This is a genomic window from Bowmanella denitrificans (assembly GCF_039522935.1).
Lineage (GTDB): Bacteria > Pseudomonadota > Gammaproteobacteria > Enterobacterales > Alteromonadaceae > Bowmanella > Bowmanella denitrificans.
The window spans coordinates 574,383-805,068 of sequence record NZ_BAAAEI010000006.1 but is presented as its reverse complement, the minus strand read 5'-3'; the positions used below and the strand labels follow the sequence as shown (position 1 = coordinate 805,068).

Genomic DNA, 230,686 nt, shown 5'->3' with positions numbered 1-230,686 from the left:
ACCATGGTAAAGTAACCCGCTGTGTAGATTTCGGCGCCTTTGTTGAAGTATTGCCAGGTAAAGAAGGTCTGGTACATATTTCTCAGATCGCTCACGAGCGTGTGGCCAAGGTCAGCGACTATCTGACTGAAGGTCAAATGGTGGACGTGAAGGTGATGGAAATCGATCGCCAGAACCGTATCCGTCTGAGCATCAAAGAGCTGCTGGAAAAACCAGCGGCACCCGCTGAGCCTCAGGCAGAACAATCGGAAGACTGATTATCCTTGGATAACTGACTGATAGATAATAATAAATGGCACCCATTCGGTGCCATTTTGCGTTTTAGGCTGGTGCCGACCTTGGCTTTCATCCTGCTGACAACAATAATTTGATACAGCAAAGGGCTTTAAGCCAACGGCTATAACAGGTATAACAGGCAACCTGTTTCGGTGGCAAGGGTGCTACCAATGGTTACGCTAGTCTGGTTTTAGGGAAACGAATTACTGTAATGATGAACATTTCACGAGTGTTATTACTGGCTGCCTTGGCTATTGGCGGTACGGCATGCAGCAGCATAGATACGGCCCGTACCCGCGATGGTCAGATGGGCAATCTGATTTTGGTGGAGCCCATGCCTGCCAACATGCGCAGTCAGATGGCCCTGGCCCGGTATAATCAAATTCTTGGTCAGGTAGAGCTGGACGACTCGCAGCGCGCCGATTTGCTTTATCAGCGCGGTATGCTGTATGACAGTGTGGGGTTAGGCGGACTGGCGCAGTATGACTTCAGTATGGCGCTGAAACTTCGCCCGGATATGGCGGAGGCCTATAACTTTATGGGTATTCACCATACTCAGAATATGGATTTCATTCAGGCCTATGAGGCCTTTGACGCCACGCTGGATATTAATCCTGAGCATGACTTTGCCTTTTTAAACCGTGGTATCGCCTTGTATTATGGTGGCCGTCCTGAACTGGCAGTCAGCGACCTTAACCGTTTCTACCATCGTGATGAGAGCGATCCTTACCGAGCATTATGGTTTTATCTGGCGGAATCGGCGGTCGACCCAGGCAAAGCACTGCAAACCCTGCGCGAAAGCCGAAATAAACTGAAAGATGACAACTGGGCCACTGCACTGGTGGATCTGTATTTGGGTGACGTCAGCGAAGGGCAGCTTTTGTCCGTTTTGCTAGTCAATGTGCGCAGTCAGCAGGAATTGGCAAATCGCTTGTGCGAAGCATACTTTTACCTGGGTAAGTATCATATGGCGCAAGGAAATAAGGCAGTGGCCTCGAACTACTTCAAACTGTCGCTAAGTACCAATGTCTATGAGTTTGTTGAGCATCGCTATGCCAGACTGGAACTGGATTTGCTCAGAGAGAAAACACTGGAAGACCCTCAGGCCCGATGACATATCTATGCTAAAAACCCTGCGTTTATTGATGCTGGCATTAGGGGGCGCCTGTTTATCTGCCGCCAGTCAGCAACAATATGTACCATTGATGTTGAAGCAGGGGCAAACCGATCCCGTATCCCTGTTTCGTGCCGTTAAGGCCGGTTCTGACGAAGCGCTGGTGCAATTGAGTCAATATGCTCAAACGCATCAGGATCCTTATTGGCTGAAGCAAGCCGCAGAACTGGGGGATGCACGTTCCTATTACCGTCTGGCCTTAAATGAAACGGATGAGGCCACTCATCGCCGACTAATGAGCAAAGCTGCTATGGCAGGTTTTGCGCCGGCTCAGCACGAAGTGGCGTTACTCAGTGATGCTTCCGAGCACCGGGTACAATGGTTGGAAAAGGCCGCCGAACAGGATTATCTGCCGGCCATTATTTCACTTTATCAATGGCTGATGATAGAAGAGCGTGCGGATGAAGCCGAACTTTGGATGGAAAAGGCTGCACCACATGATCCCAACAGTGCGTTGCTGCTGGCAAAGCAGGAATGGCGCACGGGCAAATACGCGCTGGCCCGATCCTGGTTCAGACATGCCAAAGAGCAAGGTGTCAGCCAGGCTAAGGATTATCTGAAACTTATCGATAACTACTGGCAAGCACAGGGAAGCGGATTGGCTGTAACGCGCCAGCACTGTGTGATTAACCTGCAGCCAGTGGTGTTGTCATTGGAAAACATGCAGCAGATGGCGCAACTGAGTCAGTCTTTTGCAGCAGACAGCAGACTGCAATCCTTGCCGGTTTGTTTGCTTGAACCTATCTGGGTTAAGCCCGATGCCGTGAAATGCGATGAGAATTGGTTAAGCCACAGGCGTCTGGGCTGTGATGTCAGGCAGTTATCTCGTCTGCCATTAGCTGACAATTTTACTCACCTGATGGTGCTGGCACCCAGGGGCAAAGCCAATGTACATAACGGCATTATGTATCTGGATCAGGGCGACAGTTATTCGGTGTTTGTACACGAACTGGCACACTTTTCCGGCTTTGTGGATGAATACCCTTTGTCTTCAGATATGGCCGAACAGGTTTGCCACCCTTACAGCCGGGCGCCAAATCTGGTTATTGTCACAGATGCTGCAGAATTGCCTGATAAGTTGGACGGCTGGCGCCAAAGCGGCGAGGAGTGGACAATGGCAAAGGCCAGAACCTGTAATAATCATCAGATGCAGGCGTACAAGGGCAGCGACCAACTGACCTTTATGGAATATCACGACCAGCAGTATATCCCGCCTTTATACTTAAGTTTGTGGAAGTATCGACTGGATAACCGGGTTGAATTGCTGCCGGCTTTTGTCAATTTTGCCCAGGCCTGGTACGAAAAAGGCAATCACACAATCGCAGTGCAATGGCAAAACAAGGCTGAGGCCTTTATGTACCCGATTAATACCTCCCTTCCTGCCGCGGTGGATACTGCTTCGCCCTTGTAATGACTTGGCATGTCTGTTTTTTACAATTTTGCCCTTCGGCGTGTCGCTAAAATGGCTGCAGTGTTCAATTCAGGAGGCAATTTATGCACAACTTCAGATATCTCTCTTTGTTATTTTCGCTACTGCTGGCGGGGCAGGCCTATGGTTCTGCTGCATTAGAGGCCCTAACTGACACCGCGCACAGAAGTTGGCAGGGACAAACCCTGTCGTACCAAAATGTGGTAGGAAGCAAGCCGCTGTATATCAAATTCTGGGCTACCTGGTGTGTGCCCTGTAATGAGCAAATGCCGCATTTTCAACATGCCTTTGAAGAGTATGGTGACAAAGTGGAGTTTGTATCCATCAATCTGGGGGTAAATGAAACACCACAAGCCATGGCTGAGATGGTGGAAAAGTATAAATTGACCATGCCCATATTACAGGATAACTCTGGTGAGCTGGCCAGAGCATTCAGCCTGATGGGCACACCCTGGCATATCTTAGTCAACCGTGAAGGCCGCATTGTGCATAAAGGCCATGAAGCCGATGCGCAGTTGGATAAACGCCTGGCCTTGGTTGCCGCGCAGCAACCCGGCGAATTACCCGCCATCAGTTTGTCAGCCGGCCATCAGCAAGGCCTGGAATTGCAGGGCAAAGGTACACAAATGTTGTACTTTACCGCCACCTGGTGTGACTGGTACCTGAAAGACTCCAGACCTGAGCAAAGCAAGAATTGTGTGGCGGGCCAGCAATTTTTCAACAAGCTCGCTGACGCGCATCCGAAGGTAAACAGCCTGGGTATTGTGTCCCGTCTGTGGACAGAGCAAAAAGATCTGGATGAATACCGTGACAAGTTTTCTGTGGCACATGAGCTGGCCATTGACAGCAGTCTGGATGCGGCCATTGGCTTTGGTATTAATCAACTGCCGACATTGGTGATTATCAAAGACGGTCAGGAGATTTACCGCCAACAGGATTTTATGCAAAGCAATGACCTGGCCAGTATTGCTGGGCTGCTAGCCAATTAACCTATAGGGTCTGAGCAATCAGCGGTGGATGTTATGTCAATGTATCTGCCGCTGAAACGTGGCTGTCAAAGCGCACGATAAAAGAAGCACCGCCCAGATTATTCTTACCAATAACAGTAATGCTGGCGTTGTGGGCATGGGCAATTTCGCTGACTATCGATAGCCCCAGGCCGCTGCCAGACAGGCTGGTCTGGTCTTTACGCCAGAAACGTTCAAACAGTTTTACCCTGTCAGCCTCATCAATACCTGGACCAGAGTCAATCACCGACAGGCTATCTGCGCCTATCACCAGTTTTACCAGGGCACCTGGGCTGGCATGCTTCAACGCATTTTCAAGCAGATTCTTGGTCAGAATGATCAGTGCACCCTGGTCACCATGTACCCTGCAGTCGCCTTCGCCACTTTCCATTTCAAGTTCTTTGTCATAGGTCACGGACAACGGACCCAGCAACATGCATACATCCTTGCCGACTTTATTCAGATCCACCGCTTTATGCCGATACGCACTCTGATTCTGGGCTCTGGATAAATCCAGCAGCTGTTCCACCACCCTGGACATGTAGCGGGCATCGCCAAGTATTGGTGTGCTGACATCATCCGGGAGTTCTGCCAGCTCGACACGAGTGGTCAGCACTGCCAGCGGAGTACGCAGTTCATGGGCAGCATTGGCGACAAAACGTTTTTGCTCATTAAAGCCTTTTTCCACTCTGTCCATGGCACCATTCAGGCTTTGTACCAAAGGCAGAATCTCGCTAGGTAGTTGGTCGACAGGCAGGCGCACATCCAACTGGTTGGGCTTAATCTGCTGCAGTTGGGCCGCCACATCGTTGACCGGTTTGACTAAGGTTCTTACCGATAAATAGGTAACAAAGATAAACACCAGAAAAGCAGCGCCCATAGTCAGAATCGAGACTTTTTCTAATACGGGCATAACCGCTTCGTTGGCCAGCTCGCCAAGCAAATCATTACGAGCCAGGTCCACAAGTAATTGTCGGCCTTCAAGTTCAAATAAAATACGGTAGCAATCTGTATCATCCGCCAGATTTGAATATCCCAGTGGGATTTGTTGTGGGAGTCTTGCAATCAGATGTTGTTGTTCAGGCTCAGGGATGGAGGTCAGCAATATCTGCCCACTTTGCCGGTCCATGACCCGAAAGCCGAGATTATTATACAGGGCATCGTAGCCCCATTTTTCGGCCACACTGTCACTGCTGTATTGCAAACTTCCCTGCGCATCAAAATACAGATTTTCCTGAATATCTTCGGTCATGCCAAACATGCTTTGCTCGACGGCCAGATTGGCGAAGTTGATGGAAAACAGGTAAAGCATCAGGCCAATCAGTGCGAATACGCCGCCACCAATAAACAGAAAATGCAGGAATAAGCGCCTGGCCAAAGAGCGTTGTGATAGCTTCATGACAGAATATAACCTATACCGCGAATGGTTTTTATTTGGGCAGACGCATTGGCTTGCTCAAGCTTTTTACGTATACGGTGCATGGCCACCTGAATTGCATTGTCAGTAACTTCAAAGCCCATGGCGTAAATAGCATCCAGCAGTGCATCTTTGCCCACCGTCAGGGTGGCATGGCGCAGCATATATTCCAGAATTGCCACCTCGGTTTTGCCCATCGTCAGGTTTTCCCCGGCAATAGTGACCCGCCGGGATTTACTGTCCAGTTGCAGATTGCCGCGACTGATACTGGTGCCACTATAGCCACTGGGACGGCGCAGCAGCGCCCTGAGCCGGGCTTTCAGCTCTTCTATAGCAAAAGGTTTATTCAGATAGTCATCCGCACCCAGGTCCAAGCCGGTAATCCTGTCTTCAATACCACCACGGGCGGTTAGAATCAGAATAGGTAATGGATTATGCTTGCCCCGTATCCATTTGATCATGTCCAAACCATCTTTATCCGGCAGGCCTAAATCCAGCACCAGTGCATCGTATTGCCAGCAATCCAGATGATGCATCAAGGCGGCGGCATCTTTAGCAATGTCAGCAGCGTGCCCATCCTGCAATATGGCTTGCCGGATAAAGTCTGCCAACTGGGCGTTGTCTTCGGTAATCAGAATTCTCAACGGGTTTGTTTCCTTGCAATCCAGTGCAACACTCATGGTTATTGCCCCATTGATTGCTGAGCCTCTGACAGCAGCCAGTTCAGCGCCAAAGGCATTACCAACAACATCAGGGCCGTGGAACTGATGAGTCCGCCAATCACTGCCCAAGCCAGTGGTGGCCACAATGGGCTGTCGCCGAAGGTCAACGGCAACATACCGGCGATGGTGGTGATGGTTGTCAATACTATCGGTCGCAGGCGCTCAGATACGGCCCGGGTGATGGCATGGGCTTTGTGCAGTCCTTGCTGCAATCCTACCAATGCGCTTTCAATCAGTAAGATCGCGGAATTGACCACAATACCTGTCAATGCCAATAAACCCAGTAAAGACATAAAACCAAAAGGAATGTCAGCCATGGCCAGCATGGCTGGTGCACCGAGCATGCCTAATGGGATGCTGATCATCACCAAGGCACTTAACCTATAGGAATTAAACTGTAATATCAATGAGATAAACAATATTGCCAGTCCGGCAGGCAAGGCAGTCAGTAAGGCATTGCTGGCTTGTGAGGATTCTTCAAATTCCCCTCCAAGTTGCAGGCCAACCTGATATTTTTGTGCCACGGCCTCCAGTTCTGGCAGCATCTGCAGCAGGATGTCCTCTTCATCAGCATGGGGGTGAATATCAGCTCTGACAATCAGTGTTTCCAGTCCGTTACGACGGGTCTTCATTGGTAATGATGTGTGAAAGTGCACATCGGCCACCAGTGACAGGGGGATAAGCTGTTGCTGGTCGTTCAACAACTGGGTATCTGCCAGGCTTTGAGCGCTGGATTGTTGTGACTCTGCGGTTAATACCAGCGGAATGGGTAAGCTGGTGAAGTCCAGACGAGTCACTTCCAGGCCACTGCTGCGCCATGCCAGAAACTGATTGACCATTGCTACGCTCAGCCCACTTTGCACCAACTGTTGCTTATTCAATGCAAAACCCAGTTGCGGGCTGCCAAATGCATAGTCACGACGAACATTCTGTGTCTGTGGATGGGCCAGTACAATGTCACGTATCGCTTCTGCCGCGGCAGTAGCATCTCTTTGTTGTGTGGCAACAATCCTCAGTTCAATGGGGCTCTCAATGGGCGGACCCTGGCCAAGCTCCCGGGCTGTTAGCATCCACTGCGGATACTGGTCGATGAACTGCTGGTTCAGTTTGCTCACCAATGCGGGTGTATCGGCATGAGGCTGGGTAATGATGACCAGACGTGCGATATGGGCCTCTTCAGGTTGCTGCACCAGGTTGTAATAAAATCTAGGGCCGCTATGGCCGGTAAAGGTCAGCACTTGCTTTATGTCAGGGTGGTGTTGCAACTGGCCTGCCAGCTGATTGGCAACCTGTGCGGTTTGCTCAGGATCGGTGCCTACCGGTAACGCAATATCGACGTATGCCTGATTACGACTGGTTTTCGGGAAAAACTCGCCCTGAGTTGCTGGCAGCATCAGCAGTAAGGTCGACACCAGTGCCGCAAAAAACAGGGTTGCTTTGGGTTTTTGCAGCGCCAGGCAGGCTAACCGGCTGCCCGTTGATATTAAAACGTCCTGCCGGGATGGTCGGGTGTGCTGCGCAATCATATGCCGACTCAGTAACGGCACCAACGACAAGGCAATCAGGTAGCTGAGCAGGATGCTGAGAATAACTAATACCGGAATACTCGAAATAAAGTCTGCCACGCTGCCTTTGGACAATAACATAGGAACAAAGGCTGCTATAGTGGTAGCAGTCGCGGTAGCAAGGGGGCGCCACAGCTCCTTAAGTGCGGCCAGGCAGGCATCAATTCGCTGCCGGCCAGATTCCGTATGAAACAATATGCGTTCGGCCATCACAATGCTGTTATCCACCATCATTCCCAGTGAGAGAATCAATCCTGCGATGGTCATCTGATGTATCACGCCGCCGAAAATGCCAAATATGCCCAGTGCACTGAGGGCAATGGCAGGGATTGACAGGCTCACTACCAGCGCAGTGCGAATTGACATCAATGCCATCAGTACCAGACATACTGCCACGCAACTGAACATCAAGGACTGCAACAGATCGCTACGCCGGGCTTCACTCCATTCTGGCTGAAAAAGTAAGATATCTATACTGGCAGGGGCAAACTCACGGTTCAGTAATGCGATTTCATGCCGAAGCTGGTGCCCGAACTTTGTCACTCTTACCTGGTTGGGGGGGAGTGTAATTGCCAGGCCAATGGTCTGTCGGCCATTCAAGTAAAATCGCTCTGTGGCTAACGGATCTGGGCGAAACGAGATATCGGCCAGGCTACTGAGCGGAAAGTTTTGTGGTCCGGCTATTTGGATTGATTCCACAGCCTCTACACTGTTCAGACGCCCCATTGGCTGCACTGCCGCTAACATTTTACCTGTTTGCAGCAGTGCCGGACTGTCACCCTGATTGGCCTGAGCGATCTGCTTTGCCAATGCCAACGGGGATATGCCGGTTTCCAGCATACGTTGCTGAGAATACCGCACGGCTAACTGCAACCCCGGGTCACCTACCAGGGAAATATGTCTGATGCTATCCAACTGTAGTAAGCGGTCTTTGACCTTCAGCGCCAGTTCACGGTCAGCCAGAATGCCTCGGTTGCTGTCGACTGCCAATACGATGCCTTGCGTATCCTGGGCTCTGTCGATGACAGACTGTCGGGTGGTGGGCATGGCACTTTGCAAGGGCGCCAGCTTATCTTTGATGCGTTGCCAGACAATTTCTGTGTCGTAAACAGTCTCTTTTAGCTCAATATCAATGCTGGCACTGCCGGTTTTGATACGGGCACTGTAGTTGGCAATTTCATCTATCTGACTCAATTCTCTTTCCACCGGCATCACGGCTGACTGGGTTAATTGATCGACACTGGCACCGGCCTGGCTAAGCAAAATAAAACCATTGCGGTAGGGGAAATGGGGATCTTCCTGCTCAAAAGCACTATACCAGGTCATCAGTCCGGTAAGACATAACAACAGCACCAGACCCAGGATCTGCCTGGTGCGTAAATACCAATGTGTTGATTGCATATGAATTCTCTGCCTAATTGTCTAACCTGAGCTGACTCAGGTTGGTGGCAAGCTTGTCCTGCGGGGTAATCAACAGTTTGTCGGTTAGCGCGCTGGCACTGCTGACGACAGCATAACTATCGGCTAAGTCGTGGATCTCCACTGCCATAGACTGGCCTGGTTCGGTGATGACAAAAGCCCGAGGTCCCGCAGGTGCCGGAGCAAAACGCAAGGCGGCGATATCCACCTGATAAAGAATCGCCTGGTTCCTCTGCAGATCCAGTCGAACCGTCAGGCCCACCAGTGAAGGATCGGCATCTTCCAAACTCAGGCTGACGTCAAATAGTCCTGGCGCACCAGGCTGAGGTGCCGAGCGTTCAGCGACCCGACCCGATAAGGTTCTGCTCAAGGTCGGCAGATATAGAGACATATCCTGGCCAGGTTGTATACGCAGTGCATCTCGTTCAGGTAAGGCAAACACGGCTTTTTGGTGGTGACTCGAATCCAGCCTGATGATGGGGGTGCCAGCATCGACAAAGTCACCACTGCGATGATATAGCTTAGTGACGATGCTATCGGCTGGGGCCAGCAACAGACTCTCTTTGCCCTGATTCACCGCTTCATGTAACAACGCCTGCGCCTGTCCGACTTTTTGCTCGGCCACATGCACATTGCGCTGGGCATCATCAACCGCTTGCTGACTGTTCAGCGCGCTGATTCTGAGACTTTTCTGACGCGCTAGTTGTTGCCTGGCCAGGTTAAGATCAGCATTAGCGCTGTTAAGCTCGGCCTGCATTGCATCAATGCGGCTATCCAGGCTTGGTGAATACAGTTTGGCTAGTAATTGACCCTGTTTAACCAGCTCGCCTTCTTTGACCAGTACCTGGGCAATTCGCCCAGGGGTAAATAGCGCTGCATCAATGCTGTTTTGCCCTTGGATCCGGGAAAAAAATGCCCTGGTCAGCGGATTTTCTAACTTGACGGCGACGGTGGTCAGAGGTTCAGGCGGCGGGGCTGGTGGAACCTCTAATACCTCGTCATATGGTTCGCAGCCTGTGACCCATGTCAGCAGGCATGCCATGGCCAAACTGGTTTTAGAAAACATAGACATACCCCAGCAGCAATTGCGTGGAACCTGACTTGTCAACCAGGGGGGAGTCTTTAATTTCACTGCCATACGCGCTGTAACTAATATCCGCTTTGATCATGTGTTTGCCGCGGCCAAAGTACCAATCGCTGCTGATACCAATTTCGAAGCTGGTGGCGGCATCGGGTTCATAGAATTGACGGCTGGCGGTCGCTTCTTCAGCACGTACGCCATAATAGTAATCAACCATCTTGTCGCTTTGATAGTTGGCCGATATGTAAGGGACTACCCGGCCTTTCTCGAGTCTGAAAGGAATGCCATAGCTGGCTGAAAATTCAAAACCTTCGTGCGTACTGGTAAGGTCATGCATCAGTTCAAGACCAAACTCGCCGAAACGGGTGTCGATCTCCGCTTCAAAACCGGCGTCGAAAGCCATATCCCGGTCTTCCATCCCTTTGAATATATCGCCATCATCTTCCTCATAGCCGTCCATTCTTAGCTGTGCAGAGGCCGATAGTTCAAAATTTTCGCTTTGATACAGTTTGTAGTTTGCTCTGGGGCCGAGCAGGGAGAAGTTCCCGTATTCAATGGCCACCACTGGCACCACAACGGTTTCATTGCCAACATCAGTGTATCCTTGATCCTGGGCGACAGCCGCCACACCAATTCCCCAGCGAAATGGCTTGCTTTCGTCGGCCATAGCGGTGCTGCTGGTTGAGGCAATCATCAGTGTCAGTGCAAGGTTGGACAGTTTCATTAAAGCTCCTTTAAGGGTTATGTTGCAGGGGCCAACATGGCCACCGCGTTTTTGTTGGAGCCAGAATAGGTGGGCAAGCTTTCTTGAAACTTACAAGGTGTAGTATTTTTTGAATTTAAAAAAACCGCAGCAGATGCTGCGGTTTATGGGGCATTATTCGTAGCGAAGGGCGTCAATGGGATTGAGTTTTGAGGCCTTTACCGCCGGCATTAAGCCAAAGATAACGCCAATGGCGGTGGTAAAACCAAAAGACAGCGCGATGGCCCAGCCAGGTACCAGCGCTCCGGGCATACCGGGCATCAACATAGACAGTAAGGCTGCCAATCCCCAGCCCAGCAACAAGCCAATCAGTCCACCAAACAGGGACAGCACCAGGGCTTCCACCAGAAACTGCAGCATAATAAAGTTAGGGGTGGCCCCCAGCGCTTTATTGATACCGATTTCGCGGGTGCGCTCCGTGACAGACACCAGCATGATATTCATCACACCGATGCCGCCTACCAGCAGACTAATACCTACTACGCCACCTGCCACCAGGGTGACGGATGTGGTGACTTTTTCGAAACTTTCCTTGGTTTTTTTGGCAGTTATAAACTCAAAGTCATCCTTGTCGTCACCGGACAGATGGTGGCGTTTGCGTAAGATCTGACGTATCTGCGCTTGTACCGTGTCCAGGCTGGCGCCGGGTGCCGGTCGAAACAGAATATCGATATTTTCTGTCACTCTTGAGCCTGCCAGCGACGCCATTGTAGAGAAGGGCGCAATAATATAGTTGTCCTGATCAAAGCCAAATAATGAGCCGCGCTCTTCTGCCACGCCGATAATGCGGAACCATTCACCAGACAGGCTGATAAATTCACCGATGGGGTTGTCCGGCAATTTCAACTTTTTGCGCACTGATTCGCCGATAAATACCACCCTACGGCGTCTGTCGTCATCGCTGCTTCTGACAAAACGGCCCTGTTGGGGAAACACCTTGATGACTTTCTGGTAATTGGCATCGGTGCCAATTACCTGGGTCTGGATGGTTTCGCGCCCATAGCTGACCTTACTGCCGAAGGTAAAGGCCTGCATCGTCGCGCTCATATCCTGCACATTATTGACCTTGGATTTCAGGACAATAAAGTCCTCATAGCTGAGCTTGTTGGCAAAGCCGAGCATGGCCTGTTCCTGCGAGGTGCGGGCGCGCAGGGTCACCATATCACTGCCCAGATCATCCAATTGCGAGTCAATACTGGCACTTAAGCCTTCCATCACTGCCACCACGGTAATCACGGCAGCAACACCAATCACGATACCTAATGTCGTCAGGGCACTGCGCATGGCATGGGCGCGAATGGATGCCAAGGCCGCACGGGTGCCTTCAATGGTTGCGTGTAAGCCGCTAAACATGCATTTTCTCCTGGGTTTGCATATCGTTGCGACTGTCCTGCGCGACCTGACCGTCCACCAGGCGAATGACTCTGCGGCAATGATCAGCAATGTCCTGTTCATGGGTGACCAGAACTATGGTGTGGCCTTCCTCATGCAGTTGGTCAAACAGCTTCATAATGTCCTGGGTGGTTTTACTGTCCAGATTTCCCGTCGGTTCATCACCCAGGAGGATAGCTGGCTTAGTAACCAGTGCCCTGGCAATGGCGACGCGCTGGCGCTGACCACCGGATAGCTGATTGGGGAAATGCCCCAGCTTGTCACTGAGTCCGACGCGGGACAGGGCCTGCTGTGCCATATCACGACGCTGGGCAGTTGGGATCATTCTGTACACCAGTGGTTGCATCACATTCGCAAGAACCGACGCCCTGGGCAGCAGATTAAAACTCTGAAAGATAAAGCCAACGCTTTGGTTGCGGATCTGCGCCAGTTGCGCCTCGTCCAGTGTGGCCACGGCCTGGTCGGCCAGTAGGTATTGACCTTCGGAGGGCACATCCAGGCAGCCGAGGATATTCATCAGGGTGGACTTACCCGACCCGGAAGGCCCGATGATGGCAACATAGTCATTACGCTCGATATTAAGACTGATGTTTCGCAGGGCATAGAAGGTCTCGGTGCCCATCTGGTAGCGCTTGCTGATATTTTTCAGGCTAATAACGGCATCAACTGGCATCGCTGCTACTGTCCTGTTTCAATTGTACTTGCTGTCCTGGCTCAAGTTGGCTGATGAGCCTGGATGGGCCGATAACCACTTTTTGCAATTCACTCAAGCCGGTTAACACGGCCTGATGAATATCGGTGGCCATGCCGGTAGTAACCCAAACCTTATTGACGGTGTTGTCATCACTGACTTGCCATACGAAGGACTTACCATCTTCTTCCTGAATCGCGGCAACCGGTACATTTAAAGTAGGTTCGCCCTGAGCGGTGACAATCTCCGCCCTGCAGCTCATACCCGGATAAAGCTGGTGTTCTCCAGGGTTCAGTAGCACTTTGACCCGAAACGCCAGCCCCTCGCTGCTGGATAGTCGTTTTGCCGAGGTTCCGATGGAAATCACCTCGCCATTGATTGGAGTTTTAGGCAGGGCGGCGGCAAAAATTTCGGCCTGTTGATTTAATGCGATACGGGCAATGTCGGCTTCATCCACTCTCAGCTCTGCCAAGATAGCGCTGGGATCGGCCAGTACCATCAAGTCCGAACCAACAATGTTGGTAGTACCGGCAATCACGGTTTCACCGGGTTTGATATCCACCGAAGCCAGCAAGCCGTCCATCGCTGCAATAAACACGGTTTTGCGCAGTCTGTCCTTGGCCAGTAACAGTGCGGCCTGGGCTTGTTCTAACTGTGCCTGGGCGGCCTGGGTGTTGATGCGGGCGATATCCAGTTGGCTCTGCAGGGCATCCACAGTTTCCTGCTGGACCAGATTCTGCCCCAGCAACTGTTTGTTGCGTTGTACCTGGCGGTTGAGATCATCTTCCACCGCGCGGGTTCGCTGAATCTCAATACTGCGGGCCTGTACTGCAGCCTGATAGCTGTCTACATCCGCTTCAAAGGCGGTAGGGTCCAAACGCATCAGCACATCGCCCTGTTTAACCTGCTGACCTTCTTCTACCAATACATCCTGAACCCGACCAGTGACTTCGGAACGAATTTGGATCTGGGATTTAAACACCAGATTACCCGATGCCAGAATAGTGTCACTGAGTACCCCTTTGCTGACTTCAGCCGCCTCAACCGTGACCTGACCGCTATTACCGGCCAGGTGTTTATAGGCAACAAGGGCCCCAAGGCCGCCGAGAATAGCGGCCAGAATAAGGAACTTTTTCATCTTAGGTTCCGCTTAGATAAGTGCCACTAACAGCCAGATCCCCATAATCAGGCAAAACGGCAATGCGGCAAACACATAGGAAGTAATGGGCTTCATTTTTGCCCAGCTTTGCAGGCCCAGTGCGGCAATAACGATGCTCCACAAACTAAACAGGTTAAAGGCCTCAGCCCAGGCGTATAAGTTGTGATCTAGGGGCAGATTCAGCAGTAACTGGTTCAGCGAGGCGTAGTTCGACAGGTTCAGTGGCACATCCGGGCTGTCGGCCAACAGAAGCAGCAACGCCAGCCCCAGTGCATTGACAAACATCGGCATCATGGTCCAAAGGCTAAAGCTGTACCAGTCGCCATAACTGTATTCGTCGGTGCGGCCGACCAGTTTAAAGTAGCCTGCGTAGATGGCGTTGATAATCAGTGTCACCAGTACAATGCTTACCGCTGCTAAAGGCGCGGTATAGGACGCACTTTCCTGCATAAAGCCCCGGGCTTGTTCCGCTTCGGCCGGGCTGACATCACCCATCTGCGCCACTTGCTGTTCAACAATCCACTCATTGCTCATGCCGCTGTACATCCAGTAGGCCACCAGGGCATAAAATACCACTGAAAATAACAGCGCAATCCACCCCCATCCTTTGGCTTCCTTTAGGTCGTCAAACAGGCTTCTGGGGGCCACAAAAACATTTATCACCGCGTTGGAAAGAGTCGCCACAAATAGTCTCCCTAATATTGTTATGTTGGGCATTTCCTGAAATAGGTGCAGAAATGCTTATCTTTAAAGAAATAAGCAATGCAGTCTGGTTAGTCAGCACTCTGACAGATTTATAACAATAAATCGGTAAAAAATCGTAAAAGAAAATGTAGGTAACGAATTATTCTGGGCACGTGCCGTTTGGCGACAAAGTGTTGCAAGGCCTGGCGGCCTTGCTAAAGACGGAAATTCGCCAGATTGATGTGCTGGCCCGTATTGGTGGTGAGGAGTTTGCATTGCTTATGCCCAATGTAGGTATTCAGCAAGCCAGATTGGGTCTGGAAAGACTGCGCCAGGCATTGGCGGGTCAGGGCATTTTGGTTAACAACCAGCGTTATGCCGTGACCATCAGCATTGGTGCCGCGCAGGCGGGCGAATTGCCGGTAGAGAGCCTGCTGCAAAAAGTGGATAATTTGCTATACCAGGCCAAGCACAAAGGGCGTAACAGAGTGGAGACTGATTTTGCACAAGGCTAAGACATTGCTGGTGATAGGTTATGTATGGCCGGAGCCCAACTCATCTGCTGCTGGCAGTAGAATGCTGCAATTGTTGTCGGTATTTCGCGGCGCGGGCTACGAGATTATTTATGGCTCGGCGGCAGACAGCAGTCAGCATGCGGTGGATCTGGCCAGCCTGGGTATTGAGGCAGTCAATTTAAGCCTTAACTGTGCTTCGTTCGATGACTACCTTCGCCACCTGCAACCGGATGTAGTGATGTTTGACCGCTTTATGATGGAAGAACAATTTGGCTGGCGGGTAGAGCAATACTGTCCGGGTGCTTTGCGAATTCTTGATTCTGAAGATCTGCATTTTCTGCGCCATGCCCGGCATTTGGCGATGAAGCAAAACCAGCTACTGAGCGATAAGCACCTGTATAATGACTTGGCCAAACGTGAAATCGCGGCGATTTTGCGTTGTGACTTGACCCTGGTGATTTCCGAGTTTGAACTGACATTGCTGCAGGAAAAATTCAATATTCCATCGCATATTCTGCATTACTGCCCCTTTATGCAGGAGCAAGTAGAATTAGCAGAAACACCAGAGTTTGCCAGGCGGCAGCATTTTATCAGTATCGGCAATTTCCGTCATGCCCCCAACTGGGATGCGGTGTTGTATCTTAAACAGCACATCTGGCCCGCTATCCGCAAAGTATTACCTCAGGCCGAATTGCATATTTATGGCGCTTATCCACCACCTAAAGCCACCGCATTGCATGACGAACGACAGGGCTTTCTGGTTAAGGGCTGGGCCGAGGATGCCGTATCGGTAGTTACTCAGGCCAGGGTGATGCTGGCGCCGCTGCGTTTTGGCGCTGGTCTGAAAGGTAAGCTGATTGATGCCGCTTTGTGCCAGACACCAGCGGTGACCAGCAGCATAGGCGCCGAAGGTATGTACGGCTCGTTACCGGCGGGAATCATGGTAGCCGATGCACCAGATGAATTTGTGCAAATGGCGGTTGAGTTATATCAGCAGGCCGATACCTGGCAAACTTTTAGCGAACAGGCCGGACAGTTGCTGGCAGGTCGATTTTCGGTGCAGCGGCATGGCCCGGCTTTGTTAGCCAAAATGGATCAGGTCATCAGGGAATTGGACACGTCCCGTTTGAGTAACTTTTACGGCAGTATGCTTAGGCATCACAGCCTACGTAGCACACAATATATGGCACAGTGGATTGAAGCCAAAAATCGATTGAAAGCCCTGCAATCTGTCACGTCATAAGCTTGTTACTAAGGTTCTTGCAGGAAGCTGACAAGATTCGCGCACAGGGGTTACAAGTGGTGCGTTGCCAGGAACGTATTATCCTTGGTATCAGCAGTGCGCAAAGGGAGTGGGTGTAAATCCGACGGTAGATAGCGTGTTTGACTAAGCATCACGTTGGTTATCAATTAACTCAGATCGATAGACGTAGTTCAGAATGCCATGGAGAAAGCCCCGCCAGGACTTTACAGTGAGCATGCTGGCGGGGTTAAAAAGATTATTTTTCGGTTACCTGATAGACCGTTATAGAACCACTGACTTCATTGCCAATCAATAACAATGGATTACCGTTAGGGCTGTTATCAGCACTGATGAACTTAATGCTCTCAGGGCCCAAATCGCCTGCATTGGGGACGTCACTACAGTCCATACCTTCTGCTTCATCACAAGGGTTGTCCAAGTCATCATCCAGTTCAAAGTCTGCGTCAAAGTTACGATTGTTATAGTGGGAAACAAAGGCTGCCTGAAATGGATTGGTGACATCATAGATAAACAGATCGCCAGAGCGTTCCTGACCGATAAAGGCATAAGTGCGACCTTCAATCATCCCCACATCAATGGCTTCAGGCTCACCGCCCTTATCATCTGAACGGTTGTCACCTTTGTTCTCGGTATGGGCACTGTTGAAATTATTGCCCAGTACGGCGGCGCTGATACGACCAAAGTCATCGCCTGAGTCAAACACCTGGTTGACATTCTGATCCCAGATAGAGAAGGAGCGCCCTCCATAGGCGTAGAGTTTATCTACGATACCGTCATTATCTGCATCCAGCAGGGCAGAGGTGATCTTCAAACGGCCAAGACCGTCTTTGCCACCGGTTTCATCATACAGGGCTTGTAGTTCGGTGGAGAGGGTCAGATTTAATTCATCCGGATCCACCACATCTTCTACCCGAATATCTTCAGAATAGGCGTCCCAGTCGCGAGAATCGCCTTCGTTAGCGGAGAGGATAAAAGTTGCACCATTCCAGCTGTATGCAGCGATACTGTCTGGTTGATACATACCATAGACGTTAGGCAAGGTTCTGAACGACGCCACTTCATCTTCATTGGTGAAATCCAGGGTATGCTGACTCCAATCTTTAAAGCCCAGTGCTTTGATTTCTATCGTCATATCGGTAAGGTCGAGAATGCCGATAGCATTGGCTTCCTGCAGAGATACATAGGCGGTCTTACTATCAGCGGCAACACTGATATATTCTGGTTCCAGATCCTGTGCCACGGTAGTCCCGGCGGGGCCTGCGAATTTCACGCCCGCAGCACTTAATAGTGCGCGGCGTTTGGCGTCACTGTCATAATCTTCACTATCCAGCAAATCGGAGCTGAAATGCATATCTGTGGTCAGGTTAATTTCTCCCGCCACATCGGCCGGGGTGCCGCCTGTCAGGGAGATAACACTGATAGAGCCTTCGGGGTCCAGTATATAGTCCGTATCGGGCTCCCCCTCATTGGCGACCAGCACCATGCTGCCATCCGGGGTAAAGGTCAGCATATCGGGCAAAGCACCGGCCGCCACGGCTTTAACAAAGGTACCCTGGCCTGTGCCATCCAGGGTATAAAACAGCACTGCACCGGTAGCGGTTTTTTCCTGTCCGGCTACCGCAATGGCCAGTAAATCCTGATAAATCGCGATAGAATTGGCTTCGCCCAGATTCATATTAATATCCACACCGCTGCTGTTTTTTACAGACACGGTGGCGGGGAAGGTGAAAGCCGTGGACGACAGACTGTTGTCAGTGATGGGATTGCCCACGGCGGTTACTGGCAGGCTGGCCAGGGAAATCACCTCAATCTGATTGTCGGCAGCGTTTATGGCAAAAGCTGATTTGGATGTGGTATGGAACTGCACAATCTCGGCCGCAGACTTACCATAAATACCAGTATTAAAGCGGCCCACCACCTCAATATTCAGATCTCTTGGCAGGTTTTTACCCGGCGTACCGTCCTGACCAGGTGTGCCGTTCTGGCCTGGTGTGCCAGCTGGCCCTTGAGCACCGTCGTCACCATCGGAGCAGGCAGCCAAAGCCGACATTAAGGTTAACGCAATTAAGGAGCGCTTCAGATTCATAGTGTTTTCCCATTCTATTGTTATTAAACAACAAAATGTAACAGCCCAAGGATGACGGCTGGATGACAGTTATATGTCGGAATTGTTATGTGTGTCTGTTTGGGCTGGGAGCGACTGGCTGACTAGTGTCTGACGGCAATGTCGGCATTGATAGTTTACCCCTTGCAGCACGCGATTGTGCCGACGAATGGATAGCTGTACCGGGCCGCAATGGCAATGATAGGTAAACTGCCGTCCCGCCACTTTACTGATATCCATCTGGTGACATGCACTGCCTTGCAAGCCAAACAGCCTGCGCATCAGCGCTTTCCATTGCGTACCGTGCGGCCTGACTGGATTGCGCAAGGTGCCACGGCCATATAACTGCCACACCAACAAATGGCATAATTCATGGGGAATCACTTCGTGCATAAACTCTTCAGGGTTGTCGGCCAGCAACTGTGCGTTGAGGCGAATATGATTGGCTTGTAAACGGGCGCTGCCAGCAATACGACCGCGTTGATCATAGCTCAGGCAGGGTTTGGCAAAGGTGCGGCCCAGCTGGCTTTGCGCCATCACAAGACACTGCTCTAATCTGTTCTCTACGCTTTGGATGAGTTCGGGGCAAAGGTTGGCCACGGCAATATTTCTACGCAGTCATATATGAAGGGCGGTGAAGACAGTTTACCAGTTGCTGACCTGCAAGTAACCAGGGATTGCTCAAAGGGAGTATGTTGAACGCATCAACTGGACCGCACGATTATCATCAATATCTATTACACTTAATAGTAGTAGCTGTGAGGGCGAAAACTTATGCACAGATGTTCGCTTGTGACCTTGATGCTTTTGCTCACCAGTGGCACCGTTTTTGCCCAGGAAAAACCTGCACTGGAGTGGTGTCTTGATCATTTGCCGCCCAGGCAATTCTATCAGGAGAATAGTCCACCGCATGGCCCGATGGTGGATATGATGAAGGAATTGGCTGCCCGGGCCAATTTCGAACTGCGATTTAGCCTGCCCACACCAATAGAGCGCTGCCTTAAACGTATGCAAGCCGGTAACACGGATCTGATGACCGGCTTGTTGCTGACTCAGGAGCGTGCAGGGTATTTGTATATGCTGCCATTTGATGAAGCGCGCAGTTTGAGCTGGTTTGTCAACAAGGAAAGAGTGCAGGACAAAGCATTGGCCGCGACCGGTAGAAACGTAACGCTGATGAAGGACCGGTTTTATGACCAGCACGTACCATCAGTTTTGCAACAAAATGGCTACCAGGTACGCTGGTCAGAGACCACCGATGAGGCATTGGCAGAACTGTTCACAGGCGTAACGGATGTGATTATCGGCCCCCAGCACATTTTGGAGTACCTGATAGCCTCTCAGCCCAGGTATCAGGGCGCACTGGTGTTACAGCCCTCAGATTTGACCCCGGTATCCCAGGTTTATCTGGCCATTTCACGCAAAAGCGCTAGCGAGCAGTTGCAAGAGCAAATTGCCAAGGAACTTAAAGAAATGGTGCGAGAAGGTAAAACCCATTTTTATACTGACCGTTAGAAAACCATTTCCATTAGAGGTAAAGGAGAAGTTCGGAGACTTCAACAAGCAATGAAAGGCTCAGAACAATGATGCGCCACAGGTTATTAAACGCTCTGAGCCATGTGAAACAGCTCTTTGGCTTGTGATTCTTGCGCGCTTACTCAAGAATGTAGCAAGAAACCAGTGAATAACCGAACCGGCAATTGATTGCCCCCGAATGCGGACGTTGTCATTGAATCCAGATTTTACCAGAGCCTTGTATTCTAGAATGTTGCGAATGATTGGCTTTTTGCTTTGGGCAATGAGTCAGCCTGGCTTGGCAGTACCTGAATCGCCCATACGGGTATTGACTGAAATATTACCGCCGCTGCAGTTACAGGGGGGAAATGGTCGGCAGCAGGGGCTGCATGTGGAAGTGGTAAAAGAAGCGTTGAAACGGGCGGGCATTGACGCTGGAATTGAGTTTCACCCTTGGGCCCGTGCCTATCAGATAGCTCAGGACCAGCCTAATATTCTGATCTTTTCCATGGTCAGATCACCACAGCGTGAGCCCTTGTTTATCTGGGTCAGTAAGTTCCGTGATATCCAATACCACTTTTACAGCCTCAATGCGCGCAAGTTGGACGACATTCAGGACTGGCGCCAGGCCAGGTTGCTTACCGTGGCCGCGCCAAGGGAAAGTTATGAATTACAGTTGCTGGAATCTCTGGACTTTGAAGCCACGCGCCTGGCACCGACGGTGACACAGATTCAGTCCTGGCGCTTATTACTCAAAGGGCGGGTGGATGCGGTGTTTGCCACTGAGCTAAGCGCCGCCGCCATTCTCAGTGAGTTAGGGGTGGCTGCTCAGACCGTGCATAAGCATACCCAGGTCAGTCATAGCCCAGGCTTGTACCTTGCTGCCAGCAGCGGCACGGATGAGCAGATCATTGCTGGGCTTCGCCATGCGATGCAGGATATCAGTAATGACGGTACCTACCAGACTATAATGGCAAAGTATTTCCGTCCCGAATGAACCCATAGCCTATGACTTAATGGAAAAAGGCGTAAAGTGGGTGTCTTTATCATACACATCAACGCCTTCACTACGTTTTAAGCGGTTGACGACCAGATAGGTGAAGGGTGTCAGCAGCACTTCCCAGCCCACTTTCAGCAGATAATTGGTCAGCATCACTTTGATGATCAGGTCGCTGCTCCATACGCCATAGAATGCCAACGGATAAAAAATCAGGGTATCTACCGCCTGGCCCACCATGGTCGAGCCAATGGTGCGTTGATAGAGCGCTTTGCCAGCCGATTGCACTTTCATTTTCGCCATAACAAAGGCATTGGCCATCTCGCCGGCCCAGATTGCCAGTACCGACGCAAAGATAATGCGCGGCACCTGGCCGAAATTCAGGGCAAACGCCTGCTGCATCGAAATGCCGCCGAGATCGCTGTTCCAACTGGCATCGGGCGGGATGGCCGTTATAAAGGCTGCCATGGCGGCGGCAAACAGCGCAGAGGCAAAGCCAGCCCAGATCACCCGCCTGGCCCGCGCATATCCATATACTTCGGTCAGTACGTCACCCAGCACATAAGACAACGGGAAAAATAAGATACCGGCACCAAAGCTGAAACCGGCAATAGTGGCGACTTTGCCGGCACCAATAATATTTGAACAGACGATAATTACGCAGGTGGCGACCATCACCAGGTCATAATACTTAAATTTGTGCTGCGCTAAGGTTCGACCGTCGTCAAGTCTGTGCATGATGGGGGGACCCGGGTCCGTTAAGGTGCATGCAGTGTAGCCTGCTCAGGTAACAGGCCGCATGGATTTTTTTAGGGATTAGCCAGCTTTATTTTTCACCCACTCAGCTTTGCGGCGGTGTGCCTTGTTTGGGTTTTTTCGGCTTCTTGGGCTTTTTCGGTTTGATGGGACGCAGATCCAAAATGGACTCAGGCAAGGGCGAGCCTGGTTCAAAACCGACTTCGATTTGCCTTGGCAATAATTGGCCAATCAGGCGCTCAACGGCCTTGAGATTGTCAAATTCCTCTGCACTGGCAAAGGAAATGGCTTGGCCTGACTGACCAGCACGGCCGGTGCGGCCAATGCGGTGGATATAGTCCTGACTGATATGCGGCAGATCGAAGTTAATCACCACAGGTAATTGTTTGATATCCAACCCACGCGCCGCCAGGTCGGTGGCAATCAACACTCTGTGCAGGCCCTGGTGAAACTCATTCAGGGTTCTGATTCTGGCGCTCTGGCTTTTGTCACCATGGATGGCGGCTGCCGCAAGCTGGTGTTTAACCAGATTTTTTACCAGCCGATCCGCCCCTTGTTTGGTGCGGCAAAATACCAATATCTGTTGCCAGTTGTGCTGGTTGATTAGCCTTATCAACAGTTCAGCCTTACGTCCGGTGTTGACCGGAATCAGCCACTGCTGCACGTCAGCAGCCGGGCTGTTGGTGGTGTCTAATGCTATCTCAGTGGCTTGATGCAGTATTTTGCCGGCGAGCCCGCGCACCTCATCCGAAAAGGTGGCAGACAGCATCAGGCTTTGCCTGTTAGCCGGTAGTAAATGCAATATCTGTTTGACCTCAGCCAGAAAACCCAGGTCCAGCATTTTGTCGGCTTCATCCAGCACCAAATAGCCAAGCTGTCTGAAACCCAGGGCATTGCTGCGAAACAGATCCAACAGGCGGCCGGGGGTAGCAATCAGAATATCTGCACCGGGGCGCAGTCGCTGCATCTGTGGATTGATCTTTACCCCGCCATAAACTGCCTGGGTACGCAGACGCATGCCCAAGGTGCAGGCTTTTATATAGTCGCTGACCTGAATGGCCAGCTCGCGGGTGGGCACCAGAATTAAGGCCCTGATGTGGTTGGACCGCGCAGGGGCCCCGGCTAACAGCTGTTGAATCAAGGGTAAAGCATAAGCGGCGGTTTTCCCCGAGCCGGTTTGGCTGGAGGCCAGCAGGTCCTGGCCAGACAAGATCAAAGGAATGCTCTGACGCTGAATATACGTTGGGGTTTGGTAGCCCTGCTGCGAAATCACCTTCAGCAGGGCAGGCGACAGGCCTAATTGCGCAAATGTCATGAGTGCTCGATGCTGTATCTGGCGGGGGGCGAAGTATACAGTATGAACCTGCCTGGTTGGCACATCAATTTGACAGGATCTGCATGGGCAGCGTCAGTATCGCGTGGTCGGTGTCAGCGAAGCTATAAATAACAGCAATATGTCCGCCGATAACCACCAGATACCAAAGGGCGGAGACCCACTGACCATAGCGGTTCAGAGGCACCAAATAGGACTGATGGCGACTGCGCCATTCGAACACAATTTCCAGCGCACCAATTAAAATAAACAATACCAGTAAGGCCAGACCAAAGTACCAGGAGACCAACAGCCCAAGCGCCATACCCAGCATACACACACTTAGGCCCAGCCAGGAGCGCATGGAAAAGCTGATACTCTTTATCACATGTCCACCATCCAGAGGCAGAATTGGCAGCAGGTTAAATAAATTCAATAGTGCGCCAATGACCGCTGCACCAGCAAACAGCTCTATGCCGGTAATCACAAAGGCGAGCAGACAGGCCAGCGCCATAAACAAGCCAAACGCCGGCCCCATTATGGAGATCACCACATCCTGCCAGCGGGTTGATAGCTTGTCGTCGGACAAGGCCAGTCCGCCGACAAAGGGGATCAGATAAATACCTTTGGTTTTAATGCCAAAGTATTGCATGGCCCGCACATGGCCATATTCATGCGCTACCAGACAAGCTACCAGCACCAGGGCAAACTCAAAACTGAATAACCAGCTATAACCTGCTAAAGAAGCCGCAGCTAGCGCCGCTTTTACTACCTTGGCACTTTTAAATAACTTAAAGCCCAGTGCTAACAGACCGATGGTGCCTTTACTGGCGGGCTCTGCGGGCAGCAGAAATTCTTCCGAATGGGTGCAGCGCCCATCCAGGCTAAGCCTATAGCGCATTTTTTGGGTGCCGGGCAGCATCTGTAATGTTAATTCAGCTTGCACCCCGGCAGCAAGGAACTGGTGCGTGGTGTGTTCAGCATGAGGTTGCTCACTGACCAGCTCGTTAGCATAAAACAGGCACTGTTGGTTGTGACGGATTTCCAGACTAAGGGGCTGATCGTAAAGACTGGCTTGTAGTAGTTGCATGAAGAGGTTCCATTTTAAAGGCCGGCGTATGGTAACGAAGAGTGTCAGGCAGAGAAAGCCAGATAACGGCTGAACAAGCACAATGGCGTCGAATATATCGGTTTTGTGATTAAATGTTGGGCGGCGCCGAAAATAATGCACAACATATTGATTTTAAGCTATTTCCCTACACTGCCGAATATTGCTACAATCCTGCGCCGAATTTTTCGGTGTGCTGGTTTGTTAACCAAATAATAAACAAAACAAAGGTTGAACCGGCTGATTTCGCATGCGCACATTTTTCACTTTTAAGGGATATTCATGAAATTAAATGCTGTAATCAAGGCTGCTCTATTCAGCCTGCTGCCTGTTTCCGCTGTTTTAGCGCAGGAAGCCCCCCAATACGGTGCCTGGGTAGCTGGCTTTGGTGAGTACTACAAGGTTGACAACGATAAGCCCAACAGCCTGGACAACTTTGATGATGCGTCTGGTCTGGGTGCGGAGCTGGGGTTTCGTTTTACCCCCGAGTGGGGCGCGCGTCTGGAATGGTCGCGGCTCAACTTTGATTCCGAGTCTGGCCTGAATGATCGTGACGGCGACCGCTTTGGTATCGACGCGCTGCATTACTTCGATCAAAAGCAGACCTATTTGTTTGCCGGTTTTAAGCATCAAAACCTGGGTGAAAACTATCGACTGGTGAATTTTGGTCTGGGTCGACATTGGGATCTTAGCCAGAACTGGAAACTGGTCACAGAAGCCGCGGCATATTACGACTTTGGTCAGAACTTTACCGACTTCGGTTTGAAACTGGGCCTGGCATATACCTTTGGTGGCAACAGTGCATCCGGCGGTACCCCTTCAAACATCAGTAGTCAATTGAACGAACCGGCACAAACTGCGGCAGACAGTGATAGTGACGGCGTCAATGACAATCAGGATCGCTGTGCCAATACGCCTAAGGGCGACAAAGTTGATGCATTCGGCTGTACCTTATTTGATGAAAAAACCGTATCCAGCGCGCTGGATATGCTGTTTGCTCATGACAGCCACAAAATTGCCAACCCTGATTCTCAGCAGGTAAAGAACTTTGCTGACTTTATGCAGCAATACCCTGATACCACCGTTACCATCGAAGGCCATACTTCTTTAGTGGGAACTGACGCGTATAACCAGGCACTGTCTGAACGCCGCGCCGCCGCTGTGAAAAAACTGTTGGTAGAGCGCTATGCTATCAGTGCCGAGCGCATCAGCACTGTGGGTTATGGCGAGTCCCGCCCACTGGATCGCGCAGACAATGAGGCGGCGCACAGTGCCAACCGCCGTATTCATGCTCAGGTCAGCACCACGAAGAAGGTCAAACTGACCCGCTAATTTATAGGTTGTTAGCATAAAAAGGCGCGATTTCGCGCCTTTTTTATTGCTTTTTGTTTAACCTGTATGGAACTGGTGGTTTAGCGTCGTTGTCTTTAGCATGTGTCTTGTAAATCAGTGATACAAGGAATGAAGCATGTTTCCCATCGAAGTCTGGCTGACCTACAGCCTGGCCTGTGTGCTGTTGGTGTTATCCCCTGGTCCGGATAATCTGCTGGCCATCGGCAGAGGGCTGAGTCAGGGCAAACTGGCCGCTGTGCTTTCTGGCTTATCATCCGGCACCGGCATTTTGTTTCATGTGCTGGCCGCCACCTTTGGTCTGACACTTCTGATTAAAACCTCCGCTGTGGCCTTTTATGCTGTTAAGTTGATTGGGGCCGCCTATCTGATTTGGCTGGGGATCAAGGTACTGCGCTCACGCAGCCTGTTTACCCTGGAGCCGGTTAAAAAGCAGTCCCTGACCAGTATCTTCTCTACGGGCTTTCTATCCGCAGCACTTAACCCTAAACCAGGTATGTTTGTGCTGGCCTTTGTTCCGCAGTTCGTCAACCCCGAGCTTGGCTCGGTAACCACGCAAATGTTGGTGTATGGTGTCTGGTTTGCAGTTTTAACTGCAACCGGCTTTGCCCTGATGGGCATCTTTGCGGCAAAAATCAGCCACTGGCTGATAGCCCGCCCCAAAGTAGTGAATGGCTTGAATATTGGCGCAGGCATCACTTTTATCGGTTCTGGGCTGGCGGTGGCCGCGATGAAGCAGCGTTGATTGCTATAAAAAAGTGCTTGATTAATGCTCTGTTTGCTGACAAGTTAACCAACTGTTAAGTAGTCGTATTGTGCTGAATTGTGCAGATAATTAAGACGATATGAACTGAAAAATATAACGATAATAGCCTTGGGCGTCAGACTGTCGCCCGTTGTGGCAAAAAACACACCTTCACGGAGTGAGTATTATGCGAAAGGACTCGGGCCTGTTAGGGCGCGCCTGGTTTTTGCTGTTTGTCGGCATATTGACCTTATCTGTCACAAACCATAGCTTAGCTCAGGATAATATTGATAACTATACGTACAGCTTAGGCAGTGGCGATCTGGTTATTAATGATACCGACGATGATAACAGCCTGACATTTTCAAATGATATCTCACCTGAATCCTTACAGCTTTCTGCTGATCTTCAAAACCTATATATAACATTACCCGATAATGCAGTAATTACGGTCGTAAACTGGCTTGTTCTGCAGCGACAGGGTAATCCATTTAGAATCAATCGTTTTATTTTTCTAGATGGAAGTGATGTATGGAATTATCCGAACATTGCCAGTAAGACCATTATTAACGGAACTACCGGCGATGACGTCATTGAATTAGCAATGACCAATATCAATTGGCATATTAAACCAGGTGCGGGAAATGATGAAATTACCCTGTGGAAGAAATATGGACAACACACCTATTATTATAATTTAGGTGATGGAAGTGACCTTATCCATAATAAATCTTCAGAAGGATCTCGTCTGATATTAGGCCCCGGTATTGCTCCTGAAGATATAATACTACAAGCAACTATGGATCTGATGCAGATTAGTTTTTCCGACGGTGCAGTGATAACTATTGATAATTGGGCAACAGGTTATACCTATGGGCCATTTGCCATTAGCACTATTGAGTTTTCAGACGGAACAATATGGAACTATCAACACGTTGGCAGTGTAATGGTGCTACAGGGAACCAACGCCGGGGATGTTTTTGAGTTAAGCCACCTTTCTCTTCCCATTGGGATTAGAGGCGGAGAAGGTGACGATCAGATAGTAATGGGTAAAGGAAAACATACTTATTTTTATGATCTGGGAGATGGTACAGATACTATTAATGATGCAGATATTTATGGCACGATGATTTGGGGGGAAGGTATTAACCCTCTAAATTTAAGTATTTCCGCCACGGCGGAACGGCTTACTTATAATTTGCCAGACGGTTCGTTAATTTATGTTGATAGTTGGTTTAAAGGCAGCACTTCTTATCCCTTTTCTATCAATAATATGATTTTTTTCGATGGGACTGTTTGGGATTACCGAGCTGTTGGTAAAAATACCATATTTGCTGGCACTGATCAGAATGATATCATTGATTTCAGTGAATATAATTTAACTATCGGTGTCAGAGCCGGAAAAGGTGACGACACGCTGGTTTTCGCTTCAGGCGAACGAGATTATTATTATGACCCGGGCGATGGTAACGATACAATTGACTCAAGCAGTTTGTATGACAGATTGCATCTAGGACAGGGAATTTTACCTGACCAGATTCGCTTTCGGGCCACCGGGCTGGATATGCAGATATTACTGCCAGATAATGCGGTAATAACAGTACTCAATTGGGACACCGGGTACCGTTCCTGGGATTTTCGGCTTAACAAAATATACTTTTCAAACGGCGTTGTTTGGGATCTGAAAGAAATTGCCAGGCAGATTGAAAGAAGCAATGACAATCCTGACCCAGTACCTGGCTTGTTGCATGTTAGTGGCCAACCCTATCAGGTTGTCAGTTTTGACCCGGAGCACGATTTAACTGGTCAGGCAGAAATAAGTGATGATGGGAAAGCACTTAACTTAACCGGCAATCTTTGGAAAAAGATTGACGTTAATTACCCAATTACACCCAATACAATACTCGAATTTGATTTTAGCAGCACCGCAGAAGGTGAATTGCATGGCATAGGATTTGATAATGACCTGAGTCAGGATGTGAATAATAATGGCTTTAAACTTTTCGGCACTCAGTCTGAAGGTATTCAAAATTTTGATACTTATCAAACCCCCGGGCAAGTTTCGCACTACACAATTCCAGTAGGGCAGTTCCTGAGTGGTAGCTACCAATATCTGTATTTCTTTAATGATCACGATGTAAGCAGCCCCAGCGCGCAGAGCACGTTTAGCAATATTAAACTCTATGAACAGGAGCCCGGGAACCTGGCACCAACAGTTGCAATCATCTCTCCAGTTGAGGGTACACAAATTACCCAGGGGAAGGCGCTGGATATTCTTATTGACGCAGTTGATAGTGACGGCCAGATCACAAACGTAGTATTGACGGTTAATGGTCAAATAATAGGCCAGTGGGGACAAGCACCATTCAGCGTACAATGGCTGCCACCGGAAATCGGTGTTTATACCCTGGCGGCACAAGCCACTGATAACGAAGATGTAATGGCCAGTGCTCAATCTGTGCAGGTAACGGTGGTAGAAGAAGACAAGCCTAATACCCCACCACAGGCGCAGGATGTTTATTTGAACGTCAATCGCGATGCCTTAGTGCTTCTGTATGACTTGGCGCTAAGTGTGACGGATGACAACGGTATTGACTGGCAAACGCTCAGTCTTAGCGGACCAAGTCGAGGTCAGGTTCGACATCTATCTCCAACCAGCGGGCAAATTGAACTGGATTACAGCGGTGTCAGTTTTGTTGGTGAAGAGCGCTTAACATACCGGGTAATGGATACCGACGGGCTACAAAGCAACCCTGCTAAATTGATCATTAATATCAATGTTACTGCGGCCCCTGAACCGCCGACTCAATTAGTGATCACGTTGGATGAAACCAATCGTCGGGCGGACATTGGCTGGCAACACAGTGATCCACAAGTGCAATTTACACTTAGCTATAAAAAAGTCGGTGATGGGGAGTGGCAGCCTTTGTCCGTCGGTTTGCAGGCTAAATCCGCCGCCTTACCTAATCCGGACAACGGTAGTTACCTGTTCAGAGTGATTGCCTGTTCAGTTCAGGATGGGCAAATTTGCAGCTTGCCCGTTGAGTCGCAGGCAGTGGCGGTAAACTGGCGCCCGCTACCCATCAATGCAGTGGAGGCGCAGATATCCCCTCAGGGGCAGGTTCGTTTGAATTGGTCGGCAGTAAACAGCGCTACCTTTTATCAGGTATATAAAAAGCTGGGCGCTGAAACAGCCACGTTAGTGGACGGACAGGTGACACTGTTTCCCTATCTTTTCTCTATGACGGCTGGTGATCTCAATGGTAGCTATCGATTTGCGGTAGCAGCGTGCAATGAATCCGGTTGTAGTGACAAGGTTTATTCGTCAGAGCAAAGTGTGCAACTACTGCCTGATGCGCCTGAGTCCGTTACTTATGCGGAAAATTCCGAACCTGCCTATTTGCTCGCCTGGAGTGCAGTGGAGAATGCTGACTACTATCAAGTTCAACGCATGGATAGCCAGGGGGCCTGGCACGATTTTTTGCCTAGCGAGTCTCAGACTCAGGTGACGGCTGCTCCTGTCAGCGGCAGCCAGCAGGTATTCCAGGTCAGCGCCTGCAATATATTTGGTTGCAGTGACTTCACCCTGGCGACGCAAACAGACGTCAATGATAGCCCGGATAACCTGATTAGCGCATTTTATGCAGACACACAGGTGTTGGCCGGTCCCGGTGAAGAAGTGACGCTTGCCTGGCAGGCGCAGGGGGCAGTGGATGTTCGCCTGTCAACAGAGTGGCAGGGACAAAGCAGCACTCTACAGGATAATCTGCCAGTCTTGGGCACACTGAAAATTCAGCCTCAGCACAGCCAGGATATCCTTCTCGTTGCCAAAAATATTAATGGGCAGGCGCAACAGGAACGTGTGCGGATTATTGTCAAAGCTGTCCATACCTCCCGTTGGCAAGTTACAGATGATGCCACCCAATCGGTATTACCAAGCTCAATGTTGGTGGCTGATGACGGCAGACGCTACTTTGGCGATTTGAGCGGCCGTCTGCATAAAAGCGGTGCAGGGCCGGATTGGGTTTTGGAGGATATCGGACAAGTCGTTAGCCCTCCGCTGGAAAAAGATAACAGACTGTTTGTAACTGCGAATAACAGCCAGGGCAAGGGCATGCTGTATCGTCTGGATAAAGCCGATGGGCAAAATTTACTGCAACAAGTATTGCCGATATCGGTAGTTGCCAGTCCCGTGTTTTGGAGCAACGGCGTACTCGTCACGACAACGGCGGGGCAGATTTATCACTTTGATCTGGCGTTGAGTCAGGTGCCGATTCCTATTATCAGTTTGAATTTATCACCGGGGGAACAAATTCGCAGTACGCCTGTTGTGGTGGGTAATATGGCCTATATCAGAACCAATCAGGGCATCTTACACAGAGTTAACCTGTCTCAGGCAGTCGCTGCCGGTATGGCGCTTAGCGACAATCTGGGAGAGCAGGAATGGACGGTTGATCTCAGGGAGGGGATGTAATGGGCACAGTTGTTTGGTTTAGAACGCTTATTTGCTTATTGGGGCTATTGCCATCTTTAGCTCACGCCATTTGTTATATCAGTTCCTGGGAAGTAACGGCCGGACAAAATAACAGGGCGCATGTTACGCTTGATGCGATACATCCTGAGATGTATCTGACTTTAGACCCGGTATCTCCAACCACCAATGCTCAGATAAGTGGACTGCAATTGGAAAGCCCCTATAACAACTACCAAAATGGCTATTTAAGTTGGGCACCTGGAGTTGGAAAATCAGGAACTTATAACGTTAAAGTTGAGGTGTACGCCCGTAACATAATTAATGCAATACCATTCAAAGAGTTATTACAAGGTATTGAAGAAGGGACCATACAGCCGTCTGCAGTCAGACGCGTGGCTACATGTAATATCACAATAAATGTTAAAAGCCCGCCATCACCACCGACAGGTTTGCAGGTGGTCATTACCAACCCATACAGCACCAGCAATCCAAATAACACCAACGATGCTTTTAGGTTAAGCTGGAATAGTGCTGCCAGGGCGACCAGTTATGAAGTTTATATTAAGTGGAATAACGAAGGCTGGGGGTTGAATGGTAGTACTACTCAAACGCAAAAATCCTGGGGTCCTCAGGGAACTTATGGTACCAGAACCTACCGGGTGAAGGCCTGTAACAGTGACGGCTGCTCCGGCTATTCTGCGGAAACCTCTATTACTAACTCTGCACCGCCCAGAGCACCAGTTCTCAGCGCTATTTCATCAAAATCGGTTACAGCGGGACAATTGCTGACGGTGCCGCTTTCGGCAACCGATGCAGATAGTAGCAATCTCAACTTTACCTTTAACGGCTCTCCTCCGCATGCCGGAATGTCAATAGTGAACCAGTCCAATTCCAAGTCCGCTCAGTTCCGATGGACACCGCCAGCCAGCATAACTGGGAATTTTAATGTGGGGGTGAAAGCCACAGACCAGAGTGGTTTGTCTGATTCGACGTCCTTTACTGTTACCGTGCTACCGCCAGCCAATATTCCACCGGTGCTGGATAGTATCCCCTCCTTTAGCAAGAACCAAGGCGATTCCTTTAGCTACAGAGTAGGGGCGTCGGATGCAGATAACGGGCCGTCACCATTAGCATTTAGTTTAAGCGGCCAGCCATCGGGGATGGCTATTCATGCGTCTACCGGTACGATAACCTGGAACTATGTTCTGCAGGGCAGTTACCAGATTAGCGTCAGTGTATACGACGGAAAGGACACTGCTTCCCGGTCTTTTTCACTTAATGTTGGTCCTCCACCCAATAGTGCACCTTATACCCCTTCGCTGACCTTATCTGCTTCCAGTATTAATCAGGGTTCGTCGGTGGTGCTCACTGCATCAGGTTCTGATCCAGATGGCGATGCGCTGAGTTACCGTTTTTGTCAGAATCTTTCCAATGGCAGTAGTGCCCCATGTAACCGAATTTGCGGGACATCGTCCAGTTGCAGTTGGACCCCGCCCTCGGCCAATACGTATTATTTCTGGGTGCAGGCGTCCGATAGCCAGTATACGGTTAGCTCGACGAAAAAGGCCTTGCAAGTGATAGCGCCTAATCAAAAGCCCAACGCGGTGATGACAAATACGTCGCCGGTTACTATTGAAGTGGGGCAAAGCGTTAACCTGACCGCCAGCGCCAGTGATCCGGATGGCGAAGTGCAATCCGTAACCTTTTTGGTCACCGGTAGCAGCAATCTGAATTTGTCCGATTCAAGAGTCTGTAACGGCTCCTCCGCCAGCCACTTTTCCGCCAGTTGGACACCACAAAATCCCGGTACTTACTATGTGCGAGCTCAGCCACGGGATTGTGAGAATGCAGTGGGGGATGCCTCCGGGTCTATCACCGTACAGGTTAACGCCATTGCACCGCCGCAGGCCCCGCAACTAAGCAGCATTAATGTGGATACCGGCCGGGGCAATTATACCCTGGTTATTCATGAAGTGGCCGCTGCCGACAGTTATCAGATGTATGAAAATGGTGTGGCTTTTGGCAGTCGTGTTGCCAATAATTCCAGTCGGGAAGTGAGCTTTACCGACAGATCATCGGGGCAGTATCGCTATTGTGCCAGGGCCTATCGCGGTGCGTTGGAAAGCCCTTTGGGCAGCGGCGGTTTATGTGTGGATATTCATGTTAGCCGCACCTTGCCCGATACCCCTGAGTTTTCTGCTATGCCATTGACACAGAGCGGGCCGTTCACGCTGGCATGGGAAAATGTCGGATTGGGCGCTGGCGGTGAGTACCGGCTGGAATACAAAACCGGCGGTATTGACAGTGCATCGTCCTGGCAGGAAGTGCAGCGCAGCAATCAGTTAAGTTATCAGCAGGGACCACTGCCAGTGGGTCTGCATAGCTATAAAATCACAGCATGTGAATCGGCCAATGCCTGTTCACCTGGGCAACAGTTGGTGATTAATATGTTGCCGCCTTATGTGGCTGAGGCACAGTACAATGCCTGTGGCACGGGGTGCCTGAAGTTGTCCGGGATAGGTTTTGATCCTGGCGCCAGCGTTACGCTTGCGTCTATGGGTGACAACAGCCCGGTAACGGCTACTTTAAGCTATATTGATGCCACGACGGCACATCTGGCGTTAGATGAGCAGGGCCAAGCCGCCATGGACAGTTTTGGGCTGGTGGCCAGGTTGACCAACAGAAATCAGGCAACCAGCAGTATTGTTGCTGCATCTTATGCTGCCGCCAGACGTGCTGTTTCCGGCTCCGGGGTGCTGGCCACTCATATCGAAGCGCAGGGTGAGATTTTCGTCACCGAAGGTTCACGCCTGATTGGTCTGGATGCGGCAACCGGGCAATATTTGCCTGGCTGGCCAGTCAGACTGGACGGCCGTGCTACGGCGACACCGGCTTTTGATAGTTTTAATCAAAGCATTATTGTCGGCACGCAAAATCACAGTTTGTACAGCTTTGATTTTCTGGCGAAGCAGCAATGGAAAACACCACTACACGGCGCCATTGAAGCATCAGCGGTGCTTGATGAACACCCGTTAATTTATCTGGGGGCCATGGACGGGTCGTTTTACGCCGTCGATACCATGGGTGAGATTCAGTGGCAATATTTGCTCAGTGCCGGTGTGAATAAAGCGGCCAAGCTTTTTGCCGATGGACGGGTATTTGTTAATTCAGTGGATGGTGTCACCCATATTATTAATCGGGGTAATCTTGGGCCCTATGCATTGCGCTGGCAGGTTCCGCTGCAAAATGGCAGTTACGATTGCAACCTGGCGCTGTGTGATATTATCAACAGCGGCTGGCAGCCCGGTGAAGATGAAATTAGCGACGATCGCATGTATCTGGCCGGTCGGCTGTTCTATGCACTGCTGAATCGCAGCCCATCTCAAAGTGAACTGAACTTCTGGGCTTATGCCTTATTGTATGGGGCAGAACCTGAAGAAGTGGTTGAGGCCTTTTTACAAGCGCCGGAAGCGGCAGGATATTTTAGTGCCGGGCAAAGCGCTGAGCAGTTCCTGCAGGCCTTATACCGGCGTATGTTTGGCGCTAACCCTCCAGAATTAGTCAGCGGCAAGGGGTTTTCACAATGGCTGGCTGAGCTGCAGTCGGGCATGTCCAGAACGCAGCTTATCCTGGCGCTAAGTAATTCCGAAGTTTATCTGAGCCTGACAACCCGTGCCCTGGACCAGGCGTTTTACCTGTTTTACAACTACTGTAACCAGAGCATGACCTGCCAGTATTCAGGAGATAGCGATGGTGATGGCTTAAGTGACAGTCAGGAACTGGAATTGGGCTTGAATCCACTGGACCCCCATGATGGCCGTTTGGGACATCCTTCCAACCTTCGCTGGCAAACCATTGAAGCGGAAAACGGCATCTTTACCATGGCGTTTAATCCGGTGCCCAGCGCAACTTACTATGAGCTCCGTCAAGCCGTGTGGGAAAACGGTCAGTATGGGGCCTTCGCTGTCCAGGAAGAGCGGGCCGAAGGCAATCAACTGACCATCGTCAGAACACCTGGCAGCTATCAATACAAGCTGGTGGCCTGCCTGACAACAAGCAAACAACTGCCGTATTGCAGCGAGGAAGAATCCGCAGTACTGGAAGTCAATACCCTGCCAGTGGTGTTTACCCTGATGACCCCGGTACCAAATGAATACCATACACCTGGTGAGCCTTTGGCGGTGCGTCTATGTCTGGATAATCTGACCGGGATCAGTGAGGTCAGGGTGAGCCTGGATGAGCAAAGCTGGTTTGATACCGAGCTGGCCGGCGGTGGCTGCTATGAAACCAATATAGCCACACAGAGCCTCGCCAATGGTTCGCATACCTTATTTATGCAGGCCAGTCGCGCGGGTCAATTATTGTCAGACTCGGCCGAGTTCTTTATTGGCACTAAGGTGGACGGTGTCGATCCTGAGCTGCCACCCGTTGCTCAGCCCTACGCACTGCCTGCTTCTGCAGACAATCAGTCAGCCAGGGTTGGGTTGTTACCCGGTGAGTTCCGGGTAGATGAATCGGGTGCCGCCACTTATCAGGTTCCCATCTCGCTGCCGCAGGGCATAGCCGGAGTTACCCCGTCCCTGTCACTGAATTACAGTACCCTGAGTGGCAATGGCACTATGGGCGTTGGCTGGAGTTTAGGTGGATTGTCGGCCATCAGTCGCTGTCGGCAAACTCTGGAGCAGGACGGTGCCTTTGCTGGCCTGACCCTGAGTAACGACGACAGATTCTGTCTGGACGGCCAGAAACTAATTGCGGTAAATGGCAGCTATGGCGAAAACGGTACTGAGTACCGCACGGAAATAGACAGCAAGACGCGCATTATTTCCTATACCACCAGCGGCAATGGGCCAGACTACTTTACGGTGGAAAGCGAGGACGGCAGTACCCGCTACTACGGCAATACAGATATCGCCGGAGCGAGAACAGACGCAACGCTGAGTGTCGATGGGGTTCAGGTTGTCTGGTATCTAGGCAGTATCAGCGACAACTACGAGGCGGTGGATAACAGCATTTTCTATCGCTATCAGTTAGTGCAGAGTGCGGCGGGTGTTGAACATTATCTTGATGAAATCCAGTACAGCGACAATCGGGTCAGCTTTGTTTATCAGACCGGGCGTACGGATATTCCTGCCGCTTTTGTGCAAGGTATCAAACTGCTAAGTGAGCGTCGTCTGGAGCGCATAGAAGTATACAATCACAATCAGGTGAAGCTGCGTGCCTACAAACTGGGTTATCAGAACCCGCTTCCTGCTGATAACGGCCAGGTTGAGCGGTTGCAGCAAATCACCGAGTGCGGAATGGACGATATTTGCCGCAATCCGACGACCTTCCAATGGCATGGCCAGCAGGTGTCAGGTAGCAAAAGTTTCTTTGAAGGAGGGCTTGGTAACCTTGATATATTCTCTCCGACGCCCGTAGATGCCAATGGCGATGGCCTGACCGACCTGTTCTATTTAAGGGATATGGGTAACAACGCCTATTCTGCCCAACTGAAGCTGAATACTGGCAGTGGGCTGGGCAGTCAAACCTATGAGTTCAGCCTTTACAACGATGATGTACAAACAAAACCGGTGAAACTATTGCCCGCCGATATTGACGGCGATGGTGGGGTTGAGCTGCTTTATTATACTAAGGTGGGCGGCAGCTTTATCTGGCGCTACTATGATGTGGCTGACAATAGCAGTAAGGATCTGGGCTTCAGTCTAAGCCAAACAGGCACGAGTTTGCTTCTGCATGATGTCAATACTGACGGCTATCCCGATCTGCTGTACAGGCGTTCCAGTCAGATGTGGCTGGCCCTAAACCTGCCCGGTGGTGGCTTTGATACCCCCCAAACCGTCAGTGGCGGCTTTACTCAGGGACCCAGTCAGGCCGAGCAGTTAGCTGCTATAGAATCCGGGATGTTTGGACCACAGCAACTGTCGTTGTATCAGCAAGGGGATAGCACCAGACCGCTTGAACATGGGGATGCTATTTGTTTTGACGAGCAGGCTCCTATCGACGATGAAACGTCCTATGTCAATGCGCTGGCCGATAATCTTCCCGCTGCAGACTTTAACGGCGACGGTACTGCCGATCTGATGATTAAGATGCGCGAAAGCCTGACACCCACCCCAGGTGATTGCGAGTTAAATCGTTACTACTGGGCCGTTTACAGTCTGGATGAGACGCTCGGTAACTATACCTACACCCGGATTACCGAGTTGTTTGGTACGGATAACTTAAACAAAGAGGATTTTCGGGTCGGGGACATTAATGGCGACGGCCTGACCGATGTTGTGGCCCTGTTAGGGGGGGCGGACGGTAAACTGGGTATCTACACGTCTAACGGCAAAGGTTTCAGAAGTCAGCAAAAACAGCTCGACATAAGCCGGGATAGCATACACAGCCTGACTTTATTCGACCTGAATCATGATGGGCGCGCCGACATTATGTTCTATGACAGTCATCGCAATGTCTGGCGGGTTTACTATCAGAGTGCAGATCAACAATACTTACGTTTAGACTATTGGTTACATGAAGGCAGTTTCGACAAATTCAAAGACGCAGTGATGCTGGTGGACTGGGACGGTGATGGTTACCCAGGTACGGCCAAGATTCGCATGGTAGAAGATCGTCGCCTTTATGCCAAAACGGATGACCAGCCCAGCACTAAACCGGCTAATTATATTTATGCTATTGAAAACGGTTTTGGCGTGAAGACAGAGATTGAGTATGCTCCGCTAACCGACAACCGTATCTACAGCAAAGGCAGCCAGGCACAACAACTGCAGTTTGGTCGCTGTCAGTTTAAAGGCGGCTCTTGTATTCCGGTGGTCGATATTATCAGCGCCCAGTATGTGGTTAGCCGTGTCAGCTCTGACTCGCCCGGCTTTAGTGGCGAAAGTTACCTTGACAACAGCGTGCAAAGTGTCGAGTACTATTATCAGGGCTTACGCGCCCAGGCCGGTGGACGTGGTATGCTCGGGTTTGAAAAGATAAGCACCTTCGATCCGCAGGCCCAGGTCAGTACGGAAACCCTCTATCGGCAAGACTTCCCCTACGCTGGCATGCCGGTGGCGACACTCAAGTACCTGGGGCAATACGATATTCAATCACCTGGGCTAAGCCATTCGGTGAACGCTGATGGGCAGTTTAACGCGCCTGTTACTCATATAGCCCGGACGCAGTGGCTAAGCTATGCACAGAATACTTATGCGACCATTATGTTGCAGGCCGGTGAAGTATATTCCCCCTACTTATTTAGTAGCAGTGAACAGCAGTTTGCGGCTAACCAGGATATTACCGCCACAGTTGCTATTAGCGAGACGCTAACCACTAACACTTATATTAAGCAGGACGATAACCACCTTAATCTGCACAAGGTTGACGTGGTGACCAGGGATGCATCAGGTGTGGAAGTGTCAAAGGTCAGTACCACCAATACTTACGGTAAAGATGATATCAGCAAGTGGTGGTTAGGCCGGGTCGCCGACGTTGATGTGGTACATAGTCGGCCAGGTGTTTCCCCTGTTACCCGTAAGTCCAGTTTTACCTATGATGGGCAGACCGGCTTGCTGGAAACTGAGACTATCAAAGCGGTAGATGAAGAGGTTGACGATAAGTTCGAAATCCTTATCACCCGCCATTGTTACGATAGTGTGGGGAATAAAACCAAGCTACTTACCCATTCCAGCAATATCAGCACATCGTGCACAGCCACAAGTTATCCCGATACGGTGGATGATCCGGCTAAGATACTCAGAGTGAAACGTTGGGCGTTTGACTCGCAGCACCGTTATGTCGATCAGCAAAGTAATGCCCGTTTCCTATTGTCAGAAGTCGATTTCAGGGATGCATTCGGTAATCCCACCCAAATGACGGATATCAATGGAGTCGTAACCCGCTATCAGTACGACGCCTTTGGTCAGCTTCAGGCCACCAGTGTTAGCAGTGGCGGCGGTAGCCGGGTTGTCAGGGGCTGGCAGGGTAGTCTGGGCGCACCTTATATAGCGCAGCTTACTTATCATTTTGTGGAAAGAACTGAAGCAATGGGCGCACCCACTCAGTATCGTTATTACGACAAGCTGGGCCGCGAAGTGGCGCAGGCCAAACAGGGCTTTGACGGTGCATGGGTAGTGCAAACCAACAAATATGATGAGCGTGGCCGTCTGGTTGCGGTTAGTAACCCTTATTACCTGTATGCAGGAGGGGATGATAGCACCACCCAATACGACAGGTTGGGGCGTCCCTATTATCAGCATGCGGCCAGTGGCGTCACGACCTATATCAGTTATCAGGGGCTAACGACCCAGACCGACACCCAAAGTAATGACAGCGCCAATGTACAGCGTACTCGCAGCGAAACCGCTAATGCGCTAGGCGAGACCGTATCGGTGTCAGACGAGGTGGGTGAGCTGACATACAGCTATGATGCCACAGGCAATTTGGTCAAAGTACAATCTGTATGGTTGGGCGAGAACCCAGGCAGTACAGTGACCACCCAGTTTGACCAATTGGGCCGAAAAGTTGCCATGGACGACCCGGATAAAGGCGTGTGGACCTACCGCTATAACGCCCTGGGGGAGTTAATCGAACAAAAAGATGCCAATGGCCATACCACTACCTTTTACCGGGATAACCTGGGCCGCACCGTAAAGCGCCAGGTATCAGGTAACAGTGTCAACGAAGTCACCGACTACGCCTGGGGCAGTGATCACCGGCTGGACAGCGAAGGCTTTAGCCACAGCACGGCAGGGCGCAAGCAATATGGCTATGACAACTATGGCCGTATAACGCGCCTGACACACACGCTGGATAATGGCGAGCAATACACCAGTCAAACCACTTACGATCAATACGGCCGAGTCTTCCAGCAATTTGACCCACAAGCCGGACTTGACGGCTGTTTTGATAGCGAGCGCAGCATTGTGGGCCAGTGTTGGGGCATTCGTTATCACTATAATGCTCAGGGCTATGCCTATTTACAGGAAGAAGCCCGCTTTAGTGCCGCTGCGGATGAAAGCCTGCGTAAAGCCTATATGACAGTACAGGCCATGGATGCGTTTGGCCAGGTGACACAAAGTGTGCAGGGCAACCAGGTGGTGACCGACAGGGTGTATAACGAAAATAGCGGTTTACTGGAGTCTATCCAGGCCAGCAGCCTGGGGCGGACGTTCCAGAGTAATCGTTATAGTTTTGATAACAAAGGCAACTTGCGGGAGCGCCATCGTGACAGCCTGGCAGAGAGCTTTGCCAAACGTGACGAGCATTTTGGCTATGATGCAGTAGAGCGCTTAACCCATATTAATAATGTGGAGATGGTCAGTTATCAGGCCAACGGTAATATTGACAGTAAGGCGGATGTGCAAAATGGCGCAGCCTACCAGTATGGTCAGCAGGCCAGTCAATGTACCTATCAGGCTGGCCCGCATGCCGTCACTCAGGTAGGTAATCTTAGCTACTGTTATGACAGAAATGGCAACCAGACCCGTACCTATGAAAACGGCAGTGCGGTCAGGCGCATCGACTATGGGCATTTTGATAAACCGACTTTGATAAGTGCCGGTTCAGCCACCACCGAATTTGCCTATGACAGTAAACGCAGCCGGTATAAGCGTGTCACTGTTCAAGGCGCTGAAACCACCACCACCTATTACCTGGGCAATGTGGAAGTGGTGAGCAAAACCGGCAGTAATGTGGTGGAGATCAAGCGCTACCTGCCAGGGGCCATAGACACCCGCTATCAACAGGATGGGGTAGACACCGGCACAGCCCAGCTACGTTATCTGCATAAAGACCATCTGGGCAGTATCGACAGCATTACCGATGAAAACGGCAAGCTGGTGGATAAGCTGTATTTTGATGCCTGGGGTAAACGCAGCAGCATTGCGTATGAAGACTGGGGCTTGGATGCGCAGGCCATTGCCGCCGAGAGCACTTATCTTGGCATAGGCCTGCTGTTGACCACCCGCGGTTTTACCGGCCATGAGCATGTGGATCATGCTGATGTGATTCATATGAATGGTCGGATCTACGATCCAACCTTGGGTAGGTTCCTTCAAGCTGATCCGCATATTCAGGCACCGGGTAACTCTCAGTCTTACAATAGATACAGTTATGTTCTGAATAATCCGTTGTCGATGACGGACCCGTCGGGGTATTTCTTTAGCAAGCTTTGGAAAGGGATTAAGAAGTTTGCGGGATTAATAGTTGCTGCCGTTGTTTCGTATTATTGCCCTGCATGCTCTAAGGCGGTTATTGGTGCTATTGCAGGCGGGGTAGATGCGGCAGTCAATGGCGGGAATATCCTGCAAGGGGCGGTCCTGGGAGCCTTTACTGCTGGTATCCAAGGTTCGGGTTGGTATAGTGAACTTGGCGGTTCGATGTATGGACAAGTCGCAAAGTTTGGCATCAATACCGCACTGAACAATGCACGGCAGTCTCTGCAAGCGAATCCGCAACAATCACTGGACAATGATTTTAAACGGCCGGATATACATAATTCATCCTCATACGCTAATCGATTAGCTATATTAAACACTATCGGTGGTAGTGCTTCTGATGTGACTGGTGGTAAGTTTGGGAATGGGGCTAGTTTTAGCGCTTTTCTTAAAAGTACAAATAGAAAAGAGATGACATCGGATAGAGCGTCTAAGATTAATATGATGAACCACTTGATATCAGAATATAAGAATAATTATCGGTTGAGATTATTTAATCAGGAATATGACGAGTTAAGTGTTGGAGGATTTTCGGTTGAATACATTAACGAGTCTTTTTGGGGCGATAATTACAATTCTAAGGAAAATAAACTCGTCGGCGTTGGACAGCTTTTTTCTGGTCAAGTAGGTTCAAACATTAATCTGCCAGCTGGGATGTCAGATGCTTTGGGAAATAAAGGTGGTTTGTGGTTTGAAGACTCTTGGGGAGTTGAAAGCCATGGAATAGTTACGTCATTGAGTACAAATGATGTTTTGCTCTTAAGGAAAAGATGGGAGAGTTTTAGTCATTTTTATGGACGGTATGGATTAAATTCTACCAATCCAATTCCTGTATACGTTACCTCATTTGGAGGGGCTGGGCCAATCATGAGATTCATGTGGGGTAGAGAACCTGTAGCTTGGGGGAGTATTGATGATATCGAGTAAGAATTTATTTTCTGTGGTTATTATGTGTTTTTTACTTGTTGCTTGCGGAAGAAATGATGAAAGTCTAAGCGAGCTTGTTAAGTTAGGGAATGAAAAAGCTCAAAGAGTGATAAGTGATAAAGGGTTTTTGAAAGAGTTATCGGATTTCTTAAAGAGAAACCCTAGCAAAAAAATTTTATCTCATTATTTTGACGAAATTGAAGAAGAGTTACGTAACGAAGATTCTGAAAGATTTGAATTAACCAGAAAAGCAAGCCAGTTACAAATCGTTATGGCAGGGTTGGACAAGAACGGTTTTATAGGAATCACTACTCTAAAAATTGTAAATTCGCAATTTTCTACTTCATTTTATATGGTTCAAGTAGGAGCGATATCTGATGATTTCTTTACTGAAAACTGTGACGAAAAAAAGAAAATTCGTGCATGTAAATACTCAGAGTTAAACGATTGGCTATTGTACTATGTTGTAGCTAAAAATTGATATTTTCGGTCAAGGCTGAAAGCGCTGGAAGAACTTAATGAGACACCCATCAAAGATAAAAAGGGTCAGATCCTGAGGGATCCCGACCAATGGGGTCCCGACCAATGGGGTCGACCAATGGGGTCAGTGTCATTGATATTGAATACCGGGTGAATTAGCCTTACATCTTTGGCCTTAGATAGGGGATGTCATGGCACGCTTGCCCCGACTTTACTTACCTGATTGTGCTCAACATGTTATCCAGCGAGGTAATAACCGTGAAGCTTGTTTCTATGAGCAAGCCGACTATAGGGCCTACCTATCATTCCTGAAAGATGCGGCATGCAAATACCAGGTTGCCATTCATGCCTTTGTGCTGATGACCAATCATGTTCACTTATTAGTGACTCCCGCTAGTGCGCAGGGTGTAAGCCGTATGATGCAGGCACAAGGGCGAAAGTACGTTCAGTATTTTAATTATACCTACGGACGCAGCGGTACCTTATGGGAGGGCCGGTACAAATCGACGTTGGTGGATGCCGACAATTATTTGCTGACGGTGTATCGCTATATAGAACTTAACCCAGTACGGGCAAATATGGTAAGTCATGCGGCGGAGTACCCTTGGTCCAGTTACCAGGCCAATGCGCTGGGTAAATCTATCCAGTTACTAACGCCACATTCCCTATATCGCCAACTGGGCAAAACAGAGATTCATAGACAGAGTGCATATCGTGCCTTATTTCGTGGCTTGATGCCGGAACAGGATCTGGCCGTGATTCGCGAGGCCACTAATAAAGCCTGGGTTTTAGGTGACGACAGATTCAAGGCCCAAATCGAAGCCAGGACAGGGCGACGGTCTTCGCCGTTGGGGCGTGGAGGAGACAGAAAGTCGGCGGCTTTTCGGGAAAGGCAAGATCGATGACCCTGCCCCTGTACTGCCATTAATGAATCTGTTGCCGACCAGACTCTGCTTTAACCCAAAAAACCCAGGTCGGGATGGTTGAAATTGCGCAAATTGGGTAGCAAATGATTCAGGTCATCTTTTGCTACACCAAACCAACGACATAAGCTGGCTACATATTGTTCGAAGCTGGTGGTGGGAATTATTCGGCCTCTGCCCACATCATCATCGCTATCTAATTCTAATGTTGGCAGTTGCCCATAAATCTGCCCGCCTTTTACTGCCCCACCAAGGATAAAATGGTGGCTACCCCAACCATGGTCTGTGCCATCACCGTTTCGCGTCAGTGTTCGACCAAATTCTGACATAGTGAAAGCTGTTACATTGTTTTCAAGCCCAAGTGCTTCTAGTGCCTGGTAAAAAAGTCCCAGGCCCTGATCTAGCTGCATTAGTAGTGGTGAGTGCAGCGTTAGTTGATCGCGGTGGGTATCAAAGCCACCAAGATTGACATAAAAAACCTGACGTTTAACTTCAAAAGCGTCCTGTGCGGCGATTAGTCTTACGATCATGGCCAGGCTTTGAACAAAACTATTGGTATTTGCCGCTGCGAAAATAGGAAGTGATGGCATGGGCTGACTATCAAGTATATCTGTAACGTATTGCGCCATCCCCCAAGCATCCATTTGCACATCGGCATAATAGTTTTGTAACAAGTTTGGCCGGGTGCTGCTGAGAAACTGCCGATACAACCTGGCACGAGATGCGGAGAAGGCGGTCGGATCGGCTTCCGACAACTGGTCAATCATACTGACCCCGCTACTGCGCACAGTGTAGGGCAATCTATTGATACCGCGCTGCAAGTAGTTGTCACCAGACAAACTGACGTTCATTGCCAGTTGCTGGTTGATGTTGCTTTGCGCAAGCAATTCAGCCACTCTGCCTGCCCAACCGCTGCTCAGCGTACCTTGATTTAACGTATGTGCGTATAAGGTTTGGTCGTGGTGGGAAAACAACTGCGCTGGTGGTAACGCTGTTTTGTCAAAATATGCTTGCTTACTTATGGGTTCGCGCAAATTTCCCGTATTTGCCAGCACTGCTAGTTTTCCCCGGTTAAAAAGTGATTGCGTTTCGAGCAAATGGTTATGCAAACCATAAGGCTGCTGACCGCTGTTAAGGGGCAGCAACTGTTCGCGGGAAATGGCTAATTCCTGACGAATTGCAGCGTAGCTGTTGTAAGCTGATGTCCCCATAGGCACAAAGCAGTTAAATGCATCGTTGCCACCCTGCAGATTGATGCAGACCAGGGCCTTATACCCAGCCGAGCTTTGTGCATTGGCAAAAAGTGGCAATAGGCTGCTGCCAAGAACTGTACCCGCCAGGCCTTTCGCCATAGATTTGATAAATTGTCGACGGTGATTTTGGGTTTTCATATTCTTACCTTTGCACTGCATATTCTGGCGAAATAGCTATCAGGAATATGGCTTCATAGATGCGCTCTAACGGGTCATTCAGCAAACTGATGTGTTCAGCAATTAACTTACTGTGTTGCTCGCTAATCTGCCCTTGTGTGAGTAACAAATTGATTCGGTCGACTAATGCGCCGGGTGTATCAGCTAAAGCGAGCTCTGAGTCAAGGTTCAGCAAAGCTTTGACCGGTGGGTTGTTCCAGAATATGTTTGCGCCAGAGGCTTGCCCTGTATTCAGGTAAAGCTGTTTATCAGCGTAGTGTCGGCGATAAATAAGATTAGCCAGCAAGTTTGCCTGGTTGATTGCTGCCGCTCCGCCAAAAACCTGGAACTCGGGGGCATACAGGTTGTTCTGTGTAAAAACTCCTGGCGGGGAGTAGTCAGTCTGATAGAAGTTAAATACGGTAGGCGCATACAAAAACGTTTCTTCTGTTGGTTCATTAAGCAGATATTGAATGGTATCTATGGTTACCCCGTTTGGGCCTTTAACTGGTGTACCGCGTGCTTTAAAGCTGCGCCAAATGCCAGCTATAACCAGCGGCGACTCTTTACGTTTGCCAAAATATTCTTGCTCCTTGTGAGCATCCAAAGCCAACTCTTCATCCAGATAAATCGCTTTGATGACGGCCTTCATATCACCTTTCATCCCTGCGCCATTGTCGTTAAACACGCTAGCCACTCTGGCAATATAGGCAGGACTGGGATTACTGGTGATCAAATGTTGTATCAGCTTCTTACTGATAAATGGTGCGACATTTGGGTGCGACATAATATTGCGGATGGCCGAATGCATATCTTGCATGGGAGTTTGCCCGGCTGGGATGAATTCTCCTTGCAATAACGTTTTAGCCCCTGAATCGTGGTACTCAGCGAATGCCTTCATGGGCTCGACATTACTTATAGGTGTGCGCCAATAGGCAAATTCTCCGCCCTCTGCGAACTCAATATTGGTAGAAAAGCTCCACCCGGTGAATATTCGCGCAAACTCATTGACCCTGTTCTGATCGTAGGTAGCAATGCTGTTGCCACTGGCGTCCAGCTTGATGGAACCGTCCAGGTTTAGTTCTTCCAAACCAATACTGAACAACTGTAAAATTTCTCGCGCGTAGTTTTCATCTGGGAAAATACCGCGCTGCGGATCGGCTTTTGGATTGTTAATGGCGCTAAGGTAGATACCCATAATAGGATTCAGACTGACCTCCAACAGCAGTTGCTCAAAGCTGCCAAATGCCTGGCGGGCGAGGATGTCGGAATAATTGGCGAAACCTCGTTCTCGGGCATACATACCGCCACCCTGATGTGACACCACCAGAATCTGACTTAGAGCCAGTACGACACGCTGCCTGAGTTGATCCGGCCCCCAAACCACGGTTTCCCACCACACGTCTTGCTTTGCCACCATACGGGCCCACTCGCCGTTGGTGGCTGAGTCGTAATACATGCTGGGTGGGACGGCGAGGTAACCATAAGCTTCCACCCGACTATCCAACAGCTCTACCTGAGAGGTTAGGGGAATGGATAGTTGCTGTTCCAGCCAGGCTTCTTTGCCTTTATCGAGGATAAATTCAATATCTTTGGCGGTAACACCAAAACTAGCTCGGCTTAGGAATTGTGCTGCCTCGATAGCCCTTTCCCAATCCACTTCTTGTCGAGAGGGTAAAACGGGGTCTGGTTGCGTATCCGGTTTCAGTACTGTTGTTTCACTGATAGGGGGCGTCGGCGGCGTGATGACATGGTTGTTTTCCCCAACATCAGTTTCTTTGCCGCTTCCACCACAGGCTGTCAACAAAACTGCAGCACTGATGGCTAAGGTGAGCTGTTTTTTGTATCTGATAAACATAAAATCGCTCTGTTAGAATGTAACAATTATGTTGATATTTTGTGATAATAATTACCTTGATTTGGGTGTTTTGCAATCAGTTTTTTTATAGTTCACTGAATTGATTGCTTTGCAGTGTTGCTATCAATGAAGAAGCCAAACAATCTTTGCTGCAGAATATGTTGATGCATTGCCGTCCTTTAAATTAATGCTGTTCAAATGTGGCGGCAGTATGGTGGCTAGTGAAGTTACAGCTCGGTTCTCAACATTCGCGCAGACTTGCGGCACAATAGTTGTTAAGTCTTAGATTGTTCCGTCTCAAGAATGCACAAATCCGACCGACTCTTTCAACTAACTCATTTACTACGTACCTATCAGCCCATCACAGCGGCACAGCTTGCTGAGCGGATGGGGCTGTCGGTACGCACTATCTACCGCTATATGGACGATTTATCGGTGGCAGGTATTCCGGTGTATGGCGAAGCGGGGATTGGCTACCGGTTAATGGAGGGGTTTGAGCTACCGCCACTGACACTGACCGCACAGGAGCTTGAAGCGCTGATGCTGGGCGTGAAATTAGTGGCTACCCGCACCGGTCATCAGCTTGGGCAGGCGGCCCGTGCGTTACAGGGCAAAATTGAGGCGGCTGTACCGGTAGCCTTGGCACGGCAGGTGGAGCTGCAGCGGTTTGTGCGAGTGCCGGATGAATCAGTAGACATTATGCAATTGCCGCGATGGGATGCGCTTTACGCCGCCATTGCGAACAACCAACAGCTGCAGATTGAGTATCATTCATTACAAGAACAACAAAGCGCGCGTCAGATTCAGCCGCTGGGGCTGTTTTACTGGGGCGGCAAATGGACGTTGGGTGCCTGGTGTTTCAAACGTCAGCAATACCGGGATTTTCGTGTAGACAGGTTAACGGCCGTTATGACGCCTGCTGCAAGCCTGCCTTGCCCGGCGCATATTTCCCTGGCGGATTATCTGGCCCTTAAACGCGACACCACTGACACAAGGTTGTCAGCAGGGTAGCCTTAAGCTGGTTTCTCCATCACAAGGAGATACTATGAATACCTTAGATATTAATCAGTTTACCGGTCTGGAATGGGGCCGGTTTAAACTTAAAAATGGCGTAACAGAAGCACAGTTGCTGGCCTGCCACGCCCGGGTGACCAGAGAGTTTATGTCTCAGCAGCCGGGCATACTGGGGCATTATTTACTTAAGGGGCCGGACGGTCAGTATGTGGATCTGGCGCTGGCCGACAGTCAGAACCGGGCCGAGCAGGTCTGTGCCATGTGGATGGATAATGCCGTAACCCTGGCCTTGGTGGAACAGTTGGATCCCGCATCGGTGGATATCAGCTTCTGGCAACGGCTCGGCGCTTAACTTTTCACAGTGCGTTGTTCTATTGGCGGGGCACTAAGCCCCGATTTTTTATAGCCAGCGACGCGTCTGCTGACAATACGCTTTGTATTGATGTTTAAATTTGTGCTGCATCTGGGCCTCCTCAAAGGGGATATACCAGAAATGCAGCATCACAAAAAACACCCCAACCAGTAGCCAGGCAGCCGGGGCGGCAAAGCACAAAATTGCTGCACCGCTCAGGGCAGTCAGCATCCCCAGGTACATTGGATTTCGGCTGTAGCGAAACAGGCCGGCCTGAATCAATTTATCCGGCTCGCCAAAGGTAGGAATATTGGTTTGCTGGCGGACAAACAGCCGTTTATGCCAGATGGCTATGGCCAGACCCACGATTAATATCGGTACACCAGCAAGGTTGGCAGGATAGGGCAACCAATGCGGTCCATCCAGCCAATAACAAACTGGCGCCATGGCAAACGCCAACAGAAAAAATACCTGTGGGGGCAGCAGTCTTTGCATCTTCATCTCCGGTGAGCGGTTTTTCAGCAAAGTCTGCCATGGTTGTCAGGCGGTTTCCTTAACCTGGGTTAAGCCCATTTTGGCGCGGATTCTGGATAAGGCCACATCGGTAATACCCAGATACATGGCCACCTGATAAAGGGGGTAATGCTGGGCATCGTCACCAAACTCTCGCAGAAAGCCCTGATAACGTTGCTGAGCATCCTGCAACAGAAAGCTGGCTTCACGCCGTTCTTTTTTTATCGCCAGTCCTTCAAGCAGCATGCGGGTCAGGTGGTTCCAGGCGGTGTAACTGTCGGCCAGGTGCGTGAGCTCGCGATAACTGATGCACGCAGTCAAATTATTGGTCAGCGCCTGGGTGGAAAACGGACTGGGCTGATTGGCTATCAGGCTGTGCATACAGGCAAACAGGCTACCTGGGCGGGTTAGCGATTTATTGCGCTCCTTGCCCTGCGGCGTCAGGTAATAATAGCGGCCCAGACCTTCCAGGATAAAATACAGGCGCTGCGGCGCTTCTCCGGCGCGAAATATACATTCGCCACTTTCCCAATGTTTAAGCTTAAAGCAGCCAGCAGCAGCGTGCCAGGCAGAATCATCCAGTTGAATATGGCGACCAAGGGCACTTCTGAGATTTTCCAGGTTCGGCATAATAGTTCCAATTGATGTTTTTTTATCCGCGGCCGTACAGCTTATGTCAGTTGCCAAACGCTGTCATTGGATTTATGTTGAGCGTCCTCGTTTATCCATAAGGATACCTTTTGCCACATTGTATTGTTGAATATTCCAAGGCGCTGGAAAGCCGCATTATGCCTGAGTCCATGTTACAGGCCGTATACCAGGGCGCGGTGGAGTCTGGCTTGTTTACTCCGTCGGCCATTAAAAGTCGTGCCATTGCCTGCGACTATTATATGGTGGGCGATCAGGTGGCGGACTTTATTCATATCAGTTTGCGTATTTTGTCCGGTCGCACTGATGAGCAGAAAAATACCCTGAGCCAAGCGGTGCTGGCTAAATTTAAAACGCTGCCGCTAAGCCAGGTATCGGTTACCGTCGAAGTGCTGGATATCCATACTGAAAGCTACACCAAGTTGATACTTTAAAGCAGCCCGCAAAAGATACATACAAGGAGTGAATAATGAAGGCATATGTTAGCGCACTGCTGTTGTTACTCAGTGCCAGGGCGCTGGCTTTTGACGTACAGATTCTGGAGATTAACAGTGACAGCATGGACATCAGCCATAAGGCAACGCTGGTGTTACCCGACAGTTATACCGAGGGGGACAGGCGTTACCCTGTGCTGTATCTGCTGCACGGTCATGGTGGGAATTACCAGAATTGGGCAGAGCGTACCGATGTAGAAGCATTGGCCGACAAGCATCAGATGTTGATCGTGATGCCGGACGGTAATATTGACAGCTGGTATCTGGACAGTGCGGTAAAAGCCAATAGCCAATATCAGCGTTATATTGGCGAAGAAATTCCGGCTTTCATAGATCGCCAGTATCGCACTGTGGCCGAGCGCAATGGCCGAGCCATTACCGGCCTGAGCATGGGGGGATTCGGCGCATTAAATGTGGCGCTCGCTTACCCACAGCACTTTATTGCTGCCGGTAGCACCAGTGGCGGCGTGGACCCCCGTGGCTTTGAGGGTAAATGGGGCTTGAATGAGGTACTTGGCGATCCTGTTGTTAATCAGCAGGCGTGGATGCAAAAGGCCATTGTTAATCGTCTGGCCGTGCTAAAGCAGCATCAACTGGGGTTGATCGTGGATTGTGGTGTGGACGATTTCTTTTTAGCAGCCAACCGCCGCTTGCACCAGGCACTGCTGGATGCGGGGATTGCCCATACCTATATTGAACAGCCGGGTGGCCACAACTGGCCGTATTGGGCGGGCAGCATTGTTTATCAGGCTGAATTTTTCAGTCGCTACCTGTCCAAGTCAGGTCAAACCGAACAGGTATCCAACCACTAACTGTATGGCTGTAGGTCGGGTTTAAACCCGACAACACATAAACAACGGCAGACTATGTCTGCCGTTGTCTGTCAGGGGGGTTACCAATGATACTGGTAACTTACCGATAGCATTCTGCCGCGACCCGGCAGTGACGTGTCATTTTTACCGCTACGCTGCAACTGGCTGTACAGCGGGAAGTAATCCTCGTTCAGCAGGTTTTCCAATGCCAGTGTCAGCGTGCCATCGCCAAGCGGTAGATTACTGGACAGATCCACTAACTGATAACCTTGCACATCACGCCGACCAAAAGCATTGGTGCCATTGATACGATAGTCTTGGTCCATTACCGCCGTGACACGTAACTGGCTTTGCCAGCCATTTTGGTTGGTATATTGCAAGCTGGCAGCGAGCTTATCCGGGGCAATACTAAAGCCATACATGGGCTGGTAATGTTCTGCATTTTCGGCTTTTTCTTCGCCGCTGGCATGGCTGTAACTAAGATCCAAGTGCCACTGGTCGTTAAAATCATAGGCGGCGCTGGCTTCAAAGCCTTTAATACGCACCTGATTTCGTTTCAGGCTAAGGCCCATATTTTGCGATACGACACCACCCAGATCCGATTCTGAGCGAAACAGAGCGGCACTGATTGACAGACCCGCTATATTGCCACGCCAGCCCAATTCGAAATCGTCGGTTTCTACCGGGCTGAGATTCGATTGGCTTAGATCAAAGGCACTAGCCGCATAGCGTACCTGCAAACCGATGTCCGGTAATTCAAAGCCTTCATTATTGGCAATATATAGGCTGTGGTTGTCATTCACCTGCCAGGTCAGGGCCAGGTTATGCACGGTGGCGCTGTAATCATACTCACTGCCATGGATTTGTGTCTGGCTGCCCAAAGTGGTGAAATCCTCAAAGCTGGCTTTAATTTTTTCATGCCGAAGGCCTGCCTCCAGCGTCCAGTCGGGGTTGAATTGGTAGCGCCCTTGCACAAAAGCTGCCTGATTACTGTGGGTCAGGTCGGGGACAAAATCCTTATCACCGGTTTCAATAAATACCAGACCAGCGGAGCGGTCATAGGCGCCGCCGTCGTACACCGTGACCGGCATGGCGGTTTTTTCGCGGCTCAGATCCAGGCCCCAGTCCAGTTCGAGATTGTGGCTGAGACTGGACGTCAAAGTCAGCCTGGCCCCTGTGGTCTGGCTGTCCAGATAGGTTTGGGCCAGGTGGTTCCAGGTGGCGAAAGGTCTGCCATCAAAAGGATAAAAACGGGCGGCATAATCGCGGTGGTAAAGCTGGGCACTGAGTTTGTGGTCGGCGTTCAGGTCTTGCCTTACCTGGGTATTTAACACCAGATTGCGAATAGTATTTTGCTTATCAAGCTGCAGACCTTTGATAGCCTTGGCCTTACTGATATAAGGCTGAGTGTTGACGCTGGGGTCGCTGGCATACTCAGAGTCCTGCTCCAGATTGTGGTAGAGGGCGGACAAGACAAATTCGCCAGTGTGCCACTGTCGCTGCAGCTTGCCAGTTAAACTCAGAATATCGGAGAAGGATTCGTCCCCCTGACTTGGCTCGGGAGCAATCATATCGCCATCCGCATCATAGAAACCCTGATGTTGGGTTAGGCTGCCGCCAAACTGATAGCGCCAGTTACCAGTGCTGCCGCCTTGCTGATGGGCCAGGGTCATTGAGGTGCTGTCACGGCCAAAGTCGGTCAGGCTGGAGCGACTGCTTAGTTGAGTTTGCGCGCTGCTCTGGGCGCTGCCACTGCGGGTATGTATATAAATGACACCGCCGGTGGCACCGCTGCCAAACACCGCATTACCGCCACGAAATACTTCAATGCGTTCTACCTGAGAAGGGGCAATATTGTGCAGATCGCGGCTGATATTACGGTTGGTGTTCATTGGTACACCATCGATTAATACCAGCGCATTGCGTCCGCGTAGCGTTGTGCCGAAGTTGGTCAGGGCAGGAGAGGGCGGGGCCATGCCGGGTACCAGTTTGGCCAGTACATCGGCCAGGTTGTTGGCGCTGGCGAATTCCAGTTGCAGGGTCTGCTGATCGATCACCGTGACCTGACGAGCAATGGAGTTCAGCTCAGAATGCATTCGCTCACTGCGGATTTCCAGCCGTTCAATTTCACTGGCCTGTAGGCTGCAAGCCAACAGGCTGGTAAAAATGGCGACGGACAGAGGTTTGATTTTCATTTTATGACTTCCCTGGGTTGTGGTGCGCGGGAGTCTACCATTTGGTTAAATGAAATCAATTCTCATTAATGTGAGTCTATTCTGATCCTACCAGCACTTACTCTGGTTGGTTCAATACGTAGCTGTCTTGCTTATGTCCTGGTTTTCACACAATTGCGGCCGGCCTTTTTGGCGTCATACAAGGCCATATCCGCTTGTTTCATCACCGCCATAAATTCGCCGGCTTTGCTGCTTCGCTCTGCCACACCAAAACTACAGGTCACCTGTACATTCTGCTTGCCGGGTGACGATTTTTTTGATCTGGATTTGGTCGTCTGCTTGGTCTTTTTCTGCGGTCTGTCAGGGCTTCGGATCACCATTTGGTAATTAGCGATATCCTCTCGCAGTGCTTCCAGATGGGGTAGTATCTGCGCTGGCTCGCGACGTGGAAAAATGAGGGTAAATTCCTCGCCGCCATAACGGAAGGCCTTACCGCCGCCCGTCACCCTGGTCATACGGCTGGCCACCAAACGCAGCACCTGGTCCCCCACATCATGGCCATAGGTGTCATTAAATGACTTAAAATGGTCGATATCGGCCATCACCACCACATACTTTTTACCCAGGGTCTGCACATATTGCATTAGTGCCCGGCGTGACAGGATGCCAGTCAGTTCGTCGCGAAACGCCATATTATGGCTGTCCAGAATCACACTCAGTAACAACAACAGGGCCATGGCCAGCAGCGATATTTGTATGGACAGCAACTGGTGCGGGCCGTGCCACTGCATCAGAGGGAGCAGCAACAGGCTGACAAATAATACGCAATGATTATTGGTTGGACTCAACCCAATGCGTAGCAGGGCTGTCAGCAATAATATGGCGTACAGAGACACATCCAGTGCACTAAAATGTGCCGAATAGGTGGGATATAACCATTGTTGCACTGGCGCCAGCCAGTTAAGTGAAAGGGTCGCCAGTCGCGTATAAAGTAGCAGGGCGATGGCTATTGCCATACCAATCTGAATCAGCCCAAGTAACGCATTAACAGGGGCAAAACCCCGGTCTTTATCCCATAACAGCCAGGCCATGGCGGCCATCAGCAGCAAGGGTAGTGGCACAATGTCGGGGTTTAGCCATAATTGTCCAGAGTAAAGCTGAGCTGCATAGGGTAAAAGCAGCAACACACAGTACAGTGTCATGCGGGAGCGGGAAAATTTTATCGCCACCAATGCTGCGCAGCCCATTGCCAGAAATGGCAGATAAGTTAGCTGCCCGGACCATCTTAGCAACCAGGGATGGGCGCTTTGCGCTACCATCAGGCAGAGAGTCAGTAGTATCAGAGCGGGAAATGTGCGCCGGGCCAATAACTGCAGGTTTTGCAAAAAGTAGCACTCCTTATTGGTTCGGCTTTCATTCTAAAACAACCCATGCAAGAGTTGAATGTCGTCATGGTTTAAAGACTGTTGTTAAACCACCCGATATGATGAACTGACCCAAGGCAATATTTGGTGCTGTATTTGGACAAGCCATCAGTCAATCACCTTAAAGGATGAATGACTCCTAGGGAGTATCACTCCTAGGGAGTATCGGGCTGAGCAAGCAGTTTGGCCATACCCATGTTGAGCAAATGCTGTAATTTAAGTGCGGCATCATTGACCTGCCAATCCTGATCGCCTGGCACACCGGCCTGGGCTGCCAGGGTAAAGGCTCTGCCACCCTGATAAGAAGGCAGGCAGACATGGGCCAGCATCACCACTTCGGATTGCCCACGGGTGCCGCTTGGGCCCCAGCCTATTTTCTGAAATATGCGCCACTGACCATGGGTCGCTTTATCCAGGGCCTCTTTGGCATCTGCGCCGGGTGAAAGCTGTTTGGCAATGGCATCGCCCACCAGCGTGGAAATCCCCATCAGCATACCGCCGTATTGAAAACGGGCATCGGAATGTCCAAGGCCGTAAAACAGGGTTTGAATATCCTCTTCGCGGAAGCCAGGGTGTCGGGTCAACGGCTCCTGTTGATGACTGGCCAGACGTTTCAGCCATTCTGCCTGGGCCAGCGTGGTCATGGGCTTATTACCCGTCAGGCCACATTGCTCACAGCGGTAGGTTTGGTAACCCGGGTCCTGCTGGTTGTCGTTTATTCTTTGCATCACGGCCTGACGCTGGTTGTCTCTGGCTTGCCAGTAGTCGACTTCAGGATCAAATACCTCGCTGGCATAAGCACCACGCAACCTGACGTTCGGATTGGCCAGTTTGAGCCATTTATCCTGAAACAACGAGGTTATATAGTCGCGGCTGCTGACATTGACCAGATAGGACGCAATGGCATTGGAGTTTCCATCGGCCTTACCGAAAGGTTCATAGGTGTGAATACTGGTAATCAGGTCGGCAATAGGATAGGCACCGGCCAGACTTTCAGCGCCAATGCCACCGAGCCTGGCACGACTGATGGCAGCGGTAATGGCCATCACTTTAGAAGAACTCCAGGGTTCATACAGTTGATCCTGGCTATGGCCGTTGGCCAGATAACGATAACTCAGACCATCCTGGCTCTGATTAAAATCAATCACCAGTAAGCGGCCGTTTTCAGTGCTTTCACCGAAAAACTGCCAATCGGCGGCTACCCTTGTTTCCCAGCCAGTTTGGGCATAATTCACTTGCGCGGCGGTTTTGTAATGCGCTGATGTATGTCGCTCAGTCAGTGGGCAGGCGATATAGGCATCGTCCAGATTAGCAGGAAGATAAGGGGAAACGGCCAAGTGCTGCTGGTAAAACCCCTGATCCTCAAGTTTGGGCGGTGCTGCCGCTGTTTGCTGCTGTGGCTGGCAAGCGCCTAACAGCAGTAGAAGGGGAGTAAGCAGCAGCGTACGCATATTATTTATCCTGCAGATAGTATTTGTCGTAGAAGGTATACACCCAGGTGGGACAATAGATAATCAACAAGGTGATGGTCATACCATTGAGCATGGCTTCCGGGAATAACATCAGCGGGATCAGAATCAGGTAGTTGTCGACCACCACCTCCCAGCTATGTATGCCGTCAATAAAATAGTAGCAGCCCAGTAGCAACATTTTCAGGCTGATTAATAAGGCACCCGGAATAAAGGCACACAAAAAAATATAGATAAAGAAATGGCGTGGCAGCTTGTGAAACGACAGGTTGTAAATCAGGTAGCTCAGGGCCAGCGGCACACTGATGCCCAGCAGGCCGTTGACACCAAACATGGCCCAGCTTTCCTTACCCACCAGGCTAATACCCAACAAGGCCAGAAAGCTGCTAAGCAGGGCGCGCCGTAAGCCCAGTACCAGGGTTAGCGCCGACAACCACAAAAAATGTACATTCAGACCATCGTAGATGCCAGCGCGGAATAACCACAGCACAAACAAACAAGCCGCCGAGCCGAAGATCAGATGCTGGCTGCGCCTGTCATGCAAAAGCTGGGTGGGGGACATGTTTTTAAACAAGCCCAACATCAGGCCCAGGTAACCCACCCAGGCCAGGCCTTGCAGCAAGGTCAGATTTTCAAACATGCGGACTTAACGGTAAACCGCCCAAATCGGGGCATGATCGGACGGCTTGTCGATGCCACGCAGTTCATAATCAATGCCTGCTTCTACTAAACTTTCATGCAGGGCCGGTGTGGCCAGAATCAAATCAATACGCAGGCCACGGTTGTCATCGAAGCCCTTGGAGCGATAATCAAACCAGCTGTACTGATCCACAACTTCGGGATGTAAGCTGCGGAAGCTGTCGGCTAATCCCCAGCTCAGCAGGTGATTCAGCCATTCACGCTCTTCTGGCAGAAAGCTGCATTTGCCGGTTTTCAGCCAGCGTAAACGATTGGGTTCACCAATGCCAATATCCTGATCCTGATGAGAAATATTCAAATCCCCCATCACGATTAATTTTTCTTCGGGACTGTGATGTGTGGTCAGATATGTCTGTAAGTCGGCGTAAAATTTGCGCTTGGCTGGGTATTTAATTTCATGATCCTGGCTTTCGCCCTGGGGAAAGTAGCCGTTCAGTACCCTTACCTTGCTGCCATCCGGCATCACAAAGGTGCCCATGATCATCCTTCGTTGCGCATCTTCCTCATCGGTCGGGAAGCCGCGTAACACATCGACCGGCTCCTGCTTGCTGAGCAAGGCCACGCCGTAGTGACCCTTTTGACCGTGAAAATACACGTGGTAGCCCATGGCCTGCACTTCGGCCAGCGGGAACATATCGTCATGCACCTTGGTTTCCTGCAAACCGATGACATCCGGCTGGTGCTTGTCAATCAGGGCCTGAAGCTGGTGAAGTCGTGCGCGTAGTCCATTGATATTAAAGGAAATAAATTTCATGGGATGGCCATTTAGAAAATAATGAGGTTATGTTAGCAAATCCTCTTGTTAGCAGTCACCCCGAATCAGGGGCAAATATCACGCAGGCGGAGGTTGGACCAAAGGTGCAGAGCTTTTTTTCTGCAAGCTGGTATGTTTAAGCACAGATTATCAAGGAAGCGACCCTATGCAATCCATTACTATCGTTTTACTTGGCCTGGCTGGTATGTTGTTCGGCTGGTTGGTGTATTCCAGGTTTATTGCCGAGAAAATCTTTGCCATGGACGACAGATTTGTCACGCCGGCCCATGAACTGCAGGACGGCGTAGATTACGTGCCCACCAATAAAGTGGTGCTGTGGGGGCATCATTTCACCTCGGTGGCAGGCGCTGCACCTATTGTCGGTCCGGCTATTGCAGTCTATTGGGGCTGGGTACCTGCGGTGTTGTGGGTGGTGTTTGGCACCATCTTTTTTGCCGGCGTGCACGATATGGGCGCACTGTGGGCCAGCGCCCGTAACAAGGGCAAATCCATGGGGGCACTGTCAGAGTCGGTGATTGGTAAACGCACCCGCTCGCTGTTTATGGTGGTGGTATTTCTGGTACTGCTGATGGTCAATGCGGTGTTTGGGGTGGTGATCGCCAACGCCTTTGTGTCGCAGCCTAACTCGGTTTTTCCAGCCTGGGCGGCCATTTTGGTGGCACTGGTGATTGGCCAGTTGTTAAAGCGCAAGGTGCCGCTTATCCCCTTGTGTCTGGTTGGGGTGGGAGTGCTGTATTACAGTATTGCCGTTGGCAGTGAGTTACCGCTGGCCTTACCCACTGAAATGTTCGGCCTCAGTGACAAAGCCAACTGGATTATTATCTTGTTTATTTATGCCGCCATTGCCTCACTATTACCTGTGTGGATGCTGCTGCAACCCCGTGATTTTATCAACGGCATGCAATTGTTAGTAGGTTTGGTGCTGTTGTATGGCGCGGTATTTATCTCAATGCCAGATATCACCGCGCCGGCATTCAATACCCAACTGGCGGTGGACACGCCCAGTATTATTCCGTTGTTGTTTGTCACTATTGCCTGTGGGGCAGTATCGGGTTTCCATGGCATTGTGTCTTCAGGGACCAGTTCTAAACAGCTGGACAAAGAAACCGATGGTCGCTTTGTTGGTTATCTCGGTGCGGTGGGCGAGGGGTGTCTGGCCCTGATTACCCTAGTGGCAGTAAGCGGCGTGATGCTGGCTGCGTCACCCGAAGAGTGGCATGAGGTATACAGCCATCTTGGTGCGGGCAGTGTCAGTGCCTTTATCACTGGTGGGGCCAACTTGATTCAAAGTGGCTGGGGGCTGTCCGTTGAAATTTCCTCTACCCTGCTGGCGGTGATGGTGGTGTTGTTTGCCGGCACTACCATGGACTCCGGGGTCAGATTGCAGCGCTACATTATTCAGGAATGGGGCGAGATCTATCAGGTCAGTGCCCTGAAAAATGGCATTCTGGCCACACTTCTGGCGGTGGCTTGCTGTTTGTTGCTGGCCTTTGGTGCCGGTGGTGCGTCCGGCAGCGGCGGCATGATTATCTGGCCATTGTTTGGCTCCACTAACCAGATCCTGGCCAGCCTGACGTTACTGGTGATTTCGGTAATGCTGATTAAGGCTAATCGTCCGGCTGTTTATACCTTGGTGCCCATGAGCTTTGTATTAGTGATGGCGTTTTTTGCAGGCGTGATTAAGTTGGGGGAATATTACCAGCAGGGTAACTGGCTGCTGGTGGTATTGGATCTGGTTGTATTGGTGGTCAGTGTATTGGTGATGTTGGAAGCCTGGTCGGTTATCGCCAAACATAAAGCCGCCGTTGCGACGGTCAATCAGGATTAGCAAAATATAAAAAAGGAGAGTATCCGATGTCAGATAGCATTGTGTTTCGGGTTGATAAATTTGTGGTGCCCCAGGGGGCCAGGGACGAATTCTTACAGCGGGTGATGGCCACCCACGAAATTCTACGCAAGCAGCCCGGCTTTATCCAGGATCAGCTATTGGAACAAGTGGCCGGTCCGGGCCGTTACAACATAGTGACTATTGCCCAGTGGCAAAGTCAGGCGGCTATCGATGCTGCCAAAGCCGTGGTAATGGAAGCCCATAAGGCCATAGGTTTCAATGCCCAGGAAACCATGCAAAGATTGGGGATTGAAGGGGATATAGGCAACTATCAGCTGATCGGCGGGTAGCCATCCCACAGACCCTGTAACGACTCAGCTCTGTTGCTTTAAGTGCAACAGGGCCTGTTCGCCAACAAAGCGGCGCCCCGGGTTGTCGCCGGCCATCCACTCCTGCGGGCTAAACAGGTCAAACAATCCTACTTTAATCAGGGTGGCCACGGCCAGACGCAGTTCTTCTTCCACCTGCCCGCGTTCCCCGCTGTTGTACAGGGCAACATTGTGCAGCATAGTGGCCACCGTACCGGTTTGTACCTGGCTGCCATCTTTGAGTCTCACCGACGGCAGGGTTTCACCGCTGGCGACTATTTTTTGATTGACCGATTGCAGTTGTTGATTGGACAGTTCTGAATTCGCAGACATAACATACACCTTATAGTTGCCTTCCAGGGTTATGGGGGCGGCCAGATTAATTTCCAGCCTTGTCTGGTGTGTTGCAGACGGTGTTCGGTTAATTTGTCCAGAATTTCAGCCGGGTTATCCAGCTTTTGTTCGGTCAGTTGGATTGCCTTATATCATTGATACCCATGTTCCCCTGGATTGCTTCGAATCTATCTTGCCTCACGGATATGACCTAGTCACAAGCCAACTTGCAAGTAAGTGTGTCGACTTAGCATATGATTTCATTATAGAAATTCTAAATCATCAAACTGCTCTTGCATGTCTAGGGCAGTTGTCCTAATCTTTGGGTCAAATGTCCTACAGGGATGCTGATGCCAGTTTCCAAACGCCAGCAGATAGTGGCCGAGGCCGACAGATTGTTCTATGAGCAAGGCTTTGAGTTTACCTCTTTTGCCAATATTGCCGATGCGGTGCAGATCTCGCGGGGTAATTTTTACTATCACTTTAAAACCAAGGACGAGATTCTGGATGCCGTGATAGCTCTGCGCCTGGACAGGACCCGGCAAATGCTGGATGACTGGCAGCAAAGTGGTGAAGACCCCAAAGCCAGAATTGCTTGCTTTATTCAGATCCTGATCGTTAACGGCAACAAGATTGTGAAATACGGCTGCCCGGTGGGCAGCTTGACCAGTGAACTGGCGAAGTTAAACCATCAGGCCCTGACCCGAGCCAATGATTTGTTTGGTTTGTTCCGCCAGTGGCTTGCCGGGCAATTTATGGCGCTGGGGTTTCCCCAACATCAGGCCGATACGTTAGCCATGCATTTACTTGCCCGCAGTCAGGGCATCGCCACCCTGGCCAATGCCTTTGACGATATGGCCTTTATTGAGCAGGAAGTACAACAACTAAACCAATGGCTGGAGCAGCAGCTTGCTGGCCAGGCCGAATCCGACAATAGCAAGGAGAGTTGATGTTTATTGTGTTATTAAAATTTGCCGAAAAACGCGCCGATGCTGACTTGTATATGCAGGCGCATAAAGACTGGATCCAGGCTGGCCGTGAAGATGGCGTATTTATGCTGGTGGGTAGCCTGAAACCAGCCATAGGGGGCGTGTTGCTGGCCCATAATGTGGAGCTGGAGGCATTGCAGGAAAGGGTTGCAGCCGATCCTTTTGTTATTCACCAGGTGGTCAGCAGCGAGATCATTGAAGTATCCCCACACCAGGCCGATGAGCGCCTGACGTTTTTACTCCACTAAGGATGTTATATGAGTACCTATATTGACCCCAGTGATCAGCAACCGCGATGCAACTGGTGTGGCGGCGCGCCGGAGTTTTTGCCCTATCACGACAACGAATGGGGCTTTCCGGTGGACAATGATATTCGCCTGTTTGAAAAACTCTGTCTGGAGTCGTTTCAATCAGGCTTAAGCTGGCGCACCATTTTAAACAAGCGCGAGAATTTTCGCGCGGCTTTCCAGGGCTTTGACTTTCACAAAGTTGCACAGTTTAACGAGCAGGATATTCAGCGCCTGCTGCAGGATGCCGGTATTATCCGTCACCGGGGAAAAATTGAAGCGGTGATCAATAATGCCAAACGGGCCATAGAATTAGTGGAACGCGAAGGCTCCTTGGCCGCTTACTTCTGGCGCTTTGAAGAAACGCAGCCTGATACCGAGCAATTGCAAATGCGCGCCACTAGTGCTTACTCTGAAGCCCTGTCCAAAGCCTTGAAAAAGCAAGGCTGGAAATTTGTTGGCCCCACTACTGTGTATGCCTTTATGCAGGCCATGGGGCTGGTCAACGATCATGCCGAACATTGTATAACCCGTCAGCAAGTTGCCAGGGCTAGAGCCGACTTTAGCGTACCGGGCGCAGCGACATGATGGAGATTGAGATAAGACCTTACCGGGCCGAAGATGCTGGCAAACTGTTTGAAGCGGTGCGTGCGTCTGTCGGCCACTTGTCGCCTTGGTTACCCTGGTGCAGTGAGGCCTATAGCCTGGATGATGCGCGTTTTTGGGTGGAAACCGCGCCAAAGGCCTGGCAGCAGGGCACGGATTACCGTTTTGGCAGAATCCCTGGGCGGTAAATACGAAGGGCTGCTGCGCAACAAGTTGTATCATCTGGGGCAACCACAGGTAGCGCATTGCTATAGTGTGATTCCAGCAGACTTGGGCCTGTGATTATCTAGAGCGCTGGAGTTGATTGCTGCCGACAGCTCCGGCGCTGCATAAAATCGGTGATAATTACCGCTATATTATCTTTCAACCAGCTTGGCCCGGCGTCTGTCATATCGTTATGTCGTGCAGAAGCAATTTTTATCACGCAACTGCCATCCCGTTGCTGTTCATTCTCACTTGGCAATACCCCATCATCGGCAGGAAAATCAGAGGCACGTATTGACAGTATCGCAATGTTACCATTTTTAGGCAGAGGGACCCGTCGATGGTCAAGGGTTATCAGTGCCTTAATGCTGACGTTGTCTTGGTTTGCCAGCCAGGTGGAGATATCACCGCCATTGGAATGGCCAATTAGCAGTAAATGATTAAAGTTGTACGCAGGGTATTGTGCTGGCAGTTCCCGTTGTAAAAACCTCAGAGTTTCAGCCCCTCTGATCCAGTTTTCCTGTCGGCTCTGATACAGATTGCCACTTACCGAAAGCGGCGGGTCATCAGGCAGTTCATGGCCAACAGCGACAACCAGGTAGCCAAGTGCAGCAAGCGGCCTGACAGCAAATTCATAATCCAAATGGCTGACACCATAACCCGCACTTAAAAACGCTACAGGGCAGGGCTTTGCCTGGCTACATTGCTGCTCTGTAGAAGGCAAAATGATCTCAACAGGAATGCTCCGCTGTCTGCTATTGTCAAACACTGTTACAGCCTGACCCGCATTCACCCAAAATAGAGCCAGCAGTATGGTTAGGTTTACTTTCATTTTTGTTCCTGTTTTGCTTGCATGGTGCTTCCTTTTTGATTTTTCTCTACTGTCTGTATACATCACCCAACGAAAAGCTGCTTATCCCACCAATTCATGGCAGGATGCGCTAACTGTTTTTAACAATGACCCACCGTTATTGTAAAGAAAGTTCTGTATGCTGTTGTTTTCCAACTAGTTGCATAGGCAAGTCATGAATATCAAAGAGTTTGCAGAGGTAACGGGACTGTCGGCCCATACGCTCAGATATTATGAAAAAATAGGTCTGCTTAAGAATGTGCAACGCAGCAGCAGTGGCCATCGTTTTTATACTGGTAAGGATGCGGAGTGGATTGGTTTCATCCTGCGTTTAAAAGAAACCGGAATGGCGCTGGAGGCCATTTTGCAATATGCCCAACTGCGTGAACAGGGCGCCAGTACCGCCCCCCTGCGTCAGGCCATGCTGGAAGAGCATCAGGCAAATCTAAAAGCCTATATTGCTCGTCAACAGCAACATATGGCGGTGTTAGAACATAAAATCTGGCTGTATAAGAATCAAAAAGTGGGTTGACTTCGAGTTAACTCTAAGTTGTAGCCTGTGGCTTCTATAATCTCATCAAGGAGCCAAGTATGAACTCAAACCGCTTAGAACAGGGTCTGCAAAAACTGCATGAAATTGACGGTGAAGCCGGGCAGGCGGTGATCAATAGTCTGCAACACATCTGCCCGGATCTGGCCCGGCTGACCATCGAATTCCCCTTTGCTGATGTATATTCCCGCCCGGGCCTGGACCTCAGAGCCCGGGAAATTGCTACGGTAGCCGCGTTAACGGCACTGGGCCACTGTGCACCTCAACTTAAAGTCCACTTAAACGCGGCATTGAATGTGGGTTGCAGTGAAGAAGAGATTAAGGAAGTGATTATTCAGATGGCCGTGTATGCCGGCTTCCCGGCCTCGCTCAATGCCATGTTTGCCTTTGCCGAGGTACTTGAAGGACGCGCAGGTTAAAGGTCTTCGGCCAATGCCGACGGCGTTGTTAACAAAGCTTCTGGTTAGCGGGCAACCCAGGGGCTGGGCTTGAACTAAGTCTATACTAGCAAGATAAACAGCCCCTGGTGCGCTAACACTCAGTGTTTAAAATAGAAAAACTCAATAATGTCTCTCGCACAGGCGCTGAGTTCGCCAAGATAATGCCCTGAAACTTCCGTGAAACCCCTTCCTTATCTTAGCTGTTCGGTCAGTGTTCGCACAGGCTGTCAAACTGTTCGCACACCCGTGAAGAGTTAAAAAATCAAATAAATACAATTGGTTATATTTTGGCATGCTACGTGCTAAACCAAACCGGTAATGGGTCCGCAAAGCGATAGCGGCAAGGAGTGAAGGATAAAATGTTAAGAGATACCTCAGGACAAGACAGAGTGATTCAGCCCAAGGGTGTGAAGCGCAAATGGTTAATTGTCGGTGTGGTGACAGTGGCTTGTGCTGCGGCACTGGTCGTCACTGGTCCGGCTTTGAGCAGCCTGTTTGGCGCCGATATGACGGTGGCTCGTGAGCGAGTGCGCTTTGCGGTGGTGGAGCAGGGCGATATGCAACGTGATATATCCGTGCAAGGGCGGATTGTGGCGTCCAACAGTCCGACGTTGTATGCCCGCTCCGGCGGCATAGTGTCACTGTATATCAAGGCTGGCGACAGTGTAGAGCAAGGCCAGTTGCTGGCCAGTGTTGACAGCCCGGAGCTGGATAACAACTACGCTCAGGAATTGGCAGTACTGGAACAACTGAAGATTGAAGTGGGCCGTTATCAGATCCAGATGAAGACCGATATTCTCAACAACCGTCAGGCCATTGAGGTATCCGCAGTGAATCTGGAAGCCGCACAGGTGAATAAACACAGAGCCGAAATCAGTATCCGCGATGCGCTGATAAGCCAGCGGGAATTTGAGGAAAAAGTCTCGGAGTTCAAGAAAGCCGAACTTGCTCATAAACATGCCCAGCAGCAGTTTGAACTGGACAAAGAAAGTATGGAGTTTGAGCTAAAAGGTAAGGAGTCCCAACTGGCCCGTCAGCAGTTTGTGGTGGACAACCTAAAACGCCAGGTGGATGAGCTGCAACTGCTGGCACCGGCGTCCGGCATTATTGGCAGCGTCAATGTCCGGGAAAAAGACAGTGTGGCGGCCAATAGCCCCTTGATCACCCTGATTGATTTAAGTGCTTTTGAAGTGGAAGTGTCGATTCCTGAAAACTATGCCGACGACTTAGGGGTTGGGCTTAGCAGTGACATCAGCCTGAACGGCCAGCAATTTGCCGGCGAAGTAGTGGCAATTTCCCCGGAGGTGAATAACGGACAGGTAGTAGGGCGTATTCGTTTTGTCGGCGATAGCATTGCCAATCTGCGTCAGAACCAGCGGGTCAGCGCGCGGATCTTAATAGAATCCCGGCAAAATGTGGTGAAAGTGCGCCGCGGTGCGTTTGTGGAGTCCGGTGGCGGCAGGGTGACCTATCTGGTCAATGGTGATGTGGCGGTGCGTCATGGCATTGAGATTGGGGCACGCAGCCTGGCGGAAGTAGAAGTGCTGTCAGGTTTAAAACCCGGCGACGAAATTATCATTTCCAGTCTCGAAGAGTTTAACCAGCAGCAACAGATTTATCTGGCTAACTAATAAAAAATCATAAGGAATAACAATATGTTAATAATGAAAGGTGTCAGCAAGATTTTTCGTACCGATCTGGTGGAAACCCATGCCTTGCGCAATGTTGATCTGCATATCAAAGCCGGTGAGTTTGTCTCTATTACCGGTCCCTCTGGCTCAGGTAAAACCACGTTTTTAAATCTGGCGGGCTTGCTGGAAAGCTTTGAGGAGGGGGATTATTTTCTGGACGGCGAGAACGTCAGGGGGCTGTCTGACAATGCCTTATCGGATTTACGCAACCAGAAGATAGGTTTTATTTTTCAGAGCTTCAACTTATTGCCTGACTTACCGCTGTTCGACAATGTGGATGTTCCCCTGCGTTATCGGGGCCTGAGTGCCAAAGATCGCAAGCAACGCATCGAGGAAGCCCTGGAGCTGGTGGGCTTGGGCTCCCGTATGAAGCATCTGCCTACCCAACTGTCCGGTGGCCAGCAGCAACGCGTGGCGATCGCCCGGGCCATAGCGGGTAAGCCGCGTTTTTTACTGGCCGACGAGCCCACCGGCAATCTGGACTCGCAAATGGCCCGTCAGGTGATGGAATTGCTGGAGCAGATTAACCAGCAAGGTACCACCATTGTGATGGTGACGCACGACGATGAACTGGCCCGCCGCGCCGGGCGCAATATCCAAATCTTCGATGGTCAGGTCAGCGATGTTGACCAGAATCCCAGCGATGCGCTGGTTAAACGCGCCTAGGAGTCCTGCATGTTTGCCTATAACTTTTCCCTGGCGTTAAGAAGCCTGAAAGAACGGCCTGCCTTGACCTTGCTGATGTTGCTGGCCATGTCAGTGGGGCTTGGCCTGTTTGTGACCTTCTATACCGGTGCTAAAAATGGCTCAGATATTCCCCATGGCGATAAGGCCAGTACTTTATACCTGGTGCAGATGGATAATCGTGAGCTCAGTGCCGATAAAATTGAGCGGGCAATAGACATGCCCGATACCACGTACCGTGATGCGGTGAATCTGTATAACCTGGATATGCCTGCCATACGTCAGACCTATGTGATGCGCACCTGGGCGACGTTGAGTTTTGCAGACAATGAAGTGCGCCCGATGCAGACCCGCGGTGCGGCGACCACGGCTGACTTCTTTACCATGTTTGAGCCGCCATTTTTGTACGGCAGTGGCTGGCAACTGGCCGCGGATAGCGGCGACAGCCAGGTGGTACTGGGTAAAACCATGAATGACAAATTGTTCGGTGGTACTAACAGTGTTGGCAAACGCCTGCTACTGAATAATAAGCCGGTGACGGTGGTGGGGGTGCTGGACACCTGGCATCTAAGCTGGCGCCTGTATGACCGCGGCTATTATCAGGGCTATCCCCACGATTTTTTTGTGCCGGTACAGTATGCATTGAACCACAATCTTACCCGCGATACCCGCTTTGATTGCTGGCAAGCCGACCAGCCGCAAAGCTCGCGCTTCACCAACCAGGATCTGGCGACTCTGCAGGCATCGGAATGCGGCTGGCTGGCATTCTGGGCAGAGTTACCTGAGGCTGACCCGGCTCAGTACCAGGAAAAGCTGCATGCCTATATTAATGAACAGAAAGCCTATGGTCGTTTTCCACGTGAGCTTCAAACTTATGTGCTGAACATTGTCGAGCAGATGGATTTTCTCAATGCTAACTACGGTGAACAAAGCTCTGTGATTATGGCGCTGTTGTTTTATACCGTTTGTTTACTCAATGCCATTGGCATTCTGCTTGCTAAATTTATACGTCGCAGCAAAGAAGTCAGTGTGCGCCGCGCGCTGGGTGCCAGAAAAAGCGCCATTATCCTTCAGCATACCCTGGAAGTGATGATGCTCGGCCTGGTTAGTGCGGTTTTCGGGTTATTGATTGCGGTATTGGGCTTAAAGGCCATGGTGCAGATTCGCCTGTGGGCATCAGACTACAATGCCCGCTTGGAGGATGTTATGCCGTATTTCCAACTTGACTGGGGCCTGGCCCTTCAAGCCTTTGCGATCAGCGTACTGTGTGCCTTGCTGATCAGTATCTACCCCATCTGGCGTTTGTGCAGTCAGCCGGTGGCTGGTTATTTGAAATCACAGTAAGGACAAATGGCAATGGACAAGGCATTTTCTGACTGGCAGCGAGATTTGTGCATGATAACACTCGGCCTATTCATCTTGCTGACGGTGATAGAATGGTGCTGGCAAAGCAATCTGATCGTTCAACTGAATCTTGCCGTGCTGGACACCTTGTCCCTTGCTGCGACCCCCATTAAGGAGCTGGCTGTTTGGCTGCTCCCATTATTAGGAGCCTGATAATGGAAATCCGACCTATATTGCTCAGTCTGAAACAGAACAAATTTATGACGATTGTAACGGTGCTGCAGGTATCACTGACCATGGCGGTGTTATCCAGTGCCATATTAACCACGTTGGTTACTTTAAGAGCCTGGAATATGCCCTCAGGTATTCACCATAACAATATTATCCGTATCAACGCCGAGTTTTACGACGATACTCAGGATCTGGGCGCCGCCATGCAACGGGACTTACAGCGGATTAAGGCATTACCTGGTGTGCAGGATGTTGCCCGTACTTACGCCGTGCCTTTTACTGCTGAGGACGTTGTAGAGCTTTATCAAACTAATGAGGAAAATGCACAGCCTATGCAGACAGCAGTGTTTGAAGCAGAAACCAGTTTGTTGGATGTGTTGCAGCTTAAGTTGTTGGATGGTCGTCGGTTATCCTCCGCCGATGAGGTCATTGACGGCACAGGAGCAAGCCAGGGGGCTGCGTCTGTAATGGTCAGCGAAGCGTTGGCCAAGGCATTGTTTAACGAGCAAAGCGCGGTTGGTAAAACCCTGTGGCTAAGCAAGGGCGGCGACCCTGTGCAAGTGGTGGGGGTCTACTCCAATGTGATGACCGGTGAAAGACTCAATGGACGCGGCATGTCCTACCATAGCCTGATTCGGCCACAGCTGCTGTGGAGTCAGGAAAACGAACCTGAGTACCTGATTCGTGTGGAAGACGGTCGCGGGGCGGCGATGATCGAAGAACTTGTCAGCCTGTTTTATCAGGAGCAGGGACGCTATGTGGGCGCCAGTGAACTGTTGACCCGGGTACAAAAAAGAATGTATGACGGGCGGGGCAGTCGGGCCATGATCAATCTGGTCATTAGCGCCGTTTTGATGCTGATTACTGCGGTGGGGATTGCCGGACTGACATCCTTTCAGGTTAATCAGCGACGTAAACAAATCGGCACCCGCCGTGCTCTTGGCGCACGCAAATCTGATATTATCCGCTACTTTCTGACCGAAAATACCCTGATCACCTGGTTTGGCTGCCTGCTGGGCGCGCTGGTAACCTTGTTCTTGATATTCGATTTGTCTAAACGTGATGAAGAGAATTATCTGAATATGGGGGCTATCGGCTTGATAATACTGAGTATGTGGGTAATCAATGCCATCGCCACCTGGCTACCGGCCCGAAAAGCGGCAAAGATATCGCCCGCCATTGTGACCCGGGGAAATTGAGTTGCAGAGGTAAAGATAGAGAAACGCACTGGGTGTTTCTTTATCTTTAAATGACACCAAGGCGGGAATAGCAACGACGTGGAAGGACGGAGTATTGTTCTGACCACCCTGTTCTTATTCGAAGTAGCTCTGCCAAGACGGGGCCTGGAACGACCATGACAACAGCAAAAATACTGATTATTGACGACAACCCGGATATCGCCCAGGCGCTGAAGGTGTTGTTCACTATTAATGGTATGGCCACGGAGCAGGCCTTAACCCCGGAACTGGGACTGCAAAAACTGGCTGACGGCGAAGTTGACCTGGTTATTCAGGATATGAATTTCAGTGCCGACACCACATCAGGGCAAGAGGGCATTGCGCTTTTCCACCGTATCCGCGACATGCATCCTGACTTGCCTATTATTCTAATCACTGCCTGGACCGCGCTTGAAACCGCAATAGAATTGGTTAAAGCCGGTGCTGCAGACTACCTGGGCAAACCCTGGGACGATGATAAGTTAATGGTCACGGTGCGTAATTTGCTGAAACTTGGCGCGCTGCAAAGGGCACAAAATGAGCAACGTGGCCATGTGCAGGCGAAAAAACGCCAACTGGAAAGCGAGTTCAACCTTTGTGGTCTTAAGTATCAAAGCCAGTCTATGTATGACTTGCTGCGTATTACCACCCAAATTGCCCATGCCGAGGTATCCGTTCTGATCACTGGTCCCAATGGCGCAGGAAAAGAGAAAATTGCCGAAATAGTCCAGGCCAACTCCAGTTGCAGCCAGGGGCCATTTATCAAAGTCAATGTCGGCGCTTTACCTAAGGACTTAGTTGAAGCTGAGCTGTTTGGCGCTGAAGCGGGCGCATATACCGGTATCAGTAAAAGGCGTACGGGGCGCTTCGAGCTGGCCGATGGTGGGACACTGTTTTTAGATGAGATAGGCAATTTGTCGCTGGACGGACAGGCCAAGCTCCTCAGAGTACTGGAAACCGGCGAGTTTGAGCGTATCGGCGGCAGCGACACTATCAGGGTTAAAGTCCGTATTATCAGTGCCACCAATACCGACCTGAAAGCGGCCATCGCTGCAGGCAGCTTTCGCGAAGATTTGTACTACCGATTAAACGTGATAGAGCTGGCATTACCCCCTTTAAACCAGCGCCGTGCTGATATTCTGCCTTTGGCCAGGCATTTTCTGGGGGACAAACTGCAATTGGCAACCTGTGCTGAACAGATACTTAGTCAGTATGATTGGCCGGGCAATATCCGCCAGTTAAAAAATGTCATGCAAAGAGCGTCACTATTGTGTCAGGACAACCTGGTAAAAGTCGCCGATTTGGGTTTACCGGTGGAGGTGGTAAAAGCTGCGGTCACATCTGGTGACTGCGAAACTCAGCAACCCGAACCCAGTGCTGAGGATATCAGTCAGGCCATCGAAGAGGCGGGGGGCGTGATAGCTGATGCGGCCAGAAGTTTAGGCATTAGCCGCAGTGCGCTGTATCGCAGGATGAAGAAGTTTGAACTGGATAACTGAAAAGTCGCTGTACCGGCGCTTGCTGCTGGGCTTGCTACCTTATCTGGCTGGGCTGGTATGGTTGTTGGTCTGGCAGTTAAAGGCCGACCATGCACCATGGCAATTAGCGCTGAGTGGCTTTGCTGCACTGGCGTTGTTGGCGGTGTGGCTAAGGTGGTTGCTATCGCCTTTTAGTCGCAGTGCGCTGGCTATCAAGCATGGCATACTGGCGCTCAAAGACGCCGATTTCAGTATCAGTATTCATAACCAGCGTTACCTTGAAATGAGCGAACTGGTGGATGCCTATAACCAACTCACCAAGGTGTTACGCGCCGAGCGAATGACCTTGAATCAAAGGGAGTTGTTACTTGACAAGGTGATTCAGCATGCGCCACTGGCCATGGTGCTGACCGATCAGCAATATGTGGTGTTTTCTAATACCGCCAGTCGCGAGCTGTTCAGGCTGAACAGCAAACTGGAGGGCATGCGGTTTGCGGATTTGGTCGACAATCTACCCGCAGCATTAGCCACAGCGTCATTGGAGCGCCAGGCCGGGCTGGTTAGCTACGTCGAGGATGACCTGGCGCAAGTCTATCAGTTGCACTGCCAACCTTTTCACCTGCACGGCAAGGCCCATCATCTGTATCTTTATCAGAACTTAAGCCGGGAAATGTCGCGCAAGGAAAACGAAATGTGGAAGCGACTGATCCGCCTGATCAGTCACGAGCTGAATAATTCCCTGGCACCGATACAGTCCCTGACGAAATCTGCCCGTACCATCTTACAGCAGCCCGAGCATCTGACTATGCTTGAGGACATTCTGGATACGATTGGTAGACGTAGTGCCCATTTGCATCAGTTTATTGAGCGTTACAGCAATTATGCACGCCTGCCGCCACCGAGCCGACGTGAGGTGGTGATAACGGATTTTTACCAGCATTTGCTGACTCTGCTGGGTATTCAAGGCGAACTTGAATGCATCAGTCAACACGGTTGGTTTGACCCGGCGCAGATTGAGCAGGTGATGTTAAATCTGGTGAAAAACGCGCGGGAATCCGGTTCTGATGTGAAAGAGCTGGGATTTGAGCTGCGACAGCATGGTCAGCAAATCAGTTTCTCGGTATATGACCGGGGGCCAGGTATGACAGCATCTCAGCTTAGTCAGGCACTTCTGCCATTTTACACCACTAAATCCAGTGGCAGCGGTATCGGCTTAACCTTATGTAACGAAATTATCAGTGCACACCAGGGCAAATTGCGTTTATATAACCGCGATCATGGTGGCTTATGTGTTTCTTTTACTTTGCCGGTTCGCGCTCATTCAGTAGCAGATTGAGAGATTAGAGATGTAATGGGTAGGATTTCACCTGCTTATTCGGCCTCCCTATTTGTTTAGCATAAGGAAGTATCAATGTATTTAGGTTCGGTCAGCCGGGATGATTACCCGCAGCTTATTCAGATTTGGGAAGCATCGGTGCGAGCTACCCACGATTTTCTTAGTGACGCCGATATCCTCAAGTTAAAACCCCTGATTCTGGAGCAGTATTTTGATGCGGTTGCCTTAACCGCGGCACGTAATGAGGGCGGTGAGCTGCTGGGCTTTAGCGGTGTCGCCGAAGGCAATCTGGAAATGCTGTTTATTGCCCCTGAGCAGCGCGGATTGGGCGTAGGCACAGCACTTTGTCGTCATGCCATTGACCAGCAGGGCGTGAGTAAGGTGGATGTCAACGAACAAAACCCACAGGCGTTAGGGTTCTACCTGCATATGGGCTTTGTGCAGATTGGTCGCTCGGAGCTGGACGGGCAGGGCGCGCCCTTCCCTTTACTGCATCTGGCATTGGCTTAACCCCCTTATCCAATTAATGAGGAAGCTCAAGTGACAACTCTGGTGGTCATTGCTCATCCGCTAAATAACAGCCTATGTGCCTATGTGCCTATTTGGCAGCACACACTATCCAGCATCTTGAAGGCCAGGGCCATCAGATAGAGGTTCGGGATCTGTACCAGGATAATTTTGCTCCGGCGCTGACATCCTGTGAGCGGCAAAGTTACTATCAATGTTGTCTTTTTACCAAAGTGAAAAAGCCGATCAAAAGCGGGTAGAAGCCTTTTTAAAGAAAATTCGCCAGCGCTTTTAAGGTTGTTTGATGGAAAAAAGGTCACAGAAATGTGACCTTTCTAGCGAGCTAGTAACCCTTTTTGTTGTGGCGGATAACCGGCATCAGCCTTTTAACCATCTTGCCAAACTGCTTGTCTTTGGCGCGCAGCTCCTGCAATGACGCGCTGTTGCGGCTGAGTTCGGCCTGCAGCTTGTGATAGTTGCTCAGACGGCGTGCCTCGATATCACCGTTATCCAGTGCCTGTTGCACCGCACAGCCCGGTTCCCCCTTGTGTTGACAGTCAGAGAAACGGCATTGTTCGGCTAAGGCATCAATATCGGCAAAGGTTCGGCGTATGCCATCTTCACCATCACTGAGTTGCAACTCACGCATGCCGGGCGTGTCAATCAGCACGGCCCCAGATGGCAGAAAGTGCATGGAGCGGGCCGTGGTGGTATGTCGGCCTTTGCTGTCATCCTCTCGAATGGCGGCGGTTTTCTGTTCATTCCCGGCACTTAATGTGTTGACCAGGGTGGATTTACCCACACCGGATGAACCCATTACCGCCAGGGTATTGCCAGACTTGCACCAGGGCAAAAGCGATGCGCAACTTTCACTATCCAGGGCGTTAACGGATTCCACCACTAACAATGGGTCTAGCTGTTGCACCAAAGCGCGCTTTTCATCCGCGTCGCTGCACAGATCCTGTTTGGTCAGTATCACCACAGGATCTACCCTGGCTTCATGAGCAAGGGTCAGATAGCGCTCAATCCGACTCAGTTTAAAATCCTGGTTCAGCGAGCAGACTATCAGCAGAGTGTCGACATTGGCGCTGATTAACTGCTCAGCTAACTGGCTGCCAGCAGCTTTACGCTTAAATACCGACTTACGTTCCAGCAAGCGCACAAATTGCCCGTCATTATCCACCAGCAGCCAATCACCAATAGTCATAGCAGGCAGGGAAGGGGTAAGGGGCAAATGATACAAGCCATGCTCATTTCTTAGCACATATTCATTACGGTGGTGGGCGACCACACGGCTTATCTGATGATGTTCAAATTCTTGCAGGCTAAGTTGTTGTTGAAAAAATGCCTGCCAGCCCAGTTGTGAAAGCGATAAATTCATATGATTTCCTTATGCGCACAGCAATAAGCTGTGCACACACAGATAAATACATAGGAACCAAGTGACGCCGGTTTGTAATAAACCCGCTCTATTGAAAGTCAGTGGTCCCGGTCATAGAACACCGGGCAAAGGCTGAAAGGGCCGAGAAAAGCGACAGAATTGACGTTACTCAGCAACCTTTGCCGGGTGGGTAATCGCTACAATCATCAAACTCTCCTCAATCTAACTGTTATTTTACGGCGCTCAGCATAACAACAATAAGCGCCGTTGGCGACAGGCTTTTAACCCTCCACTTTGTCGCGACCGATAAGGTAGTGGTTCGCGCCCAGCCACCCTAGCCAAAGTACAGTGGTGATACCTACGGCGGCCAAGATGGCGGGTTTGGGATTATCCATGCTGCTAAGGGCGCCGGCATATGCGCCAATAACGGCATAGGGCACAGCACTGCATAGCCAAAGCAGCATAAACTTGCCGAAATGCATTTTGCTGATCCCGGCCAGGCAGGCGGATACTTCCGGCAGGATTGGCATAGCGCGCGCAAGCAGGATAACGATGGCACCATGGCGGACAAAGGTATCTGTGGCTTCCTTACGTTTGGCAGCGTCTTTAAGCAGCAAGTTAAGCAGTTTGTCACCGAATCGGTAGCTGATGGCATACCCCCCGATGCCTGCCAACGATAACCCCAGAATAGCCGACAGTGCACCAAACAGCGGGCCCAGAAAATAACCGCTTAGCAGGGTGATGGTCAAAGTGGGTATGGCAATAAATAAATCTGCAAACAGCAACGTTACTACCATGGCTCCGACGTAAAGCGGGTTGGCATATTGAGCGGCATCCAGCCACACGCGAATTTGCTCAATGGTCAGCAAACCAGTGGATTTAATCAGCACAAAAGTACAGGCAAACACCAGTACCAAGCACAGTACAAGGGGGAATAAGGCTTTCATTTTGGGGTCCTGCTTTCAGGGGTAAATAAGGGGAATATCGATTACGTCCTGGTTGGCAGATAAGCTCAGCCTGGCGTCCTTAAACGAGGGTGCCCCGCTAAGACGGACACGCGCACCATTGGAAAAGCCAAGCCCTTCGGCCGGCCAGATACCAGTCCAGTTCTTGGTGACTTTGTTGTTCATGTCTTCGTCGTGCAGCACCTTTACCGCCAGCTCGCTGGTGTTGACCGTAAACTCAAACGCCAAGCAGCTGGCGTCACTGGTTACTGGTCGGGTCTGAATGCTGAGAGCCTTAGCATGATCTTTGGGAAAGCCATCGTTGGCGAACAGCATCACTATAATTTGCCCCTGACGGGCTGCTTCGATCTGACGGACTTGCACCGTCAGTGCTTTTGCCATAACTGGGGTAAAAATCAGTGCCATCATCAGTCCTATTGTATTTGGGTGAATTGTTTTAAATTTCATATTGTTAATGCCCTTTCATGATTTTTTTTGCCAATTGTGGCCACAGGTTGTGCAACAAACGCAGCAACCTGACCTTGCCAATGTCGTTTACTGTTTTATCCCGTTCTATGCCTCGGATAATGGCTTGTGCGGCTTGTTTTACCGACAGCTTGGCCTTGCCACGCCCTTCGGTCATAGGGGTGTCTACCAGTGGCAGAAAGGCCTGCAGAACGCGGACAGGAGTATGTTCAAGCTGATAATTCAAGCTTTGAGAAAAGCTATTTAAGGCCGCCTTGGTCGCACAATACACCGCAGACTGGGTTTTAGGTGCCAGTGCCAGTCCGGAGTTAATATTGATAATCCGCCCCGGTGAATTAGCCTGTAAAAGTGCCGGAAGCAGTAAGTAACATAACGCGCACACAGCGGTGAAATTCAGTGTGATTTCCTGCTTGATTGACGCATACAGAAAATCTTTATCCAAAAAGCAGGGCTCGAACTGCATAGCTGCATTATTAATTAAGGCATCTATCTGTGGATGTTCACCGACTATGGTTTGGCACAGCCCTGACAAGATGGTCGGTTCACTTAGATCCGCCGCATAAGTCTGCAGCCCGGGAAAATCCCGTTCCAACATATCCAGCCTGGGGCCAGCCCGGGCGATAACGAGAATTTGATTATGCGGCGCCAACTGGCGCACCAGTTCATAGCCAACGCCAGAGGTGCCGCCGGTTATCAATAGGGTTTTGTTGTGTAGAATCATAATGCATTCGAAATGGTGACTTGAATGCATTAGAGACGTATTTGAACCGGCGCACCTTAACCTGGGTTAAGCAGGGTGCCGTCGATGCTAGCTATAGCTTTGCCACCAGATATTGATACTCCGGATACTGATAAACACTATCACCAGGGTTAAGGCAAAGGCCAGCATCATCAGCAAGCTGTAAAACCCACGAACTATGTGGGCTTTACATCGCTTGAAAAACCCGTCTTTGCTATTCGCACGCGCGGGTAAACGGGTAAAGGCACTGATAAACCAGTAGAGAGTGCCGGACCAGAACAGAGTGATCAGGCTGGGCAGGATATATTTATCTTCCGCTGCTGAGCCCGCCAGCAGCAAAACATAAGTGAAAACCGCCAGTGCCGTCAAACCCGTGAGCAGCAACAGGGGCCGTAGCCAACGAAGCTTTCTGGCGGTAGTTTGCAGATTATTCAGCACTACATTTCCTTTCACTAAAACCTGATACAACAGTTGAACGACAAATCCAGCAAATCAGCATGATTGTCATATGATGTCATACTAATGTCGTCACCCATGTTGTTCTATGCTGTTAACTTGTGCCTAGCCCGATAATTTTAAGGATAAAACAATGAAGATCGATAAGGTATTGCTGAAATCGAGCAGAGAGACAAGAAACTGGACTCAGCAGGTAGTTGCGCAAATGTGCAATGTCAGCTTGAGAACCATACAGCGTGCTGAGAGCACCGGTGACGTATCAATGGATACTCTGGATGCATTGAGCGCGGTGTTTGAAATACCCAGTCAGCAATTGCTCTGTTCTGCAAAAGTGCCTGATAAAGACGGGATAACAAGTGCCCAGATTAGTGCAGCATTAAAGGTGTTATTACTGGCCCAATTGTCGACGTTTGCTGTTGTGTTCTGGGTGGCAGACAAGCTGACTCCCCTTCAACTTCAGGTTTGCACGGCGGTTATCAGTCTGTCGTTTGTGTTTTCATTTGTACTGATAGGCACAGTGGCTTACAGAAAGGGCATGATATCCTCCTGAGCGCTTCTCGCCGTGACGCTGAATTAATAAAGAAGTGCTGAGATATCAGAGTTTCTCCTTGTGAACTCAGCGGCTTTGCGAGAGGTATTTTTCGTGTCTCTATGGTGACTGCGGGATGATTTAAACCCGAGGTTCGTCCATGCCGGCCTGAAAATTCAATACCCTGGCCAGCACAAACAACCAGTCAGACAGGCGGTTTAAGTAGCGTAAACAGACCCCTGGCACCTCGCGTTGCTGATTCAGCTCCACCATACGTCGTTCTGCACGCCGCGCGATGGTACGGCAAATGTGTGCCTGGGCAGCGCTATGGCAGCCGCCAGGCAAAATAAAACTGGTCTGTGGTGGGATTTCGCTTTGCCACAAGTCAATCTGCTGCTCCAGTTGCTGCACATTGTCATCGGTCAGTTTGCTGGATGCAGACAGGGCAAAGCCGATCTGAAACAGTTGCTGTTGTATCTGCTGTACCGCTTGTAACTGGGCAATTTCCTTCAGTTCACAAGCTAGCATACCTAAATGGGCGTTAAGCTCATCCAGGGTGCCATAACACTCCAGTACTATGTCCTGTTTACCCAGACGTTCAGGCTTGTCCACATAAATTTGCGTGGTGCCTTGGTCGCCCCCTTTTGTGTAGATTTTCATGATGCTGGCTCTTCCTTGGGTGGCGCAGGTTTGTGGTATCTGCGTACTTCCACCACCATGCCAAACAAGGGGTGGTCAAAATAATGGATCTGCTTGCTGATAATGCGCCTTAGCTGATCAAACTTCAGCCCGTAGAGTTGGTATTGAGGCGCTGAATCATCCGGCTGTATATCTTGCCCACCATTTAGCGCCAGGGTTAATGGCTCGGTGCCCATCAATCCTGGACGACCTTCCTGGCGATAGACCATATCGGCATCGATATGCAAATACGGAATACGGTTGATATATTGCAGATAGAGCGTAAACAGTCCGTCAAGCTCCCAAAGCGCATCGGCGCGCTGTCCTGGCTGAATAACAACCTCGGCTTGATTGTCCAGCACCAGGGGTTCGGCCAGGGCTTGCTCCACTTGTGCCATTAAATCCAGCGGGGTAGCCAAGGTGTCGCTGTCTTGCTGTGCCAGTAGCGGCTTTTCCTCGGGCAGTGGGTAGCCATTGATATCGTAGCTCTTCGCAAAGTTGCGTCCGGCAAACAGGCGATAAGGTCTGGCTTTGCTGCGGCCAAACTGAACGTTCTGGCGCCAGGCCAGGTGCATTAGTGGTTCAATGCCACGCTGGCGATAAAGATCCCGGGCGAGCTGCCGTAATTCAAGCATGTCAGGGGGCAGCAAATACGGACTGTCACTGTAAGGCTTTTCCCGGCCCTGTGGCAGAATCGGCATTTGCGCAACAAATGGCTCGGCTTTCGGGTGACTGACGACTAAGTCTTCCAGCCAGGCCTGTTCGAAACTGTATTGACAGCCACTGCGTAGCAGCGGATATAAATCAATAAAGTCTTCAGCCCGCCAGGGTGATGGTTGCGCTGTGTTCAGGGCGCCAACGATCTGTGCCTGCAGTTCGGTGCCGGTTTGAGGCAAAAACGCCTGTTCTTCACTTTGCAACTGATCAGATAGGCTACCGAGTAATTGCTGTACTTCACTCAGCAATGTGCTGTCAGTAACAACAACATTGTCCTGTGGCTGTGTTTGTGACGGTGAGCATAGCGCTAAAGCGGCACGCAAGCTGCTGATGTCCGGTTGCAGCAGCGGGCTTAGCAAATCCACGGCCCTGGCACTACCAGGGGTTTTTACCGGTTGTGGAAAGCGTTCGTCCAGCGCTTCCAGTGCCTGCCCCTGTTTATATAACAGAACTTCAACCTCGAACCACCAATCCGTGCTTTGTGCCTGACAAGTGTGGCTTAACAGCGCGAATGTCAGACCGAGCAGTGGAGCACTTCTTTTTAGCATAGTCAGGCCGCCTGCAATCGTTGTTTGAATTCATCCAGCATGGTCGCAATGAGTTTAACACGCTCCTGATGTGCGTCGGTCTTAATCGCAAATTTAAGTTTTTGCGGTCCGTCCAGACGATAAATCGCAGGTTGTGACTGGATAAGCTTGATAATAAAGCCCGGATCAATGCGGGTATCCTGGGCGAATTCGACAAAGCCACCTGTCGCGCTGGCTTCAATTTTACTGATGCCGACGGTGCGGGCATTAAGCTTCATCTGTGTGACTTTCAACAGGTTTTTCGCCGCTTCCGGTAACAAGCCAAAGCGGTCAATCAATTCCACCTGAACATCATCCAGATCATCATCGGATTTACAGTTGGCGATTTTCTTATACAACGACAGCCTGGTATTCACGTCATTGATATAGTCTTCCGGCAGCAGGGCAGGAATACGCAGCTCAATTTCGGTGTGTTGTGACAAGGCTTCATCCAGCGACGGCTCCTTGCCGTTTTTCAGGGCTTCCACCGCCTGCTCCAACATCTCCATATACAGGGAGAAACCTACCGTAGCAATTTGCCCGGACTGATCCTCACCCAGCAGCTCACCGGCCCCGCGAATCTCCAGATCATGGGTAGCCAGGGCAAAGCCGGCACCCAAATCTTCCAGTGAGGCAATGGCTTCAAGACGCTTTTGTGCATCTTTGGTCATCCTTTTGGGATGAGGAGTTAACAGATATGCATAGGCCTGATGATGTGAGCGGCCGACCCGGCCCCGCAATTGGTGCAACTGTGCCAGTCCCAGATGATCGGCCCTGTCCATAATAATGGTATTGGCCGAGGGGACGTCGATACCGGTTTCTATGATAGTGGTACAGACCAGTACGTTAAAGCGCTGGTGGTAGAAGTCAGACATGACCCGTTCCAATTCCCGCTCACGCATCTGGCCATGGCCGACGGCCACCCGGGCTTCCGGAACAATCTCGGCAATCTCTGCTGCGGTTTGCTCAATGCTGTCTACTTCATTATGCAGAAAATACACCTGTCCACCACGCAGGATCTCCCGCATGATTGCTTCGCGAATCAACTGCTTGTCGCGTTGGCGTACAAAGGTTTTAATCGCCAGTCGCTTGGCCGGTGCCGTGGCAATAATCGACAAATCACGCATGCCGGACAGGGCCATATTCAGGGTGCGCGGAATCGGTGTGGCGGTCAGGGTCAGAATATCCACATCGGCGCGCAGGGCTTTGAATTTTTCCTTCTGACGCACGCCAAAGCGGTGCTCTTCGTCGATGATGACCAGGCCCAGATCGGCAAATTTGACGTCGTCCTGCAGCAGTTTATGGGTGCCGACCACGATATCCACTTTACCGTCGGATAAATCCTGCAGAATCTGCTTCTGCGCTTTGCCACTGGAAAAGCGTGACATCACTTCAATACGAAACGGCCAATTGGCAAAACGGTCACGGAAGTTTTCGAAATGTTGTTGGGCAAGCAGGGTGGTGGGCACTAATATCGCTACCTGCTTGCCGGCATTGGCGGCCAAAAAGGCGGCGCGCATCGCCACTTCGGTTTTACCAAAGCCGACATCGCCACACACCAGACGATCCATGGCATTAGGGCTACCCATATCCTGGATCACTGCCGCAATGGCCTGTTCCTGATCCGCGGTTTCCTCGAAGGGAAAACTGTCGGCAAAGCTTTGGTATTCATTCCAGTCAATGGGGATGGCAAAGCCTGGTTTGGCAGCGCGGCGGGCATACACATCCAGAAGCTGTGCGGCTACATCGCGCACCTTTTCTGCGGCCTTTTTCCGCGCTCTGGCCCAGGCATCAGTACCCAGATGATGCAGGGGCGCATGGTCAAGATCGCCACCGCTATAGCGGCTGATTAAATGCAGCGCGGATACCGGTACATACAGCTTGGCACCATTGGCATACTCAATGGTCAGGTATTCGGTGGTGATCCCCCCGGCATCCAGAGTTTGCAAGCCCAGATAGCGCCCCACTCCATGCTCAAGATGCACCACCGGCTGTCCGATTGACAATTCGGCCAGATTGCGGATAACGGCGGCTTCGTCAGTGGCCTGGCGCTTATCGCGCAGACGGCGCTGACTAATCTTATGCCCCAATAACTCGGTTTCGGTAATCAGCACCAGGCGAGCATCGGCTTCGCTTAAGGCAAAGCTGTGCTCGGCAATATTCAGGGTGATCCCCAGCCACTCATGGCTGGCCAGGAAATCTTCCAGGCGATCGAAAACCTTGGGCTTGCAGGCAATCTTTTTCAGCAGGTCCAGCAGACTTTCACGACGGCCCTGGGATTCCACACAAAACAGCACCTTAGTGCCACTTTGCTGCCAGTTATCAAGCTGCTGACTGAGGTTTAGCAGGGGCGTTTTGCTTTGTGGCTTAACCGCGATATCGGTGAGCGGTGCGGTGGCAAAGTTCACTCTGCCGGATTTTTCTTCCAGCGCCTGGTGCTGCACACTGATTCGCGGCCAGTCCTTGAAACGGCCGAACAGTTCTTCCACCTTCAGGTAAATTTCGGCCGGTGCCAGCAACGGCCTGAGCGGATCATAGCGGTGCTGCTCAAAGCGCTCCATCAGGTCTGCCCAGTAAAATTCGGCGGCGTTGACTAAGTCTCCCTGCATCAGTACCAGACTGTCTGGGTGCAGGTAGTCAAATAAGGTCTCGGTGTGGCTGAAAAACAGCGGCAGATAATACTCCACACCGGCGGGCATAATGCCTTTGCTGACCTGATGATAAACCGACTCTTTGGCATTGCTGGCGTCGAAACGGTCAAGAAACTGCTGGCGGAATAAATCGATGCCGGGCTTATCGGTAGGGAATTCACGGGCTGGCAACAGGCGAATCTCTGTGACCTTGTCACCGGAACGCTGGCTGTCGGTATCAAATAAACGGATGCTGTCTATTTCGTCGTCGAATAAGTCGATGCGATAAGGTTCACGGCTACCCATGGGGTAGAGGTCGATAATGCTGCCACGAATGGAAAACTCGCCGTGACTCAGCACTTGATTGACCGCCGTATAGCCAGCCCTTTCCAGCCCCTGTCTGAAACTATCCAATTCCAGTTTCTGCCCTTGCTTTAGAATCAGCAGATATCTGGCCAGATAATCTCTTGGTGCCATGCGCTGCAGCAGGGTATTCACCGGCACCACATAAATACAGGGCTGTGGTTGGGTCAGATGATAGAGGGTTTCCAGACGCTGGGAAATAATATCCTGGTGCGGTGAGAAAGTATCGTAAGGCAGGGTTTCCCAGTCGGGAAACACTTTTACTTCGATATTACCGGTAAAGCCTTCTATTTCCCGCGACAGTTTCAGTGCAGAAGGCGTGTCGGCGGTGACCAGCAACACAGATGCCTTGCGACTGGATGCAAGATTGGCAATGGCCAGGGCTAAACTGCTGCCGTGCAGATTACCCCATTGAAGATGGTCCCCTGGTTTTTTTGGCAGGGGCGGCGCAAAAATACTGATGCTCATGCTGATTGAGACGGCCTATCCTAAGTCTGTTGTCTGCACTGGGCGCAGGCCCTTATTCTTCGCTGCGCTTTTGTGCGCGTTTACGCAACTGCTGGGTTTGCAGATGCAGGCTGGCCCTGACCAGGAGCTCCTGATCTTCTTCACGCAGCCGATTGAAAAACAGGGAGATATGGTACTGATCGCCAACGTTCTCGCAAGCGATAACTTCACCGAAACAGAAAACGGCGGCGGCCTCTTCTTCCAGAAACAGGCGCAGCTCACAGCGTACTTCAAGTTCCATCGGCTCATTACTGCAAAGTATCAGGCCGCCGCCGCCAAAAGCGTGGCTGACAAATTGTTCGTCCTGGGTCATCTGTTCATGCAGGATATAGGACATCATTAAGTCAATCTTGCGTGACTGATGATTCAGAAAAGCCACCAAGTCAGCCGCATGCTCACTTAAATTTCTAAGTGGGCGCAGCGCCGCCACTTCCAGTGCTGACATTTCGCTGGCGATTCGAAAAGCGTAAGGCATATGCTCTGTCAACTGGTGGGTGTCAGGCAGCTCAAATGCCGGCTCCAGCGGCCGCATATTGACTTTGATCGCATGCTTGATACGGAAAAATTCATCGAACTGCTGGCGCTTTTGTTCGAGGCTCAGTAACTCCATCCTTACTCCTGTTGCCTGCGGCCTTAACTGGCGCGGCCCTTGATTGTGCCTTAGCTTACACCTATTATCGGCCAACGATAAGCAAGCGACAGTGACAACCGCTCACTGACACAATCCCAGAGCGGCACAATGTCTTGTGTGTAGCCTGGCCTTCGTAGCAGGGAACAAATCACAACTCATGTTTTACCCCATTTCTGCTTTTATCGGGTTGCGCTATGCCAGAGCCAGTAAAGGCAATCCCTTTATTGCCTTTATCAATGCGTTTTCAGTAGCGGGTATTGCCCTGGGCCTGACCGCGCTGATCACAGTTTCGTCTGTGATGAACGGCTTTGAAGGGGAACTGAAAAAACGCATTCTTGGCATCAACCCACATATGTTGGTGCATACCACGGCTGCCGATAAGGTTGAACAACTTAACCAGCTTCCCCATGTCGTGGCGAGCAGCGCCATGATTGAAACCCAGGGATTGCTGCAATCCCCAAGAACCTTGCATGGTGTGATGATTCAGGGCATTGCTCCGCAAACCATGCCGGATAATGCCATTATTGCCAGTCATATGATGCTGGGGGAGCTTGGTGAACTAAAAAGCGGCGAGTATGGCCTGGTGCTGGGCCGTCCGCTGGCGTCTCTACTCGGCCTTGGGCTGGGTGACAAGGTGCGTTTGTTAAGTGCCGAAGCCAGTGTCTATACCCCGCTTGGACAGGTGCCCAGTCAGCGCCAGTTTGTGATAACTGGGGTGTTTGACGTCGGCTCTGAACTGGATGACAAAGTGGTCTTGATTCATCTGGATGATGCCGCCAGGCTGCTGCGTGGTAAAACCGAAGAACTGGCCGCCACTCGCCTGTTTCTGGATGATGCCTTTAGCTGGCAAAGTGTAAAGGGGCAGGTGGATGAACTGGGGCTGACGTCCAGCAACTGGCGTGAGCGGCAAGGTCCACTGTTTGACGCGGTGAATATGGAAAAAAATATGATGGCCCTGATGTTGGTGCTGATCATCGCGGTTGCGGCCTTTAATATTGTTTCTGCCATGGTCATGGTGGTCAGCGAGAAACGCGGTGACATCGCTATCCTGCGTACTCAGGGACTGTCAGGTGCTTCATTGATCAGGGTGTTTATGATTAACGGCCTGTATAACGGTCTGAAAGGGACTTTGTTTGGTTTACTGGGTGGATTGCTGCTCAGCAATCAGTTAAATCCGCTGCTGGGGTTGCTGGGCATTCATTTAATTGCCACCCCCGATGGGGAAGGTTTACCGGTGGAGATTCAAGTTCATCAGGTCGCCCTGATGTTGTTTTTGTCATTACTGCTCAGTTTACTGGCCACCCTTTACCCGGCCATGCGTGCAGCCAGGGTACAACCGGCCCAGGCCTTGCGCGATGAATAAGCAAAAAGGAAGTGAAAGATGTCGTTGTTACGCTGTCAGCATCTGACCAAAGAATATGATGAAGGGCCAAAACCGGTCAGGGTGTTGGAAGACGTCAGCTTTGATGTGGGGGTGGCCGAGCAATTGGCAATTGTTGGCAGCTCCGGGTCTGGCAAAAGTACCTTATTGCATTTATTGGGGGCGCTGGATAGCCCTACATCGGGCAAGGTGTGGTTTGAAGATCAGGACATTTTTTCCTTCAGCCAGGCACGTCAGGCCACATTTCGTAATCAAAGTCTGGGCTTTGTTTATCAGTTCCATCATCTGTTACCTGAATTCTCAGCGCTGGAAAACGTGGCCATGCCACTGCTGATTGGCGGCAAGCCTAAACAAGAAATTCGGTCCCAGGCGATGGCGATGCTCGACCGGGTCGGTCTGGCAGAGCGTGCTGAGCACAAGCCTGCACAGCTGTCCGGCGGCGAGCGTCAACGGGTTGCGATCGCCAGGGCTCTGGTGAATCAGCCCAAACTGGTGCTGGCGGATGAGCCGACCGGTAATCTGGACAACAAGACCGCAGAATCCATTTATTTGCTGCTACGTGAACTGACCCGGGATTTGCGCACCAGCTTTGTGGTGGTAACGCATGATCTGCATCTGGCTGAACGGTTGGACAGAACAGTAAGCCTGCACCATGGCCGGTTGGAGTCGCTGATATGAGCGCAAACTGGCGCTTAAGCTGTCAATTAGCCTGGCGCTTTCGTCGCAGTCGCGGGCAAAGTGGTTATACCTCGTTTATCTCTGCATCCTCAACAGTCGGTATCGCCCTGGGATGTTTTGTCATGATCCTGCTGTTGTCGGTGATGAATGGCTTTGAGCGGGAATTGAAAGACAGATTACTGGCGGTATTGCCCCACGGCGAGTTGATTGCGGTGTCTCCGGAGGGTATCCAAGACTGGCGTACCCAGGTGGCGCAACTTAGCGCCGACAGCCGGGTGCAATATGTGGCACCTATCACCAAAATGGCGGCGATGGTGCGAAATGCCGGCAAAATGAGCGCTGTTGAGGTAACCGGTATTTCCCCTGATTTTGCCAGGGCGTCGCGTATCAGCCTGATGACAGATTCCCAGCATTGGCAGCGTTTTGCCGACAATCCAAACAGTATATTGCTGGGCAAGGGCATTATGCGCAAGCTCGGGGTCGATGTGGGGCAGAAAGTACAGCTTCTGATGCCACAGCAAGGGGATGCCAGCAGTTTTAAACCACCAAAATCGGTATGGTTTGACGTGGCGGGCGCGGCCGGTATAGGCGGGGAATTGGTGGATAATCATCTGGCGCTGGTGCATCTGGACAAGGCATCTGACATCCTCGGTGTGGCGTCTGGGGCTCAGGGGCTGGAGTTTGGTTTCTCCGATCCTTACCGCGCACCCTATTTGATGCGTGAACTGGGTATGGCCTTTGAGCAGTATGTGTATATTTCTGACTGGACCCGTACACACGGCCATCTGTACCAGGACATTCAGCTTGTCAGGGCCGTGGTGTATCTGGCCCTGACCCTGCTGATCGCGGTGGCCTGCTTTAATATAGTGTCGACGCTGGTGATGGCGGTGAACGAAAAGCGCCGGGAAATTGCCATGCTGAAAACCATGGGGGCCAGAGATAACCTGATTGTACGTGCATTTATGCTGCAAGGACTCTTCAACGGCTTAATTGGTACGGCTTTTGGGGTGATATTGGGGGCGTTAGTGGCCTGGAAGTTATCTGCGCTGGCCAAAGGCTGGGAAACCCTGACCGGCATAACCCTGTTGTCTGGCGATATTTACTTTATTGATTTTCTGCCCTCTCAGTTGAATCCTGTTGAAGTGCTGTTAACCGCGGCCATTGCATTGGGATTAAGCGTTCTGGCCACCCTGTATCCGGCCTTTAAAGCGGCCCGCATTGAACCTGCCAAGGTACTGGGACATTAAACCAGCAGCCTGATTCTTCCGCACAAGCAGTTGGGCTGCCATAAGGTTGTTGCCCCTGGCCTTAATAGTCTCTTTTCAGAACAGTAAAGGGCGTATTGACTGCGCCTGACATAGTCGTTTCACTGCCTGCCTGCCTGCCTGCCTGCCTGCCAGTGCCGGAAGTTTTACCTTGATAACGTATTTTAGTTTGAAATACATACAGTTTTGGCGCGTTTCTTGCCTTATTCTTGCTCACGATACACATATGGGCTGGATATCAAAGGTGGGTCAACTCGCTGTCGGGGCCGAAAGTATGCTTAAATGGAGTCATAAGGCGGCCAATATTTGGATGTTACTGGTTGCCGTCAGTTGTTACCTGATTCAGGGTGTGATTGTTAACTTATTGTTTCCTTGGGTAATTTCACCACTGCTCGTGGTATTTTTGTGGTTGAAGTATTTGCGTGCCCATGGACATCCCGGTGCAGGGGCGGCCGCGCATGGATTTTTATTCGGTGCCAGTCTGACTCTGCTGTACATCCATATAGATTGGTATCTGTCCGGGGCTGTAAACCCTTCCGCAAGTCATCTGATGTCCGATATTTTTGTGCTGGCACCTTTGCAAGCCTTTTCTGTCGGCGCTTTGGTGGCAATGCTGGCTTACTTTACCAGCCGGATCCGCCATTGGTGAGCGGATATTGGCTGTAAAGATCAGTGACAGTCTTTAAGTGCTTTCAATACCTTGGAGTGAAATTCCCGGTGGTACATGATCATCAGGGTGATGATCGAGGCGAGCATAAACAGTCTGGCGTCAATAAACCAGGGCAGGGTAGATAAGGAGAAATAAATAGCCCGCAAGCCGTAATTAAAGGAGTGCGCGGCCTGATCGATGACCTTGGCGGTACGGTTAGCATACAGATTTAATTCCTCTTCACTCATTTTATTGCCGTTTGGCGCAGCACCTATCAAAACCCCGCCAAAGCCGTACTGGCGCAATGCCCAGGTGAACTGAAAAAAGGCGAAAATGAAAATTCCCATTAATAACAAAAGTTTAATCTGAATTTGCTGGTTAGATTGCACCGTTGCCATACTCAACTGATGGATCATGGCATTCAACTCTTCCACCGAAGCCGTAGCCGTTAGCAAACCGGCCAGGATCAGCAGCGAGCTGGAAGCGAAGAAGGTGATATTGCGTTCCAAGGTCGAGATAATGGAGACATCTGCGACCCGGTTATCGCGAATAAGCATTTCCGTCATCCAGCGGGTGCGTTTGGCGCGCATTTCGCTGGCAAGACAAGAGGTGTGTCTGGCCTTGCGTTTGGCAAACAGGGTATAGCCAACCCAGATGCTCAAAAACCATAACAGGGCAAGGGTATCAATAAGGATCATAGGGATTTACTGCTCACTTTGCGGGAATCTGTTACACTGCGCGGCCCCTGTAGACAGGCCCTTGTACTCAGAGATTACCCCTAAATGACGACAAATGAAACGCAAATTGCATTAGCGCCCATGGAAGGCGTGGTGGATCATTTGATGCGCGATATGCTGACCAGCTTGGGTGGCTTTGACTTGTGCGTTACTGAGTTTGTCCGGGTTGTGGATATGCTGTTGCCACCCAGGGTGTTTTACCGGCTTTGTCCTGAACTCTATCATCAGGGGCGCACGCCTGCCGGGGTGCCGGTAAGAGTACAATTGCTGGGACAGGACCCGCAATGTCTGGCTGAAAATGCAGCCCGCGCGGTGGAATTAGGTTCTCATGGGGTGGACCTGAATTTTGGCTGCCCGGCGAAAACGGTAAATAAAAGTAAAGGTGGTGCGGTATTGCTAAAAGAAACCGACACCCTATACCAGATTGTGCACGCCGTACGGCAAAGTGTGCCTGCCGGTCAACCCGTGACGGCAAAGATGCGCCTGGGGTTTGAAGATAAGAGCCTGGCCATTGACAATGCCCTGGCATTGGAAGCCGGGGGAGCCAGCCTGATTACCATTCATGCCCGCACTAAGGTGGAGGGGTATAACCCACCGGCTTACTGGGATTGGATCGCCAGAATTAAGCAGCAGGTCAAGGTGCCACTGGTTGCCAATGGCGAAATCTGGTCGGCGGAAGATGCCAGGCAATGTCAACTGCAATCAAATTGCCAGGCCATTATGCTGGGGCGCGGAGCCCTGTCTTTGCCTAATCTTGCCAGTGTGATCAAACATCAGCATCAGCCGATGCGCTGGGACGAGGTCAGAGCCTTGCTGACACGTTACTCTGGCTATGAGATATACGGTGATAAAGGCAAGTACTATCCAAATCGGATTAAGCAGTGGTTGGGCTACTTAAAACGCCAGTATCATCAGGCCGACAGCCTGTTCAATCAAATTCGTGCCATGCAAAGCTCGGAGCAGATTGTGGACGCACTGCGTTAGCGCACAAAAAATGATAGCCGAAAGATAACCCGCTCCTGGTTAGCTCTGCAACGCCGCACCTTGTCGCAAGGATCTTGATTCCGCACGGCAATTTTGCTCTAGTGATTTTTCCTATAATCACAAGAACCCTCGCGGACTAATAGGGAATACATGAAAAAACAACAATATACCGGCAGGCTGCTAATGGCCACGCTGGCTTTGGCGGTAGTGGCAGGCTGCGGTAAGAAAAATGAGCCAGAACAAGCGCCACTGGTCGAAATAAACCGGGATCCTTACCCCAGCACTTACCAAGCCCTTCCTTCTGAAACAACCCTTATCACCAACGTCAGTATTCTGGATGGTTTGGGCGGCCAAATTGATAACGGTGACGTGCTATTCAAAGACGGTAAAATTGTTCAGGTTGGGCAAAATATCCCGCCTCCTGAAGAAGCCAAAGTTGTCGATGGTAAAGGCAAATGGGTGACGCCCGGTATTATTGATGTACATAGTCACCTGGGGGTGTATGCCACCCCTGATGGTCCGTCCCATTCCGATGGTAACGAGGCCACCAAACCCGTTACTGCGCAGGTTTGGGCGGAACATTCCATCTGGCCGCAGGACCCGGGCTTTCGCCGGGCGCTGGCGGGTGGCGTAACCAGTCTGCAAATCTTGCCAGGGTCTGCCAACCTGGTCGGCGGGCGCTCTGTGACGGTAAAAAACCTGCCGGGGCGGACGATTCAGGATATGAAATTCCCTGAGGCACCTTATGGGCTGAAAATGGCCTGTGGTGAAAATCCCAAACGTGTGTACGGCAACAAGGGCGGTCCTGCTACCCGGATGGGCAATGTGGCTGGCTATCGTCAGGCCTGGGCCGATGCTCAGGATTATCAGCGCAAGTGGGATAAATATGCCGAAGAGCACAAAGCCGGTAAAAACCCGACCCCACCTAAGCGCGATTTAACCCTGGATACCCTGGCGGGGGTACTCAACGGCGATATTCTGGTGCATATGCACTGCTACCGTGCCGACGATATGGGCACTATGCTGGATCTGATGAAAGAATTTAATTATCAGATCACGTCCTTCCAGCATGCGGTAGAGTCTTACAAAATTGCGGATCGGCTGGCGACGGACAAGGTATGTTCGGCCATGTGGGCAGATTGGTGGGGCTTTAAGATGGAAGCCTATGACGGTATTCGTGAGAACATTCCCATGGTACATAAAGCCGGTGCCTGTGCCATTGTGCACTCCGACAGTGATTTGGGCATTCAGCGCTTAAACCAGGAAGCGGCTAAAGCCCTGGGAGATGGTCAGCGTGCTGGTATCGACATCAGCAAAGCTGAGGCCTGGCAATGGCTGTCGGCCAACCCGGCAAAATCCCTGGGTATCTTTGATAAAACCGGGTCGCTGGAAGCGGGTAAAAACGCTGATCTGGTGTTATGGAGTGCGGATCCCTTTTCCACTTACGCTCAGGCCGAGCGTGTCTATATTGACGGAGGGCTGGCCTTTGACCGCCAGAATCCAGCCAGTTGGCCGGTCTCTGACTTTGAATTGGGGCAACCAGGTGAAGGAGACGTAAAATGAAAAAAACAACCATAGCGCTGCTTACCGGTTTGCTGAGTCTGACGGCTCAGGCAGAGAATATTGCCGTCGTGGGTGGCTATGTGCACACCTTGTCTGCGCAAGGCAGTTTAGACAATGGTACGGTACTGATTCGTGATGGGCGGATTGAAGCGGTGGGGCAGGCCATCGACATTCCGGCCCACTTTCGGGTCATCGACGCCAAGGGTAAGATTGTCACCCCCGGATTGATAGGCGCCTACACTTCTGTGGGCCTGGTTGAAGTGAGCTCTTCAGCCGGAACCGTTGATGCCAGTTATGCGCCGCAGGATTTTTCCAAAGCCGGTGCGGCGCTGGATGTGTCCTATGCCATTAACCCGGATAATTCGGTGGTGGATGTCAGCCGCATTGAAGGTTTTACCCTGGCTGCCACCGGGATGTCCAGTACGCACAGCTTGTTTGGTGGTCAGGGCGCTATCATCAGTTTAGGTGACCGGGACAATCTGGTGAAACCCCGCGCCTTTATGAGCCTGGCGGTGGACAATCACGGTGCCGATGATGTCGGCGGCAGCCGGGCTGCATTGTGGCCGCAGATTGAAAATGCCTTTGCCGAAGCTCAGTCCTTAAATGGCAAGGTGCTTGGACCCAAAGACGAGTGGCATGGGCAATTGAGTAAGGCCGATGTCAACGCGTTGATACCCGTAGTGAATGGTCAGATGCTGTTGCTGGTGGATGCCAGAAGGGCATCTGATATTCGCCAGGTATTGGCCTTTAAGGCACGTCACGCGAAAATCAAACTGGCGCTGTTGCGAGCCACCGAAGGCTGGCGGCTGGCCGACGAGATTGCAGCGGCTGGCGTGCCTGTGATCCTCGACCCTGAACCAAACCTGCCTTATGCCTTTGATATGCTGGGCTCGACTATGGCCAATGCCGGACGACTGGCAGAGGCTGGCGTAGCGCTTTCTATCGGGGTGGAAACCCATAATCTGCGCCTGGCCACGCAACACGCAGGCAATGCGGTGGCTAATGGTTTACCCTGGCAGGACGGACTGGCTGCCCTGACTATCAATACCGCTAAGTTATTCGGCATTGATAAAGACTATGGCAGCCTGGAAAAGGGCAAAGTGGCTGATGTGGTGATTTGGTCTGGTGATCCGCTGGAAGCCATGCAGGCTCCTGAACAGGTATTAATTGATGGCGAACCAATAAAAATGGAATCGCGTCAGACGAAACTCAGAGACAGGTATCTGAATCTGAACAGCGATACCCCGCATCAATATATGCGACCTTAAACCAGAAAAGCGCCAGTAGGCGCTTTTTTTTTATAGCTTAGTAAAGTTTACTTCCCCAACCCAGCTTGGTGCGCAACACATTAAAGTAATTGTAACTGCGCGGATGAATCAGACGCAGTGTGTATGGATTTTTGCGGATCTGTATTTCATCACCGGGCAGTACGCTAAGCACCACATGGCCATCACAGCTGACCTGCAGGGCTTCAGTATTATCATGAGATACCACTAAACGTACCACGCTATTAGCATCCACTACGATGGGGCGGCTGCTGAGGGTGTGCGGGAACATGGGCACCAGGGTCAGGGCATCCAGGTTCGGGGTTAAGATAGGGCCGCCACCGGAAAGCGAGTAGGCGGTTGAGCCGGTGGGCGTTGCCACAATCAGGCCATCGGAGCGCTGACTGAAAACAAACTGGTCATCGATATGGACTTCAAACTCCATCATATGTGCCACTTTACCGTGGTGAAGTACGGCTTCATTCACCGCGGCGTTACTGCTTTTAAGTTGATTGTGACGATAGACCTCCACTTCCAGCAAAAAACGCTGCTCGGTGGCATAATCACCGCTGAAGATTCCCTCCAACTGACGTTCCACGTCATCCGGGTGGATATCGGTCAAAAACCCCAGATTGCCCCTGTTGACACCGACCACGCCGACATTAAAACGTGACAGCACCCGAGCCGCGCCCAGCATATTGCCGTCGCCGCCCACCACAATGGCCAGGTCGGCATGCTGACCAATGGCCACCAGATCCATAACCTCCAGATCGTCCAGCTCCAGCTCTTTAGCGACCCGCTCTTCAACCAGAATGCGCTTACCTTTTGCTTTGAGGAAACGGTACAGCGCTTTGAGGCTTTCATTGGCACCCTGATGCTGAGGTTTTCCAATCAAGCCAATATTGTCAAAAGGGGTTTGCATAACGGTAACTATCGCTGAATTTGTCTATCTATTTGAAAATAATAAGGGTTAGCTAACAAAAAGTCGCTGATAATCGGAATTGACCAGATAAATTATATGGGAATCTGCTTTTACCCCTTGAATCGCCCGTCACTATCCCCATTTACCAAAACGATTTTGGCATTCTAATAGGTTTTACGGAGAGGCGAATGAGCACCGAGCAGCAGCCACAGCAAGAACAGCAGCCACAAAACGACGTGAATCAGCCACAGGATCAGGTTGAACAGACCGAGGTGAGTCCTGAGCAGCAGCGTATCAGTGAGCTGGAAAAGGCCCTGGCCGAGGCAGAATCCAATCTGGCCGAGCAGAAGGATTCCGTATTGCGGGCCCGTGCGGATATGGAAAATACCCGCAGACGTGCAGATGCAGAAGTGGACAAGGCTCGTAAGTTTGCCCTGGAGCGCTTTGCCGGTGAACTGCTGACCGTTATTGACAATCTGGAACGCGCCCTGCAAGTGGCAGATGCGTCCAACGATGCGGTTAAATCGCTGGTGGAAGGTGTAGAGCTGACCTACAAGTCCTTTATTAACACCGTGGAAAAATTTGGTCTGAAGATCATCGATCCACAAGGACAACCTTTTAATCCCGAATTACACCAGGCTATGGGTATGCAGGAAAGTTCCGAGTTGGAGCCCAATTCGGTGATGGCCGTTATGCAGAAAGGTTATGAACTTAATGGCCGGTTATTGCGTCCGGCTATGGTAATGGTATCCCGTGCCCCTGAAGGCGGCGTGGATGTTGAAGCCTGATTTCAGGCAAATAAACACAACTTTTTTGGGGAAATTTTTTTACCGCCTTGTTGAAAATAACAAAGTGGGTCCCCACAAAGAAAGCATCAGTTTTTAAACGAATTTCTGGAGTAAGCTAATGGGTAGAATCATTGGTATTGACTTGGGTACAACCAACTCATGTGTAGCCGTTTTAGACGGTGATAAGCCTCGTGTTATCGAAAACGCCGAAGGGGATCGCACCACCCCCTCCATCATCGCCTTTACTAAAGACGGTGAAACCCTGGTAGGTCAACCAGCCAAGCGTCAGGCGGTCACCAACCCCAAGAACACCCTGTTCGCGATTAAGCGTTTGATTGGTCGTCGCTGGGAAGATAAAGAAGTGCAGCGTGACATTGACATCATGCCGTATTCCATTATCAAGGCCGATAATGGTGATGCCTGGGTGGATGTGAATGACAAAAAGATGGCTCCACCGCAGATTTCTGCCGAAGTGCTGAAGAAAATGAAAAAGACCGCCGAGGACTACCTGGGCGAAGAAGTGACCGCAGCGGTGATTACCGTACCGGCTTACTTCAACGATTCTCAGCGCCAGGCGACTAAAGATGCTGGTCGTATCGCTGGTTTGGAAGTGAAGCGTATTATCAACGAACCAACGGCCGCAGCACTGGCCTATGGTATGGATCGTAAGAAAGGCGACAACGTGGTTGCGGTTTACGATTTAGGTGGTGGTACCTTCGATATTTCCATCATCGAAATCGACGAAGTGGAAGGCGAGCATACCTTTGAAGTACTGGCCACCAATGGTGACACTCACTTGGGTGGTGAAGACTTTGATAACCGTCTGATCACTTATCTGGTGGATGAATTCAAGAAAGACCAGGGTATCGACCTGCGTAAAGATCCTTTGGCCATGCAGCGTCTGAAAGAAGCTGGTGAAAAAGCCAAGATTGAACTGTCGTCTGCCCAGCAGACCGAAGTGAATCTGCCTTATATCACGGCCGACAGCTCCGGTCCTAAGCACCTGACCATCAAAGTCACCCGCGCCAAGCTGGAGTCTTTGGTTGAAGATATGGTGAAGAACTCACTGGAGCCGGTGAAACAGGCGCTGGCCGATGCCGATCTGTCGGTCAATGATATCCACGATATCATTCTGGTTGGCGGTCAGACCCGTATGCCACTGGTGCAGAAATATGTCACCGAGTTCTTTGGTAAAGAGCCACGTAAAGACGTTAACCCTGACGAAGCCGTTGCCGTGGGCGCTGCTATTCAGGGTGGTGTACTGGCCGGTGATGTGAAAGACGTACTGCTGCTTGACGTGACACCATTGTCTCTGGGGATTGAAACCATGGGCGGTGTGATGACCAAGCTGATTGAGAAGAACACCACCATTCCGACTAAGAAGTCACAGGTGTTCTCTACCGCTGAAGACAATCAGTCTGCGGTAACAGTGCATGTACTGCAAGGTGAGCGTAAGCAGGCTTCCGGTAACAAATCTCTGGGTCAGTTCAACCTGGAAGGTATCCGCGCCGCCATGCGTGGTCAGCCACAAATCGAAGTGACCTTTGATATCGATGCCGACGGTATTCTGCATGTTTCTGCCAAGGACAAAGATACAGGTAAAGAGCAGAAGATCACGATTCAGGCGTCCAGTGGTTTGTCGGAAGATGAAATCAACAGCATGGTGCAGGATGCCGAAGCCAACGCCGAAGCGGATAAGAAGTTTGAAGAGTTGGTGCAGGCCCGCAACCAGGCCGACGGCATGGTTCACGCTACCCGTAAACAGGTAGAAGAAGCTGGCGATGCGCTGGGCGCGGATGACAAGGCCAAGATCGAAGAAGCATTGTCAGCACTGGAAAGCGCCATTAAAGGCAGCGACAAGGCTGAAATCGAAGCTAAAACTCAGGCACTGATCGAAGCCTCCGGCAAGCTGATGGAAGTGGCACAAGCCAAAGCACAGCAGGCTCAGGGCGGCGAAGGTGCGCAGAGCCAGCAGGGCTCAGCAAAATCCGGTGACGACGATGTGGTTGATGCCGAGTTTGAGGAAGTAAAAGACGACAAGAAATAATCTTGCGTCACCATTAACGTGACCGCTTTGGCGGTCACGCTTAAGTGGGGTCAGAGTAGAATTACTTGTCAGACACTGGCAACCAGTTAATTTTACTCTGACCCCATTTAGCTGTATTCGGGAGCAGATAAGTCATATGTCCAAACGAGACTATTACGAAGTGCTGGGGGTGGCCAAAGACGCCGCCGAGCGCGATATTAAGAAAGCCTACAAGCGCCTGGCCATGAAATATCACCCTGACCGGACACAGGGCGATAAAGCACTGGAAGAGAAGTTCAAGGAAATCCAGGAAGCCTATGAAATCCTGACCGACGAGCAAAAACGTGCTGCCTACGATAGGTTTGGTCACGCTGGCGTGGATCCGAACCGTGGTGGCGGGCATGGTGGTCACGCTGATTTTGGTGATATTTTCGGCGATGTGTTTGGCGATATTTTTGGCGGCGGGCGTCGCCAGTCAAGAGCACGTCAGGGCTCAGACCTGCGCTACAACCTGGAAATGAGCCTGGAAGATGCTGTTCGTGGCAAAAATGTCGAGATTAAAGTGCCGACTTTGGTTGGCTGCGACGAATGTGACGGCTCTGGTGCCAAGAAGGGCACCAGTCCTACTACTTGCCCTACCTGTCATGGGCAAGGCCAGGTGCAGATGCGTCAGGGTTTTTTTGCCGTGCAGCAAACCTGTCCTACCTGTTCAGGACGGGGCAAGATAATTGCCGACCCATGTCGTAAATGCCATGGCCATGGCCGTATGGAAAAAACCAAGACCCTGTCGGTTAAAGTGCCGGCTGGCGTCGACACCGGGGATCGGATTCGCTTAAGTGGTGAAGGTGAAGCCGGAGAAATGGGTGGCCCGGCTGGTGATCTATACGTTCAGGTACATATCAAGGACCATCCTATCTTTGTGCGGGATGGCAACAACTTGTATTGCGAAGTGCCCATCAGCTTTACCCGGGCCGCCTTGGGCGGTGAAATCGAAGTGCCGACATTGGATGGCAAGGTGAAACTTAAAGTGGCACCTGAAACCCAAACCGGCCGGATGTTCCGCTTACGCGGCAAAGGTGTGAAGTCGGTACGCAGCGGCTCCGTTGGGGACCTGATGTGCAAAGTGGTAGTGGAAACACCGGTAAACCTGACCTCCAGACAGAAAGAGTTACTTGAAGAGCTGGATAAGTCGATGGGCATAGGTGATGAAGCGGCAAAGTACCGCCCCAAAGAGAAAGGCTTCTTTGATGGGGTAAAGAAGTTCTTTGACGATTTAACCAACTGATAATATCTGGATGTAAAGCCCTGCCAAAGCAGGGCTTTTTTTTGTGTCTGCAATGTAAATAAACTGATCTACAGGATCAATTCTGAAAAGATTGATTAACCTTTTGTTATTTAAGGATTTATTTGTCATTTTGTTTGACTTATTTGATGCGCAGTTCTAGCTTGAATAGTGCTTAAGCCAAGGTGGGCTCACCGATTCATTTATTAATGTGATCAACTAAAAGGATGTTTATATGAAAACTTTCGCAATGACGATAGGCGTTGCCTGTGCAACTTTGTCCGGCACCGCTTTAGCTGCGCAAATGGTCTATGATATAGACGGTTTAGCCCGCCATACAGATTACGCAGATGGGCCGCTGGAAGCGGCTGCCACCCACAATGACAATGCCAGAGATGCACAGGTTTATCTGTATCGCCGACATGCCCGGTCTTCCTGCAGCAGTGCAGCTTTCTATGCTGCCGATGACGGTACTTACCTGGCATCAGCGCGATTGGTGACTATTGCGCCTGCTGTGGATATAGCGCAGGGGCGTTTTCCTGACACCGCGCTGGAAGTGGATAAGGTACTGCAGGTCAGTTGCACTGATGAAGCCGGGCAGGCTTATCTGGTTCAGCACAAAATCGCTTCCGTGCCAAAGATAGACTGGCTGGCCGAGGTCGTACCAGCCGGAGAGTTTGTTCAGGTTAATCAAGGTTACAGTTACCACAGTGCCATTGAATACGACGGCAGCTTATCGGTGGATAACCGCACCCGTCAGGGCCATTGCCAGGTCACACAAGACCGTGGTGTGGCGCTAGGTTTATTCAATGGCCAGTCGGGCAAAAGTCACTTCCATGCTGACGTGTTTGTTACCCATAAGGTGGTCGCCAATAACCAGCCAGTGCTACTGCAGTCAGTGGAGTGCACGAACCCGGCTGGTACCACAAAGTTGCTCAAAGTCTGGGATCTTACCAATGAACAGCGGATTGATCTGATAGAAGATATTAAGATCATCCGATAGGCGCTCAATCAATCCTATAAAGTACAGGTCCGGCTGATATGCCGGACTTTTTTTATCCATAGCAACATGCTTGAATGGCATGACAACACCACAAAGAGAATGACATGAAAGCACTAAGCGGATGGATCCTGTTATTGATCAGCGTTTTTGCATATGCCGATGACAACAGCCTGTACCAAAGCATGATCTACAAGCAAGGCGAACAGACGCTGCAATACCGCATTCTTTACCCGCAAGGCTTTGACAAGCACAAACGTTACCCGCTGGTCCTGTTTTTACATGGTGCCGGTGAGCGTGGCAGTGACAATACCCTGCAACTGACACATGGGGGCGCACTCTTTGCCGATAAAGCAGTCCGGGACGACTATCCCGCCATTGTGGTATTCCCTCAGGTAGCCAAAGACCAATATTGGGCAAATGTGTCAGTTAACCGCGACACTCAACCCGTGCAACTGCAGTTCTCTACTGCACCTGTCCCCACTCAGGTGATGGCATTAACCCTGGCATTGATGGATGAACTGGTTGCCAAACCTTATGTGGATGACAGGCGTGTGTACATCGGTGGTTTGTCCATGGGGGGCATGGGCACACTGGAGATGCTTTATCATCGTCCTGATATGTTTGCTGCTGCGATTGCTATCTGTGGTGGGGGGAAAGAACAAATGGCGACACATTATCGCAAGGGCATGCCAGTGTGGCTGTTCCATGGTGAGGAAGATCAGGTCGTGGACCCTGAGTTATCACGTCGGATGCACAGTGCCATAGTCGCTGCGGATGGTCAGGCCAAATTAACCCTGTATCCCGGCGTGGGACATGACAGTTGGACGGCGGCTTTTGCCGAGCCAACGCTGCTGCCCTGGTTGTTTTCCCATCAATTGCCGTAACACAAAGCAGGTGGTGAGAAACACGCCATTTTCACTGATAAGGAGCAGTTCTATGCGGCTAGGCTTGATGCTGTGTTTTTGTTGTATCGCAGGCAAGGGGCTGGCAGATGATAACATCATTGATGTGGGTCTGCATTATGCCGCGCCCTGGGCTTACGCAGATGCAAGCGGGCAAGTTGTTGGGATTGACTATGACGTGGTTAAGCAGATTTTTTCCCAGGCCGGCTATAAACTGCGGGTCGAGCTGTTTTCCCATGAACGCATGCTGCAGAAGTTCAGACACAAAGAGCTGGATTTTGTCAGCCCGGTAGCCTTTGATATTCCCGGCGCGCATCGAACTTTAGCCTATATGGAAATTGAAGATGTGGCCGTCAGTCTGGACACCGCAGGTTTAAATAATCTGGTGCTTGAGGACCTGGTCAATATGCGCATTGTCGCTTATCAAAAAGCGGCTGACGTATTGGGAAAGGGCTTTGTGGATGCCTTGAACCCGGATGCCTATCTGGAAATAGTTGACAGACAACGGCAGTTTGAACTGCTGACCAACCATAAAGTGGATTTGGTTATCGGCGACAAGCTGGTGTTGAAGTATTTTGCCCAAAAACGCCTGGGCAAAGGCAAGATACGCATCCATTCGCTGTTCGACAAGCAAGCCTATCCTGCAGCAGCCTGGGATCCGCAACTGGTCAGTGTGTTTAATCAAGGGCTGCAGACCCTCAAGGGCAGTGAAGCATGGAACCGCATTATGGCAAAACCCAGACCATAGCAAGGGTTGATCTATTGTTTCTGTTTAACTAGCCGTTTAGATGGCTGACGATGGCTGGGAATTCAGGCACAATGCCAGCCAAACAGGTGAATTGGATAACAAGATGATAAATGTCGGGATCTTTGGTGCCAATGGACGGATGGGCAGAGTACTGATTGAGGCGCTGCAGCACAATGACCAAGCACAGTTAACGGCGGCGTTAGTGCGTAGCGGTTCAGATTGGCTGGGTATGGATGTGGGGGAACTGGCCGGCATTGGTCGGCAAGGTCTGACGGTCAGTGACCGTCCCGATGAGCAAGCCGATAGCGTCGAGGTGATGATTGATTTCACCTTGCCAGAAGCGCTGGAAAGCAATTTAAATTGGTGTATTGCGCACGGTAAGCCCGTGGTCGTGGGGACAACGGGGCTGAATGCGGCACAAAAAGCCTTGTTGCAACAGGCCGCCACCAAGATTCCGGTGGTTTTTGCCGCCAATTACAGCGTTGGGGTGAACCTGCTGCTTAATTTACTGAGGCAAACCGCCAGGGTAATGGGCGAGAGTTGCGATATTGAGATCTGGGAAGCCCACCACCGGCATAAAGTGGATGCGCCATCCGGCACGGCCGTTGCCATGGGTGAGGCAATTGCCGATGCATTAGGTCGTGATCTTGACCAATGTGCGGTGTACGGCCGGCAAGGGCATACCGGCGCGAGGCCACAGCAGCAGATCGGTTTTGCCACCATTCGCGCCGGCGACGTGGTAGGCGAGCATACCGCCTTGTTTGCCGATATTGGTGAACGGCTTGAACTCACGCATAAGGCCACTAGTCGTCTGACCTTCGCTAACGGCGCGGTCAGAGCGGCAATCTGGCTTAAAGACAAGCCCGAAGGATTATACGATATGCAGCAGGTGCTAGGCCTGCAGAGCTAACAAAAACGGGGCTGGATAAGCCCCGTTTTTTTATGGCGAATTAACAGTTTACGGAAGCTCAACTGTCAGGACAGGACTGGCCAAATTGCTGGCATCCACTGTCACCTGATACTCACCACCTTCAGACAGAGATAAGCTCAGGTTGTCATTGCTGCCTGGTACCAGATCCACTGTATCACCCGGTGTCACAGTGCTGTTGCCACCCAGGTTGGCACCTCCTGTGCCGCCCCAGTCAGCATCGGCAATCTTAAAAGCATAATTGCCAGCTGGCAGAGTCAGTATTGCCTGATAGCGTCCGTTACCAGCAAATGGCAACGGCATAGTGGTGCCCCAACCATTCAGACTGCCACGCAGATAAAGCGTATGACTGCCATAGGGAGGAGGAATGGCAGAAGGATCGTCAGGGATAACGGTCAGGCTCGGGCTGGCTCTATTACTGGCATCCAGTGCAAAGCGATACTCACCGGCCTGAATAATGTCGAGACTCAGATTATTTCCTTGCTGGTAAATCGTTTGTGCCTGTCCAATCGCGACTTGGAAACCGCCGCCCAGATTGGCGCTGGCAAAATCTGCATCGGCAATTTTAAACTCAAAGGTGCCTGGCTGCAGTTGCACATCCAGGCTATATCTGTCGTTACCCTGGTAGTGAAAAGGCATGGAGGTATCCCAGCCGTTCAGGCCGCCGCGCAGAAAGATAACCTTATCACCATAAGGAGGCAGGGCACTTAAGCCATAACCCTGGTCGCCGTTTTGCGGTTTAACAAATACCGCAGAGGTGCGAGGCGGCACAGTGAACAGGTTGTCACTGATACTGACCTGCTGTAAGCGACTATCCAGCGAATGTTGCTGCACCGGATGCAGTACAAAGCCACTGGCATTGTTAATCCGGATGCTTTGCGTGACTGCGCTGCTGTTAAAAACAACCAACAAGGCATCCAGGGTCGGATCCAGGTCCGTTAAACCCAGACCGTCATCCAGACTCATTGCAATAAGCCCCTGCACCTGTTCAGCACCGGTGTTATGGAATTTAAGACGCTGACGGACTTGCTCTGCCTGGCGCAGTCTCAGCAGTGGACTGCCGGCACGAATCTGCACAAATTCTCTGAATATGGCTGCGCTGAAGGCGATGTCAGATGGGCCAACCTGACTGTTGGGGTTAGCGCTGGCTGCACTGATGGCCTGCCAGTTATTCTGATTGTCAGCTGCGCGGGGCAGACCCACATTCCAGTTATTTGTGCTCATACTGAAATCGACACGGTTAAACCAGTCACCTGAATCATAGGTATTGCGATCCATGGATTTTGAGCGCAGCAAATCTGAGCCCAGATGCAGGAATGGAATCCCCTGACTCAGCAATGGATAACTCAGGGCCTGATTCTGAATACGTACTCGCTCGGCAGCATCAAGATCAGAAGGCAGAACTAGTTGCAGCTTGTCCCACAATGTTTCATTGTCGTGCTTGGATACATAGTTGACCGTGTCAGCCGGGTCTTGTGCATAGCCCGCGGGCTGGCCGTTCCACTGATAGTCATAGGCAGACAGGTAGTTACCGCTGGCAGCCACAAATTCAAAGCTGCCGATGTTCCCTGCCAGACCGATGCGGGTGGTATCCTGCTCGTGCAAACTGCCACCGGCGCTGAACAGGGCACCGCTGCGCAGCGCTTCACGCTGTCTGTCAGAGAAGGTGCCGACCTCGGTGCCCGCCATGGCTAACTGAGAAGCCTGTTCAAAGCGCCGGTTATTCACCACCTCGCCGAAGTTCCAGCCTTCGCCATAGAAATAGGTGTCTGGATCTACTGCCCTGACGGCTTCTCTGGCCGCCAATACTGCTTGGCGGGGAATATGGCCCATCAGATCAAAGCGAAAGCCGTCAAAGCCAAACTGCTGGGCGAATATTACCAAAGAGTCGTCCATCAGCTTGCTCATCATACGCATTTCCGTTGCGGTGTTTTCGCAACAGGTGGAGTTTTCGATACGGCCACTGACCTCATTAAGGCGCTGGTAATAGCCAGGGACCAGCTTGTCCAGCACAGAATTGTCGTACAGGCCTGAAGACGCCGTATGGTTGTACACCACGTCCAGTACGGTGCGCAGCCCCATCTCATGCAAGGCCAGGTTCATGGCACGCATTTCCACAATTCGCGCTTCACCATCCGGATCGGTGGCATAGCTGCCCTCTGGCGCGGCGAAATGCTGTGGGTCGTAACCCCAGTTAAATCCGTCCAGACTGCGCATAGATTCAATCAGTGCCTGGGCATCTGCTGTACCTGGGGTATAGCCTTCCAGCACTTGTTGTATGGTGGTGCTGGGATTTTCCACGCCGCACACCGGGGCCGCGGCGTTGAACTGACACAGGCGCGCTACGGTATCGGTCAGCTCGACCCGTTTGCTGGTATCTTCTTCGACAGAAGCAATATCATTGGCCGGTAACAGGTGAATATGGGTAAGACCCGCCTGTTGCAGTGCCCGAAGATGCTGTACCGACTGACTACCGGCTTCGGTAAAGGCCAGGTACTTACCGCGGTTGGCGCTGCTGACCGTTTCATCCCAGATACTGAAATCACGAATATGGGTTTCATAGATAATACTGTCTTCCGGCGCAGCAACAGTAGGTACCGGATGGTTGTCCCAACCGGCAGGTTTAAGGTCAGCATCATCCAGATTAACCAACTGGCTGAAACGCCCATTGGTGGACAAACTCAGCGAATAAGGGTCTGTGGTACTCAGAGTTTCAAACTGTTCGGTGAGTGGGTGATAAACATCCAGCTGGAACCGGTAGAATTGCCTGTCTAATTCAGCTTTGGGGCCTGTAAACGTCCAGATGCCAGTGTCATTGTCACGCTGCATTGGGTGGCTGGCGATGGGGTTCTTTTGCTTGTCATACAGTGCGATAGACAAGCTTGTGGCGGTGGGCGCCCAGACCGAGACGCGGATCTGTTCGCCCAGATATTGGACTCCCAGTACCGCCTCATCGGCATCGTCATTTGCTCTGGTGTAAAGATAGTCCAACAGCCTTGCTGACTGCACCCGGGTGGCGTCTAACAGATTGCCGTCACTGTCCAGTGCCACGGCAATAAGTTGAGCGCGGGCCAGTTGCTTGGCATCGTCGTCGGTTAAGCTCAAATTAAAGCCGCTGAAACCTTGCAGTTGAGGATCGCGCTGATAAAAACCGTCGTCAGCTTGCTGTGGCAGCAATGCCACAAAACTGGTGTTTTGCAGGGTATTGACATCAAGGGGAGACAGGCCCGCTGACGCGCTATGATAGAGACGGTACTCATCGGCCTGGCCGGTTTGCCAAAGGAGTGTGTCGGTAGCCAGCCAATGCGCTCGAGCGCCGTCCAGAAATAAAGGACGCGTGGTAATAGGTTGGTACCAGATTTCCGGGTAACCATCAAAAGTGAAACCTTGTTGTCCCTGCCCGGGCACAAAACGGCTGTTGTCCGGTCCCAGTGCTTTAGCATCGCCCTTGTGAATAATAAAGTTGTAGCAAGCGGCACCAGGTTCAATGCTCAGAATGTAGTAGGCACCGTATTGGGCATGCACGCCATCTGCCGGATAGGGATTGGCCCAGTTGGCAAAATGCGGGCTGTCGCTGGTTGGCGATGCATAGTTGCCACAGCCTTCGCCTTGCCACAAATGCAGGCCCCAACCGCTGTAGTCCCGATCCTCACGCTGGTAGAACAAGGCAATTTGGTTTTCAGCCAGCACCAGGCCGGTGTCAGATGTGCTGCTTTGCGATTGCAAACGCAGTGATAAAGACAGGGGGATGCGCTCCAGACTCAGCATCAAATTAAATTGCAGCGATTGTCCCTGGGTCAGCGTGTCGCTATCCAGCATGAGATAAGGTTTACCGTCCAGTTCGCCATCGGCATTCAGGATGCTGTGGCTGCTGGCATCCACCATCACGCGCATCGTACCCGACAGGGGGGTACTGCCATGGTGGGTCAGAGTGACCAGGCTGCGATATTGTTGATTGACACGGTCAAATACCGGTCGTGAGGCATAGTCAAAAGTCACTTCCTGCTGATCCTGCCAGTCGGCGGACGCTGGCAGGCACAAGACGCATAGCAGTAGGCCTAACAGATAACGTGTCATCAGATGGTTCTCCTGCGCATCAACAGCAGGCCCAGCAATAATAAAGCGGGCAGGGGCGGCTCTGGCACTTGGGTAGAAACAGCATCCAGGCGGACATTATCAATGGCTAAACTGGAAAATAAACCATCCCCTATGGCCAGCCCTTCCTGCAGACTAAAGTCCAGGAACCAGCCCGATAGATTATAAAAGCTGCTGTCGAGTTGCACAGAGAATGTGCCCGAGCCATAGCTGCTCAGCCCGTTCATAGCAGACTGCAACAGAGCACCAAGTTGTCCATCAGCCCCATACAGATTGCCCAACCCGTCATTTAGAGCAATATTGAAGAAATCGCCTATTTGCGGATCGCCATCGGTGCCGAAAAACGCCCAGTCGAAACTTAGCCACAGAGACTGACCGGCGGCCATGCTCAGATCCAATTCCTGATACAAGGTGTTGGCAAAAAACGCGCTGGCACTTTGACCGTCATCTACGCTTAACACCGCGCGGCAGTCGCCGGCGTTATTGTCTATGGCAAAGTCACCGGTCGGACCGGGGTCGCCGCTGCCATCCGTATCCAGACTCCAACCGCTGAGGGTGCAGCTTTGGAAATCGCCGTTAGAAATCATGGCCGCCTGGGCTGACCCGGCGCAGAACAGGTAGAAAGGCAACAGCAGAGATAAATAAGGTTTCACTGGTTTCTCCATAAGTGTTAACGGAATATTTACAACTGCCTGACATTAGATGAATGAAAACTCGTCAGGCAAGGGCTTCAGGCTGGTAAATCCGCTGAATACGTATGCAGTTGTCAGGCTGTCGGATTTTTTAACAAATGGCTTGGTGACAATAGACGACTAATAGTTTTTCTGCCGTGATGGGCTGGTGTATGGCAAGAACACTGCTGCCGATTTCCAGGCGGGTAGGAAAGCGGCCCTGTCAGCATGCCAACGGACAGGCTTTGGCTGTCAGAGAATTATACAATTGCGGGCCTGATGAGCGGCGTCGACCTGGATTAGGAGCGCCATGCAAGGCTGCATGCACGCTGAGAACAAGGGCTATATGAAGGATACTTATGCTTTTGTGTGTTTTGCCTTATTTTTGAGGTTAAAGGTCTATTTATATAAAATTTCCAATTCAGAATGGACGAATTTGTCAAGTTAATGTAGACTACTACGAATTTGCCAAAATTTTGCTATTTACCGGGAGAAACCGGCTTGCAGAGCCAGCAAAACAAGTAAACGGGATGTAAATTAACAATTTACGCCCGTTTTTTTTAGGTTGCCAAAAGATCCATATCGCTCAGTAAATGGGTATGGATAGCGAATAGGAGGTTGACTTGACTAAATCCGCCCTTTTGGTCCTTGAAGACGGCACAGTTTTCAAAGGGACCGCCATCGGAGCCGAAGGTATTGCTGTAGGAGAGGTGGTGTTTAATACCGCCATGACAGGATATCAGGAGATCCTCACCGACCCGTCCTATGCCGAACAGATAGTGACTCTTACATATCCCCACATTGGTAATACCGGCACCAATGATGAGGATCAGGAGTCCAACCGAATTTGGGCAAAAGGCCTGATTATCCGAGACCTCCCCCTGATCGCCAGTAATTTCCGCAACCAGCAAAGCCTTTCTGATTATCTCAAACAACATAACATTCTTGGTATCGCAGACATCGACACCCGTCGTCTGACCCGCGTGCTGCGTTCAACCGGTGCACAGAACGGTTGTATCGTCGCTGGTGACAACCTGGATGAAGCCAAAGCATTAGCGGCCGCCAAGGCATTTCCTGGGTTGAAAGGCATGGATCTGGCCAAAGTGGTGTCCACTGATGAGGCCTTTGTCTGGAATCACGGTTCATGGCGCTTAGGCAAGGGCCACGATGAAAATCGTGAAGATCTGCCTTTTCACGTAGTGGCCTATGATTTTGGTGCCAAGCTCAACATTCTGCGCATGTTGGTCGATCGCGGTTGCAAATTGACTGTGGTGCCAGCTCAAACCAGTGCCGAAGAGGTACTGGCCATGAATCCTGATGGCGTGTTCCTGTCTAACGGCCCTGGTGACCCAGAGCCTTGTACTTATGCTATTGAGGCGATTCAAACCATTCTGGCGAAAAATATTCCAGTATTCGGTATCTGCCTGGGCCACCAGTTGTTGGCGCTGGCCAGTGGTGCCAAGACCATGAAGATGAAACATGGCCATCACGGTGCTAACCACCCGGTGAAAGACATTCCCAACAATCGCGTGATGATCACCAGCCAGAACCATGGTTTTGCCGTGGACGAAGACAGCCTGACAGATAATCTGCAAGTGACGCATATTTCCCTGTTCGACAAGACCATCCAGGGCATTCATCGTACCGATAAACCGGCCTTCAGTTTCCAGGGGCACCCGGAAGCGAGTCCAGGGCCGCACGATGCCGCGCCGCTGTTTGACCATTTCATCGAATTGATCGCTGCCAGCAAGAAGTAATTAAGGGGGAAGCATGCCAAAACGTAACGACCTACAAAGTATTCTGATCCTCGGCGCTGGCCCCATTGTTATTGGTCAGGCCTGTGAATTTGACTATTCCGGAGCCCAGGCCTGTAAGGCCCTGCGTGAGGAAGGATTCCGGGTGATTCTGGTGAATTCCAACCCGGCTACCATCATGACTGACCCGGAAATGGCCGATGCCACCTATATCGAGCCGATTCACTGGGAAGTGGTGAAAAAAATCATCGAAAAAGAACGCCCCGATGCAATTCTGCCAACCATGGGGGGCCAGACTGCCCTGAACTGTGCGTTGGAGCTGGATAAGCATGGCGTACTGGCCGAGTTTGGTGTGGAGATGATTGGTGCCACTGCTGATGCCATTGACAAGGCCGAAGACCGTGAGCGTTTTGACCAGGCCATGAAGAGCATTGGTCTGGAATGTCCACGCGCTGAGATTGCCCATACCATGGAGCAAGCCCACGATGTGCTGTCCCGTATCGGCTTCCCTTGTATCATCCGTCCGTCTTTCACCATGGGCGGTACAGGCGGCGGGATTGCTTACAACATTGACGAGTTTGAAGAAATTTGTCGCCGCGGACTGGATTTATCACCCACCAACGAACTGCTGATTGATGAATCGCTGATCGGTTGGAAAGAATACGAAATGGAAGTGGTGCGGGATAAAAACGATAACTGCATTATCGTTTGTACCATTGAAAACTTCGATCCTATGGGGATTCACACCGGTGACTCTATCACGGTGGCACCAGCGCAGACCCTGACCGACAAAGAATTCCAGATTATGCGTAATGCCGCCATGGCGGTTCTGCGTGAAATCGGCGTGGAAACCGGCGGTTCTAACGTACAGTTCGGTGTAGACCCACAAACCGGCCGCATGGTGATTATCGAGATGAACCCCAGGGTGTCCCGTTCATCTGCGCTGGCCTCCAAAGCGACCGGCTTCCCCATCGCTAAGGTGGCGGCCAAGCTGGCGATTGGTTATACCCTGGATGAGCTGGCCAACGACATTACCGGTGGTTTAACCCCGGCATCGTTTGAACCGGCTATCGACTATGTTGTGACCAAGATCCCACGTTTTAACTTCGAAAAATTCCCTGGTGCCAATGACCGCCTGACCACCCAGATGAAGTCGGTGGGCGAGGTGATGGCCATTGGTCGTAACCAGCAGGAATCCTTGCAAAAGGCCATTCGCGGTCTGGAAATTGGTTTCCATGGCTTTGATCCTGTGGTGGATATTCAAGACCCCGAAGCCAAAACCAAGATTGTTCGCGAGCTGCGTGAAGCCGGTGCTGAGCGTTTGTTCTATATTGCCGATGCAATGCGTATTGGCATGACGGTAGACGAAATCTTTGCCCTGACCAATATCGACCCCTGGTTCCTGGTGCAGATTGAAGAGTTGGTGCAACTGGAAATCGATGTGACCGAACGCGGTTTATCCGGTATTGATGCTGATTTTATGCGCAAGCTTAAGCGTAAAGGCTTCTCTGATGCACGCCTGGCCGCGCTGACCAATGTGGCGGAAGCTGATGTGCGCGGCAATCGCCATAAGCAAGGCGTTGTGCCGGTATACAAACGTGTGGATACCTGCGCAGCAGAATTTGCCACCAGCACTGCATACATGTACTCCAGTTACGATGAAGAGTGTGAAGCCAATCCATCTGACCGTGACAAGATTATGGTATTGGGCGGTGGCCCGAACCGTATCGGTCAGGGTATCGAGTTTGATTATTGTTGCGTACACGCGGCGCTGGCCATGCGTGAAGACGGTTATGAAACCATTATGGTTAACTGTAACCCGGAAACCGTTTCTACCGACTACGACACCTCAGACCGTTTGTACTTTGAACCCGTGACGCTGGAAGATGTACTGGAAATCGTGCGGGTTGAGAAACCCAAAGGTGTGATCGTGCAGTATGGTGGCCAAACACCATTAAAACTGGCCCGCGCCCTGGAAGCGAATGGTGTGCCCATTATCGGCACCAGCCCGGATGCCATTGACCGAGCGGAAGACCGTGAACGTTTCCTGCAGATGGTGCATAAGCTGAACCTGAAACAACCGGCCAACGCCACGGTCAGCAATGTTGAGCAGGCCCTTGAGCAGGCCGAGCGTATCGGTTTCCCATTGGTGGTTCGTCCTTCCTATGTACTGGGTGGCCGCGCCATGGAAATTGTCTACGACATTAAGGATCTGAAACGCTATCTGAATGAAGCGGTGAAAGTGTCCAATGATTCCCCCGTGTTGCTGGACCGTTTCCTGGATGACGCCATCGAAGTGGATATCGATGCCATTTGCGACGGCGAGAATGTGGTGATCGGCGGCATTATGGAGCATATTGAGCAAGCCGGGGTGCACTCGGGTGACTCTGCCTGTTCACTACCGCCTTACAGCCTGGATAAAGCCATTCAGGACAAAATGCGCGAGCAGGTGAAGGCCATGGCCCTGGAACTGGGTGTGGTAGGGCTAATGAACACCCAGTTTGCGGTAAAAGATGGTGAAGTTTACCTGATTGAGGTTAACCCACGTGCCGCCCGTACCGTGCCTTTTGTGTCTAAAGCCATCGGTGTGGCACTGGCCAAAGTTGCCGCCCGGGCTATGGTTGGGCAGACCCTGGTGCAGCAAGGTGTCACGGAAGAAATTATCCCACCTTATTATTCGGTTAAGGAAGTGGTGATCCCCTTTGCCAAATTCCAGGGTGTGGATCCACTGCTTGGCCCTGAAATGCGTTCTACCGGTGAAGTCATGGGCGTAGGGGATAGCTTCGAAGAGGCCTATGCCAAGGCTAATCTGGGTGCCAGTGCACCCTTACCTAAACGTGGTAAGGCGCTGCTGTCGGTACGTGAAAACGATAAACGCCGTCTGGTTGAATTGGCTAAAGCCATGCTGGCCAAAGGCTTTAAGCTGGAAGCCACCAAAGGTACAGCGCAGGTGATTACCGAGGCGGGATTGGATTGTGCAGTGGTGAACAAACTGTCGGAAGGGCGTCCGAATATTGTGGATGCCATCAAGAATGGTGAGTACTGCTATATCATCAATACCACCGAAGGGCGTCAGGCAATTAACGATTCTGTGTACATTCGTCGCGAAGCACTCTTGAATAAAGTGGCGTATACCACCACTATGAATGCAGCGTTTGCTACCATGCATGCTCAGGAAGCCGATGATCGGGCCAGGGTAAGCTCAGTACAGGAATTACACGAGAGAGTAAGTCGTTAATGCAACAGATACCCATGACAGCCAAGGGCGCACAACAATTGCGTGAAGAGCTGAATCATCTGAAGTCGGTAAAACGGCCGCAGATTATCCAGGCCATAGCAGAAGCCCGTGAACACGGCGATCTCAAGGAGAATGCCGAGTACCATGCTGCCCGTGAGCAGCAGGGCTTTTGCGAAGGCCGTATTCAGGATATTGAAGCCAAGTTATCGGTGGCGCAGATTATTGATGTCACTAAGATGCCTAACAACGGCAAGGTGATTTTCGGTGCAACGGTAACCCTTTTAAATCTGGATACCGACAGCGAAATTACCTATCGCATTGTGGGCGATGATGAAGCGGATATTAAAAATAACCTGATCTCAGTGAATTCGCCCATTGCCCGCGGCCTGATTGGTAAAAGCCAGGATGATGTTGTGAATATCCAGACGCCGGCAGGGGTTGTGGAATACGAAATCATAGAGGTTGAATACCTATAAGGCATCTTGCCGATGGATTCAAAAGGGCCTGAAGGCCCTTTTTTATTGGCTTCTTCTGGTGTGGCATTGTTTGCCTCAGATGCTTATGCTTGGATGTAAGTTGATTCACTGTTTTGTTTTATGCCGTCTATCTCTGTACTTGCTCAGACTCTGCGCCACAAGCAATTTCGCTACGTGGGGGTAGATGGCCCGACTGGCGTGAGGAAGAGTTGGCTAGCCAAGACTTTGGCGCGGCAATGTGGCTACCAATTGGTGCAGTTAGATCATTTTGTGCAACCCGGGTTGGGCTGCTTTATTCAGGCGATTGACTATCAGCGTTTAGCGAAGGTTATTGCCAGAACGAAACCACCAATGATTGTTGAGGGCATCTGTTTGTTGGCGGTGCTGGAGAAACTGGCGCTGCCCTTGAACTATCTGGTTTATGTTCCTCATCAACCGTCAGGTAAAGGCTATCAATCCACATTACTGGTACAGGAACTGAAGCATTATCATCAGGTTTACCAGCCTGAGTCCCATGCTAACGCGACCCTTGTAACTGAGGAGTTACTTATGACCTCTTCCTATGACGTTGATATTGCCTATATCAAATCTAAAACCCTGGTTTCGGTGGTACTGGCTATTGGTGGTGTATTACAAACACTGGTGGGTGCGTTGCTGCTTAATAGCGGCCTGAATGCCCAAAGCGGCGCGACATTAAAGATTATGGGCGCAGAAATGTCAGCAACGGGAATAGGGGGGATCATACTTTCTACATCCGTGCTATGGGCTTATTTTGCGTACTTGGCCAGGCCAAAGTTCAGTACCCGCAGTGAAACGCGGCAGACCACAGGTGCTGATGGCTCATCAGAAATCTATGAATTTAAATCATCAACCCAAATGTTGGTTGACCCTGCCGCGCCGCCCACTGTAAAAGGTGAAGCTGATAACCGTGATTAAGATGGTCCAGAGGAGATAAATGAGTATGGAAGCAAAGTTTTGGCAGGATAAATGGCAAAAGCAGGAGCTGGGATTTCATTTGCCAGAGCCGCATCCTAAGCTGGTCAGGCACCTCGCCAGTTTGACACTGGAGCCTGGTGACAGTTTGTTTTTACCCTTATGCGGTAAAAGCCTGGATATCGCCTGGCTGTTAAGCCAGGGCTTTCGCGTGACCGGGGCAGAATGGGTGCAAAGTGCGGTGGAGCAGCTTTTTGCTGAGCTGGGTGTCAGACCACAGATCACCGAGCTTGGCCAGGTTAAGAAGTTTAGTGCTGACAACCTGGATATCTTTGTTGGCGATATTTTTGCACTCCATTCTCAGACTCTGGGGCCCATCAATGCGATATACGACAGGGCTGCATTGGTGGCATTACCGCCCTCAACCCGTCGTCTGTATAGTCAGCACCTGATGGCGCTGACGGGGGGGTGTGCACCGCAATTGCTGATTAGCTTTGATTACCAACAGGAGAGGTTAGCAGGGCCACCTTTTTCGGTGGTGGAGGAGGAGATCAGGGCATTGTACGCCGAGAAGTTTGCGATAAGCTTACTTGAATCCAAACCCATTAAAGATGGATTAAAAGGCAAGTGTCCGGCTGACGAGCAAATATGGCTGTTACAACCAACTTAGCCAATGGCTGCAAAGCGGCGACATATATGCTGTTAAGCGCCCGTTGAATGGCCAGGTAGACGGCTTATATCTGCGCGATTTCAGTGCTTTGCAACGACACAGTATCCGCTACGAAAAAGCCGGAAATTGGTTGGTAGATTAGAAGTGGAAGGACTGGCTAAACGTTATCTACAGATTAATGGGAAGTGGCAGGACCATGTTTTAAGTGCAAAGCTTAATCCACTGACCATGTCCCTAACAAAGTAGACAGAGATTTACCATTCATTGTTGTTGGACTAAAGGCCAACCCACAGTGGGTCGGACGTGAGTCCGACGTTTTTTGAAATTATTTTTGGAGCAGACAGACAACTGAATTCCCACCTCGCCAGATACTTATCTGCAACTGTAAAAGCAACTGAACAATTTCAACCGGCACCTGGCTTGCAACCCCTAGCAATTCAACTACGTTTACAGCCCCGAGACCATCAAGGAGCCTGCCTTTTTCTGTCACGGAGACTTCTTTGCCGGATGCAATGCTGTCGGGACATTCTGTTCATTAATACGGAGATTAATCCTATGAAAAAGTATTTAGTTTCTGCTGTCAGTTGTGCGCTGCTTTGCAGTGCCGTATCCAGTCATGCCACCCCGCCTTTTAAACCCGATCTGGTCGCTGAAGGTAACCGCTGGACCATTACCTTTTATGATGACGGAAGCGGCACCCATAACCAATGGGCCACCCAGGGCCTGTGCTTTTACTATGCCGGAACCTACGGGTCCCAGCAGCGATATCAGTGGGTGTCTGACACCTTCCCAGACTGGAACGGGCTGGCAACGCAGGAGGGCGATCAGATATTTATGCACGGTGATTATGCCCAGGATGTCGGGCATGACGGTATGGAGTGGGAAATTGTAACCCGTTCCCGTAATAATATGGGGGCTGGCCATTGGAAAGAATGGCGTGAAGACAGCCGTTTTGGCCGCACTATAGGCTGGGGTAATGCCCGATTTGAACGAGTCGGTCGCTGCGAGCCGGATAGTGCCGAAGAGGCCTGGGAAAAATATCGGGACATTGGTTATCCCAGAGACGACAAAGGTCGGGAAATGTACCAACCTATGGGGAATCAATCCGATAATCAGTAAAGTAAAAAGAAAACAAGCGGCTTTAGGCCGCTTGTTTATTTCAGTGTTTAAACTTTACAGCTTATATTCCACCACTTTCTTACCCAGTTTTTCCAGTTCTGGTTTCAGTGTCTTGGCGTCACCTACCACCACGGTCAGCATTTCATCCAGCTTAAGGTGTTTGGCGGCCAGTGCGTTTATCTCTGCCTGACTGATGCTGCTGACGATACCAGCCCGCTCCTTAACAAAGCTGGGCTTAAGGTCAAATTCCAGAATTTGCGCTAAGAAACCCAGCTTGGCTGACGGCGTTTCGTACTTCAGCGCATCTTTCTGGTTAATAGCCAGGCGCATAAAGCTCAGCTCATCACCACGGATACCGCTTTGGGCATACTGTCCAATCTCTTTATAGATCTCTTCCAGTGATGCTTTGGTGGCATCGGCCCTGACGTCGGCAGAGGCTGAGAAAGTGCCAGAGTATTTATCTCCCCAGAAACCGGTCCAGGCGCCATAGGTGTAGCCCTTGTCTTCACGCAGATTCATATTGATTCTGCTGTTAAATGCCCCGCCTAGTGGGAAATTCATCAGGTTGGTACGATAAAACTCGCCAGTAATGTCCTGCACTAAACCCGGTTTTGCCACCCGAATGGCAGATTGGGCAGCTTCGTCCTTGTTTACCAGGTAGATAACACCTGGTTCAAACTGCGCTTTGCCGATACTAGGCGCAACGTCAGGGGCGCTGCCTTGCCAGGCGGTTAGTTTAGGCATGGCGGCAAACACTTTGGCTTTATCCAGACTGGATACCAGGATCATCTCGCCACCTTGTGGTTTAAACCAGGTGTGGTAGAAGGCCTTAACATCATCAAGGGTGATATTGGCAAGGGTTTGCTCGGTGCCACCGTCAGGCAGCCCTGCAACGCTATGTCCATACATCAGTGCACGGGTGGCTTTGCTGGCCAGATAGCCGGCATCTTTTTGTGCGTTTTTTACCCCTTCAATACTCTGCTTCTGAATGCGAGCAAAGTCGTCCTGCGAAAATGCCGGTTCAAACAGGTATTCTTCCAGCAAAGTCAGGGTGGCGGGCAGGTTTTCACTCAGGCTGTTAACAAACACGTTCATGGTGTCATCTTTCGCTGAAACGCGAATGCTACTGCCGAGTTTTTCCAGCTCGCGCGCCATCTGTTCGCTGCTGCGGCTCTTAGTGGACTCGGTGAGCATCGCGGCCAGAATACTGGTCACCCCGGCTTTATCCAGGTTTTGCTGATAATTGCCACCGCGAATCTTCAGCAGCAGGGACGTGGTCGGCGTTTCATCATTATGTGTGCCCAGTACTTCAATACCATTGCCCCAGTTTTCCTGCCAATACTGGGGAACATCCACCGCCGGATTGGCGCCAGGGGTTGGGCGTACGGAGCGGTCAAAGTTGTCCTTGGCGACACGCAAGTGTAAGTCGTCTGCCGTAGTGGTGGAGGGGCCCATTTCTACCGGTGCTGGCAAGCTGAAGTTATCAGCAGCAGCGACAAGCTGTGTTTGGCCTTTGGGTACCACACTCATCACCACTGAGGCTTTACCCTTGATGTATTTTTCATACACCCGCATCACATCTTCTTTGCTGACACGACGGTAGCGCGCCACCTGTTCATTGATGTAGTTAGGGTTATCCAACAGGGTTTGGTAGTTGGCCAGTTGCGCAACTTTGCCATGTACTGACTGCAAACCAAAAATGGCATCGGACAGCATTTCTGCTTTGATCTTGGCCAGATCATCGTCGGTGACGCCGCGTTGTTCAAACTCAGCCAGGCTGTTTCTGATTACCGCTTCCATATCTGCCAGAGTTTTGCCGGATGCAGGATGTGGCAGCGCATACAGGGCGAACTGACAGGCCAGCTCTGAACAGCCATGGCTGGCCGCCGCTTGCACGGCAAGCTGATTTTTCACCAGATTCTGATATAGCAGTGAATTGTTGCCAGAGCCGATTATTTGCATCAGCACATCAAGGGGCGCTTCATCTGCATGGAACAGATGCACAGTGGGGTAGGCAATATACACCAGTGGCAGGTGCACGTTATCTTCCATGGAAATGTAGCGGGTTTTGTCCAGGCTCACGGTAGGCTTGGCCATAGGCTGCACTTCCGGCCCTCTTGGGATGGAGCCGAAATATTTCTCGACCAAGGCCAGCACTTCTTCAGCCTTTACGTCACCACCTATGGTCAGGGTGGCATTGTTAGGCCCATACCAGCGCAGGAAGAAGGCTTTCAGATCGTTGACATTGACCCGGTTTAAATCGTCCATCCAGCCAATCACCGGCCAGGAGTAAGGATGACCTTCTGGATACAAGGCTTGTGCAACCCGTTCGCCCAAACGGCCATAAGGTTGGTTGTCAATGCGTTGTCCACGTTCGTTTTTGACGGTTTCACGCTGAATTTCAAACTTTTCCTGGGTTACTGCATTTAGCAAAAAGCCCATTCTGTCGGCTTCCAGCCACAACATGGTTTCAAGCTGGTTTACCGGCACGGTCTGGAAATAATTGGTCCGGTCGGAATTGGTGGTACCGTTCATGGTGCCACCGGCTTCGGTGACTATTTTAAAATGCTCGTCGTCACCCACATGTTCTGAGCCCTGGAACATCATATGCTCGAAGAAGTGAGCAAAACCGGATTTGCCCAGCTCTTCGCGAGCCGAACCCACATGGTAAGTCACATCCACGTGCACCAGCGGGTCGGAATGATCCTCATGTACTATCAGGGTCAGGCCATTAACCAATTGAAATTTCTTATAGGGGATAACCAGTTCGTTGCCAACGGCACTGACCTGTTCTACCAACTGGCTGCCAACCGGCTGGCCGGTTGGCGTGCTGCTACAGGCAGCAAGGCCTGCTATGGATAAGGCGATAACGAGTTTATTCAGTTTCACTTATTGTTTTCCTATTTTGTGATGCGGCTTCCGTTGCTGTCCGAAGCATGCTGCCGCCAGTGCAAATTCCAACTGTACCGGGTTGAATGTCGGCATGTGGCCAATGGAACTATGTAAAGTCTTGAAACCTTTTGCAATAACTTACTTGTTAACAAGCGTGACAAATGGTGGCTTTTTAAGCGTAAAGACAAATAAACAAAAGGCCCTGACCGGGCCTTTATAATTTACATATTCGGGTAATTGGGACCACCAGTGCCTTCAGGAACCACCCAACGAATATTTTGGCTGGGATCTTTGATATCGCAGGTTTTACAATGCACGCAATTCTGTGCATTGATCTGCAGCCTGGGGCCATCACTTTCTTCGACAATTTCATAAACCCCGGCCGGGCAATAGCGCTGAGCGGGTTCATCGTAACGGGCCAGGTTTATATTTATCGGAATACTGGTGTCTTTCAGTTGCAAATGGCAGGGTTGATCTTCTTCGTGGTTGGTATTGGACAAAAACACCGAAGACAACTTATCGAAACTTAATATGCCATCGGGTTTGGCATAGCTGAGTTTTTGGCTCTTATCCTTGTCCTGTAGTTGTGCATAATCCTGAGTGTCGTCGCGCAGGGTCACTGGCAACTTACCGCCAAACCAATTCTGCTCAATAGTGTTAAACGCGCCGCCCCAGAAGGTGCCGAACTTGTGCATGGCCGGGCCAAAATTACGCGAACGATACAGTTCTTCGTATAGCCAGGAGGCCTTAATTTTGTCTTCAAAAGCAGTGAGGTCTGCACCAACGCTGTCGGTCTTAACAGCATCAAACAGGGCTTCAGCGGCCAACATGCCGGATTTCATGGCGGTATGGTTGCCTTTGATTTTAGCAAAATTCAGGGTGCCGGCTTCACAGCCTACCAGCAAGCCACCCGGGAAACTCATCTTGGGCAGGCTGTTCAATCCGCCTTTGGTAATGGCCCTGGCCCCATAGGCAACGCGTTTGCCGCCCTGCAAATATTGTTTATACACCGGGTGGTGTTTTAAACGCTGGAATTCGTCGAAGGGGCTTAAATAGGGATTGCTGTAATTCAGATCAACAATCAGGCCCACCAGCACTTGTCCGTTTTCGGCATGATATAAATAGCCGCCGCCGCTGGCCTCATCCAGCGGCCAGCCACCACTGTGCACAACCAGGCCCGGCTGGTGCTTATCCGCGGGCACATCCCAGATTTCCTTAAAGCCAATAGCGTAATGCTGTGGCGAGCGGTCTTTGTCCAAAGCATATTTGGCGATCAGTTCTTTGCCTAAATGACCGCGGCAGCCTTCGGCGAATACCGTGTATTTAGCCCGTAATTCCATGCCCGGCATAAAGCCGTCTTTTTCTTCGCCTTTGGCGTCCAGGCCCATGTCGCCGGTGACAACGCCTTTCACCACGTCGTCTTCAATAATCAAACTGGCGGCAGCAAAACCTGGGAATATCTCCACCCCCAGCGCTTCTGCCTGCTGAGCCAGCCAGCGACACAGGTTGCCCATGCTAACAATGTAGTTACCATCGTTATGCATGGTTTTGGGCGTCATAAAACCGGGCAATTTGCGTCCATCTGCTTCGTTCTGCAGTAAGTAGATATGATCTTCTGTTACTTTGGTGGACAGCGGAGCGCCGTTTTCCTGCCAGTCCGGGAAAAGCTCATTCAGTGCCCGTGGTTCAAATACGGCACCGGAAAGAATATGTGCGCCTACTTCAGAGCCTTTTTCCACCACGCATATCATTAATTCCTGATTGTGCTCGCGGCCAAGCTGGGCAAGACGGCAGGCGGTGGAAAGTCCGGCTGGTCCGGCCCCAACAATCACGACGTCAAATTCCATCGATTCTCTTTCCACTGCAGACTCCTCAATCTTTCTGGTTACTGGTCTATGCTTGCTTTGAGCACTTAGCTAAAGCTGTAAGCTATAGCTGTTCTAGGTTAATAAAGTATCAGCCCGGCATTAATATGTTGTAAATTTATCTGCCCGCGGCAAAGGGTAGTGTTGGTTGACGTTTACGTCAACAGGAAGTACATTTTTGCCCATGAATGGAATGCTCCTACTCGGGCTGCGTTGCCCTGTACCCTAAAAAAGGTGTCAATAATGAAGATATTAGTGCCAGTTAAGCGCGCCATCGACTACAACGTCAAGGTGCGGGTTAAATCTGATCAGTCAGGCGTGGATCTCGCCAACACCAAAATGGCCATTAACCCGTTCTGCGAAATCGCCGTGGAAGAGGCGGTGCGTTTGAAAGAACAAGGCGTGGCGCAGGAAGTGGTCGTGGTGTCCATCGGTGACAAGGCCTGTCAGGAGCAGATTCGCACTGCGTTGGCGCTGGGTGCCGACCGTGGCATCCATATTGAAACTGATTTGGCGCTGGAATCATTGCAGATCGCCAAGCTTCTGCAAAAGGTGGTGGACGAAGAGCAGCCGCAACTGGTTATTCTGGGCAAGCAAAGTATTGATTCAGACAACAATCAGACCGGTCAAATGCTGGCGGCGCTGTGCGGTATGGGGCAGGGCACTTTTGCCTCCAAGGTGGAAATTGACGGCAACAAAGTCAAGGTGACCCGTGAAGTGGACGGTGGTTTGCAAACGGTTGCGTTGGCAATGCCAGCGGTGGTCACCACCGACCTGCGTCTTAACGAACCTCGCTATGCCTCGCTGCCTAATATTATGAAAGCCAAACGCAAGCCGCTGGATGTTAAAGCCGCCGCTGATTATGGACTGGATTTAGCGTCTAAAGTGAAAGTGCTGAAAGTACAGGCGCCAGCCCAGCGTCAGGGCGGTGTAAAGGTGGCCGATGTGGCTGAATTGGTAGCAAAACTGAAAAACGAAGCGAAGGTGATCTGATGGCTATTCTGGTTTACGTAGAACACGATAATTCCCACCTGAAAGCCGAAAATCTTAAGCTGGTGGACGCGGCCAACAAACTGGGTAGCGAGCTGCATTTGTTAGTGGCTGGACACCAATGTCAGGCCGTCGCTGAGCAAGCCGCCAGGCTCGCCGGGGTGACCAAGGTATTAGTGGCCGATGACGCGGCGTATGAACAGCAACTGGCGGAAAATATTGGCATGCTTGTTAGTGAGCTGGGCAGGGACTACAGCCATATTCTGGCCGCCGCCACCACCACAGGTAAGAACTTTATGCCCCGCGTGGCAGCGCTGCTAGATGTGTCACAGATTTCCGACATTATTAAAGTGGAAAGCGCGGATACCTTTGTCCGCCCCATTTATGCTGGCAACGCCATTGCCACAGTGCAAAGTGAAGACACCATCAAAGTGATAACAGTGCGTACCAGTGCCTTTGATGCGGTGCAGGAAAGCGGTAGTGCCGCTGTCGAAGCCATTAGCCTGGTTAAAGAAAATAGCCTGAGTCAGTTTGTCAGCGCTGAGCTGACAGAGTCAGAGCGTCCTGAGCTAACCGCAGCACGGGTGGTGATTTCCGGTGGTCGCGGCATGCAAAACGGCGATAACTTTAAGTTGCTGGAAGGTATAGCCGACAAACTGGGTGCGGCAATTGGCGCATCCCGTGCAGCGGTGGATGCCGGCTTTGTACCGAATGATATGCAGGTCGGGCAAACCGGTAAAATTGTTGCCCCAGAGCTGTATATTGCGGTGGGCATTTCCGGTGCTATTCAGCACCTGGCAGGCATGAAGGACTCCAAGGTGATTGTGGCGATCAATAAAGATGAGGAAGCGCCCATCTTCCAGATTGCTGATTACGGCCTGGTAGGGGATTTGTTTCAGGTCCTGCCGGAACTGGAAGCCAGCCTCTGAGCAATTAAATAAGCCGCCAATGCGGCTTATTTTTTAGGTTATCAAGACTCAGAAGTTGTCGCTGGTGATTCAGGTGGTGGGGTGTTCAGCCAGTGGCGTTTGGCCATTTTATTGCTGATATCATGCAGACGTTGTGCATTGGCTTTGGACAGCGCCTGGCTGGATAATTCATTGTGCAGCACCTCACTGGATGCACGCTTGTGCTCTCTGGTGCCAGCTTCCACCATGCAATGCAGCAGGTTAATGCTAAAAGCGGCTTCTTCGGGAAACAGTAAGTATGCCTGGTAGAAGTCGTCAATGGCATCGGCAAATAATTGTTTTTGATAGAATTCCAGGCCTTGTCTATTGAACGCCAGGGCGCGCTCTTTTTTATCCCCCAGTGTTTCCTGATTTTTAACCAGCATCAGACTGCCAAGGGTTTTCTCATTTTCATCCGGCAGCTTGCCCAGTTTGCGCTCCAGTTCATCCAGAAGCTCTGAGGCTTTAGCTAAATCCCCGACACCATGCCAGGCATGCACGGCATCGGACAGGGTGGGAATATCCATGTCGCCGGCTTCCAGCATGCCTTGTAACGCCAGCAGTTCCTGGGCCTTGCTTAAGTCGCCTTCCAGCACATTGGCCAGTGCCGTCATATAGTTGCGTTTAATATCTATGTCCTGACCGTGAATATTGCGACTGGCGCTGCCGATCAGAAAGCGCGCCACCTGCAGGTGTTTGGCTCGCTCAGGCGCCGGTTTACCCTCTGCCTGGGTGAGGTAGCAGCGGGCCAGATCCAGGGACAGTTCGTTAAATCGTTCACGAATATTGCGATTGGACTCACGCTTTTTCTCCAACAGTGCAATGGCATCGTCCATACGATCCTGCACCTGAAACAGATAGGCCTTGAGCCGGGCGGCCGACAAAGACAGTTCCCCGTCTTTTATACGCTCCATATATTGCTGGGCTTTGGGGTAATCTTGTTTTTCAATGTTAATCCGGCTTAACCATTCACAGGCTTTGTCATTGGTCAGATGCGTATCCAACAAGGCTTCCAGCATGCTTTCACTCTTTTCCGTGTCACCTGCCAGGTAGGTACTTTGGATCAGGCCCCATTTGGCCCAGATGATCTTGTCTGAGGCCTGCAATATCTGGGTGTAAATTTCTCCGGCTTCTGTGTGGCGGCCCAGTTTAGTCAGCAATCTGGCTCTGAGCTTAATCATATTGGTTTTCGCCCGGGGCATTTGGTTGCCCTGCAACAGCTCATCCAGCTTGTTGAGGGCCGCATCAAATTCATCATTGTCCATCAGCTTTAATACCGGCGACAAATAGCGGTTAAAGGCAATACAGGCGGTCAGGGTTTTTTCCAGATTGCGAATGGTATAAGGCTTTAATACCAAAGCGTCGGGGTGCACATCGACAATCTGACCGATAATCATCGGCATGCGATCTGAGGTGACAAAGACCAGGCTGGTTGAGGGTTTAATCAGCCCCTCTTTTTGCAGTTCATTGACCACTTCCACCCCGTTTTTATGCAAGCCCAGATGAAAGTCCATCAGGATCAGGTCGAAGTGCCGCTGCTTTAGCACAGGTTTAAGTTCACGTCCGTGGCTGTAACAACCAATATCGGCATAACCCATTTCCATCAGGTGATTACGTAGGTTAAGGCGAGCAACGCCGTTGTCCTCAACAATGGCGATATTGATATGTGAATTGGCCAAACGGGCTCCAAAAAAGTCGATGCACTGCAATCAGCATAGCAAAGGCATCGTTTAAATCGATAGAAAATCCATGTATATCAAATAGTAGGCAATAAAAGACAGGAATTGTCAGGCTTTGCTGGCAGCACATGACAATCTGGCTAACCTTGTACAGAGAAGTTGTCATGGCTGAGGATAAATTTTTACAAGTTTACGTTAACGTCAAGGTAAAAACTCTGCTAAGGTAGCTCACACTTCATTAACAAGCTGTTCCAGTGGTGAACAGCCCGCAACAGATGGATGTCATATGAAACAGATACCCTTGCTAATCAATGGTGAGTTTGTTGCTTCCCAGTCGTCACAGCTTATCGATGTGACCAATCCGGCCAACAACAGTGTTATTGCCCAGGTACCTTGTGCCACCGAGCATGAAGTGCAGCAAGCCATCGCCTCTGCCAAGGAGGCATTTACAACCTGGCGCAACGTCGCGGTACCCGAGCGGGCCCGTTTGATGATGCGTTATCAGGCACTACTGAAACAGCACCATGATGAGATTGCCGAAATCCTCAGCCAGGAAACGGGTAAAACCTTTGATGATGCTAAGGGCGATGTCTGGCGTGGTATTGAAGTGGTGGAACAGGCCATGAATATTCCCGCCCTGCTGATGGGCGAAACAGTGGAAAATGTGGCCCGTGGCATCGACACCTATAGCTATATTCAACCCCTTGGTGTGTGCGCCGGTATTACCCCTTTTAATTTCCCGGCCATGATCCCTCTATGGATGTTCCCGCTGGCCATCGCTGCAGGTAATACCTTTGTGTTAAAACCGTCTGAACAGGACCCAATGACGCCGACCCGCCTGGCAGAGCTGTTTATTGAAGCCGGTGCGCCCAAAGGGCTATTAAACATTGTGCATGGCGGTGCCAGGGAAGTGGATCAATTGCTGACCCATCCGGACATCAAAGCCGTGTCTTTTGTCGGCTCTGTGCCTGTTGGTCAGCATATTTATAAAACAGCGACAGACCATATGAAACGGGCTCAGTGTTTCGCAGGTGCTAAGAATCATTCGGTAATTATGCCGGATGCCAATAAAGCCCAGGTGCTGAACAATTTGGTAGGCGCTTCGGTAGGCGCGGCCGGACAACGCTGTATGGCTATTTCTGTGGCGGTATTTGTGGGTAAAGCCAAAGAGTGGATCCCAGAGCTGGCCGAGATGATTGGCAAGGTTAAACCTGGCCTGTGGAATGACAAAGAAGCCGGTTACGGGCCGCTAATCAGCCCCAGAGCCAAACAACGTGTGCTGTCGCTGATTGAACAGGGCAAAGCCGAGGGCGCGACCTGTCTGGTGGACGGCAGCGACTTTAGCCTGGCCGGTCATGAAGAAGGTAACTGGGTGGGACCGACGGTATTTACTAACGTCACCGAAGAGATGACCATTTACAAAGAAGAAATCTTTGGTCCTGTGCTGTGCTGTATGGAAGCCGACGAGCTGGAAGATGCCATTGCGCTGGTGAACCGCAATCCCTTTGGTAATGGCACCAGCATTTTCACGGCCTCAGGTGCGGCGGCGCGTAAATATCAGCATGAAATAGAAGTGGGACAGGTTGGTATCAATGTGCCAATTCCTGTGCCACTGCCATTTTTCTCTTTTACCGGCTGGAAAAACTCCTTCTATGGCGACTTGCATGCCTACGGTAAACAGGCGGTGCGTTTCTATACTGAAACCAAAACCGTCACCAGTCGCTGGTTTGAGGACGACATTCCCCATGGTCCGAATATGACCATCAGTTTGCGCTAATTACGTAAACTACAGAGGCACGTTGTGCAGCGCGTCGTTAATCCAATGGATTAGCGACGCGGTCGTTTGATGTGTCTCAGTGCTTGTTTAACTAAATTTCGTTGGACGGACAGCGTCCATCATCAAACATGAACATCAGAGGTCACCAAGGTGAATTTTAATCTTACCGATGATCAATCCGCATTTGCTGAAACCGCCCGTCAGTTTGCCGAGCAGGAGCTGGCGCCTAACGCCGCAACCTGGGACAAAGAGCATTTTTTCCCTAAAGCGGTGATCCAAAAGGCCGGAGAACTGGGTTTTTGTGGTTTATACACCCCAGAGGACGCCGGTGGTCTGGGCTTAAGCCGACTGGATTCTTCCATCATTTTTGAACAGCTAGCCATGGGCTGCACCGCCACAACGGCGATGATGACTATTCACAATATGGCCGGTTGGATGATTGCTAAGTGGGGCACAGAAACGATTAAGTCTCAGTGGTGTGAACAGCTGGTGACGGGCCAGAAACTGGCGTCTTATTGTCTGACCGAGCCGGGCTCGGGCTCGGATGCGGCATCACTGCGTACCAGTGCCAAAAAAGACGGCGATCATTATGTGGTGAACGGCTCGAAGATGTTTATCTCCGGGGCCGGTGAAACAGACGTACTGGTGGTAATGGTGCGTACCGGCGAACAAGGACCTAAGGGCATATCGGCGCTGGTGATCCCGGCGGATGCCGAAGGCATTATCTATGGCAAGGCCGAAGAAAAAATGGGCTGGAATGCGCAGCCAACCCGGTTGGTGACTTTTGAAAATGTCAAAGTGCCGCTGGACAATCTGTTAGGCGCTGAGGGCGAAGGCTTTAAATTTGCTATGCAAGGCCTGGATGGCGGCCGCATTAATATCGCCACCTGTTCTATTGGTACCGCTCAGCAGGCCCTGAATACGGCCCGTGATTATATGCTTGAGCGCCAGCAGTTCGGTAAACCACTGGCGGCATTTCAGGCCCTGCAGTTTAAGCTGGCCGATATGAACACCGAACTGGTGGCAGCCAGGCAAATGGTGCGTCTGGCGGCATTTAAGCTGGACAATAACGACCCGGAAAAAACCGCTTACTGCGCCATGGCGAAACGTTTTGCCACCGATGTAGGCTTTAAAGTGTGTGACGACGCCCTGCAGATTCACGGCGGCTATGGTTATATCCGTGAATATCCATTGGAGCGGCATGTTCGCGATGTTCGGGTGCATCAGATTTTGGAAGGCACCAATGAGATTATGCGCTTGATTGTCGCCAGGCGGTTACTGGCGGAAGGTGCCACAGAGATCCTGTAGGAGATGACTATGCAAGAGCAAAATGCCTTGGTGCTGGCCAGTGAATTGACTACTGCCAACGGAAAGAAAATCGGTCATGTCACTCTGAATAAGCCCAAGGCTCTGAACGCCCTGAATCTGTCGATGATTCGCCTGTTACTGCCACAAATGTTGGCCTGGCAGCAGGACGATGAGGTGGTGGCGGTGATCCTCGATGGTAGCGGTGATAAGGCCTTTTGTGCTGGTGGTGACGTGGTGGCCATGCATAACGCCATGGCTGAGAAGCCAGGCCAAGTTCCCGAGCTGTTAAAAGCGTTTTTCGCCGAGGAATATCGTCTGGATTATTTGCTGCATACCTTCAACAAGCCGCTGTTGGTGTGGGGTAACGGCATTGTGATGGGTGGCGGCCTGGGGCTGATGAGCGGTGCCAGCCATCGTATTGTGACGGAAAGTTCGCGTATCGCCATGCCGGAAATCAGTATTGGCCTGTATCCCGATGTGGGCGGCAGTTGGTTCTTAAATCGTATGCCGCAGGGCTGTGGCCTGTTTCTGGGACTGACGGGAGCCAGCATTAATGCAACCGATGCCCTTTACGTAAAGCTGGCCGACCATTTTATCAGCCATGAACTTAAAGACGATTTTGTTGCACAAATGCTGGCCCTGAAATGGGGCGGCACCCAGACTCTTAATCACGAGAAACTCACCAGCTTGTGTGCCCAGTTTCAGCGTGACAGCCAGAGCAAGTTGCCTAAAGGCAATATCAAAGAACACCAAAGTCTTATTGCGGATGTGACAAGTCACGCCAGTTTGCCGCAAGTGGTTAGCGCAATTCAGGCCCTGGAGCCGATGCAGGATAACTGGCTGGCCCGCGCCGTGCAGACACTTAATGGCGGCTCTGCCATCAGCGCCCATCTGGTCTGGCAGCAGCTTGCTCGTGGCCGTAAGTTGAGTCTGGAAGATTGCTTTCGAATGGAGCTGAATATGTCCTGTCGCTGCGGCGAATTGGGTGAGTTTCAGGAAGGGGTCAGGGCCCTTTTGATTGATAAGGACAATCAGCCAAAATGGCGTTATGAAAGTGTGAATGATGTGCCACAGGCTCTGATTGAACATTTTTTCTCGCCGCTGTGGAGCGCCACAGAACATCCGCTTGTTGAACTGGGTAAGGAATAAGGAGCGACTATGCGTATTGCATTTATCGGACTGGGAAATATGGGTGGCCCAATGGCCGCGAATCTGGTTAAGGCCGGTTTTCATGTACGGGTGTTTGACCTGATGCCGGAGCATGTTAAAGCCCTGACCGAAAAAGGTGCCGAAGCGGCAGACTCGGCAGTGGAAGCAGCCAGTGGTGCGGATGTTGTGGTGTCCATGTTACCGGCAGGTAAGCACGTGCGTAATCTGTATCTTGGCGAGAATGGCCTGGTTGAACATCTGAAGTTCGGTGCACTGGTTATTGATTCGTCCACCATTGATGCACAAAGTGCCAGGGCAGTGGCCACCGGATTGGCAGAGAAAGGGATTGAATTTGTCGATGCGCCGGTGTCCGGCGGTGTCGCCGGTGCACAGGCTGGCACGCTGACCTTTATTGTGGGGGGCAGCCCGGCGCAATTTGCCAAGGCCAAACCCGTGCTTGAAACTATGGGCAAGAATATTTTCCATGCTGGTGAACATGGCGCCGGGCAGATTGCCAAAATTTGCAACAATATGCTGTTGTCGGTATTGATGGTGGGAACCAGTGAGGCCCTTAAGCTGGGGCTCGACAATGGCCTGGATGCCAGTGTGCTATCGGATATCATGCTGCAAAGTTCGGGCTGTAACTGGACGCTGCAAAAATACAATCCCTGTCCCGGTGTGATGGACAATGTGCCAAGCAGCAACGGCTACCAGGGTGGCTTTATGGTGGATTTAATGCGTAAGGATCTTGGCCTGGCCATGGATACTGCCCTGCAAAGTCATTCCACTACGCCCATGGGCGCGCTGGCGCAAAGCCTGTATGCCATGCACAGTTTGCATGGCAACGGCACAAAAGATTTTTCCAGTATTTTTGCCATGTTTGGCCAACAAGATAAGTGAGTGAATGTATGCAGTTGCAAGATCAAGTTATTGCCATCACCGGTGCTGCACAAGGACTGGGTTTGGCTATGGCAGAGTTTCTGGCGGCCAGGGGCGCTAAAATTGCTTTATTGGATATGCAGGCCGATGCGGTCAATCAGGCCGTGGACAAATTGACTCAGGCGGGCTTTAACGCCAAAGGCTTTGTGCTCAATGTGACCGATGAACAGCAGGTAGAGCAGACCTTCGCCGACATTGCTGCGCAGTTTGGCCGTCTGAATGGTCTGATAAACAGCGCCGGCATTATGCGTGATGGCATGTTGCTGAAGGTAAAAGACGGGCAGTTGGTGGACAAAATGTCCTTGAGTCAGTTTCAGTCGGTGCTTGACGTCAACCTGACCGGCACCTTCTTATGTGGCCGTGAAGCCGCCGCACAGATGATTAACACCAATAGCCAGGGTGTGATTATTAATATTTCCTCAGTATCCCGAGCTGGCAATGCCGGTCAGAGTAACTATTCGGCGTCTAAAGCCGGGGTAGCGGCCATGACCGTAACCTGGGCAAAAGAGCTGGCACGATTTGGTATTCGTACCGGCTGTATTGCCCCTGGCTTGGTGGAAACTGCCATGGCGGCACAAATGCGCCCGGAAATGCGTGAACGTTTTCTTAGCACCGTGCCCTTGCGCCGTTTGGCCGATCCGCAGGAAGTGGCCCATGCCGCAGGCTTTATCTTTGAAAATGACTACTTTACCGGACGGGTGCTGGAACTGGATGGTGGCACTCGGGTGTAAATTGGTTTAGTCGAACGCGATAGAGAATGGCTAAATAACTGACGCTAATTATGCGTCCACTTCTGCCAGTCCATGGTTGTTACCGGGAAATGGGCTGGCAGCCATCACAAATTGTCTCATATGCTCTAGTAAGTCGCTCAATCCATCGGCATTGGTGATTCAACGTTGTCATGCAATGCATTCCATTCCATTGTCTCTCGACTTGGTTGTCCCAGGACTGTAAACAGGCTAGAACAGCAGTTTGAACGCCGGATCTGTCCAAATAAAGCCTGGTTTTTCCGGTTCTTATGAGTGCTATTTCACTTTTATTTGTCTTCAAATGAAATGTATAAGCACCAAGCGAGTAATACGTAAATAGACATATTTTTAAAGTCAAACTCCCAGCCTAAAATATATGTTGTGACGCAATAATATGTTAGTTCGCAGAGTGTTAAGTATGTAAAAAAAGTCTTGTAGTTGAATTTCATTTTTTAAACTGAAGCTCCAATATAAAACTCTAGAATTATGAAGGCATTTTATTGCAGGTGTTTCAGCAGCGACGCTAAGCATCAACAGAGTCAATGGAACTGGTGTTGGTGAGGTATCGTGTGAACTTTCTGGTCTTATGCAGGCAACATCACTGGATGTTTGTCTACATCCAGCATAAGTCAGATTCAGTATTAGCGATAAACTATTGAATCCATACTTAGATTTATTCACTTGACGAGTATCAATCCCTGACAACACTAGTGTTTTACTTTACTTATGTTGCAAAATTATTAATAAGTCGCCCAAGTTTTGTCGGATTATAAGTTGGGCAAGTTGGTCGTTGTGCAAAAGATATGTATGGGCATAAGAGACCAAGTTTGTTAACCAATCTGGGTGAGCTGCAAGAAAGCGCACTGAAAACGCTAATTCTGTTATCCTCTTGCCCCTCTCGCAGTTATTGAGTCGTTCTATGCATAAGGCACTGTTTCTGGACCGGGACGGGGTGATTAATCTCGATCATGGTTATGTGTATAAGCCACAAGACTTTCAGTTTGTTGAAGGGATATTTGCGCTATGCCGGCGCTTTCACCAGGCGGGTTACCTGCTGGTGGTGGTGACCAATCAGTCTGGTATCGGCCGGGGCTATTATAGTGAAGCGGATTTTGCCCAGCTAACGGAATGGATGAAGCAGCGCTTTATTGAACAGCAGGCCCCGCTGGCTGGTGTGTATTACTGCCCCCATCATAGTGAAAGTGCTCAGGGCCAATACAAACTGGCTTGCGACTGCCGCAAACCCGAGCCCGGTATGTTGCTCCAGGCCGCCAAAGACTTGAATATTGATCTTAGCCAATCGGTGATGGTGGGGGATAAAGTCTCAGACATGCAGGCGGCCGAGCGGGCCGGGGTCAAAAAGCGATATTTCTTTGCACACCCGGGCACTGAAGGAGCACCCCAAGGGAGTGTAGCAATTCACAAGCTGACTAACATTCCCTAGCAAAACCTAGGCTTGAACTCTAAACAGCTTCTAAATAAAGCCGACAAATTGTCGGCTTTATTTTGTTGCGGGTTATCGATGTTCAGCAAAGCGGCTCAGATGTTTAATCGCCTGGCTGAGCCGGCTCATATTCAAACTGTTGGGACTTTGTTCACCGCTTTGCAAATCATAGATTTTGTAGTTGCCCTGCGGATCGACTTCTACCCGCTGGTTGTCATCCAGCAGCACCAGTTTGCCGTTATTGTTACTGATCAGCCAGTTGCGCTGCACATTGGTCAGGGATTGGCCGGTACTGTAATTCAGGCTTGGCGCATTACAACCCAACAGTCCCATCAAGGTGGGTAATAAATCTTCATGACTGGATACTGTGCCATTTAACGCCATGCTGCTAAACAAGCCAACTTGTTGATTGGGGCGCATTTGCGTTAGCAGCAGTTGACTGTGCTGGTGCAAATCGCCGCTCATTAAGGTGTTCAGTTGCTCAGCATTGACAAAGCCTATTGCCAGCTTGGGACCAGGCTGACTAACCTGATTGAAAAACTCTGGCCAGTCTTTACTCAGGCTTTGCACTCCAGAGGGCAAACGTTGTGCTGAATAAATCAGGGTAGGTAAACCCAGTTTATGGGTTAAATCCAGCGGAACCGGCCGCTGGCCCTGCAAGGCGGACTGATACAGGGACGGCAGACCATAGAGTACCGAGAATCTGGCCGCGGATTGTTCGGCGGCCACATCAAAATGTTGTGGGTGATGCTTAAGGGCCAGGGCTGAACCCAAATGCCCCAGTTGCACGGGCTCAGTTGCCACCAACAGTACTAGGCTGGCCTGGTCACGAATACCACAGTATACAGGCGCAGCCGGATAGGTAACGGCATTAAACTGGCTGTCCAGTTGCAGTTCTTTGCGACGTTGGTAACTTTGAATATCCAGCAATCCATACTTGGACATCAGGGTTTTGGCGGTGGCCGGATACGACAAGGGGAACATGTCGTCCTGCTTAATAATGGGCTGATACAAGTTGGCATCGGCCCAGATATGGCTGCCGTGACTGCTGACAAAACACAACACAAAAAAGCTCAAAATAGGTAAGCCAATGCGCTTCTTCTGAAAGCGTTCAATGCGCTTCCACAAGGCATTTGCCATCATTAACTGAAAAGACAGCCACACAACAAACAGCAAACCCAGGTAACTCCATTGCTGCCAGCTGAAGTTCATCATGGCATTGCGGGTTTCTGAGCGAATCACATCGGCAGAACCCAGGCTAAGATGCAGACCGTGTTTATTGTAGAGCAGGGCATCGAAGGCAAGCAGTGCCAACCCCACCGCGGCAAACACCGAACTGATGCCCTTGACCACCCTGACATTGGGTAGCAGATAACACAAGGGCAGTACAAACAGGATAAACCCCATAAAGGTCAGAAACGCAATATGGCTGAACCAGTTGCTAAGCAGGTAAACCACCCCAAGGCCGCTTTCTGGCATCGGGGAGTTAAAGACGTAGATAGACGCAATCACTATGGCTATCAAAATATTGCTAAGCGCAAACCAATGGCCCCAACTGACCAGTTTCGTCACGCGTTGCCTTCTGGGGGTATCACCAAGTATCATATTATGCTGCTTTATTCCTTGCGCGCGGCTTGCTTCGTGTCAATGCTTTTGAGCAGAATCTGGCTGAATTGTTCAGCCATGGCCTGGCGATTTTGTGGTGCGACCTGATGATTGAAGACATTCGTCACCAGGTTGCCTAACGCCATTAGCGACAAATCGCGACCGGCCTGGTGTTTTTCCAGTACGGCAATCAAATCCTGGGTGAGTTGGTCGAATTGTGCATCTGAATATTTGGACTTTTGCGGCATGCTGTCATTCTTTGAAATTGTCTGTGCCCAAGTTTACCAATCCGTTGCCGCTATCGCTACGACAACTGCTTAATTTATAACTATTTGCTAAAGGCTGTTTGTATTCATGAGTGCTGTTATTCAAGATTTTATTGTCCATCAACTAAGAATCAATGCTGAGCAGGAACTGGTCTTGGTGCCTAAGGCAGCCTGTTTCTCCATCAGTGCGCAAATAGAAGAGCTGGCCCAGCAACTGCACCACAGTTATAACGCCAAACCTGGTAAAGGGGTAGGCGCATTGAGTGATGAAGAGCATCCGGATTTTGCCCAGTTGCTCGCCCAGTTACAGGGCGAGCAGTTGGATTTTCACGCATTCAGTGTGAGCATTGCCGAGTTACTGAAAAAGACGCTGCTGGACTTTGCTACGCCGGAAAGCGGCTTTGTGATTTTCAGCCGCTATCAGTTTCTTGCCACCGACTATTTGCTGGTCGCACTGGTGAACACTAAAGAGCATGTAGAAATCAATCATGAATTGGAGCTGACCTACAGCGATCACCTTGACCTGGCTCGTATGCAACTGGCTGCCAGGGTGGACCTGACCGAAATGCGGGTCAATGCTGACAAGCAGCGTTACGTCAGTTTTATTAAAGGTCGGGCAGGGCGTAAAGTCTCGGATTTCTTTCTGAGTTTTCTCGGCTGCCAGGAATTAGTGGATATCAAGCAACAGAACAAGCAGCTTGTGGCATCGGTGGATGAATACCTGGCGTCTGAGCAGTTAGCCCCGCAAGAGAAGCAGCAAAGCCGTCAGGCGGTGGCAGAGTATTACAAAGAGAAACTGGATTTGGGGGAAGATATCAATATTCAGGAGCTGTCCGGCCGCTTGCCCGGTGATGAAGGCGGAACGTTCTATGATTTCGTTAAAACCGAGATCAGTGAGAGTCCGCTGGAAGAGGTTTTTCAGGCTGATCGCGGCGCACTTAAAGGTCTTAGTAAGTTTAGCGGCGCAGGCGGCGGCGTCACTATCAGTTTTGATCGAGCATTGTATGGTGAACGGGTTCGCTACGATATCAATACCGATACCCTGGTTATCAAGGGCATTCCCCCCAATCTTAAGGATCAGTTGTTAAAGCAGGCTAAGGAATAATGTCTGGCGCCAGACGCAAGCCTGTGCTTTTACATTGGCCCATTTCGGGCCTTATAATACTTACTGATTTTTTAAAGTGTCCTTCCTGATGCAACTATTCGTAAATGACCTGACTGTAATGGATTTTTCTTACCTGTGCCCACGACGTGGCATGGTAGGAGAAAGCTGGATTGTGGATGTAATTCTGGACGGTGGTCTGAATGAAGAAAGCATGGTGCTGGACTTTTCCAAAGTCAAAAAGCAGTTGAAGCGACTGATTGATGAACATGTGGATCACAAACTGCTGGTACCCGCTGAGCATGAATTTGCCAGGGTCAAACACGACCCGCTGACCGACCAGGTTAACCTGGACTTTTTACGCCCGGATGGCCGTTCTATCCATTTGCATTGTCCACCTGAGGCCTATGCCTTTATCTATTCCGAAGAAGTGACTATGGCGTCGGTCAGTCAGTATCTGAAGGAAATCATTGCCACGGAGTTACCGGATAATGTTCAGGGCCTGACGCTGATGCTGCGTGAAGAGGTGATTGATGGCCCCTACTATCACTACACCCATGGTCTGAAAAAACACGATGGCAATTGCCAGCGTATTGCCCATGGCCATCGCTCCAGGGTCAAGGTGGTCAAAAATTCCCAGCAGGATATCCAATCAGAGCGTTATTGGGCAAAGCGCTGGCAGGATATATATATTGGCACCCGAGAGGATTTGGTATCTCAAAGCCAGTTGCATCTGTCAGAACATGCTAGTGAACTGGACTTTTCTGAGCATTATCTGTTTGCTTATGAGTCCTCGCAGGGCTTATTTGAGCTGATTATTCCAAAATCAGAATCCGATCTGGTAGATACTGACTCCACAGTTGAGTGCCTGGCTCAATTTATGGCCGATGAGCATAAACGCATGGAGCCTGATGCCGAGTTTCAGGTATTTGCTTTTGAAGGCGTGGGCAAGGGAGCTATCGCCTATGCCTAGGTTGCTGCTTGCTCTGCTGCTGATATCCGGCTTGGCGCAGGCTGTTGAGCTAGAAGGGCAAATGGTACAAGGCACGTTGTTGCGTGGCCAGGTGGCGCCCGGTACCCAGGTGCGTTTAAATGACAAGCCGATTAAGGTTTCTGCGCAAGGCCATTTTGTTTTAGGTTTTGGTCGTGATGCGGCACTTGAACATCAGCTTAGTCTCATCGATAGCCGGGGTAGCAGGCCGCAGACCATTAGCCTTAACGCCAGAGAATATGATATCCAGCGTATTGAAGGGGTGGCGCAAAAGTATGTCTCGCCACCCAAAGAGGTTACTGAACGTATCGCCAGAGACAATCGCCAGATTGGCGAAGCCCGTGCGATAAACAGCGACCGGCTGGATTTCCTGCAGGACTTTATCTGGCCTGCCGAAGGCAGAGTTTCCGGTGTATACGGCAGCCAGCGGGTGTTTAACGGGGTCCCTAAACGGCCACATTTTGGTCTGGATGTCGCAGGCCCCATAGGCACAGCGGTGGTGGCCCCCGCCGATGCTGTGGTGACCTTATTTGTACCCGATATGTATTATTCCGGTGGCACATTGATTCTGGATCATGGTTTTGGCGTGTCCTCCACCTTTATTCATTTATCCAAAAGTCTGGTTAAGGTTGGGGATGAAGTTAAACAAGGCCAGAAGATTGCCGAAATAGGTAACACCGGCCGGGTGACCGGGCCGCATCTGGACTGGCGCATCAATTGGTTTGGCGAGCGCATTGATCCTCAATTGTTAGTGCCTGAACGTCACTAACTTTCATTGCTTGTTTGTGTCGTGATCCTGCAGAAAATACCAATGACTAAGCAAGTATTTTCTGTACTCTTCCAACCACACCGGATTCAAGCCTGACTTTAATGCCATGAGGATGATTGGGCGAATTGGTCAGTATTGCCTGTACCACACCCTCGGTTAGTTTGCCGCTACGCTGATCTTGCTTTTGCACGACCGCGACCTGCAGCCCCTTACGGATATTACTTCTGATTTGCCCGCTCACAGACGGCTCCCTGGTTAGTTGGTTTCTCGGCCACCGTGACTGGCAGCCAGGTCATCCAGCTCGCTGCTGGTTGCATCAAAGCCCTGCTCCTGGTAGCGGTAACTGACCCTGACGCTGCTTGGGCCACGATGAAATTTAGCCTCAACATCGGCCACTGACCAGTGTTTAAGGGCATTCAGGAAGCGATAGGCATCCTGTTCGGTATCAAATTGATAAGCTAACTGTACTTGCATTGCATTTGTTCATGGTTAACGGCTGTCGCTGGCCAAGCGCCAGCGGCAGATTTAGCACCAAAAGGCTTACCTTTGGTGCGGTGATTATCAGCCAATAATGTTTTGCCACAGCATACTGCGCTGGGCATCTGTTTCCGTCAGCATTACCACATATTTGGGGGCTGGCGCTGGCACGACCTGCAAGTTTAACAGTTGTTGGTTCCGAAACAGATGAATTTCGACCTGTTGGCCAGCCGGTTGATTTTGCAAAATATTCGCCAGGTTAGTGCTGTCCAGCTTCTGCTTGTCCAGTGCGATAAGGATATCCTTGGGGCATAGGCCAGCTTGTTCCGCAGGTGAATCCTGCATCACCGTCTGAATTTCCACGCCCAGTGCATGAGAGCGGTATTGAAAGCCCAACCAGGGATTATGCGAGTTTTCTTCTGCCTTCAATAGATCGCCAAGCTGTGGTGCCTGCAATGTCAGTTCAATGCCAACTTGGTTTAGCAATGTGGCTAAGGGGATGCGCTCGGCGTTATGCAACAATGCCTTAAAGGCCTGCTCCTGATCCTGGCCGCTGAATTGGCTTAACAAACGAATAAAATCCGCTTCGCTGGTGCCCTGGCCACTTTGACCGAATTGTTGCCAGAGCGCTCGCATCAGATCATCCAGACTGTGTTTGCCCTGGCTTCCCAACCGGATGCTGAGGTCCATCCAAAGGGCGACCAGGCTGCCCTTAGTGTAATAACTGACAATATTGTTCGGCGCGTCTTCACCTTGCTGATAGAAACGGGTCCAGCTGTCAAAGCTGGAGTCAGCCACCGACTGTTTTAATTCGCCCTGACCGCGCAATACCCTGGTATAGGTTTTTGCCAGCAGCGCCAGGTAGTCCTGAAAGCTGATCAGGCTGCAGCGGTACAGGCTGAAATCATCGTAATAGGAGGTAATCCCCTCAAAGGCCCATAACTGGCTGGTATGGTTTTCCCGGCCAAGGTCCGGATTATGCAGCTCCTGTGGCTTAATGCGACAAACATTCCAGGCATGGAAATATTCATGGGATGCCAAAGACAGGAATGTTTTATAACCGTCAGACATGTGCTCAGGACGATTTGCATTGGGAAAGTCAAAGTTTGAGCACAATAACGCAGTGGAATTTTTATGTTCCAGTCCGCCAAAACCCTCAGGCAGAATATTAGTCAAAAACCAATACTCCTTGAAGGGAGCTTGCTGGGACTGCGGTTCAAACAAGCGGATATGGTGTTCACAGAGTTTGGCTAAATCTGCACAGAGCCGGTGCTTATCCGCATAATGTTTGCCGGTCAGAATCAAATGATGGGGAATACCCAATACATCAAACTCGAAAGCGTCGAAGCAGCCGATTTCCACCGGGCAGTCGATAAGCTCTGCATAATCTGCTGCCAGATAATGGCCAAAAGCATATTTCTCTGTATTCTGCTGGCGGGCAAGGCCGGTTGCCACACGCCACTGATGTTTTTCTGGCGGCGCCACCAGTTCCAACTGATGGGGTAAATGGGCCATGCTTTCAATTTTCAGAAACACACTGGTGCCATTAAAAAAGGCCCGTTCATCATCCAGATAAGCGGTGCGCACCGAGCTGTCAAAAGCGTAAACCTCATAGCACAAGGTACAAGCCAGCCCATGACTGGTTAGCAGCCAGTTTTGCTTATCTATTTTGACCAGTGGCAGAGGCGTTTGTTTGGCGGTGCATTTCGCCTCGATTTTGACGATATGTCTGGCAAAATCACGAATCATGTAAGAGCCAGGGATCCAGGCCGGTAAACTGAGTTGAAGCTGCTCAGGCTGGTGAGCCGGGATATGCAGCTCAACAGTGAACAGGTGACGCTTGCGTTGGGTCAGATCAACCCGGTAATCAATGTACATGTTTAAACCCTGAATCGATTCTTTTGTGACAATGTTGTTGCTGATGAAGCGTTGTGTTTGCTTCAACATGCGGCTACATTGTGCATATACCAGCGAAATATTCGACTTTGCCGGTGTTATGCTCGCTAAATCATAAAGATAATAATGATAACTGGATTGCCCGAACGGTTGAATACATGGCGATTTTAAATGAAAAAGTAGGGCTCTCGAATTCCGATCTACGCAAGTTGCGTTCTATGAGACCAGGTATGGTCCTCGATATTCAGGTCAAATCACCCACTGCAGCCAAACGAGTCCGCACCGAGTTTGTTGGTATGGACGGTACCCGCTGTATTATTTTGCGTTATCCCGACGAAGGCAAATGGGGTAACCTTAAAGACGCTATTTATGCTGACAACAGCATGATCGTGCGCTTTATCTTAGAAGACGAAACCGGCGAAGTCATCGCCTTTAAAAGCCGGATCTTGCTGGTCGCCACCAAGCCCACCCAACTGGTATTTGTCACTTTTCCTATGGCGATACAAAACCAGGGACTGCGCAGCGACAAGCGCACCAGTACCCGTACCCCGGTGGAATTGTCTGATGGCGAAAACGGTGCACCGCTGTTTGACGCATTGGTACTGGATATTTCCGCCAGTGGCTGCCGGGTGGGCGTCAAGCGTTCAGTGCAAGGTGGAGTGAAGCTGACCGGCAAACATTTGCTCTTGTCCATCCGGCCGGTCAAAGACAATGTCTATCGCCTTAAGGGGCAGGTGATGAACCACAAGGCCGATGAAGAATACAATTACTACGGAATCAAGTTTGAGCAGGGTGATGAACAAATCAACCCGCTGTTGTCGGAAATACTTATAGACTTCTAGGTAGACCATGGAGCTACCGCCATAAAAGGAGCGAGACAGATGCGACAGATTGATGCGTTGTTAAATGAATATGGTGAAAGCCATACCAACAAAACCAATATCCTGATCCATGCCATTGCGGTGCCGTCCATTTATTTTGTCACTGTGGGGCTGATATGGTCTATTCCGGTACCGGATTTTATTGCTTACTTCGGCGCTACCTGGGCCCATGTGCTGATGATTCCCACCCTTTACTATTATTTCAGATTGTCAGGGCCGATAGGGGCAGCGATGACGCTGTTATCCATTCTGGTGTTTCTGGGTATCAGGTTGTTGGTGGTATTAGACATTTCCGTGTGGCAGTTTTGCCTGACGCTGTTTGTACTGATGTGGATCCTGCAATTTGTCGGTCACCATATCGAAGGTAAGAAACCCTCTTTTTTCAAAGATCTTCAGTTTCTGCTGGTGGGGCCAGCCTGGTGGTGGGTGCATTGGCTGAAAAGAATGAATATCAGCTATTGACGGCAAATTCACTTACGCCACCTTGACCAGCATTGCGGCGGATGACGTAAGGCTTACGACCAGCAGCCTCGGGTCAATCTATTAAAGCCGTATAATTCAAATGGTTGTTATCTCCTGAGAGTTAGGTTTGATCCACTGGCTGAAAATGTTTGACGACAGAGAGCGTCAGTTTTGGTTGTTGCACACAGGTGGCTGGGCCGGCTTTGCCCTGATCTATTACCTGGGGTCTTTCCTGCACGATATGCGCAGTATCTGGTTGTTTGTGATACTGCTCAATGCCTATGCCGGTTGGTTGATTACCATTCCCCTGCGCTATGTGTTCCGCCGTTTGTGGCGCTTGCAGACCTGGCAAATGGTGCTGTCTGCGCTGCTGTGCTCCTATTTTGTTGGTGTACTTTGGGCGGTGATTAAGAACATCAACTATTGGGAAATCTATAAACACGGTTATCGCCCGGATGAATGGATTTATTACTTTAGCAACAGCGTTAACAGTTTTTCTGTGATTGTGTGCTGGAGTGGTTTGTACTTCGGTATTAAGTACTACCAACTTATGCAGCATGAAAAACAAAATGCTTTGAAGGCCTCTACCATGGCCCATCAGGCCCATCTGAAAATGTTACGCTATCAGCTTAATCCGCACTTTTTGTTTAACACTCTCAATGCTATTTCGACCCTGGTGCTGATTAAAGAGAATGACACCGCCAATGCGATGGTGTCGAGGTTAAGTGATTTTCTGCGCTATTCGCTGGACAAAGATCCCATTAAGAAAGTCCCTCTTGAGCAGGAAATTCAGGCCATAGAGATGTATCTTGATATTGAAAAGGTGCGTTTTGAAGACAGGTTGACGGTGCAGTGGGATGTCGCCGCTGAGACGCGTGAAGCATTGGTGCCCAGTCTTATTTTGCAGCCACTGATAGAAAATGCCATTAAATACGCCATCGCCCGCACAGAGCAGGGCGGCTGTATTGCTATCAGTGCCAAAGCCTTTGGTCGTGACCTGCTGATAGAAGTAGCAGATAATGGGCCTGGCGCTGATATTGTGAACGGCCAGTTACAACGAAACGGTGGCGTGGGCTTACCCAACATCCGTGAACGATTGCAATCTTTGTACGCTAATAATTTTTCCTTTGTGATCGCCCAGAATCAGCCATCTGGGGTCAAAGTCAGTATCAGAATTCCTTATCAGGTAGGTCAGGATGCAAACCAAGATTAGAACTATCATTGTAGACGACGAACCACTGGCGAGACGTGGTCTGGCGGTACGTTTAGGCGACTTTGCCAACATTGAAGTGCTGGACGAATGCAAGAACGGCCTGGAGGCTGTGGAGAAAATAAGCAAGCTGCAGCCGGATTTAGTTTTTCTGGATATTCAGATGCCAGGGCTGAACGGCTTTCAGGTTATCAATCAGTTACGGGAAAAAAGCCGTAATCTGCCGTTGATTGTCTTTGTTACGGCCTATGATACCTATGCTATCAAAGCCTTTGATGTACATGCACTTGACTATGTGCTTAAGCCTGTGGACGACAAGCGTCTTAAGGCGGCAGTGGACAAGGTGTGCCAAACGCTGGAATTGCGCCAGGAGGGCAGTCGCAAAGACAAACTAGCCCGTTTGGTGGCGGATATTACCGGTGACGATTGCGAAGAGATTCTGCGCCGCCTGGCAGACGGCGAACCTATCAGTCAGTATCCGGATATTCTGGCGATTAAAGATGGCAATGAAGTCACCCGGGTGCCGGTTACGGATATTCAGTGGATTGACGCGGCCGGTGACTATATGTGTGTGCACGCCGGTGACAACACGCACATTATGCGGCGTACCATGAAAGAACTGGAAGAGGAGCTGGACCCGCGCCGGTTTGTGCGCGTTCACCGCAGCGCCATCGCTAATATCCAGTTTGTCAGTAAGCTGGTAAGCCATGTCAGTGGCGAATATCACCTGGTCCTGCAAAATGGTACGGAGCTGAAAGTCAGCCGCAGCCACAGGGACAGAGTTAAGAATATGATTCACCAATGATATGCAGAAGCCCTTGTTACTGGCTGCCAGGGGAGGCGGCTCCGCAATAGTGGAAGCGCAGTTTATACTGTGCGGTCTGGACTATGAGGTTGATTACCTGGAATGGCAGCAACTGGCAGAGCCAGGTAGTCGGCTTGCAAAATATAATCCGCTGCGGGAAATTCCGACTCTGGTGTTAGCGGACGGACAAGTACTGAGTGAATCTGCGGCTATTACCTTATGGCTTGGCGATTTTAATGCGTTGCTGGTCCCTCAAGCCGCAGAAAGCCAGCGAGTGCCGTTTTTGCGTCGGCTTATCTGGTTAGTGAGTGCCTTATATCCCACCTTTACCTTTGGCGATCATCCCGAACGTTTTGTCGGCGCAGCAGAATCTGATGCACTGCGCCGTAGCACCGATGGGCGCCGTCAGCAGCTTTGGTTGCAATGGGAAAAAGAAGTCAGGCCTGAGCCTTACTTGTTGGGTAATCGTCTGACAGCACTGGATATTTACCTGTGTGTCATGTGCTGTTGGCGGCCAAGACCTGCCTGGTTTGCCAGCCATTGCCCAAAGTTGTTTACGGTGGCAAAACGGATATCCGCTATTCCTGAGTTACAGGCCTTGTGGAAACGCAATGAATTAAATTGGAAGATTAAAGTGGCTAACAGCTAACACTGTCCTCGTCTGTTCATCATACCGCTACCCATGCCGATCACGCGCTTTTTTACCTTTGCTCTATGTTTCACTTTTCCTCCATTAACCTTTTGTAATTCATTAGGTTAAGTGTCAAGTCATAGGTGTGGTTTGTTTGGTATTAAAACATATACATAGGTGTCAACCTGGTGATAGGTAAAAACCATGGGCCTCTGTATGATTCGCGCCGTCAAGATTTACAACATTTTTTTAAGAGGCTGTTATCCATGAAAAAATCTGCTGTTACCCTGTTCGGTTTGATGACTCTGGCTGTATCCCCACTGAGCTTTGCTGATATCAACGAAGATCTGCAAAACATCTGCACTATTGTAAAGAACGATGATAAGTCTGAGCTGCGCAAGAAAATCAAACAAGTACAGGATGATTACAACCTGCGTCTGGGTGACTACTACGACGGTATCAGCTGTGGTGGAAGCAGCCTGATCCGTTACTCGATGGAAAACAATGCAGCTGAAGTTGGCACCTTTATGATCAAGAAGATGAGCAAATCAGACCTGCAAAAAACCGAAAAAGACGGGATGGCTCTGCAGCAGTGGGCAGAAGCCAATGGCCATATGGCTGGTGCTATCGGTCAGGAGCTGATGTCACGTATCAGTTAATGCAGATAAATTGAGTAAAGCATTTGGGCGTCATTTGTCTGATGGTCTTGACGCCTCTTAAATCAGATAAATGACTTTGCCCAATTTTTCCCTTAGCCCCGCGAAAGCGGGGTTTTTTTATGGGTTATTGCTATTTTTTACCAAGTCAAAGGTTTCCTGCTGGATGTGCAGTAGATAAGGATCCAGGGCTTTGGCTTGGTTCCAGGTATCTTGAAAAGGTACTTCCACCATTTGCTGATTATGTTCGCCAATCATAATACCGGTTTTACCTGTACGTGCGGCTTCCACAGCATAAACACCTAACTTTGACGCCAGGATCCGATCAAGGCTGACCGGTGAACCCCCTCGTTGTACATGACCCAGAATAACCGGGCGGCAGTCGATACCGGTGCGCTGGTGCAGTTGGTCAGCTAAATCCATCACCCCTCCTGGCCAGATGTTTTCCGACACCACCATAATATAACTGCATTTGCCACGGATCTTCTGGGCAGTTTGAATATGCCCGGCCAGGCTGTCCAGGTCCGGTAAGTTGTCGGTGAAAAGCTCGGGCAGCAAAACCTGCTCTGCCCCGGAACAAACGGCTGCACTGAGGCCGATAAAGCCAGCGTGACGGCCCATGACTTCAATTAAAAATATTCGTTCAAAGGCATCGGCCGTATCCCGGACCCTGTCAATACTTTCCAGAGCCGTATCTATGGCTGTGTAGTAGCCTATGGTGGCATCAGTGCCATTAATGTCATTGTCAATGGTACCGGGCAGGCCCAGAATCTTGCCGGACCAGAATCGACCTAAATGCACAGCACCACGGAATGAGCCGTCCCCACCGATAATAATTAATGCATCTATCTCAAGGGCTGTAAGGTTGTCTGCGGCCTGGCGCCCGCCCTCGTCAGTGGTAAATGCCTGGCAACGGGCACTTTTTAAAATCGTACCGCCGCGCTGAATAATGTTGTTGACGTCGCTGCTTTGCAGAATTTGGTATTCCTGCTCAAGCAGTCCGTTAAATCCATGACGGTAGCCTATTACCTGAACGCCAAAGTAGTGGCTGGCCAGTACTACCGCTCGAATGGCGGCATTCATGCCTGGGGCATCGCCACCAGAAGTCAACACTGCTATGCGTTTCATCCCTTGTCCTTCTTTTCGCTGCGACACATGGCTAGCTTATACCCTGCCTTTGTAATTTTTCCACTGCTCAGTTTAAATTTCCGTAACAACTTGGTTATTGCCTAAGATCAAAGCCTTGTTACACTCGCTCAAAATGGCGTATCAGGGAATCTTGCATGGTCAGAATTTTTGCCGCGTTACTACTGGTTTTAACGCTTAGTGGTTGCTCAACTACCTTCGTATACAACAATCTTGACTGGTTGGTGCATTGGTATATAGACGATTATGTTGAACTCAATAAAGAACAAAAAAAGCAGTTTGACCATAAAATGCAGGACTGGTTGAAGTGGCACAGACACCAGCAATTGCCCAGATACCGCGATGACTTGGTGGCCCTGAAACAGCAGTTTGAACAGGGACAGATGACTCAAGCTCAGTGGCAGGAGTTTTTTTCCAGGGTGCGCGGCCATTGGTATTCGCTTATCAACCATCTTGGTCCGGATCTGGCCGAGCTATCTCTGCAGCTTAATGATCAACAGATAAAAGATATGTTCGCCGCTTTTGAAAAACAGCAAAAAGAGCGTGAAGAGGAGCGCAACGAGCTGGATGAACAGGAGCGTCTGGAAAAAAGCCGGGAAAACTTGCACGAAGACATGCAGGAGTGGACAGGCAGACTGAGCGCTGAGCAAAAGGCGCAACTCAATGAATGGGTCGAAGGGTTTGCACCAACCTATGAGTTAAGGCTTAAGTACCGCCGAAACTGGCAGCAGGCTGCAATGGACAGTCTGTTGGGGCGAGTGGATACGAAAGCGTGGCGGGATACTTTCACGCTTCTTCTGGTGCGTCCTCAGGATTACCAGTCCGACGCCTTGCGGGAAGCTGACCTGGCCAACCGCGAATATTATGCGCGTATGCTTGCTGAACTGACCCCAGGTCTGAGTGATAAACAGAAGCGTCATGTGTTGCGTGAAATGCAGCAACGTATTGATGATCTGAACGACTTGATTGAGCACTGATGTTGGGTAAAACCTATGACCTGATTGTTGTGGGGGCCGGTATCCTTGGTGCCGCCTGTGCCCGGCATTATTTGCAGTGCCATCCAGGTAAAAAAGTTCTGATAATAGAAAAGGAGTCAGCACCGGCACGCCATCAGACCGGACGCAATTCGGGGGTGGTGCATGCTGGCGTGTACTACGCTCCTGGTAGCCTCAAGGCCCAGTATTGTCGCGAAGGCTTAAGTGAAACGCTGGCCTTTTGCCAGGCTGAAGACATACCTTTGTTGCAGTGTGGTAAGTTGATTGTGGCCACCGATTCGCAAGAGGAAATTCGTCTACAGGCACTTTATCAACGCAGCCAGGACAACGGGTTGCATCCGCAGTGGATGAACGCCAATGCCTTGCGCCAAACCGAGCAGGCGATTAGTGGCAGGGCCGCCATTCTGGTCAGGGACACGGCCATCACTGACTATACCGCCATTACCCGGCGACTGTTGGAAAAAGCCATTAAGGCCGGGGCAGAAATTGAATACTCTGCGCAAGTCAGCGACATTCACGAAACAGCACATGAGGTGCAGGTGTCTTTGCATGATGGACGGCGACTGCTGGCTGAAAAGTTACTCAACTGCGCGGGATTGATGGCTGATCGTTTGATTCAGATGCAGGGCCTGAGCACGGATTTTCGCATTCTGCCGTTCAGGGGCGAATATTATCGTTTGCCTGACAAGTACAATGCATTGGTTAAACATCTTATCTACCCGGTTCCTGATCCACAGTTACCCTTTTTAGGCGTGCATCTGACCCGCATGATAGACGGCAGTGTGACGGTTGGCCCTAATGCGGTGCTGGCGCTGGCCAGAGAAGGCTATAGTTGGACGCATATCAACGTTAAAGACTGCTGGGAAAATCTCAGCTACAAGGGCTTTTGGCCGCTAGCCAGACAATACTGGCAGAGTGGCCTGAGCGAAGTGCGCCATTCTCTGTTTAAATCACAGTATTTGAAATTAGTGCAAAAGTACTGCCCGCAGATTCAACAGCATGATCTTCTGCCTTACCGTCATGGGGTGCGGGCTCAGGCGGTAACCGAAAGTGGCGAGCTGCTACATGACTTTCGCTTTGTGCACAGTGAGCGAACCCTGCATGTGGGCAATGCCCCCTCGCCAGCGGCGACATCGGCCATGCCTATTGCCCGGGCCGTGGTCAGCGAGTTTGGAAAATAATTCTATTTAATCGAATTTATCTTCGTATTTATTGCGCTTTATGTTCTCTTCCTTCGGTGGTTCAATCAGCACATCACTTTCCAGGAGCACAACCATGGCTAACAGACAGATTATCCAGACCCTAAGCGGCATTCGCACCCAGGATGGTGCTGGTGTGGCGCTGACAAGACTGATAGGACAACCCGCTTTGCCGCGCCTGGATCCTTTTTTAATGTTGGATGAGTTTGGCTCTGATCAGCCAAGTGACTATCTGGCCGGATTCCCGCCACACCCTCATCGGGGATTCCAAACTGTTACTTATATGCTGGCGGGTAAAATGGGTCACGCCGACTCTGTGGGGAATAAAGGCGTTATCGAGACTGGCGGCTTGCAGTGGATGAATGCTGGCAGAGGAATCATTCATGAAGAAATGCCACAGCAGACCCAGGGGTTAATGCGAGGCTTTCAATTATGGGTGAATTTGCCGGCCAGTGAGAAGATGTCGGCGCCGGGTTATCAGGATATTGCGGCTGATAAGGTTACCGAAGTTTCGCCACAACCGGGCATACTTATCCGGGTGTTGGCCGGAGAGCTGTTTGGCGCAACGGGTCCTGTCAGTACCCAGGCTGTTAAACCGCTGTTTGTGGATGTTCAGACACAACAAGGCGGTGAAATCGACATTCCATTGCCGCAGCATCACAACGCCTTTATTTACCCTTACGAGGGGCAATTAAGCGTTGGCGACAAGCTGCTGAAAAAAGGGCAACTTGCCGTATTGGGGCATGGGGAGAATCTTGGACTTAAGTTGGAAGCTGATACCAGACTCATTCTGGTGGCAGGCGAGCCTATCGGCGAACCTGTAGTGCAGTATGGGCCTTTTGTTATGAACACAGAGGCCGAAATCCAACAGGCTATCAGTGATTATCAACAAGGACGGCTGGCTTAGTACCAGCCTCTTCAATTAACCTATTGCTTTGATTCTTCAGGTTTCCTTGGCTCGCCAATGGCGCGCTCATCACCTTTACAGATAGTGTCGTATTGATCGCGATAGTATCGTAATTCCAGACAGGCTTCCTCATAGCGTTTTTTTGCTGTCAGCGCCTGCTGTGGATGCTCCTTATCCATCATCACCTTGCGCCACTCTGCGCACTGCTGTTCCTGTTGCTTCACTTCAAGAATTCGCTCGCAGGGATTGTCAGTGCTGGTACAACCTATTGCCAGACTGGCCAACAATGCGGGGATCAGTGTGTGCTTTTTCATCTGTGCTCCAGATAGCTTTTAACATTTTCTTTTATACTGTCAAACTTGCTTTGATGACTTTCCGGCAAACGCATGCCATCTACCATTCTGTAGGTTTGACGGCATTTCATCAGCAGTTGCTGGTCGGGCTTGGTCATTTTTTCCATCAATTTAAGCAAGCATTGCAGCAAGTTCAGTGCCACCCCGGTGTTCATGGGGGCCAGTTCCTGGGCCTGCAGAAATGACTGGTAGGCTGCCTCGTATTGACCTTCCGCATATTGCGAAATACCTGCTCTGTTGTGCTTATTGTAGTTCTCTCTGACCTCAGTTTGCCTGCGTTCAATATTACCAATTAAATATTGCAGATTGGGATCCACCGGCAGGTTGCTGCTTTTCAGTTCACTGAGCAGGCGATTCGCGTCTTCAAATTCCCCCAGATCGGTCATCAGGGTCAGGGAATCCGGTGCCAGTGCCATGGGATATTCCTCAAAGCGGCTGCGCAGTTCGAACTGTGTGGCATTTAAGGTGCGTTTGGCTTCCAGCAGCTTGCCGTCAATCAGGTTAATTCTGGCCCCAACCAGATCTTCAAATATATTGTAGTCAAAGCTTTCTCTGGTGCGGCTTAACAATTCATCGTTGCGGTTACGTTGCAACACCAGCATGGCTTCCTGATGATAACGGTTGCGCAGTTTCTTATCTTCGGCTTGTTCCGCAGCGTCCAATATGCTGCGTACATAGTTGCAAAGGTGCGTGACACTGCGATGAACCGACTTTTTGCTTTGCTCTAAAATGGCCTGGCAACAGTTTTTGGCTAACTCAAAGTCGCCGGCTAATCTGGCTATCTCACAGCCCAGGAACTGCCGGGTGAGAGAAAATGGGGCAATATTCAGGGCTGCTTGTATAGTTTTTAGTGCGTCATCCAACTCGTTTCGCTTAACCCGGCACTGGGCCATGATGTCCAGGCCTTCCACGGCATAGAGTTTCTGTGCGGCGACCCGGCTGGCAAGCAGCATGGCATCAGGAATATTACCAAGGTATAAATGCGTGCGTGCCAGGGCAATATTCACCCAGGGCAGGGGCTTTGCGTCGCTGATAGAGTTGAGTAACTGCAGGGCTTCTTCATTGCGGTTCTCCCGCCACAGTAAATCCAGCAGGATGGACAGACAGTATTTGCTATATCTGTTACCGGAACGGATGAGTTTGCGGCATTCCTCAATGGCAGCAACATTTTCACCGTCCATCACTTTCTGATAAACGTCTTTGAGCGTGTGCCGTTTGTGGTAGGCACGGGACAATCTGCTATGTAACTGCGATTGTGAAAACGGCTTGATAATGTAACCGTCAGGTTGTTTTTCAATGCTGCCTAACACCATTGGCCGGTCGCTGTCGGCACTGACCATCATATAGATGGTGGTGGATTTGATCAGCTTGCGTACCCGCAGTTCTTCCAACAACTGGTAGCCGTTTTTTTTGTCACTGCCAAGATGCAGATCGGAAATAATGATATCGAACTTCTCCTGGCGGCAGGCCGCCACGGCAGATTCACCGTTTTGCACCACGACAACAGAAGTGGCACCCAGGTTGTTCATTATGCCGCGCAACAGGATTAGAAAGGGTCGTTGATCATCAACGACTAATACGCGTTTATTATGGTAGGACAGGGTCGCCATCTTAGCCTGAGTTTCGTACATCCAATAGTTACTGCTCCAGCCATCTTCTTTGAATCACCGCCACAAAGCAAACTAAAGTTATGTGCTGCGTAAACGATAACCAAGTGTAGCCGGAAGGTGGGGAGAGTATGCGCAATATCGTCAACGATTTGGAGTTCAATGGTAAGCTAAGCCAGGCCGCCCGGCCGGGCCAGGGCCAGACCTTCAGTCTGCTGCTGAGTATGCTGCAACAAAATCTGCTTGAACGCCTGCAGATTGTCAGCGAGCCGTCTGCGGTGGCCTTGCCTGAGGCCACCGAAACCCTGACGGGGGCCCCCGCCTTTCCCCTTAAGGCAGATACCGAACATTGGCGACAGGCCGAGATTCAGGCGGCCTATTTTCAGCAACAACTGACTGATTCTGCGCGCCTTTGGCAATGTCTGCATCCAGGTCCTTTGTCATTGCACAATGACCCTGGCTATATCGACCCGGTTGTGATTGAAAATTGCGACTGGCATACCCGTCAGCGCCTCAGCGGAGCGCAACAAACCGACCTGGAGCCGGACGAAACCGCCTTGTTGGATATTCTTGATTCGCTTCATCAAGCCGCCTGAAATCTCATATTTTATGGCCGAATTTGCACTGTTCGTGTCCTTTCGGTCAATGCTGGGCATTGTTATAGTTGCTTAAAACCTCAGGTGGAGCAGCCAATGAAGCAAGTGGGTATTTTTATTTATGAGCAGGTGCAAGCCGTTGATTTAGCAGGTGCTTTAGATACCTTTGGGCAGGCTAATGAGGAGCTGAAAAAATTGGGGCGCCCGGCGTTTTATCAAATACATCTGCTGGGTTTGAATACGCAACCGGTCAGGGCCGAAAACGGTCTGAAACTGATGGCAGACGTCGCACTGAATGATTGTCCTGCACTGGATTATCTGGTGCTGCCCGGTGGCAGCGGTAACCAGCAACTACAGCAGAATCCTGTGTTTTTGCACTGGTTGTGCAGCCAGGATAGTCAGCTTGAAAAACTAATCAGCATTTGCACCGGGGCATTCTTACTGGCCGCCAGTGGTCTGGTGAATGGCAAAACCTTGTCTACTCACTGGCGCTTTGCTCAGCAATTGCAGGACGCCTTTCCTGCCGTGCAGGTTAATGCCGAGGCCTTGTATCACAAAGAGGATAAATACTATTCCTCAGGCGGCATGACGGCGGGCATTGATTTGTGCCTGGCGATATTGGAAGAAGATCTGGGGCTACATCTGGCCCAAACCGTTGCCCAGGAGCTGGTCATGTACCTGCGCCGCAGTGGCAATCAGACCCAGTATTCACGACCACTGACGGTGCAGGCCAGCGAGGAAACCCGTTTTATTCAGCTACAACAATGGGTGCTCGACAACTTACACCGTCCCATCGGCCTGGCACAAATGGCAGATAAGGCCTGTCTGAGTGAGCGGCATTTCAGGCGTATTTTTACTCAGCGATTTGGCCTTTCTCCCAGCCGTTACCTTGAGCAGTTGCGTCTGGATCGGGCGCGCAGTCTGTTGCTGTGTGACGGTTATAGTCTGGAGCGGGTGTGTCAGGAATGCGGATTTAGCGGTGCCAATAGCTTTGGTCGTTTGTTCAAGTTACGCTTTGGTTTTACGCCTATGGATTACCGGGTGCATTTTGGCGGCTAGTCGGCAGATCATCGTATTTGATGGGGTATGCAATCTGTGTCATGGCGCAGTGAATTTTATCATCGCCAGAGATCCTAAGGCTGTGTTTTAATTTGCCGCCATGCAAGGGGTAACGGGCCAGCATTTGTTACACGAATTTGGTCAGAATACGCATGCACCTGACAGCTTTTTACTGGTGCAGGATCATCACTGCCTGACCATGAGTGATGCGGATATTTCCCATCGGTTTTTACCTTGGCTGAGGGACTGATATGTATATAAAGCGACTGGTTTTGCTGGTGACGCTGCTATTTTGTGGCTTGTTGCATGGGCAGGAAAACATCAGAACAGTTGAAAAATTCATAGATGCATTTAACCGTCATGATGTGAATGCCATGTTGGCGATGACTACCCCTGATATACATTGGATGAGTATCTCCGCACAGCAACTTTCAATTGAAACCTCAACTCAGGCGCAACTTCGCGACGCTATGACAAGTTATTTTGAAAGTGTACCCAGTGCCCGTTCCAGGCTTCGCTCAATCGACAGCAGTGGTGCATTTGTCTATACCCTCGAAGAAGCAACGTGGCTGTCAAGGGACGAGCAGAAAAGCCAATGCAGTATTGCGGTCTATGAATTTAACGAACAGAAAATCCGCCATGTCTGGTATTTCCCTGCGCATAGCTGCGGCAAATAACCTTAACTCCCAACCTGTAACTAAAAGTTAGTTCGATTACCCATGCCTTGGTGTGACTGAAAATCCCGGTTACAAGCACAACTATCGACATTCCCATACAACTTTGCCACAAGCCTGAACGGATTTCAGGCTGTCCCCTTGGCATGCTATTGGCCACATCACCAACAAAAGGATTGAGTATGTTACGACTATTTTGTTTATCGGCCATTGCTCTGGGAATAGCTGGTTGCGGCTCAGACAATAAGAAACCCGTTATACCGGTTGAACCGACAGTGTATCAGCAAGCGCAAGGAGCTTGGGTACAAAAAGGGTATGGCCGCTATTTGCAGGCGGACAGCCAGGGAGTGCGCATTTTTGAAGCCAATCAGGCCGGTTGCCTGCCGTTGATGAATGTACCAATGGCACAAGCCGATAGCACTTTTGGTGACTTCTCGTTGCCCGGTGCCAATCGTCTGGAGTTCGATCTCATTGAGTATGGCCCTTACTACCGCTTTGTATTTGAACGGGTCGATACCTTACCTTCGGTATGTGTGGATGGCACAGACGAAAGCCAGGACCCGGTAGCGAACTTCGAATACTTCTGGCATAAGTTTAATGAACTTTATGCTTTTTTTGCTTTGCGTGAAGTGGACTGGCAAGCCATGTATGACAGGCATCGCCCGCTTGTTAATGCGTCCACCACGGATGAACAACTGTTCGATATCTTTACCCAAATGCTTGAGCCTCTGAAGGACGGCCATGTAGTGCTGTCTGCACAAACCCTGGACAGGGAATATTCACCCAACAGTAAAACAGGCCAGTTGTTTAAACAAATTGAGCAGGCGCAGGTTAGTGCCTTTATGGATGACCCCAGTATTAGTGAAGCGCAACTGGACGCGTTGCAGGAACTCTACATTAACGAATACATACAGCGCATTCGTAGCTATATCGTCGCCGATAGTGGTGGTGAGCTGGGCGACTCTGGTTTACCTGGCATGATTTGGGGGAAAACCGCACAGAATGTCGCCATACTGGTGGTGACCCGAATGTACGGGTTTAGTGGTAAAGGTGCCCCTGAAGACCTGGCGGTACTGGATGAAATCATGCCTGAAATCATGGCAGATTTGGTTGACACTAAGGGCATGATCGTCGATATTCGCCTGAATGACGGCGGATTTGATCCGCTGGGACTAAAGATTGCCTCTTACCTGACCAATGAACGGCGACTCGCCTTTACCAAACAGGCCAGAAACAAGCATGGAAACTCGCCAGTCGGTGAGTTCTTTATCGAGCCGGATGGCGACATATTCTACAATAAACCGGTTTATCTGCTTGTCAGTGAAGATACCGTCAGCGCTGGCGAAACCTTCACCCTGGCCATGTCGGCTCTGCCTCAGGTGACCTTAGTCGGACAATCAACCTGGGGCGGGTTGTCAGACAAATTACCCGGAAGTTTACCTAATGGCTGGGACGCTGAGCTTTCTCATGAATTTTATTGGGATCACCTTGGCCGCCATTTTGAAAAGAGCGGTATCCCGCCCCATGTGTATCTGCCAACTTACAGTCTTTCCGGTGCGCAGTTTGGCCGCTTCAGTAGTTACGATTATGTACTGACACAACTGGGTGGAAAACTGGCACCAGCGAGCAGTGAAAGCGAGTTGGATAACAATATTGAGACCATACTGGCCGACGCTAACCTGGTGGGCGCCAGTATTGCGGCAATCAAACAGGGGCAAATTGTTTGGCAGGGTAACTATGGTCAGGCTGATGACAGCGGCCGGCCTGTGACACTGGATACGCCATTTAAGCTGGCTTCAGTGAGTAAGACCTTTCTCGGGACGGCACTGGCTCATGCCCAGCACGAGCTGGAACTGGACTTATCTGCACCGGTGCAAAACTGGTTGGACTTTCCATTGCAAGGCGCATCACAACAGGCCAGTTTCGCGCATCTGGCCAGCCACACTTCCGGTACAACGGATGCCTCCTATCTGTGTGCTTATTACGCGCTGGATGACAGTCGCTCTTTATACAACGAGCTTTATGTCAGCGACAGCTGTCCGGACCCGGTAGAAACCGATTTGGGAAGATTTTTAAAAAGCTACCTTGTTCCCGGAGGAGTGTTGTATCAGCAGGATAACTATCTGCAACACCCGACTTTTGAGCCTGGCATGTTCAGTGAGTACAGTAACTTGGCAACCGGATTGGCATCCTATGCCTTTGGACGCTTTTTAAACCAACAGGGCTATGTGGACTATTTTGATTATACTCAGCATCGTTTGTTCACGCCGTTAGGCATGCATAATACCAGTTGGGATCCGGCTTTGCCTGATCAGGCGACGCTTTATGCTGATCTGGATGGCGACGGTGTGAATGAGCCTATTCCACAGTATAGCGGTGTGACCAGTGCCGATGGCGAGTTGCGCTCATCTGCACGGGATCTTAGTCGTTATCTCGATGCTATGATGCATCAGGGCAAACTGGGGGATCAGCAGGTACTGAATGCCAATGCAGTGAAATCAGCACTAACAGATAACCCGGCTTTGTTTGGGCAACACGGTTTATTCTGGGAAGTGGACGGCAGCTACATACGCCATAGTGGCGGCGACCCTGGGGTATCAACAGAAATCATCGGTGATTTACAAAACGATATTGCCCTGGTGATTTTAACCACCGGCGGTGATCTTGAAGGTGATGCCTCTGCCCAGGCATTAGTGACCATTGAACAGGCCGTATGGCAGTATTTGTTGGGTTTGTGAAGCCGCAAGAGCATACAAAGGGAGTCGCGTTTATTCGCGCTCCCTTACAATAATCACCAGCACACCGCTATGTTAGCAAACACAGCAGGTCGAACTTCAGTTCGACCAAACGGCTAAAGTGCATCGGCGTAAGCGAATAGGGCAGGTGCCCCACCGGTATGCCAGAACAACACTTTATCCTCTGCGTGGAAGTACCCTTTGTTAATTAAATCCAGCAATCCCGCCATGGCGCGTCCTGTGTAAACCGGGTCCAGCAATATGGCTTCATTTTTCGCTAAGGTGGTAATGGCCTGACGTTCAGCATCACCAATGACCGCATAGCCGCCCCCCAGATAATCCTCACTTAACAACACATCCTCTTTGCTAAAAGCTTCCAGGGCCAAATCTGCAGCGACTTCGTTAGCCAGATTCAAGACCTTGTCAGCAAATGGCTGGTCCGGAGCGTCCAGTTTATCAATGCGAATACCCAGCACCTGAGCAGTTAAGCCTACCAACCGGGCGCCAGCCAAAATCCCGGCGTGGGTGCCGCCAGACGCGGAAGCAAAGACAATATGGGTAAAACGGGTTTCGCTCTGTTTTACCAACTCCAGCACGGCATTGGCATAGCCCAGGGCACCCAGCAAATTGGAACCGCCGTAAGGCACGACATAAGGCTTTTTGCCCTGAGCCTGAAGTTTTTCCACCAACAACGGAATATCTTCACCTTTACGATGATCACCTGCCCAATGAATTTGGGCGCCCAGCAATTTATCCAGCAGCAGATTGCCGTTACAGGAGCCAGGCTCATGACCGCCTAGCACCAGATGACATTCCAGCTCCAGCATCGCTGCCGCGGCGGCGGTTTGTCGGCAGTGATTGGACTGAATGGCGCCTGCTGTGATAATGCAATCCGCACCTTGTTGCAGCGCTTCAAACAGCATGTACTCCAGCTTGCGGGTCTTATTGCCGCCCAGCGCCAGACCGGTAAGATCATCACGCTTGATCCAAAGTTCAGGCCCGCCTAACTTGTCAGACAGATTCTGCATGGGCTGAAGTGGGGTAGGCAGGGTGGCCAGTTCCAGCCGGTTTTCCAGACTCATGGTTGTTCCTCCGCTCGCAAGGTTAGTATTTCCACGCCGCTGTCTGTGACGGCGACAGTATGCTCCCACTGGGCAGACAACTTGCCGTCACGGGTCACCACCGTCCAGCCATCTTTTTTGGTTTTGGTGCGATAACCGCCCTGATTGATCATCGGCTCAATGGTAAAGGTCATGCCCGGCACCAATTCAACCCCGGTTCCAGGCTCGCCATAATGCAGCACCTGTGGTCCTTCATGCATTTCTTCGCCAATGCCATGGCCACAATAGTCCCGCACCACGGAATAACCTGCCGCTTCGGCTGTTTTCTGAATGGCGTGACCGACGTCACCCAGAGTCGCACCGGGTTTGACAGTGTGAATACCGGCCCACATGGCCTGATAGGTGGTTTCCACCAAACGCTTTGCCAATGGGGTAACCTGACCAATCATATACATCTTACTGGAATCGGCCACAAAACCATTTTTCTCCAGGGTGATATCCAGATTAACAATGTCGCCCTTTTTCAGCTTCTGCGTGGCCTTGGGCATACCATGGCAAACGACCTCATTGATAGAGCAGTTCAGAACATAGGGATAGTCATACTGGCCTTTACTGGCCGGGCGTGCCTTTAGTTCATTAATAATAAAGTCTTCGACTTTATTGTTGATGTCCATGGTACTGATCCCGGCCTGCACATAATCATCCAGCATCGCAAATACGCCCGCCAGAAGCTGGCCTGAGTGGCGCATCAGTTCAAGTTGTTCCGGGGTTTTCAGAACGATTGACATTAATCAGACTCCAGTTGCTCGGCTTTTTGCGGTAAAGATTTGGCGTGTTCGGGCAGTTTAATCACCGGGGTTTGTAAAATCAGGCTGTTGGGGTAGGTAATCAGCTCACCCTGGTCGCGGCGAATCAGTACATGAAAGGTGGTAATTTCCTCAATTACGCCCGACATATCAAAATCTTTATTGACGATCATAATGCGGTCGCCAACCCGATAGGGGAAATTGAAGAAGATCAGAATGCCGGCGGTGATATTGGCCAGAATCGACCACTGGGCAACCAGCGCCACGCCCAGGATGGCGAAGGTGGAGGATAAAAACACCATCAGATTGGCATAATCAATGCCCATGGTCACCAACGCTGCAAACAGGAACACCGCCAGATGAGCGGTGTTCAGAAACTTCTTAATCATGGCCTTGCGGGTCAGTGGGGCATCTTTCATTTCCACCACTTTTTGGATAAATAACTGAATACCGGCGCGGCTGACAAAAAACAGCACCAGTAACAACAACAGTATTAAAAATTTGGTTTGCATCGGCTTCCCGTTAGCTGATTGATTTATTAAGTTTTACTTTGTTAGCCTGCTGGCGCTTGCGTATCCGAATATTCAGCACTTCCACTGCCACCGAAAATGCCATGGCGAAGTAGATATACCCTTTTGGCACATGCACATCGAATCCTTCGATAACCAGGGTAAAGCCCACCATTATCAGGAAAGAGAGTGCCAGCATTTTAATGGTGGGGTGGGCGTCGACAAACTCACCGATGGATTTGGCAGCAAACAACATGACCAAAACCGAGGCCACCACGGCAATCACCATAATGGACAGGTGAGACACCAGGCCCACGGCGGTGATCACCGAGTCCAGCGAAAACACCAGATCCAAAATGGCAATTTGTACCAAAATGGCGCCAAAACTGGCAGCGGCACTGCCTTGTCCCTCTTGTGCATCCCCTTCCAGACTGTTGTGAATTTCATGGGTGGATTTTGCCAGCAGGAACAGGCCACCTAAAATTAAAATCACATCCCGTCCGGAAATCTCATTGCCCAGAACACTGAACCAGGCGTCGGTCAGGCCCATCACCCAGGTAATGGAAAACAGCAACGCCAGGCGGGTCAGCATTGCCAGGGCGATGCCCAGCTTACGTGCTTTGTCTCGTTGCTCTGGGGGTAATCTGCCGACCAGAATGGAAATAAAAATGATATTGTCGATGCCAAGGACGATTTCCAGGGCCATCAGGGTGCCCAGGGCAATCCAGGCTTCGGGGCTGGCGATCCATTCAAACATAGTGGCTCCTGCAAAAAAACACGGCCAGTATAACTGGCCGGGCTGACTTGGCGTTAGGAAAAATGTGTTGGATTATTTCTTAACCCATTGACCATCAAGCAATATGTAATGCCCAGGTTGAGTTTTTTCAACGGCTTTTTTACCGGCCAGGGCTTCCACTTGTGAAAGGGCAATGCCATTTTTTTGCGCCAGCTCCTGATACTTGGCTTTGCGTTTGCTGTTGACATCCTGCACCAGCTCAGGCACTTGCGGGGCACTTTTGACTATCCCCAGGTAGCCGTCGGTTTGTTCACCCACCAGGCCCTTGTCTTTAGCTTCGTCCAGTTCTATCGCCAGGGCTGGCAAGCTCAGCAACAGGGGCAGCGCGAACAGGGCAGATAATAGTCTGTTTTTCATCAGAATCTCCTTAGAATAATTCGCTGTCTTCGCTGAACAGGCTGTCCAGCTCTTTATCAACCTTAACGCGGATCTCATGGTCGACCTTGACATTAAGATTGATGGTAATAGGTTCCTTGGTTTCCACCTGTACCCTGTGGGTGCAGGCGCCAAGTGATAGCAAGGCTGACAGTAACAATAGGCTTCTCACAGCGTTTTCCTCATTTGACTTTTTCTTGCACTTTTTTCTGTACCTCATCCCCTAACTGCAGGGCCCTTAACAGGGTAAAGAGGTTCTCTTCATGGGTATAGTTAAAATTTACATCCTGTTTCTTGCCAGGATTGTGGCCCTTTATCTTCATATCTAAAAGTAACCAACCATCAGGTTTCAGGTTCACTGTACTGGTCAGTGACGAAATATCCATGTTCTTCAATGCCGATAAACTGGGGGCCAGGTTGGGCTGACTGGCCAGCAGGCTGTCAAAGGCTGCATTGTCATAAATCAGCAATTTAGCTGGACCTTCGTTATATAACTTGCCGTCTTTTACTTCTACCAGTTTGCCATCCAGTTTGATGGGGACATCAGCTCCCACCTTGCCACGCACTTCTATGCCTGAATCTTTGCCCAACTTAGCCAGTTCACCGGCATCAAGATGGCGTAGCGCCAGGGTCATTTGCTGTGGCTTGTTATCCAGGCGCAGCTGCGGCAGGGAAAATTCGCCACTTAGCAATTTGCCATTTAATCCGCTTAGCACCGGCCCTTTGGCATCTGTGCCAAGTTGGGCGCTGATATCTGTAATGGGCAGGCCTACATTTACCGACTTGATGCTCAGAGTAGCGGGGGCCAGATGAAGGTTACCTGAATACCAACTGATGTCGCTGTTAACACTGATATCTTCAACCTGATAGTCCTGATAGCTAAGTGATAAGGTTGAAACGTCAATATTGGCATTCAGTTTACCTGTGTCCAGCGCATACTCGGCGCTGGCGGCCAATTGACCGGCCGTCAAGGCCAATTGTGGCAGCAGCGGTTTAAGCAACGGGGTGAATTTATTGCTGCTTTGCGCAGGCAGGGTCAGATTAAACCTGTTCTGCTCCTGATTAACCTGGCCATGCAGACCCGAAGGCAGTTGCCATTGATGTACTGAGCGGCCCTGCAACGGCTCGCTCAAAGGCATGAACAATTCATGTTTGAAAGCCAACTCATTAAGCTGCCATTTTTGGACATCCAGTTTTTTCAGTTTAGTGTTACCAAGGATTGTGACCAGCCCTTGCTGAACATTGAACTGATGCTGGTGCATCAGGCCAGTAATTTTGCCATCTGCGCTTGCCAGATTATCCAGACTCAAATCCGTTTTGCCTGTGACATTTTTGAGATCTTGTGATGCCAGACTAATTGTGGTTTTTATTGCGCCCAGCCGGATATCTTTATTCAAAGCCTGTGCCGCCTTAACCTTCAGTTCGGCCTGTAGGCCCGCCTTGCTATCCAGCGTGAATTGGCTGTTGAGCTGAAGCTTGTCGGCCTGCCAATCCTCGACACGCCAACTATCTGCACTCAGTTGCCATTCCTGTCCTGACAGCTGATAGTCTGGTACCTGGCTATCCACGCTCAGGTGAATTTGCCCAATACCCTGCAGGGCCAGCGGGAACCACTGTTCTGAGGGCTGGGCCGGTACCAGTATGCTGTTAAGCTGATAACTGGCGGTCAGCGGCTTATCTGTCTGCCAATCAATATGATTTAACGTCAGCAGGCCCTGCGTTTTACCGGTGAATTGCACCTCTGCACTGGCAAGCTTCAGGCTTTGCAGGTTAACTTTGGCGATGTCTGGCAAGTTAATTGTTATTTGTGCAGGCTTATACAGTTCTGCCGCTGGATTGGGTATTGGGCAGTGCTGTAAATTCAGCTTAATTGGCAGGGCACTGAGGTCCATATCAGCTTGCAGCATCGTGGTATCCAGGCGTAAGGCCAGTTCACCCGTTACAGCAATTGGCATCTGACATTCCAACGCCTCTAAAAGGTAGGAGAACTGCGTTGCTATTTGGTTGGTGGCAACCAGGTTCTGGCCATCAAAACTGGCTTGTGTGTGTATGGGACTGTCGAGCAGCGCTGCGGGAAGCGCTTCTGGTAAGCGTAAATAGTTGGCTAAATCTGCCAGTCTCCAATTCAGTTGTAACTCGGCTTGGTTGTCTTTAAGGGCAATATCTGCCTGCCATGGGCCGTTTAATTGCAGATTGCCCTGTTGATAGCGAACGGCCATTTCCAAAGGTTGGCGAAGCAACGGGCTTTGCAGTTGTAACTTATCGATGCTAATCGCTGGCAAGTCAGGGAGCTGCCAGCTGACAGGTTGATTTTCCTTACTGTGGGTGGCGGCATTGTCTGGCTGGTGCACAAGTTGCAGGCTGGCCACCTGCAACTGAGACAAATCGAATAGTGCATTTGCCGCTTCGGCGCTAAAGCCCGGACCTTGAACACATACACTGCGGGCCGAAACCTGCCAATCCAGATTGGTTTGCAGGTGTAAATCCCATTGCAGGCAGCTTAGCTGTACTTTATGGGGGGCCAGATAGTGATTGGCCAGCTGTAAGGCCAAAGGCTGGCGAAACCACCAAAGTCCCGCCACACAGACAAGCAGTGCCAATAATGTCCAGACAACAACATTCAGCGCCGTTTTCATCAAGTCCCTGTTTTACTGCGCACAAAGGCCATTAGCTTAGCGCAAAATAGCCAGCCTTGAGAATCAGGATTGGGTGATTTGCACCTGCTGTCCGTCGCGCAGGCGCTCTGCGCCGCGTATGGCTACTTTATCCCCGGCTTTTAGTTGCCCCTGTTTGATACTGACCCATTCTTTCTGGCCCTGACCAACTTCGATCTTTTCCCGGTGCGCACGGTTTTCTTTATCGATACGCACCACATAAGTGCCATCCCGACGCAGGATCAGGGCGTCGCGGTGCACGGTAAGGGCCAGGCTGGGTGATTGTATGGGGACGGTGGCGGTCACCAGTTGTCCGGCGGTCCAGGTTTCACTGGCTTGTTCCGGTAAACTGACGCGTAACTCAAAGGACTGCGATTGCATATCAGCAGCGGGAATAATGGCCTTAACCCAGGCTTCCACCTGTTGTTCACCGGCTTTGAGCACAATCGACTTACTCTGGCGCAAAAATGCCAGGTATTTAACCGGTACAAAAATACGCGCTTCCAGGTTTTCGGTATCCAGCATGGTCACCAGTTCTTCGCTGCGATTGACATCACCACCGGCTTCACGCAGCCTGTCTGTGACTACCCCCTGAAAAGGCGCGGGTACTTTAGTGCGGGACAACTGATCGTCAATCTGCGCCAGGCGTAGTTTAGCAATTTCCAGGTCAGCCTGAGCCAATTCGAACTGGGACTGAGTTTGATCCAATTGAAAGGCCGACGCGCTATTAGTCTGACGTAGCTCCTGGAGACGCTGCAGTTCACGCTGCAGGTAATGCAGATTAATTGTGGCGCGTTTGATTTGCGCTTGTTGTTCGGCCTGTTGCAAGCGTAAGGGCAGGGGATCGATCTGCGCGACCGTTTCGCCCTTGGCCAATACGCTGCCAGGCTCTGCCACCCATTCCAGACGTCCCGCCACACCGGCGGTCAGTTTGACATTGTGGCGGCTGAAAATACTACCAACCAATTCCACGGTTGGAGCAAACTCACTTTGCTTAACCTCATCAACCCTGACCGGGCTCGGTGGTGGCTCATTAGCGAAGGCGCCTTGGCAGCTCAGCAGGACAAGGGTAACTAAGGTGGACTGGAATTTCATATCAGGACTCCTGAATAAGCTGTACGGTGTCAAGTTGGGATTGGCGCTGCCCCTGTCCAAGTTGCAGTAATGCCGGCAGTAAAATCAGAGTAAACAGGGCACTAAAGGCCATGCCACCGACGATAACTGTGGCGAGGCCCCGGTAAATCTCCGAGCCGACCCCGGGCACCAGCATCAATGGCAGCATGCCGAATAAGCTGGTCAAGGTACTCATGTACACCGGGCGGGCACGGATTTGCACGGCCTGCGCTACAGCATCGGTCAGGGGCAGGCCCTGACGCTGACCAAAACGGGTCTGATCTACCAGTAAGATGGCATTATTGACCACCAGACCGAGCAGAATAATAAAGCCAATCATGGTCAGCAGATCCAATGACTGGAAGGTGAACAGATTCAGCAGCCACAGTGCCAGTACCCCGCCCGCCACCGCCAGCGGCATGACCGTCAGTACCAGCAGGCTGTCATAAGCCGAGCGGAATAATGCGGTCATCAGCAGGAACAGGATTACTATGGCGAGCAGGAAATTTTTGCCCATATCCACAATGGCCTGCTGCATATCATTGGCATTGCCGCTGATCTGTATGCTGGCATCCAGTGGCAGTGCCTGACGAATAACCGGCAACACATGTTCGTCCAGTTGCTGCATGGCGTCTTGCAGAGACAGATTCTCCGGCGGATTCAGAATAATACTGACGGTCCGTTTACCGTTTACCCGACGCAGTTGTGTCGGTCCGACCGTTCTTTGTACCTGCGCCAGTTCGCCCAGAGTTTGCAGCCCGGCTCTTGGCGTGTGTACTGGCATGGCTGACAACTCGTCTGGTGTCTGCCATTTGTCACCCCGCAAAATAAGGTTCATTCTGTCGTTGCCGTCGAAATACTCAGCGATAAACAATCCACCGCTTAAGGCTCTGACCATGTTAGCCACATCACCGCGATCCAGCCCGGCCTGCGCAATACGCCGGTCATCCGGTAGCAGGCGCAGTTCGGGTTCTGCCAGCATCAAACCTGGCACCGGCTGGGCACTCACCCCAGGCATATGTTGATTGATGGCAGCAAGGCCGGTCTGGGCCGCATTCATCAGGGCTTCCACATCCGGTCCCTGCAGATCGATATTTATTGAACGACCGTTACCGCCACCCTGCACGTTAATCATCGAACCACGGAACATAAATACCTGGGTATCGGGTAAATCGTTAAGCACCTGGGTTCTGACCACCTGCATCAGTTCTTCTACCTGAGTTGGATCGTCGGCATACACAAAACCACCACTGGCACTGGGTCCAAAGGTATAGAAGTTATAGCTCTTTATTTTGGGTTGTTTACTTCCTTGCAGATAAGGCGCCAGGCGTTGTTTAACCCGGTTGGCCAGCTCTTCCTCCAGAAAACTCAGACTGCCGCCCGGTGGCAGGTTAAAGGCGTAGAAGAAACCATCAATGGGAGCGCGTGGCATAAAGTCGGTTCTGGGGAGCAAACTCAGCGTTATTACCAGTGATGCGCCCAGTAAGCCGCCAATCCAGGCCAGTCGCTTGCCCTGATGGCTGGTCAGGCGCATGACCATGTTGCTGAGTTTTTGCCACAAATTTGCCAGGTTATCCTGCGCTGGCAAATCGCGAAGCAGGTAGTGGCTGGCCAGCGGAAGCACTGTGATGGCCCCCAGCATGGAGGCCATCACAGATACCGACAAGGTCAGGGCCAGGTCGGAAAACAATTGCCCCTCCACTCCCTGCATAAACAGGATAGGCAGAAAGATGGCCACGCTGGTGGCAGTGGAGGCAAACAGCGCGCCGGTGACTTGCCCGGCGCCGCGCAGTACTGCCTTTTTGCTGTCCAGACCTTCGGTGCGCAGCCTGACAATATTTTCCTGCACTATGATGGCAGCATCCAGTACCAGCCCCACTGCGAAAGCAATACCCGCCAGGGATATTACGTTTAAAGAGCGATTCAGAATACCAAGGGCCAGAAACGCCACCATAATGGAAAACGGAATAGTCAGGGCAATGATCAGGGTGGCCCGCCAGCCGCGCAGGAAATACCAAAGTATTGCCAGGGCCAACAAAACCCCCAGGCCGAGGTTGCTCTTGACCAGAATCAGAGCATTGCGAATATGTACTGAGGAGTCAAAACTCAGATCGATCATCAATCCCCGCTCAGCCAACGGGCCAGCATTGAGTTCATCAATGGCCAGATTGATATTGTCCAGTAGCGCGACTGTGTTGGCGTCGCTATCTCGGCTGATAGTGATATAGTAGGCCGGCGCGCCGTTTCTAAGCGTAAAGCCAAACCTGTCTACCAGGGTGTCTTCGATGCTGGCAATATCACTTAGATAGACCGGCCGTTCATTACGATAGGCCAGGATCATGTTACCTAAGTCGCTGACCTGATACTGACCGGCAAAACGTATGGTGTACTGGCGTCTTCCCACATCAGCAAAACCACCAGACACATCGGTGGAGCGGGCCACGGCCCGACTAATATCGCCTATGGCAATCCCCAGTGCTGCTGCTTTGTAGGGATCAAAGCTGATACGCAGCTCTCTGGGACGTTGACTGTTAAGATTAACCTGGGCGACGCCGGGAATACGGGCCAGACGCGGTTCTACCACATCTTCAATAAACTGCTGGTACTGGGATATATCTTCGGCGTCATTGCCTGGTGCCGTGCGCACCAGTAAGGATGCGGCATTCGGACCATTTTGCCCGCCACCGGCTGAGACAACAGGTTCAAAGGCATCCAACGGCAGCGGCGGTGCCTGATTAAGCCGGTTGATCACCTCCAGCATGGCCCGCTGCATATCTGTACCGACATCATAGGTTAAGGTGATATTGCCAAAGCCGCGCTGGACACTGGTGGTCACATCAATCACCCCGGGCGCATTTTTGACGGCGTTTTCCAAAGGTTCAATTATCACCGATTCCATTTCTTCCGGTGCGGCGGAGCGCCATCCCGTGCCTATGCTGATTTGCGGCTGTTCTATGTCGGGTGTTAGCTGTATGGGCAGTTTTAGGGCAGCCAGCAGGCCAAACAGGCAGAGTAAGGCTGCCAGTACCAGCACGGCTGCCGGATTTTTTACGCTGGTTCGGGTCAGATTCATTGTTTTTATCGGGTGCAAGACAAGGTGTTCCGCTAAGCCTAGAGCTTGCTTAGTTTCAGGCTATGGCTGTTGCGACCAATTGCGGGTTGTTGCGATAAAAACTTGTGCTGTTAATGCTTTGTTACAGGTTGCAATATCTGCTGGGATGATTGGTTACAATTGATGGGCGTGAAGCGTGAAGCGTGAAGCGTGAAGCGTGAAGCGTGAAGCGTGAAGCGTGAAGCGTGAAGCGTGAAGCGTGAGGCGTGAAGCGTGAGGCGAGAAGGATGTCGGAATGAATTCCGACCCACTGTGGGTCGGGCTTTAGCCCAACAGCGACAGGCCACCAATCTTAGGTAAACTAACTGGCAGCCGCTCAGATAACAAAAAACCGCCGGATGGCGGTTTTTTAAAGTCAGGCGCTGATTACTTTTTCAGCGGCTGATATTTACGGGCATCATGACCGGTGTACAACTGACGTGGACGACCGATTTTCTGACCTGGCTGGCTGAGCATTTCATGCCAGTGTGAGATCCAGCCCACAGTGCGCGCCAAGGCAAAAATACAGGTGAACATGTTGGTTGGAATACCAATGGCTTTCAAAATGATGCCAGAGTAGAAGTCCACATTGGGGAACAGCTTCTTGTCTTTGAAGTAAGGGTCTGACAGCGCAATACGCTCCAATTCCATGGCCACATCCAACAACGGATCCTGAATGTTCAGCTCGGCCAGTACTTCGTGGCAGCTTTCACGCATAACCGTTGCACGCGGGTCGTAATTTTTGTACACCCGGTGACCGAAGCCCATCAGACGGAACGGATCGTTCTTATCCTTGGCGCGCTCGATAAATTCTGGAATTCGATCCACTGAACCGATTTCTTCGAGCATGGTCAGGCAGGCTTCGTTGGCTCCACCATGGGCAGGGCCCCACAATGAAGCCACACCCGCTGCAATACAAGCATAAGGGTTGGCACCAGAAGAACCGGCCAGACGCACGGTACTGGTGGAGGCATTCTGTTCATGGTCTGCATGCAATGTGAAGATACGGTCCATGGCGCGTACCACGGCTGCACTGGCCTGATAAGGTTCGGCCGGAACCGAGAACATCATATTCAGGAAGTTGGCCGCGAACGACAGGTCATTGCGCGGATAAACAAAGGGCTGACCGATGTTGTACTTGTAGCACATGGCTACCAGGGTCGGCATCTTGGCCACCAGACGATAACCACTACGCAAACGTTGTTCCGCATCAGAAATATCCAGGTCGTCATGGTAGAAGGACGACATGGCACCCACGGTACCGCACAACATCGCCATAGGATGCGCGTCGCGACGGAAACCGCGGAAGAAGTTGTTTACCTGGTCATGCACCATAGTGTGACGGGTAATGGTATTTTTGAACTGAGCATACTGCTCTGCATCTGGCGCTTCACCGTGCAGCAGCATGTAGCAGACTTCCAGATAGTCGGCATCGCGTGCCAGGTCTTCAATAGAATAACCGCGGTGCAACAGGACGCCTTTCTCGCCATCTATATAAGTGATGGACGATTCGCAAGAACCGGTTGCCATAAAACCAGGGTCAAAAGTGAAGTAACCATTGGCGCCCAATGACCGAACATCGATCACATCATGGCCTGCTGTTCCGGATAGAATAGGGAGTTCGATTTCCTTGTCGCCTACCTTCAAGATGGCCTTTTGATCTGCCATAAGATGCTCTCCTTCAGATTGCTTCTGTGGTGGTGTGTTGGAACTTTCCCTGACTGATACGCAGGACGGTGACAGCCGGATTAAAGAGCGGAAAGTTCACACAGGCGTTTAAAAAGTGCCGCTATTTGTACTGATATTAGCGTGACAAGTCAATTTTAATGCGTTTCTGGTCGATATCTATTCAACTAAAGTTTAGTGGTCATCGGCAGATTGTCGCCATAACCTAGCTGCAACGCTGTTGGCGTCATTTGAATATCAGCAGCGCCAGTCAAGTTTATGCGCCAGTCCGGTTGGTTGGCAAACTAATGGGTTTGTTTTATGTGGCAAATCTCTGGGGTGTTCCAGTGTACTGAGATGGCATGTGGCTTGTCTGAAAGGCCCCTTGAAAACTTGCAGGGTGGATTTCCTGGGCATTGGGTTAATTGGCTATGACTTAGTCCGCATTAATCTATTGAACAGGAAATAATCAAAATCCAAACAAGACGTTAGGGCGTAACAAAAATTGTAATTATGGCGCGGGCTGGATATACTTTGCGACGTTTAAGTAGCGGTGTTTGTAGCATTTTTTTAACAAATTTGGTGCGACACCCCGTCATACAAAAAGACAGCTTGAATCTTGAGACGGTTAATTTTGCGCAAGGCAGAATTAGCGACGAAGAACTCAACCCTTCCGGGGGTGTAACGGGCAACAAATCGTGAAAAAACAAAGACCAGTAAATTTACAACTCAATACGATTAGTTTTCCTCCATCTGCCATTGTTTCTATTTTGCATCGGGTAACAGGTGTTGCCATGTTCTTTGCCCTGATTTTCGTGATCTCGGCTTGGGCGGTATCCCTGACATCAGCAGAAGGTTTCGACTGCGTGGTGGAATGCATGAATGGCGTGTTGGGTAAGCTGATTGCCATCGGCACTATTTCTGCCTTCATTTATCATCTTCTGGGTGGCTTGCGCCACGTGGTGATGGATATGGGGCACTGGGAAGAACTGCAATCCGGTAACGCCAGCGCTAAAGCGGTGATTGCACTTTGGATTGTTCTGACAATCTTGGTGGGAGTAGTACTATGGTAACCAATCAGGCAAGTCTTAAACGTAACGGGGTGCAGGATTATCTTTCCCTGCGCACAACCGCCGCTATTATTGCCGCGTTCTTCCTTTATATGGCGTGGTTCTTTATTGCAACGCCACAAATTACCTATGATGTATGGCATGACCTGTTTGCCGGGCTGAGGATGAAGGTCTTTACCCTGGCGGCACTGGTTTCCATCATGATCCACGTACGCATCGGCCTGTGGCAGGTTCTGACCGACTACGTTAAGGCTCCAGCCTTGCGCGGTACTATTCAGTTCCTGTTGAATTTGTTGGCTTTTGCCTACGTTGCCGTAGGTCTGTTCGTATTGTGGGGTGTGTAAGTGACTATTCCAGTACATGAATTTGATGCAGTGGTAATTGGCGCCGGTGGCGCAGGCATGCGTGCCGCCCTGCAGATTTCCCAGTCCGGCAAGTCCTGTGCCTTGCTGTCTAAAGTGTTTCCAACCCGTTCCCACACCGTGTCCGCTCAGGGCGGTATTACGGTTGCACTGGGCAATGCCCATGATGACAACTGGGAATGGCATATGTATGACACGGTGAAAGGCTCCGATTATATCGGTGACCAGGACGCCATCGAATATATGTGTAAGACAGGCCCAGAAGCCATTATTGAGCTGGAAAATATGGGCCTGCCTTTTTCACGTTTTGAAAACGGTAAGATTTATCAGCGTCCGTTCGGCGGCCAGTCCAAAAACTTTGGTGGCGAGCAGGGCGCACGTACGGCCGCAGCGGCTGACCGTACCGGTCACGCTCTGTTGCACCTGCTGTATCAGCAGAACGTAAAGAACAAAACCAAGGTGTTCAGTGAATGGTATGCCCTGGATCTGGTGAAAAACCAGGACGGTGATGTGGTGGGCTGTACCGCCATCGATATCGAAACCGGTCAGGTGGTGTACTTCAAATCCAAAGCCGTTGTCTTGGCCACCGGTGGTGCGGGCCGTATTTACGCCTCTACCACGAACGCCCATATCAACACTGGTGATGGCGTGGGCATGGCCCTGCGTGCTGGTGTTGCTCTGCAAGATATGGAAATGTGGCAATTCCACCCCACCGGTATCGCTGGTGCTGGTGTATTGGTTACCGAAGGTTGCCGTGGTGAAGGTGGTTATCTGCTGAACAAAGACGGTGAACGTTTTATGGAACGTTATGCGCCAAACGCCAAAGACCTGGCTGGCCGTGACGTGGTTGCCCGTTCCATGATGACCGAAATCCGCGAAGGTCGCGGTTGTGACGGTCCCTGGGGTGTGCATATCAAACTTAAGCTGGATCACCTGGGTAAAGAAGTGCTTGAATCACGTCTGCCAGGTATCCTGGAGCTGTCCCGTACCTTTGCTCACGTCGACCCGGTTAAAGAGCCGATTCCGGTTATTCCAACCTGTCACTATATGATGGGCGGTATTCCCACCAATGTTGATGGTCAGGCTATAACCCTGGATGCCAATGGCAACGAAAAACTGGTTAACGGTTTGTTTGCCTGTGGTGAAATCGCTTGTGTATCCGTACACGGTGCTAACCGTCTGGGCGGTAATTCACTGCTAGACTTGGTGGTATTTGGTCGTGCAACCGGTCTGCACCTGGGTAAAGCGCTGGATGAGATTGCCCCCAGCCGTGAAGCTTCTCAAACTGATCTGGATGCGTCGCTGGCACGTTTCAATCGTTGGGAGAGTTCTGAAGCCGGTAAAGGCGAAGATCCAGTGCAAATTCGTAAAGACATGCAGAAGTGCATGCAATTGAACTTCTCTGTATTCCGTGAAGGGGATGCCATGGCTCAGGGTCTGGTTGAACTGAAGGAAATCAGGGAGCGTCTGCAACATGCTCGTCTGGATGACAAGAGCAGCGACTTTAATACCCAGCGTATCGAGTGTCTGGAGTTGGACAACCTGATGGAAACGGCCTATGCCACCGCAGTTGCCGCCAACTTCCGTACCGAGAGCCGTGGTGCCCATAGCCGCTTCGACTTCCCGGACCGCGATGATGAGAACTGGTTGTGCCATTCCATCTATCGTCCAGACACAGAGTCCATGAGCAAGCGTGAAGTGAACATGTCGCCTAAGCTACGTGAAGCCTTCCCGCCTAAAGCCAGGACTTACTAAGAGGAGCATGAAGTAGATGAAATTGAATTTCTCAATTTATCGTTACAATCCTGATGTGGACAATGCACCTCGGATGCAGGATTACCAACTGGAAGTGGAAGAAGGTCGGGATATGATGGTGCTGGATGCACTTATCCAGCTTAAAGAGCAGGACCCAACTCTTGCATTCCGTCGCTCTTGCCGTGAAGGGGTCTGCGGTTCAGACGGCCTGAATATGAACGGTAAGAACGGCCTGGCCTGTATTACGCCGTTGTCTGCACTGGGTAAAGGCAAGCTGGTATTGCGTCCATTGCCTGGTCTGCCCGTTGTGCGTGACCTGGTGGTTGATATGAGCCAGTTTTACACACAGTACGAGAAGATTAAGCCGTTTTTAATCAATGACGATAAGCAGCCGCCGGCCCGTGAATTCCTGCAGAGTCCCGAAGAGCGTGAAAAGCTTGACGGTCTGTACGAATGTATTTTGTGTGCCTGCTGCTCAACGTCCTGTCCGTCGTTCTGGTGGAACCCAGATAAGTTTATCGGCCCGGCTGGTTTGCTGCATGCCTACCGCTTCCTGGCCGATAGTCGCGACACGGCTACCGAAGAGCGTTTGAATGATTTGGATGATGCCTTCAGTGTATTCCGCTGCCACGGCATTATGAACTGTGTGAGTGTATGCCCCAAAGGATTGAATCCGACCAAGGCCATTGGTCAGATTAAATCCATGCTATTGCAACGGGCTGTTTAGTTAGACTGATTTCCTGCTGACAGGAGTTCGGTTGTGTGGAAGCTAAATAGCCATCCGTCAGGGATGGCTATTTTTTGTTTGGCGCGGTTTGCAGCAAGAGATCGGGCCAACGTCTCGGGAAGAGACATGTAAACTCAGGGACGATAGCAGTTTGTCGCAAACTGTACCGCCGTCTGTAGTGACGGACCTTTGGCTGGCACAAGGGTGCCAGTGTTGTAATTTAATTCCGGTCTTTTTGATTAAGGGACAAAAATGCTAGAAAGCGTGATGAAAGCATGGTGGGAATCTTCCCACATGGCTGGTGGAAACGCTGCTTACGTAGAAGAGATATACGAAGCATATCTTGACGATGCGCAAAGCGTATCGGAAGAGTGGCGCGCGATTTTTGACCAACTGCCCAAGGTGAACGGCGTTGAGCTGGAAGCCAAACACAGCCAGATCCGCGACCAGTTTCGCCATCTTGCCAAGCTAGGCCCGATGGGGCGTGTCGCCAAGGCCGTATCGGCTGCCAGTGGCGGTGACGAGAAACAAGTCAGAGTATTGCAACTTATCAATGCCTTCCGTTTCCGTGGCCATCAACATGCTAATCTGGATCCCCTTGGCCTGTGGCAACAGGAACGGGTGCGCGATTTGGAATTGTCTCATCACGAGTTGTCTGAAGCGGATTTTGAGACCACTTACAAAGTGGGTTCTTATGCTATCGGTCAGGACAGCATGCCGCTTGGCGAGTTGTTCAAGTCCCTTAATCGCACCTATTGCGGCAGCATTGGTGCAGAATATATGCACATTACCAACACCGAACAAAAGCGTTGGATTCAACAGCGTTTTGAATCGGTGCAGGCCAAGCCTGAATTTGACCGTGACACCAAGGTTAATATTCTGAAAGGCCTGGTGGCAGCAGATGGTATGGAAAAATACCTGGGCTCCAAATTCCCTGGTGCCAAGCGCTTCTCGCTGGAAGGTGGCGATGCGCTGATCCCCATGCTCAAGCAGTTGATCACCCACGCTGGTAGCAACGGTGCCAAAGAAGTCGTCATCGGGATGGCGCACCGCGGTCGTTTGAATGTACTGGTTAACGTACTGGGTAAAAACCCTTCTGTGCTGTTTGACGAGTTTGCCGGTAAGCATGACGAATCGCTGGGTGCCGGCGATGTAAAATACCATGCTGGGTATTCATCTGATTTCGCCACCCCCGGTGGCAATGTGCACCTGGCGCTGGCCTTTAACCCGTCGCATCTGGAAATTGTCAACCCGGTGGTGATGGGCTCGGTCAGGGCGCGTTTAGATCGCCGTGGCTGTAAAGACGGTTCCTCGGTGGTACCGGTGACCATTCATGGTGACTCGGCCATTGCTGGTCAGGGGGTAGTGCAGGAAACCTTCAATATGTCGCAGACCCGCGGCTTTAAGGTGGGTGGTACGGTACGTATCGTGATCAACAACCAGGTGGGTTTCACTACCTCTAAAACCGAAGATACCCGCTCCACTCAGTACTGTACCGATATCGCCAAAATGGTGCAGGCACCAATATTCCATGTGAATTCCGATGATCCGGAAGCCGTGGTGTTTGTCACCAAGCTTGCTATGGATTACCGCAATACCTTTAAGCGTGATGTGGTGATTGACCTGGTCTGTTATCGCCGTCATGGACACAACGAAGCCGACGAGCCGATGGTAACGCAGCCGTTGATGTACCAGAAGATTAGAAAGCATCCGGTACCGCGTGAAATTTATGCCGACCAACTGACCGCTGAAGGTGCGATTCAAAGCCACGAAGTGGAAAAACTGATCAGTGACTATCGCGCGGCATTGGATCACGGTGCCTGTGTGGTGGAAGAATGGCGCCCTATGACCGAACATTCAGTGGATTGGTCCACTTATCTTGGTCATGACTGGACCGTGCCCTACGATGGCAGCCTGACCGTGGATAAGCTACGCGAACTGGGTGATAAGCTGTGCAGCTATCCGGATAGCGTTAAGCTGCAAAGCCGGGTCAACAAGCTGTATGAAGATCGTAAGGCCATGATTGCCGGTGACAAACCACTGGATTGGGGGTTTGCCGAGCTACTTGCCTATGCCAGTATTGTCGAAGCCGGTACCCGTATTCGTATGACAGGTCAGGATTCCGGCCGTGGCACTTTTTTCCATCGTCATGCGGTTTTGCATAGTCAAGGCGATGGCTCTACCTATATGCCCCTTGAGCATGTGGGCGAAAGTCAGGGCCCGATTGAAATTTATGACTCGGTATTGTCAGAAGAAGCGGCCATGGCCTTCGAATATGGTTATTCCACTGCTGAGCCGGGCTGTCTGAATATCTGGGAAGCGCAGTTTGGTGATTTCGCCAACGGTGCGCAGGTGGTGATTGACCAGTTTTTAAGTTCAGGTGAAGCCAAGTGGGGGCGTCTGTGTGGCCTGACCCTGCTGCTGCCGCATGGCTATGAAGGACAGGGACCTGAGCACAGCTCAGCCCGTCTGGAGCGCTTCCTGCAACTCTGTGCTGACCACAACTGGCAGGTGTGTGTGCCTTCTACCCCCGCACAGGTATTTAATATGCTGCGTCGACAGGTGGTACGCCCTATGCGTAAACCGCTTATCGTCATGTCACCTAAATCCTTGCTGCGTCATCCGCTCGCCACATCCAGTCTGGAAGAGCTGGCCGATGGCACCTTTAAAAACGTAATTGGCGAGATTGATGACATTAACCCGGCCAATGTTAAGCGTGTGGTGTTGTGTTCCGGTAAGGTGTATTTCGACTTGCTGGATCAGCGTCGTAAGAGTGAACAAACCGACGTGGCCATTGTGCGCATTGAACAGTTGTACCCGTTCCCCCATGATGAACTGGCTGAAGTACTCAAACCATACAGCCATGTGCAGGATTGGGTATGGTGTCAGGAAGAGCCGCAAAACCAGGGTGCCTGGTATTGCAGTCAGCACCATTTCTGGCAAGCCATTCCAGATGGCGCCAAGCTGAGCTATGCTGGCCGCGCTGCATCTGCTTCGCCCGCCGTGGGCTATGTTTCTGTACACAACCAGCAGCAAAAAGCCCTGGTTGATGACGCATTATCGATTAAATAAGGGACCCGTATGAGCATTGAAATTAAAGTACCGGTATTGCCCGAGTCTGTGGCAGACGCCACTATCGCTACCTGGCACGTTAAGCCCGGCGATAAGGTATCTCGCGACCAGAACCTGGTGGATATTGAGACTGATAAAGTCGTACTCGAAGTCGTGGCCCCGGCCGATGGCGTGTTGGCTGACATTCTTGAGGAAGAAGGCAGCACGGTATTGGCGGAACAGGTTATTGCCAAGCTGGAGGAAGGTGGTAAGGCTGCCGCAAAACCAGCCGGTGATGACAGCAAACAACAAAAAACCTCCTCCAGTGAAAGTGCCAAAGGTGAATCTGTGGAAATAAAAGTACCCGTACTGCCAGAGTCGGTGGCCGATGCCACCATTGCGACCTGGCATGTGCAGCCAGGTGAAGCGGTATCACGCGATCAAAACCTGGTTGATATCGAGACTGACAAAGTTGTGCTTGAAGTCGTTGCCCCGGCCGACGGCTCTCTGAGCGAAATCCTGGCCCAGGAAGGTGACACCGTGACCGCTGAGCAGGTGATTGCCAAGTTTGTGGCTGGTGCCGCCGCGGCCCCGGCTAAGGCCGAAGAAGCCAAAGCAGAAGCCGAAGATGACAATGACGCATTAAGCCCGTCTGTACGTCGTCTGCTGGCCGAAAAAGGTGTGGACGCCGCCAAGATCAAAGGTACGGGTAAAAATGGTCGTATCACCAAAGAAGATGTCGAGCAATTCCTGAAAGCCGGCGATGCGCCTGCTGCAAAAGCGCAAAGTGCCGAAGCACCTGCCGCCGCTCCTTTGGGTGAGCGTACCGAAAAACGTGTACCTATGACCCGTCTGCGTAAGACTATTGCTAATCGCCTGCTGGAAGCGAAAAACTCCACGGCCATGCTGACAACGTTCAACGAAGTCAACATGAAGCCGATTATGGACTTGCGTAAGCAATATCAGGACGTGTTCGAGAAGCGTCACGGTATTCGTCTGGGCTTTATGTCTTTCTATGTTAAAGCTGTAACCGAAGCCCTGAAACGTTTCCCTGAGGTGAATGCCTCTATTGACGGTGACGATATCTGCTACCACAACTATTTTGATATCAGCATTGCCGTATCTACCCCACGTGGTCTGGTCACGCCGGTACTGCGCGACTGCGATCAGCTGTCTGTGGCGGATGTGGAAAAAGGCATTAAAGATCTGGCCCTGAAAGGTCGTGACGGTAAGCTCTCTATGGCCGACCTGCAAGGTGGTAACTTCACCATCACCAACGGTGGTGTGTTTGGTTCACTGATGTCTACGCCGATTATCAATCCACCGCAAAGCGCGATTCTGGGCATGCACAAAATCCAGGACCGTCCTATGGCGGTAGATGGCAAGGTGGAAATCCTGCCAATGATGTACCTGGCCCTGTCTTATGATCACCGTATCATTGACGGCAAAGAGTCTGTTGGCTTCCTGGTGACTGTGAAGGAACTGTTGGAAGACCCGACACGCCTGTTACTGGACGTGTAAGCGCCAGTCAGGTTTGAAGTCTAAGAGGTGAGGGGGCCGCAAGGCATCCTCACCTTGGCGCTTCTGGAACGTGGATTGGGGTAACTCAGTCCTTTTGGCAGTGTCCCGTTGCAGGGGCTTTGTCGCAAATGCCTCCGGCAAGCTGATTGCCGGATAAGCGGTCGGAACTCAGGTTCCGGCGAATTCGTACTGCAAAAGCAGTTTTTTCTCAAAAAACGGAAAGAACACCATGAACTTGCATGAATATCAGGGCAAACAGCTATTTGCCGAGTATGGCTTACCCGTATCTGAAGGGTATGCTGCCGACACCCCACAGGCAGCAGTAGAAGCTGCCGAGCGCATTGGCGGCTCCGAGTGGGTGGTCAAGTGTCAGGTCCACGCCGGTGGCCGCGGCAAGGCCGGTGGTGTAAAGCTGGTTAAGACCAAAGACGAAATCCGTAACTTCGCCCAAAACTGGTTGGGTAAGAACCTGGTGACCTACCAGACTGACGAGCATGGTCAGCCGGTAAACAAGATCCTGGTTGAGTCTTGTACCGATATCGACAAAGAGCTGTATTTGGGTGCGGTAGTTGACCGCGCTACCCGTCGTATCGTGTTTATGGCTTCTACCGAAGGTGGTGTGGAAATCGAGAAAGTGGCCGAAGAAACCCCTGAGAAAATTCTCAAGGCCGAAATCGATCCACTGGTAGGCGCACAGCCATTCCAGGCCCGTGAAATTGCCTTCAAACTGGGCCTGCAAGGCGTACAGATTAAGCAATTCACCAATATCTTCCTGGGTCTGGCCAAGATGTTCGTTGATTTGGACGTGGCTCTGATCGAAGTGAACCCACTGGTCATCAAGACCGACGGCAACCTGCACTGTCTGGATGCCAAGGTGGTGATCGACTCCAACGCCATGTACCGTCAGCCTAAATTACGCGACATGCACGATCCATCTCAGGAAGATGCCCGTGAAGCGCAAGCCGCCAAGTGGGAGCTGAACTACGTCGCTCTGGACGGTAACATCGGTTGTATGGTGAACGGTGCAGGTCTGGCCATGGGTACCATGGATATCGTTAAGCTGCACGGCGGCGCACCCGCTAACTTCCTGGATGTAGGCGGCGGCGCCACCAAAGAGCGCGTCACCGAAGCATTCAAGATCATCCTGTCTGACAGCAACGTACAAGCCGTGCTGGTGAACATCTTCGGCGGTATTGTTCGTTGTGACATGATTGCCGAAGGTATCATCGGTGCCGTTGAAGAAGTCGGCGTAAACGTACCTGTTGTTGTGCGTCTGGAAGGCAACAACGCCGAGCTGGGCGCCAAGAAACTGGAAGAATGTGAACTGAACATCATTGCTGCTGCCAGCCTGACTGATGCAGCGCAAAAAGTGGTAGCCGCTGCCGGGGGTGCAAAATGAGCGTTTTGATTAACAAAGACACTAAAGTCATCTGCCAAGGCTTTACTGGTGGTCAGGGCACATTCCACTCTGAGCAAGCCATTGCCTATGGTACGCAAATGGTGGGCGGTGTTACCCCTGGTAAAGGCGGTACCACGCACCTGGGTCTGCCGGTATTTGATACCGTTAAAGAAGCGGTTGCTGCCACTGGCGCCACGGCGTCTGTTATCTATGTACCTGCGCCTTTCTGTAAAGACTCTATCGTTGAAGCGGCAGATGCCGGTATCGAGCTGATCGTGTGTATCACCGAAGGTATCCCCACTATCGATATGCTGTTTGTGAAAGAGTACATCACGCAGAAAGGTGTACGTATGATCGGTCCAAACTGCCCAGGTGTGATCACCCCTGGAGAGTGCAAGATCGGTATCATGCCTGGTCATATTCACAAGCCTGGTAAAGTGGGTATCGTATCCCGTTCAGGTACGCTGACCTATGAAGCGGTTAAGCAAACCACTGACGAAGGCTTCGGCCAGTCCACTTGTGTGGGCATCGGTGGTGACCCTATCCCAGGTTCTAACTTCATCGATATCCTGAAGTTGTTCCAGGAAGATCCGCAAACCGAAGCCATTATCATGATCGGTGAAATCGGCGGCACGGCTGAAGAAGAAGCGGCGGCATTCATCAAAGAAAACGTCACTAAGCCAGTGGTTTCCTACATTGCCGGTGTAACAGCACCTCCAGGCAAGCGTATGGGCCACGCCGGTGCCATTATCTCTGGTGGTAAAGGCACGGCGGATGAGAAATTCAAAGCCCTGCAAGACGCTGGTGTGACTACCGTGCGTTCTTTGGCCGATATCGGTAAAGCGCTGCGCGAGCGTACTGGCTGGTAAACAGCAGTTACGCGCTTCGGGCCGCTAGATGCGAGCTTCGAGCTAAAAGTCAAAAACCCGCTTCGGCGGGTTTTTTGTTTTTTACCGCTGCGGCGCTGAGAGCGCTGAGATTTTAATAGCATTAATGGAAAACCACAGAGGCACAGAGGGCACGGAGCAGGGCTTTTTGAGGCTTTTAACTCTGTGTTCTTTGTGCCTCTGTGGTTATTATCGTTTTGTTGGGCTGGTTTTGATTGTTTATTCGGGATGTTAGTAACTTCCATGTTCTTTATGTCACGCCGTCCGTGGCGCGCCGTCCCATTCGACCGCCCTGCCTGTTGCCCTGCGGGCCAGATGAAGCCGTTAAATCTAAATAGTTTCACCAACAGGAAACTTTTTTCGCAGGGCCGCTGAGAACCCAGAGGCATTAAAAGCACTAAATACCTCGGCGAGCTTTTCTCTGTGGCCTCTGCGTCACCGCGAGAGGTATTCCAACACCGGCCGAAGGTTGGCTTGTGTTTTTTCGTGTAGTTCGACCGACCGGGAATTTTTTAGCGGGAGTCAAAGCGCCCCCGAAAAGGGGTCATAGTGAAAACAAGTGGATCAGATTTCAATTGTTGGAGTGGATCAGTTTTGCATTGTTGGTGACAACTGGTCAGGGGATCGCTACGCAGTTACTAATTAATTGTCTGGGACAGGCCGAAAAGAAGCATGCCAGGGTAGTGTTGATAGAACGGCATGAAGAGAATTTGGCCTCGGCAGGCATGATGAAAAAAGCAGGATTTTACATTATCGACAGGTTCTATGACCCGGACAAACGCGAGTCAGGTTCACGTTGCAGTGTTATCTTTCAAAAGGATATATTGCCAGAGTAGTGATGCGGTTTATGCAGGGCTTTAAGTCAGTATAGGTCCGTGAAGATAAAAATTATAAAAACAGATGGAAGTTAACATATTGAAAAAATTACTTGTCGTACTTGGTGTTGTTCTGCTCCTGATTATTTTGGGGATAGTGTTATTCAGTCGCTTCAGCGGAACCGGTATCCGGCTGACAGATGGCCGTTATGTAGGCTACTCAGAAATAACCAATGAGTGGCTGCTGATGGAATACCAGAATGTGCCGATCGGCCTTGATGGTCCTTATGTATTTGAACAGGACAATGCCTACTTTGCGCTGACCCTGGCTAGTGATATTCATGGCCAAAACAGCGTGGAGAAACAAGCGCTGACCCACCAGGTGCAGGTGACGGTAGATAGTCCGGCCAAAGCGCAATTCTCAGTGCCACTGAGGCACTCATACCCCCGCTCAGAACTCGAATATGCCATGCCAGACAAGCTGCTGGCTATATCTGATATTGAAGGGAACTTTGACGCCTTTGTTGATTTACTTGTTGCTAACCAGGTTATCGACACTTCCTTCAACTGGATATTCGGTACAGGCCAGCTAGTGCTGATCGGCGACATGGTAGACCGTGGCAGCAATGTGGTGCCGGTACTGTGGTTAATTTACAAGCTGGAGGCAGAGGCTGAACACGTCGGTGGTAAGCTGCATTATGTGCTGGGAAATCATGAAAGGTATCTGCTGGATGGCCGCACCAAATCAGTGGCAAGAAAGTATTTTGGTACTTACCGGGCAACCGGGCAAAGCCAGCGTGCCTTGTGGACTGAACAAAGCGTGCTGGGCCGCTGGCTGCGTAGTAAGCCTGTTGCGTTAAAAGTAGGGGATTCCCTGTTTGTACATGGCGGCATATCGCCAGAAGTTCTGGCGACGAAGCCCACGCTTTCGTCAATGGATAAAGAAGCCGCCGAGTCTTTTGTCACCCATGATACGGTTAACAAAAACAGTGATAACAGTATTCTGCATGGTTCAAGGGGCTTGTTGTTCTATCGGGGCCTGGCTAAAGATATGAGTCACTATGAGCTTGGTGAAAAGGCCAGTTCCAGCCATGTTGCCCAGCTGTTAGATGCCTTTGCTGTTAAACGTGTAGCCATTGGTCATACGTTAACGGAGCAGATTGGCTGGGACTATAACGGCGGTGTTATTCGGGTTGATGTGGCCCATTCGGATGGTGTCAGCGAGGCGCTGCTAATGGAAGATGGCGCGCTCTACCGGGTTAATGCAGAAGGTGAGCGGTTTGCTCTGACTCAGATTAGTGATGAGATGCTGGATTGATTGTTTATTCAGGGAAAGGATTGCACCACAAAGGACACGAAGGGCTATAGAGATTGCCCACCCTTCGTGTGCTTCTGATCTTCGTGGTAAAGCGATAGTCACCTGTGAAAGGCTTGGATACCTGACGTCCCTGTCATATATGACACGCTGTCCGTGGCGCGCCAGGTGAAGCTGTTCAATCTAAATAGTTTCACCAACAGGAAACTTTTCTCGCAGAGCCGCTGAGAACTCAGAGACAAATACCTCGGCGAGCTTTTCTCTGCGCCCTCAGCGTCACCGCGAGAGGTATTCTTAAATCGGCTTGGGCCGCTGAGGGGATACAACAGTTGATGTATCAGGCATTGATATTGTTGTTCCGTTGCGCTGGCGGTAGTGACAAATCGAGTAAAAACAAAGCATTCCCTTAGAATACAATTTCCATTAGCATCAACCGGACCAAGAATAAGATTTATCTGACCGTCCAACAGACGTTTATCTGTCACGGACGACGTGACAGATAAAACGCTAAACCGTTATACATACGGAGAGCATTCGTGCCAGATATAGCATCAATTGGTGCCGCTTTAGCGAGCATAAAAACAGCTACAGAAATTGCAAAGCTGATTAAAGAAAGTGGTGCTTCGTTGGAGCAGGCCGAAGTAAAGCTACAACTAGCAAATTTAATAAGTAGCCTTGCGGATGCAAAAATTGAGCTCGCGGAACTTCAAACAGAAATGAATCAGCTCAAGGATAAACTGAGTCAACGGGCTGCACTCAAATGGGTTAAGCCGTATTACATGATTCAAAGTGGCAATGAAATGGAAGGCCCATTTTGCCCAACCTGTTACGATAATCATGAAAAAATGATAAGACTTCAGGGTTCTGGACGCAAAGGATGGTCTTGCTTAACTTGCAAAGGGTTCTTCAAAGACTCTGAATACGTAGAACCACCACCAATCAGGTTTAACGGGTAAATGTATAACAAGCGCAGTCACAATCGGCCACTGCGTGGCCCGAATCTCAACCGCTGCGCGGGTTTCGGCCTGTGCTGCGAGCGTTGTGTGCCCCTGAGTACGAGACAAATCCCTTGAAGAAGAATATTTTATTTCTAGTGCTTGGAATCATTCTTGGCTTCGTCGCTTCAGATTTTATCGTGAGAAGCAGCACTGAAAAATATCTGGAAGTAAGAAGCTCTCTTAAGGAGACAGTCGATGAGTTTGGAGATCTTTATTTTGGATACTCAAAGTTCGAGCTTGATGCAAGGTTACGACTTTTAGAGGAACTTGTTGAGTCAGATAGAAATGGGCAGGCAACATATAAGTTCATTCAGGAGAAATCTGATGAACTGAAAAAAGACTTGGTTGAGCTCAAGGAAATTAAACTGAGCAACTCTGGGTCACAGGAGGCTCTTGAACGCTCAATTTCTGAAGCCGAGAGACTCATTGAGTCAATTGAGTTTGACTATGGTTTGGGCACCTAACAAGTAGCGTAAGTTTGCAGCAAACAGCGCGGCAGGGATGCAAACTCGCTGGCTTAGCGCTTCGTGCAGTATAGCCAGAGGTTCGCGCCCCTTCGTGAAGATTTAGCTTTTTGATTAAACAATGGACATTGTATGAGGTTCTGGTATTTATTTTTTGCGGTGAGTCTACTATTGCCGAATTGCAGCAACGCAGTTGTAAAGCGACACGATATTCCAGCTGAAAAATATTTGGTTGAGAATGCACCAGAGTTCCTGATTGATATGCCGCACGAGGGGCATGGCGTGTTGATCGCGTCTCAATGGATTGTTACAGCCGCACATGTCATTTTTTATGATTACACAGGTAAAAGCATAAAAATTGCTGGTGAAAGTTACACAATTGAATCAGTAACCAAACATCCTGATTATATCGAGCCTGATGAATCTTTGTTTAAAGGTGATGCTGCACCTTTAATGACATTCTTGGCTTCAAGGAGTGATATCGCGTTAATCAAACTGTCATCACCAGTCAGTGGCATTGCCCCGGTGAAAATTTATCAGGAAGATAATGAAGTGGGACAAATTGTCACTGTGTTCGGTCGGGGAGCTACAGGGAACGGTCTGATTGGTGAGGATTTAAGCACTAAATCTCTACGTAAAACGCATTCCTTTCATAACAAAATTGACGGTGCAAAGGGTAACTGGTTGACGTATAAGTTTGATTCGCCGCCTAATTCATTACCTCTTGAAGGGATGCACGGATCTGGTGATAGCGGAGGTGCATCCGTTATTTTCCTTGATGGTGAACCTTATCTTGCCGGGCTATCAAGTTGGCAGTATTGGCAAGGTGACCTTTCTAAATTCAAAGGCGGCCTATATGGTGCTACCGCCTACCAAGTACGGTTATCTGTCTACAAAGATTGGATTTTAGGTGTGTTGGCTAGCTAACAAACGCCAGCACAATGCGCCTTTGGCGCTCGACTCGCAACAAGTTGCTCGCGTGTGTGGCGGGCGTTATAAATTTCTCGACCTCGTTTAAACCTTTACGAAATATTAGTCGACTAAGTATATTTTTAGATAAAGGAAAATATGTTGTTTACCAGAACCCTATTCCATTCTTTGGTGATTTCTTTAGGACTTCTGACATGTTCAGTTTATGCATCAGCAAAGGATCTAAAAAATTGTGTTTTGGCACAGTATAGTCCGCAAACAGTCGCAATTTCGGGATTACCAGATCCATCTATCATGGGAAGCTATAAATTTAAGGTAGTGAAATATGGTAAGAAACCTTCAATATTCAGTTCTTCAAATCCTGAAATTGTTACTCAAAAAGTAAAACTCCCGAGATTCTTGGCGGAACATTCTCGTTCCAAAGGTTACAAAGATGATGCCTACCATAAGTTTAACATTGATGTTTCCCTTGATGGTAAAGTTTGGCTTCCAAATGGGAAAGGTCCATTTCCTTTAGTGTTAATTACTCACGGAAATTCTGCTCCAGGCTTTGATTATCTGGCAGAACTATTAGCGAGCCGGGGGTATTTAGTTGCACAGGTTGATCAGACATATTTAAACGGTTTATGGGGCGAGAATGGTGCCAGAGGATGGGTATTGCTTGAACATTTGAAGTTATGGAGACAGTGGAGTTCAGAATCAAAACAGCCTTTTTTTGAGAAAGTAGACATGGAGAATGTTGCACTTATAGGGATGTCCAGAGGCGGTGAAGCGGTAGCTCTGGCTGCAACATTTAACCAATGGCAAACACTGCCTCATAGTGATGAAGTTCTCGATTTAGGGTTTAACATTCGAGCGGTTGTAGCGCTTGCACCTATGGATGGGCAATACCTACATACAGACGGAAGTAATGTCTTGAAAAATACCAATTACCTTGTCCTACAAGGCGGCCACGATGCCGATGTTTATCAGTTTCTTGGTAGTCAACAATGGCATAGAACAAGCTTTGATGACGGTGGAGACTATCTTAAGCAATTGGTCTATTTTTACCGTGGAAACCACATTAACTTTAATCAAAGTATGTCTGGAAGTTTTCATTGGGGAAAAAGGGGGAATTTTGACGCTCAATTGCTGGCACCAGCTCAACAAGAACAGCTTACTAAAGTATTTGTATCAGCTTTTCTAGAAGCAACTATATTAAAAAAGTTTGAATATCGCCAGCTTTTTAAACAGCTACCACTGAGCGAATTTGATTTACCTAAAGATATCTACATCAGTCGCTATATTACTTCCGATTTTAAGGTTATTGAGGATTTCGAGGATAGCTCTGTCAAGGTGAAATTATCGCGGGTAAATCGAGATAATAAGCAAACTTTTCTACCTGTATCGATTGAACCAGAACGGTTGAGGTATGGCGTAGAGACTCTAAATCGAGTGCTAAGAGTAAACCTTGCAAAAGACGTTGAAACGCATGTGAGAATAAAGCTACCTTCCCAAATGATAAAAAATCAGAGCAATCATCAGTATTTTAATTTTCAGTTTTCATTAGCACGCGCAGACACTTCTACGCAACAACAGTGCGAACCCTACAACTTATTCTCTGAGACTAAAGTCGAAGTGCTACAAGATTCTTTGTTGGTTGATTCTATTTCATTGGGTTCCATAGGAACTGTTAGTCCTTTATTGCTTTCCGACTTCTCAGAACTGGAACGAGGAGGTGTTCAATACGCACAAACAGAACCAATTTTACAGACTTTTTCCGTACCGGTTAAAGTTGAGAATGTCGTTGATGGTGCAACAGAGCTTGATATCATTTTTAAACCATCACAAAACGTGACTATTATTCTCGATGATTTTGGAACTACAGGAGGCACACATTAGTGCAGTCATTAATAAATATTGCAGTCTCTATAGATTGGAACTAAGTTATAACAAACCACTAAAGCGGACATAAAAAAGCTGGCTTATGCTCCTGCGTCGCCAATTTTAGCCAGCTATTTTGTGCTGTTTATGACGGTTTTGAGGTTGTACAAAAACCCTAAAGCGGCTCAATAGATCATCAACAATTGCTTCCCCCTGATCAGCGTTTGTGATCCAATAGGCTTATCAAATTGGCGCAGGAGCCTTGATGATGCTGCGTTTTAAGCCCCTCAATTATCAGCAACACTCGATGGTGGTGATTTACTATCTCGACTAGTTGCAGCCTGGTACGTTCAAACACGCCATTCATCATTTGATTGATGAGAAGCTGGATTTATCGGTGTTTTATCCGAGGTATAAAAATGATGACAATGGCCGTCCTGCTTAGGATCCGGCAGCCCTGTTAAAAATCATTTGAAGACCAGAAGAACACGAAGAGTGGACGATCACGAACTGCACGAAAAGGCAGGAACCGACCTTCGGCCGGTATTGGGATACCTCTCGCTGTGACGCGGGGGCGCAAAGAAAAAGCTCGCTGAGATATTTTGCTTTCAATGACTCTGAGCTCTCAGCGACTCTGCGAGAAGAGCTTGGGTGGTCAGGGTACAGAATATGCCGCTATGACTAGCCTGTTATGCAAGTGACATGGTGCACAATGGAGCGCGTGTCTTAGGCAGTATGAAAGTTAAGCAACTTCTGTCTTGCCACAGCGGTCTTCGCCATGGATACTAAAACCGCAATTTGGCTAAACAATGCCATAGGTATAGTTAAAACCTGACATGGACAGTTGTCCCCAACAGTTACCACTTAGGTTTGGCAAAACTCCGGGAAAGGAAGAGTCCATATCATTCGTTGAGTGATCACGAAACAATGAGCATCACGCTTATAGCAAAGGAAAATGAATTTTATAGCCAATTGGCTTTCCAATAGGAACTGAGTTAAGCGAGCTTGAAAATATGAGTAGATATCTTGGTATTGTCGGAAGCGATAATCTAGTTGTTTCTGGTTGGCCCACAGAGCTTTACCCAAGGCACTTAAAATTACTCAAGTTGTTGTTCAGCCATCTATGCAGGGGGACGGATACGGTTTAAAAATAATATTTGACTTGTTGATGCTGTGGTAAGTATTGAAGCTAAATCAATCAAACTTAACTCCCAATTATCCGCAATAACTCTCTCTCGAAAGTTGGGCTTGGAGGTACAATGGGCTTTATATCCTTCAAAATAAAGAGGTATTTAGCATGTTAAAATGGTTCTGGTGCTGATCAAATGATTCGGAAGGTTCAGTGTAAGTTGATGTGAAGAAACGCGCTGCAATAATCAATTTACTCTACCCTTTTTAATTATCGGCAGAATATAAGGATTTTCCAATGACAGATCTCACTCTCAAAGATGCGTTGATAGCTATAGAATCTGAAGCCGGAATCGAACTTCCTCTGGGGTTTAACCGGTTACCTTTGGCAGAAAGGTTTTCCGAAGTGCTTGCGTTGCTAAAGAGCAACATATGTCCCAGGAAAACAGAGATATCCAAGCGGGCTGATAGTGAAGAGGTATCGTTGGCCGTTTGTCTCACAGATGTTCTGATTACTCACTACACAGGAATACCAGCTCCCGTCTCAACAGTTTCACGTCACATCGCGAAGATCGGTCTTGAAAAATTTTGCAACACACCTGAAAGCTTGCTAGAGGCTGGAGTAGAATGACTACCCCTCCTGAAGAATTATTAAAGTGGCTTGACGAAGGAAGAACCCAGGCTTTTTCAAAAGTACCTTACGGTAAGATAATGATTGATGCTTGGCGATCCGCAGTCGCCGAAGGAAGGAAAATACGTCAGGATAAAGGTGACCCGGCCGCTTCACTGTCTACCGGTGCAAAAGATTTTGCAGAGCATTTCTACAAAGCAGACTTCAGTGAGAACAACGAAATTCCTTTTTATTATGGCTACCTGGTACAAAGCAAATTGCTGGCAGAGAGAGGAGCTCAATCACTAACGAAAGGAACACCTCTGAAAATTGCAGTGACCACACGCCCAACCAATCACAGATACGCTGCCGTCTATAAACCCGCAATCAGCCCAGACTGGTCAGTCATTATTATCGACTTCGGTTTCCTTTCAGTACTTATAGGGCTGTCAGTGATTTTGTCCAGATACATAGGCCTCAGCAATGATGCTAAAGGCTTGGCATTCCACTTTCCTAAATCCGGTGCAGATGCGTTCTTCGCAAAGGATAAAAGCACTCGCAATGATATTGTTCGCTTTTTGCTTCCTTGTCTAAATCTTAATCAAAATGACGCACCTGTACCACTTCCTCTGGACAACATCGATGAGCAACGCAATGTCGCCGCAACAATATTTATTCGCAGCCTGATTTTTTCAGTCGTTGCTCATGAATTCGGGCATGTGATTCGCGGACACCGCAGATTGCATTCAACACCGCATGAGCAACTCCATCAAATGGAATATGAAGCAGATGCTCTTGGTTTGATACTGACAGCCAACAACCCTTGGAAATATTTTGAATATTTCGGCGGAGGTGAAACAGCTACAGTCATGCAACTGACATCAATCCATCTACAAGCATTAATGTTGGCGGCCATAGGCATGATTGAAAAAGCTGAAAATATCGCCAGAAATATCGGTCATAAGATCGCTCTGGATAATACTCACCCCGACATAGGCAATAGATTAAAAGCCTCCGAATACATCCTAGGTACTATGCCGATGAGTGCCAGCATGCGCAGCCACATTCAGGAAACTCGGCAAAGCCTGGTTGATTTCACAGATAGTATGTGGACAGTAATCGAAGAAGAGCTTTCACGGCAAATTAACAGTCGCAGTCCTATATCAGGTACTGACTTTACTGTACCTGATGCAGATTTGCGTTTTGCATGATCTTTTCTTGAAGCAAAAGGGCTGAGCAACTTAATCCAAACAAGGGATCGATGGAGTAAGTGACATTGATATTGGTAATGGGGCAACTGAGCCAAAGCTTTGCCCCTAAGCGACCCGAGCCTGCCTTCGGTCGGAATTGGAATACCTCTCGCTGTGACGCGGGGCCCGCAAAGAAAAGCTCGCTGAGATATTTTGCTTTCAATGACTCTGAGCTTCAGCGACTCTGCGAGAAGAGCTTGGCTGGTCAGGATAAAGATTAAGCCGCTATGACTAGCCTGTTATGCAAGTGACTGAGGCGCAATGGAGCGCGTGTCTTACGCAGTATGAAAGTTAAGCAACTTCTGTCTTGCCACAGCGGTCTTCGCCATGGATACTAAAACCGCAATTTGGTTAATCAATGCCATAGTTGCAGTTAAAACCTGACATGGACAGTTCTCCTCAACAGCTGCCACTTATGCCTGGCAGAACCCCGGGAAAGGGGGAGTCCATATCATTCGTGTAGTGCGACAATCGAATTCAATGAGCTAAAAAAGGGAAGATTATGCACCGTATTTACAGGTCAGCGGCTATAGCTTTATTAGCTATATTTATAGTGGGTAAGAGTTATGCTGAAAACGCATCCCCAGTGCTAACCGGCCCTTATCTTGGGCAAAATCCACCCGGTTCAACACCGGAAATTTTTGCACCTGGTATTGTTTCTACAGAAGGTTGGGAAGTGAGTGGGGTGTTTACGCCTGAACTCAAGGAGTTTTATTTTATTCGGGATAGCAAGGAAAGCAAAAAGCAGGAAATTGTTGTTTTTAAGAGTATCAATAATCAATGGCACCAAACGGTTTTCTCACCCAGGGTAGGCACTCCTCTTTTCTCGCCTGATGGCAATATTATGCTTTTGGGTAAGCGCTATAGAGAACGGACAGAGCAAGGCTGGTCGGATGTGAAAAGCCTTGGCGCTCCTTTCGATAGCTTACCTATCATGCGCCTGTCAGCATCTGCAAAAGGGACTTACTATTTTGATGAATTCAAACGAGATTTTACTGGGGATATCCGATATTCACGATGGGTAGACGGAAAATATGAAGAACCCAAGCTGCTGGGGGGAGAGATCAATAGTGGAAAAAGTTTTCATCCTTTTATAGCTGCAGATGAATCATATCTGATATTTGATGGGGAAAGAGACGGCGGTTATGGTGATTCTGATCTGTATATTAGTTATAGACAGCAAGATGGATCATGGGGAAAGGTGATAAATTTGGGTGACAAGATAAACACCGCGGGCTGGGAAGCTGTTGCCAGCGTTACGCCGGATGGAAAGTATCTATTCTTCAATCGAAATATGACCCCAGACAACCATGATAACGTTGACATATTCTGGGTAGATGCACAATTTATAGAAACACTTAAGCATAAACAATAATTCATCTAACAATCGCAGCATGCGAGACACACAAAAATGTGTCTTTTGCTGTTTTTATGCTTTATCACTAAAAGGACTTAAAAGTTGAAAATTGCATATATTATATTTTTTGTTTTTTTAACCTTCAATCTATCAGCAGGTGAGAGGTTTCTAAATTATGATGATGTCCCTCAACAAATACTAGAAAGAATAAAGGAGGGCGCAAATCATACTATTACCCAAATGCACTCTCAGGGAGTAACTGCATTTGACTACAATGAAGATTCTGTGCGGCTTTTGAGCGATATTATCACTAATGAGCGCCTTCATCTTTCAGAACAGGCTAAAATGCTCTTACCTGAAATCTGGGGAGCTTATTTAGGGGAGGTGCTAATCAGAAAGCTTGGCGGTAAATGGGTTAAACTCGGAGATCAGTACGGGGTTATAATAGGGAAATCTCACATCTGTTTTCCTTTGAATAAAGTACATAAGCAGATCGTAAATGGCGAAGTGGATTCAATCTATGGGTTCTATTTATCAACAGTAAAAACTGCTAATGCTCTTGCAGAGCAATAGGGGCAGGTTAATTGATCCAGCGGGAGACTAGTTCGGCCAAAATCGTTGAAATATATTGTCGCCAGATAGCCAAGTCTGGCTTGGTTCCGATATAAATTCCTAGGCTGGCGTTAATGGGAATATTAGCCTGTCTATTGAGATTACCAAGATGGGTATGATAGACAGTTGCGGGGGGATTAAACGCTATTGATATTAGTCGAGCAACTGATAGCAAGGGAGCGAGGCAAGCAAGCCACTGAATGGAGCTTTAAGTGTCACTTATAAACAAGCATTGTTGCAGAGATATGGAACGCGCAACCTCCTTAAACTGTAAGCAACACCGAGACGTGTTCGAATGTCCCGATGTGTTGATCAGTTACATTTCAAAGTTTGATGAGTTTGGGCTAATTATCCACGATGGCGGCAGTTCATCCGTAGTTATAAGGTTTTGTCCTTGGTGTGGTTCAAAATTGCCTCTTTCGAAAAGAGAGATATGGTTTGAAAAACTAGAAGAGCTAGGGTTTGATGATCCGACTGAACAAAAAATACCAGAAGCGTTCGAAAGTGACGCGTGGTACAGCAACACTTACCTGGCGATGTAGAGCGTTCGCGTGGATGGCTATTTCATACAAAAAATATGCGTCGATAAACTATTGAGACGGTGTGCGGAACAAGACTTAATGCCTGGCCGTAGCTACTTATATAATCAGGCTGCATTATAGATAGTGAAAATCCATTTTGGCTAAGTCAACGCCTTAGCCACAGCGAAACAAAGGAAATTAAACAATGTGGCAGTGCCCCAACTGTGACAGGGAATTTACCCGTATCAACCAACGACATGTCTGCGGCACCGGCAACCGGGATGACGTAATACGCGACCGACCGCAGTCTGTTGTTGAAGTATACCGTGCCATAGAGGCACTGGTCAGTAGTCTGGGCAAAGTGGAGATAGTGGCAAGAGACAGATATGTGCTGTTCAGAAGCCGCCGAATTTTTGTTGATCTGTCAATTATGAAAGATGTGGTGCGCGTTGCCGTTCATATTGGTCGTAAGGTAGAAAACCCCATATTTATCAAAGTGGTTGATGATGGCAAGCAAGTTACCCATGTGGCCAAAATTGCCAGTCTAGATGAGCTCGGAGTCTTACAACCTCTGATTGAAGAGGCCTATAGGTTTTCTATTGCCAGATAATTCATGTCACGGCCTCACCATTCAGGGCCGTGGCTGCAAAAGCAGACTGATTATATTAAGGAGAAAAGACAATGAAACTTGCGCATTATGAAGGTAGCTGCCAATGCGGCGCAGTAAGCTACGAAGTGGATGTCGATCTGGATAATACCATCACTTGCAACTGTTCCCGCTGCCAACGGATGGGCTTTGTGCTGGCATTTACCTCAAAGGACCAATTTACCCTAAAGTCCGGGGAGCAGCAGCTCAGTGAGTATCTTTTCAATAATAAGGCAATTCGTCATCTGTTTTGTAAAACCTGCGGAGTGGAAAGCTTTGCCTACGGCAATATGCCGGATGGTTCACAAACTGTTGCTATCAACGTCAATTGCTTAGCCGGAGTGGAGCCAAGGGCGCTGAACAGCCAGCATGTTAATGGCCGCGACATGTAGCTAAATGGGCGTCGGGCAGCTTGCTATAGAGCTTGTTTTGCAAGCTCTATACGGCTTTCACAGGCCGTTAAAAGCCAATATTGCTTTGACCACGTAAGCCTGCCAACCATCGCTAAATTAACGCCCGGATTAAATTACGCCAAGCCGCGATGCTTGCGGTAGATCAATGTTACCCGCCGCGGATACTCTATATTATTTGCATCCTTTGTGATTGATTTGCGTAGGTTTTAAGGGCTTATTCAGGTCCCTGGGTTAAAACGGCTGTGACGACCTGACACAGACCGGGCAGTCCGGGTGGCGAGACAGCTTAAAGGTATGCCACTGGCCTGTGCGGGCATCGAACTGTTGCAGTTGCGCTGTTTGCACCGGTAGTCCGGCCAGCAGTTTCACTGCCATCAGGGCTTGCATTACGCCGATAACGCCGACCACCGGCGAGAGAATGCCGGATTCAACACAACTGAGATTTTGTTCGCCAAACAGGCTGGAAAGGCATTGATAGCAGGGGCAGTCCAGGTGGGGCTGATAACAGAACAGTTGGCCTTCCATACGGATGGCAGCGCCTGACACCAACGGCTTTTGCAGTTGTACGCAAAGGCGGTTAATCAGGTTGCGACTGGCCAGGTTATCGGTGCAATCCAGTATGACCTGATGCTGGCTGATAAGCTCAGAAAGCTGCTTTTCATCGGGGCGGGTAGCCAATGACGTTATCCGGCATTCGCTGTTGATGGCATGCAATCTGGTGGATGCCGCCTGGACCTTCTGCTGGCCAATATCACCTTCGGCAAACAGGATCTGCCGGTGCAGGTTGCTGAGTTCCACTTTGTCGTCGTCACATAATGTCAGATGACCAACGCCGGATGCGGCCAGATATTGCGCGGCAGGGTTACCCAGGCCGCCCATACCCATGATCAGAACGTTGGCGCACAATAGCTTTTCCTGGCCTTCAAGGTCGAAACCCGGCAGCAATACCTGCCTGTTATAACGAAGGGCTTGTTGATGGTTGAGCGTATCGGACATGACGGCTTCCTGCGGAGTTTTGTTCTTTTTAACGCCTGACGTGCCCAGGGGCAATACCTATTTGGGCGTTGTGGCTACCCCATAGGGTGTATGGCGAAAGTTTGTTCTTGCTGGTCAACTGACCACTTAGCAGTAGTTGGGAGTGACAGATGGAAACGCTAGGCTTAGTTATCACCCATCAATGCAGTGATGCCTGGTTACAATCCGCTGATTTTGAACGTGGCGTGACACGACTTAACGCCCTGTTAAGTGAATGTGGGATTACCAGCGTGGCAATTAGCGGTAATTGTTTCAGCCCAGGCTATATACCTGATATTTATCCGCATCATGGCATATTGTCTGCGCTGCACGCCGGGCTGTTTTACCGCCCTGAGTGTCATTTGCTCTGTGTTGCGCCGGATATGCCCGGCTTATCCACCGAACTGCTGCGCTGGTTGCTGGTGTCCGGGCGCATTGCCGGGCGCAGTTGCCACTATCGTCATCACGGTCTGCCGCTGTATCTGCACAATAGCCAGGCCCTACGTGAATGCCTGGAACACCGCTTAACCTGTGGTGAGCCGGTGAATACCGATTGCCTAACTATTTTACAGCCCCGGCAATTGGTCGCGCCTGATCCTAGCTGTCTGCTGCGTACTCTTAGTTAGAGGGTTTAAATTACCATGATGGTATTTTAAACCCTGCCAGGTTGGTGGTTCATTTTACCCTGTTTGAATTAAACTCATATAAAACAATAGGATAAACATGGTCTGCTGTTTGCAGAGTCTGGCTAAGATAAAACAGTAGAGAGTTAACAGGAGACACTATGGAAATGTTGTATCAATCCCTGGGTAATCTGGCCATTCAAATTGCCGGTGCCACGCGGGTTTTCCATCACTATAAGTTGGATTTTTGCTGCGGTGGTCATCGTACCCTGGCCGAAGCACTGCACAAGAAGGGCCTGCAAGCCGAGCCTATTCTGGCAGAGCTTAAGCAACTGGCAGAGAAAGGTGAGACCGAAAAGGATTGGACTTCTGCCAGTAACCAGGAACTGATCGCACATATTCTGGAGCGATTTCATGCCAAACACAGACAACAACTACCCGAGTTGATCCGCCTGGCCAGACGCGTAGAACAGGTGCATGGCGATTCAGCCGATTGCCCGCAGGGGCTGGCAGAACATCTGGAAAACATGCATCTGGAATTGGAAAACCATATGCTCAAAGAAGAGCAGATTCTATTTCCTATGCTGTCAAATGGCTTTCATCCGTCTGGTCCCATCAATGTCATGCAGGAAGAGCACCTGGATCATGGTGAGGCACTGGAGCAGATGTTGACACTGGCCCATGATCTGGAACTCCCGCTTGGCGCTTGTAATACCTGGACCGCCCTCTATCTGGGCCTGAAGGAATTAAAAGAAGACTTAATGGACCATATTCACCTGGAAAACAATGTCCTGTTTGTTGAGCGCCAAAGCGGCGAAGGCAGTTGTTGCGGTAGTTGTCACTAAGCACGGCTTTCCAGCCATCGGGTGGGCGTAGTGGTCTGATTGCCCACCCGATTTTTTCTATCTTCGTGTCTTATCTGTGGTATCTGTGGTCACTTTTTTTGTGTTAGTCTGGGGCAGGTATGCATGTCGGATAGATGCGGGGCGGCTTGTCAGGCCACCCGGGTCGATAGGACATGATTGCTCTGTCCGTGAATCAGCGCTTCAGTCAGGCACTTAATCAGACTGGCCACTTCCGCAGCCGCTTGGTTCATACTGAGCAAACAAGTCTTTGCGGTTTTGAATTGTTTCTCGTTTGCTGCCTGCAAAGCCAGGCGGGCAAATTCATGTACCTGTTCATGCGGTTGCTCCAGTTGCCGGAATTGCGGAATGGATTCGAAGTGGGTGCGAAACATGGGGTTGTAATACCAGCGACCAATGCCGCACTCTTCTTTGCCAATAGCCTGCGTCAGGTCAATAGGCAACAGGCCGAGCACCATACGTTGTACGGTGACGACCAACTGCAATTCCTCTATGTTGCCCAGCTCAATCTCTGCCAATAAGGCACTTTTAACCAGGCTGGCCTGAATATGCCGCATATCCTGCAGTTGCTCACTGATATTTCCGATATGCTGCTCCACGTGCCCAAGCTGGTGTTGGGTCAGAGCGATATCCTGTTGGCTTTGTTTGTGGGTTTGCTCCACTTTGCGCTCTATTTCCTCTGCCTTGTCACCTATATGGCCGGTAAGCTGCCCGGTTTTTTGTGCCAGTGTCCTCACTTCGTTGGCCACTACGCTAAAACCCCGCCCGTGCTCCTGAGCACGAGCTGCTTCAATGTTGGCATTGAGAGACAGCAGATTGGTGGTTCGAGCCACGTCATTGACTTGCTCGCTAATTACCTGAATTTGCCCGGTGTGTTGTTTCAAGTCGACGATATCTGCTGCCATTTGCCGGGTTCGGCCGAGAATGTCGCCAAGATTGCCCAGCACCTGACTGAGTGCATGCTGAACATGCACAGAGCGTTTGTTCAGAGATTCCATATTGTCTCTTTCGTCGGCCAGGAATGTCTGCAGTAGCTGAAAGCTTTGCCGATAGCCATCCAGCGAATCAGCAAAGCCGGTTAATATGGCCTGCTGTTCATGGCGTAAGCTGTCCTTTTGTTTGAGACGCTGGTTTTCCTGTTGGCACAAATATAGCTGCTGTTGCATATCGCACTTGGCCTGTTGTTCTGTGCGCAGTGTTTCTGATGCTTGCAACCATTGCTGTTTGTAGTACTGGCCGAAATATTGTTGTAGGGAGTGAAGCAGCATTTAAACCTCCATTTTTTGTGCATGGCGTCCAATACATCTGAGCACATAAGCGATTTTTAGCAGGGTGGCTGCAAAAATCAGGCTGATATGGGCACTCACCTGCACAGTGATGCTGAAGTGATCGGCGGCCAGGTAACCTACCCAGATTGTCAGCAACATAATGCTCACAGATAAAACCAGCAGGCCTTCGGCCATTCGGGTCAGTTGTGGAAATTTCATGTATACCTCCAGAAACAGTTTGGGCAGTAGGGCAGGACGTGCGCCTGCCCCAAGGGGTTAATCTTGTTCCGCGGTGGCGGGCTGCGTCAGGGCCGAATTGTGCCCCCATGCCAATAAGCCTCTAACCACCTGCCAGGACAAGGCGAGGGCGCCGATGATAAAAATCACATCGCCTAAGGTTCTGATCCAGCGCAGTGTTTCCAGCAACGGAGTCTGCATAAAGGCTTCACTGCGGGCATACCAGAATCCCTGTGACACACTGGCATAAAATTGCAGTACGCCAATGGGTAGCAAACTGGTGAAGAGCATCAATACCAGACCGCCGTTTAACCACCAGAAGCCGACTGTCATCAGTCTCTCGCTAAAGACTAAACCTGGCCGGATATAACGCAGCACCAGCAGGGCAAAGCCCAGGGCCAGGAAGCCGTACACCCCAAACAATGCAGCATGGGCATGAGTGGCCGTGGTGTTCAAACCTTGTATGTAATAGAGCGCAACCGGGGGATTGATCATAAAGCCAAAAACGCCGGCCCCCAGCATGTTCCAGAAAGACACCGCCACAAAACACATCAGTGGCCATTTGATCTGCTGCATCCAGGGCGCACGTTGTTGTAAGCGCCAGTTCTCAAAAGCTTCGTAACCCAGTACCACCAGCGGCACCACTTCCAGCGCACTGAATGTGGCACCTACCGCCATTACCGGGGTGGTGGTGCCGGAAAAATACATATGGTGAAAGGTGCCAGGTACGCCACCGAGCATAAACAGCGATGCCGAGGCCAGACTGGCCGTTGTGGCCATGGTGCGGGACACCAGGCCCATACTGCAGAAGATAAAGGCCAGGGCGGTGGTGGCAAACACTTCAAAAAAGCCTTCCACCCAAAGATGGACTATCCACCAGCGCCAGTACTCCATAATGGACAAATGTGTGCGCTCGCCATAGAAGAACCCTGCACCATAGAACAGGCCTATGGCGACCACTGAGGCGGTTAGCAGTGCCAGCAGATTGCGGTCACCTGGCTGGCGCAGGGCTGGGACGATACCGCGTAACATCAGGCCCAGCCAAAACACAATGCCAGCAAACTTACCTATTTGCCATAAGCGGCCAAGATCAACAAATTCGTAACCCTGATGGCCCAGCCAGAAGCTCCATTCGGCTGGCATGATTTGCGCAATGGCCAGGTAATTACCGGTAAAGGAGCCAATCACCACGATCACCAAGGCCCAGAACAAAATATCGACCCCAAGTTTCTGGAATTTGGGATCGCGCCCGCCATTGATGATCGGGGCCAGGAACAACCCTGCGGTCAGAAAGCCGGTGGCTATCCAGAACAGCGCGGATTGAATATGCCAGGTTCTGACCAGGGAATAGGGAAAGTACTGTGATACATCCAGGCCATAGAATTGCTGGCCTTCCACCGTGTAATGGGCGGTAAAGCCACCCAGAAAAACCTGAAAGGTAAAGAGCGCCACCACCAAAAACACATATTTGCCCAGCGCCTTTTGCGAGGCTGTCAGCTTGACCAGACTCAGTGGGTCTCGCTGTGGTGCCTGTGGTTCGGGATCCTCTTTACGCAGAAATGCCCAGGCCCATACCAGGCCACCGACGCCGGCAATCAGCAGCACCACTGAGACAACCGACCACAGGATATTTTCGCCTGTGGGTTGATTATCTATCAGGGGTTCATGGGGCCAGTTGTTGGTATAGGTTGCAGTAGAATCAGGTCTTTCGGTGGCGGCGGCCCAAGCTGTCCAGAAAAAGAAATGTGCCATGCTGGCACGTTTATCTGCATCTGGCAGGGTGTTTTCTTTCATGGCGAAGCTTTCACGGCTACTTTGCAATTCAGGATGATCACTGAATAGCTTGTCATAATACCCGGCCACGTCCGCCATGGCCGCTGCCCGACGTGCACTGACCAGCACAATATCGCCTGGTTGCAGCGTGTTTTGTCGATACTCCTGTTTCAGGCGAAATTTCAGCAGATTCTGCTGTTCGGCATCAAGCCTGGCATAGGCTTGTCCGTAGGTGTCTTCTGCCGCCAGTTGCAACCAGGCCATCAGTTCCCGGTGTAACCAGTCGGCAGTCCAGTCCGGGGCCTGATAAGCGCCATGGCCCCAGATTGAGCCAAGCTGCATACCACCGATGGATTGCCAGGCTGTCTGACCATCCAGGATTTGCGATTCGGTCATCAGCACCTGTCCCGATGGGGTGACCACTTGCTGAGGAATAGGCGGGGCCTGGCGATATACTTCGCGACCAAAATAGCCCAGCATGGCAAAGGTAACCGCCAGTATGGTGATAAGCACAAACCAGAGTCGACGATAATTAGCCATACATCCTCTCCCGGTGATGGGTAAATAAGTGGATGCTGACAGGCAGCATCTTGCAACAGGTAGGTAGCATTTGGGTGTTCTCCGTTATTGTTGTGAAGCGCAACCTTCTATGGCAAGGCCTGTGCCATGGTTTAACTCAATGAAAATAAAGAAATAAAAAACAACATGGTAAAATAGACCTTGTTTTGGTAAGGTTCTATTTACCGTTTAAAGGGTTGTAAATACCATGATGAATGAATTTCTGGTGGCAGATCTATCGGTCGAACTGCCTGACCAACTGCGTTTAGAAAGGCTGGTTAAAACCCTTAAGGCCGAGTTTGAATGCGGCGCCGTAGCGCTGCTGAAACTGGAAGGTGAGATGCTAAAGCCCCTGGCTGTCACCGGGCTGGTCAAGGAGACCCTGGGGCGGCGGTTTTTACCGGCCCAGCACCCAAGGCTGGCGGCAATTCTGACCAGTGAGCAGCAACCGGTTTGTTTTGAACACAGCAGCGCGTTGCCTGATCCCTACGACGGCTTACTGGATCAGTTAGCCGGTGAGCCGCTGCCTGTGCATGATTGTATGGGAATGCGTCTTGAGCAGGACGGCAAGAGCTGGGGGGTGATCACCTTTGATAGTTTGTCACCCGGCACCTTTGATCAGTCGGCGTTATCCAGACTGAAGCAGCAGAAACTCTTACTGGAAGCCGCTATTCGCACCACCCGGCTGGAGCAGGAAAATCGCAGCTTGCGCCAGTCGCGCATTGGTGCGGCAATTCCGCAGGAAGCTGGGGGCAGCGGTGAAACCGAAATTGTCGGACGTAGCCAGGCATTGCAGCAACTGCTGGCAGAACTGGATACAGTGGCGGATTCAGAGCTACCGGTGCTACTGCTGGGGGAAACCGGTGTCGGCAAAGAATTATTTGCCAGGCGTTTGCATCTGCACTCCAGGCGGGTTGATAAACCCCTGATCCATGTGAACTGTGCGGCGTTACCCGAATCCTTAGCGGAAAGTGAGCTGTTTGGTCATGTTAAAGGGGCGTTTTCCGGGGCCCATCAGGAGCGGGCTGGCAAATTTGAAGCCGCCAACGGCGGCACCTTGTTCCTCGACGAAGTAGGGGAGTTACCGCTGGCCGTGCAGGCTAAGTTGCTAAGGGCTCTGCAAAACGGTGAAATTCAGCGCCTTGGTGCTGATAAGCCGCGCAAGGTCAATGTACGGATTGTGGCCGCCACCAATCGGCAGCTTAAAGACAGTGTCAAAAATGGCGATTTTCGCGCCGACCTTTACCACAGGTTGTCGGTATACCCCGTGCCTATTGCACCACTGAGGGAAAGAGGCAATGACATCCTGCTGCTGGCCGGCCATTTTCTGGAGCAGAATCGTGCGCGACTGGGATTACGCAGTCTGCGTTTGTCCGGGGAGGCAGAACAAGCCTTGCTGGCATACCAGTGGCCGGGCAACATCCGTGAGCTGGAACATGTGATCAGCCGGGCTGCGATCAAATGTTTGGGACGCAGCCCGGCCCGTGACGGCATTTTCAGCCTGGCACCGGAGCTATTGGATCTGGATGTTGAATACAGCCAGCCTGTCGTGCCAGCAATAACAGAAGCAGCCAGTGGGCAGACGTTGATGCCGATGAAAACCTTGTTGGATCAAACCCAGCGGCAAGCCATCAAAGCGGCGCTGGAGTGCAGCGGGCAAAACTGGGCTCAGGCGGCCCGGTTACTGGAACTGGACGCCAGCAACCTGCATAAACTGGCAAAACGCCTTGGGGTAAAATAACCACTAACAGTGAACTTGCGTTCTCAGGCCTGGGGCGTGCAGCAGCACGTTCTCGTTGCTGTTGGCTGCGCGCCTGGCTGCCCTGTTACTGGCAGTGCCACTGCTGCGCTTTTTGTTGATCTTGCGGATTGGCCTGCACCCAGTGTTCACCAGTGTCGCCTTGTTCTTTTTTCCAGAAGGGCGCGCGGGTTTTTAGCTGATCCATAATGAACTCACAGGCCAGAAATGCGTGGTGCCGGTGACAACTGCTGACACCAACAAACACAATTTGCTCACCGGTGTTTAAAGTACCAACGCGGTGAACCAATCTCACACGGCTAACCGGCCATCTATCGCGTGCCTCTGTGACTATTGCTTTTAGGGATTTTTCGGTCATGGCCGGATAATGTTCCAGTGTGAGTGTTTGTACCTGGTTATGCTGATTAAAATCCCGTACCAGACCAACAAAACTCACCACCGCGCCGTCCTGTCGGTTACCGGCACACAGTGCTAAGTACTCTTCGGCCTGACAGAAGTTGGCCTGCCTGACCGAGATATAATCTGATGGTTGCCTGGCACGCATATCAGCCTCCTGTTACTGGCGGGAAAAAGGCCACTTCATCGCCGGAATGTAAGGGATGATGGTCATTCACTAAGCATTGATTAACCGCGGCCAGGGAATTATCCGGGGCAAGATAAGCCTGCCATTCTTTGTGCTGGGCCATTAAATAATGGCGCAGCGCACCAATATCGTAAAAGGCGCTGTGTAAGGTCAGCTTGTCATGGCCCAGTTGTTCCCGTAGCTGGGCAAAAAATAACACGGTAATCATACTGACTGGTCCTCCTGCCAATGGCCGCTTTTGCCGCCTTGTTTTTCAATTACCCTGATGTCACCGATGCACATTGCCGGATCCACCGCTTTACACATATCAAACAAGGTCAGTGCTGCTACCGAGACGGCGGTCAGCGCTTCCATTTCCACACCGGTTTGGCCTGCCAGTTTGCAAAGGCTGCGGATCAGCACGGCCTGGTTGGCCTGATCCAGCTCAAAGTCAATATCCACCTTACTAAGCAGCAGTGGATGGCATAAAGGGATCAGATTGGCGCACTGTTTGGCTGCCTGAATACCGGCCAGCCGCGCCGCTGCGAACACGTCCCCCTTGGGCAGATTGCCCTGGCTTATCATTGCCAGCGTCTGTGGGCGCATTGTTATTCTGGCTTGGGCGCTGGCCATGCGCTGAGTCACTGGCTTTTGGGTGATATCTACCATGCAGGCGTCACCCTGTTGATTGACATGACTAAGACTCTGCATCAGCGCCCCTCACAGCCATGTTCGCCAAGTAAATGCGCGACGAAGTTACAGGGGCCGGTGCTGGCGTCCAGTTGTGGGGCCAGCAAATGCTGCCAGGCGGTGCGACAGGCATTGGTGGAGCCGGGCATACAGGCTATCAGGGTATGATTGGCCAAGCCGGCAAAGGCCCTGGATTGCATTGCCGCACTGCCGATATCGGCAAATGACAGCTGCCGGAACTGCTCACCAAAGCCATCTACCTGCTGGGCCAGAAGCGGCTGCAGTGCTTCGGGGGCGCAGTCTCTGGGGTGAAAGCCGGTGCCACCACTAATCAGCACCACCTGAATACCCACATCAGCAATCCACTGGCTGACCTGGGCCCTGAGGGGATAAAAATCACAGCGCAGCAGTTTTCTGTCAGCCAGGTGGTGACCTGCCGATGTGATGGCGTCTGCCAGATACTGACCTGAACTGTCCTGTGCCAGACTGCGGCTGTCAGACAGGGTCAGCAGCGCAATGTTTAAACAGAAATTCGTTTTCATTAGGCACTCCTGGGGGCCGTGGCATGTTGCCACTGGGCCGGGGTATTGATGTTTTGCAGCATATTTAGCTCAGAACAGGGTATGGACAGCGCGCCCTGCTGGTCAAGCATCTGCCGCACCGAGCCGCAACCTTCGTTATCGAGTAACTCAGCCAGATAATCACGCAGCGCCGGGTTTACCGGTAAATACAGGGGTAAAAAACTGTCTTGAAAGTAGCAGGGGCTTTGCCGCTGTCGGCCCTGATAGCAAAGTAAGCGCAATGGCGCGGCCTGCAAAAATGGCATATCCACCGGCACAATCAGCAGCTCGTCATCATCCTGCAGATGGGTGAGTACGGCATGAATGCCACCCAGCGGACCGGCATCTTTAATCAAATCCTGCACAAAGCCTAGCTGGTTACGACTTATCATTACCCGTTGACAACCGCTGTCTGCCAGTAATTGGCTGGTATGCTGCAAAAGTGATTGCCCTTGGTAGTCCAGCAAAGCCTTGTCGTAGCCCATGCGACTGGATTTTCCTCCTGCCAGTACCAATCCGGTCAGCATATTATCCTCCCAGCATGGCCAATTGGCGGGTTGCGCCGCTGTGACCCTGATGCAGCCAGTGACTGGCATCTTTAAGCCCAATCAGTTCTGACAAGCGTTGCTGCACGGCGGCAATATCGCCGGTTTGCAACCAGGGGCGCAGCGACAGGCCCTGCTCGGCAAACAAACACAAATGCAGGTCGCCGTTGGCAGCCACTCTAAGCCTGTTGCAAGAGGCACAAAAATCCTTGTCGTAGGGCATAATCAGGCCGATACGCCCCTGGTAGTCCGGGTGGCTGAACTCCTGGGCGGGGCCGGCGGCTTTATCTGCTGTAATGCGGGTCCAGCCCTGTTCAAGCAGCGCGCGCTTTATACCCTGGCCACTTAAATGATGCTGGCTAAAAAACGCCTGATTGTCCCCGGTTTGCATCAGTTCTATCAGGCGTAAGGTGACCGGCATGCTTTTCAGCCAGGTTAACGCAGTCTGCAGCAGCGATTGAGAATAGGGTTTAAGCAGGACCGCATTGACCTTTACCGGCAAATTCAGTGCTAAGGCGCGGTCCAGTCCGGCCAGCACGGTATGTAGTTTGTCATGGCCGGTAATGGCATAAAACTGGCGCGGATCCAGGCTGTCAATACTGACGTTCAGCGCATTCAGTCCGGCGCTTACCCATTGGTCCACCATCTTGGGCAATTTAAAACCGTTGGTGGTCAGGGCGACTTTTTGGATACCCGGCGTCTGTGCACAGCGCTGTATAATTTGTGGCAGATCTTTACGCAGTGAAGGTTCACCACCGGTGATACGAATTTTACTGGTGCCCAGGCCCGCAAAGGCCCCGGCCAGAGTGGTGATTTCCTGTGGGCTGAGAAAGGTTTGTTTGGCATTGCCCTGATACCCATCAGGCAGGCAATAACTACAGCGAAAATTGCATACTTCGGTAATCGACAGCCGCAAATAGCGAAAGCGGCGGCCAAATCTGTCTTCCAACATACTCACACCTTTCCAAACATGGGAGGCTGGCAGATTTCTCGTCCAACCCTATAGGCCAATGGCGCATGCCCGCAGGTTTAGCGCTAAGGGCTCGGCAGGCCCGGAACGGTCCGGGCACTGACAAGCCTACGTGAAATTGGCATTATGACTATTCCCCAAAAGGGATAGATGGACGGCGCATTAGCGTTACCAGGCTGCGCTTAGCATCAGCCACAGTTTGTTGGTATCGGTGCCGGATTGACCTGCATGGTAGGCCGCATATTTCACCAGCAAGTCAAGCTGGTCGTAAACTGGCAAGCCAAACGTGGCATCCCACTCATGGCCGTAGTCAAGATGGTTCTTATCACTGACAAAATGATGGTAGGTCAGTTGTAGCTTGGCGTTACCCAGACTGGTGCCAAGCCCGGCGTGGCTATCTTGCAATCCTTGCATGGGGGTATTGAGGAATTTGTCGGCAAAACCCTGGAACTTATGCAGGGTCGCCAGTGGCGTGACAATCCGGCCCTGTGCGTCCGCGCCCAGACGTTCATAACCCAGATGCCAGTCAAGTGCCTGCCATTTACCAGCCACACGGGTAGACCAATAAATGGCCCGATAGTCCGCCGGGTTCTCGGCATAGTCCTGTTGGCTGGCCAGGCTGGCAGTGATCTTTATACCGGCCATTTCGCCGTTATATGTGACGCCCAGGGTTTGATTCGACAAGGCCGGACTCTCGGCAAAATCCATCCAGTAAGAGAAGGCGGTGAGCCGGTGTTGCCTGTGCAGTTGATAGTGGCTGTTGAGTAAATGGATATCCCCGTGCCAGGTGCCAGCCGGGCTGTTATCGCCGAAAATGCGATTCACCCGGTGGAAATAGCTGTAATCCAGGCTGAGATCCTGCCATTGATATTGCAGGCGGTAGCCGTCAAAGGTTTGTTCGTTCTGACGCCAGCCGACGCTACCGACGAAACGCTGGTCGTCCAGATTGAGCCGTTGTCGTCCGGCTTTCACCTGCCAGGCGCCGTGCTGATAAGCCAGGTACGCCTGGTTGATGTCGCTGCCGGTGGGATCGGCTATCACAGGGCGGTCAGTGACCCCGTTGCTGGTGGACTGATATTTTTCGGCGCCCAGATGCGTCACGCTGTCCAGTTCCATATGCGCCGACAGTCCATAATAGTCGCCGCTGTGATAGCCGAAGCGGCCGCGCAGGGTATGAGCCCAGGCTTGATGTGACCATTGCTTGTCATCCACCATTTCGGTGCGATAACGCAAGCTGATGTTGGCCTTACCCTGAGTCAGGGCGTCGCTCAGATTAGAATGTGGGGCGGCAGTCACAGTCAGGGGCAGCAGCAAGGGCAGAACAAAACATTTCATAGTCGATGTCCGGGTGATGAGTACAGCCTTTACTATGAAAAGTGTCACAAGGTGACTTGTTGATATATATCAAAGCACCGCGCCCGCTACCCCCAAGCCTCCGGCGCTTATCCTAAAGAGGTATCAAGCCTTACCTTGCTGATTAACCATCCACACCGCGGCTTCCACCCTGGAACGTAGATCCAGCTTTTTCAGCAAGTGTTTTACATGTACTTTCACCGTACCATCTGAAATATCCAGTTCCCTGGCAATCAGCTTGTTGCTCAGTCCCTTGGCGATAAGTTTAAGAATATCCAGTTCTCTGCTGGTCAGGCTGGCCAGTGCGCGGTTGGTCTGGCGCTGCGGACGGCGCAGGGCAGTTGCCAGGATCTCGGTGAGCTTGGGACTCATAACCATTTTACCCAGTACCGCTTCTTTGAGCTTATCGATCAGGGCGTCGGGGTCCATGTCTTTCAGCAGATAACCGTCGGCGCCTAAGCGAATGGCCTCGACCACATCCTCATCACTGTCTGACACTGTCAGCATAATAATGCGGGCAGTCACACCCCGTTCACGTAAGGCTTTGAGAGTTTGCAGACCGTCCATGCCCTGCATATTCAAATCCAGGGTAATCAGGTCCGGGTCCAGGGTTTCGGCCAGCTCGATAGCCTGCTGACCACTGCTGGCTTCGCCGACCACCTGAAGATCGTCCTCCAGTTCGATAAGTTGGGTCAGCCCTTTGCGCAGCAGGGGGTGGTCATCAACCATTAATACGCTGGCGGGGGTAAAATCAGACATCCTTTGCTCCGGTCATTATCTGGATAGTTTTCAAAGCCTAACCTTTGCGGGCAGGGATGCCAACCAATCTCAGGAGATAGGTGGGTACCTCTTAGTAGGTAGATGTTCATGGCGATTTTCACACTTAGCGGTGTGGCTTTGGGCAAAACATTTCCCCCCCATAGAAACGGTAGCGATAGAAAATTGTAGATTAAGGAAATGCGGCTCGTAATTTCTTTGGATTTTTTCGTTACAATAGATATAAAAATTTCTTCTTCTTCTAAATTTCGACTATGTTTACTACATCAGGGGTGCTGGCTTTGTAGAACAAAGAAGTAACCTTCAGTTCAGTGTCTGACAACAATTCTAATATTTAAAGTAATGAGGTTGCGCTTAAGGATTAAGCTGTACCTGTCTGTTAGCGTGTTGACCGTTAAAATACTTTTTAAGCTCTAACTAGACAAAGGGACTTGTTATGCTCAAGCAACTAAAAATGGGTCTGGCAGTATCTATACTATATGCTAGCTGTCTTATAGTCTCTGTTCAAGCCGTCACTCAGTCTTCTAACAATTCCAAGAACGAACATCAGGATAGGATGACTAATGTTAATCAAGATAACATAAATCAACATCCTGAGTTTAAAGTGCAAGTTGACTTTCTGAATGAATTTTCCCCGCGTAGAAGGGTTAATACATTATTTGAAAATCCGCACAACAACGAAGTGGGTTTAATATTCAATCACGTGAATACATCAACAGGGACTCTTTCTTTTTCCCGGCGAGATTTAGTGGTTGTGGCTAGAATTCCGATAGTGCTTAGTCGCTATTATGACTCAAGCAGAGTCAACGAGTCATCAGACTTTTCTTCAGGGTGGTTTCTAAATTATCACCAGCAGCTAAAAGAATTGGGAGATGGTCACTATCAATTTATAGATGAACATGGGCAGAAACATAATTTGAGTGTCAGCCGTCCCAACGTTATTGAAAGTGGGCAATCTAAATATATGATGGAACTATCCAAAGAAGACGATAGATTTTTGATAACGTTCTCTAACGGCATAAAAAAGCGTTTTGAAAAAAAGAACAACAAGACTCGGTTAGTTAGTCAGGTGGATAGATATGGTAATGGATTGAGTTTGGAATATGAGAACGGTTTACTAGTCAGTATCAAAGCTTCCAATAATAGAAGAGTGACAATTAAGCGCAACAAGTATGGTCGAATTATAAGTGTCTCTGATGAGCAAAATCGCACAGCATCTTACCATTATGATAAACAAGGTGGATTAGCATCAGTAACGGATATTGGTGGCTATAATTGGCATTATCGCTACACGGATTCTGGCCAGTTGGCTGCGATTATCAACCCTGAAGGTACGGCATCTTTGCTGGCTACTTATCATTTCACAGGAGATAGCGAAGGTAAAGTAGCTTCCATTAAAATTGGACCCCACATTAACAACTATTCATATGAAGGAAGCGCTACTTTCATTAACCTGGAGAACATTGATGCTATTAAAATAGATCATACAAGTACGGGCATTGTCACCAAAGTGACCCGCCAAGATGGAGCCGTAAGTGAAAACCGCATAGGTGAAGAAAACCGAATTGAGTCGATCACCACCAGTAATCAGGGACATTTCCAATATGAATACCTAGAAAATGGCAACCTTAATAGTATTACACAGGAAAACCAGGAGGGGATAACAACATTAACCTATTACTACAACGAAAAGCAGCAGTTGCAACAAGTTACAAGTGAATACAATAACTTGCTACTGGAATACGATTCTAATGACCGTTTAGTATTACAGGATGATGATGGTGTGATTACTGAATTAGGTTATAACAACAAGGGCGACTTAATTAGTAAAACCGAAAAAGGTTATAAAATATCTTATGGTTATAATGACGACGGCCAAATTACAAGGGTTGAAAACAGTGATGGTCTTAGCCAATTTACGTATTTCAACAATGGAAAATTGAAACAAGTGACTTTCCCCGACGGAAAGACGCACAAATATCAATACAATGCATTAGGTTTGCGGATTGAAACAATTCGCTCAAATGGTCAGAAAATACAGTATGAATACGACACTATCGGAAATCTCATAGGGCTTCAAGAAAGCTTCCCTGGGGAAGACGTAAAGAAAAGTAAAATATTACTAGACGAACACTTTCGCACCATTGGTTTGATAGTGAATGGAAAAAATGTGCTAACTGTACATTATAATAGTCGCAACTTGGTATCAAAAGTTGTTCACGGTGCAGAGGAAACACACTTTGAATACGATGATTGGAAAAGACTAACTAAGCTAGAAAATAGCTCTCATGGCTACGTGTATCAATATAAAATTAATGAGCGGGATATTGCGACAAGACTAGATGACAGAACACCACTGATCGTCACTTCACCGTATCTAAACAACAATTCGATTAATTCAGTGTTGTATACGAGAGAACAAACAAATAAACGTGGACTTTTAGTATTTTACTCAGAAAGTTTGTCATTTGGGTTGCCGTCGCCTTGGGGAATTGAATTGCCTGAAATAGGAATTAACTCAGCTAATCACAGAAGGCGTTTATACAATCTTACATCGCAAGAAATGGCACAGTTGAATTTTGATAAACCATCTAGCAGCTTTTTTATTCCAGCAGAATATTATTCTATTAACTGTCGTCCAGGACCAATCTGTGCTTTACCTATTAGCTCCACTTTACTTGGACCAGCAACCGTCAATGAAGGAGATGTTGCAATATTCACTAATGCAATGACATATCAACAATATACTTGTGGATTCTTTGAAATGCAATGGAGGCTTAACGGAACATTAATAGAAAGTCAATCTTTGAGCAAATTTGATACTACGACAGCTTCTAGAGAAATTACTTTTAGTGATGTCGGAAATGGTAAGGTAGTAACCACAGTATTCTGCTACGATTGTTATGCAGGATATCAAGTGGAAATTGCAACGGTCTGTGTGAATCCATCATCATCTACTACATATGAAAAACTCATCAATAATTGTCCAGATAGAAGTCAAAATAGTAGGGCTCATGAAATTGATGGATGTACATGGTCGCCAGATAACTTGGAATCTTGGGACAATCTTCCAGCCGCAATCAATTATGATAAATACGTAACTAATGTTATATGGGGTTCGGTTTTAGGACAAGTAACTCCCCAGATGGCTGCAAGTCAAACCTTAGCTTGCAACATCCATGACATCGAATATCAAACATGTCTTTCTAATAAGTCAAGTGCGGATCAAGATTTAGGCACCAGAGTTTCAGCCGCTTGCAGAACTGGATATCCAGTGGCATGCCCTTATCAAACGGCATCTGACTGTAACGAATATTTTTATGAATATAATAGTTGTACAGAAATTGGGCCTTATTATAAAGCTGGTACGGAAACGTCTATGGGGCGACAGAGCTATAAGAATCGTCAGTTGCAATACTGCAAATGTTGTTAAAGGGGAGTTGGAATGAAAAATTATATTATTTTCATACTTATGTTTAGCTCAAGTGCCATAGGACAAGAAATTTTCAATGAATGGAGCGTCGGCAAGGATAAAGTGGTGTTGGAAAACTCATGGGTTGATGGTGATGACGGTGGTGGTTTTGTTATTGTAAAAGAATTTATGGATGAAAGGTGGATGGATGTAAGCCCAGGATTTAAGAACTCTGCGAATTATTACGTTCTTAACATAAAAAACAAAAATAAAGTAAAATTATTTTCTATTGGAGGAAATGAAAAAGTTTCTGTTTATAACCCTAGAATAGAAAATGGTTACATTATAGTCCCTACAATGCGAAATAATTCTGAGATTGTTGAGTATAGGGCTAACTTTAATGATGGTTCAACTAAAGAAAAGCTTGTTTATCAAAGCGAAGGATCTGGTTCTATTGACAGATACTTTCCGCTTGAAAATTCTATGGTGTTGAAATTTTCAAATGGTGAAAGTGCTTTTTTTTCAGATGATGAAAAACTAAGAAATAGATACTCTCCATATCTTGATTCCCTCAGGTCTGAAGTAATAGATTTGGTAGAAGTTGAAGAAGGTGTGAAATTTGTTGTAAAGTCTGAGGTAGATAAAAAAGAGATATTAGAGCTTCATGATTTGAATGTGGTTGGACAAAATATTGTATCTACTATTGAGGTGTATGAAAATCCTAATCTAATAATTAATGTGCGTCTGAGTAGAAACTTTCCTGCTCTCTCAGTTGCACGGAAAGAAAATTTGTATGCTTCGCCTAAAATACAGTTTTTTGATTTGAGTGGTGATGTTGAGTTGATTTTGGAAGCGAGCATGGAAGAGGGGTTTAATATTAACAAGGTCAAATTTTTTGATTCTTGCAAAAATGGATTTGGGATGAGTAAGCCTCTAATTGATGGACGGATTTCTACTGGAATATCCGTGTCGGTTTTGGGACCTGATATGAAAAATTTAGAAACGGTTCATTTTAATGTTAAAAAAGGTGAAGTTGTTAACTCTCACATGACTCATGCTTCTAAAAATAGAGTTTACAATATAATTAATTATTATAAGCTTGAAGAAGAAAGGCGAAAAGATGGATGGTATGGTTGGCAAGGCTTTATGATTTATTCTTCTTTAATAACGTCACTTTGTGGCTAATCCGATATCTAAAGTATTCCTGCCTAAGGTTTAGCTCAAACTTTTAGTAATCATTATGCATAGGTTTACAAGACTACATTAAAACCCAATCACCTCATCTTTGCGCTGAGAAAAGTACTCAGGTTCGAACTCAAAACTAACCAGGGTGCCACCTTCAGCATGGCGGCAAACACTTAGTTCACCGCCGAGATTGCGGCTGCGCTCCCGCATAATGGCCAGACCATAATGATTCAGTTTGCCCGGATCTTCCTCAATTCCCACCCCGTTGTCTCTGATACTCAGTCTGAGTAACGATGGATTGTGCTGGTCACGGCGCAAGCTGACCACCACTTCATCGCCACAGGAATGGTGCAGGGCGTTTTGTGCCGCCTCGCGGGTGATTTGCAGCAGATGTATTTCCTCATTCGGGCTAAATGGCAGATTCTCCACCTCAAACTCCAGCTTAAAGCGAATCTGTTCGCTGCGTTCCTGCAACTGCTGCAGGCTCTGCGCCATGGCCGCGTGCAGACTCTGTCCATCCATTTTCAGGCGGAAGGTGGTCAGCAGTTCGCGTAGCTCGCGATATGCCGAACTTAAGCCGGTTTTCAGTTCATCAATCACGGGCTCGGCCTTAGTGGCGCCGTCCGGCATTTTCAGCAGTTTTTCCAGCCTGGCCACCTGAATTTTCAGGTAAGACAATGCCTGGGCCAGGGAATCATGCAATTCACGGGCGATTACGGTGCGTTCATGCATCAGTACCAGGCGGCGGCTTTGTTCCTGTTGGTCTCGCAGGCTGAGACTGACGGCAAATTGCTCCGCTACCGACTTGAGCAAACGCATTTGCCAGGTTTCCAGCTTTTGGCCGGGCTGTAACTGGCAAACCAGCACGCCGTAGTTGTTATTGGAGCGACTCAGGGGGAAGGTCAGTTTGTTGTCGCAGGGTGGGGTATTGTCCACACAGCCCGAACAATCCTGCTCCACGCAGCGGCTGGGCAGTATTTTATCGCGGGTCATCAGATGCTCATACGGAGTGCTACCCGAGGCCGTCATCACGCACAGATCCAAATCCGACAAACCGGTGATATTGGCTAACCGTTTCAGCAAGGGCGCAAAGTCGGAGGGATGGCTAAGGGAGTCCTGTAAGCTGTTGCTGATATGGAAAAGCAACTCAATAGACTGATTACTCTGCTGCAGGCGTAAGGTTTTTTCCTGGACTTTTTTTTCCAACTGGGCATGAGAACGGCTGAGCGCATCTGACATATGGTTAAGCGTATGGCCCAGCAGCGCGAGCTCGTCGTGGCCATGATCCGGAGCCCGGCCGGTGAAGTCGCCACGGCCAATCTGACGGGCTATCTGGGTGAGCTGTGCCAGTGGCTGGCGGATATGGCGGCTGATCGTGAACATGGCCAGTATCATCAGCAGTGCGGTTATCAGCAGCGCCAGGCCCTGAATCAGGCGGATGGCGGCAACATTCTGTTCGGCGTGCTGCTGATGCACGCGGACCAACTGATCAATGCTTTGCACGAGTTGGTCTACTTCATTTATCAGGGTTGCCAGCTTGTCGGGGCTGTGCAGTGTGGCCAGCATGTCCGCTTTAATACTGTCCTGCCAGCGGGCCAGAATAGACTCGTATAAACGAAAGTGTTCGCTGCGCCGTTCAGCCAGCGCTGGCCGCTGCAAGGTGGGCAGTTGCAACGTGCGGTCAAATTGCTGCACCTGCTGAGTCAAACGGCTTTCGCGCTCTGCCGGGCTGAGGTCTGTACGCATCAGACTCAAAAGCAGTTGATAGCTTTGCATACGCAACGTGCCGGACAGGTTCACTGCATAGGCATCCGTCTCGGCACTGTCACTGATGACCACCGAACTGGCCATACTGACCACCGCCAACAGGCTGATGGCAAACATCAGCAGCCCGACCCGAAAGACGATGGAACGATTGAGTTGCTTAAACATCTTGAGGCCTTGTGGGGGCACAGGGGGTACTCCTAATAAACAGGGGGAGAGGATTGTCCCTGTTTTTTTACCCATCACCCTTGGTTAATACCGCGATTTTACTGATTTTTGCCTAATTTAGCAGCTACCTATTTAGGGGTAGTTGCCTCTAAACCCTTCCCTGACAAGGGATTGCGGGGCTATGCGCTATCTATTTAACTAATGGCCAGGGCGGTTCCAATCGCCAAGACCAGTAGCTAAAAACATTAATGGGAGTCCGGCATGAGTCAGTTTCTGGACAGATTACAGTATTTCAAGCGTATCAAAGGGCAATTTGCCAACGGCCATGGCGTGACCACGGACGAAAATCGAGACTGGGAGGAAGGATATCGCCGCCGCTGGCAGCATGACAAGATAGTGCGCTCCACCCACGGGGTTAACTGCACCGGCTCCTGTAGCTGGAAAATTTACGTCAAGGACGGTTTGGTCACCTGGGAAACCCAGCAAACCGATTATCCTCGCACCCGTCCTGATCTGCCGAATCATGAACCGCGCGGTTGTCCTCGTGGCGCCAGTTATTCCTGGTATATCTATAGTGCCAACCGCCTTAAATATCCCAAGATCCGCAAACGCCTGATAAAACTCTGGCGTCAGGCCAAACTGCAACACCGCGATCCGGTGGACGCCTGGGCCAGCATAGTGGAAGACCCGGTTAAGGCCAAAGACTACAAGCAGCAGCGCGGCTTGGGTGGCTTTGTGCGGGCCCGCTGGGATGAAGTCAACGAAATCATCGCTGCGGCCAATGTGTATACCACCAAAACCTATGGGCCGGATCGGGTTACCGGTTTTTCACCTATTCCCGCCATGTCCATGGTGTCTTATGCGGCCGGGGCGCGTTATCTGTCGCTGATTGGCGGTAACTGCCTGAGTTTCTATGACTGGTATTGTGACTTGCCTCCAGCGTCACCGCAGGTGTGGGGGGAGCAAACCGACGTACCCGAATCGGCAGATTGGTATAACTCCAATTACATTATCTGCTGGGGCTCCAATGTACCGCAAACCCGCACCCCGGATGCGCACTTTCTGACCGAAGTGCGTTACAAGGGCACCAAAGTCATCAGTGTGACCCCAGACTACTCGGAAGTGGCTAAACTCACCGACCAGTGGCTTGCGCCCAAACAGGGCACTGATGCCGCCCTGGCCATGGCCTTTGGCCATGTGATCCTCAAGGAGTTCTATGTCGAGCGGCAGATGGAGTATTTCACCGACTATGTGCGTCGTTACAGCGACATGCCGATGCTGGTGATGCTGGATGAGCACGAAGGCGGCGGCTATGTGCAAGGCCGGTTTTTACGCGCCTCGGATCTGCTGGACAACCTTGGGCAAGACAATAATCCGCAGTGGAAAACCATTGCCATCAATGAACCCAGCAGCGAGCTGGTATCCCCCACCGGCGCTATCGGCTATCGCTGGGGCGAAGCCGAGGCCGGTATTGGCAAGGGGAAATGGAACCTCACCCAGCGCGATGGCAAAAGTGGTGAGCAACTGCAGTTGCAACTTAGCCTGAAAACCAGCCATGACGAGTTGGTGGCGGTTAACTTCCCCTATTTCGGTGGCCGGGAGCATGAATACGGCTACTTCCAGCACACCGAACACGACGCGGTGATCCCACGCAAGGTACCGACCCGCAGGGTCACGCTGGCAGATGGACGTACAGTGCTGGTGGCCACGGTATTTGACCTGACACTGGCGAATTACGGGGTAGACAACGGTTACCTGGATCCCAACTGCGCCAAGACCTTTGAACAGAATCTGCCCTACACGCCAGCCTGGCAGGAGGCCATTACCGGCGTGCGGGCCAGCGACGTGGTGAAAGTGGCCCGTGAGTTTGCCGACAATGCCGCCAAAACCAAAGGCCGCTCTATGATTATTGTCGGTGCGGGGATGAACCACTGGTACAACATGGATATGAACTACCGGGGTCTGATCAATATGCTGATCCTCTGTGGTTGTATTGGCCAGAGCGGCGGCGGTTGGGCCCATTATGTTGGCCAGGAGAAACTTCGCCCACAGACCGGCTGGACGCCCTTGGCGTTTGCCCTGGATTGGATCAGACCACCACGCCATATGAATGGCACATCTTTCTTCTATAACCATTCCAGTCAGTGGCGCTACGAGAAACTGCATATGCAGGAAGTGATTTCCCCGCTGGCGGACAAGAGTAAATGGACTGGGGCCATTATTGACTACAACACCCGGGCAGAACGCATGGGCTGGCTGCCGTCGGCGCCGCAACTGGGTATGAATCCTCTGCAGCTATGCCGGGATGCCAAAGCGGCCGGTATGGACGCCAAGGACTATGCCGTTCAGCAACTGAAATCCGGTGAGTTGGAATTTGCCTGTCTGGACCCGGATAACCCGAAAAACTTCCCGCGTAATATGTTTGTCTGGCGCTCCAACCTGCTGGGTTCCTCGGGTAAGGGCCACGAATATATGTTGCGCCATTTACTTGGCACCAAACACGGCTTGATGGGCAAGGACCTGGGGGAAGAGGGCGGTCATTTGCCCGAAGATGTGAAGTGGGTGGAGCAGGCCCCGGAAGGCAAGGTGGACTTGTTTGTGACGCTGGATTTTCGTATGTCCACCACCTGTTTGTATTCGGATATCGTGCTGCCCACGGCCACCTGGTATGAAAAGGACGACCTGAATACCTCGGATATGCACCCCTTTATTCATCCCTTGTCCAAAGCGGTTGATCCGGTATGGGAGTCACGCAGCGACTGGGATATTTTCAAAGGTATCGCTAAGTCTTTCTCTGACTTATGCGAAGGGCATTTGGCGGTAGAACAGGACTTGGTCACCTTGCCGATGCAGCACGACAGCCCGGCTGAACTGGCGCAACCCTTTGGTGGCCAGGCCTGGTGGAAGGGGGAGTGCGACCTGATCCCAGGCAAAACCGCCCCCGCCATGCTAACCGTAGAGCGGGATTATCCTAACACCTATGCCCGCTTTACCTCACTCGGCCCGCTTCTGGACAAGCTGGGTAATGGTGGCAAAGGCATTAGCTGGAACACCCAGAAGGAAGTGGATTTTCTTGGTGAATTGAATCAGCGCCATATTAAACCTGGTGCTAATCAGGGCAGACCAAAAATTGACAGTGCCATTGATGCGGCCGAAGTGATTCTGTCGCTGGCGCCGGAAACCAATGGTCAGGTGGCCGTGAAGGCCTGGGACGCACTGTCACAGATCACCGGCTTGGATCACCGTCATCTGGCGCTGCCCAAGGAAGAGGAGAAGATCCGTTTCCGCGACATTGTGGCCCAGCCGCGCAAGATCATCAGCTCGCCCACCTGGTCGGGATTGGAAGACGAGCATGTGTCATACAACGCAGGTTACACCAATGTACATGAACTGATCCCCTGGCGCACTATTACCGGTCGTCAGCAGTTTTATCAGGACCATGAATGGATGCGGGATTTCGGTGAAATGCACTGCCTGTACAAGCCGCCGGTCAACCTGAAAACCATTCGACCCTTGCTGAATCAGAAAGGTAACGGCAATAAGGAACTGGTACTGAACTGGATCACGCCGCACCAGAAATGGGGGATCCATAGCACCTATTCCGACAACCTGCTGATGCTGACCCTGTCCCGTGGCGGCCCTATTGTGTGGATTGCCGAGCCGGATGCAGCCAAGGCCGGTATCGAGGATAACGACTGGATCGAAGTATTCAACGTCAACGGTGCCATTGCTGCCCGTGCTGTGGTGTCGCAACGGGTGCCTGAAGGCATGAGCATGATGTACCACGCCCAGGAGCGTATTGTGAATGTACCCGGCGCCGAAACTACAGGTACCCGTGGTGGTATTCATAACTCGGTTACCCGTGCGGTGCTAAAACCCACCCATATGATCGGCGGCTATGCCCAGCAGGCCTATGGCTTTAACTATTACGGCACAGTGGGCTGCAACCGTGACGAGTTTGTGATTGTACGCAAAATGAGCAAGGTGGACTGGCTGGACGATGACAGCGTCGACGCCCTGGATGCCCAGATGAACGAGCAGGAGAAGTAACATGAAGGTCAGAGCGCAAATAGGCATGGTGCTGAACCTGGATAAGTGCATTGGTTGTCACACCTGTTCGGTTACCTGTAAAAACGTTTGGACGTCCCGCGAAGGGATGGAATATGCCTGGTTTAACAACGTAGAAACCAAGCCGGGTATTGGCTACCCCAAGGAATGGGAGAATCAGGAAAAGTGGAATGGCGGCTGGGTACGCAGCAAAAACGGTAAACTGGAGCCGAAACAAGGTGGTAAACGCCGGATTCTGGCGAATATTTTTGCCAACCCGGATTTACCGGAGATTGATGATTACTACGAGCCCTTTGATTTTGACTATCAGCATTTGCACCGGGCCGGCGAAAGCAAACACCAGCCGGTAGCCCGCCCTCGCTCGCTGATTTCCGGTCAGCGTATGGAAAAAATTGAATGGGGACCCAACTGGGAGGAAATTCTCGGCACTGAGTTTTCCAAACGCCGTAAGGATAAGAACTTCGATCAGGTGCAGGCCGACATCTACGGCCAGTTTGAAAACACCTTTATGATGTATCTGCCGCGTTTGTGTGAACATTGTCTGAATCCGGCCTGTGTGGCGTCTTGTCCCAGCGGCGCCATCTACAAACGTGAAGAAGACGGCATTGTGCTGATCGATCAGGATAAGTGCAGGGGCTGGCGTATGTGCGTGTCAGGCTGCCCCTACAAAAAAATCTACTACAACTGGAAAACCGGCAAATCAGAAAAATGTATTTTCTGCTATCCGCGTATTGAAGTGGGGCAGCCCACTATCTGTTCAGAGACTTGCGTGGGGCGTATCCGCTATCTGGGGGTGATGTTGTATGACGCTGATAAGATAGCCGATGCCGCCTCGGTGCCGAATGACAAGGATCTGTATCAGGCCCAGTGTGATATTTTCCTCGATCCCTTCAACCCGGATGTGCAGGCTGCTGCACGCCGTGAAGGCATTCCCGAGGCCTGGCTGCAGGCCGCGCAGCAATCACCTGTATATAAAATGGCCATGGAATGGAAGGTGGCACTGCCGCTACACCCGGAATACCGCACATTACCCATGGTCTGGTATGTACCGCCGCTGTCGCCTATTCAAACCGCAATGGAAGCCGGACACGTCGGTATGAACGGTATCATTCCCGATCTGAAATCACTGCGTATTCCGCTTAAGTATCTGGCCAATTTGCTTACCGCCGGTGATGAAAAGCCGGTGATTCGGGCCTTAGAACGCATGCTGGCCATGCGTGCCTTTAAGCGTGCCCAGCAAGTGGAAGGCGTTAAGGACGATGAGGTGATCGCCGCAGTAGGCCTGCATGACTGGCAGATAGAAGAGATGTACCGGGTGATGGCGCTGGCCAATTACGAGGACAGATTTGTTATCCCTACCAGCCATACCGCTTATGCCGAGCAGGCCTATGACATGAAAAGTGGCTGTGGTTTCAGCTTTGGCAATGGTTGCAGCAGTTCGTCCGGGGTGAACCTGTTTGGTGGCAAGAGCCAGACGGTGCGTCAGGTTATCCCGGTAGATGTACAGGAGTAAGTCATGAAGATACTGACCTTAGTTGCCAGATTACTGGATTACCCTGAAGCGGAATTGCTTGGTGCCCGTCAGGAGGTGTTGGCGCTGATTGACGCCAGCCCCTTGCCTGATGAACACCAGCAGGCATTGCGCCACTTTGTTGAACAGCGTTTCAACGGCGAGTTGCTGGACTGGCAGGAAGAATACGATGGCCTGTTTGAGCGTGGTCGTTCATTGTCGTTGCTGATTTACGAGCATATTCACGGTGAGTCGCGGGATCGCGGCCAGGCCATGGTGGAATTGCTTGCCCAATACCGGGCCGCCGGTTTGGAGATTGCCGAACAGGAACTGCCGGATTATCTGCCGTTATTTTTGGAATTCGCCTCAACCCAGCAGCATGAAGCAAGGGGCTGGCTGGCCGATATTGCGCCGGTGCTTGGCTTACTGGCGGTGCGCCTGGAGAAGCGCAGCCCGGACTATGCCGGGCTGTTTAAAGCCTTGCTTGCACTTAGTCAGGCGCCGGTGGACTTGCAGGAATTGCGCAGCCAGATCAGTGCGGAAAAGGCAGACCATACCCCCAAAGCGCTGGACAAAGTGTGGGAAGAGGAGGCCGTTACTTTCGGTGGCGATGCCATCAATGGCGGTTGCCCCAGCCAGCGTCAGCGCCCTGAGCCAGGGCAGCGGCGCGATCAGCAGGTGCCCATTGAATTTATTGATACTCCAGCCCCTGTGCGGCTGAATTAAGGAGCCGAGCATGTCATTTATCAACCATTTGTTGTTCGGGATTTATCCCTACATTGCGCTGGCCGTATTTGTGCTGGGCAGTTTGATTCGCTATGACCGTGAACCCTACAGCTGGAAAACCGGCTCCAGTCAGATGCTGGAAAGCAAGCAACTGCGTAAGGGCAGTTTCGCCTTTCATATCGGTATACTGGCGATTCTGGCCGGACACTTTGTTGGGTTGCTGACCCCGCATCAGGTTTGGCACTGGCTGGGTATCAGTGCCGCAACCAAACAGGTGGTGGCCATGGCGGCTGGCGGCCTGTTTGGTCTGGTGTGCTTGTATGGCATGACGATTTTACTTAAACGTCGCCTGACCAATCCGCGGGTGCGCGCCACCAGCACTAAGATGGATATCATTATTCTGGTGCTGCTGTATGCCCAGTTAATCCTGGGGTTGTTGAGCATTCCTTTCTCCATGGGCCATCTGGACGGTTCGGAAATGCTCAAGCTGATGGCCTGGGCGCAGCACACCGTGACATTCAATGCTGTAGCGGCTTCTCAGGCCATTGCCGGTGTCGGCATGATCTACAAGCTACATGTATTGCTGGGTATGACCCTGTTCCTGCTGTTTCCATTCAGCCGCCTGGTGCATATCTGGAGTGTGCCGGTTAAGTATATGCGCCGCAATTATCAGGTGGTGCGTCAACGCTAGTTTCACTCAGTTGACACATGGATGTGTCGTTTTTGGAGAACCGCATGATTGTCAGTGATATTCCTGCCGTACAGGTGAATGAATGTACTATCAGTGCCGAACAAATCAGTGCCGAGATGCAGTATCATCCGGCTGCCAGTCGCCGCGAGGCGGCGGTTAAATCGGCGCAGGCGCTGATTATTAACGAAGTGGTGCGTCAACACGCCGTCAAGCTGGGCCTGTGGCCGACTGACAAGTCGCTGGAAAGCCAACAGGAACAACAGCTTATGGATGTGTTGCTTGAACATCAGTGTCAGTGGCCAAAGGCCAGCAGTGCAGACTGCCAACAATATTACCAGGCCAATCAAGCTAAGTTTGCCACCGCGCCGCTGCTGGAAGTTCGGCATATCTTGCTGGCCGCAGACCCACGAGATATGCATGAGCGCGAACTGGCCAAACAGGTTGCCGAGGAGTTGCTGGCCCGGTTGCAAAAAAATCCTGGCGAATTTGCGCAACTGGCCGCTGCTCACTCAAACTGCCCCTCGGCCAAACTGGGCGGCAATTTAGGCCAGGTAAGCAAGGGCCAGACCGTACCTGAGTTTGAACGTCAATTGTTGTCAGCCTCGCAGGGCTTGATGGATAAACCACTGGAAAGCCGTTACGGCTTTCATGTGGTGGATGTGGTGCGCCGTGTGGATGGTCATGCTTTACCTTTTGAACAGGTCAGGGCCGATATCCAGACCTATCTGGACAACAAGGTCAGGCGTAAAACCACCGCACAATACATCACCCGTCTGCTTAGCGAAGCACAGATTCAGGGCTTTGATTTTGGCCTGGATGGCTCACCTTTAATGCAGTAGGTCGGGATTTATCCCGACATACCGCTAAGCAGCACCAGATAGAGCCATGGCAGACAATCCCTTTCACGCCAAATGGTCAGCACAGGGGCATACCCTGTGTCTGGGCCACTGGATTATCCACTACCAGGGTTTACCCCTGAGCCTGCCCGACAGTAAAGCCGAAAACGATATGGATACCCGTGGCAATTTCAGTTATCTGTTTCCCGATGAAGATGACTTTATTGAGGGCACAGCCGAAGACGACTGGATAGTGGCCAATGTCGACTGGCTGATGGATGTATTTGCACAACATCATATCCCGTTGGATGAGGAACATCTGCGCTGGTTTTATCAGGCGGTCAATGTGGCTGACTGGCGTTGTGGTAGCTGTGGTGGGTGTATTTAGTTGTCAGTCGTCATCGTCAGTCATCAGTATTCAGTAGTCAGTCGTCAGATGTGAGTTTTCAGTAACAGCATGATGTACGGCTGAATGTCCAAGGTACAGCAAGTCATTTAATTTTTGTTGGGCTAAAGCCCAACCCACAGTGGGTCGAAATTGATTTCGACAGCAAAGTTCAGATAAACACAACGAGTCAGAATTGATTCCTACAGCAAAGCTTAGTCTGAGCGCCGTGGGTCGGACTTGAGTCCGACAGAATTAAAGTCGTCAGTTCTAAGCTAAGTGGTCAGTAATCAGTAATCAGTAGTCAGTTAGCAGAAATCCGTTGACAGAGCGCGAGGGCGAGTCAGACTGAACAGCCAACAGCCAACAGCCAACAGCCAACAGCCAACAGCCAACAGCCAACAGCCAACAGCCAACAGCCAACAGCCAACAGCCAACAGCCAACAGCCAACAGCCAACAGCCAACAGCCAACAGCCAACAGCCAACTAGCCCTTTTACGCCAATAAGTTACCCCCAGTGGGGTATATCAAAGCATGCCTGACAAGGCCAAGATCTAGTTATCCATCAAGGCCTTGAGCCTGGAAAGCGGGGAACAGAGATGATACCTGATCGGCAAAGGCCAGAAAGTTGCAATGATTACTGGCGCTGTATTGCTATGATGCTGCTGGTTTTGCTACTGCACGTACCCAAGCTGGCATGGGCCGGTGACCAGCAACAATTGGGCTGGCAACGTGTTATACAGTTTTTCCCTAATGCCAGCGGCTGGTCGGAACCCGCAGGTGAATTCGCGGTGCGTCAGATTTTGGCGGGCGAAAACTTACTGGGCTATCAGTATCAAAGCCTGCAGGTCACCGACATTCCAGCCTATTCAGGTAAACCCATCAACATCCAGGTGCTGCTTAATCCCGACGGACAAATCGTGGATGCCTATGTACTGGAGCACCATGAACCGATTTTGCTTATTGGTATTCCCGAGCAAAAACTGCATGACTTCAGTGCTAAATACCAGGGCATCATGGCGGATCAGCGCGTAGTGGTGGGCAACACCAGTGATCCCGACGCCGTCACCGTTGACGCTGTTACCGGCGCCACGGTGACGGTAATGGTGGTTAACGAAATTATTATGCGCTCGGCCCATGAGGTGGCGGTGTCGCTGGGATTGATTGAAGACCACAGCAACCGGCCGTTTGCTCCGTCCGGTATTAAGCGCGAGCTATTTGCAGCGGCTGACTGGCAAAGTTTGTTAGGCAATGGTGCCATCCGCCGTTTGCATCTGACTCGCGCCCAGGTAGACCAGGCGTTTGCCAATACAGAAGCTGCGCATATCGACAATGCTCCACCAGAGCAGGGCGGGCAAACCTTTATCGATTTATATGTAGCGCAGATTGACCCGCCGACTATAGGCAGTAACCTGCTGGGCGAACGCCAGTATCAGTATTTGCAGCAACAGCTGCAGCCAGGGGAGTTCGCGCTGGCGGTGCTGGCGTCGGGACAGTATTCCTTTAAAGGTTCCGGTTATGTTCGCGGCGGGATTTTTGACCGCATACAACTGCGCCAGTTCGGCGACATTATCAGCTTTCGCGACCTGGACCAGCAGCGCCTGTCTGATCTGTATATCGACGGCCTGCCGGCATTAACCGAAATGTCGGTGTTTATTATTCGTGACCACCACGGCTTTGATCCGGGTTCACCCTGGAGCCTGGAGCTGCTGGTGCGCCGTCAGACCGGGCCGGTGGACGGGGTGTTTACCAGCTTTGAAGTGGGCTATCAGTTACCTGAAGCCTATATTGAGCGTCCGGTGCCTAGCGCTGAACAATTAGCGGCGATGGAAGCGGCCAATCGCCCTATGTGGGTCAATATCTGGTATCAGAAGAGCTTTCAGCTAGCGGTGGTGCTGATTGCCTTACTGGTGCTGATGGTGATTTTATTTCTGCAGGATAAGTTCACGCAAAAGCCGCAGTTTTTGCATTGGCTGCGCCGCGGTTACTTGCTGTTTACCGTGGTCTTTATTGGTTGGTATGCACTGGGACAATTGTCGGTGGTCAATGTACTGACCTTTGTGCATGCCATGATGCAGGACTTTCGCTGGGAACTGTTTCTGATTGATCCGGTGATTTTTGTGCTGTGGACCTTCACTGCCGCCTGCATATTGCTGTGGGGCAGAGGGGTGTTCTGCGGTTGGCTTTGCCCTTTTGGCGCCTTGCAGGAACTGATCAACGAGGCGGCACGCAAACTTAAGGTGCCACAGTTTGAATTGCCATTTGCCGTGCATGAACGCTTGTGGGCCATCAAGTACATCATCTTACTGATGCTGTTTGGCATTTCCCTGGAGTCCCTGGCCAGCGCCGAACGCTTTGCCGAAGTCGAGCCCTTTAAGACCGCGATTACCCTGAAGTTTGATCGCCAGTGGTGGTTTGTGCTGTATGCCGCCATTCTGCTGGTGATCAATATTTTTACCCGTAAGGTGTATTGCCGCTACATCTGCCCACTGGGCGCGGCACTGGCCATTCCCACCAAACTCAAGTTGTTTGACTGGCTAAAACGCCGCAAAGACTGCGGTAATCCCTGCAAGCTGTGCGCTATTGAATGCGAAATTCAGGCCATTCACCCGGATGGGCATATTGACCATAACGAGTGTCACTACTGCCTGGATTGCCAAATGACTTATCACAACGAGCGCAAATGTCCGCCATTGGTGGCCAAAAATAAGAAACGTCAACGCGCTGCGAAACAAGAATCTGGGCAGATCCCCATCGTCCAGATTGAATCTCAGGTTTAAGAGTGTTCCTAAAGGAGACAACCATGACGAGCAGAAATGACAACGATAAAAATGGCATGAGTCGCCGCGCCTTTCTGGGTGCCACGGCCATGACCGGTGCAGGTGCTGCGATGTTGGGCACCGTGGGGTTGGGATCGGCGGTGATGAGCCGTGAAAGCTGGGCGGCGGCGGTGAAAGACGCCAAGCAAAAGATCCATGTAGCGCCGGGTGAGCTGGATGAGTACTACGGCTTCTGGAGCGGTGGTCACCAGGGCGAAGTAAGAGTCTTGGGTGTACCGTCCATGCGCGAGCTGATGCGCATCCCGGTGTTCAATATAGATTCCGCCACGGGCTGGGGCATTACCAATGAAAGTAAGGCCATTATGGGGGAAAGCGCCAAGTTCCTGAATGGCGACTGCCATCACCCGCATATCTCCATGACCGACGGCCAGTACGATGGCAAATACTTGTTTATCAACGACAAGGCCAACAGCCGCGTAGCCAGGATCCGTCTGGACATCATGAAGTGCGACAAAATGCTAACCGTGCCGAATGTGCAGGCCATTCACGGGTTACGTTTGCAGAAGATGCCGCATACCAAGTATGTGTTTGCCAACGCCGAGTTTGTTATTCCGCACCCCAACGACGGCATACACTTCGATCTGCAGGCCGATTACAGTTATACCATGTTCAACGTTATAGACGCCGAGAAAATGGAAGTGGCGTTTCAGGTGATGGTGGATGGCAACCTGGATAACTGTGACGCCGACTACAGCGGTAAATATGCGGCATCCACCTGCTATAACTCGGAAAAAGCCTATGACCTGGGCGGTATGATGCGCAACGAGCGCGACTGGGTAGTGGTGTTTAATATTCCCGCCATCGAGAAAGCGGTAAAAGCTGGCAAGTTTGTTACCCTGGGCGATGCCAAAGTGCCCGTGGTGGATGGCCGTAAGAAAGATGGCAAAGACAGCCCCTTTACCCGTTACATTCCTGTGCCTAAGAACCCGCACGGCCTGAATACTTCACCAGATGGCAAGTATTTTATCGCCAATGGCAAGTTGTCTCCCACCGTCAGTATGATTGCAATTGACCGCCTGGACGACTTGTTTGCCGACAAGCTAAAAGATCCCCGTGATACCATCGTCGCCGAACCCGAGCTGGGTCTTGGGCCACTGCATACCACCTTTGACGGGCGTGGCTACGCCTACACCACCTTGTTTATCGACAGTCAGGTGGTGAAGTGGAATATGGCCGATGCCATCCGTGCCTACAATGGCGAGCAAGTCAGCTATATTCGCCAGAAACTGGATGTGCAATACCAGCCTGGACACAACCATGCGTCATTAACCGAAACTAAAGACGCTGATGGCAAATGGCTGGTGGTGCTATGTAAATTCTCCAAGGACAGATTCCTGCTTACCGGCCCACTGCACCCGGAAAATGACCAGCTTATTGATATCTCTGGTGATGAAATGAAACTGGTGCATGACGGCCCGACCTATGCTGAGCCTCATGATTGCATCCTGGCCCGCCGTGATCAGATCCACACACGCAAAATATGGGATCGCAATGACCCCTTCTTTGCCCCCACCGTGGAAATGGCCAAGAAAGATGGCATCAAACTGGAAGCCGACAATAAGGTGATCCGCGACGGCAACAAAGTGCGTGTGTATATGACCTCCATGGCACCGACTTACGGTATCAATGAGTTTAAGGTGAAGCAGGGGGATGAGGTCACTGTGGTGATCACCAATATCGATCAGATTGAAGATGTGTCCCATGGTTTTTGTATGACCAACCATGGGGTCAGCATGGAGATCAGCCCGCAGCAAACCGCTTCTGTCACTTTTGTGGCCGACAAACCCGGTATGCACTGGTATTACTGCAACTGGTTCTGTCATGCCCTGCATATGGAAATGGTGGGACGCATGCTGGTCGAACCGGCCTGATAACAAGGAGCCGGCGGCTGGTCCGCCGGCCTATTGCCATGAAGACGATATTTATCACCTTGATTCAATCTGCTGCAACTGTCGCGCTTTTGTGGCCGCTAAACTGTGCCGCCGTGCCAGAAGTGCAGGAGTTAAACCAGGCGTTACCATTGCAATTGACAGCATCCGGGCAGTGGCGCTTGGCGCCTGGTCACTATCAAGGCAATTTTCGTATTTCCTCTGCCATGGTGCTTTACTGCGAGCCGGGCGCTGTACTGGATGGCAGCGGACAGGGCACGGTATTAAGTATTGATGCGCCCGACGTGCAGGTGCATGGCTGCGAGCTGCGTGGGGCCGGTCATGACCTTACCGCTATGGATGCCGCCATATTTATTCAGCATCAGGCCAATGTGGCTGTTGTTGCCAATAATCACATCGTCGGTAGTGGCTTTGGGATCTGGGCTGACGGCAGCAAAGATGTGCAAATTCACCATAATGTGATTGAAGGGGATGACAGCCTGCGCTCCCAGGATAGGGGCAACGGTATTCACCTTTATGCGGTCAGTGGCGCCAGCGTGGTGGGCAACCGGGTCAGTCAAACCCGCGACGGAATCTATATTGACACCTCTAATCACAATCATCTGCAAAACAATCAACTCACCGACCTGCGCTACGGCATTCATTACATGTTTTCCAATAACAACCAGGTTGTTGGCAACCTGACCCGCAATACCCGTACAGGTTACGCCCTGATGCAAAGCCGACAGTTAACCGTGACCGGTAATCGTTCCGAGAACGATCAGAACTACGGCATCCTGATGAATTACATCACCTATTCCACGTTGTCTGGTAACGAGGTGTCCAGGGTCAGAAGCGGCAGTACCGGTGACAGTATGATCCAGGGCGCAGAAGGCAAGGCGCTGTTTATATATAACTCGGTGTTTAACCGCATTGTTGCCAACCGTTTTTCTGACAGTGCACTGGGGATCCATCTGACCGCTGGCTCCGAAGACAATGAAATCAGTGCCAATAGTTTTATCGGCAATCGTCAGCAGGTTAAGTACGTAGCAACCCGCACCCAGGAGTGGTCTAAAGACGGGCTGGGCAATTACTGGAGTGATTATCTGGGCTGGGATCGCAATGCCAACGGCCTGGGTGATGTGCCCTATGAACCCAACGACAATATTGACCGCCTGGTGTGGATGTACCCGCAAATGAAATTACTGATGCATAGCCCGGCCATTGAATTGTTGCGCTGGGTACAGGCTATGTTTCCGGTGGTCAAGTCACCTGGTGTCAGGGACAGTTTCCCCCTGATGGCGGGTTACCAACAGGACGAACAAAATGAAAGCCGTTGAATTAGCGCAGGTTCGCCAGTGTTATGGTGATTTTATCGCTTTAGATAATGTCAGCCTGTCAGTGCAGGCAGGCGAAGTACTGGGGCTGTTTGGCCACAATGGGGCAGGCAAAACCACCAGTATGAAACTCATTCTTGGTCTGTTACAACCCAGCCAGGGTCAGGTCAGGGTGTTCGGTGACTCTCCGCGCACCGTGCAGGTCCGCCAGCAAATAGGGTATTTACCGGAAAATGTGGCTTTTTATCCGCAATTGACCGGTTTTGAGACCTTGCGACACTTTGCCCGCTTAAAGTCAGCCCCGCTGAGTCAGGTTGAGACATTGTTGGACCAGGTCGGTCTGCAGCATGCCAGCCACAAACGCGTGAAAACCTATTCTAAAGGCATGCGTCAGCGTCTTGGACTGGCCCAGGCACTGCTGGGTAAGCCGCAGTTGCTGTTACTTGACGAACCCACAGTGGGCCTGGATCCCATCGCCACCGGCGAATTGTATGCCCTTATCCAACGCTTGCGGGAGGCGGGCACGGCGGTAATTCTTTGCTCCCATGTGCTCTCTGGTGTTGAGGCCTTTATCGACAGAGCAGCCATTATGGCCGGAGGCCAGTTACGGGCACTGGGTAGCTTACCTGCCTTACGTGCCGAGGTGGGACTGCCCAGTCTTATCCGGGTGAGTGGTATGCCGCAGGCACATGAATGGCACAGACAATTGTTGTTAGACGGCTACCAGGCCAGATTACTGGGAGAGCAGAATCTGGAAATCACTGCCCATAACGGCGCTAAGCAACAGTTATTAAAATTGCTGCTGGAACAAGGGTTGCCACAGGATGTTGAGGTTCGCCAGGCCAGCATGGAAGAGTTGTACCGGCATTATATGCAGGCACAAAGCCGTATCGATAAGGGGGCATGATGAGAGCGGTTTTAAGTATTGCGCGAAAGGAACTGCAGGACGGGTTACGTAACCGCTGGCTGCTGGCCATTAGTTTGTTGTTTGTGGTGTTGGCCACCGGCATTGCCTGGTTTGGTGCCGCCGCCGCCGGGCAGGTGGGGTTTAGCTCCATATCCTCAACCATTGCCAGCCTGGCTAGTCTGGCCACCATCATTGTTCCGCTGATCGCGCTGTTACTGGCTTATGACGCCGTGGTTGGAGAAGACGAAGGTGGTACGTTACTGCTGCTACTCAGTTATCCCCTTGGCCGGGTGGATTTACTGCTGGGCAAATTTGTCGGCCAGGGACTGATTCTGGCGCTGGCCACCCTGATCGGGTTTGGCGGTGCGGCACTGGCCATGGCAGTGCTGATCCCCGGGCTTGATTTGCCGGCACTTTTCAGTGCCTTTGGCCGTTTTATTCTGTCGGCCATATTACTTGGCTGGGTGTTTATCGCCATGGCTTATGTACTGAGCTGCCGGGCCAGGGAAAAGTCCAGCGCGGCAGGCATGGCGCTGGGACTGTGGTTTTTCTTTGTGTTGCTGTTTGATTTGGCGCTGTTGGCTTTGCTGGTGCTAAGCAAAGGCCAGTTAAATCCACAGTGGCTGCCCTGGCTGTTGCTACTGAACCCCGCAGATATTTTCCGTCAGTTAAATCTGCAGGGCTTAGACGGTGCCAGCCAACTGGTTGGCGTGATGGCGTTGGGGCAGGACTTACCCGGTTCTGCGGCGATGTTGTGGAGCGCCATGCTGGGCTGGATGCTGCTATGTCTGCTGCTGGCACGACGCAGCATATTACGCCGACCGGTTTAAGCTGCCGGTGCCAGTTTAGCGCTGCACGGCAACGATAGTGATTTTTTGAAACTCAGGAGTAACGTTTATGCGCATTATCTATTTGGCCTGTTTGCTTATGACGCTAAGTCTGCTTGGCTGCGAAGGGCAACGCCAGCAAGAGCAGGTTCTGCAGCCAGTGGCATTTCATAGTGGTGATGAATGCCATGTGTGCGGCATGGCTATCACCCGCTTTCCCGGCCCTAAAGGTGAAGCATTGGGTGGCCAGCCACAGGGCGTGAAAAAGTTCTGCTCGGCCGCTGAAATGTTGAGCTGGTACAGGCAGCCAGAAAATCGTCAGGCCAATTTCAGTCTTTATGTGCACGATATGGGCAAAAGTGAGTGGGATATGCCGGATGATGCCCATTTAACCGATGCCAAGGTCGCGTTTTATGTACCTGCACCCACTCTGCATGGTGCGATGGGCATGCCGCTGGCCAGTTTTGCCGACAGGCAGGCCGCCCAAGCCTTTGCCACCCAGCAAAATACCCAGGTATTGACCTTGGAGCAGGCCGGCGATTTCCTGGAACAGCAGCAACATGCTGGGCATCACGGCCATCATTAGGAGGACACTATGGGAGTGAGTATCTGGCAATTGTTGATTGTACTGCTTGTGGTGGTGGTGCTGTTTGGAAGCGCCAGGTTGCGCCATCTTGGCAGCGATCTTGGTGGCGCTATTCGTGGCTTTCGTCAGGCCGCCAGTGGGGATGAGCAAAAAGACAGTGCGCCCTGAACGCTGTACCCCATTTTAGGTACTCCCAATGTACCGCTGAGATAAAACGGGCCTTGCAGTAGCATAGGCTCTGTAGAAACCAGTAGACAATCGAGGTAAAAATGAAAAACGTTGTTTATGCCGCCCTTATGCTGACCCTTGGCAGCCAAAGTGCACTGGCGGCCGGTGATGCCGAAGCAGGCAAAGCCAAATCCGGTATGTGTGTGGCCTGTCATGGCACTGATGGGAACAGTCTGGCGCCAATGTATCCCAATCTGGCCGGTCAGCATGCCCAGTATCTGGAAGGTGCGATTAAGGCTTATCGGGATGGTCAGCGCACTGGTGGTACGGCGGTTATGATGGCACCGATGGCCGCTAACCTGAGTGATCAGGATGCTGCCGATCTGGCTGCCTATTTCAGCCAGCAGAAGTTAAAGCAAAAATAAGCATAGGGGCCAGCAAGCTGGCCCACTTTAACCCGGTAATAAATTCAGCAGATTGCCCTGGCGATCAAAGGCCAGAAAATCATCAATTCTGCCACTGTTGATTTTGTTCATCATTAAGTGCAGCGGTTGCACTGCTTCATCGACACTGGGAGCGAAACCACCGCGGCCCGGCAAGGCTGCCACAAAGGTAATGTCCCAATGTGTATTGGTGTATTCAGACTCTGTGACTAATGCTGCAAAATCCTGTACTTCATCTGGCAGCTTATCCACGCACAGCACAGGTGAAAGGGTGCCGCCATGGCCCTGCTCAAATTCCTGTTTTTGTTTGCCTGTGTGTCCAACCGGTAATTCGGCCCTGGCGAATACAAATAGCAACCTTTGTGGCTCAGGCTGAGCCAGGGCGGCTTCAATGAGTTGTGTATAGCTGTGAATGTGCATAGTTAAAAATCCCAGAAAGCAGGTGTGGCTATTTTACCCTCAGGCCCTGTTGCTTGCTATGCGCACAAAGAGTAGCTCCTGTACCCAATGGGAGGTAGAGAGCCATGGCTGTACAACCTGAATTAGCCAACGACAATGGGTGCTTGCTGGCATGTTAAGGTGACATATTCTGCATAACTAGGGGCGATACCATGCTATAGGCTTAAGTTCCCTGGCGCGGCCAGGCCGCAACAATGAACACCATTCAGTTGGTTCGACCTTTTTGGCTGTTGGCATATAAGGCTGCAATCAGGTCAGATTGGGTCACCATTCCCACCAGTTTGTGATTAGTATCCAGCACCGGTACCTGATGTAAGCCCAGTTCTGACAACTTGGGGATTAGCTCGATAACATGCTCATCTTGCCGAATGGCGGTGATCCCGGTGCGCATAATATCGGCTACCTGCTGTTTGTGATGTTTGCGCCATTGGCGTTTGGCACTGGTGTGCAGACTGAGGCTACTCATATGTCGCAATAGTCCCCAGTAATGTGGAACACTGATGTCTTTTAAGAAATCCGTTACCGAGACCATTCCCAGTAGTTGCCGATCGGCTGTAATCACTGGCAGGGTGCGAATTTTGTGCTTTTGTAGTAACCGCCATGCCTGGGTTAGCGGAGTCTCTGCTGTGACGCAGATAATATCCCGCGACATGATATCCCGGCACAATATTGCGCCGAGCTGACGCTGGTATGCGTGCAACTGGGCTTGCTGATAAATTTGCTCTAAATCCGTTTCGCTGACATCCACTACGGTTTGATAGTGATTCAGGGCGTACAATAAATCTTCAGGCTGCAACCCGGTGCGTTTTATCGGACTGGCATCCTGGTGCAAATGCACCGGGTCAAAATCGCGCTTTTGTGGTCGGGGACGCAACAGATAATTGAGCATCAGTGCCATCAGCAACATCACCGTTACATTCAACGCGACAGGTAGAAATAGAAATTCATAGCCGAGTAACTGCTCGCTTGAAGCGATAACCGGCACTAATGCAGTGGCGCCGCCAGGCGGATGCATACATTCAAACAGGTACATGGCAAACAGTACCAACGCAATAGTCACGGCAGCCATTACCGCCATATCGGTAAACAGATGTGAACACAACAGTCCAATGCCGGCGGAGATAAGGTGACCGGCGGCAAATGACCAGGGCTTGGCCAGAGGACTGGATGGCAGACCGAACAGTAAAACCGCTGAGGCGCCCATGGACGCCAGCAACACAACCGTGCTGGCTAGGTCGGCCAGATATTGGCTGGTCAAAGTCACAACAAACAATGCAATACCTGCGGCGGCAGCGACTTTTAGTCGCTCGGCGACAGGAATACTGGACAAGCGCTGACTGTCGGCTTTGATTATGCCAAGCCGTGTCAGTAATTGGCCGGTAATTTTGCTTATAAACAGTTTCATAATACGACAGGACAAACGACAAGCGCGGCAGTGTACAAGTGCAGTGGCACAAGCGCATGTTTTTTCCGTTATAAGTTAAACCCGGCAGGCCGAATTTGTTGATCCAGATCAACAACAAGATCTTGTGCTCATTTACCGTATAAACACAATATATGGTGTTTGCGGTTGTGTTATGACACAAGATAAGAGGTTTGAGCCCTTTAACAGCTTTCCCCCCCAGGTGTGCTTTCAGGAAGTGCCGGATGAAGTGGCGCTGGCCTTTACCATCACTGGCTGCCCGCTGCGCTGCGAGGGTTGCCATAGTCAGGATAGCTGGGATCCCAGCACAGGAGAGGCGCTGACCCCGCAACTTTTTGCCCGGTATCTGCAACGTTATGCGCACCTGGTTAGTTGCGTGCTGTTTTTTGGCGGTGAATGGCATCCGGATGCGTTACTGGCATTGTTACAACAGGCCCGGCAAGCCGGACTGAAAACTTGCCTGTATACCGGTATGAACAAAATACCGGCCCGCCTGCAAACACACCTGGATTATCTGAAAACCGGTCGCTGGTATTCGCAACTGGGCGGTCTTACCAGTCCCACAACCAACCAGCGTTTTCTGGAGCTTGCCACCGGCAATCTTCTTAATTTTCGATTTATGGAGAATGATTATGCTGCCGCTTAATGCGCAACAACTACAAGGCAAACTGAATTTTATTCGTGAGTATCAACAGGCGGTGAACCCGGCAGATGGCTCGAAGCTGGACGCCAACGCCAATGTGACACATAAAAACATTGCGACCCTGGAAGCAGAACTGATGAAGGACTGCGTGATCCAGATTAATCGGGCACTGGTCAAAAATAAGATCAGCGAATTGTTTGGTGACGCCCTGGGAGATGAGTATGTGCGCCAGATAGAGCGGCACGAAATCTATGTGCATGACGAAACCAGCCTGAAACCCTATTGCGCATCAATTACCATGTACCCGTTTTTGCTGGATGGACTGACCAGACTGGGCGGCGAATCCAAGGCTCCACAGCACCTGGAATCGTTCTGCGGTAGTTTCGTTAATCTGGTATTTGCCATCAGTGCCCAGTTTGCCGGGGCGGTAGCGACGGTGGAATTTTTAACTTACTTTGACTACTTTGCCCGCCGTGATTACGGCGACAACTACCTGAGCAGCCACACCAAAGCCATTGAAAATCATCTTCAGCATGTGGTGTATGCGCTCAATCAACCCGCCGCAGCGCGCGGTTATCAAAGTGTGTTCTGGAATATTTCCCTGTATGACCGCCATTATTTTGATGCCATGTTTGGCAACTTTGTCTTTCCCGATATGAGCGCCCCCGACTGGCAATCGGTCAGCGCCCTGCAGGGCTTTTTCCTTAATTGGTTTAATCAGGAGCGCAATAAGGCCATTCTGACGTTTCCGGTGGTAACCGCCGCCATGCTGACCGAAAATGGCAGGGTGAAGGATGACAGCTTTGCCGGCTTGTGCGCCGAGAATATGAGCCAGGGCGGGTCGTTCTTTGTTTACCAGTCACAAAGTGCTGATTCGCTGGCGTCCTGTTGCCGCCTGCGTAATGAAATTAGTGACCATACTTTTTCTTACAGCCTGGGCGCCGGTGGGGTGGCCACCGGCTCGATCAATGTCATCACCCTGAATATGAACCGATTGATTCAGGATGGCCGCGACCTGGCCGTTGAAGTGGACAAAGTGCAGAAATATCAGGTGGCCTATCGCCGTTTGATGGAGGAATACCAGCGCGATGGTTTACTGAGTGTGTATGACGCCGGCTTTATCAGCCTGGACAAGCAATTTCTGACCATTGGCGTTAACGGTATGGTGGAAGCTGCCGAGTATCTGGGTATAGAAGTGGGTGTCAACGAGGATTATCAAAGCTTTGTCGACAGCCAACTGAAGGTCATCTATGACGCGAACCGCCAGGCCCGGGTGCGTTGGGGTTATATGTTCAACACCGAATTTGTGCCGGCCGAAAATTTAGGCATCAAAAACGCCAGATGGGATCGTAAAGACGGCTACCAGGTGCCACGTGACTGCTACAACAGTTATTTCTATGTGGTAGAGGACGAGACCATTAATCACCTGGACAAGTTTGTCCTGCATGGTGAGCAGATGACCCGCTATCTGGATGGCGGCTCGGCATTGCATCTGAATCTGGCAGAACAGCTCAGCGCTGCCAATGTCATGAACCTGTATAACATTGCCGCCAGCACCGGTTGCAATTACTTCTGTGTGAATGTACGAATTACCATTTGTAATGTCTGTGAACATATCGACAAGCGTACGCTGCACTGTTGCAGCGCCTGTGGCAGTCAGGATATTGATCATGGCACCCGGGTAATAGGCTACCTGAAGCGGGTGTCTGCTTTCAGTCAGGGGCGACGCACAGAACATGCGGCCCGTCACTACCACAGGCAGGCCCGTTCAGCCTGAGGTAGCAAGACTCAGCTCCCGATCCGAGTTGAGGATATGGGAGCTGTACCATTCCGCCAGCGACGCCAGTTGTTCCCTGACCGACAGTGTGGACATGGGAATATCTGAACTTAAACGCAGAATAAAACTCTGCAGGGCTTCAAGAAAGTGCTTGTGGTGCAGCTCATGCAATCTCTGCTGGCCGCTTGGTAATGCCTGTAGGTAGGGGGCCTCGGTCAGAAAATGTTGCTCAGTTTGCGCCAGCAAATGGGTGGCCAATGGTAGTGCCTTAGGGTCCGGCCAACTGGCTAAAATGGCAGCATGCAAGAGATTGATACTGTCCAGCAACTGGCGGTGTTGGAGGTCAATTTCCTTCACCCCCATCGGCATACTGTGCTCACACCAATGCACCAGATGGGCACGTTCCTCAATCATGGGTATAGCTCCATCAAGACCCTGGTGACCGCGTCGGTGTTAAGCAACTTGTCGCAGCAGGGATAGAGGCCAAACTCATCATTTTCAATATGATCTGACAGCATCAGTTCCAGGCTGCGGTCGTCCTCCTGGCTGTCAATGCGTTTGTCCAGCAAGTTCTCGATCCAGTCAAGTTGCTGGCGGAGTTGCTGATGTTCACGCCTGGCCTTACGGATAAGTTCAGCGTCACCTGTTACCTGGCAAAGCTCCGGCAGCAGACTTTGTTCTTCCTGTTCAATATGCTGCAGCATACCGGTTTTAAATTTGTCGAATAACTGCCGGGACAGAACCGGATCATCCTTTTTCAGGCGCCGGTAGGCGATAAACAGCAATTCCAGGGCATGCAGGTTGGTGTTAAACAACTGTGAGAGGATCTTTTGCATATGTCACCTCAGGTTGGCGATTGATAAAGTGCGGCGTAGAACGCCAGGGGTTTGCGCACAAACGGCGGCAACTCGGCCAGTTCCAGGCTGTCCAGCAGATTTTTCAAAGCCAGCCCCAGTTCGGTGTCACCGCTAATCGACAACTTGCGCTGAAAAAACAAGGTATCCGGGTCAACCGACTGGCTGGCCAGCATCAGCAGATCATGCAGTGCCGCGCTGAAACACACCTTTGCCTGTGCCTGTCTGGCAACCTGGATTTGCTGCTTATGGACGCTGAAGAACCAGTTTTGGTTAATATCCCGAATATGCACCTGAACCCAGGCATCACCCAGAAAGTCCAGCTCATTGGCCTCCAGTAAAGGGCGTAGGGCCTGATTAAACAGCGCGCTCAGCAATCCAGTTTGTAACCGTTCCGGGGCCAGACCAAAGAGCATCACTGCCGGACGGACCAGCGTTTGGCTATGTTGCAGTAGTGCTTGCATAAGGTGTTTCCAAAGCCGTATTGATAAAAAACTGTTAACAGCTTACGCCCGCACTCGGGATGAAAAGTTAATCTAAATCAAAGATGCACAGAAATGTGCCGGGCAGAATGGGTACTCCTTTGGGTGGATAGCAATAATGCGGGGGCGACGTAAACTCAGCCCTTTGCGGCAGTCACTGCCTGTAGCTATACCTGAAGTCTGAGGAGAAATCATGGAACTACTTTGTCCTGCAGGTAGTATGCCCGCCCTGAAAAAAGCAGTGGAGCAGGGCGCTGATGCGGTCTATCTGGGGTTAAAAGATGACACCAATGCCCGGCATTTTGCCGGACTGAACTTCACCGACAATAAACTGGCCGAAGCGGCCGACTATCTGCATCAGCATGGTAGAAAGCTACATATTGCTATCAACACTTTTGCCCATCCACAAGGGTGGCAAAGGTGGCAAAATGCCGTAGATATGGCGGTGAAAAATGGTGCAGATGTGTTAATCGTCGCCGATCTTGCGGTACTTGCCTATGTTAGCCAG

198 protein-coding genes, 2 pseudogenes and 1 riboswitch (2 of these 201 only partly in view) are annotated in these 230,686 nt (G+C 50.6%); of the genes and pseudogenes, 123 read left to right on the top strand and 77 right to left on the bottom strand.

The window, feature by feature from the left end; all coding sequences use genetic code 11:
- From pnp to ABD028_RS06460, 4 genes are all read left to right on the top strand, one after another.
- Positions 1-257 carry the 3' end of a polyribonucleotide nucleotidyltransferase gene (pnp, locus tag ABD028_RS06475; RefSeq protein WP_343843159.1) on the top strand. Its footprint begins 1,870 nt before the window's first position, so the window shows 257 of its 2,127 coding nt (coding positions 1,871-2,127); the start codon falls outside the window, past its left edge; it ends in the stop codon at positions 255-257.
- Between the two features lie 230 nt (positions 258-487).
- Positions 488-1,390 (top strand): lipoprotein NlpI, encoded by a 903-nt coding sequence (nlpI, locus tag ABD028_RS06470; protein ID WP_425542071.1) that lies wholly within the window; start codon positions 488-490, stop codon positions 1,388-1,390.
- A gap of 7 nt (positions 1,391-1,397) precedes the next feature.
- On the top strand, positions 1,398-2,861 hold the full coding sequence (locus tag ABD028_RS06465) for a tetratricopeptide repeat protein (RefSeq protein ID WP_343843157.1): 1,464 nt from the start codon (positions 1,398-1,400) through the stop codon (positions 2,859-2,861).
- 83 nt (positions 2,862-2,944) lie between these two features.
- Positions 2,945-3,868 (top strand): TlpA family protein disulfide reductase, encoded by a 924-nt coding sequence (locus tag ABD028_RS06460; RefSeq protein WP_343843155.1) that lies wholly within the window; start codon positions 2,945-2,947, stop codon positions 3,866-3,868.
- 31 nt (positions 3,869-3,899) lie between these two features.
- Here ABD028_RS06460 and ABD028_RS06455 read toward each other — a convergent pair whose 3' ends face one another.
- From ABD028_RS06455 to ABD028_RS06415, 9 genes are all read right to left on the bottom strand, one after another.
- On the bottom strand, positions 3,900-5,285 hold the full coding sequence (locus ABD028_RS06455) for an ATP-binding protein (protein ID WP_343843153.1): 1,386 nt from the start codon (positions 5,283-5,285) through the stop codon (positions 3,900-3,902).
- Positions 5,282-5,947, bottom strand: coding sequence for a response regulator (locus ABD028_RS06450; protein ID WP_102795477.1), 666 nt, complete (start codon positions 5,945-5,947; stop codon positions 5,282-5,284). The genes ABD028_RS06455 and ABD028_RS06450 overlap by 4 nt, the downstream gene beginning before the upstream one ends.
- A gap of 38 nt (positions 5,948-5,985) precedes the next feature.
- Positions 5,986-8,991: an efflux RND transporter permease subunit gene (locus ABD028_RS06445; protein ID WP_343843091.1), complete on the bottom strand. Its 3,006-nt coding sequence runs from the start codon at positions 8,989-8,991 to the stop codon at positions 5,986-5,988.
- A 13-nt stretch (positions 8,992-9,004) separates the two neighbouring features.
- Positions 9,005-10,075, bottom strand: coding sequence for an efflux RND transporter periplasmic adaptor subunit (locus ABD028_RS06440; RefSeq protein WP_343843090.1), 1,071 nt, complete (start codon positions 10,073-10,075; stop codon positions 9,005-9,007).
- Complete coding sequence (locus ABD028_RS06435) at positions 10,065-10,814, bottom strand: MipA/OmpV family protein (protein ID WP_343843089.1); 750 nt, start codon at positions 10,812-10,814, stop codon at positions 10,065-10,067. The genes ABD028_RS06440 and ABD028_RS06435 overlap by 11 nt, the downstream gene beginning before the upstream one ends.
- Before the next feature lie 153 nt (positions 10,815-10,967).
- Entirely contained in the window at positions 10,968-12,206 is a 1,239-nt protein-coding gene (locus tag ABD028_RS06430; RefSeq protein WP_343843088.1) for an ABC transporter permease, read from the bottom strand.
- The gene (locus tag ABD028_RS06425) at positions 12,199-12,918 is read right to left on the bottom strand and encodes an ABC transporter ATP-binding protein (RefSeq protein ID WP_343843087.1); all 720 of its coding nucleotides are present in this window, start codon (positions 12,916-12,918) and stop codon (positions 12,199-12,201) included. The genes ABD028_RS06430 and ABD028_RS06425 overlap by 8 nt, the downstream gene beginning before the upstream one ends.
- The gene (locus ABD028_RS06420) at positions 12,908-14,074 is read right to left on the bottom strand and encodes an efflux RND transporter periplasmic adaptor subunit (protein WP_343843086.1); all 1,167 of its coding nucleotides are present in this window, start codon (positions 14,072-14,074) and stop codon (positions 12,908-12,910) included. The genes ABD028_RS06425 and ABD028_RS06420 overlap by 11 nt, the downstream gene beginning before the upstream one ends.
- A gap of 12 nt (positions 14,075-14,086) precedes the next feature.
- The gene (locus ABD028_RS06415; RefSeq protein ID WP_343843085.1) at positions 14,087-14,779 is read right to left on the bottom strand and encodes a YIP1 family protein; all 693 of its coding nucleotides are present in this window, start codon (positions 14,777-14,779) and stop codon (positions 14,087-14,089) included.
- A gap of 173 nt (positions 14,780-14,952) precedes the next feature.
- Between ABD028_RS06415 and ABD028_RS06410 the strand changes: the two genes are divergently transcribed.
- Both ABD028_RS06410 and ABD028_RS06405 read left to right on the top strand, forming a co-directional pair.
- The gene (locus ABD028_RS06410; RefSeq protein ID WP_343843084.1) at positions 14,953-15,294 is read left to right on the top strand and encodes a GGDEF domain-containing protein; all 342 of its coding nucleotides are present in this window, start codon (positions 14,953-14,955) and stop codon (positions 15,292-15,294) included.
- On the top strand, positions 15,275-16,537 hold the full coding sequence (locus ABD028_RS06405) for a glycosyltransferase (RefSeq protein WP_343844059.1): 1,263 nt from the start codon (positions 15,275-15,277) through the stop codon (positions 16,535-16,537). The genes ABD028_RS06410 and ABD028_RS06405 overlap by 20 nt, the downstream gene beginning before the upstream one ends.
- A 256-nt stretch (positions 16,538-16,793) precedes the next feature.
- Here ABD028_RS06405 and ABD028_RS06400 read toward each other — a convergent pair whose 3' ends face one another.
- Positions 16,794-18,644: a choice-of-anchor I family protein gene (locus ABD028_RS06400; RefSeq protein ID WP_343843083.1), complete on the bottom strand. Its 1,851-nt coding sequence runs from the start codon at positions 18,642-18,644 to the stop codon at positions 16,794-16,796.
- A 69-nt stretch (positions 18,645-18,713) separates the two neighbouring features.
- A complete protein-coding gene (locus ABD028_RS06395; RefSeq protein ID WP_343843082.1) occupies positions 18,714-19,262 on the bottom strand; it encodes a SprT family zinc-dependent metalloprotease in 549 nt (182 codons plus the stop codon).
- Positions 19,263-19,463: 201 nt separating this feature from the next.
- Here ABD028_RS06395 and ABD028_RS06390 point away from each other — a divergent pair, with 201 nt between their 5' ends.
- Positions 19,464-20,177 (top strand): substrate-binding periplasmic protein, encoded by a 714-nt coding sequence (locus tag ABD028_RS06390; RefSeq protein WP_343844057.1) that lies wholly within the window; start codon positions 19,464-19,466, stop codon positions 20,175-20,177.
- Between the two features lie 250 nt (positions 20,178-20,427).
- Complete coding sequence (locus ABD028_RS06385) at positions 20,428-21,174, top strand: substrate-binding periplasmic protein (RefSeq protein ID WP_343843081.1); 747 nt, start codon at positions 20,428-20,430, stop codon at positions 21,172-21,174.
- A 9-nt stretch (positions 21,175-21,183) separates the two neighbouring features.
- Here ABD028_RS06385 and ABD028_RS06380 read toward each other — a convergent pair whose 3' ends face one another.
- From ABD028_RS06380 to ABD028_RS06370, 3 genes are all read right to left on the bottom strand, one after another.
- The gene (locus ABD028_RS06380; RefSeq protein WP_343843080.1) at positions 21,184-21,912 is read right to left on the bottom strand and encodes a queuosine precursor transporter; all 729 of its coding nucleotides are present in this window, start codon (positions 21,910-21,912) and stop codon (positions 21,184-21,186) included.
- A gap of 103 nt (positions 21,913-22,015) precedes the next feature.
- A complete protein-coding gene (locus ABD028_RS06375) occupies positions 22,016-23,245 on the bottom strand; it encodes a DEAD/DEAH box helicase (RefSeq protein ID WP_343843079.1) in 1,230 nt (409 codons plus the stop codon).
- A gap of 64 nt (positions 23,246-23,309) precedes the next feature.
- On the bottom strand, positions 23,310-24,332 hold the full coding sequence (locus ABD028_RS06370) for a site-2 protease family protein (protein WP_343843078.1): 1,023 nt from the start codon (positions 24,330-24,332) through the stop codon (positions 23,310-23,312).
- Positions 24,333-24,632: 300 nt separating this feature from the next.
- Here ABD028_RS06370 and ABD028_RS06365 point away from each other — a divergent pair, with 300 nt between their 5' ends.
- The 6 genes from ABD028_RS06365 to ABD028_RS06340 all read left to right on the top strand — a co-directional run bounded on the left by ABD028_RS06365 (position 24,633) and on the right by ABD028_RS06340 (position 43,436).
- A complete protein-coding gene (locus ABD028_RS06365) occupies positions 24,633-25,682 on the top strand; it encodes an OmpA family protein (RefSeq protein ID WP_343843077.1) in 1,050 nt (349 codons plus the stop codon).
- A gap of 136 nt (positions 25,683-25,818) precedes the next feature.
- On the top strand, positions 25,819-26,445 hold the full coding sequence (locus ABD028_RS06360; RefSeq protein WP_343843076.1) for a LysE family translocator: 627 nt from the start codon (positions 25,819-25,821) through the stop codon (positions 26,443-26,445).
- Positions 26,446-26,671: 226 nt separating this feature from the next.
- Positions 26,672-30,919, top strand: a complete 4,248-nt coding sequence (locus ABD028_RS06355) for a calcium-binding protein (RefSeq protein ID WP_343843075.1) — start codon at positions 26,672-26,674, stop codon at positions 30,917-30,919.
- Positions 30,920-31,374: 455 nt separating this feature from the next.
- A complete protein-coding gene (locus ABD028_RS06350) occupies positions 31,375-42,051 on the top strand; it encodes an FG-GAP-like repeat-containing protein (protein WP_343843074.1) in 10,677 nt (3,558 codons plus the stop codon).
- Positions 42,038-42,532, top strand: a complete 495-nt coding sequence (locus ABD028_RS06345) for a hypothetical protein (protein ID WP_343843073.1) — start codon at positions 42,038-42,040, stop codon at positions 42,530-42,532. The genes ABD028_RS06350 and ABD028_RS06345 overlap by 14 nt, the downstream gene beginning before the upstream one ends.
- Before the next feature lie 190 nt (positions 42,533-42,722).
- Positions 42,723-43,436 carry a transposase gene (locus ABD028_RS06340; protein ID WP_343843072.1) on the top strand — a complete coding sequence of 238 codons (714 nt, stop codon included), beginning with the start codon at positions 42,723-42,725 and terminating at the stop codon, positions 43,434-43,436.
- Positions 43,437-43,486: 50 nt separating this feature from the next.
- Here the strand turns inward: ABD028_RS06340 and ABD028_RS06335 are convergent, their stop codons facing one another.
- Both ABD028_RS06335 and ABD028_RS06330 read right to left on the bottom strand, forming a co-directional pair.
- A complete protein-coding gene (locus ABD028_RS06335; protein ID WP_343843071.1) occupies positions 43,487-44,845 on the bottom strand; it encodes a DUF1501 domain-containing protein in 1,359 nt (452 codons plus the stop codon).
- A 4-nt stretch (positions 44,846-44,849) separates the two neighbouring features.
- On the bottom strand, positions 44,850-46,721 hold the full coding sequence (locus tag ABD028_RS06330) for a DUF1800 domain-containing protein (protein ID WP_343843070.1): 1,872 nt from the start codon (positions 46,719-46,721) through the stop codon (positions 44,850-44,852).
- A 303-nt stretch (positions 46,722-47,024) separates the two neighbouring features.
- On the opposite strand from ABD028_RS06330, the gene ABD028_RS06325 reads away from it, so the two are divergent.
- Both ABD028_RS06325 and ABD028_RS06320 read left to right on the top strand, forming a co-directional pair.
- Positions 47,025-47,732, top strand: a complete 708-nt coding sequence (locus ABD028_RS06325; protein ID WP_343843068.1) for a helix-turn-helix transcriptional regulator — start codon at positions 47,025-47,027, stop codon at positions 47,730-47,732.
- Positions 47,733-47,766: 34 nt separating this feature from the next.
- On the top strand, positions 47,767-48,087 hold the full coding sequence (locus ABD028_RS06320) for a hypothetical protein (protein ID WP_343843066.1): 321 nt from the start codon (positions 47,767-47,769) through the stop codon (positions 48,085-48,087).
- Between the two features lie 48 nt (positions 48,088-48,135).
- Here ABD028_RS06320 and ABD028_RS06315 read toward each other — a convergent pair whose 3' ends face one another.
- Both ABD028_RS06315 and ABD028_RS06310 read right to left on the bottom strand, forming a co-directional pair.
- Positions 48,136-48,582: a methyltransferase family protein gene (locus tag ABD028_RS06315; protein ID WP_343843064.1), complete on the bottom strand. Its 447-nt coding sequence runs from the start codon at positions 48,580-48,582 to the stop codon at positions 48,136-48,138.
- A gap of 45 nt (positions 48,583-48,627) precedes the next feature.
- Complete coding sequence (locus ABD028_RS06310; protein WP_102794918.1) at positions 48,628-49,230, bottom strand: Crp/Fnr family transcriptional regulator; 603 nt, start codon at positions 49,228-49,230, stop codon at positions 48,628-48,630.
- 110 nt (positions 49,231-49,340) lie between these two features.
- Here ABD028_RS06310 and ABD028_RS06305 point away from each other — a divergent pair, with 110 nt between their 5' ends.
- Both ABD028_RS06305 and ABD028_RS06300 read left to right on the top strand, forming a co-directional pair.
- Positions 49,341-49,682, top strand: a complete 342-nt coding sequence (locus tag ABD028_RS06305) for a 5-carboxymethyl-2-hydroxymuconate Delta-isomerase (protein WP_343843062.1) — start codon at positions 49,341-49,343, stop codon at positions 49,680-49,682.
- A gap of 35 nt (positions 49,683-49,717) precedes the next feature.
- Positions 49,718-50,554, top strand: coding sequence for an alpha/beta hydrolase (locus ABD028_RS06300; RefSeq protein WP_343843059.1), 837 nt, complete (start codon positions 49,718-49,720; stop codon positions 50,552-50,554).
- Positions 50,555-50,634: 80 nt separating this feature from the next.
- On the opposite strand, the gene ABD028_RS06295 is transcribed toward ABD028_RS06300, so the two are convergent.
- From ABD028_RS06295 to xthA, 5 genes are all read right to left on the bottom strand, one after another.
- On the bottom strand, positions 50,635-52,749 hold the full coding sequence (locus tag ABD028_RS06295) for a TonB-dependent receptor (protein ID WP_343843056.1): 2,115 nt from the start codon (positions 52,747-52,749) through the stop codon (positions 50,635-50,637).
- A 131-nt stretch (positions 52,750-52,880) separates the two neighbouring features.
- Complete coding sequence (locus ABD028_RS06290; protein WP_343843054.1) at positions 52,881-54,113, bottom strand: GGDEF domain-containing protein; 1,233 nt, start codon at positions 54,111-54,113, stop codon at positions 52,881-52,883.
- Positions 54,114-54,307: 194 nt separating this feature from the next.
- Positions 54,308-55,603 (bottom strand): hypothetical protein, encoded by a 1,296-nt coding sequence (locus ABD028_RS06285; RefSeq protein WP_343843052.1) that lies wholly within the window; start codon positions 55,601-55,603, stop codon positions 54,308-54,310.
- 1 nt (position 55,604) lies between these two features.
- A complete protein-coding gene (locus tag ABD028_RS06280) occupies positions 55,605-56,261 on the bottom strand; it encodes an energy-coupling factor ABC transporter permease (protein WP_343843050.1) in 657 nt (218 codons plus the stop codon).
- A gap of 6 nt (positions 56,262-56,267) precedes the next feature.
- Complete coding sequence (xthA, locus tag ABD028_RS06275; protein ID WP_102794930.1) at positions 56,268-57,074, bottom strand: exodeoxyribonuclease III; 807 nt, start codon at positions 57,072-57,074, stop codon at positions 56,268-56,270.
- A gap of 166 nt (positions 57,075-57,240) precedes the next feature.
- Here xthA and ABD028_RS06270 point away from each other — a divergent pair, with 166 nt between their 5' ends.
- Together ABD028_RS06270 and ABD028_RS06265 are read left to right on the top strand one after the other, a co-directional pair.
- Positions 57,241-58,923, top strand: a complete 1,683-nt coding sequence (locus tag ABD028_RS06270; RefSeq protein WP_343843045.1) for a carbon starvation CstA family protein — start codon at positions 57,241-57,243, stop codon at positions 58,921-58,923.
- Positions 58,924-58,949: 26 nt separating this feature from the next.
- On the top strand, positions 58,950-59,273 hold the full coding sequence (locus tag ABD028_RS06265) for an antibiotic biosynthesis monooxygenase family protein (RefSeq protein WP_343843042.1): 324 nt from the start codon (positions 58,950-58,952) through the stop codon (positions 59,271-59,273).
- A gap of 24 nt (positions 59,274-59,297) precedes the next feature.
- Here the strand turns inward: ABD028_RS06265 and ABD028_RS06260 are convergent, their stop codons facing one another.
- Complete coding sequence (locus ABD028_RS06260) at positions 59,298-59,624, bottom strand: DUF7709 family protein (protein WP_102794933.1); 327 nt, start codon at positions 59,622-59,624, stop codon at positions 59,298-59,300.
- A 350-nt stretch (positions 59,625-59,974) separates the two neighbouring features.
- Between ABD028_RS06260 and ABD028_RS06255 the strand changes: the two genes are divergently transcribed.
- The 4 genes from ABD028_RS06255 to ABD028_RS06240 are packed head-to-tail and all read left to right on the top strand — an operon-like array spanning position 59,975 to position 61,694.
- Positions 59,975-60,574: a TetR/AcrR family transcriptional regulator gene (locus ABD028_RS06255; protein ID WP_343843038.1), complete on the top strand. Its 600-nt coding sequence runs from the start codon at positions 59,975-59,977 to the stop codon at positions 60,572-60,574.
- Complete coding sequence (locus ABD028_RS06250) at positions 60,574-60,861, top strand: YciI family protein (protein WP_343843036.1); 288 nt, start codon at positions 60,574-60,576, stop codon at positions 60,859-60,861. The genes ABD028_RS06255 and ABD028_RS06250 overlap by 1 nt, the downstream gene beginning before the upstream one ends.
- Before the next feature lie 9 nt (positions 60,862-60,870).
- Complete coding sequence (locus ABD028_RS06245; protein WP_343843033.1) at positions 60,871-61,488, top strand: DNA-3-methyladenine glycosylase I; 618 nt, start codon at positions 60,871-60,873, stop codon at positions 61,486-61,488.
- Positions 61,485-61,694 carry a GNAT family N-acetyltransferase gene (locus ABD028_RS06240; RefSeq protein ID WP_343843030.1) on the top strand — a complete coding sequence of 70 codons (210 nt, stop codon included), beginning with the start codon at positions 61,485-61,487 and terminating at the stop codon, positions 61,692-61,694. The genes ABD028_RS06245 and ABD028_RS06240 overlap by 4 nt, the downstream gene beginning before the upstream one ends.
- A 98-nt stretch (positions 61,695-61,792) precedes the next feature.
- Here the strand turns inward: ABD028_RS06240 and ABD028_RS06235 are convergent, their stop codons facing one another.
- Positions 61,793-62,542: an alpha/beta hydrolase gene (locus ABD028_RS06235; protein ID WP_343843027.1), complete on the bottom strand. Its 750-nt coding sequence runs from the start codon at positions 62,540-62,542 to the stop codon at positions 61,793-61,795.
- 193 nt (positions 62,543-62,735) lie between these two features.
- Here ABD028_RS06235 and ABD028_RS06230 point away from each other — a divergent pair, with 193 nt between their 5' ends.
- From ABD028_RS06230 to ABD028_RS06185, 10 genes are all read left to right on the top strand, one after another.
- A complete protein-coding gene (locus ABD028_RS06230; RefSeq protein WP_343843025.1) occupies positions 62,736-63,092 on the top strand; it encodes a MerR family transcriptional regulator in 357 nt (118 codons plus the stop codon).
- 59 nt (positions 63,093-63,151) lie between these two features.
- Positions 63,152-63,529 carry a carboxymuconolactone decarboxylase family protein gene (locus tag ABD028_RS06225; RefSeq protein WP_343843022.1) on the top strand — a complete coding sequence of 126 codons (378 nt, stop codon included), beginning with the start codon at positions 63,152-63,154 and terminating at the stop codon, positions 63,527-63,529.
- A 380-nt stretch (positions 63,530-63,909) separates the two neighbouring features.
- Complete coding sequence (locus ABD028_RS06220; protein ID WP_343843019.1) at positions 63,910-65,181, top strand: efflux RND transporter periplasmic adaptor subunit; 1,272 nt, start codon at positions 63,910-63,912, stop codon at positions 65,179-65,181.
- Positions 65,182-65,205: 24 nt separating this feature from the next.
- Positions 65,206-65,907 carry an ABC transporter ATP-binding protein gene (locus tag ABD028_RS06215; RefSeq protein WP_102794942.1) on the top strand — a complete coding sequence of 234 codons (702 nt, stop codon included), beginning with the start codon at positions 65,206-65,208 and terminating at the stop codon, positions 65,905-65,907.
- Between the two features lie 9 nt (positions 65,908-65,916).
- Positions 65,917-67,269 (top strand): ABC transporter permease, encoded by a 1,353-nt coding sequence (locus ABD028_RS06210; protein ID WP_343843015.1) that lies wholly within the window; start codon positions 65,917-65,919, stop codon positions 67,267-67,269.
- Between the two features lie 12 nt (positions 67,270-67,281).
- Positions 67,282-67,482, top strand: a complete 201-nt coding sequence (locus ABD028_RS06205; protein ID WP_343843012.1) for a hypothetical protein — start codon at positions 67,282-67,284, stop codon at positions 67,480-67,482.
- A gap of 2 nt (positions 67,483-67,484) precedes the next feature.
- Positions 67,485-68,699: an ABC transporter permease gene (locus ABD028_RS06200; RefSeq protein WP_343843010.1), complete on the top strand. Its 1,215-nt coding sequence runs from the start codon at positions 67,485-67,487 to the stop codon at positions 68,697-68,699.
- A gap of 155 nt (positions 68,700-68,854) precedes the next feature.
- A complete protein-coding gene (locus tag ABD028_RS06195; protein WP_343843008.1) occupies positions 68,855-70,216 on the top strand; it encodes a sigma-54-dependent transcriptional regulator in 1,362 nt (453 codons plus the stop codon).
- The gene (locus ABD028_RS06190) at positions 70,200-71,531 is read left to right on the top strand and encodes a sensor histidine kinase (protein ID WP_343843006.1); all 1,332 of its coding nucleotides are present in this window, start codon (positions 70,200-70,202) and stop codon (positions 71,529-71,531) included. Before ABD028_RS06195 ends, ABD028_RS06190 begins: the two co-directional genes overlap by 17 nt.
- A gap of 75 nt (positions 71,532-71,606) precedes the next feature.
- The gene (locus ABD028_RS06185; protein ID WP_102794948.1) at positions 71,607-72,041 is read left to right on the top strand and encodes a GNAT family N-acetyltransferase; all 435 of its coding nucleotides are present in this window, start codon (positions 71,607-71,609) and stop codon (positions 72,039-72,041) included.
- A gap of 340 nt (positions 72,042-72,381) precedes the next feature.
- On the opposite strand, the gene rsgA is transcribed toward ABD028_RS06185, so the two are convergent.
- From rsgA to ABD028_RS06160, 5 genes are all read right to left on the bottom strand, one after another.
- Positions 72,382-73,419 (bottom strand): ribosome small subunit-dependent GTPase A, encoded by a 1,038-nt coding sequence (gene rsgA, locus ABD028_RS06180; protein ID WP_343843002.1) that lies wholly within the window; start codon positions 73,417-73,419, stop codon positions 72,382-72,384.
- Positions 73,420-73,700: 281 nt separating this feature from the next.
- Positions 73,701-74,366 (bottom strand): TVP38/TMEM64 family protein, encoded by a 666-nt coding sequence (locus tag ABD028_RS06175; RefSeq protein ID WP_343843000.1) that lies wholly within the window; start codon positions 74,364-74,366, stop codon positions 73,701-73,703.
- Between the two features lie 15 nt (positions 74,367-74,381).
- Positions 74,382-74,831, bottom strand: a complete 450-nt coding sequence (locus tag ABD028_RS06170) for a DUF2141 domain-containing protein (RefSeq protein ID WP_343842997.1) — start codon at positions 74,829-74,831, stop codon at positions 74,382-74,384.
- A gap of 4 nt (positions 74,832-74,835) precedes the next feature.
- Positions 74,836-75,570, bottom strand: coding sequence for an SDR family NAD(P)-dependent oxidoreductase (locus tag ABD028_RS06165; RefSeq protein ID WP_343842994.1), 735 nt, complete (start codon positions 75,568-75,570; stop codon positions 74,836-74,838).
- A gap of 87 nt (positions 75,571-75,657) precedes the next feature.
- Positions 75,658-76,026, bottom strand: a complete 369-nt coding sequence (locus ABD028_RS06160) for a hypothetical protein (RefSeq protein ID WP_343842991.1) — start codon at positions 76,024-76,026, stop codon at positions 75,658-75,660.
- Positions 76,027-76,177: 151 nt separating this feature from the next.
- Between ABD028_RS06160 and ABD028_RS06155 the strand changes: the two genes are divergently transcribed.
- Positions 76,178-76,594, top strand: a complete 417-nt coding sequence (locus ABD028_RS06155; protein ID WP_343842988.1) for a helix-turn-helix domain-containing protein — start codon at positions 76,178-76,180, stop codon at positions 76,592-76,594.
- Between the two features lie 120 nt (positions 76,595-76,714).
- On the opposite strand, the gene ABD028_RS06150 is transcribed toward ABD028_RS06155, so the two are convergent.
- Genes ABD028_RS06150 through ABD028_RS06135 form a run of 4 tightly spaced genes read right to left on the bottom strand, consistent with a single transcriptional unit; the run spans position 76,715 to position 82,644 of the window.
- Complete coding sequence (locus ABD028_RS06150) at positions 76,715-77,233, bottom strand: cob(I)yrinic acid a,c-diamide adenosyltransferase (RefSeq protein ID WP_343842985.1); 519 nt, start codon at positions 77,231-77,233, stop codon at positions 76,715-76,717.
- Positions 77,230-78,516, bottom strand: a complete 1,287-nt coding sequence (locus ABD028_RS06145) for a CsiV family protein (RefSeq protein WP_343842983.1) — start codon at positions 78,514-78,516, stop codon at positions 77,230-77,232. The genes ABD028_RS06150 and ABD028_RS06145 overlap by 4 nt, the downstream gene beginning before the upstream one ends.
- A 2-nt stretch (positions 78,517-78,518) precedes the next feature.
- Positions 78,519-81,995, bottom strand: coding sequence for a transcription-repair coupling factor (gene mfd, locus ABD028_RS06140; RefSeq protein ID WP_343842980.1), 3,477 nt, complete (start codon positions 81,993-81,995; stop codon positions 78,519-78,521).
- 52 nt (positions 81,996-82,047) lie between these two features.
- Positions 82,048-82,644: a PilZ domain-containing protein gene (locus tag ABD028_RS06135; protein WP_102794959.1), complete on the bottom strand. Its 597-nt coding sequence runs from the start codon at positions 82,642-82,644 to the stop codon at positions 82,048-82,050.
- Positions 82,645-82,822: 178 nt separating this feature from the next.
- On the opposite strand from ABD028_RS06135, the gene ABD028_RS06130 reads away from it, so the two are divergent.
- The 4 genes from ABD028_RS06130 to ABD028_RS06115 all read left to right on the top strand — a co-directional run bounded on the left by ABD028_RS06130 (position 82,823) and on the right by ABD028_RS06115 (position 86,638).
- Positions 82,823-84,028 (top strand): lipoprotein-releasing ABC transporter permease subunit, encoded by a 1,206-nt coding sequence (locus ABD028_RS06130; RefSeq protein ID WP_343842976.1) that lies wholly within the window; start codon positions 82,823-82,825, stop codon positions 84,026-84,028.
- Positions 84,029-84,046: 18 nt separating this feature from the next.
- Entirely contained in the window at positions 84,047-84,724 is a 678-nt protein-coding gene (gene lolD / locus ABD028_RS06125) for a lipoprotein-releasing ABC transporter ATP-binding protein LolD (RefSeq protein ID WP_343842973.1), read from the top strand.
- The gene (locus ABD028_RS06120) at positions 84,721-85,971 is read left to right on the top strand and encodes a lipoprotein-releasing ABC transporter permease subunit (RefSeq protein ID WP_343842970.1); all 1,251 of its coding nucleotides are present in this window, start codon (positions 84,721-84,723) and stop codon (positions 85,969-85,971) included. The genes lolD and ABD028_RS06120 overlap by 4 nt, the downstream gene beginning before the upstream one ends.
- A 292-nt stretch (positions 85,972-86,263) precedes the next feature.
- Complete coding sequence (locus ABD028_RS06115; RefSeq protein ID WP_343842967.1) at positions 86,264-86,638, top strand: hypothetical protein; 375 nt, start codon at positions 86,264-86,266, stop codon at positions 86,636-86,638.
- Between the two features lie 20 nt (positions 86,639-86,658).
- Here the strand turns inward: ABD028_RS06115 and ABD028_RS06110 are convergent, their stop codons facing one another.
- The gene (locus tag ABD028_RS06110; RefSeq protein WP_343842964.1) at positions 86,659-87,336 is read right to left on the bottom strand and encodes a DUF599 domain-containing protein; all 678 of its coding nucleotides are present in this window, start codon (positions 87,334-87,336) and stop codon (positions 86,659-86,661) included.
- Positions 87,337-87,420: 84 nt separating this feature from the next.
- On the opposite strand from ABD028_RS06110, the gene ABD028_RS06105 reads away from it, so the two are divergent.
- From ABD028_RS06105 to ABD028_RS06095, 3 genes are all read left to right on the top strand, one after another.
- Positions 87,421-88,359 carry a tRNA-dihydrouridine synthase gene (locus ABD028_RS06105; protein WP_343842961.1) on the top strand — a complete coding sequence of 313 codons (939 nt, stop codon included), beginning with the start codon at positions 87,421-87,423 and terminating at the stop codon, positions 88,357-88,359.
- Between the two features lie 150 nt (positions 88,360-88,509).
- The gene (locus ABD028_RS06100; protein WP_343842958.1) at positions 88,510-89,922 is read left to right on the top strand and encodes an amidohydrolase; all 1,413 of its coding nucleotides are present in this window, start codon (positions 88,510-88,512) and stop codon (positions 89,920-89,922) included.
- Positions 89,919-91,190: an amidohydrolase family protein gene (locus tag ABD028_RS06095; protein WP_343842955.1), complete on the top strand. Its 1,272-nt coding sequence runs from the start codon at positions 89,919-89,921 to the stop codon at positions 91,188-91,190. Before ABD028_RS06100 ends, ABD028_RS06095 begins: the two co-directional genes overlap by 4 nt.
- Positions 91,191-91,227: 37 nt before the next feature.
- Here the strand turns inward: ABD028_RS06095 and nadK are convergent, their stop codons facing one another.
- Positions 91,228-92,109 (bottom strand): NAD(+) kinase, encoded by an 882-nt coding sequence (gene nadK / locus ABD028_RS06090; RefSeq protein WP_343842952.1) that lies wholly within the window; start codon positions 92,107-92,109, stop codon positions 91,228-91,230.
- A 188-nt stretch (positions 92,110-92,297) separates the two neighbouring features.
- Between nadK and grpE the strand changes: the two genes are divergently transcribed.
- From grpE to dapB, 7 genes are all read left to right on the top strand, one after another.
- Positions 92,298-92,897 carry a nucleotide exchange factor GrpE gene (grpE, locus tag ABD028_RS06085; protein ID WP_343842949.1) on the top strand — a complete coding sequence of 200 codons (600 nt, stop codon included), beginning with the start codon at positions 92,298-92,300 and terminating at the stop codon, positions 92,895-92,897.
- Between the two features lie 118 nt (positions 92,898-93,015).
- On the top strand, positions 93,016-94,944 hold the full coding sequence (dnaK, locus tag ABD028_RS06080; RefSeq protein WP_102794969.1) for a molecular chaperone DnaK: 1,929 nt from the start codon (positions 93,016-93,018) through the stop codon (positions 94,942-94,944).
- Between the two features lie 136 nt (positions 94,945-95,080).
- Positions 95,081-96,208, top strand: coding sequence for a molecular chaperone DnaJ (dnaJ, locus tag ABD028_RS06075; RefSeq protein ID WP_102794970.1), 1,128 nt, complete (start codon positions 95,081-95,083; stop codon positions 96,206-96,208).
- Positions 96,209-96,440: 232 nt separating this feature from the next.
- A complete protein-coding gene (locus tag ABD028_RS06070) occupies positions 96,441-97,208 on the top strand; it encodes a hypothetical protein (protein ID WP_102794971.1) in 768 nt (255 codons plus the stop codon).
- A 104-nt stretch (positions 97,209-97,312) separates the two neighbouring features.
- Entirely contained in the window at positions 97,313-98,092 is a 780-nt protein-coding gene (locus ABD028_RS06065; protein WP_343842942.1) for a carboxylesterase family protein, read from the top strand.
- Positions 98,093-98,144: 52 nt separating this feature from the next.
- Complete coding sequence (locus tag ABD028_RS06060; protein WP_343842939.1) at positions 98,145-98,858, top strand: substrate-binding periplasmic protein; 714 nt, start codon at positions 98,145-98,147, stop codon at positions 98,856-98,858.
- Between the two features lie 103 nt (positions 98,859-98,961).
- Entirely contained in the window at positions 98,962-99,768 is an 807-nt protein-coding gene (gene dapB / locus ABD028_RS06055) for a 4-hydroxy-tetrahydrodipicolinate reductase (protein WP_343844054.1), read from the top strand.
- A gap of 48 nt (positions 99,769-99,816) precedes the next feature.
- On the opposite strand, the gene pulA is transcribed toward dapB, so the two are convergent.
- Entirely contained in the window at positions 99,817-103,863 is a 4,047-nt protein-coding gene (gene pulA / locus ABD028_RS06050) for a pullulanase-type alpha-1,6-glucosidase (RefSeq protein WP_343842936.1), read from the bottom strand.
- A complete protein-coding gene (locus ABD028_RS06045) occupies positions 103,863-104,534 on the bottom strand; it encodes a hypothetical protein (RefSeq protein ID WP_343842933.1) in 672 nt (223 codons plus the stop codon). The genes pulA and ABD028_RS06045 overlap by 1 nt, the downstream gene beginning before the upstream one ends.
- Positions 104,535-105,175: 641 nt before the next feature.
- Here ABD028_RS06045 and carA point away from each other — a divergent pair.
- The 6 genes from carA to ABD028_RS06015 all read left to right on the top strand — a co-directional run bounded on the left by carA (position 105,176) and on the right by ABD028_RS06015 (position 112,742).
- On the top strand, positions 105,176-106,309 hold the full coding sequence (gene carA / locus ABD028_RS06040) for a glutamine-hydrolyzing carbamoyl-phosphate synthase small subunit (RefSeq protein ID WP_102794977.1): 1,134 nt from the start codon (positions 105,176-105,178) through the stop codon (positions 106,307-106,309).
- Positions 106,310-106,322: 13 nt separating this feature from the next.
- Positions 106,323-109,544, top strand: a complete 3,222-nt coding sequence (gene carB, locus ABD028_RS06035; protein WP_343842927.1) for a carbamoyl-phosphate synthase large subunit — start codon at positions 106,323-106,325, stop codon at positions 109,542-109,544.
- Complete coding sequence (gene greA, locus ABD028_RS06030; RefSeq protein ID WP_102794979.1) at positions 109,544-110,020, top strand: transcription elongation factor GreA; 477 nt, start codon at positions 109,544-109,546, stop codon at positions 110,018-110,020. Before carB ends, greA begins: the two co-directional genes overlap by 1 nt.
- Positions 110,021-110,140: 120 nt before the next feature.
- The gene (locus ABD028_RS06025) at positions 110,141-110,956 is read left to right on the top strand and encodes a nucleoside/nucleotide kinase family protein (protein ID WP_343842923.1); all 816 of its coding nucleotides are present in this window, start codon (positions 110,141-110,143) and stop codon (positions 110,954-110,956) included.
- Positions 110,957-110,975: 19 nt separating this feature from the next.
- Entirely contained in the window at positions 110,976-111,623 is a 648-nt protein-coding gene (gene tmpT / locus ABD028_RS06020) for a thiopurine S-methyltransferase (protein WP_343842920.1), read from the top strand.
- 555 nt (positions 111,624-112,178) lie between these two features.
- Positions 112,179-112,742, top strand: a complete 564-nt coding sequence (locus ABD028_RS06015; protein ID WP_343842917.1) for a hypothetical protein — start codon at positions 112,179-112,181, stop codon at positions 112,740-112,742.
- 54 nt (positions 112,743-112,796) lie between these two features.
- Here ABD028_RS06015 and ABD028_RS06010 read toward each other — a convergent pair whose 3' ends face one another.
- Positions 112,797-115,631 (bottom strand): M16 family metallopeptidase, encoded by a 2,835-nt coding sequence (locus tag ABD028_RS06010; protein ID WP_343842914.1) that lies wholly within the window; start codon positions 115,629-115,631, stop codon positions 112,797-112,799.
- A 224-nt stretch (positions 115,632-115,855) separates the two neighbouring features.
- Positions 115,856-117,481, bottom strand: coding sequence for an electron transfer flavoprotein-ubiquinone oxidoreductase (locus tag ABD028_RS06005; protein ID WP_425542085.1), 1,626 nt, complete (start codon positions 117,479-117,481; stop codon positions 115,856-115,858).
- 261 nt (positions 117,482-117,742) lie between these two features.
- On the opposite strand from ABD028_RS06005, the gene ABD028_RS06000 reads away from it, so the two are divergent.
- Positions 117,743-118,492 carry an electron transfer flavoprotein subunit beta/FixA family protein gene (locus ABD028_RS06000; RefSeq protein ID WP_343842908.1) on the top strand — a complete coding sequence of 250 codons (750 nt, stop codon included), beginning with the start codon at positions 117,743-117,745 and terminating at the stop codon, positions 118,490-118,492.
- Positions 118,492-119,418, top strand: a complete 927-nt coding sequence (locus ABD028_RS05995) for an electron transfer flavoprotein subunit alpha/FixB family protein (RefSeq protein ID WP_343842906.1) — start codon at positions 118,492-118,494, stop codon at positions 119,416-119,418. The genes ABD028_RS06000 and ABD028_RS05995 overlap by 1 nt, the downstream gene beginning before the upstream one ends.
- A 41-nt stretch (positions 119,419-119,459) precedes the next feature.
- Here the strand turns inward: ABD028_RS05995 and ABD028_RS05990 are convergent, their stop codons facing one another.
- On the bottom strand, positions 119,460-121,115 hold the full coding sequence (locus tag ABD028_RS05990) for a response regulator (RefSeq protein WP_343842904.1): 1,656 nt from the start codon (positions 121,113-121,115) through the stop codon (positions 119,460-119,462).
- A 286-nt stretch (positions 121,116-121,401) separates the two neighbouring features.
- On the opposite strand from ABD028_RS05990, the gene ABD028_RS05985 reads away from it, so the two are divergent.
- The 6 genes from ABD028_RS05985 (at position 121,402) to gmhB (ending at position 128,481) form a co-directional block, all read left to right on the top strand.
- A complete protein-coding gene (locus ABD028_RS05985) occupies positions 121,402-122,892 on the top strand; it encodes a CoA-acylating methylmalonate-semialdehyde dehydrogenase (protein WP_343842901.1) in 1,491 nt (496 codons plus the stop codon).
- 150 nt (positions 122,893-123,042) lie between these two features.
- Positions 123,043-124,200, top strand: coding sequence for an acyl-CoA dehydrogenase family protein (locus ABD028_RS05980; protein ID WP_343842898.1), 1,158 nt, complete (start codon positions 123,043-123,045; stop codon positions 124,198-124,200).
- Between the two features lie 9 nt (positions 124,201-124,209).
- Positions 124,210-125,349, top strand: a complete 1,140-nt coding sequence (locus ABD028_RS05975; RefSeq protein ID WP_343842895.1) for an enoyl-CoA hydratase/isomerase family protein — start codon at positions 124,210-124,212, stop codon at positions 125,347-125,349.
- 9 nt (positions 125,350-125,358) lie between these two features.
- A complete protein-coding gene (mmsB, locus tag ABD028_RS05970) occupies positions 125,359-126,249 on the top strand; it encodes a 3-hydroxyisobutyrate dehydrogenase (protein ID WP_343842892.1) in 891 nt (296 codons plus the stop codon).
- 8 nt (positions 126,250-126,257) lie between these two features.
- On the top strand, positions 126,258-127,019 hold the full coding sequence (locus ABD028_RS05965) for an SDR family oxidoreductase (protein WP_102795007.1): 762 nt from the start codon (positions 126,258-126,260) through the stop codon (positions 127,017-127,019).
- A gap of 937 nt (positions 127,020-127,956) precedes the next feature.
- Positions 127,957-128,481 carry a D-glycero-beta-D-manno-heptose 1,7-bisphosphate 7-phosphatase gene (gene gmhB, locus ABD028_RS05960; RefSeq protein WP_343842887.1) on the top strand — a complete coding sequence of 175 codons (525 nt, stop codon included), beginning with the start codon at positions 127,957-127,959 and terminating at the stop codon, positions 128,479-128,481.
- A gap of 72 nt (positions 128,482-128,553) precedes the next feature.
- Here the strand turns inward: gmhB and ABD028_RS05955 are convergent, their stop codons facing one another.
- Positions 128,554-130,086 carry a DUF3413 domain-containing protein gene (locus tag ABD028_RS05955; RefSeq protein WP_343842883.1) on the bottom strand — a complete coding sequence of 511 codons (1,533 nt, stop codon included), beginning with the start codon at positions 130,084-130,086 and terminating at the stop codon, positions 128,554-128,556.
- 11 nt (positions 130,087-130,097) lie between these two features.
- Positions 130,098-130,334: a YejL family protein gene (locus ABD028_RS05950; protein ID WP_343842880.1), complete on the bottom strand. Its 237-nt coding sequence runs from the start codon at positions 130,332-130,334 to the stop codon at positions 130,098-130,100.
- Between the two features lie 106 nt (positions 130,335-130,440).
- On the opposite strand from ABD028_RS05950, the gene yejK reads away from it, so the two are divergent.
- The 3 genes from yejK (at position 130,441) to ABD028_RS05935 (ending at position 133,214) form a co-directional block, all read left to right on the top strand.
- A complete protein-coding gene (gene yejK / locus ABD028_RS05945; RefSeq protein WP_343842878.1) occupies positions 130,441-131,457 on the top strand; it encodes a nucleoid-associated protein YejK in 1,017 nt (338 codons plus the stop codon).
- Between the two features lie 88 nt (positions 131,458-131,545).
- Positions 131,546-132,427, top strand: coding sequence for a 6-carboxytetrahydropterin synthase (locus tag ABD028_RS05940; protein WP_343842875.1), 882 nt, complete (start codon positions 131,546-131,548; stop codon positions 132,425-132,427).
- The gene (locus ABD028_RS05935; protein ID WP_343842872.1) at positions 132,420-133,214 is read left to right on the top strand and encodes a M23 family metallopeptidase; all 795 of its coding nucleotides are present in this window, start codon (positions 132,420-132,422) and stop codon (positions 133,212-133,214) included. Before ABD028_RS05940 ends, ABD028_RS05935 begins: the two co-directional genes overlap by 8 nt.
- A gap of 46 nt (positions 133,215-133,260) precedes the next feature.
- Here the strand turns inward: ABD028_RS05935 and ABD028_RS05930 are convergent, their stop codons facing one another.
- From ABD028_RS05930 to ABD028_RS05920, 3 genes are all read right to left on the bottom strand, one after another.
- Positions 133,261-133,455 carry a YwbE family protein gene (locus tag ABD028_RS05930; protein ID WP_343842870.1) on the bottom strand — a complete coding sequence of 65 codons (195 nt, stop codon included), beginning with the start codon at positions 133,453-133,455 and terminating at the stop codon, positions 133,261-133,263.
- A 14-nt stretch (positions 133,456-133,469) separates the two neighbouring features.
- Positions 133,470-133,688, bottom strand: coding sequence for a hypothetical protein (locus tag ABD028_RS05925; RefSeq protein ID WP_102795015.1), 219 nt, complete (start codon positions 133,686-133,688; stop codon positions 133,470-133,472).
- An 87-nt stretch (positions 133,689-133,775) separates the two neighbouring features.
- A complete protein-coding gene (locus ABD028_RS05920; RefSeq protein WP_343842867.1) occupies positions 133,776-135,638 on the bottom strand; it encodes a M61 family metallopeptidase in 1,863 nt (620 codons plus the stop codon).
- Positions 135,639-135,817: 179 nt separating this feature from the next.
- Between ABD028_RS05920 and ABD028_RS05915 the strand changes: the two genes are divergently transcribed.
- The 6 genes from ABD028_RS05915 (at position 135,818) to ABD028_RS05890 (ending at position 140,235) form a co-directional block, all read left to right on the top strand.
- Positions 135,818-136,429: a flagellar brake protein gene (locus tag ABD028_RS05915; protein WP_343842864.1), complete on the top strand. Its 612-nt coding sequence runs from the start codon at positions 135,818-135,820 to the stop codon at positions 136,427-136,429.
- Positions 136,430-136,468: 39 nt separating this feature from the next.
- Complete coding sequence (locus ABD028_RS05910; protein WP_343842861.1) at positions 136,469-136,930, top strand: Mpo1 family 2-hydroxy fatty acid dioxygenase; 462 nt, start codon at positions 136,469-136,471, stop codon at positions 136,928-136,930.
- 145 nt (positions 136,931-137,075) lie between these two features.
- Positions 137,076-138,143, top strand: a complete 1,068-nt coding sequence (locus ABD028_RS05905; RefSeq protein WP_102795017.1) for a sensor histidine kinase — start codon at positions 137,076-137,078, stop codon at positions 138,141-138,143.
- The gene (locus tag ABD028_RS05900) at positions 138,127-138,945 is read left to right on the top strand and encodes a LytR/AlgR family response regulator transcription factor (RefSeq protein ID WP_343842858.1); all 819 of its coding nucleotides are present in this window, start codon (positions 138,127-138,129) and stop codon (positions 138,943-138,945) included. Before ABD028_RS05905 ends, ABD028_RS05900 begins: the two co-directional genes overlap by 17 nt.
- A 1-nt stretch (position 138,946) precedes the next feature.
- Positions 138,947-139,594: a glutathione S-transferase family protein gene (locus ABD028_RS05895; protein WP_343842855.1), complete on the top strand. Its 648-nt coding sequence runs from the start codon at positions 138,947-138,949 to the stop codon at positions 139,592-139,594.
- 239 nt (positions 139,595-139,833) lie between these two features.
- A complete protein-coding gene (locus tag ABD028_RS05890; protein WP_425542084.1) occupies positions 139,834-140,235 on the top strand; it encodes a DUF3718 domain-containing protein in 402 nt (133 codons plus the stop codon).
- 117 nt (positions 140,236-140,352) lie between these two features.
- On the opposite strand, the gene ABD028_RS05885 is transcribed toward ABD028_RS05890, so the two are convergent.
- On the bottom strand, positions 140,353-141,360 hold the full coding sequence (locus ABD028_RS05885) for an ATP-dependent 6-phosphofructokinase (protein ID WP_343842853.1): 1,008 nt from the start codon (positions 141,358-141,360) through the stop codon (positions 140,353-140,355).
- 155 nt (positions 141,361-141,515) lie between these two features.
- Between ABD028_RS05885 and ABD028_RS05880 the strand changes: the two genes are divergently transcribed.
- From ABD028_RS05880 to ABD028_RS05870, 3 genes are all read left to right on the top strand, one after another.
- Positions 141,516-142,355: a DUF6279 family lipoprotein gene (locus tag ABD028_RS05880; RefSeq protein ID WP_343842850.1), complete on the top strand. Its 840-nt coding sequence runs from the start codon at positions 141,516-141,518 to the stop codon at positions 142,353-142,355.
- Positions 142,355-143,554 (top strand): L-2-hydroxyglutarate oxidase, encoded by a 1,200-nt coding sequence (gene lhgO / locus ABD028_RS05875; protein WP_343842847.1) that lies wholly within the window; start codon positions 142,355-142,357, stop codon positions 143,552-143,554. Before ABD028_RS05880 ends, lhgO begins: the two co-directional genes overlap by 1 nt.
- A gap of 94 nt (positions 143,555-143,648) precedes the next feature.
- Complete coding sequence (locus tag ABD028_RS05870; protein WP_343842844.1) at positions 143,649-144,479, top strand: pirin family protein; 831 nt, start codon at positions 143,649-143,651, stop codon at positions 144,477-144,479.
- Positions 144,480-144,499: 20 nt separating this feature from the next.
- Here ABD028_RS05870 and ABD028_RS05865 read toward each other — a convergent pair whose 3' ends face one another.
- Both ABD028_RS05865 and ABD028_RS05860 read right to left on the bottom strand, forming a co-directional pair.
- A complete protein-coding gene (locus tag ABD028_RS05865; protein ID WP_102795024.1) occupies positions 144,500-144,793 on the bottom strand; it encodes a hypothetical protein in 294 nt (97 codons plus the stop codon).
- Positions 144,790-146,463, bottom strand: coding sequence for a response regulator (locus ABD028_RS05860; protein ID WP_102795025.1), 1,674 nt, complete (start codon positions 146,461-146,463; stop codon positions 144,790-144,792). Before ABD028_RS05860 ends, ABD028_RS05865 begins: the two co-directional genes overlap by 4 nt.
- A gap of 107 nt (positions 146,464-146,570) precedes the next feature.
- Here ABD028_RS05860 and ABD028_RS05855 point away from each other — a divergent pair, with 107 nt between their 5' ends.
- From ABD028_RS05855 to ABD028_RS05840, 4 genes are all read left to right on the top strand, one after another.
- Positions 146,571-147,035, top strand: coding sequence for a VC2046/SO_2500 family protein (locus ABD028_RS05855; protein WP_343842840.1), 465 nt, complete (start codon positions 146,571-146,573; stop codon positions 147,033-147,035).
- 96 nt (positions 147,036-147,131) lie between these two features.
- Positions 147,132-148,094: a GlxA family transcriptional regulator gene (locus ABD028_RS05850; RefSeq protein ID WP_343842837.1), complete on the top strand. Its 963-nt coding sequence runs from the start codon at positions 147,132-147,134 to the stop codon at positions 148,092-148,094.
- 251 nt (positions 148,095-148,345) lie between these two features.
- The gene (locus tag ABD028_RS05845; protein ID WP_343842834.1) at positions 148,346-148,771 is read left to right on the top strand and encodes a nuclear transport factor 2 family protein; all 426 of its coding nucleotides are present in this window, start codon (positions 148,346-148,348) and stop codon (positions 148,769-148,771) included.
- A 179-nt stretch (positions 148,772-148,950) separates the two neighbouring features.
- Positions 148,951-151,506 (top strand): serine hydrolase, encoded by a 2,556-nt coding sequence (locus tag ABD028_RS05840; protein WP_343842832.1) that lies wholly within the window; start codon positions 148,951-148,953, stop codon positions 151,504-151,506.
- Between the two features lie 113 nt (positions 151,507-151,619).
- Here ABD028_RS05840 and ABD028_RS05835 read toward each other — a convergent pair whose 3' ends face one another.
- From ABD028_RS05835 to ABD028_RS05790, 10 genes are all read right to left on the bottom strand, one after another.
- Positions 151,620-152,585 (bottom strand): D-cysteine desulfhydrase family protein, encoded by a 966-nt coding sequence (locus ABD028_RS05835; RefSeq protein WP_343842829.1) that lies wholly within the window; start codon positions 152,583-152,585, stop codon positions 151,620-151,622.
- Positions 152,582-153,352 carry a type I methionyl aminopeptidase gene (gene map / locus ABD028_RS05830; RefSeq protein ID WP_102795031.1) on the bottom strand — a complete coding sequence of 257 codons (771 nt, stop codon included), beginning with the start codon at positions 153,350-153,352 and terminating at the stop codon, positions 152,582-152,584. Before map ends, ABD028_RS05835 begins: the two co-directional genes overlap by 4 nt.
- Positions 153,352-153,882 carry a mechanosensitive ion channel domain-containing protein gene (locus ABD028_RS05825; RefSeq protein WP_102795032.1) on the bottom strand — a complete coding sequence of 177 codons (531 nt, stop codon included), beginning with the start codon at positions 153,880-153,882 and terminating at the stop codon, positions 153,352-153,354. The genes map and ABD028_RS05825 overlap by 1 nt, the downstream gene beginning before the upstream one ends.
- 10 nt (positions 153,883-153,892) lie before the next feature.
- Positions 153,893-154,636 carry a TerC family protein gene (locus ABD028_RS05820; RefSeq protein ID WP_343842824.1) on the bottom strand — a complete coding sequence of 248 codons (744 nt, stop codon included), beginning with the start codon at positions 154,634-154,636 and terminating at the stop codon, positions 153,893-153,895.
- A 72-nt stretch (positions 154,637-154,708) separates the two neighbouring features.
- Positions 154,709-155,032, bottom strand: coding sequence for a YdbL family probable chaperone protein (locus tag ABD028_RS05815; protein ID WP_102795034.1), 324 nt, complete (start codon positions 155,030-155,032; stop codon positions 154,709-154,711).
- A gap of 10 nt (positions 155,033-155,042) precedes the next feature.
- Positions 155,043-155,270 (bottom strand): YnbE family lipoprotein, encoded by a 228-nt coding sequence (locus ABD028_RS05810; RefSeq protein WP_172449231.1) that lies wholly within the window; start codon positions 155,268-155,270, stop codon positions 155,043-155,045.
- Positions 155,233-157,686, bottom strand: coding sequence for an intermembrane phospholipid transport YdbH family protein (locus tag ABD028_RS05805; protein WP_343842820.1), 2,454 nt, complete (start codon positions 157,684-157,686; stop codon positions 155,233-155,235). The genes ABD028_RS05810 and ABD028_RS05805 overlap by 38 nt, the downstream gene beginning before the upstream one ends.
- Before the next feature lie 63 nt (positions 157,687-157,749).
- On the bottom strand, positions 157,750-158,799 hold the full coding sequence (locus ABD028_RS05800) for an efflux RND transporter periplasmic adaptor subunit (protein WP_102795037.1): 1,050 nt from the start codon (positions 158,797-158,799) through the stop codon (positions 157,750-157,752).
- Between the two features lies 1 nt (position 158,800).
- Positions 158,801-161,890, bottom strand: coding sequence for an efflux RND transporter permease subunit (locus tag ABD028_RS05795; protein WP_343842816.1), 3,090 nt, complete (start codon positions 161,888-161,890; stop codon positions 158,801-158,803).
- A 405-nt stretch (positions 161,891-162,295) separates the two neighbouring features.
- Complete coding sequence (locus ABD028_RS05790; protein ID WP_102795039.1) at positions 162,296-163,576, bottom strand: citrate synthase; 1,281 nt, start codon at positions 163,574-163,576, stop codon at positions 162,296-162,298.
- Positions 163,577-164,271: 695 nt separating this feature from the next.
- Between ABD028_RS05790 and sdhC the strand changes: the two genes are divergently transcribed.
- From sdhC to ABD028_RS05690, 22 genes and pseudogenes are all read left to right on the top strand, one after another.
- A complete protein-coding gene (gene sdhC, locus ABD028_RS05785; protein ID WP_102795040.1) occupies positions 164,272-164,646 on the top strand; it encodes a succinate dehydrogenase, cytochrome b556 subunit in 375 nt (124 codons plus the stop codon).
- A complete protein-coding gene (gene sdhD / locus ABD028_RS05780; protein ID WP_343842812.1) occupies positions 164,640-164,987 on the top strand; it encodes a succinate dehydrogenase, hydrophobic membrane anchor protein in 348 nt (115 codons plus the stop codon). Before sdhC ends, sdhD begins: the two co-directional genes overlap by 7 nt.
- Entirely contained in the window at positions 164,988-166,760 is a 1,773-nt protein-coding gene (gene sdhA / locus ABD028_RS05775) for a succinate dehydrogenase flavoprotein subunit (protein ID WP_102795042.1), read from the top strand.
- 16 nt (positions 166,761-166,776) lie between these two features.
- Positions 166,777-167,487, top strand: a complete 711-nt coding sequence (locus tag ABD028_RS05770) for a succinate dehydrogenase iron-sulfur subunit (RefSeq protein WP_102795043.1) — start codon at positions 166,777-166,779, stop codon at positions 167,485-167,487.
- A 252-nt stretch (positions 167,488-167,739) separates the two neighbouring features.
- On the top strand, positions 167,740-170,559 hold the full coding sequence (locus ABD028_RS05765) for a 2-oxoglutarate dehydrogenase E1 component (protein WP_102795044.1): 2,820 nt from the start codon (positions 167,740-167,742) through the stop codon (positions 170,557-170,559).
- Between the two features lie 9 nt (positions 170,560-170,568).
- Entirely contained in the window at positions 170,569-172,059 is a 1,491-nt protein-coding gene (odhB, locus tag ABD028_RS05760) for a 2-oxoglutarate dehydrogenase complex dihydrolipoyllysine-residue succinyltransferase (RefSeq protein WP_102795045.1), read from the top strand.
- Between the two features lie 229 nt (positions 172,060-172,288).
- Complete coding sequence (gene sucC / locus ABD028_RS05755) at positions 172,289-173,458, top strand: ADP-forming succinate--CoA ligase subunit beta (protein ID WP_343842806.1); 1,170 nt, start codon at positions 172,289-172,291, stop codon at positions 173,456-173,458.
- The gene (gene sucD / locus ABD028_RS05750; RefSeq protein ID WP_102795047.1) at positions 173,455-174,327 is read left to right on the top strand and encodes a succinate--CoA ligase subunit alpha; all 873 of its coding nucleotides are present in this window, start codon (positions 173,455-173,457) and stop codon (positions 174,325-174,327) included. The genes sucC and sucD overlap by 4 nt, the downstream gene beginning before the upstream one ends.
- 593 nt (positions 174,328-174,920) lie before the next feature.
- Positions 174,921-175,181 carry a GNAT family N-acetyltransferase gene (locus ABD028_RS05745; protein ID WP_343842801.1) on the top strand — a complete coding sequence of 87 codons (261 nt, stop codon included), beginning with the start codon at positions 174,921-174,923 and terminating at the stop codon, positions 175,179-175,181.
- A gap of 79 nt (positions 175,182-175,260) precedes the next feature.
- Positions 175,261-176,478 carry a metallophosphoesterase gene (locus ABD028_RS05740; RefSeq protein ID WP_343842798.1) on the top strand — a complete coding sequence of 406 codons (1,218 nt, stop codon included), beginning with the start codon at positions 175,261-175,263 and terminating at the stop codon, positions 176,476-176,478.
- A gap of 533 nt (positions 176,479-177,011) precedes the next feature.
- Positions 177,012-177,431: a hypothetical protein gene (locus tag ABD028_RS05735; RefSeq protein ID WP_343842795.1), complete on the top strand. Its 420-nt coding sequence runs from the start codon at positions 177,012-177,014 to the stop codon at positions 177,429-177,431.
- A gap of 113 nt (positions 177,432-177,544) precedes the next feature.
- Entirely contained in the window at positions 177,545-177,937 is a 393-nt protein-coding gene (locus ABD028_RS05730) for a hypothetical protein (protein ID WP_343842792.1), read from the top strand.
- A gap of 132 nt (positions 177,938-178,069) precedes the next feature.
- Positions 178,070-178,864 carry a trypsin-like serine protease gene (locus ABD028_RS05725; protein WP_343842789.1) on the top strand — a complete coding sequence of 265 codons (795 nt, stop codon included), beginning with the start codon at positions 178,070-178,072 and terminating at the stop codon, positions 178,862-178,864.
- A 141-nt stretch (positions 178,865-179,005) separates the two neighbouring features.
- Positions 179,006-180,748 (top strand): alpha/beta hydrolase family protein, encoded by a 1,743-nt coding sequence (locus tag ABD028_RS05720; protein WP_343842787.1) that lies wholly within the window; start codon positions 179,006-179,008, stop codon positions 180,746-180,748.
- A 250-nt stretch (positions 180,749-180,998) separates the two neighbouring features.
- A pseudogene (locus ABD028_RS23245) lies at positions 180,999-181,172 on the top strand (IS1182 family transposase); the annotation flags it as partial.
- Between the two features lie 984 nt (positions 181,173-182,156).
- Positions 182,157-182,489, top strand: a complete 333-nt coding sequence (locus ABD028_RS05715; protein ID WP_343842784.1) for a hypothetical protein — start codon at positions 182,157-182,159, stop codon at positions 182,487-182,489.
- A complete protein-coding gene (locus tag ABD028_RS05710; protein ID WP_343842782.1) occupies positions 182,486-183,679 on the top strand; it encodes a M48 family metalloprotease in 1,194 nt (397 codons plus the stop codon). Before ABD028_RS05715 ends, ABD028_RS05710 begins: the two co-directional genes overlap by 4 nt.
- 541 nt (positions 183,680-184,220) lie before the next feature.
- A complete protein-coding gene (locus ABD028_RS05705; protein ID WP_343842779.1) occupies positions 184,221-185,093 on the top strand; it encodes a TolB-like translocation protein in 873 nt (290 codons plus the stop codon).
- 84 nt (positions 185,094-185,177) lie between these two features.
- Positions 185,178-185,648 (top strand): DUF3806 domain-containing protein, encoded by a 471-nt coding sequence (locus tag ABD028_RS05700; protein WP_343842776.1) that lies wholly within the window; start codon positions 185,178-185,180, stop codon positions 185,646-185,648.
- 251 nt (positions 185,649-185,899) lie between these two features.
- A complete protein-coding gene (locus ABD028_RS23240) occupies positions 185,900-186,229 on the top strand; it encodes a DUF6980 family protein (RefSeq protein WP_425542069.1) in 330 nt (109 codons plus the stop codon).
- Positions 186,230-186,413: 184 nt separating this feature from the next.
- Positions 186,414-186,818, top strand: coding sequence for a DUF5655 domain-containing protein (locus tag ABD028_RS05695; protein ID WP_343842773.1), 405 nt, complete (start codon positions 186,414-186,416; stop codon positions 186,816-186,818).
- 71 nt (positions 186,819-186,889) lie between these two features.
- Positions 186,890-187,246, top strand: a complete 357-nt coding sequence (locus ABD028_RS05690) for a GFA family protein (protein WP_343842770.1) — start codon at positions 186,890-186,892, stop codon at positions 187,244-187,246.
- A 252-nt stretch (positions 187,247-187,498) separates the two neighbouring features.
- Here ABD028_RS05690 and ABD028_RS05685 read toward each other — a convergent pair whose 3' ends face one another.
- Complete coding sequence (locus ABD028_RS05685) at positions 187,499-188,263, bottom strand: HesA/MoeB/ThiF family protein (RefSeq protein ID WP_343842768.1); 765 nt, start codon at positions 188,261-188,263, stop codon at positions 187,499-187,501.
- A gap of 149 nt (positions 188,264-188,412) precedes the next feature.
- Between ABD028_RS05685 and mobA (ABD028_RS05680) the strand changes: the two genes are divergently transcribed.
- Entirely contained in the window at positions 188,413-188,907 is a 495-nt protein-coding gene (gene mobA / locus ABD028_RS05680; protein WP_343842766.1) for a molybdenum cofactor guanylyltransferase, read from the top strand.
- 158 nt (positions 188,908-189,065) lie between these two features.
- Entirely contained in the window at positions 189,066-189,749 is a 684-nt protein-coding gene (gene ytfE / locus ABD028_RS05675; protein WP_343842763.1) for an iron-sulfur cluster repair protein YtfE, read from the top strand.
- 149 nt (positions 189,750-189,898) lie between these two features.
- Here ytfE and ABD028_RS05670 read toward each other — a convergent pair whose 3' ends face one another.
- From ABD028_RS05670 to ABD028_RS05660, 3 genes are read right to left on the bottom strand one after another with little or no spacing between them, the layout of a single operon-like run.
- Positions 189,899-191,035, bottom strand: coding sequence for a methyl-accepting chemotaxis protein (locus ABD028_RS05670; protein ID WP_343842760.1), 1,137 nt, complete (start codon positions 191,033-191,035; stop codon positions 189,899-189,901).
- Positions 191,036-191,254: a hypothetical protein gene (locus tag ABD028_RS05665; RefSeq protein WP_343842758.1), complete on the bottom strand. Its 219-nt coding sequence runs from the start codon at positions 191,252-191,254 to the stop codon at positions 191,036-191,038.
- A 57-nt stretch (positions 191,255-191,311) separates the two neighbouring features.
- Positions 191,312-193,585, bottom strand: a complete 2,274-nt coding sequence (locus ABD028_RS05660) for a nitric-oxide reductase large subunit (protein ID WP_343842756.1) — start codon at positions 193,583-193,585, stop codon at positions 191,312-191,314.
- Positions 193,586-193,811: 226 nt separating this feature from the next.
- Here ABD028_RS05660 and norR point away from each other — a divergent pair, with 226 nt between their 5' ends.
- Positions 193,812-195,344 (top strand): nitric oxide reductase transcriptional regulator NorR, encoded by a 1,533-nt coding sequence (gene norR, locus ABD028_RS05655; RefSeq protein WP_343842754.1) that lies wholly within the window; start codon positions 193,812-193,814, stop codon positions 195,342-195,344.
- 85 nt (positions 195,345-195,429) lie between these two features.
- Here the strand turns inward: norR and moaE are convergent, their stop codons facing one another.
- From moaE to narL, 8 genes are all read right to left on the bottom strand, one after another.
- On the bottom strand, positions 195,430-195,906 hold the full coding sequence (gene moaE, locus ABD028_RS05650) for a molybdopterin synthase catalytic subunit MoaE (RefSeq protein ID WP_343842751.1): 477 nt from the start codon (positions 195,904-195,906) through the stop codon (positions 195,430-195,432).
- A gap of 1 nt (position 195,907) precedes the next feature.
- Positions 195,908-196,153, bottom strand: coding sequence for a molybdopterin synthase sulfur carrier subunit (moaD, locus tag ABD028_RS05645; protein ID WP_102798829.1), 246 nt, complete (start codon positions 196,151-196,153; stop codon positions 195,908-195,910).
- The gene (moaC, locus tag ABD028_RS05640; RefSeq protein ID WP_343842748.1) at positions 196,150-196,635 is read right to left on the bottom strand and encodes a cyclic pyranopterin monophosphate synthase MoaC; all 486 of its coding nucleotides are present in this window, start codon (positions 196,633-196,635) and stop codon (positions 196,150-196,152) included. Before moaC ends, moaD begins: the two co-directional genes overlap by 4 nt.
- A complete protein-coding gene (moaB, locus tag ABD028_RS05635; RefSeq protein WP_343842745.1) occupies positions 196,635-197,156 on the bottom strand; it encodes a molybdenum cofactor biosynthesis protein B in 522 nt (173 codons plus the stop codon). Before moaB ends, moaC begins: the two co-directional genes overlap by 1 nt.
- Positions 197,156-197,701, bottom strand: coding sequence for a molybdenum cofactor guanylyltransferase (mobA, locus tag ABD028_RS05630; protein WP_343842742.1), 546 nt, complete (start codon positions 197,699-197,701; stop codon positions 197,156-197,158). Before mobA (ABD028_RS05630) ends, moaB begins: the two co-directional genes overlap by 1 nt.
- Before the next feature lies 1 nt (position 197,702).
- The gene (moaA, locus tag ABD028_RS05625) at positions 197,703-198,671 is read right to left on the bottom strand and encodes a GTP 3',8-cyclase MoaA (protein ID WP_343842740.1); all 969 of its coding nucleotides are present in this window, start codon (positions 198,669-198,671) and stop codon (positions 197,703-197,705) included.
- A riboswitch (molybdenum cofactor riboswitch) is annotated at positions 198,660-198,780 on the bottom strand. It overlaps the preceding gene by 12 nt.
- A gap of 77 nt (positions 198,781-198,857) precedes the next feature.
- On the bottom strand, positions 198,858-200,024 hold the full coding sequence (locus tag ABD028_RS05620; protein WP_343842737.1) for an alginate export family protein: 1,167 nt from the start codon (positions 200,022-200,024) through the stop codon (positions 198,858-198,860).
- A gap of 123 nt (positions 200,025-200,147) precedes the next feature.
- A complete protein-coding gene (gene narL, locus ABD028_RS05615; protein ID WP_102798823.1) occupies positions 200,148-200,801 on the bottom strand; it encodes a two-component system response regulator NarL in 654 nt (217 codons plus the stop codon).
- A gap of 454 nt (positions 200,802-201,255) precedes the next feature.
- Between narL and ABD028_RS05610 the strand changes: the two genes are divergently transcribed.
- Together ABD028_RS05610 and ABD028_RS05605 are read left to right on the top strand one after the other, a co-directional pair.
- Positions 201,256-204,252: a DUF6531 domain-containing protein gene (locus tag ABD028_RS05610; RefSeq protein ID WP_343842734.1), complete on the top strand. Its 2,997-nt coding sequence runs from the start codon at positions 201,256-201,258 to the stop codon at positions 204,250-204,252.
- 12 nt (positions 204,253-204,264) lie between these two features.
- A complete protein-coding gene (locus ABD028_RS05605) occupies positions 204,265-205,416 on the top strand; it encodes a hypothetical protein (RefSeq protein WP_343842732.1) in 1,152 nt (383 codons plus the stop codon).
- A 78-nt stretch (positions 205,417-205,494) separates the two neighbouring features.
- Here the strand turns inward: ABD028_RS05605 and ABD028_RS05600 are convergent, their stop codons facing one another.
- On the bottom strand, positions 205,495-207,348 hold the full coding sequence (locus tag ABD028_RS05600) for a HAMP domain-containing protein (RefSeq protein WP_343842731.1): 1,854 nt from the start codon (positions 207,346-207,348) through the stop codon (positions 205,495-205,497).
- Between the two features lie 261 nt (positions 207,349-207,609).
- Here ABD028_RS05600 and ABD028_RS05595 point away from each other — a divergent pair, with 261 nt between their 5' ends.
- The 14 genes and pseudogenes from ABD028_RS05595 to ABD028_RS05530 all read left to right on the top strand — a co-directional run bounded on the left by ABD028_RS05595 (position 207,610) and on the right by ABD028_RS05530 (position 224,522).
- Positions 207,610-211,398, top strand: a complete 3,789-nt coding sequence (locus tag ABD028_RS05595) for a nitrate reductase subunit alpha (protein ID WP_343842729.1) — start codon at positions 207,610-207,612, stop codon at positions 211,396-211,398.
- Between the two features lies 1 nt (position 211,399).
- The gene (gene narH, locus ABD028_RS05590; protein ID WP_102798820.1) at positions 211,400-212,929 is read left to right on the top strand and encodes a nitrate reductase subunit beta; all 1,530 of its coding nucleotides are present in this window, start codon (positions 211,400-211,402) and stop codon (positions 212,927-212,929) included.
- A 3-nt stretch (positions 212,930-212,932) separates the two neighbouring features.
- Positions 212,933-213,652, top strand: a complete 720-nt coding sequence (gene narJ / locus ABD028_RS05585) for a nitrate reductase molybdenum cofactor assembly chaperone (protein ID WP_343842727.1) — start codon at positions 212,933-212,935, stop codon at positions 213,650-213,652.
- A 10-nt stretch (positions 213,653-213,662) separates the two neighbouring features.
- On the top strand, positions 213,663-214,343 hold the full coding sequence (gene narI, locus ABD028_RS05580; protein WP_102798818.1) for a respiratory nitrate reductase subunit gamma: 681 nt from the start codon (positions 213,663-213,665) through the stop codon (positions 214,341-214,343).
- 44 nt (positions 214,344-214,387) lie between these two features.
- Positions 214,388-215,182: a peptidylprolyl isomerase gene (locus ABD028_RS05575; RefSeq protein ID WP_343842724.1), complete on the top strand. Its 795-nt coding sequence runs from the start codon at positions 214,388-214,390 to the stop codon at positions 215,180-215,182.
- Positions 215,183-215,228: 46 nt separating this feature from the next.
- Positions 215,229-215,567, top strand: coding sequence for a hypothetical protein (locus tag ABD028_RS05570; protein WP_343842722.1), 339 nt, complete (start codon positions 215,229-215,231; stop codon positions 215,565-215,567).
- 596 nt (positions 215,568-216,163) lie between these two features.
- A complete protein-coding gene (gene nosR / locus ABD028_RS05565) occupies positions 216,164-218,344 on the top strand; it encodes a transcriptional regulator NosR (RefSeq protein WP_343842720.1) in 2,181 nt (726 codons plus the stop codon).
- A gap of 23 nt (positions 218,345-218,367) precedes the next feature.
- A complete protein-coding gene (gene nosZ, locus ABD028_RS05560; protein ID WP_343842718.1) occupies positions 218,368-220,275 on the top strand; it encodes a TAT-dependent nitrous-oxide reductase in 1,908 nt (635 codons plus the stop codon).
- Between the two features lie 38 nt (positions 220,276-220,313).
- On the top strand, positions 220,314-221,612 hold the full coding sequence (locus ABD028_RS05555) for a nitrous oxide reductase family maturation protein NosD (RefSeq protein WP_343842716.1): 1,299 nt from the start codon (positions 220,314-220,316) through the stop codon (positions 221,610-221,612).
- Entirely contained in the window at positions 221,599-222,516 is a 918-nt protein-coding gene (locus tag ABD028_RS05550; protein ID WP_102798859.1) for an ABC transporter ATP-binding protein, read from the top strand. Before ABD028_RS05555 ends, ABD028_RS05550 begins: the two co-directional genes overlap by 14 nt.
- Positions 222,516-223,346 (top strand): ABC transporter permease, encoded by an 831-nt coding sequence (locus ABD028_RS05545; RefSeq protein ID WP_102798860.1) that lies wholly within the window; start codon positions 222,516-222,518, stop codon positions 223,344-223,346. Before ABD028_RS05550 ends, ABD028_RS05545 begins: the two co-directional genes overlap by 1 nt.
- 67 nt (positions 223,347-223,413) lie before the next feature.
- On the top strand, positions 223,414-223,929 hold the full coding sequence (locus ABD028_RS05540; RefSeq protein ID WP_343842713.1) for a nitrous oxide reductase accessory protein NosL: 516 nt from the start codon (positions 223,414-223,416) through the stop codon (positions 223,927-223,929).
- A gap of 9 nt (positions 223,930-223,938) precedes the next feature.
- Positions 223,939-224,082, top strand: a pseudogene (gene tatA / locus ABD028_RS05535) (twin-arginine translocase TatA/TatE family subunit); the annotation flags it as partial.
- A gap of 116 nt (positions 224,083-224,198) precedes the next feature.
- On the top strand, positions 224,199-224,522 hold the full coding sequence (locus tag ABD028_RS05530; protein WP_343842711.1) for a c-type cytochrome: 324 nt from the start codon (positions 224,199-224,201) through the stop codon (positions 224,520-224,522).
- A 27-nt stretch (positions 224,523-224,549) separates the two neighbouring features.
- Here ABD028_RS05530 and ABD028_RS05525 read toward each other — a convergent pair whose 3' ends face one another.
- Positions 224,550-224,960, bottom strand: coding sequence for a ribonucleotide reductase subunit alpha (locus ABD028_RS05525; protein ID WP_343842710.1), 411 nt, complete (start codon positions 224,958-224,960; stop codon positions 224,550-224,552).
- Positions 224,961-225,204: 244 nt separating this feature from the next.
- Positions 225,205-226,404, bottom strand: a complete 1,200-nt coding sequence (locus tag ABD028_RS05520; protein ID WP_343842709.1) for an HPP family protein — start codon at positions 226,402-226,404, stop codon at positions 225,205-225,207.
- A 172-nt stretch (positions 226,405-226,576) separates the two neighbouring features.
- Between ABD028_RS05520 and nrdG the strand changes: the two genes are divergently transcribed.
- Both nrdG and nrdD read left to right on the top strand, forming a co-directional pair.
- Complete coding sequence (gene nrdG / locus ABD028_RS05515; RefSeq protein ID WP_102798866.1) at positions 226,577-227,068, top strand: anaerobic ribonucleoside-triphosphate reductase activating protein; 492 nt, start codon at positions 226,577-226,579, stop codon at positions 227,066-227,068.
- Positions 227,055-228,842 (top strand): anaerobic ribonucleoside-triphosphate reductase, encoded by a 1,788-nt coding sequence (gene nrdD / locus ABD028_RS05510; protein ID WP_343842706.1) that lies wholly within the window; start codon positions 227,055-227,057, stop codon positions 228,840-228,842. The genes nrdG and nrdD overlap by 14 nt, the downstream gene beginning before the upstream one ends.
- On the opposite strand, the gene ABD028_RS05505 is transcribed toward nrdD, so the two are convergent.
- Genes ABD028_RS05505 through ubiT form a run of 3 tightly spaced genes read right to left on the bottom strand, consistent with a single transcriptional unit; the run spans position 228,834 to position 230,160 of the window.
- Positions 228,834-229,256, bottom strand: a complete 423-nt coding sequence (locus ABD028_RS05505) for a bacteriohemerythrin (RefSeq protein WP_343842704.1) — start codon at positions 229,254-229,256, stop codon at positions 228,834-228,836. The two genes, nrdD and ABD028_RS05505, sit on opposite strands and share 9 nt — an antisense overlap.
- Positions 229,253-229,678 carry a hemerythrin domain-containing protein gene (locus ABD028_RS05500; protein WP_102798869.1) on the bottom strand — a complete coding sequence of 142 codons (426 nt, stop codon included), beginning with the start codon at positions 229,676-229,678 and terminating at the stop codon, positions 229,253-229,255. Before ABD028_RS05500 ends, ABD028_RS05505 begins: the two co-directional genes overlap by 4 nt.
- Positions 229,679-229,686: 8 nt before the next feature.
- On the bottom strand, positions 229,687-230,160 hold the full coding sequence (gene ubiT, locus ABD028_RS05495; protein WP_343842701.1) for a ubiquinone anaerobic biosynthesis accessory factor UbiT: 474 nt from the start codon (positions 230,158-230,160) through the stop codon (positions 229,687-229,689).
- Positions 230,161-230,371: 211 nt separating this feature from the next.
- Here ubiT and ubiU point away from each other — a divergent pair, with 211 nt between their 5' ends.
- On the top strand, positions 230,372-230,686 hold the start of the coding sequence (ubiU, locus tag ABD028_RS05490; protein ID WP_343842699.1) for a ubiquinone anaerobic biosynthesis protein UbiU. It continues 681 nt past the right edge of the window; the window shows 315 of its 996 coding nt (coding positions 1-315); it begins with the start codon at positions 230,372-230,374; its stop codon lies beyond the right edge, outside the window.

What these genes read in the sequence shown, in the direction of transcription:
- ABD028_RS05550 (WP_102798859.1), top strand. Translation starts at nt 221,599, where the DNA reads ATGAAAGCCGTTGAATTAGCGCAGGTTCGCCAGTGTTATGGTGATTTT.
- ABD028_RS05525 (WP_343842710.1), bottom strand. Translation starts at nt 224,960, where the DNA reads ATGCACATTCACAGCTATACACAACTCATTGAAGCCGCCCTGGCTCAG.
- ABD028_RS05545 (WP_102798860.1), top strand. Translation starts at nt 222,516, where the DNA reads ATGAGAGCGGTTTTAAGTATTGCGCGAAAGGAACTGCAGGACGGGTTA.
- narL (WP_102798823.1), bottom strand. Translation starts at nt 200,801, where the DNA reads ATGTCTGATTTTACCCCCGCCAGCGTATTAATGGTTGATGACCACCCC.
- ABD028_RS06285 (WP_343843052.1), bottom strand. Translation starts at nt 55,603, where the DNA reads ATGCGTACGCTGCTGCTTACTCCCCTTCTACTGCTGTTAGGCGCTTGC.
- ytfE (WP_343842763.1), top strand. Translation starts at nt 189,066, where the DNA reads ATGGAAATGTTGTATCAATCCCTGGGTAATCTGGCCATTCAAATTGCC.
- ABD028_RS06385 (WP_343843081.1), top strand. Translation starts at nt 20,428, where the DNA reads ATGTTGCGAATGATTGGCTTTTTGCTTTGGGCAATGAGTCAGCCTGGC.
- norR (WP_343842754.1), top strand. Translation starts at nt 193,812, where the DNA reads ATGATGAATGAATTTCTGGTGGCAGATCTATCGGTCGAACTGCCTGAC.
- ABD028_RS05950 (WP_343842880.1), bottom strand. Translation starts at nt 130,334, where the DNA reads ATGCCGCAAAAGTCCAAATATTCAGATGCACAATTCGACCAACTCACC.
- ABD028_RS06100 (WP_343842958.1), top strand. Translation starts at nt 88,510, where the DNA reads ATGAAAAAACAACAATATACCGGCAGGCTGCTAATGGCCACGCTGGCT.
- ABD028_RS05810 (WP_172449231.1), bottom strand. Translation starts at nt 155,270, where the DNA reads ATGAGGTACAGAAAAAAGTGCAAGAAAAAGTCAAATGAGGAAAACGCT.
- ABD028_RS06165 (WP_343842994.1), bottom strand. Translation starts at nt 75,570, where the DNA reads ATGATTCTACACAACAAAACCCTATTGATAACCGGCGGCACCTCTGGC.
- ubiT (WP_343842701.1), bottom strand. Translation starts at nt 230,160, where the DNA reads ATGCAAGCACTACTGCAACATAGCCAAACGCTGGTCCGTCCGGCAGTG.
- ABD028_RS05910 (WP_343842861.1), top strand. Translation starts at nt 136,469, where the DNA reads ATGCGACAGATTGATGCGTTGTTAAATGAATATGGTGAAAGCCATACC.
- ABD028_RS06105 (WP_343842961.1), top strand. Translation starts at nt 87,421, where the DNA reads ATGACGACAAATGAAACGCAAATTGCATTAGCGCCCATGGAAGGCGTG.
- ABD028_RS05985 (WP_343842901.1), top strand. Translation starts at nt 121,402, where the DNA reads ATGAAACAGATACCCTTGCTAATCAATGGTGAGTTTGTTGCTTCCCAG.
- moaB (WP_343842745.1), bottom strand. Translation starts at nt 197,156, where the DNA reads ATGAAAACGAATTTCTGTTTAAACATTGCGCTGCTGACCCTGTCTGAC.
- ABD028_RS05620 (WP_343842737.1), bottom strand. Translation starts at nt 200,024, where the DNA reads ATGAAATGTTTTGTTCTGCCCTTGCTGCTGCCCCTGACTGTGACTGCC.
- nrdG (WP_102798866.1), top strand. Translation starts at nt 226,577, where the DNA reads ATGACACAAGATAAGAGGTTTGAGCCCTTTAACAGCTTTCCCCCCCAG.
- ABD028_RS06460 (WP_343843155.1), top strand. Translation starts at nt 2,945, where the DNA reads ATGCACAACTTCAGATATCTCTCTTTGTTATTTTCGCTACTGCTGGCG.
- grpE (WP_343842949.1), top strand. Translation starts at nt 92,298, where the DNA reads ATGAGCACCGAGCAGCAGCCACAGCAAGAACAGCAGCCACAAAACGAC.
- sdhD (WP_343842812.1), top strand. Translation starts at nt 164,640, where the DNA reads ATGGTAACCAATCAGGCAAGTCTTAAACGTAACGGGGTGCAGGATTAT.
- moaA (WP_343842740.1), bottom strand. Translation starts at nt 198,671, where the DNA reads ATGTTGGAAGACAGATTTGGCCGCCGCTTTCGCTATTTGCGGCTGTCG.
- ABD028_RS05530 (WP_343842711.1), top strand. Translation starts at nt 224,199, where the DNA reads ATGAAAAACGTTGTTTATGCCGCCCTTATGCTGACCCTTGGCAGCCAA.
- pulA (WP_343842936.1), bottom strand. Translation starts at nt 103,863, where the DNA reads ATGACACGTTATCTGTTAGGCCTACTGCTATGCGTCTTGTGCCTGCCA.
- ABD028_RS06175 (WP_343843000.1), bottom strand. Translation starts at nt 74,366, where the DNA reads ATGAAAGCCTTATTCCCCCTTGTACTGTGCTTGGTACTGGTGTTTGCC.
- ABD028_RS06130 (WP_343842976.1), top strand. Translation starts at nt 82,823, where the DNA reads ATGTTTTACCCCATTTCTGCTTTTATCGGGTTGCGCTATGCCAGAGCC.
- ABD028_RS05935 (WP_343842872.1), top strand. Translation starts at nt 132,420, where the DNA reads ATGCCTAGGTTGCTGCTTGCTCTGCTGCTGATATCCGGCTTGGCGCAG.
- mobA (WP_343842742.1), bottom strand. Translation starts at nt 197,701, where the DNA reads ATGCTGACCGGATTGGTACTGGCAGGAGGAAAATCCAGTCGCATGGGC.
- ABD028_RS06335 (WP_343843071.1), bottom strand. Translation starts at nt 44,845, where the DNA reads ATGAAAACCCAAAATCACCGTCGACAATTTATCAAATCTATGGCGAAA.
- nadK (WP_343842952.1), bottom strand. Translation starts at nt 92,109, where the DNA reads ATGCAAACCCCTTTTGACAATATTGGCTTGATTGGAAAACCTCAGCAT.
- ABD028_RS06365 (WP_343843077.1), top strand. Translation starts at nt 24,633, where the DNA reads ATGAAATTAAATGCTGTAATCAAGGCTGCTCTATTCAGCCTGCTGCCT.
- ABD028_RS05870 (WP_343842844.1), top strand. Translation starts at nt 143,649, where the DNA reads ATGGCTAACAGACAGATTATCCAGACCCTAAGCGGCATTCGCACCCAG.
- ABD028_RS06325 (WP_343843068.1), top strand. Translation starts at nt 47,025, where the DNA reads ATGCACAAATCCGACCGACTCTTTCAACTAACTCATTTACTACGTACC.
- ABD028_RS05685 (WP_343842768.1), bottom strand. Translation starts at nt 188,263, where the DNA reads ATGTCCGATACGCTCAACCATCAACAAGCCCTTCGTTATAACAGGCAG.
- ABD028_RS06430 (WP_343843088.1), bottom strand. Translation starts at nt 12,206, where the DNA reads ATGTTTAGCGGCTTACACGCAACCATTGAAGGCACCCGTGCGGCCTTG.
- ABD028_RS06115 (WP_343842967.1), top strand. Translation starts at nt 86,264, where the DNA reads ATGCTTAAATGGAGTCATAAGGCGGCCAATATTTGGATGTTACTGGTT.
- ABD028_RS06390 (WP_343844057.1), top strand. Translation starts at nt 19,464, where the DNA reads ATGCTTTTGCTCACCAGTGGCACCGTTTTTGCCCAGGAAAAACCTGCA.
- ABD028_RS06145 (WP_343842983.1), bottom strand. Translation starts at nt 78,516, where the DNA reads ATGCTAAAAAGAAGTGCTCCACTGCTCGGTCTGACATTCGCGCTGTTA.
- ABD028_RS06220 (WP_343843019.1), top strand. Translation starts at nt 63,910, where the DNA reads ATGTTAAGAGATACCTCAGGACAAGACAGAGTGATTCAGCCCAAGGGT.
- ABD028_RS06195 (WP_343843008.1), top strand. Translation starts at nt 68,855, where the DNA reads ATGACAACAGCAAAAATACTGATTATTGACGACAACCCGGATATCGCC.
- ABD028_RS05905 (WP_102795017.1), top strand. Translation starts at nt 137,076, where the DNA reads ATGTTTGACGACAGAGAGCGTCAGTTTTGGTTGTTGCACACAGGTGGC.
- ABD028_RS06120 (WP_343842970.1), top strand. Translation starts at nt 84,721, where the DNA reads ATGAGCGCAAACTGGCGCTTAAGCTGTCAATTAGCCTGGCGCTTTCGT.
- greA (WP_102794979.1), top strand. Translation starts at nt 109,544, where the DNA reads ATGCAACAGATACCCATGACAGCCAAGGGCGCACAACAATTGCGTGAA.
- ABD028_RS05765 (WP_102795044.1), top strand. Translation starts at nt 167,740, where the DNA reads ATGCTAGAAAGCGTGATGAAAGCATGGTGGGAATCTTCCCACATGGCT.
- ABD028_RS06000 (WP_343842908.1), top strand. Translation starts at nt 117,743, where the DNA reads ATGAAGATATTAGTGCCAGTTAAGCGCGCCATCGACTACAACGTCAAG.
- tmpT (WP_343842920.1), top strand. Translation starts at nt 110,976, where the DNA reads ATGAGTATGGAAGCAAAGTTTTGGCAGGATAAATGGCAAAAGCAGGAG.
- ABD028_RS05610 (WP_343842734.1), top strand. Translation starts at nt 201,256, where the DNA reads ATGCTCAAGCAACTAAAAATGGGTCTGGCAGTATCTATACTATATGCT.
- nlpI (WP_425542071.1), top strand. Translation starts at nt 488, where the DNA reads ATGATGAACATTTCACGAGTGTTATTACTGGCTGCCTTGGCTATTGGC.
- ABD028_RS06440 (WP_343843090.1), bottom strand. Translation starts at nt 10,075, where the DNA reads ATGTTTTCTAAAACCAGTTTGGCCATGGCATGCCTGCTGACATGGGTC.
- mfd (WP_343842980.1), bottom strand. Translation starts at nt 81,995, where the DNA reads ATGAGCATCAGTATTTTTGCGCCGCCCCTGCCAAAAAAACCAGGGGAC.
- ABD028_RS05665 (WP_343842758.1), bottom strand. Translation starts at nt 191,254, where the DNA reads ATGAAATTTCCACAACTGACCCGAATGGCCGAAGGCCTGCTGGTTTTA.
- ABD028_RS06300 (WP_343843059.1), top strand. Translation starts at nt 49,718, where the DNA reads ATGAAGGCATATGTTAGCGCACTGCTGTTGTTACTCAGTGCCAGGGCG.
- ABD028_RS06270 (WP_343843045.1), top strand. Translation starts at nt 57,241, where the DNA reads ATGCAATCCATTACTATCGTTTTACTTGGCCTGGCTGGTATGTTGTTC.
- ABD028_RS05855 (WP_343842840.1), top strand. Translation starts at nt 146,571, where the DNA reads ATGCGCAATATCGTCAACGATTTGGAGTTCAATGGTAAGCTAAGCCAG.
- ABD028_RS06465 (WP_343843157.1), top strand. Translation starts at nt 1,398, where the DNA reads ATGCTAAAAACCCTGCGTTTATTGATGCTGGCATTAGGGGGCGCCTGT.
- ABD028_RS06360 (WP_343843076.1), top strand. Translation starts at nt 25,819, where the DNA reads ATGTTTCCCATCGAAGTCTGGCTGACCTACAGCCTGGCCTGTGTGCTG.
- xthA (WP_102794930.1), bottom strand. Translation starts at nt 57,074, where the DNA reads ATGAAATTTATTTCCTTTAATATCAATGGACTACGCGCACGACTTCAC.
- ABD028_RS06230 (WP_343843025.1), top strand. Translation starts at nt 62,736, where the DNA reads ATGAATATCAAAGAGTTTGCAGAGGTAACGGGACTGTCGGCCCATACG.
- ABD028_RS05800 (WP_102795037.1), bottom strand. Translation starts at nt 158,799, where the DNA reads ATGAAATTCCAGTCCACCTTAGTTACCCTTGTCCTGCTGAGCTGCCAA.
- ABD028_RS06235 (WP_343843027.1), bottom strand. Translation starts at nt 62,542, where the DNA reads ATGAAAGTAAACCTAACCATACTGCTGGCTCTATTTTGGGTGAATGCG.
- dapB (WP_343844054.1), top strand. Translation starts at nt 98,962, where the DNA reads ATGATAAATGTCGGGATCTTTGGTGCCAATGGACGGATGGGCAGAGTA.
- ABD028_RS05715 (WP_343842784.1), top strand. Translation starts at nt 182,157, where the DNA reads ATGACAGATCTCACTCTCAAAGATGCGTTGATAGCTATAGAATCTGAA.
- ABD028_RS06420 (WP_343843086.1), bottom strand. Translation starts at nt 14,074, where the DNA reads ATGAAAAAGTTCCTTATTCTGGCCGCTATTCTCGGCGGCCTTGGGGCC.
- ABD028_RS06110 (WP_343842964.1), bottom strand. Translation starts at nt 87,336, where the DNA reads ATGATCCTTATTGATACCCTTGCCCTGTTATGGTTTTTGAGCATCTGG.
- ABD028_RS06320 (WP_343843066.1), top strand. Translation starts at nt 47,767, where the DNA reads ATGAATACCTTAGATATTAATCAGTTTACCGGTCTGGAATGGGGCCGG.
- ABD028_RS06340 (WP_343843072.1), top strand. Translation starts at nt 42,723, where the DNA reads ATGGCACGCTTGCCCCGACTTTACTTACCTGATTGTGCTCAACATGTT.
- ABD028_RS06250 (WP_343843036.1), top strand. Translation starts at nt 60,574, where the DNA reads ATGTTTATTGTGTTATTAAAATTTGCCGAAAAACGCGCCGATGCTGAC.
- ABD028_RS06170 (WP_343842997.1), bottom strand. Translation starts at nt 74,831, where the DNA reads ATGAAATTTAAAACAATTCACCCAAATACAATAGGACTGATGATGGCA.
- ABD028_RS06345 (WP_343843073.1), top strand. Translation starts at nt 42,038, where the DNA reads ATGATATCGAGTAAGAATTTATTTTCTGTGGTTATTATGTGTTTTTTA.
- ABD028_RS06095 (WP_343842955.1), top strand. Translation starts at nt 89,919, where the DNA reads ATGAAAAAAACAACCATAGCGCTGCTTACCGGTTTGCTGAGTCTGACG.
- ABD028_RS05770 (WP_102795043.1), top strand. Translation starts at nt 166,777, where the DNA reads ATGAAATTGAATTTCTCAATTTATCGTTACAATCCTGATGTGGACAAT.
- ABD028_RS05660 (WP_343842756.1), bottom strand. Translation starts at nt 193,585, where the DNA reads ATGGCTAATTATCGTCGACTCTGGTTTGTGCTTATCACCATACTGGCG.
- ABD028_RS05815 (WP_102795034.1), bottom strand. Translation starts at nt 155,032, where the DNA reads ATGAAAAACAGACTATTATCTGCCCTGTTCGCGCTGCCCCTGTTGCTG.
- ABD028_RS06315 (WP_343843064.1), bottom strand. Translation starts at nt 48,582, where the DNA reads ATGCAAAGACTGCTGCCCCCACAGGTATTTTTTCTGTTGGCGTTTGCC.
- lhgO (WP_343842847.1), top strand. Translation starts at nt 142,355, where the DNA reads ATGTTGGGTAAAACCTATGACCTGATTGTTGTGGGGGCCGGTATCCTT.
- ABD028_RS06455 (WP_343843153.1), bottom strand. Translation starts at nt 5,285, where the DNA reads ATGAAGCTATCACAACGCTCTTTGGCCAGGCGCTTATTCCTGCATTTT.
- ABD028_RS05840 (WP_343842832.1), top strand. Translation starts at nt 148,951, where the DNA reads ATGTTACGACTATTTTGTTTATCGGCCATTGCTCTGGGAATAGCTGGT.
- yejK (WP_343842878.1), top strand. Translation starts at nt 130,441, where the DNA reads ATGAGTGCTGTTATTCAAGATTTTATTGTCCATCAACTAAGAATCAAT.
- ABD028_RS05575 (WP_343842724.1), top strand. Translation starts at nt 214,388, where the DNA reads ATGATTGTCAGTGATATTCCTGCCGTACAGGTGAATGAATGTACTATC.
- ABD028_RS05595 (WP_343842729.1), top strand. Translation starts at nt 207,610, where the DNA reads ATGAGTCAGTTTCTGGACAGATTACAGTATTTCAAGCGTATCAAAGGG.
- ABD028_RS06260 (WP_102794933.1), bottom strand. Translation starts at nt 59,624, where the DNA reads ATGTCTGCGAATTCAGAACTGTCCAATCAACAACTGCAATCGGTCAAT.
- ABD028_RS06425 (WP_343843087.1), bottom strand. Translation starts at nt 12,918, where the DNA reads ATGCCAGTTGATGCCGTTATTAGCCTGAAAAATATCAGCAAGCGCTAC.
- carB (WP_343842927.1), top strand. Translation starts at nt 106,323, where the DNA reads ATGCCAAAACGTAACGACCTACAAAGTATTCTGATCCTCGGCGCTGGC.
- ABD028_RS06310 (WP_102794918.1), bottom strand. Translation starts at nt 49,230, where the DNA reads ATGCCGAACCTGGAAAATCTCAGAAGTGCCCTTGGTCGCCATATTCAA.
- ABD028_RS06210 (WP_343843015.1), top strand. Translation starts at nt 65,917, where the DNA reads ATGTTTGCCTATAACTTTTCCCTGGCGTTAAGAAGCCTGAAAGAACGG.
- ABD028_RS06225 (WP_343843022.1), top strand. Translation starts at nt 63,152, where the DNA reads ATGAACTCAAACCGCTTAGAACAGGGTCTGCAAAAACTGCATGAAATT.
- ABD028_RS05505 (WP_343842704.1), bottom strand. Translation starts at nt 229,256, where the DNA reads ATGATTGAGGAACGTGCCCATCTGGTGCATTGGTGTGAGCACAGTATG.
- moaD (WP_102798829.1), bottom strand. Translation starts at nt 196,153, where the DNA reads ATGATTACCGTGTTATTTTTTGCCCAGCTACGGGAACAACTGGGCCAT.
- ABD028_RS06065 (WP_343842942.1), top strand. Translation starts at nt 97,313, where the DNA reads ATGAAAGCACTAAGCGGATGGATCCTGTTATTGATCAGCGTTTTTGCA.
- nrdD (WP_343842706.1), top strand. Translation starts at nt 227,055, where the DNA reads ATGCTGCCGCTTAATGCGCAACAACTACAAGGCAAACTGAATTTTATT.
- sucD (WP_102795047.1), top strand. Translation starts at nt 173,455, where the DNA reads ATGAGCGTTTTGATTAACAAAGACACTAAAGTCATCTGCCAAGGCTTT.
- ABD028_RS05795 (WP_343842816.1), bottom strand. Translation starts at nt 161,890, where the DNA reads ATGAATCTGACCCGAACCAGCGTAAAAAATCCGGCAGCCGTGCTGGTA.
- ABD028_RS05720 (WP_343842787.1), top strand. Translation starts at nt 179,006, where the DNA reads ATGTTGTTTACCAGAACCCTATTCCATTCTTTGGTGATTTCTTTAGGA.
- ABD028_RS06060 (WP_343842939.1), top strand. Translation starts at nt 98,145, where the DNA reads ATGCGGCTAGGCTTGATGCTGTGTTTTTGTTGTATCGCAGGCAAGGGG.
- narJ (WP_343842727.1), top strand. Translation starts at nt 212,933, where the DNA reads ATGAAGATACTGACCTTAGTTGCCAGATTACTGGATTACCCTGAAGCG.
- ABD028_RS06400 (WP_343843083.1), bottom strand. Translation starts at nt 18,644, where the DNA reads ATGAATCTGAAGCGCTCCTTAATTGCGTTAACCTTAATGTCGGCTTTG.
- ABD028_RS05500 (WP_102798869.1), bottom strand. Translation starts at nt 229,678, where the DNA reads ATGCAAAAGATCCTCTCACAGTTGTTTAACACCAACCTGCATGCCCTG.
- ABD028_RS05925 (WP_102795015.1), bottom strand. Translation starts at nt 133,688, where the DNA reads ATGCAAGTACAGTTAGCTTATCAATTTGATACCGAACAGGATGCCTAT.
- mobA (WP_343842766.1), top strand. Translation starts at nt 188,413, where the DNA reads ATGGAAACGCTAGGCTTAGTTATCACCCATCAATGCAGTGATGCCTGG.
- ABD028_RS05605 (WP_343842732.1), top strand. Translation starts at nt 204,265, where the DNA reads ATGAAAAATTATATTATTTTCATACTTATGTTTAGCTCAAGTGCCATA.
- ABD028_RS05555 (WP_343842716.1), top strand. Translation starts at nt 220,314, where the DNA reads ATGAAGACGATATTTATCACCTTGATTCAATCTGCTGCAACTGTCGCG.
- ABD028_RS06255 (WP_343843038.1), top strand. Translation starts at nt 59,975, where the DNA reads ATGCCAGTTTCCAAACGCCAGCAGATAGTGGCCGAGGCCGACAGATTG.
- ABD028_RS05920 (WP_343842867.1), bottom strand. Translation starts at nt 135,638, where the DNA reads ATGTTGAAGCAAACACAACGCTTCATCAGCAACAACATTGTCACAAAA.
- ABD028_RS05860 (WP_102795025.1), bottom strand. Translation starts at nt 146,463, where the DNA reads ATGTACGAAACTCAGGCTAAGATGGCGACCCTGTCCTACCATAATAAA.
- ABD028_RS05835 (WP_343842829.1), bottom strand. Translation starts at nt 152,585, where the DNA reads ATGAGTCTGGAAAACCGGCTGGAACTGGCCACCCTGCCTACCCCACTT.
- ABD028_RS06215 (WP_102794942.1), top strand. Translation starts at nt 65,206, where the DNA reads ATGTTAATAATGAAAGGTGTCAGCAAGATTTTTCGTACCGATCTGGTG.
- narH (WP_102798820.1), top strand. Translation starts at nt 211,400, where the DNA reads ATGAAGGTCAGAGCGCAAATAGGCATGGTGCTGAACCTGGATAAGTGC.
- nosR (WP_343842720.1), top strand. Translation starts at nt 216,164, where the DNA reads ATGATACCTGATCGGCAAAGGCCAGAAAGTTGCAATGATTACTGGCGC.
- ABD028_RS05850 (WP_343842837.1), top strand. Translation starts at nt 147,132, where the DNA reads ATGAAGCAAGTGGGTATTTTTATTTATGAGCAGGTGCAAGCCGTTGAT.
- ABD028_RS06280 (WP_343843050.1), bottom strand. Translation starts at nt 56,261, where the DNA reads ATGTTTGAAAATCTGACCTTGCTGCAAGGCCTGGCCTGGGTGGGTTAC.
- ABD028_RS06240 (WP_343843030.1), top strand. Translation starts at nt 61,485, where the DNA reads ATGATGGAGATTGAGATAAGACCTTACCGGGCCGAAGATGCTGGCAAA.
- moaC (WP_343842748.1), bottom strand. Translation starts at nt 196,635, where the DNA reads ATGCAGAGTCTTAGTCATGTCAATCAACAGGGTGACGCCTGCATGGTA.
- ABD028_RS05710 (WP_343842782.1), top strand. Translation starts at nt 182,486, where the DNA reads ATGACTACCCCTCCTGAAGAATTATTAAAGTGGCTTGACGAAGGAAGA.
- ABD028_RS06445 (WP_343843091.1), bottom strand. Translation starts at nt 8,991, where the DNA reads ATGCAATCAACACATTGGTATTTACGCACCAGGCAGATCCTGGGTCTG.
- ABD028_RS06265 (WP_343843042.1), top strand. Translation starts at nt 58,950, where the DNA reads ATGTCAGATAGCATTGTGTTTCGGGTTGATAAATTTGTGGTGCCCCAG.
- narI (WP_102798818.1), top strand. Translation starts at nt 213,663, where the DNA reads ATGTCATTTATCAACCATTTGTTGTTCGGGATTTATCCCTACATTGCG.
- ABD028_RS05570 (WP_343842722.1), top strand. Translation starts at nt 215,229, where the DNA reads ATGGCAGACAATCCCTTTCACGCCAAATGGTCAGCACAGGGGCATACC.
- nosZ (WP_343842718.1), top strand. Translation starts at nt 218,368, where the DNA reads ATGACGAGCAGAAATGACAACGATAAAAATGGCATGAGTCGCCGCGCC.
- ABD028_RS05880 (WP_343842850.1), top strand. Translation starts at nt 141,516, where the DNA reads ATGGTCAGAATTTTTGCCGCGTTACTACTGGTTTTAACGCTTAGTGGT.
- ABD028_RS06135 (WP_102794959.1), bottom strand. Translation starts at nt 82,644, where the DNA reads ATGGAGTTACTGAGCCTCGAACAAAAGCGCCAGCAGTTCGATGAATTT.
- ABD028_RS06005 (WP_425542085.1), bottom strand. Translation starts at nt 117,481, where the DNA reads ATGGAATTTGACGTCGTGATTGTTGGGGCCGGACCAGCCGGACTTTCC.
- ABD028_RS06375 (WP_343843079.1), bottom strand. Translation starts at nt 23,245, where the DNA reads ATGACATTTGCGCAATTAGGCCTGTCGCCTGCCCTGCTGAAGGTGATT.
- map (WP_102795031.1), bottom strand. Translation starts at nt 153,352, where the DNA reads ATGTCAATCGTTCTGAAAACCCCGGAACAACTTGAACTGATGCGCCAC.
- ABD028_RS05725 (WP_343842789.1), top strand. Translation starts at nt 178,070, where the DNA reads ATGAGGTTCTGGTATTTATTTTTTGCGGTGAGTCTACTATTGCCGAAT.
- mmsB (WP_343842892.1), top strand. Translation starts at nt 125,359, where the DNA reads ATGCGTATTGCATTTATCGGACTGGGAAATATGGGTGGCCCAATGGCC.
- ABD028_RS05820 (WP_343842824.1), bottom strand. Translation starts at nt 154,636, where the DNA reads ATGTTTGAATGGATCGCCAGCCCCGAAGCCTGGATTGCCCTGGGCACC.
- ABD028_RS05790 (WP_102795039.1), bottom strand. Translation starts at nt 163,576, where the DNA reads ATGGCAGATCAAAAGGCCATCTTGAAGGTAGGCGACAAGGAAATCGAA.
- ABD028_RS05900 (WP_343842858.1), top strand. Translation starts at nt 138,127, where the DNA reads ATGCAAACCAAGATTAGAACTATCATTGTAGACGACGAACCACTGGCG.
- ABD028_RS05955 (WP_343842883.1), bottom strand. Translation starts at nt 130,086, where the DNA reads ATGATACTTGGTGATACCCCCAGAAGGCAACGCGTGACGAAACTGGTC.
- dnaK (WP_102794969.1), top strand. Translation starts at nt 93,016, where the DNA reads ATGGGTAGAATCATTGGTATTGACTTGGGTACAACCAACTCATGTGTA.
- ABD028_RS05670 (WP_343842760.1), bottom strand. Translation starts at nt 191,035, where the DNA reads ATGCTGCTTCACTCCCTACAACAATATTTCGGCCAGTACTACAAACAG.
- ABD028_RS05520 (WP_343842709.1), bottom strand. Translation starts at nt 226,404, where the DNA reads ATGAAACTGTTTATAAGCAAAATTACCGGCCAATTACTGACACGGCTT.
- ABD028_RS06185 (WP_102794948.1), top strand. Translation starts at nt 71,607, where the DNA reads ATGTATTTAGGTTCGGTCAGCCGGGATGATTACCCGCAGCTTATTCAG.
- ABD028_RS05600 (WP_343842731.1), bottom strand. Translation starts at nt 207,348, where the DNA reads ATGTTTAAGCAACTCAATCGTTCCATCGTCTTTCGGGTCGGGCTGCTG.
- ABD028_RS05705 (WP_343842779.1), top strand. Translation starts at nt 184,221, where the DNA reads ATGCACCGTATTTACAGGTCAGCGGCTATAGCTTTATTAGCTATATTT.
- ABD028_RS06070 (WP_102794971.1), top strand. Translation starts at nt 96,441, where the DNA reads ATGAAAACTTTCGCAATGACGATAGGCGTTGCCTGTGCAACTTTGTCC.
- ABD028_RS05805 (WP_343842820.1), bottom strand. Translation starts at nt 157,686, where the DNA reads ATGAAAACGGCGCTGAATGTTGTTGTCTGGACATTATTGGCACTGCTT.
- ABD028_RS05540 (WP_343842713.1), top strand. Translation starts at nt 223,414, where the DNA reads ATGCGCATTATCTATTTGGCCTGTTTGCTTATGACGCTAAGTCTGCTT.
- ABD028_RS06205 (WP_343843012.1), top strand. Translation starts at nt 67,282, where the DNA reads ATGGACAAGGCATTTTCTGACTGGCAGCGAGATTTGTGCATGATAACA.
- ABD028_RS05825 (WP_102795032.1), bottom strand. Translation starts at nt 153,882, where the DNA reads ATGCAAACCAAATTTTTAATACTGTTGTTGTTACTGGTGCTGTTTTTT.
- sucC (WP_343842806.1), top strand. Translation starts at nt 172,289, where the DNA reads ATGAACTTGCATGAATATCAGGGCAAACAGCTATTTGCCGAGTATGGC.
- rsgA (WP_343843002.1), bottom strand. Translation starts at nt 73,419, where the DNA reads ATGAATTTATCGCTTTCACAACTGGGCTGGCAGGCATTTTTTCAACAA.
- ABD028_RS06295 (WP_343843056.1), bottom strand. Translation starts at nt 52,749, where the DNA reads ATGAAAATCAAACCTCTGTCCGTCGCCATTTTTACCAGCCTGTTGGCT.
- odhB (WP_102795045.1), top strand. Translation starts at nt 170,569, where the DNA reads ATGAGCATTGAAATTAAAGTACCGGTATTGCCCGAGTCTGTGGCAGAC.
- ABD028_RS05695 (WP_343842773.1), top strand. Translation starts at nt 186,414, where the DNA reads ATGTGGCAGTGCCCCAACTGTGACAGGGAATTTACCCGTATCAACCAA.
- ABD028_RS06150 (WP_343842985.1), bottom strand. Translation starts at nt 77,233, where the DNA reads ATGAAAATCTACACAAAAGGGGGCGACCAAGGCACCACGCAAATTTAT.
- ABD028_RS06245 (WP_343843033.1), top strand. Translation starts at nt 60,871, where the DNA reads ATGAGTACCTATATTGACCCCAGTGATCAGCAACCGCGATGCAACTGG.
- ABD028_RS05915 (WP_343842864.1), top strand. Translation starts at nt 135,818, where the DNA reads ATGGTCCTCGATATTCAGGTCAAATCACCCACTGCAGCCAAACGAGTC.
- ABD028_RS06015 (WP_343842917.1), top strand. Translation starts at nt 112,179, where the DNA reads ATGAAAAAGTATTTAGTTTCTGCTGTCAGTTGTGCGCTGCTTTGCAGT.
- ABD028_RS06155 (WP_343842988.1), top strand. Translation starts at nt 76,178, where the DNA reads ATGAAGATCGATAAGGTATTGCTGAAATCGAGCAGAGAGACAAGAAAC.
- dnaJ (WP_102794970.1), top strand. Translation starts at nt 95,081, where the DNA reads ATGTCCAAACGAGACTATTACGAAGTGCTGGGGGTGGCCAAAGACGCC.
- ABD028_RS05690 (WP_343842770.1), top strand. Translation starts at nt 186,890, where the DNA reads ATGAAACTTGCGCATTATGAAGGTAGCTGCCAATGCGGCGCAGTAAGC.
- ABD028_RS05845 (WP_343842834.1), top strand. Translation starts at nt 148,346, where the DNA reads ATGTATATAAAGCGACTGGTTTTGCTGGTGACGCTGCTATTTTGTGGC.
- ABD028_RS05895 (WP_343842855.1), top strand. Translation starts at nt 138,947, where the DNA reads ATGCAGAAGCCCTTGTTACTGGCTGCCAGGGGAGGCGGCTCCGCAATA.
- ABD028_RS06435 (WP_343843089.1), bottom strand. Translation starts at nt 10,814, where the DNA reads ATGAAACTGTCCAACCTTGCACTGACACTGATGATTGCCTCAACCAGC.
- ABD028_RS05975 (WP_343842895.1), top strand. Translation starts at nt 124,210, where the DNA reads ATGCAAGAGCAAAATGCCTTGGTGCTGGCCAGTGAATTGACTACTGCC.
- lolD (WP_343842973.1), top strand. Translation starts at nt 84,047, where the DNA reads ATGTCGTTGTTACGCTGTCAGCATCTGACCAAAGAATATGATGAAGGG.
- ABD028_RS05940 (WP_343842875.1), top strand. Translation starts at nt 131,546, where the DNA reads ATGCAACTATTCGTAAATGACCTGACTGTAATGGATTTTTCTTACCTG.
- ABD028_RS05965 (WP_102795007.1), top strand. Translation starts at nt 126,258, where the DNA reads ATGCAGTTGCAAGATCAAGTTATTGCCATCACCGGTGCTGCACAAGGA.
- ABD028_RS05995 (WP_343842906.1), top strand. Translation starts at nt 118,492, where the DNA reads ATGGCTATTCTGGTTTACGTAGAACACGATAATTCCCACCTGAAAGCC.
- ABD028_RS06370 (WP_343843078.1), bottom strand. Translation starts at nt 24,332, where the DNA reads ATGCAACTACTACAAGCCAGTCTTTACGATCAGCCCCTTAGTCTGGAA.
- gmhB (WP_343842887.1), top strand. Translation starts at nt 127,957, where the DNA reads ATGCATAAGGCACTGTTTCTGGACCGGGACGGGGTGATTAATCTCGAT.
- ABD028_RS06330 (WP_343843070.1), bottom strand. Translation starts at nt 46,721, where the DNA reads ATGTTTATCAGATACAAAAAACAGCTCACCTTAGCCATCAGTGCTGCA.
- ABD028_RS05885 (WP_343842853.1), bottom strand. Translation starts at nt 141,360, where the DNA reads ATGAAACGCATAGCAGTGTTGACTTCTGGTGGCGATGCCCCAGGCATG.
- moaE (WP_343842751.1), bottom strand. Translation starts at nt 195,906, where the DNA reads ATGCGTGCCAGGCAACCATCAGATTATATCTCGGTCAGGCAGGCCAAC.
- ABD028_RS06025 (WP_343842923.1), top strand. Translation starts at nt 110,141, where the DNA reads ATGCCGTCTATCTCTGTACTTGCTCAGACTCTGCGCCACAAGCAATTT.
- ABD028_RS06200 (WP_343843010.1), top strand. Translation starts at nt 67,485, where the DNA reads ATGGAAATCCGACCTATATTGCTCAGTCTGAAACAGAACAAATTTATG.
- ABD028_RS06380 (WP_343843080.1), bottom strand. Translation starts at nt 21,912, where the DNA reads ATGCACAGACTTGACGACGGTCGAACCTTAGCGCAGCACAAATTTAAG.
- ABD028_RS05865 (WP_102795024.1), bottom strand. Translation starts at nt 144,793, where the DNA reads ATGAAAAAGCACACACTGATCCCCGCATTGTTGGCCAGTCTGGCAATA.